General features: G+C 69.5%; 96 protein-coding genes, 6 pseudogenes and 1 riboswitch (1 of these 103 cut by a window edge). Of the genes and pseudogenes, 34 read left to right on the top strand and 68 right to left on the bottom strand.

Annotated elements, in window-relative coordinates; all coding sequences use genetic code 11:
- The 7 genes and pseudogenes from ACFWDI_RS14095 to ACFWDI_RS14065 form a co-directional block, all read left to right on the top strand.
- On the top strand, nucleotides 1-16,830 hold a 16,830-nt coding region (locus ACFWDI_RS14095; protein WP_385303778.1), incomplete at its 5' end, for an SDR family NAD(P)-dependent oxidoreductase.
- A 10-nt stretch (nucleotides 16,831-16,840) separates the two neighbouring features.
- Nucleotides 16,841-22,402 (top strand): SDR family NAD(P)-dependent oxidoreductase, encoded by a 5,562-nt coding sequence (locus ACFWDI_RS14090; protein WP_385303776.1) that lies wholly within the window; start codon nucleotides 16,841-16,843, stop codon nucleotides 22,400-22,402.
- Between the two features lie 88 nt (nucleotides 22,403-22,490).
- A complete protein-coding gene (locus ACFWDI_RS14085; protein WP_385303774.1) occupies nucleotides 22,491-28,124 on the top strand; it encodes an SDR family NAD(P)-dependent oxidoreductase in 5,634 nt (1,877 codons plus the stop codon).
- Between the two features lie 310 nt (nucleotides 28,125-28,434).
- Nucleotides 28,435-49,170, top strand: coding sequence for a type I polyketide synthase (locus ACFWDI_RS14080; protein WP_385303772.1), 20,736 nt, complete (start codon nucleotides 28,435-28,437; stop codon nucleotides 49,168-49,170).
- Nucleotides 49,171-49,224: 54 nt separating this feature from the next.
- Nucleotides 49,225-55,578: pseudogene (locus ACFWDI_RS14075) on the top strand (type I polyketide synthase); the annotation flags it as partial.
- Between the two features lie 150 nt (nucleotides 55,579-55,728).
- Nucleotides 55,729-56,280 (top strand): hypothetical protein, encoded by a 552-nt coding sequence (locus ACFWDI_RS14070; protein ID WP_385303770.1) that lies wholly within the window; start codon nucleotides 55,729-55,731, stop codon nucleotides 56,278-56,280.
- A 114-nt stretch (nucleotides 56,281-56,394) separates the two neighbouring features.
- Nucleotides 56,395-57,615 (top strand): glycosyltransferase, encoded by a 1,221-nt coding sequence (locus ACFWDI_RS14065; protein ID WP_385303768.1) that lies wholly within the window; start codon nucleotides 56,395-56,397, stop codon nucleotides 57,613-57,615.
- Nucleotides 57,616-57,742: 127 nt separating this feature from the next.
- Here the strand turns inward: ACFWDI_RS14065 and ACFWDI_RS14060 are convergent, their stop codons facing one another.
- From ACFWDI_RS14060 to ACFWDI_RS14035, 6 genes are all read right to left on the bottom strand, one after another.
- Complete coding sequence (locus ACFWDI_RS14060) at nucleotides 57,743-58,429, bottom strand: 4'-phosphopantetheinyl transferase (protein ID WP_385303766.1); 687 nt, start codon at nucleotides 58,427-58,429, stop codon at nucleotides 57,743-57,745.
- Complete coding sequence (locus ACFWDI_RS14055; protein ID WP_385303764.1) at nucleotides 58,426-59,397, bottom strand: metallophosphoesterase family protein; 972 nt, start codon at nucleotides 59,395-59,397, stop codon at nucleotides 58,426-58,428. The genes ACFWDI_RS14060 and ACFWDI_RS14055 overlap by 4 nt, the downstream gene beginning before the upstream one ends.
- Nucleotides 59,378-62,239 (bottom strand): AAA family ATPase, encoded by a 2,862-nt coding sequence (locus ACFWDI_RS14050; RefSeq protein ID WP_385303763.1) that lies wholly within the window; start codon nucleotides 62,237-62,239, stop codon nucleotides 59,378-59,380. The genes ACFWDI_RS14055 and ACFWDI_RS14050 overlap by 20 nt, the downstream gene beginning before the upstream one ends.
- Nucleotides 62,240-62,538: 299 nt before the next feature.
- Nucleotides 62,539-65,400 (bottom strand): AAA family ATPase, encoded by a 2,862-nt coding sequence (locus tag ACFWDI_RS14045; protein WP_385303762.1) that lies wholly within the window; start codon nucleotides 65,398-65,400, stop codon nucleotides 62,539-62,541.
- Between the two features lie 120 nt (nucleotides 65,401-65,520).
- Entirely contained in the window at nucleotides 65,521-66,267 is a 747-nt protein-coding gene (locus ACFWDI_RS14040; protein ID WP_385303788.1) for a thioesterase II family protein, read from the bottom strand.
- Nucleotides 66,268-66,697: 430 nt separating this feature from the next.
- Nucleotides 66,698-67,384, bottom strand: coding sequence for a response regulator (locus ACFWDI_RS14035; RefSeq protein ID WP_385303759.1), 687 nt, complete (start codon nucleotides 67,382-67,384; stop codon nucleotides 66,698-66,700).
- Between the two features lie 292 nt (nucleotides 67,385-67,676).
- On the opposite strand from ACFWDI_RS14035, the gene ACFWDI_RS14030 reads away from it, so the two are divergent.
- From ACFWDI_RS14030 to ACFWDI_RS14020, 3 genes are read left to right on the top strand one after another with little or no spacing between them, the layout of a single operon-like run.
- On the top strand, nucleotides 67,677-67,961 hold the full coding sequence (locus ACFWDI_RS14030; protein ID WP_385303758.1) for a hypothetical protein: 285 nt from the start codon (nucleotides 67,677-67,679) through the stop codon (nucleotides 67,959-67,961).
- Nucleotides 67,958-68,140 (top strand): hypothetical protein, encoded by a 183-nt coding sequence (locus ACFWDI_RS14025; RefSeq protein ID WP_385303757.1) that lies wholly within the window; start codon nucleotides 67,958-67,960, stop codon nucleotides 68,138-68,140. Before ACFWDI_RS14030 ends, ACFWDI_RS14025 begins: the two co-directional genes overlap by 4 nt.
- Before the next feature lie 48 nt (nucleotides 68,141-68,188).
- A complete protein-coding gene (locus ACFWDI_RS14020) occupies nucleotides 68,189-69,346 on the top strand; it encodes a sensor histidine kinase (protein ID WP_385303755.1) in 1,158 nt (385 codons plus the stop codon).
- 58 nt (nucleotides 69,347-69,404) lie between these two features.
- Here the strand turns inward: ACFWDI_RS14020 and ACFWDI_RS14015 are convergent, their stop codons facing one another.
- Entirely contained in the window at nucleotides 69,405-70,934 is a 1,530-nt protein-coding gene (locus ACFWDI_RS14015) for a monooxygenase (RefSeq protein WP_385303754.1), read from the bottom strand.
- 64 nt (nucleotides 70,935-70,998) lie between these two features.
- Here ACFWDI_RS14015 and ACFWDI_RS14010 point away from each other — a divergent pair, with 64 nt between their 5' ends.
- Nucleotides 70,999-71,667 (top strand): TetR/AcrR family transcriptional regulator, encoded by a 669-nt coding sequence (locus tag ACFWDI_RS14010; RefSeq protein ID WP_385303752.1) that lies wholly within the window; start codon nucleotides 70,999-71,001, stop codon nucleotides 71,665-71,667.
- 47 nt (nucleotides 71,668-71,714) lie between these two features.
- On the opposite strand, the pseudogene ACFWDI_RS14005 reads toward ACFWDI_RS14010, so the two are convergent.
- Nucleotides 71,715-71,927, bottom strand: a pseudogene (locus tag ACFWDI_RS14005) (IMP dehydrogenase); the annotation flags it as partial.
- Between the two features lie 180 nt (nucleotides 71,928-72,107).
- Between ACFWDI_RS14005 and ACFWDI_RS14000 the strand changes: the two are divergent.
- Nucleotides 72,108-72,503 carry a molybdopterin-binding protein gene (locus ACFWDI_RS14000; protein WP_385303750.1) on the top strand — a complete coding sequence of 132 codons (396 nt, stop codon included), beginning with the start codon at nucleotides 72,108-72,110 and terminating at the stop codon, nucleotides 72,501-72,503.
- A gap of 8 nt (nucleotides 72,504-72,511) precedes the next feature.
- On the opposite strand, the pseudogene ACFWDI_RS13995 reads toward ACFWDI_RS14000, so the two are convergent.
- The 3 genes and pseudogenes from ACFWDI_RS13995 to ACFWDI_RS13985 all read right to left on the bottom strand — a co-directional run.
- Nucleotides 72,512-72,763: pseudogene (locus tag ACFWDI_RS13995) on the bottom strand (PucR family transcriptional regulator); the annotation flags it as partial.
- A 144-nt stretch (nucleotides 72,764-72,907) separates the two neighbouring features.
- Nucleotides 72,908-74,236, bottom strand: coding sequence for a class I SAM-dependent RNA methyltransferase (locus tag ACFWDI_RS13990; protein ID WP_385303748.1), 1,329 nt, complete (start codon nucleotides 74,234-74,236; stop codon nucleotides 72,908-72,910).
- 153 nt (nucleotides 74,237-74,389) lie between these two features.
- Entirely contained in the window at nucleotides 74,390-76,438 is a 2,049-nt protein-coding gene (locus ACFWDI_RS13985) for an APC family permease (RefSeq protein ID WP_385303746.1), read from the bottom strand.
- Between the two features lie 185 nt (nucleotides 76,439-76,623).
- Between ACFWDI_RS13985 and ACFWDI_RS13980 the strand changes: the two genes are divergently transcribed.
- Together ACFWDI_RS13980 and ACFWDI_RS13975 are read left to right on the top strand one after the other, a co-directional pair.
- Complete coding sequence (locus tag ACFWDI_RS13980; protein ID WP_327326541.1) at nucleotides 76,624-77,292, top strand: TrkA family potassium uptake protein; 669 nt, start codon at nucleotides 76,624-76,626, stop codon at nucleotides 77,290-77,292.
- Nucleotides 77,292-77,969 (top strand): TrkA family potassium uptake protein, encoded by a 678-nt coding sequence (locus tag ACFWDI_RS13975; protein ID WP_326653121.1) that lies wholly within the window; start codon nucleotides 77,292-77,294, stop codon nucleotides 77,967-77,969. Before ACFWDI_RS13980 ends, ACFWDI_RS13975 begins: the two co-directional genes overlap by 1 nt.
- A gap of 84 nt (nucleotides 77,970-78,053) precedes the next feature.
- On the opposite strand, the gene ACFWDI_RS13970 is transcribed toward ACFWDI_RS13975, so the two are convergent.
- The 11 genes from ACFWDI_RS13970 to ACFWDI_RS13920 all read right to left on the bottom strand — a co-directional run bounded on the left by ACFWDI_RS13970 (nucleotide 78,054) and on the right by ACFWDI_RS13920 (nucleotide 89,687).
- On the bottom strand, nucleotides 78,054-78,887 hold the full coding sequence (locus ACFWDI_RS13970) for a DUF3159 domain-containing protein (RefSeq protein ID WP_385303745.1): 834 nt from the start codon (nucleotides 78,885-78,887) through the stop codon (nucleotides 78,054-78,056).
- Nucleotides 78,888-78,890: 3 nt separating this feature from the next.
- Entirely contained in the window at nucleotides 78,891-79,307 is a 417-nt protein-coding gene (locus ACFWDI_RS13965; RefSeq protein WP_385303744.1) for an OB-fold nucleic acid binding domain-containing protein, read from the bottom strand.
- Between the two features lie 35 nt (nucleotides 79,308-79,342).
- On the bottom strand, nucleotides 79,343-80,029 hold the full coding sequence (locus tag ACFWDI_RS13960; protein ID WP_327326538.1) for a response regulator: 687 nt from the start codon (nucleotides 80,027-80,029) through the stop codon (nucleotides 79,343-79,345).
- Between the two features lie 103 nt (nucleotides 80,030-80,132).
- Nucleotides 80,133-82,676 (bottom strand): DUF4118 domain-containing protein, encoded by a 2,544-nt coding sequence (locus tag ACFWDI_RS13955; protein WP_385303742.1) that lies wholly within the window; start codon nucleotides 82,674-82,676, stop codon nucleotides 80,133-80,135.
- 201 nt (nucleotides 82,677-82,877) lie between these two features.
- The gene (locus ACFWDI_RS13950; protein ID WP_385303740.1) at nucleotides 82,878-83,555 is read right to left on the bottom strand and encodes a potassium-transporting ATPase subunit C; all 678 of its coding nucleotides are present in this window, start codon (nucleotides 83,553-83,555) and stop codon (nucleotides 82,878-82,880) included.
- Between the two features lie 5 nt (nucleotides 83,556-83,560).
- Nucleotides 83,561-85,672: a potassium-transporting ATPase subunit KdpB gene (kdpB, locus tag ACFWDI_RS13945; protein ID WP_385303787.1), complete on the bottom strand. Its 2,112-nt coding sequence runs from the start codon at nucleotides 85,670-85,672 to the stop codon at nucleotides 83,561-83,563.
- 35 nt (nucleotides 85,673-85,707) lie between these two features.
- Nucleotides 85,708-87,372, bottom strand: a complete 1,665-nt coding sequence (gene kdpA, locus ACFWDI_RS13940) for a potassium-transporting ATPase subunit KdpA (protein ID WP_385303738.1) — start codon at nucleotides 87,370-87,372, stop codon at nucleotides 85,708-85,710.
- Nucleotides 87,373-87,380: 8 nt separating this feature from the next.
- Nucleotides 87,381-87,470, bottom strand: coding sequence for a K(+)-transporting ATPase subunit F (gene kdpF / locus ACFWDI_RS13935; RefSeq protein WP_063801986.1), 90 nt, complete (start codon nucleotides 87,468-87,470; stop codon nucleotides 87,381-87,383).
- A gap of 306 nt (nucleotides 87,471-87,776) precedes the next feature.
- Nucleotides 87,777-88,553, bottom strand: coding sequence for a DUF3710 domain-containing protein (locus tag ACFWDI_RS13930; RefSeq protein ID WP_327326532.1), 777 nt, complete (start codon nucleotides 88,551-88,553; stop codon nucleotides 87,777-87,779).
- 1 nt (nucleotide 88,554) lies between these two features.
- The gene (dut, locus tag ACFWDI_RS13925; protein ID WP_385303736.1) at nucleotides 88,555-89,067 is read right to left on the bottom strand and encodes a dUTP diphosphatase; all 513 of its coding nucleotides are present in this window, start codon (nucleotides 89,065-89,067) and stop codon (nucleotides 88,555-88,557) included.
- Nucleotides 89,067-89,687, bottom strand: a complete 621-nt coding sequence (locus ACFWDI_RS13920; RefSeq protein ID WP_385303733.1) for a PaaI family thioesterase — start codon at nucleotides 89,685-89,687, stop codon at nucleotides 89,067-89,069. Before ACFWDI_RS13920 ends, dut begins: the two co-directional genes overlap by 1 nt.
- Nucleotides 89,688-89,745: 58 nt before the next feature.
- Between ACFWDI_RS13920 and ACFWDI_RS13915 the strand changes: the two genes are divergently transcribed.
- Nucleotides 89,746-90,204, top strand: coding sequence for a DUF3093 domain-containing protein (locus tag ACFWDI_RS13915; protein ID WP_327326530.1), 459 nt, complete (start codon nucleotides 89,746-89,748; stop codon nucleotides 90,202-90,204).
- Nucleotides 90,205-90,218: 14 nt separating this feature from the next.
- Here ACFWDI_RS13915 and ACFWDI_RS13910 read toward each other — a convergent pair whose 3' ends face one another.
- The 4 genes from ACFWDI_RS13910 to ACFWDI_RS13895 all read right to left on the bottom strand — a co-directional run bounded on the left by ACFWDI_RS13910 (nucleotide 90,219) and on the right by ACFWDI_RS13895 (nucleotide 93,753).
- Entirely contained in the window at nucleotides 90,219-91,145 is a 927-nt protein-coding gene (locus ACFWDI_RS13910) for a hypothetical protein (RefSeq protein WP_385303731.1), read from the bottom strand.
- 13 nt (nucleotides 91,146-91,158) lie between these two features.
- The gene (locus ACFWDI_RS13905) at nucleotides 91,159-91,455 is read right to left on the bottom strand and encodes a DUF4193 domain-containing protein (RefSeq protein WP_108153055.1); all 297 of its coding nucleotides are present in this window, start codon (nucleotides 91,453-91,455) and stop codon (nucleotides 91,159-91,161) included.
- Nucleotides 91,456-91,859: 404 nt separating this feature from the next.
- The gene (locus ACFWDI_RS13900) at nucleotides 91,860-93,095 is read right to left on the bottom strand and encodes an ATP-binding protein (RefSeq protein WP_362688778.1); all 1,236 of its coding nucleotides are present in this window, start codon (nucleotides 93,093-93,095) and stop codon (nucleotides 91,860-91,862) included.
- Between the two features lie 4 nt (nucleotides 93,096-93,099).
- Complete coding sequence (locus ACFWDI_RS13895) at nucleotides 93,100-93,753, bottom strand: response regulator transcription factor (protein WP_142213241.1); 654 nt, start codon at nucleotides 93,751-93,753, stop codon at nucleotides 93,100-93,102.
- 304 nt (nucleotides 93,754-94,057) lie between these two features.
- Here ACFWDI_RS13895 and ACFWDI_RS13890 point away from each other — a divergent pair, with 304 nt between their 5' ends.
- Complete coding sequence (locus ACFWDI_RS13890) at nucleotides 94,058-94,225, top strand: hypothetical protein (protein ID WP_327326527.1); 168 nt, start codon at nucleotides 94,058-94,060, stop codon at nucleotides 94,223-94,225.
- A gap of 106 nt (nucleotides 94,226-94,331) precedes the next feature.
- Here the strand turns inward: ACFWDI_RS13890 and ACFWDI_RS13885 are convergent, their stop codons facing one another.
- Both ACFWDI_RS13885 and ACFWDI_RS13880 read right to left on the bottom strand, forming a co-directional pair.
- Nucleotides 94,332-95,132: an inositol monophosphatase family protein gene (locus ACFWDI_RS13885; protein WP_327326526.1), complete on the bottom strand. Its 801-nt coding sequence runs from the start codon at nucleotides 95,130-95,132 to the stop codon at nucleotides 94,332-94,334.
- Nucleotides 95,133-95,141: 9 nt separating this feature from the next.
- The gene (locus ACFWDI_RS13880; RefSeq protein WP_385303728.1) at nucleotides 95,142-96,269 is read right to left on the bottom strand and encodes a ferrochelatase; all 1,128 of its coding nucleotides are present in this window, start codon (nucleotides 96,267-96,269) and stop codon (nucleotides 95,142-95,144) included.
- A 107-nt stretch (nucleotides 96,270-96,376) separates the two neighbouring features.
- Between ACFWDI_RS13880 and ACFWDI_RS13875 the strand changes: the two genes are divergently transcribed.
- Both ACFWDI_RS13875 and ACFWDI_RS13870 read left to right on the top strand, forming a co-directional pair.
- Nucleotides 96,377-97,618, top strand: a complete 1,242-nt coding sequence (locus ACFWDI_RS13875) for an MFS transporter (protein WP_385303726.1) — start codon at nucleotides 96,377-96,379, stop codon at nucleotides 97,616-97,618.
- Nucleotides 97,578-98,897 carry a D-arabinono-1,4-lactone oxidase gene (locus ACFWDI_RS13870; protein WP_385303723.1) on the top strand — a complete coding sequence of 440 codons (1,320 nt, stop codon included), beginning with the start codon at nucleotides 97,578-97,580 and terminating at the stop codon, nucleotides 98,895-98,897. The genes ACFWDI_RS13875 and ACFWDI_RS13870 overlap by 41 nt, the downstream gene beginning before the upstream one ends.
- Before the next feature lie 58 nt (nucleotides 98,898-98,955).
- Here ACFWDI_RS13870 and ACFWDI_RS13865 read toward each other — a convergent pair whose 3' ends face one another.
- Nucleotides 98,956-99,894 (bottom strand): hypothetical protein, encoded by a 939-nt coding sequence (locus tag ACFWDI_RS13865; protein WP_385303721.1) that lies wholly within the window; start codon nucleotides 99,892-99,894, stop codon nucleotides 98,956-98,958.
- A 488-nt stretch (nucleotides 99,895-100,382) separates the two neighbouring features.
- Here ACFWDI_RS13865 and sepH point away from each other — a divergent pair, with 488 nt between their 5' ends.
- On the top strand, nucleotides 100,383-101,438 hold the full coding sequence (sepH, locus tag ACFWDI_RS13860) for a septation protein SepH (protein ID WP_385303719.1): 1,056 nt from the start codon (nucleotides 100,383-100,385) through the stop codon (nucleotides 101,436-101,438).
- Nucleotides 101,439-101,595: 157 nt separating this feature from the next.
- Here the strand turns inward: sepH and ACFWDI_RS13855 are convergent, their stop codons facing one another.
- Nucleotides 101,596-102,426 carry a sulfurtransferase gene (locus ACFWDI_RS13855; protein ID WP_385303717.1) on the bottom strand — a complete coding sequence of 277 codons (831 nt, stop codon included), beginning with the start codon at nucleotides 102,424-102,426 and terminating at the stop codon, nucleotides 101,596-101,598.
- Between the two features lie 220 nt (nucleotides 102,427-102,646).
- On the opposite strand from ACFWDI_RS13855, the gene ACFWDI_RS13850 reads away from it, so the two are divergent.
- Nucleotides 102,647-103,417, top strand: a complete 771-nt coding sequence (locus ACFWDI_RS13850) for a VOC family protein (protein ID WP_385303716.1) — start codon at nucleotides 102,647-102,649, stop codon at nucleotides 103,415-103,417.
- Here the strand turns inward: ACFWDI_RS13850 and ACFWDI_RS13845 are convergent.
- Genes ACFWDI_RS13845 through ACFWDI_RS13830 form a run of 4 tightly spaced genes read right to left on the bottom strand, consistent with a single transcriptional unit; the run spans nucleotide 103,389 to nucleotide 108,801 of the window.
- Entirely contained in the window at nucleotides 103,389-104,060 is a 672-nt protein-coding gene (locus tag ACFWDI_RS13845) for a thymidine kinase (protein WP_327326519.1), read from the bottom strand. The genes ACFWDI_RS13850 and ACFWDI_RS13845 overlap by 29 nt on opposite strands.
- A gap of 40 nt (nucleotides 104,061-104,100) precedes the next feature.
- Nucleotides 104,101-105,294 (bottom strand): alkaline phosphatase family protein, encoded by a 1,194-nt coding sequence (locus ACFWDI_RS13840; RefSeq protein WP_385303714.1) that lies wholly within the window; start codon nucleotides 105,292-105,294, stop codon nucleotides 104,101-104,103.
- On the bottom strand, nucleotides 105,294-105,878 hold the full coding sequence (locus tag ACFWDI_RS13835; protein ID WP_327326517.1) for a DUF5998 family protein: 585 nt from the start codon (nucleotides 105,876-105,878) through the stop codon (nucleotides 105,294-105,296). The genes ACFWDI_RS13840 and ACFWDI_RS13835 overlap by 1 nt, the downstream gene beginning before the upstream one ends.
- A 37-nt stretch (nucleotides 105,879-105,915) precedes the next feature.
- Nucleotides 105,916-108,801, bottom strand: a complete 2,886-nt coding sequence (locus tag ACFWDI_RS13830) for a GNAT family N-acetyltransferase (RefSeq protein ID WP_385303712.1) — start codon at nucleotides 108,799-108,801, stop codon at nucleotides 105,916-105,918.
- Nucleotides 108,802-108,962: 161 nt separating this feature from the next.
- Here ACFWDI_RS13830 and ACFWDI_RS13825 point away from each other — a divergent pair, with 161 nt between their 5' ends.
- Nucleotides 108,963-109,244 (top strand): HPr family phosphocarrier protein, encoded by a 282-nt coding sequence (locus tag ACFWDI_RS13825; protein WP_385303711.1) that lies wholly within the window; start codon nucleotides 108,963-108,965, stop codon nucleotides 109,242-109,244.
- Nucleotides 109,245-109,449: 205 nt separating this feature from the next.
- Here ACFWDI_RS13825 and ACFWDI_RS13820 read toward each other — a convergent pair whose 3' ends face one another.
- The 4 genes from ACFWDI_RS13820 to ACFWDI_RS13805 form a co-directional block, all read right to left on the bottom strand.
- On the bottom strand, nucleotides 109,450-110,127 hold the full coding sequence (locus ACFWDI_RS13820) for a GntR family transcriptional regulator (protein ID WP_385303710.1): 678 nt from the start codon (nucleotides 110,125-110,127) through the stop codon (nucleotides 109,450-109,452).
- Between the two features lie 212 nt (nucleotides 110,128-110,339).
- Entirely contained in the window at nucleotides 110,340-111,098 is a 759-nt protein-coding gene (locus tag ACFWDI_RS13815; protein ID WP_385303708.1) for a M23 family metallopeptidase, read from the bottom strand.
- 12 nt (nucleotides 111,099-111,110) lie between these two features.
- A riboswitch (cyclic di-AMP (ydaO/yuaA leader) is annotated at nucleotides 111,111-111,273 on the bottom strand.
- 214 nt (nucleotides 111,274-111,487) lie between these two features.
- Complete coding sequence (locus ACFWDI_RS13810; protein ID WP_385303706.1) at nucleotides 111,488-112,876, bottom strand: M16 family metallopeptidase; 1,389 nt, start codon at nucleotides 112,874-112,876, stop codon at nucleotides 111,488-111,490.
- Nucleotides 112,873-114,234, bottom strand: coding sequence for a M16 family metallopeptidase (locus tag ACFWDI_RS13805; RefSeq protein ID WP_385303785.1), 1,362 nt, complete (start codon nucleotides 114,232-114,234; stop codon nucleotides 112,873-112,875). Before ACFWDI_RS13805 ends, ACFWDI_RS13810 begins: the two co-directional genes overlap by 4 nt.
- A 192-nt stretch (nucleotides 114,235-114,426) precedes the next feature.
- Here ACFWDI_RS13805 and ACFWDI_RS13800 point away from each other — a divergent pair, with 192 nt between their 5' ends.
- Nucleotides 114,427-116,877 (top strand): DNA topoisomerase (ATP-hydrolyzing) subunit A, encoded by a 2,451-nt coding sequence (locus ACFWDI_RS13800; protein WP_385303705.1) that lies wholly within the window; start codon nucleotides 114,427-114,429, stop codon nucleotides 116,875-116,877.
- Here ACFWDI_RS13800 and ACFWDI_RS13795 read toward each other — a convergent pair.
- A pseudogene (locus ACFWDI_RS13795) lies at nucleotides 116,874-117,969 on the bottom strand (CobW family GTP-binding protein). The gene ACFWDI_RS13800 and the pseudogene ACFWDI_RS13795 overlap by 4 nt on opposite strands.
- A gap of 250 nt (nucleotides 117,970-118,219) precedes the next feature.
- On the opposite strand from ACFWDI_RS13795, the gene ACFWDI_RS13790 reads away from it, so the two are divergent.
- Nucleotides 118,220-118,885, top strand: coding sequence for a DUF6082 family protein (locus ACFWDI_RS13790; protein WP_385303704.1), 666 nt, complete (start codon nucleotides 118,220-118,222; stop codon nucleotides 118,883-118,885).
- A 70-nt stretch (nucleotides 118,886-118,955) separates the two neighbouring features.
- Nucleotides 118,956-119,192 carry a hypothetical protein gene (locus ACFWDI_RS13785; protein ID WP_385303703.1) on the top strand — a complete coding sequence of 79 codons (237 nt, stop codon included), beginning with the start codon at nucleotides 118,956-118,958 and terminating at the stop codon, nucleotides 119,190-119,192.
- A gap of 69 nt (nucleotides 119,193-119,261) precedes the next feature.
- On the opposite strand, the pseudogene ACFWDI_RS13780 reads toward ACFWDI_RS13785, so the two are convergent.
- A pseudogene (locus tag ACFWDI_RS13780) lies at nucleotides 119,262-119,560 on the bottom strand (discoidin domain-containing protein); the annotation flags it as partial.
- 320 nt (nucleotides 119,561-119,880) lie between these two features.
- Here ACFWDI_RS13780 and ACFWDI_RS13775 point away from each other — a divergent pair.
- Nucleotides 119,881-121,524, top strand: a complete 1,644-nt coding sequence (locus tag ACFWDI_RS13775) for an ATP-binding protein (protein WP_385303702.1) — start codon at nucleotides 119,881-119,883, stop codon at nucleotides 121,522-121,524.
- 32 nt (nucleotides 121,525-121,556) lie between these two features.
- Nucleotides 121,557-122,237 carry a response regulator gene (locus ACFWDI_RS13770; protein WP_385303782.1) on the top strand — a complete coding sequence of 227 codons (681 nt, stop codon included), beginning with the start codon at nucleotides 121,557-121,559 and terminating at the stop codon, nucleotides 122,235-122,237.
- A gap of 139 nt (nucleotides 122,238-122,376) precedes the next feature.
- Here the strand turns inward: ACFWDI_RS13770 and ACFWDI_RS13765 are convergent, their stop codons facing one another.
- The 3 genes from ACFWDI_RS13765 to ACFWDI_RS13755 all read right to left on the bottom strand — a co-directional run bounded on the left by ACFWDI_RS13765 (nucleotide 122,377) and on the right by ACFWDI_RS13755 (nucleotide 126,792).
- Nucleotides 122,377-123,969, bottom strand: coding sequence for a cation acetate symporter (locus ACFWDI_RS13765; protein ID WP_385303701.1), 1,593 nt, complete (start codon nucleotides 123,967-123,969; stop codon nucleotides 122,377-122,379).
- Entirely contained in the window at nucleotides 123,966-124,463 is a 498-nt protein-coding gene (locus ACFWDI_RS13760) for a DUF485 domain-containing protein (RefSeq protein WP_385303699.1), read from the bottom strand. The genes ACFWDI_RS13765 and ACFWDI_RS13760 overlap by 4 nt, the downstream gene beginning before the upstream one ends.
- A gap of 211 nt (nucleotides 124,464-124,674) precedes the next feature.
- On the bottom strand, nucleotides 124,675-126,792 hold the full coding sequence (locus tag ACFWDI_RS13755) for a type IIA DNA topoisomerase subunit B (protein WP_385303697.1): 2,118 nt from the start codon (nucleotides 126,790-126,792) through the stop codon (nucleotides 124,675-124,677).
- A 434-nt stretch (nucleotides 126,793-127,226) separates the two neighbouring features.
- Between ACFWDI_RS13755 and ACFWDI_RS13750 the strand changes: the two genes are divergently transcribed.
- The gene (locus tag ACFWDI_RS13750; protein WP_326653069.1) at nucleotides 127,227-127,457 is read left to right on the top strand and encodes a hypothetical protein; all 231 of its coding nucleotides are present in this window, start codon (nucleotides 127,227-127,229) and stop codon (nucleotides 127,455-127,457) included.
- Nucleotides 127,458-127,588: 131 nt separating this feature from the next.
- On the opposite strand, the gene ACFWDI_RS13745 is transcribed toward ACFWDI_RS13750, so the two are convergent.
- The 7 genes from ACFWDI_RS13745 to ACFWDI_RS13715 all read right to left on the bottom strand — a co-directional run bounded on the left by ACFWDI_RS13745 (nucleotide 127,589) and on the right by ACFWDI_RS13715 (nucleotide 135,196).
- Nucleotides 127,589-128,404 (bottom strand): serine protease, encoded by an 816-nt coding sequence (locus ACFWDI_RS13745; protein WP_385303695.1) that lies wholly within the window; start codon nucleotides 128,402-128,404, stop codon nucleotides 127,589-127,591.
- A gap of 141 nt (nucleotides 128,405-128,545) precedes the next feature.
- Nucleotides 128,546-130,102, bottom strand: a complete 1,557-nt coding sequence (locus tag ACFWDI_RS13740) for an RNA polymerase sigma factor (RefSeq protein ID WP_385303693.1) — start codon at nucleotides 130,100-130,102, stop codon at nucleotides 128,546-128,548.
- Between the two features lie 340 nt (nucleotides 130,103-130,442).
- Complete coding sequence (locus ACFWDI_RS13735) at nucleotides 130,443-131,330, bottom strand: FadR/GntR family transcriptional regulator (protein WP_385303691.1); 888 nt, start codon at nucleotides 131,328-131,330, stop codon at nucleotides 130,443-130,445.
- A gap of 159 nt (nucleotides 131,331-131,489) precedes the next feature.
- Nucleotides 131,490-133,262, bottom strand: a complete 1,773-nt coding sequence (locus ACFWDI_RS13730; protein ID WP_385303689.1) for an ATP-binding cassette domain-containing protein — start codon at nucleotides 133,260-133,262, stop codon at nucleotides 131,490-131,492.
- Nucleotides 133,263-133,376: 114 nt separating this feature from the next.
- On the bottom strand, nucleotides 133,377-134,141 hold the full coding sequence (locus tag ACFWDI_RS13725) for an NUDIX domain-containing protein (protein WP_327326499.1): 765 nt from the start codon (nucleotides 134,139-134,141) through the stop codon (nucleotides 133,377-133,379).
- Nucleotides 134,142-134,328: 187 nt separating this feature from the next.
- Complete coding sequence (locus tag ACFWDI_RS13720; RefSeq protein WP_385303687.1) at nucleotides 134,329-134,694, bottom strand: DUF4192 family protein; 366 nt, start codon at nucleotides 134,692-134,694, stop codon at nucleotides 134,329-134,331.
- Between the two features lie 22 nt (nucleotides 134,695-134,716).
- On the bottom strand, nucleotides 134,717-135,196 hold the full coding sequence (locus tag ACFWDI_RS13715; protein ID WP_385303686.1) for a type II toxin-antitoxin system VapC family toxin: 480 nt from the start codon (nucleotides 135,194-135,196) through the stop codon (nucleotides 134,717-134,719).
- A 71-nt stretch (nucleotides 135,197-135,267) separates the two neighbouring features.
- On the opposite strand from ACFWDI_RS13715, the gene ACFWDI_RS13710 reads away from it, so the two are divergent.
- Nucleotides 135,268-135,744, top strand: coding sequence for a DUF3307 domain-containing protein (locus tag ACFWDI_RS13710; protein ID WP_385303684.1), 477 nt, complete (start codon nucleotides 135,268-135,270; stop codon nucleotides 135,742-135,744).
- Here the strand turns inward: ACFWDI_RS13710 and ACFWDI_RS13705 are convergent.
- From ACFWDI_RS13705 to ACFWDI_RS13695, 3 genes and pseudogenes are all read right to left on the bottom strand, one after another.
- Nucleotides 135,731-138,169: a tyrosine-type recombinase/integrase gene (locus ACFWDI_RS13705; protein WP_385303683.1), complete on the bottom strand. Its 2,439-nt coding sequence runs from the start codon at nucleotides 138,167-138,169 to the stop codon at nucleotides 135,731-135,733. The two genes, ACFWDI_RS13710 and ACFWDI_RS13705, sit on opposite strands and share 14 nt — an antisense overlap.
- On the bottom strand, nucleotides 138,156-139,370 hold the full coding sequence (locus tag ACFWDI_RS13700) for a tyrosine-type recombinase/integrase (protein ID WP_385303680.1): 1,215 nt from the start codon (nucleotides 139,368-139,370) through the stop codon (nucleotides 138,156-138,158). The genes ACFWDI_RS13705 and ACFWDI_RS13700 overlap by 14 nt, the downstream gene beginning before the upstream one ends.
- 62 nt (nucleotides 139,371-139,432) lie before the next feature.
- A pseudogene (locus ACFWDI_RS13695) lies at nucleotides 139,433-140,407 on the bottom strand (DUF4192 domain-containing protein); the annotation flags it as partial.
- A 110-nt stretch (nucleotides 140,408-140,517) separates the two neighbouring features.
- On the opposite strand from ACFWDI_RS13695, the gene ACFWDI_RS13690 reads away from it, so the two are divergent.
- On the top strand, nucleotides 140,518-142,689 hold the full coding sequence (locus ACFWDI_RS13690) for a RecQ family ATP-dependent DNA helicase (protein WP_385303678.1): 2,172 nt from the start codon (nucleotides 140,518-140,520) through the stop codon (nucleotides 142,687-142,689).
- Nucleotides 142,690-142,906: 217 nt separating this feature from the next.
- A complete protein-coding gene (locus tag ACFWDI_RS13685; RefSeq protein ID WP_385303676.1) occupies nucleotides 142,907-143,536 on the top strand; it encodes a hypothetical protein in 630 nt (209 codons plus the stop codon).
- A 78-nt stretch (nucleotides 143,537-143,614) separates the two neighbouring features.
- Here ACFWDI_RS13685 and ACFWDI_RS13680 read toward each other — a convergent pair whose 3' ends face one another.
- The 3 genes from ACFWDI_RS13680 to ACFWDI_RS13670 all read right to left on the bottom strand — a co-directional run bounded on the left by ACFWDI_RS13680 (nucleotide 143,615) and on the right by ACFWDI_RS13670 (nucleotide 145,718).
- Nucleotides 143,615-144,235 carry a hypothetical protein gene (locus ACFWDI_RS13680; protein ID WP_385303675.1) on the bottom strand — a complete coding sequence of 207 codons (621 nt, stop codon included), beginning with the start codon at nucleotides 144,233-144,235 and terminating at the stop codon, nucleotides 143,615-143,617.
- 81 nt (nucleotides 144,236-144,316) lie between these two features.
- Entirely contained in the window at nucleotides 144,317-145,018 is a 702-nt protein-coding gene (locus ACFWDI_RS13675; protein ID WP_385303674.1) for a ribonuclease HII, read from the bottom strand.
- 73 nt (nucleotides 145,019-145,091) lie between these two features.
- Entirely contained in the window at nucleotides 145,092-145,718 is a 627-nt protein-coding gene (locus tag ACFWDI_RS13670) for a TetR/AcrR family transcriptional regulator (RefSeq protein ID WP_385303672.1), read from the bottom strand.
- Between the two features lie 120 nt (nucleotides 145,719-145,838).
- Between ACFWDI_RS13670 and ACFWDI_RS13665 the strand changes: the two genes are divergently transcribed.
- Nucleotides 145,839-147,392, top strand: a complete 1,554-nt coding sequence (locus ACFWDI_RS13665) for an MFS transporter (protein WP_385303671.1) — start codon at nucleotides 145,839-145,841, stop codon at nucleotides 147,390-147,392.
- 76 nt (nucleotides 147,393-147,468) lie between these two features.
- Here ACFWDI_RS13665 and ACFWDI_RS13660 read toward each other — a convergent pair whose 3' ends face one another.
- The 6 genes from ACFWDI_RS13660 to ACFWDI_RS13635 form a co-directional block, all read right to left on the bottom strand.
- Entirely contained in the window at nucleotides 147,469-149,196 is a 1,728-nt protein-coding gene (locus ACFWDI_RS13660; RefSeq protein WP_385303670.1) for a DUF4153 domain-containing protein, read from the bottom strand.
- Between the two features lie 180 nt (nucleotides 149,197-149,376).
- Nucleotides 149,377-150,285, bottom strand: coding sequence for an ADP-ribosylglycohydrolase family protein (locus tag ACFWDI_RS13655; protein WP_385303669.1), 909 nt, complete (start codon nucleotides 150,283-150,285; stop codon nucleotides 149,377-149,379).
- Between the two features lie 12 nt (nucleotides 150,286-150,297).
- Nucleotides 150,298-150,957, bottom strand: coding sequence for a histidine phosphatase family protein (locus ACFWDI_RS13650; protein ID WP_327326489.1), 660 nt, complete (start codon nucleotides 150,955-150,957; stop codon nucleotides 150,298-150,300).
- 96 nt (nucleotides 150,958-151,053) lie between these two features.
- Complete coding sequence (locus ACFWDI_RS13645; RefSeq protein ID WP_327326488.1) at nucleotides 151,054-151,659, bottom strand: YdbC family protein; 606 nt, start codon at nucleotides 151,657-151,659, stop codon at nucleotides 151,054-151,056.
- 33 nt (nucleotides 151,660-151,692) lie between these two features.
- Nucleotides 151,693-152,535: an arylamine N-acetyltransferase gene (locus ACFWDI_RS13640; protein ID WP_385303667.1), complete on the bottom strand. Its 843-nt coding sequence runs from the start codon at nucleotides 152,533-152,535 to the stop codon at nucleotides 151,693-151,695.
- On the bottom strand, nucleotides 152,532-153,365 hold the full coding sequence (locus ACFWDI_RS13635) for an arylamine N-acetyltransferase (protein WP_385303666.1): 834 nt from the start codon (nucleotides 153,363-153,365) through the stop codon (nucleotides 152,532-152,534). Before ACFWDI_RS13635 ends, ACFWDI_RS13640 begins: the two co-directional genes overlap by 4 nt.
- A 60-nt stretch (nucleotides 153,366-153,425) precedes the next feature.
- On the opposite strand from ACFWDI_RS13635, the gene ACFWDI_RS13630 reads away from it, so the two are divergent.
- Nucleotides 153,426-154,394, top strand: coding sequence for a DUF1152 domain-containing protein (locus ACFWDI_RS13630; protein ID WP_385303665.1), 969 nt, complete (start codon nucleotides 153,426-153,428; stop codon nucleotides 154,392-154,394).
- Between the two features lie 100 nt (nucleotides 154,395-154,494).
- A complete protein-coding gene (locus ACFWDI_RS13625; RefSeq protein WP_385303663.1) occupies nucleotides 154,495-155,025 on the top strand; it encodes a TerD family protein in 531 nt (176 codons plus the stop codon).
- A gap of 253 nt (nucleotides 155,026-155,278) precedes the next feature.
- Here the strand turns inward: ACFWDI_RS13625 and ACFWDI_RS13620 are convergent, their stop codons facing one another.
- Both ACFWDI_RS13620 and nrdR read right to left on the bottom strand, forming a co-directional pair.
- Nucleotides 155,279-158,164 carry a vitamin B12-dependent ribonucleotide reductase gene (locus ACFWDI_RS13620; RefSeq protein WP_385303662.1) on the bottom strand — a complete coding sequence of 962 codons (2,886 nt, stop codon included), beginning with the start codon at nucleotides 158,162-158,164 and terminating at the stop codon, nucleotides 155,279-155,281.
- 169 nt (nucleotides 158,165-158,333) lie between these two features.
- Complete coding sequence (gene nrdR, locus ACFWDI_RS13615) at nucleotides 158,334-158,846, bottom strand: transcriptional regulator NrdR (protein ID WP_362688903.1); 513 nt, start codon at nucleotides 158,844-158,846, stop codon at nucleotides 158,334-158,336.
- Nucleotides 158,847-159,409: 563 nt separating this feature from the next.
- Here nrdR and lexA point away from each other — a divergent pair.
- On the top strand, nucleotides 159,410-160,195 hold the full coding sequence (lexA, locus tag ACFWDI_RS13610; protein ID WP_326653047.1) for a transcriptional repressor LexA: 786 nt from the start codon (nucleotides 159,410-159,412) through the stop codon (nucleotides 160,193-160,195).
- A 147-nt stretch (nucleotides 160,196-160,342) separates the two neighbouring features.
- Here lexA and ACFWDI_RS13605 read toward each other — a convergent pair whose 3' ends face one another.
- The 4 genes in view from ACFWDI_RS13605 to ACFWDI_RS13590 are tightly spaced (at most 59 nt apart) and all read right to left on the bottom strand, a layout consistent with a single transcriptional unit that may run on beyond the window.
- Nucleotides 160,343-162,313: an ATP-dependent DNA helicase gene (locus ACFWDI_RS13605; RefSeq protein WP_385303659.1), complete on the bottom strand. Its 1,971-nt coding sequence runs from the start codon at nucleotides 162,311-162,313 to the stop codon at nucleotides 160,343-160,345.
- A 49-nt stretch (nucleotides 162,314-162,362) separates the two neighbouring features.
- Nucleotides 162,363-164,174, bottom strand: coding sequence for an IucA/IucC family protein (locus tag ACFWDI_RS13600; protein ID WP_385303656.1), 1,812 nt, complete (start codon nucleotides 164,172-164,174; stop codon nucleotides 162,363-162,365).
- 59 nt (nucleotides 164,175-164,233) lie between these two features.
- Complete coding sequence (locus tag ACFWDI_RS13595; RefSeq protein ID WP_385303654.1) at nucleotides 164,234-164,968, bottom strand: GNAT family N-acetyltransferase; 735 nt, start codon at nucleotides 164,966-164,968, stop codon at nucleotides 164,234-164,236.
- A 41-nt stretch (nucleotides 164,969-165,009) separates the two neighbouring features.
- Nucleotides 165,010-166,254, bottom strand: partial view of an IucA/IucC family protein gene (locus tag ACFWDI_RS13590; protein ID WP_385303652.1) — the 3' portion only. It continues 657 nt past the right edge of the window; only the last 1,245 of its 1,902 coding nucleotides appear in the window; its start codon lies beyond the right edge, outside the window; it ends in the stop codon at nucleotides 165,010-165,012.

Genomic DNA, 166,254 nt, shown 5'->3' with positions numbered 1-166,254 from the left:
CGACTCGACGCCGTCCTGCGCCCCAAGGCCGACGCCGCCCTCAACCTCCACGAACTCACGTGGGATCTGGGGCTCTCCGCCTTCGTCCTCTTCTCCTCCTCAGCCGGCCTCTTCGGCGACCCGGGACAGGGCAACTACGCCGCCGCCAACACCTTCCTCGACGCACTCGCCCACCACCGCCGCTCGCTCGGCCTCCCCGCAACCTCCCTCCAATGGGGCCTGTGGGAGCAGCGCAGCGGAATCACCGGACACCTCACCACCGCAGACATCGAGCGCATCCACCGCTCCGGCATGACCCCCCTCCCCACCCAACTCGCCCTCCAACTCCTCGACACAGCACGCGAATCGGGCGCCCCTGTCTCGTCGCCCATGAGTCTTGACCTCGCCATGTTCCGCGCGCCCTCCGCCACGGTCCCCGCCCTGCTGCGCGGACTCGTCGGCACGCCCGTGCGCCGTGTGGTGACGAGCGAAGCGGCAGCGGCCGGCGGCACGTCCGTCCTGGCCCGCCGTCTCGCCGGGCTCTCGCCCGCCGAGCGTACGAGCACCTTGCTCGAGCTCGTACGCGGTCATGTCGCGTCCGTACTCGGCCATGGCAACGCGCAAGCGATCGAGCCGAAGCGGGCCTTCAAGGAGGTGGGGTTCGACTCGCTGACCGCGGTCGAGCTGCGCAACCGCCTGAACACTCTCACCGGCCTCCGTCTCCCGGCGACACTCACTTTCGACTACCCGACCCCATCGGCACTGGTGGAGCACCTGCTCTCCGAGACGTTCGCTGATCAGTCCGCCACCACCGGTTTCGTGGCTCCGGTCGCCGGGCCGCGGAACGACGACGAGCCGATCGCCATCGTCGGTATGGCCTGCCGCTTCCCGGGTGATGTCGCCTCGCCGGACGACCTCTGGCGCATGGTCGTCGAGAAGGCTGAAGGTCTCTCCACGTTCCCCACCGACCGCGGCTGGGACATCAAGGGCGTGTACGACCCGGATCCGACGCACGTCGGCACGACGTACGTCCGCGAGGGCGGATTCGTCTCCGCCGCGGACTTCGACGCCGAGTTCTTCGGGATCTCGCCGCGTGAGGCGCTGGCGATGGACCCGCAGCAGCGGCTGCTGCTCGAAGCTTCCTGGGAGTCGCTGGAGGCCGCGGGGATCGACCCGGCGTCCGTACGCGGCAGCCAGACAGGTGTCTTCGCCGGTGTCATGAACACCGACTACTTCCCGAGCCTCCAGTCGGTGCCCGAGGACCTGGAGGGCTACCTCAGCACCGGCACGTCCGGCAGCGTCGCCTCCGGACGTATCTCGTACGCACTCGGCCTCGAAGGCCCGGCCGTTTCGGTGGACACGGCGTGCTCGTCCTCGCTGGTGGCCCTGCATCTGGCAGTTCAGTCGCTGCGCCGCGGTGAGTGCTCGCTGGCGCTGGCCGGCGGCGTCACCGTCATGTCGACACCTGACACCTTTGTCGACTTCTCGCGCCAGCGCGGCCTCGCCCCCGACGGCCGCTGCAAGGCCTTCGCGGGCGCGGCCGACGGCACGATCTGGGCCGAGGGTGTGGGCATGCTGCTCGTCGAGCGGCTGTCGGACGCCGAGCGCAACGGCCACAAGGTCCTTGCGGTCGTCCGCGGTACGGCAGTGAACCAGGACGGCGCATCCAACGGTCTGACCGCTCCGAACGGCCCGTCGCAGCAGCGCGTCATCCGCCAGGCGCTTGCGGGCGCGGGCCTGTCCACGGCCGATGTGGACGTGGTGGAAGCACACGGCACGGGAACGCGCCTCGGTGACCCGATCGAAGCTCAGGCGCTGCTGGCCACGTACGGCCAGGGGCGCGAGGGCGGGGAGCCGTTGTGGCTGGGCTCGGTGAAGTCCAACATCGGCCACACCCAGGCTGCAGCCGGCGCTGCGGGCATCATCAAGATGGTCGTCGCGATGCAGGAGGGTGTCCTCCCGCAGACCCTGCACGTGGACGAGCCGTCGCCCGAGATCGACTGGTCGGCGGGGGCGGTGTCGCTACTGACCGAGGCGCGGGAGTGGCCGGAGACCGGGCGCCCGCGCCGGGCGGGTGTCTCGTCCTTCGGCATCAGTGGCACCAATGCGCATGTGATTCTGGAGCAGGCGCCGGTCGTGGAAGCTGTTGAGGCTTCCGAGGCCCCTGTGGTTGGTGGGGTCGTTCCGTGGGTGCTCTCCGGCAAGTCCGAGGGCGCGCTGCGGGCGCAGTCCGAGCGCCTGGCCTCGTTCCTCGCCGGGCGGCTGGGCCTCGGCCCGGCGGATGTGGGTTACTCGCTGGCGGTGTCGCGGGCGCGGTTCGAGCACCGGGCGGTCGTCTCGGGTGCGAGCCGTGAGGAGCTGCTGTCCGGGCTGGAGGCTCTCGCCGCCGGACGGACGGCCCCCGGACTGGTCGACGGCTCGACCGGTACGGGCGGCAAGCTGGCGTTCCTGTTCACGGGGCAGGGCAGTCAGCGGGCCGGGATGGGCCGGGAGCTGTACGAGACGTATCCGGTGTTCGCTGAGGCCTTCGACGAGGTCTGTGCGCACTTTGACGGGCACCTCGAGCGCCCGCTGAAGGACCTCGTCTTCGACGCGGACAACGCGGACTCCGGTCTGCTGGACCAGACAGTGTTCACGCAGGCCGCACTGTTCGCGGTCGAGGTCGCACTCTTCCGCCTCGTCGAGGCCTGGGGACTGACCCCCGACTTCCTCGTCGGCCACTCGGTCGGTGAACTGGCTGCCGCACACGCGGCAGGCGTCTTCACGCTGGCGGACGCCACGAAGCTCGTCGCTGCGCGCGGCCGTCTCATGCAGGCCCTCCCTGCCGGTGGAGCCATGGCCGCGATCCAGGCCACCGAAGCCGAAATCCAGCCCCTGCTGGAAGGCCGCGAGCACGAGATCGCCATCGCCGCGATCAACGGACCTTCCTCCGTGGTGATTTCCGGTGACGAGAACGCCGTGGTGGAGGTGCTGGAGCAGTGGCGCGGCCAGGGCCGCAAGGTCCGCCAGCTCCGCGTCAGCCACGCCTTCCACTCCCCCCGCATGGAACCCATGCTCGACGAGTTCCGCACCATCGCCGCAGGAATCTCCTACGGAACCCCGAGCATCCCGGTCGTCTCCAACCTCACCGGCCAACTCGCCACACCCGAAGACCTCGGCACCGCCGACTACTGGGTACGACACGTCCGCCAAGCAGTCCGCTTCGCCGACGGCATCACCTACCTGGCTGAGCAGGGCGTGACGTCCTTCGTCGAGCTGGGCCCCGACGGAACCCTCTCCGCCATGGCCCAGGAAACCCTCCCCGACACCGACAACACCCTCTTCACCCCCGTCCTGCGCAAAAACCGCCCCGAAGCCGAAACCCTCACCCAAGCCATCGCCCACGCACACGTACACGGCGCAGAACTCGACTGGAACGGCGTATTCGCCGACCGTGGCGCTCACCGCGTCGACCTGCCGACCTACGCGTTCCAGCACCAGCACTACTGGCTGGAGCAGACTGCCCCCACCGGCAGCCTTGTCCCTGCCGGTCTGGCTTCGGTCACGCACCCACTGCTCGGCGCGGCGGTCGCGCTTCCTGTAACAGGAACAATTCTGTTGGCCGGCCGTCTCTCGCTGCAGTCGCACAACTGGCTTGCGGATCACTTCGTGATGGGCGTTCCGGTGGTGCCCACATCCGTCCTTGTGGAGCTGGCGACTCAAGCCGGCGACGAAGCCAACTGTGGTGCGTTGGCGGAGTTGACCCTTCAGGCTCCGCTTGTACTGCCCGCGCAGGGTGGCGTCGCCCTCCGCGTGACCGTGGACAACGCCGACGAACACGGGCACCGGGCGATCGCGATCTACTCGCGTGCCGAAGAGGCCTCCATCGACGAGCCGTGGAAGTGCCACGCCACGGGCCGCGTCACCGGAGTGGCTCCGGATGCCGACATTGATTTGTCGGTGTGGCCGCCGCAGGGTGCCGCGTCCGTCGACGTAGATGCGATCTACGAGCGCCTCGCACAAGCGGAACTGGCATACGGACCGGTCTTCCAGGGCCTGCGTGCGGCTTGGCGGCTCGGCGGGGACGTGTTCGCCGAGGTCGCACTTCCCGAGGGAACTGCGACCGACGGCTTCGGACTGCACCCCGCACTCCTGGACGCCGCCCTGCACGCACTGCCTCTGGATTCGCACGAGCGGGCACGTATCGCCTCCTCGTGGAACGGTGTGTCGCTGTACGCGTCGGGCGCCTCAGCTCTGCGTGTGAAGCTGTCCCCCGCCGACGGCTCGATCGTGGCCGCCGACGAATCGGGCGCACCCGTATTCGCCGCACAGTCCGTCACCTGGCGCGAGACGTCGGCCGAGGAACTGGCGGCCGACCGTGGAGGGTTCCACAACTCCCTGTTCCGCGTGGATTGGCCGGAGCTGTCGCTGCCGTCGGTCGAGCCGGGTACGTGGGCGGTGCTCGGCGAGCCGGGCTCCTTTGCCGACGGCCCGCTGTTCTCGAGCCTGGCCGAGCTCACTACCTCCGACACGATCCCCGAGGTCGTCTTCGCTCCCCTCTCGGCATACGAAGGCACGGACACGGCCACCGCCGCACACCAGGCCACACACCGCGCGCTCGCCCTCGTCCAGGACTGGCTGGCAGAGGACCGCTTCGCCGACTCCCGACTCGTCTTCATCACCCACGGCGCAATCGCCGCAGGCCCGACCGACACCGTCACCGACCTGGCCAACGCACCCGTCTGGGGCCTCGTACGAACGGCCCAGTCCGAAAACCCCGACCGCTTCGTACTCCTCGACACCGACGACAAGTCGCCCGAACTCAACTCGCTGTGGCCGCTCCTCGGCTCCGACGAACCAGAAGCAGCACTCCGCAACGGCTCCGCACATGCACCCCGCCTGGCACGCCCGACAATCGCCGAGACCACCACACCGCTGGACCCCTCCGGCACCATCCTGATCACCGGCGGCACCGGCGCCCTCGGCTCCCTCGTCGCCCGCCACCTCGTCACCCAACACGGCGCACGCCACCTCATCCTCACCAGCCGCCGCGGACTCGACGCCAACGGCGCACCCGAGCTGGCCACCGAACTCACCGAACTCGGCGCAGACAAGGTAGAGATCGCCGCCTGCGACGCTGCGGACCGCGAGGCCCTCGCAACCCTCCTCGCCGGCATCCCCGCCGAGCGCCCCCTCACCGCCGTCATCCACACCGCCGGAGTCCTCGACGACGGCGTCATCAACTCCCTCACCCCCGAACGCCTCGACGCCGTCATGCGCCCCAAGGTCGACGCCGCCCTCAACCTCCACGAACTGACCAAGGACCTGGGCCTCTCCGCCTTCGTCCTCTTCTCCTCCGCCGCCGGCGTCTTCGGCGACGCAGGTCAAGCGAACTACTCGGCCGCCAACACCTTCCTCGACGCACTCGCCCACCACCGCCGCTCGCTCGGCCTCCCCGCAACCTCCCTCGCCTGGGGCTTCTGGGAGCAGCGCAGCGGGATCACCGGACACCTCTCCGCCGCCGACATCGAGCGCATCAAGCGCTCCGGCATGCTGCCGATCTCCTCGGAGCTCGGCATGTCGCTCTTCGATGCTGTCGTCTCGTCGGACGAGGCGCTGCTCGTACCCATGCCGCTGGATCTCGCCACGCTGCGCGGCCAGGGCGCGGCCCTCCCGGCGCTGCTGCGCGGTCTGACCGGATCTCCGGCCCGCCGCGTGGCCGGCGGGAAAGCAGCGAGTACCGAGTCGTCATCGCTGGCTCGCCGCCTCGCCGGGCGTCCGGAGGGCGAGCAGAGCAGCGTGCTTCTCGACCTGGTACGTACACACGTCGCAGCCGCTCTGGGCCACGGCAGCGCAGACGCTGTTGCGCCGAAGCGCGCATTCAAGGAGTTGGGCTTCGACTCACTCACCGCCGTCGAACTGCGCAACCGCCTCAACGGCGAGACTGGACTCCGACTCCCCGCAACACTGGTCTTCGACTACCCGACGCCCGCCGTGCTCGTCGACTTCCTGCGCACCGAACTCCTCGGTGCCGCGGAGACCGCCGTGGCCACTCCGCCGATCCCGGCCGGCACGACGGCCACGGACGACGACCCGATCGCGATTGTGGGCATGAGTTGCCGCTTCCCGGGCGGGGTGTCCTCCCCCGAGGAGCTGTGGCAGCTGCTGATCAACGGTCGTGAAGGGCTCTCGCCGTTCCCGACAGACCGCGGCTGGGACGTCGAGGGCCTGTACGACCCCGACCCGGCGAAGACCGGCACGACCTACGTCCAGGTCGGCGGCTTCCTGGAGAAGGCCGGCGACTTCGACCCCGCCTTCTTCGGTATCTCGCCGCGCGAGGCGCTGGCCACCGACCCGCAGCAGCGCCTGATGCTCGAGGCGGCCTGGGAGGCATTCGAACGCGCGGGCATAGACCCCGATTCGATGCGCGGCAGCCAGACCGGCGTCTTCGCCGGTGTGATGGCCACCGACTACTTCCCCGGTCTTCAGTCGGTTCCCGAGGACCTGGAGGGCTACCTCAGCACCGGTACGTCCGGCAGCGTCGCCTCCGGACGTATCTCGTACGCACTCGGCCTCGAAGGCCCCGCAGTGTCCGTCGACACGGCGTGCTCGTCCTCGCTCGTCGCGCTGCACCTGGCCGTGCAGTCGCTGCGTCAGGGCGACTGCTCGCTGGCCCTGGTCAGTGGTGTCACGGTGATGGCCGGTCCGGATACGTTCATCGACTTCTCCCGTCAGCGCGGCCTCGCACCCGACGGCCGCTGCAAGGCCTTCGCCGGCGCCGCGGACGGCACCGCGTGGGCCGAGGGCGTGGGCATGCTGCTGGTCGAGAAGCTGTCGGATGCACAGCGCAAGGGCCACAAGGTGCTTGCGGTGGTCCGCGGTTCCGCCATCAACCAGGACGGCGCATCGAACGGCCTGACCGCTCCGAACGGTCCCTCGCAGCAGCGCGTCATCCGCCAGGCACTGGCAGGCGCGGGCCTGTCGACGGGCGACGTGGACGTGGTCGAGGCGCATGGAACGGGTACGCGGCTCGGCGACCCGATCGAGGCCCAGGCGCTGCTGGCCACGTACGGCCAGGGGCGCGAGGCCGACCAGCCACTGTGGCTGGGTTCGGTGAAGTCCAACATCGGCCACACTCAGGCTGCCGCCGGCGTCGCCGGTGTCATCAAGATGGTCATGGCGATACGGGAGGGTGTCCTCCCGCAGACCCTGCATGTGGATCAGCCGTCGCCCGAGGTCGACTGGTCGGCGGGGGCGGTGTCGCTGCTGACCGAGGCGCGGGAATGGCCGGAGACCGGGCGCCCGCGGCGGGCCGGTATCTCGTCGTTCGGCCTGAGCGGGACAAACGCACACACGATCATCGAGCAGGCGCCGGTCGAGAACTCCGATGCGGTGGCTGTGGCTCCGGTGGTTGGTGGGGTCGTTCCGTGGGTGCTGTCGGGCAAGACCGAGGACGCACTGCGGGCGCAGGCCGAACGGCTGTACTCCTTCGTGGAGGAGAACTCTGAGCTGGGTCTCGCGGATGTGGGGTACTCGCTTGCCGTGTCACGTGCCCGGTTCGAGCACCGGGCCGTCGTCACCGGCACCGACCGGGACGAACTCCTCGCCGGAGTGAAGGCGTTGGCCGCCGGCGATCCGTCGGGTGCGGTGACCGCCGGGAACATAGGCCGTGGCCGGTTGGCGTTCCTGTTCACGGGGCAGGGCAGCCAGCGGGCCGGGATGGGCCGGGAGCTGTACGAGACGTATCCGGTGTTCGCGGCGGCCTTCGACGAGGTCTGTGCGCACTTTGACGGGCACCTCGAGCGCCCGCTGAAGGACCTCGTCTTCGACACGGACAACGCGGACTCCGGTCTGCTCGACCAGACGGTATTCACCCAGGCCGCACTGTTCGCGGTCGAGGTCGCACTCTTCCGCCTCGTCGAGGCCTGGGGACTGGCCCCGGACTTCCTGGTCGGCCACTCGGTCGGTGAACTCGCTGCCGCACATGCGGCGGGCGTCTTCACCCTCGAGGACGCTACGAAGGTGGTGGCTGCGCGCGGCCGGCTGATGCAGGCCCTCCCTGCCGGTGGAGCCATGGCCGCGATCCAGGCCACCGAAGCCGAAATCCAGCCCCTGCTGGAAGGCCGCGAGACGGAGATCGCCATCGCCGCGATCAACGGACCCTCCTCGGTAGTTGTCTCCGGTGACGAGAACGCCGTGGTGGAGGTGCTGGAGTACTGGCGGGAGCAGGGCCGCAAGGTCCGCCAGCTCCGCGTCAGCCACGCCTTCCACTCCCCCCGCATGGAACCCATGCTGGACGAGTTCCGCACCATCGCCGCAAGCCTGACCTACGCGACACCGCGCATCCCGGTCGTCTCCAACCTCACCGGCCAACTCGCCACACCCGAAGACCTCGGCACCGCCGACTACTGGGTACGCCACGTCCGCCAAGCAGTCCGCTTCGCCGACGGCATCACCCACCTGGCCGGGCAAGGCGTCACCACCTACCTGGAACTCGGCCCCGACGGAACCCTCTCCGCCATGGCCCAGGAAACCCTCCCCGACGCCCATGACGACGTGGTCTTCACCCCCATCCTGCGCAAAAACCGCCCCGAAGCCGACACCCTCACCCAAGCCATCGCCCACGCACACGTACACGGCGCAGCACTCGACTGGAACGGCGTGTACGCGGGCCACAACCCCCGCCGCGTCGACCTCCCCACCTACGCCTTCCAACACCAGCACTACTGGCTCCAGGCAACAGCCTCGTCCAGTGACGCCACCAGCCTCGGACTCGGCACGACCGAGCACCCGCTGCTCGGCGCCACCATCGCACTCCCCGAGACGAACACCACCGTCCTCACCGGCCGGCTGTCTCTCCAGTCCCACCCGTGGCTGGCCGACCACATCGTCATGGGTACGGCAGTGGTGCCGGGCTCAGCGCTGATCGAGCTCGCGATCCACGCCGGCGACCAGGTCGGGCACGGCACGATCGACGAGCTGACGCTCCAAGCCCCGCTGGTCCTCCCCGAGCGCGGTGGCATCGCCCTGCGCGTGACCGTGCAGGAGGTCGACGAGAACGGCCGCTGCTCGGTGCGGATCTTCTCCCGGCCCGAGGAGACGGAAGCGGACGAGCCGTGGGTCCTCAACGCGGACGGCGCGCTGTCCGCCACGGCCGAAGGAGAGTCTTTCGACCTGTCGGTGTGGCCGCCGCAGGGTGCCGCTTCGATCGACGTGAATGAGATCTACGAGCGCCTCGCACAAGCCGAGTTGGCATACGGCCCGGTCTTCCAGGGTCTGCGCGCCGCCTGGCGACTCGACAACGACATCTACGCCGAGGTCACACTCCCCGAAGGCACCACCACCGACGGCTTCAGCCTCCACCCCGCACTCCTCGACGCAGCCCTGCACGCACTCCCCCTGAACCCGACCGACCAGCCACGCATCACCTCCTCCTGGAACGGTGTATCCCTCCACGCCTCCGGCGCCTCAACTCTGCGTGTGAAGCTCTCCCCCGCCGACGGCTCGATCACGGCAGCCGACGAAACAGGAACACCCGTCCTCACCGCACAATCCATCACCTGGCGCCGGCCCACCACCGACGAACTCACCACCGGACACAGCCCGTTCCACAACTCCCTCTTCCGCGTGGAATGGCCGGAGACGGCGATTCCGACGCCGGGCGCGAGCATCACGTCGGCCATTGTCGGCGCCAACTCCATCGGTCTGGCCGATGCGACCGTGTGTGCCGACCTGGCGGAGCTGGCACAGGCGGAAGCCGTGCCTGCCGTGGTGTTCGTTCCGCTCACCGTCACGGCCACGGCCACCGACACTCAATCCGAAGCAGACGTCGCGACTGCCGTTCGCTCGACCGCACATCACGTACTGGACCTCGTCCAAGGCTGGCTCGCCGAGGACCGTTTCGCCGACTCCCTCCTGGTATTCGTGACGCGCGGCGCAGTTGCGACTCATACGGACGAAGGCGTCAAGGACCTGGTGAACGCCCCCACTTGGGGTCTCGTTCGGTCAGCGCAGGCGGAGAACCCGGAGAGGTTCGTCCTCCTCGACATGGACACTCCCGACCCCGACCTCATCCCCGCCGGCACCGATGGCGCGGCGACGAATGCCGAGGCCGAGCGCCTCATGGCCGTCGTCGCCACGGGCGAGGAGCAGGTGGCTCTGCGCCAGGGGAAGGCTTTCGTTCCGCGCCTGGCCCGCTTCTCCGCCCAGGGCGGGGAGCCGGGAACCGGCATCGACAGCCAGGGCACGGTCCTGATCACGGGTGGCACCGGCTCGCTCGGCGCGCTGTTCGCCCGTCACCTCGTCACCGAACACGGCGTACGCCACCTCATCCTCACCAGCCGCCGCGGTCGTCACGCTGAAGGCGCCGACGAGCTGGCCACCGAACTCAGCGGCCTCGGCGCGACCACCATCACCATCGCCGCCTGCGACGCCGCGGACCGCGAAGCGCTCGCAGCCCTTCTCGCCGCCGTCCCCGCCGACCGTCCCCTCACCGCCGTCATCCACACGGCCGGTGTCCTGGACGACGGCGTCATCAACTCCCTCACCCCCGACCGGCTCGACGCGGTCATGCGCCCCAAGGCCGACGCCGCCGTGCATCTGCACGAGCTGACGAGGGATCTGGATCTGTCCGCCTTCGTCCTCTTCTCCTCCGCCGCCGGCGTGTTCGGCGAGGCGGGGCAGGGCAACTACTCGGCCGCCAACACCTTCCTGGACGCGCTGGCATCCCACCGCCGCGCCCTGGGACTGCCCGCCACCTCCCTCGCCTGGGGCTTCTGGGAGCAGCGGAGCGGCATCACCGGACACCTCTCCGCCACCGACATCGAGCGCATGAGGCGTGCGGGGACCGTCCCGCTTCCCTCCGAAGTAGGGCTCGCGATGTTCGATGCCGCCGTCCAGGGCACGGAGGCGACGCTCGTCCCGATCCCGCTGGACCTTGCCGCACTGCGGACGCAGGGCAGCACCGTTCCGGCGCTCCTCCACCGGCTCGTCGGCACGCCCGCGCGGCGCACGGTCCGGACCGAGGTCGTGGCCGACGGGTCGGGTCTGGCGCAGCGCCTGGCCGGTCTCTCGCGCAATGAGCAGGACAACGCGCTGCTGAACCTTGTACGTACGCACGTGGCTGCCGTCCTTGGTCACGGCGGCGCGGACGCGGTCGAACCGGGCCGGGCCTTCAAGGAGTTGGGCTTCGACTCGCTGACCGCCGTCGAACTGCGCAACCGCCTCAACGGCGAGACCGGACTCCGACTCCCCGCAACGCTGATTTTCGACTACCCGACGCCCGCCGCACTCGTCGAGTACATAGGGGGCGAGGTTCTCGGACAGGGTGCCGGGACGGCACTCGCCGTCGCCGCCCAGGTCGAGACCGTCGTGGCGACGGACGACGACCCGATCGCGATCGTGGGCGTTGCCTGCCGCTACCCGGGTGGCGCCACCTCGTCCGAGGCACTGTGGCGACTGCTGCTCGCGGGCGAGGAGGGCCTGACGGACTTCCCGACCGACCGTGGCTGGGACCTCGATACCCTCTTCGACTCCGATCCCGACCGCGTCGGCACCACCTACGCCAGGGTCGGCGGCTTCCTCGAGAGCGCCGGCGACTTCGACCCCGCGTTCTTCGGGATCTCGCCGCGCGAGGCGCTGGCGATGGACCCGCAGCAGCGGCTGCTGCTCGAAGCATCGTGGGAGGCACTCGAGCGGGCCGGGATCGACCCGGCGTCCATACGCGGCAGCCAGACCGGTGTCTTCGCCGGTGTCATGAGCTCGGACTACTACCCGGGCCGCGACTCCGCCCCGGAGGGCGTCGAGGGCTACCTCGGCACCGGTAACTCGGGCAGTGTCGCCTCGGGTCGTGTCTCGTACGTGCTCGGTCTTGAAGGCCCCGCGGTGTCCGTCGACACGGCGTGCTCGTCCTCGCTCGTCGCACTGCACCTGGCCGTGCAGTCGCTGCGCCAGCGGGAGTGCTCGCTGGCGCTGGTCGGTGGCGTCACGGTCATGGCCAGCCCGGACACGTTCGTCGACTTCTCGCGTCAGCGCGGTCTCGCACCCGACGGCCGCTGCAAGGCGTTCGCAGCAGCCGCGGACGGCACCGGCTGGGCGGAGGGCGTGGGCATGCTGCTGGTCGAGCGGCTGTCAGAGGCGCGCCGCAACGGCCACACCGTTCTTGCGGTGGTTCGCGGTACTGCGGTGAACCAGGACGGTGCGTCGAACGGTCTGACCGCTCCGAACGGCCCCTCCCAGCAGCGTGTCATCCGCCAGGCCCTCGCCAACGCGAAGCTCGCGCCCGGGGATGTGGACGCGGTGGAGGCACACGGCACCGGTACTCGGCTCGGTGACCCGATCGAGGCGCAGGCGCTGCTGGCCACGTACGGCCAGGGGCGCGAGGGCGGGGAGCCGTTGTGGCTCGGTTCGATCAAGTCCAACATCGGCCACAGCCAGGCAGCCTCGGGCGTGGCAGGCATCATCAAGATGGTCATGGCGATGCGGGAGGGCCTGCTGCCGAAGACCCTGCACGTCGACGAGCCGTCAGCGGAGGTGGACTGGTCGGCGGGGGATGTCCAGTTGCTGACCGAGGCACGGGAGTGGCCCGAGGTCGGGCGTCCGCGCCGGGCAGGCGTCTCGTCGTTCGGCATCGGCGGCACGAATGCACACGTGATCCTGGAGCAGGCGCCGGCCGTGGAGGCCGAGCCGACTTCTGAGGTTCCTGTTGTCGGTGGGGTCGTTCCGTGGGTGCTGTCGGGCAAGACTGAGGACGCACTGCGGGCGCAGGCCGAGCGGCTGTACTCCTTCGTGGAGGAGAGCTCTGAGCTGGGGCTGGCGGATGTGGGGTACTCGCTTGCCGTGTCACGGGCGCGGTTCGAGCACCGGGCCGTCGTCACCGGCACTGACCGAGACGAACTCATCGCGGGCGTACGAGCGTTGGCCACGGGAGAACCGTCCGGCGTACTGACCACTGGCAGCGTGAACCGCGGCCGGATCGCGTTCCTGTTCACGGGTCAGGGCAGCCAGCGGGCCGGGATGGGCCGGGAGCTGTACGAGACGTACCCGGTGTTCGCGGCTGCCTTCGACGAAGTCTGTGCGCACTTTGACGGGCACCTCGAGCGCCCGCTGAAGGACCTCGTCTTCGACACGGACAACGCGGACTCCGGTCTGCTGGACCAGACGGTGTTCACGCAGGCCGCACTGTTCGCGATCGAGGTCGCACTCTTCCGCCTCGTCGAGGCCTGGGGACTCACCCCCGACTTCCTCGTCGGCCACTCCGTCGGCGAACTCGCTGCCGCACACGCGGCAGGCGTCTTCACGCTGGCGGACGCCACGAAGCTGGTCGCTGCGCGCGGCCGGCTGATGCAGGCCCTCCCGGCCGGTGGAGCCATGGCCGCGATCCAGGCCACCGAAGCCGAAATCCTGACGACGGTCGAAGGCCGCGAGCACGAGATCGCCATCGCCGCGATCAACGGACCCTCCTCGGTAGTTGTCTCCGGTGACGAGGCGGCTGTGGTGGAGGTGCTGGAGCACTGGCGGGAGCAGGGCCGCAAGGTCCGCCAGCTCCGCGTCAGCCACGCCTTCCACTCCCCCCGCATGGAACCCATGCTGGACGACTTCCGCACCATCGCCGCAAGCCTTACCTACGGAACCCCGCGCATCCCGGTCGTCTCCAACCTCACCGGCCAACTCGCCACACCCAAAGACCTCGGCACCGCCGACTACTGGGTACGCCACGTCCGCCAAGCAGTCCGCTTCGCCGACGGCATCACCCACCTCGCCACCCAAGGCGTCACCACCTACCTGGAACTCGGCCCCGACGGAACCCTCTCCGCCATGGCCCAGGAAACCCTCCCCGACACCGACAACACCCTCTTCACCCCCGTACTCCGCAAAAACCGCCCCGAAGCCGACACCCTCACCCAAGCCATCGCCCACACACACGTACACGGCGCAGAAATCAACTGGAACGGCGTGTACGCGGGCCGTGGTGGGCAACGTGTGGAGCTGCCGACCTACGCCTTCCAACACGACCGCTACTGGCTCGAGTCGCTCTCTCCCACCGGCGACGCCGCCGGACTTGGCCAGTCCGCCAACAGCCACCCGCTGCTCGGCGCCACCATCGCTCTCCCCGAGTCGGACACCACCGTCCTCACCGGCCGGCTGTCCCTCCAGTCGCACCCGTGGCTGGCCGATCATGTGGTGCTCGGATCGGCACTGCTGCCCGGGTCCGTCCTCGTCGAGCTCGCGATCCACGCCGGCGACCAGGCCGGCTGCAGCACCCTCGAGGAACTGACGATCCAGACCCCGCTCGTGCTCCCCCAGCGCGGCGGAAGCGCCATCCGAGTGACGGTGGAGGCCGCCGACGAGAGCGGTCACCGACGTGTGGCGATCTACTCGCGGCTCGACGACGCCGACGCGGAAACGCCGTGGACACGGCATGCCGAGGGCCTGCTCACGGAGGCCATGTCCGGCGGCGACTTCGATCTGTCGGTGTGGCCGCCCAAGGGCGCAACAGAGATCGAACTCGATGGCGTCTACGACGATCTAAAGAGCATCGGTGCCGGCTACGGCCCGGTCTTCCAAGGCCTGCGCAATGCCTGGCGACTCGACAACGACACGTACGCCGAGATCGCGCTTCCCGAGGGAACTGCGACCGACGGCTACGGTCTCCACCCCGCACTCCTCGACGCCGCCCTGCACACCCTGCATCTCGACGCACTCGACGCGTTCGGCGACGAGAGCGGCCGGATCTCCCTGCCGACCGCGTGGAGTGGCGTCACGCTCCACGCAACGGGCGCTTCCCTGCTGCGCGTACGCATCACTGAGAGCCTGGCCGTACAGATCGCGGATCGCACCGGATCGCCCGTGGCGACGGTCGCCGCGCTCGAGCTGCAGCCGATGACGGGCGACGAGCTCTCCTCGGCCCGCGCCGGATTCCATGAGGCGCTGTTCCATTCCGAGTGGACGCCGTTGGCGCTCGGCACATCCAGCACCGTCGCGCCGGACGTCGCGACCGGGTGGGCCGTACTCGGGGGCGACACCCTGGGGCTGCCCTTCGACGGCGCGGCGTGGTACGCGGATTTGGGCGAGCTGTCCCGGGAGGGATCCGTACCGCAGCTGGTGTTCGCGCCCCTGAGCTCCACGCCCGTATCGAGCAGGTACGCAGCGCAGGGCGACGCACAGGATCTCGCGCAGGCAGCGCACGCCGCGCTGTACCGGACGCTCGACCTGGCGCAGGAGTGGCTGGCCGACGAGCGGTTCGCCGACTCGCGTCTGGTACTCGTGACCCAGGGTGCGGCCGCCACTGGGCCCGACGAAGATGTGCTGGACCTGGAGAACGCCGCCGTTTGGGGGCTGATCCGCTCGGCGCAGACCGAGAACCCGGACCGACTCGTGCTCCTGGACGTACGGAGTGACGAGCTCACCGCCGAGCTGCTCGCGACGGCCGTCGCTTCCGGCGAGCCCGAGCTGGCCGTACGGGGCGCCCAGGTGTCCGCGCGTCGTCTGGCCCGCGTCCCCGTCGCCGGGGTAACCACAACAGCCTCTGTCGAGCTGGACCGTGCCGGCACCGCGCTGATCACCGGCGGCACCGGCACGCTCGGAGCACTGGTGGCACGCCACCTGGTGACCGAGCACGGCGTACGCAACCTCATCCTCACCAGCCGCCGTGGCCTCGATGCCGAGGGCGCACCGGAGTTGGCCGCCGAGCTCAAGGGTCTTGGCGCACAGGTGGAGATCGTCTCGCGCGATGTCACGGACTTCTCGGCGCTGAAGACGCTCGTGAAGTCCGTCCCGGCGGAGCATCCGCTCACCGCAGTCGTGCACACCGCCGGCGTGATCGACGATGCCACGGTCGGCTCGCTCACGCGGGAGCGGCTCGGCCGGGTACTGCGTCCGAAGATCGACGCCGTACTCAACCTCCACGAGCTGACGAAGGACCTGGGCCTGTCCGCCTTCGTCCTCTTCTCCTCCGCCGCCAGTCTCTTCGGCGAGGCAGGCCAGGCCAACTACGTCGCGGGCAATACCTTCCTCGACGCCTTGGCGCAGCACCGGCGGGCCGTCGGACTCGCCGGCACCTCGCTCCAGTGGGGTTTCTGGGGGCAACGCAGTGGCATCACCGGCCACCTCACGGCAGCCGACGTACAGCGCATGGAGCGCGGCGGCATGCTGCCGATCTCCTCGGAGCTGGGCATGTCGCTGTTCGATGTGGCCCGCGAGTCCGGCCGTCCCGTGGTCTCCCCGATGCGCCTGGATCTCGGGACGCTGCTCGCCCACGAAGGCGGCTCGGACGACGCACTGCTGCGTGGGTTGCGGCGTGGGCCCGGCCGGCGCGCGGCCGCGGCCGGCGGTTCCGCTGCGGGCAAGGCTGCACTCGCCGACCGACTCGCCGGGCTCACCGGCGAGGAGCAGAACGCGCTGCTGCTGGAGGCCGTGCGTACCCATGTCGCCGCGGTCCTCGGCCACAGCGGCGGGGGCGGGCTCGAACCGGGCCGGGCCTTCAAGGAGTTGGGCTTCGACTCGCTGACCGCCGTCGAACTGCGCAACCGCCTCAACGGCGAGACCGGGCTCCGGCTTCCGGCCACTCTCGTCTTCGACTACCCGACGCCGCTCGCGCTCACCGGTTATCTGCGTGCCCACCTGGTGCCGGACAGCGACGGGCCCGACGCCGGCGCCGATCCCGAGGAAGTCCGGATCCGCTCCGCGCTCGCAGCTGTTCCGCTGGCTCGCTTCCGCGAGGCCGGCGTGCTGGATCTCCTGATGGACCTGGCCGGTATGGGCGGTGCGAACCCCGCGCCCGAGGAAACCGACCGAACCGACGCGATCGACGATATCGACGCGATGGACACCGAACACCTGATCCGTATGGCGCTCGGAAACGCCGACTCGTGATGTCTGATGTGTGGAGCTCTTGATGACAACGTCCCAGGCACAACTCGTCGAGGCGCTGCGTGCGTCGATCAAGGAAGCCGAGAGCCTCAAGCAGCAGAACCGGCAGCTCGTCGGTGCAGCGACGGAGCCGATCGCGATCGTCGGTATGGCCTGCCGCTACCCGGGCGGGGTCGCCTCGCCCGAGGATCTCTGGCAGTTGGTGTCGGACGGAGTCGACGCGATCTCCGGGTTCCCGACGGACCGCGGCTGGGACACCGAGGGCCTGTACGACCCGGACCCGGACAAGCCCGGCAAGATCGTCTCGCGTGAGGGCGGATTCCTTTACGAGGCGGGCGACTTCGATCCCGCGTTCTTCGGGATCTCGCCGCGTGAGGCGCTGGCGATGGACCCGCAGCAGCGGCTGCTGCTCGAAGCGTCCTGGGAGGCGCTCGAGCGCGCCGGTATCGACCCCGACGCGATGCGCGGCAGCCAGACGGGCATGTTCGCCGGAGTGATGAGCTCGGACTACTACTCCGAGTTCACCAAGTCCGTCGAAGGCCTGGAGGGCTATCTCAGCACCGGCAACTCTGGCAGTGTCGCCTCCGGGCGTGTCTCGTACGTGCTGGGTCTCGAGGGTCCCGCCGTTTCGGTGGACACGGCGTGCTCGTCCTCGCTGGTGGCCCTGCATCTGGCAGTTCAGTCGCTGCGCCGGGGAGAGTGCTCGCTGGCGCTGGCCGGCGGCGTCACGGTCATGTCGACGCCGGACACCTTCGTCGAGTTCTCGCGGCAGCGCGGCCTCGCACCCAACGGCCGATGCAAGCCCTTCGCGGGCGCGGCCGACGGCACCGGCTGGGCGGAGGGTGTGGGCATGCTCCTCGTCGAACGCCTCTCGGACGCCCGCCGCAACGGCCACCAGGTGCTGGCCGTGATCAGAGGTACGGCCCTGAACCAGGACGGCGCGTCGAACGGTCTGACGGCACCCAACGGCCCTGCCCAGCAGCGCGTCATCCGACGGGCGCTGAGCAACGCCGGTCTGTCGACAAATGACGTGGATGCGGTCGAGGCGCACGGTACCGGTACCCGGCTCGGTGACCCGATCGAGGCGCAGGCGCTGATCGCCACATACGGCCAGGGGCGTGAGGGCGGGGAGCCGTTGTGGCTCGGTTCGATCAAGTCCAACATCGGCCACAGCCAGGCCGCTTCGGGCATCGCGGGCATCATCAAGATGGTCATCGCTATGCGAGAGGGCCTGCTGCCGAAGACCCTGCACGTGGACGAGCCGGCACCGGAGGTGGACTGGTCGGCGGGCGACGTCCAGCTGCTGACCGAGGCACGGAAGTGGCCGCAGGTCGACAGGCCGAGGCGGGCAGCGGTGTCGTCGTTCGGTATGAGCGGCACGAATGCGCATGTAGTGCTGGAGCAGGCGCCGGTGGTGGACGTCGGGGCTACTGAGATGCCTGTGGTTGGTGGGGTCGTTCCGTGGGTGCTTTCGGGTAAGACCGAGGGGGCATTGCGGGCTCAGGCGGAGCGGCTGCTCTCGTTCGTGGCGGAGAAGCCTGAGCTGGGTCTGGCGGATGTGGGTTACTCGCTCGCGGTGTCGCGGGGGAGGTTCGATCACCGGGCGGTCGTCTCGGGTGCGAGCCGTGAGGAACTGCTGGCTGAGCTGCGGGCTGTTGCTGCCGGTGAGGTGACCGCGGGGAGCGTGAGTCGTGGGCGGGTTGCGTTCCTGTTCACGGGGCAGGGCAGCCAGCGGGCCGGGATGGGCCGGGAGCTGTACGAGACGTATCCGGTGTTCGCGGCGGCCTTCGACGAGGTCTGTGCGCACTTTGACGGGCACCTCGACCGTCCGCTGAAGGACCTCGTCTTCGGCACGGACAACGCGGACTCCGGTCTGCTGGACCAGACGGTGTTCACGCAGGCCGCACTGTTCGCGGTCGAGGTCGCACTGTTCCGGCTCGTCGAGGCCTGGGGCCTCACTGCCGACTTCCTCGTCGGCCACTCGGTCGGTGAGCTGGCTGCCGCACACGTGGCAGGAGTCTTCACGCTGGAGGACGCCACGAAGCTGGTGGCTGCGCGCGGCCGGCTGATGCAGGCCCTCCCTGCCGGTGGAGCGATGGCCGCGATCCAGGCCACCGAGGCGGAGATTCTTCCGCTGCTGGAAGGCCGGGAGCACGAGATCGCCATCGCCGCGATCAACGGACCCTCGTCCGTGGTGATTTCCGGTGACGAGAACGCTGTCGTGGAGGTGCTGGAGTACTGGCGCGGCCAGGGCCGCAAGGTCCGAAAGCTCCGCGTCAGCCACGCCTTCCACTCCCCCCGCATGGAACCCATGCTCGAGGAGTTCCGCACCATCGCCGCAGGAATCTCCTACGGAACCCCGAGCATCCCGGTCGTCTCCAACCTCACCGGCCAACTCGCCACACCCGAGGACCTCGGCACCGCCGACTACTGGGTACGCCACGTCCGCCAAGCAGTCCGCTTCGCCGACGGCATCACCTACCTGGCTGAGCAGGGCGTCACCACCTTCATCGAGCTGGGCCCCGACGGAACCCTCTCCGCCATGGCCCAGGAAACCCTCCCCGACGCCCATGACGACGTGGTCTTCACCCCCATCCTGCGCAAAAACCGCCCCGAAGCCGACACCCTCACCCAAGCCATCGCCCACGCACACGTACACGGCGCAGAACTCGACTGGAACGGCGTGTACGCGGGCCGTGGTGGGCAACGTGTTGAGCTGCCGACCTACGCCTTCCAGCACCAGCACTACTGGCTGCGGGCGACGGCCCCGGCCGGTGATGCCACCAGCCTCGGGCTGGACGAGTCAGGGCACCCGCTGCTCGGCGCGGCCGCAATCCTCCCCGACACGGGCGGAGTGCTGCTGACGGGCCGGCTTTCCCTCCAGTCGCACCCGTGGCTGGCCGACCACACCGTTATGGGTTCGGCAGTCGTGCCGAGCCCGGCGCTGGTCGAGCTCGCGATCCACGCCGGTGACCGGATCGGTTGCGGCCACGTCCAGGAGCTGACGCTCCATGCCCCGCTGGTCCTGCCCGAGCAGGGCGGAGTGGTGCTGCGACTGGCCGTCGACGCCGCCGATGATCAGGGCCACCGACCGGTGGCAATCCACTCGCGCCTCGACAGCGCCGAAGCCGACACGCCATGGTCGAAGAACGCCGAGGGCCTGCTCACGAATGACACGTCCGGCGTGGACTTCGACTTGTCCGTGTGGCCGCCGCAGGGTGCCGCTTCGATCGACGTGAATGAGATCTACGAGCGCCTCGCACAAGCCGATTTGGCATACGGCCCGGTCTTCCAGGGCCTGCGCGCCGCCTGGCGACTCAACACCGACATCTACGCCGAGGTCACACTCCCCGAAGGCACCACCACCGACGGCTTCAGCCTCCACCCCGCACTCCTCGACGCAGCCCTGCACGCACTGCCCCTGAACCCGACCGACCAGCCACGCATCACCTCCTCCTGGAACGGTGTATCCCTCCACGCCTCCGGCGCCACAACTCTGCGTGTGAAGCTCTCCCCCGCCGACAGCTCGATCGCGGCCGCCGACGAAACAGGAACACCCGTCCTCACCGCACAATCCATCACCTGGCGCCGGCCCACCACCGACGAACTCACCACCGGACACAGCCCGTTCCACAACTCCCTCTTCCGCGTGGAATGGCCGGAGCTGTCCCTCCCATCGGCGAGCCCGAGTACATGGGCCGTACTGGGCGAGCCGGATACCTTCACCGACGGCGGCCCGGTGTTCGCGAACCTGGCCGAACTCGGCGCCGCCGACACGATCCCCGAGATCGTCTTCGCTCCCCTCGCGGGATACGACGACGGGGACACGGCCGCCGCCGCACACCAGGCCACACACCATGCGCTCGCCCTCGTCCAGGGCTGGCTGGCAGAAGACCGCTTCGCCGAGTCCCACCTCGTCCTCGTCACGCGCGGTGCGGTCGCCGCCCGGCCGGGTGAAGACGTCACAGATCTGGCCAACGCACCCATCTGGGGCCTCGTACGCTCCGCACAAGCCGAGAACCCCGACCGCTTCGTCCTCCTCGACACCGACGAATCCGCAGAGCTCGCGGCCCTGTGGCCGGTACTTCGCGCCGGCGAGCCGCAGGCCGCCCTGCGGGAAGGGTCCGTACACGTACCGCGGCTGACCCGAGTCGCCAAGAACACCGACGACAGCGACACCGCCGCGCCCAACCCGGACGGCACCGCGCTGATCACCGGTGCAGGAACTCTGGGCGGCCTCGTTGCCCGCCATCTCGTCACCGAGCACGGCGTACGCAACCTCATCCTCACCAGCCGTCGCGGGCAGAATGCGGACGGCACGCACGACCTCGCCGTCGAACTGGTCGAACTCGGCGCGGACAACGTCGAGTTCGCCGCCTGCGACGCAGCCGACCGCGAAGCCCTCGCGGCCCTCCTCGCCACCATCCCCCTCGAGCGCCCCCTCACCGCCGCCATCCATACCGCCGGCGTCCTCGACGACGGCCTCGTCGCGTCCCTCACCCCCGAGCGCACCGACGCCGTCCTGCGACCCAAAATCGACGCGGCCCTCAACCTGCATGAGCTGACGAAGGACCTGGACCTCTCAACCTTCGTCCTCTTCTCCTCCTCAGCCGGCCTCTTCGGCGACCCGGGACAGGGCAACTACGCCGCCGCCAACACCTTCCTCGACGCACTCGCCCACCACCGCCGCTCGCTCGGTCTCCCCGCAACCTCCCTCCAATGGGGCCTGTGGGAGCAGCGCAGCGGAATCACCGGACACCTCACCACCGCAGACATCGAGCGCATCCACCGCTCCGGCATGACCCCCCTCCCCACCCAACTCGCCCTCCAACTCCTCGACACAGCACGCGAATCGGGGTACGCGGTGGTTTCTCCGATGGGTCTGCAGCCTGCCCGGGTGCAGGCGGACGACAGTCCGGAGTTCGCGATCCTGCGGAAGCTCGTACGCATCCCGGCGCGCCGGGTGGCGCACGCGAACGCGGGTGCCGACGTCGAAGCGAAGGCTTCGTCTTTGGCTGATCGCCTCGCCGGGCTTTCGCCCGCCGAGCAGATGAGGAGCGTCCTGGAACTGGTGGTGTCGAATGTGGCCGCGGTACTCGGGCATTCGGGCGCGGGCTCGATCGAGGCCGAACGGAGCTTCAAGGAACTGGGCTTCGACTCACTGACCGCAGTCGAGCTGCGCAACCGCCTGAATTCCCGCATCAGCGCGAGCAGCGAGATCCGTCTTCCGGCCACTTTGGTTTTCGACTACCCCACCCCGCTGGATCTGGCGCAGTACCTGTGCGCCGAGGTGGTCGGCAGCACCACAGCCCCGGCCAATGCCGCGCCCGTCGGCTCGGTGCTGTCCGAGCTGGACCGTTTGGAGTCCGCGATGTCCCGCGTCGCACTTGACAGTGACGAAGGCAAGGAGGACGACCGGGCAGCGAGGATCACGGACCGGCTGCAGGGCCTGCTTTCCAAGTGGAACGAAATCCAGAGCGCCACGACCGGGGCGGACGACGGCAGCGACGATCTTGAATCGGCGACGGCCGACGAGATGTTGGCCATTATCCAGCGGGAATTCGGCAAGGCCTGAGAATTCACTCCGTGCCGGGATGCACTGAATTCTCAGTCCCGGCCTCTCCAGCTTTCGCACAGTATTTGACTTCGATAGGTGATATGTGATGGCGCAGGACGAGAAACTTCTGGAAAATCTCAAGTTCGTGACGGCCGAGCTGCGCCGAACTCGTCATCGCCTGGTCGAGGTCGAGGAAGCGGAGCACGAGCCGATCGCGATCGTGGGTATGGCCTGCCGCTTCCCCGGCGGAGTGACCTCACCCGAGGACCTGTGGCAGCTGGTGGCGGACGGGGTCGACGCGATCTCCGATTTCCCCAAGGGCCGTGGCTGGGAACTGGATTCGCTGTACGACCCGGACCCCGACCGCCCCGGCACGACGTACGTGCACCAAGGCGGTTTCATCGAGGACGCCGACGCATTCGACCCCGCGTTCTTCGGAATCTCGCCGCGCGAGGCCGTCGCGATGGACCCCCAGCAGCGGCTCGTCCTTGAAACGTCGTGGGAGGTCTTCGAGCGTGCGGGGATCGACCCCAACTCGCTCAAGGGCAGTTCGACCGGCGTGTATCTGGGGATGATCCACAACGAGTACGGCTGCATTCTCCCGACCGTACCGGCCGATATCGAGCCGTTCCTTTCCAATGGAAATGTCAACAGCGTCGCCTCGGGCCGAATCGCCTACAGCCTCGGCCTCCAGGGGCCCGCGATCACGCTGGACACAGCATGCTCGTCGTCCCTGGTTTCGCTGCATCTCGCCGCACAGGCGCTGCGGCGCGGCGACTGCACGCTCGCGCTCGCCGGCGGGGCCCAGGTCCAGGCGACCCCCATCTCCTTCACCGACTTCGCCCGGCAGCGCGGACTCGCGACGGACGGCCGTATCAAGGCGTTCGCCGATGCCGCGGACGGCACGATCTGGGGCGAGGGCGTGGGGATGCTGCTCCTGGAGCGGCTTTCGGACGCGCAGCGCAACGGCCACAACATCCTTGCCGTGATGCGCGGTTCTGCCGTCAACCAGGACGGTGCGTCCAACGGCCTCACCGCCCCCAACGGCCCTTCCCAGCAGCGCATGATCCGCCAGGCTCTTGCGGACGCCCGGCTGACGACCGCGGAAGTCGACGTGGTCGAGGCGCACGGCACCGGGACCACGCTCGGCGATCCCATCGAGGCGCAGGCCCTCATCGCCACTTATGGGCAGGGGCGCGAGGGGGCGGAGCCGCTGTGGCTCGGCTCGATCAAGTCCAACCTTGGCCATACGCAGGCCGCTGCGGGCGTCGTCAGCGTCATCAAGATGGTCATGGCACTGCGCAACGGCATCATGCCCAAGACCCTTCATGTCGACGAGCCTTCGCGAAAGATCGACTGGTCGGCGGGCGATGTCCAGCTGCTGACCGAGGCACGGGAGTGGCCCGAGGTCGGACGTCCGCGCCGGGCAGGCGTCTCGTCGTTCGGCCTCAGCGGTACGAATGCACACGTAATCCTGGAGCAGGCGCCGACCGTCGAGGCCGAGCCGACTTCCGAAGTTCCTGTTGTCGGTGGGGTCGTTCCGTGGGTGCTCTCCGGCAAGTCCGAGGACGCGCTGCGGGCGCAGGCGGCACGGCTTGCAGCGTTCGTCGACGAGCGGTCTGAGCTGGGTCTGGCGGATGTGGGGTACTCGCTGGCGGTGTCCCGGGCGCGGTTCGAGCACCGGGCCGTCGTCACCGGCACTGACCGGACTGAACTCCTCGCGGGCGTACGGGCGTTGGCCACCGGCGATCTGTCGGGTGCGGTGACCGCCGGGAACATAGGCCGTGGCCGGTTGGCGTTCCTGTTCACGGGGCAGGGCAGCCAGCGGGTCGGGATGGGCAGGGAGCTGTACGAGGCGTATCCGGTGTTCGCTGACGCCTTCGACGAGGTCTGTGCGCACTTTGACGGGCACCTCGAGCGCCCGCTGAAGGACCTCGTCTTCGACACGGACAACGCGGACTCCGGTCTGCTGGACCAGACAGTGTTCACCCAGGCCGCACTGTTCGCGATCGAGATCGCACTCTTCCGCCTCGTCGAGGCCTGGGGACTCACCCCCGACTTCCTCGTCGGCCACTCCGTCGGCGAACTCGCTGCCGCCCACGCAGCAGGCGTCTTCACCCTGGCGGACGCCACGAAGCTCGTCGCTGCACGCGGCCGGCTGATGCAGGCCCTCCCGGCCGGCGGAGCCATGGCCGCGATCCAGGCCACCGAAGCCGAAATCCTGACGACGGTCGAAAGCCGGGAGACGGAGATCGCGATCGCTGCGATCAACGGACCCTCGTCCGTGGTGATTTCCGGTGACGAGAACGCTGTGGTGGAGGTGCTGGAGTACTGGCGGGAGCAGGGCCGCAAGGTCCGCCAGCTCCGCGTCAGCCACGCCTTCCACTCCCCCCGCATGGAACCCATGCTGGAGGAGTTCCGCACCATCGCCGCAGGAATCTCCTACGGAACCCCGAGCATCCCGGTCGTCTCCAACCTCACCGGCCAACTCGCCACACCCGAGGACCTCGGCACCGCCGACTACTGGGTACGACACGTCCGCCAAGCAGTCCGCTTCGCCGACGGCATCACCTACCTGGCTGAGCAAGGTGTGACGTCCTTCGTCGAGCTGGGCCCCGACGGAACTCTCTCCGCCATGGCCCAGGAAACCCTCCCCGACACCGACAACACCCTCTTCACCCCCGTCCTGCGCAAAAACCGCCCCGAAGCCCAAACCCTCACCCAAGCCATCGCCCACACACACGTACACGGCGCGGACCTGAACTGGAACGGCGTGTACGCGGGCCACAACCCCCGCCACGTCGACCTCCCCACCTACGCCTTCCAACACGACCACTACTGGCTCGAAGGCCCCGCCTCCGCCCATGACGCCGCCGGCCTGGGCCTCGTACAGAGCGAGCACGCACTGCTCGGAGCCGCCGTCACCCCTGCCGACTCCGACAGCTTGCTGCTCACCGGCCGGGTCTCCCTCCGTACGCACCCGTGGCTGGCCGACCACGCCGTCATGGGCACCGTTCTCCTGCCCGGCACCGGGCTGGTCGAGCTCGCGATCCACGCCGGCGACCAGGTCGGTTACGGCCAGGTCGAAGAGCTCACGATTCAGGCTCCGCTCATGCTGCCGGAGGCGGGGGCGCTGCAGTTGCAGGTTGTCGTGGGCGCCCCCGACTCGTCGCAACGCCGCACGGTCGGTATCTACTCACGCCCGGACAACGCCGTCGACGAGCCGTGGACGCCACATGCTGTGGGCACGCTCGCCGCGACCGTGGCGACCGTGGATGCCGACCTGATGTCCTGGCCGCCGGCCGGGGGCGAGGAGGTCGTGCTCGACGGCCTGTACGAGGGGCTGATCGAGCAGGGCTACGAGTACGGGCCCACCTTCCAGTGCCTGCGCTCGGTCTGGGTGCGCGGCGAGGAGATCTTCGCCGAGGTGGAGCTGGCCTCGGGCACCGGCACCGACGGGTTCGCCGTGCATCCCGCGCTCCTCGACGCCGCGTTGCACGCCGTTATTGTCGGCGCCAACCACGCCGCGCAGAACGGCGGCGGGGGTGACGAAGCCGAGGTGCGGCTCCCGTTCTCGTGGGCCGGCGTCAGCTTCCACGCCGAGGGCGCCTCCCATCTGCGCGTACGGCTCAGTGTCGACAGCGACCGGCGGATCACGCTGGCGGCCGCCGACACCACCGGCGCCCCCGTCGTCTCCGTGGCGGGCCTGGCGACGCGTCCCGTATCAGCACGGCAGTTGTCTTCGGCGGGTGGCGCGTGGCACGAGTCGTTGTTCCACGTCGACTGGGTGAAGGCCCCGAGTGTTCCGGCGGCACCGACCGCGTCCGCCGGCGGGCAGTGGGCAGCCTTGGGAGGCGACGAGTTCGGCCTGCACGGCGTACTGAAGGGCGCCGACGTCGGCGCGGCGGAGTTGGCGATCCATCCGGACCTCGCCGATCTCGCGGCTGCCGTCGATGCGGGCGCGCCCGTGCCCGAGATCGTCTTCCTGCCCTTCGCGCCGATCGCTGCAGAGGACCTCACAGGTCTGGCGGAGGGCGCTCGCGCCGCTTCCGTACGGGCGTTGGAGACCGTACGGGCGTGGCTGGCCGACGAGCGGTTCGGCAGGTCGCGGCTCGTCCTGATCACCCGGAGCGCTACGGCTGGGCGTGCTGACGCAGCGCCCACCGACCTTGTGCACGCACCCCTATGGGGTCTGGTCCGCTCGGCCGAGGCCGAGAACCCGGGGCAGTTCGTTCTCCTCGACCTCGACCCGGCCGGCGCGGACACCGTGACGCGTGACGTGCTGTCGGCGGCGGCCGTCTCGAAGGAGCCCGAGCTCGCCGTGCGCGGCGACGCTCTGTATGTGCCGAAACTCGCCAGGACCGAGGCACCTGCCGAGCCTGCCCGCCCGAAGCTCAATCCCGAGGGCACGGTCCTGATCACCGGCGGTACCGGCACGCTCGGTGCGCTGATGGCACGTCATCTGGTGACCGAGTACGGCGCCCGCCATCTACTGCTGGCAAGTCGCCGCGGGACCGAGGCCGCGGGTGTCACCGAGCTGGTGGCGGAGCTCGCCGGGCTCGGGGCCGAGGCGACTGTCGCCGCGTGCGACGCCGCGGACCGGGAGGCTCTGGCGGCCCTGCTGGCCGCCGTACCCGCGGACCGTCCGCTGACCGCCGTCGTGCATACGGCGGGCACGCTCGACGACGGTGTAGTCGGCTCGCTCACCCCCGAACGTCTCGAAGCGGTCATGCGGCCGAAGGTCGACGCGGCGGTGAACCTGCATCTGCTGACGCAGGGCCTCGAGCTGGCCGCGTTCGTGCTCTTCTCCTCGGCCGCGGGCGTCTTCGGCGGCCCCGGTCAGGCGAACTATGCCGCGGCGAACGTGTTCCTCGACGCTCTCGCGCGGCACCGCAGGGCCGCGGGCCTCACCGCCCACTCACTGGCCTGGGGTCTGTGGGAGCAGCGCAGTGACCTGACCGCGAACCTCGCCGCCGGCGACGTACAGCGAATCACCGGCTCGGGCCTGGCCACGATCTCCTCCACCGAGGGGCTGGCGCTGTTCGACGCCGCGCTGGCCACCGGGGAGGCCGTCTCCGTACCCGTACGGCTCGACTTCCCCCGCTTGCGTGCCCAGGCCTCGTCCGGTGAACTCACCGCTCTGCTCGACCGGCTGGTCAAGGTCCCGGTGCGGCGTGCGGCGTCGGCCGCGGCGGACGCGGAACCGCAGGGCAGTTCGCTCGCGCAGCGGCTCTCGGGGCTCGCCGATGAGAAGCAGGCCGAAGTGCTGCTGGAACTGGTGCAGTTGAACGTCGCCAAGGTGCTGGGCTTCACCGGAAACAGGCAGGTCGAGCCGGGCCGCGGCTTCCTGGACCTCGGCGTCGACTCGCTGACCGCCCTGGAGCTGCGCAACCGGCTCAATGGCGCAACCGGTCTGCGGCTGCCCGCGACCCTGATCTTCGACTACCCGTCGGCGGGCGCGGTGGCGAAGTATCTCGGCACCCAGTTCTCCGCCGATGCCGCGGGTCCGGGAGCCACCCCCGTCCACGCCGATCTCGGCCGTCTCGAGGCCACAGTCTCCGCCGCCGATCTGTCCGACGAGGACCGCGACAAGGTCGTCAACCGGCTCCAGGCTCTGCTGGCCACGCTCGGCCGCTCGGTCGTCTTGGGCGGCAGCGCGGCGACCGTGGCCACGGACCTCACATCGGCGAGCGACGACGAGATGTTCGCCATGATCGACCAGGAGCTCGGTCTGTCCTGACCAAAGCAATTCCCTCCGCCCCCAGGGCCGGTCACCTCCCCAAAGGAGTGTGGCCGGCCCTGGGGGGCGTAGGGGGGCGCTTAGGGAAGGTTAGGGGTGCCGCGTCGGGTGGCTATCTCCTAGCGTCGTATGTGAAGTCATGTCGATGTGTCGCCGTGCTCATCCCTAGCCGGTTCGAGGCATCGCCGAATGGGTCTCCCAGCCGGGGAGTCCCGTCGCAAAAAGGCTTCCGCCGGGGTTTCGCGTGCGGCGCGATCTCATGTATTGCCCAGGTGCCAATGTGCTGTCCGTCCTCAAGAGGTTGCTTTAGATGCAGAATGAGCAGAAGCTTCGCGACTACCTCAAGCGGGTAATGGCCGATCTGCAGCAGACGAGGCAGCTGTTGAGCGAGGCTGACTCGCGGGCGCACGAGCCCATTGCGATCGTGGGCATGAGCTGCCGTTATCCGGGTGGCGCCAACTCCCCGGAGGAGTTGTGGCAGATGGTCGCCGACGGCCGGGACGCCGTGTCCGACCTTCCCACCGACCGCGGCTGGGACATCGAGCGGCTCTACAGCCCCGACCGCGAAAAGCCGGGCACTTTCTACAACCGCGAGAGCGGATTCCTTTACGACGCCGCACAGTTCGACCCCTCGTTCTTTGGAATTTCCCCGCGCGAGGCGCTGGCCATGGACCCGCAGCAGCGACTGCTGCTGGAAGTCGCCTGGGAAGCCTTCGAGCACGCCGGAATTGACCCGCACGCGATGCGCGGCAGCAAGACCGGTGTATTCGCGGGCGTGATGTACCAGGACTACGCCACCCGGCTCGACCGAATCCCCGATGGCGTCGAGGGATATCTCAGCACCGGCAACGCATACAGCGTCACCTCGGGACGCATCTCTTACACCCTCGGTCTCGAAGGCCCGGCCGTGTCCGTCGACACTGCCTGCTCCTCCTCGCTGGTGACACTGCACCTGGCCGTCCAGGCGCTGCGCAACGGCGAGTGCACCATGGCCCTCGCCGGCGGCACCACGGTCATGTCGACCCCCGAGGCCTTCATCGACCTCGCCCGCCAGGGCGGCCTCTCGCCCGACGGCCGCTGCAAGGCCTTCTCCGACCTGGCGGACGGCGCCGGCTTCGCCGAGGGCGTGGGCATGCTCCTCGTCGAGCGGCTGTCGGACGCCGAGCGCAACGGCCACAAGGTGCTCGCGGTCGTACGCGGCTCCGCCGTCAACCAGGACGGCGCGAGCAGCGGCCTCACCGCGCCCAACGGCCCCTCCCAGCAGCGCGTCATCCGCCAGGCGCTCGACAATGCCCAGCTTTCCTCCGACCAGATCGACGTCGTCGAGGCACACGGCACGGGCACCACGCTCGGTGACCCCATCGAGGCCCAGGCACTCATCAACACCTACGGCCAGGAACGCCCGGCCGACCAGCCGCTGTGGATCGGCTCCTTCAAGTCCAACGTCGGTCACACGCAGGCCGCCGCGGGCGCCGGCGGCATCATCAAAATGGTGATGGCGTTGCGCAACGGCGTCATGCCGAAGACTCTGCACATCGACAACCCCTCCACCAAGGTCGACTGGACGGCGGGCGCCGTCTCTCTGCTGACCGAGGCGCGGGAGTGGCCGGAGACCGGGCGTCCGCGGCGGGCCGCGGTGTCCTCGTTCGGCATCAGCGGTACGAACGCGCACATCATCCTGGAGCAGGCGGCGGCCGAGCTTCCCGCGGAGGAGCCCCCCGCCGGGACGCACGAGGCGAACGCCCCCGTGTCATGGGTGGTCTCGGGCAGGACCGAGGCCGCGCTGCGGGCGCAGTCCGAGCGCCTGGCCTCGTTCCTCGCCGGGCGGCTGGGCCTCGGACCGGCGGATGTGGGTTACTCGCTTGCGGTGTCGCGGGCGCGGTTCGAGCACCGGGCGGTCGTCTCGGGCGCGAGCCGTGAGGAGCTGCTGGCCGGGCTGGAAGCTGTCGCTGCCGGGCGGGTCGCTCCGGGGGTTGTGGAGGGTTCGGCTGCCGCGAGCGCGGGCGGCAAGCTGGCGTTCCTGTTCACGGGGCAGGGCAGTCAGCGGGCCGGGATGGGCCGGGAGCTGTACGAGACGTATCCGGTGTTCGCTGAGGCCTTCGACGAGGTCTGTGCGCACTTTGACGGGCACCTCGAGCGCCCGCTGAAGGACCTCGTCTTCGACGCGGACAACGCGGACTCTGGTCTGCTGGACCAGACGGTGTTCACGCAGGCCGCACTGTTCGCGGTCGAGGTCGCACTCTTCCGACTGGTGGAGGCGTGGGGACTGACCCCGGACTTCCTCGTCGGCCACTCGGTCGGTGAGCTGGCTGCCGCACACGCGGCAGGCGTCTTCACCCTGGCGGACGCCACGAAGCTGGTCGCTGCACGCGGCCGGCTGATGCAGGCCCTCCCGGCCGGTGGAGCCATGGCCGCGATCCAGGCCACCGAGGCGGAGATTCTTCCGCTGCTGGAAGGCCGGGAGCACGAGATCGCCATCGCCGCGATCAACGGACCCTCGTCCGTGGTGATTTCCGGTGACGAGAACACTGTCGTGGAGGTGCTGGAGTACTGGCGGGAGCAGGGCCGCAAGGTCCGAAAGCTCCGCGTCAGCCACGCCTTCCACTCCCCCCGCATGGAACCCATGCTGGAGGAGTTCCGCACCATCGCCGCAGGAATCTCCTACGGAACCCCGAGCATCCCGGTCGTCTCCAACCTCACCGGCCAACTCGCCACACCCGAAGACCTCGGCACCGCCGACTACTGGGTACGCCACGTCCGCCAAGCAGTCCGCTTCGCCGACGGCATCACCTACCTGGCTGAGCAAGGTGTGACGTCCTTCGTCGAGCTGGGCCCCGACGGAACTCTCTCCGCCATGGCCCAGGAAACCCTCCCCGACACCGACAACACCCTCTTCACCCCCGTCCTGCGCAAAAACCGCCCTGAAGCCGACACGTTCACCCAAGCCATCGCCCAGACACACGTCCACGGCGCAGCACTCGACTGGAACGGCGTGTACGCGGGCCACAACCCCCGCCGCGTCGACCTCCCCACCTACGCCTTCCAGCACCAGCGCTACTGGCTCGAAGCCGCAGAGCCCATGGAGTCGGCGGCCGCCCACGCCGCTGCCCCCGAGGAGACGCGCTTCTGGGAGGCCGTCGAGCGCGAGGACACGGCCGCGCTGGCCGCCGCGCTCGACTTCGACGGCGAGGTCGAGCCCGAGTGGCTCGAAGCGGCACTGCCGGTTCTGTCGACCTGGCGTCGCCAGAACCGGCAGAAGAACACCGTCGACGCCTGGCGATACCGCGTCACCTGGAAGCCTCTGTCCATCGCGCCGGCGAAGCGCCTTTCCGGCACCTGGCTCCTGGTGGTTCCGGCCGGGGACAACACCCACGCGTGGGTGCCCGCGGCCGAGCAGGCTCTGACCGGCCGCGGTGTCACGACCGTACGGGTGGAGTGGAGCGCGGCCGACACGGACCGCGCGTCGCTCGCCGAGCGGATCCGTGAAGCCGTGGGCGACCGTGCCCTCAGTGGTGTGCTCTCGCTGCTCGCGCTCGATACCGATCCGCACCCCAGCCACCCCTATGTGGCTTCGGGGCTCGCCGGGACGCTCGAGCTCGTTCAGGCCCTCGGTGACTCCGGGGTCGAGGCACCGCTGTGGCTCGCCGGCCGCGGCGGCGTGTCGGTCGGCCGGTCGGACCGGGCGGCCGACCCTGCGCAGGCCCAGGTCTGGGGCCTGGGCAGGGTGGCCGGGCTCGAGCACCCGAACCGTTGGGGTGGTCTGGTCGATCTGCCCGAGACGATCGATGCTCCCGCGCTCGCCCGCTTCACCGACGTTCTGGCCGGTCTCGACGCGGAGGACGAGCTCGCGATTCGTTCGACCGGGATCTTCGGCCGTCGTCTCGTACGGGCGTCGCTCGCCGACTCGGCCGGCGGCTCGTGGACGCCGCGCGGCACGATTCTCATCACCGGCGGTACGGGCGCGCTCGGCGGCCATGTCGCCCGCTGGGCAGCAGCCAACGGCGCCGAGCATCTCGTCCTCACCAGCCGCCGCGGCGACCAGGCCCCCGGCGCCCGGGAGTTGAGCGCGGAACTCACCGAACTCGGCGCTTCCCGGGTCACCATTGCCGCGTGCGACGCGGGCGACCGCGAGTCGCTGGCCGCCGTCCTGGCCCGTATCGAGGCCGACGAGACCCAGCCGCTGACGGCGGTTGTGCATGCCGCCGGCGTCGGCGACACCGGCGCGCTCATGGACAGCGGTCTCGACGACGTGGCCGCCATCGTCGCGGCCAAGGCCGCGGGCGCCACGCACCTCGACGAGCTGCTCGGCGACACGCCCCTGGACGCCTTCGTCCTCTTCTCCTCGGCCGCCGCGGTGTGGGGCGGCGCCGACCAGGGCGCGTACGCCGCGGGCAACTCCTTCCTCGACGCGTTCGCCGAGCAGCGCCGCGCCAAGGGCCGTACCGCCACATCCATCGCCTGGGGCCTGTGGGGCGGCGGCGGCATGGGCACCGATGGCGACGAAGAGGCCATGCTGCGCGTCGGCCTCAAGCGCATGAGCCCCGAACTCGCCGTGTCCGCCCTGGTCCAGGCCGTCGAGCACGACGAGACAACGGTCTCCGTCTCCGACCTCGACTGGGAGCGGTTCGCCCCCGCCTACTCCGCCATCCGCCGGCGTCCCTTCATCGGCGACCTGCCCGAGGTCCGGCGTGTCCTGGAGGCGGCGTCGGAGACTCCCGCCGAGCTTGCGGGCGGCAATGCGCTCGCGCAGCGGCTGAGCGGGCTGTCGGCGAGCGAGCAGCGCGAGCTGGTCCTCGACCTCGTACGTACGCAGGCCGCCGCCGCACTCGGCCACGCCGACGCCACGACGATCGAGCCCGGTTCGGCCTTCCGCGAGCTCGGCTTCGACTCGCTCACCGCGGTCGACATCCGCAACCGCCTGAACGGCGCGACCGGGCTCAAGATGCCCACAACGCTCGTCTTCGACTACCCGAACGCCGACGCAGTCGCCGGGCTCGTCCTCACCGAGCTGCTCGGCGCCGACCACGCCGGTACGGCCGACTCGGCGCGTGCGGCCGCTGTCGCGGGCCCGTCGGCCGACGACGAGCCCATCGCCATCGTGGCGATGAGTTGCCGCTACCCGGGCGGCGTCAGCACGCCCGAGGACCTCTGGCAGCTCGTCCTCGAAGGCCGCGACGCCATCTCTCCCTTCCCCACCGACCGCGGCTGGCCCATCGACGACCTGTACGACCCGGACCCGGAGCGAAGCGGGACGACGTACGCGTACGAGGGCGGCTTCATCGACGGTGCCGGCGGCTTCGACGCCGGGTTCTTCGGTATCTCGCCGCGCGAGGCGCTGGCGATGGACCCGCAGCAGCGACTGCTTCTCGAAGCGTCGTGGGAGGCGCTGGAGCGCGCGGGCATCGACCCCCTGTCGCTGCGCGGCACCCAGGGCGGCGTCTTCATCGGCGCCGGATCCCAGGGTTACGGCATCGACGCCCACGACGCTCCCGAGGGGACGGAGGGCTACTTCCTCACCGGCACCCAGTCCTCCGTCATCTCCGGCCGCGTGTCCTACACCCTGGGTCTCGAGGGCCCGGCCGTGACCGTGGACACCGCCTGCTCGTCCTCACTCGTCGCTCTTCATCTGGCCGCGCAGTCGCTTCGGCAGGGCGAGTGCGATCTGGCACTGGCCGGCGGTATCACCGTCATGGCGACCCCGGGCGCCTTCGTCGAGTTCAGCCGCCAGCGCGGTCTCTCCGGCGACGGCCGTTGCAAGGCCTTCGCGGGCGCGGCCGACGGCACCGGCTGGTCCGAGGGCGCGGGACTGCTCCTGCTGGAGCGCCTCTCCGACGCACAGCGCAGGGGCCACAAGGTGCTTGCGGTGGTTCGCGGTACGGCCGTGAACCAGGACGGCGCGTCGAACGGTCTGACCGCTCCCAACGGTCCCTCGCAGCAGCGCGTGATCCGCCAGGCTCTGGCGGGCGCGGGTCTGTCGACGGCCGATGTGGACGTGGTGGAAGCACACGGCACGGGAACGCGCCTCGGTGACCCGATCGAGGCGGGAGCGCTGCTGGCCACATACGGCCAGGGGCGTGACGCGGACCAGCCGCTGTGGCTCGGCTCGATCAAGTCCAACATCGGTCACACACAGACGGCCGCCGGTGTCGCCGGTGTCATCAAGATGGTCATGGCAATGCAGGAGGGCCTGCTGCCGAAGACCCTTCACGTGGACGAGCCGACGCCGCAGGTGGACTGGTCGGCGGGCGCTGTTTCCCTGCTGACCGAGGCGCGGGAGTGGCCGGAGACCGGGCGCCCGCGGCGGGCCGGTATCTCGTCGTTCGGCGTAAGTGGCACGAACGTGCACACGATCCTGGAGCAGGCGCCGATCGCAGAGGTGGAGGCAGCGGCTTCTGAGGCCGTTACGGCTCCGGTGGTTGGTGGGGTCGTTCCGTGGGTGCTGTCGGGCAAGTCTGAGGGTGCGCTGCGGGCGCAGGCGGAGCGGCTGTACTCCTTCGTGGAGGAGAGCGCTGAGCTGGGTCTGGCGGATGTGGGGTACTCGCTTGCGGTGTCGCGGGCGCGGTTCGAGCACCGGGCCGTCGTCACCGGCACTGACCGGACTGAACTCCTCGCGGGCGTACGGGCATTGGCCGAAGGTGAACCGTCCGGCGTACTGACCACTGGCAGCGTGAACCGTGGCCGGTTGGCGTTCCTGTTCACGGGGCAGGGCAGCCAGCGGACCGGGATGGGCCGGGAGCTGTACGAGACGTATCCGGTGTTCGCGGCGGCCTTCGACGAGGTCTGTGCGCACTTTGACGGGCACCTCGAGCGCCCGCTGAAGGACCTCGTCTTCGACACGGACAACGCGGACTCCGGTCTGCTCGACCAGACGGTATTCACCCAGGCCGCACTGTTCGCGGTCGAGGTCGCACTCTTCCGCCTCGTCGAGGCCTGGGGACTGACCCCGGACTTCCTCGTCGGCCACTCGGTCGGTGAGCTGGCTGCCGCACACGCGGCAGGCGTCTTCACGCTGGAGGACGCCACGAAGCTGGTCGCTGCGCGCGGCCGGCTGATGCAGGCCCTCCCGGCCGGTGGAGCCATGGCCGCGATCCAGGCCACCGAGCCGGAGATTCTGCCCCTGCTGGAAGGCCGCGAGCACGAGATCGCCATCGCCGCGATCAACGGACCCTCGTCCGTGGTGATTTCCGGTGACGAGGACGCTGTCGTGGAGGTGCTGGAGTACTGGCGGGAGCAGGGCCGAAAGGTCCGAAAGCTCCGCGTCAGCCACGCCTTCCACTCCCCCCGCATGGAACCCATGCTGGAGGAGTTCCGCACCATCGCCGCAGGAATCTCCTACGGAACCCCGAGCATCCCGGTCGTCTCCAACCTCACCGGCCAACTCGCCACACCCGAAGACCTCGGCACCGCCGACTACTGGGTACGCCACGTCCGCCAAGCAGTCCGCTTCGCCGACGGCATCACCCACCTGGCTGAGCAAGGTGTGACGTCCTTCGTCGAGCTGGGCCCCGACGGAACCCTCTCCGCCATGGCCCAGGAAACCCTCCCCGACGTCGACGACGTGGTCTTCACCCCCGTCCTGCGCAAAAACCGCCCCGAAGCCGACACCCTCACCCAAGCCGTCGCCCACGCACACGTACACGGCGCAGCACTCGACTGGAACGGCGTGTACGCGGGCCACAACCCCCGCCGCGTCGACCTCCCCACCTACGCCTTCCAACACGACCACTACTGGCTGGAGATGGGCGTCCCTGCGGGCGACGTTTCCGTGCTCGGCCAGTCCGCGACCGAGCACCCGCTGCTCGGTGCCGCTGTTGCGATGCCCGAGTCGGACACGCTCGTCCTCACCGGACGTCTGTCGCTCCAGAGCCACCCGTGGATCGCGGACCACCTCGTGATGGGTTCGGCCCTGCTGCCCGGGACCGGCCTGGTCGAGCTGGCGATCCACGCCGGCGACCAGGTGGGCTTCAGCCAGGTCGAGGAGCTGATGCTCCAGGCCCCGCTGATCCTCCCCGAGCGCGGTGCTGTCGTTCTGCGAGTGACCGTGGAGGCCGCGGATGCGCTCGGGCGGCGTCCGGTCGCCATCTTCTCCCGGCCCGAGGACGCGGAAGCGGAGCCGTGGACCCGTCATGCGGCCGGCTTCCTGACGGAGAGCGCGCCGGAGGCGTCGTTCGACCTCTCGGTGTGGCCGCCGAAGGGCGCCGAGTCCATCGAGGTCGAGGATCTCTACGAGAGCCTTTCCAGTACAGGACTGTCCTACGGCCCGGTGTTCCAAGGCCTGCGCGCTGCCTGGCGGCTGAATGACGCCATCTACGCCGAGGTCGCCCTGCCCGAGGGCACCCCGACCAGCGGCTTCGGGCTCCATCCTGCGCTCTTCGACGCCGCTCTGCACGCGGCTTCGCTGAGCACGTCCTCGGAGGAGGACACGGGGACAGGTCTGCCGTTCGCATGGAGCGGTGTGTCCCTGCACGCCACCGGTGCATCGGCTCTGCGCGTACGGCTGACACCGACCGGACCCGACGGTGTGGCCCTCGTCATGGCCGACGGAGCCGGCGCACCGGTCGCCTCGACCGACGCTCTCGTCTTCCGCCAGGTCACGGCCGAGCAGCTCTCGGCGGGCCGTGGTGGCTTCATCGACTCGCTCTTCAGCGTCGACTGGACGGAGCTGTCGCTGTCGTCGGTCGAGCCGGGTACGTGGGCGGTGCTCGGCGAGCCGGGCTCCTTTGCCGACGGCCCGCTGTTCTCGAGCCTGGCCGAGCTCACTACCTCCGACACGATCCCCGAGGTCGTCTTCGCTCCCCTCTCGGCATACGAAGGCACGGACACGGCCACCGCCGCGCACCAGGCCACACACCGCGCGCTCGCCCTCGTCCAGGACTGGCTGGCAGAGGACCGCTTCGCCGACTCCCGACTCGTCTTCATCACCCACGGCGCAATCGCCGCAGGCCCGACCGACACCGTCAGCAACCTGGCCAACGCACCCGTCTGGGGCCTCGTACGAACGGCCCAGTCCGAAAACCCCGACCGCTTCGTACTCCTCGACACCGACGACAAGTCGCCCGAACTCAACTCGCTGTGGCCGCTCCTCGGCTCCGACGAGCCAGAAGCCGTACTCCGCAACGGCTCCATACAGGTGCCGCGTCTGGCCCGCGTGCCTGTCACCGACAGCGACCCGGCCATTGAACTGGATCCGTCCGGGACCGTTCTCATCACCGGCGGCACCGGTGCGCTGGGGTCGCTTGTCGCCAGGCATCTCGTCACCGAGCACGGCGTACGCAACCTGCTGCTCACCAGCCGCCACGGACTCGACGCCAACGGCGCACCCGAACTGGCCACCGAACTGGCCGAACTCGGCGCGGACAAGGTAGAGATCGCCGCCTGCGACGCATCCGACCGCAGCTCGCTCGAGACGCTACTCAAGTCGATCGACAGCGGACGTCCGCTGACCGCCGTCATCCACACCGCCGGCGTCCTCGACGACGGCGTCATCAACTCCCTCACCCCCGACCGACTCGACGCCGTCCTGCGCCCCAAGGCCGACGCCGCCCTCAACCTCCACGAACTCACGTGGGATCTGGGGCTCTCCGCCTTCGTCCTCTTCTCGTCCGCCGCCGGCGTCATGGGCGGTGCCGGTCAGGGCAACTACGCCGCCGCCAACGCCTTCCTCGACGCCCTGGCTCACCACCGCCGCTCGCTCGGCCTGGCCGCAACGTCCCTCGCCTGGGGCCCGTGGGAGCAGGCAGGCGGCATGGCCGGAGACCTCGGAGACACCAACGCCAACCGCATGAGTCGCGGTGGCATGACCGGCCTCTCCCACGCCGAGGGCCTGGAACTGCTCGAGGCCGCATGGCCCACCGACAAGGCCCTGCTCGTACCGATGCACCTGGACCTGGCCGCCGTACGCGCCCAGGCATCATCGGCCGGCGTACCGCCCCTGATGCGCGGACTCGTACGCACCCCCGTCCGCCGCACCGCCCACACCGCAACCGTCGAGACCGGAGCCCTGGCACAACGCCTCACCGCCCTCTCACACGAAGAACGCCACACACTCCTCCTCGACCTGGTCCGCACACACGTCGCCAATGTCCTCGGCCACGAGAGCGGGACCAGCGTCGAACCCGCCCGTGCCTTCAAGGAGTTGGGCTTCGACTCACTCACCGCAGTCGAACTGCGCAACCAACTCGGCACAGCCACCGGACTCCGACTCCCCGCCACCCTCGTCTTCGACTACCCGAATCCCCTGTCCCTGGTCGACTTCCTGCTCACCGAATTCGGCGGTACGGACACCCTGCAGACGGCGGTCGCCCCTGCCGTGGTGCTCACCGACGACGAGCCGATCGCGATCGTCGGCATGGCCTGCCGCTACCCGGGCGGAATCACCTCACCCGAGGGAATGTGGCAGTTCCTCATGGGGGGCGGCGACGGCACATCGCTGTTCCCGGCCGATCGTGGCTGGGACATCGAGGACCAGTTCATCGAGGATCCGGATCGCCCCGGCACGAAGTACGCGCTGGCCGGCGGGTTTCTGCATGACGCACCGGAGTTCGACCCCGCCTTCTTCGGGATCTCGCCGCGTGAAGCGCTGGCGATGGACCCGCAGCAGCGGCTGCTGCTCGAAGCATCGTGGGAGGCCTTCGAGCGGGCCGGGATCGACCCGGCGTCCGTACGCGGCAGCTCAACCGGTGTCTTCGCCGGCGTGATGTACCACAACTACGCCGCTCGCGTGACGGACATCCCCGACGGCGTCGGCGGCTTCCTCGGCACCGGCAACTCCAGCAGCGTCGTGTCCGGCCGTGTCTCGTACACGTTCGGCCTTGAGGGTCCGGCTGTCACCGTGGACACCGCATGCTCGTCCTCGCTGGTCACGCTGCACCTGGCTGTTCAGGCGCTGCGTCGCGGCGAGTGCTCGCTGGCGCTGGCCGGCGGTGTCACCGTCATGCCGAACCCGGACACCTTCATCGACTTCGCCCTCCAGGGCGGCCTGGCCGGAGACGGCCGCTGCAAGGCCTTCGCCGGCGCCGCGGACGGAACCGCGTGGTCCGAGGGTGTGGGCATGCTGCTCGTCGAGCGGCTGTCGGACGCCGAGCGCAATGGCCACAAGGTCCTTGCGGTCGTCCGCGGCTCCGCCGTCAACCAGGACGGCGCGTCGAACGGTCTGACCGCGCCCAACGGCCCCTCCCAGCAGCGCGTCATCCGCCAGGCTCTGGCGGGCGCGGGTCTGTCGACGGCCGATGTGGATGTGGTCGAGGCGCACGGTACGGGTACGCGGCTCGGTGACCCGATCGAGGCGCAGGCGCTGCTGGCCACGTACGGCCAGGGGCGTGAGGGCGGGGAGCCGTTGTGGCTCGGTTCGATCAAGTCCAACCTCGGCCACACCCAGGCAGCGGCCGGCGTCGCCGGCATCATCAAGATGGTCCTGGCGCTGCGTAACGGCGTCATGCCCAAGACCCTTCACATCGACGAACCCTCCCCGCACGTCGACTGGTCGGCGGGTGACGTCTCCCTGCTGACCGAGGCGCGGGAGTGGTCCGAGCTCGACCGTCCACGGCGAGCGGCAGTGTCGTCCTTCGGCATCAGCGGCACGAACGCGCACATCATCCTGGAGCAGGCGCCGGTCGTGGAAGCTGCTGAAGCTTCCGAGGCTCCGGTGGTTGGTGGGGTCGTTCCGTGGGTGCTCTCGGGCAAGTCCGAGGGTGCGCTGCGGGCGCAGGCGGAGCGGCTGTACTCCTTCGTGGAGGAGAGCGCTGAGCTGGGTCTGGCGGATGTGGGGTACTCGCTTGCGGTGTCGCGGGCGCGGTTCGAGCACCGGGCCGTCGTCACCGGCACTGACCGCAACGTACTCCTCGCCGGACTGAAGGCGTTGGCCGCAGGTGAACCGTCCGGCATACTGACCACTGGCAGCGTGAACCGTGGCCGGGTCGCGTTCCTGTTCACGGGCCAGGGCAGTCAGCGGGCCGGGATGGGCAGGGAGCTGTACGAGACCTACCCCGTCTTCGCGGAGGCCTTCGACGAGGTCTGTGCGCACTTTGACGGGCACCTCGAGCGCCCGCTGAAGGACCTCGTCTTCGACACGGACAACGCGGACTCCGGTCTGCTGGACCAGACGGCATTCACGCAGGCCGCACTGTTCGCGATCGAGATCGCACTCTTCCGCCTCGTCGAGGCCTGGGGACTCACCCCCGACTTCCTCGTCGGCCACTCCGTCGGCGAACTCGCTGCCGCACACGCGGCGGGCGTCTTCACGCTGGAGGACGCCACGAAGCTGGTCGCTGCGCGCGGCCGGCTGATGCAGGCCCTGCCCGCCGGTGGAGCCATGGCCGCGATCCAGGCCACCGAAGCCGAAATCCAGCCCCTGCTGGAAGGCCGCGAGCACGAGATCGCTATCGCCGCGATCAACGGACCCTCGTCCGTGGTGATTTCCGGTGACGAGAACGCTGTGGTGGAGGTGCTGGAGTACTGGCGGGAGCAGGGCCGCAAGGTCCGCCAGCTCCGCGTCAGCCACGCCTTCCACTCCCCCCGCATGGAACCCATGCTGGACGAGTTCCGCACCATTGCCGCAAGCCTGACGTACTCGACACCGCGCATCCCGGTCGTCTCCAACCTCACCGGCCAACTCGCCACACCCGAAGACCTCGGCACCGCCGACTACTGGGTACACCACGTCCGCCAAGCAGTCCGCTTCGCCGACGGCATCACCCACCTCTCCACCCAAGGCGTCACCACCTTCATCGAGCTGGGCCCCGACGGAACCCTCTCCGCCATGGCCCAGGAAACCCACCCCGACACCGACAACACCCTCTTCACCCCCGTCCTGCGCAAAAACCGCCCCGAAGCCGAAACCCTCACCCAAGCCATCGCTCGTACCCACGTACACGGCGCAGACCTCGACTGGAACGGCGTCTTCACAGGCCACAACCCCCGCCGCGTCGACCTCCCCACCTACGCCTTCCAGCACCAGCACTACTGGCTGCGGGCCACAGCCGCAGCCGGTGATGCCATCAGCCTCGGACTGGGCAAGACCGGCCACCCGCTCCTCGGCGCGGCGATGTCGCTGCCCGAGACGGACAGCATCGTCCTTACGGGCCGCCTCTCGCTGCAGTCGCACGCTTGGCTGGCCGACCACACCGTCATGGACACCGTCCTCGTCCCCGGCACCGGACTGGTCGAGCTCGCGATCCACGCCGGCGACCAGGTCGGATGCAGTTCCTTGGAGGAGCTGACGCTCCAGGCCCCGCTGGTTCTTCCCGAGCGCGGCGGTATCGCTGTCCGGGTGGCGGTCGACGCTGCCGACGACAACGGGCGGCGGCAGGTCGCGATCTTCTCGCGGCTGGACGAGGCGGATGTTGCGGAGCCGTGGACCCGTCACGCGGTCGGCTTCCTGACAGAAAGCACGCCAGACGCGTCATTTGATCTGTCGGTGTGGCCGCCGAAGGGCGCCGAGTCCGTGGGAGTTGAGGATCTCTACGAGAACCTCGCCAGTACGGGCCTGTCCTACGGCCCGGTGTTCCAGGGTCTTCGGGCTGCGTGGCGACTGGGCGGTGACGTGTTCGCCGAGGTCGTACTTCCCGAAGGCACCAGCACCGACGGCTTCGGACTGCACCCCGCACTCCTCGACGCCGCCCTGCACGCCGTGGCCCTCGGGGACTTCGTCGAAGCATCGGACCAGGCACGACTGCCCTTCGCCTGGAGCGGCGTGTCTCTCCACGCCACCGGAGCATCCGTGCTCCGCGTCAAGCTCTCGCCAGCCGGCACCGACGCCGTATCGATCAGCGCAGCCGACGAAACCGGAACCCCCGTCGCAACCGCAGAGGCCCTGGTACTCCGCACCGTCACAACCGAACAGCTCACAGCAGGCTCTGAGGGCTTCAACGACTCGATGTTCAGCATCGAGTGGCCTGAGCTGTCGCTGTCGTCGGTCGAGCCGGGTACGTGGGCGGTGCTCGGCGAGCCGGGCTCCTTTGCCGACGGCCCGCTGTTCTCGAGCCTGGCCGAGCTCACTACCTCCGACACGATCCCCGAGGTCGTCTTCGCTCCCCTCGCGGCATACGAAGGCACGGACACGGCCACCGCCGCACACCAGGCCACACACCGCGCGCTCGCCCTCGTCCAGGACTGGCTGGCAGAGGACCGCTTCGCCGACTCCCGACTCGTGTTCGTCACCCACGGCGCAATCGCCGCAGGCCCGACCGACACCGTCACCGACCTGGCCAACGCACCCGTCTGGGGCCTCGTACGAACGGCCCAGTCCGAAAACCCCGACCGCTTCGTACTCCTCGACACCGACGACAAGTCGCCCGAACTCAACTCGCTGTGGCCGCTCCTCGGCTCCGACGAACCCGAAGCCGTACTCCGCAACGGCGCCATACGGGCACCCCGCCTGGCACGCCCGACGATCGCCGAGACCACCACACCGCTGGACCCGTCCGGCACCATCCTCATCACCGGCGGCACCGGCGCCCTCGGCTCCCTCGTCGCACGCCACCTCGTCACCCAACACGGCGTACGCAACCTCATCCTCACCAGCCGCCGCGGACTCGACGCCAACGGCGCACCCGAGCTGGCCGCCGAACTCACCGAACTCGGCGCAACCACCGTCGACATCACCGCCTGCGACGCATCCGACCGCGAGGCCCTCGCAACCCTCCTCGCCGGCATCCCCGCCGAGCGCCCCCTCACCGCCGTCATCCACACCGCCGGAGTCCTCGACGACGGCGTCATCAACTCCCTCACCCCCGAACGCCTCGACGCCGTCCTGCGCCCCAAGGCCGACGCCGCCCTCAACCTCCACGAACTGACAGCCAACACAAACCTGACGGCATTCGTCCTCTTCTCCTCCGTGGCCGGCGTCATGGGCAGCCCAGGTCAGGGCAACTACGCCGCCGCCAACACCTTCCTCGACGCCCTGGCTCACCACCGCCGCTCGCTCGGCCTGGCCGCAACCTCCCTCGCCTGGGGCGCCTGGGAGCAGGCAGGCGGCATGGCCGGAGACCTCGGAGACACCAACGCCAACCGCATGAGTCGCGGTGGCATGACCGGTCTCTCCCACGCCGAGGGCCTGGAACTCCTCGACGCCGCATGGCCCACCGACAAGGCCCTGCTCGTACCGATGCACATGGACCTGGCCGCCGTACGCGCCCAGGCATCATCGGCCGGTGTACCGCCCCTGATGCGCGGACTCGTACGCACCCCCGTCCGCCGCACCGCCCACACCGCAACCGTCGAGACCGGAGCCCTGGCACAACGCCTCACCGCCCTCTCACACGAAGAACGCCACACACTCCTCCTCGACCTGGTCCGCACACACGTCGCCAATGTCCTCGGCCACGAGAGCGGGACCAGCGTCGAACCCGCCCGTGCCTTCAAGGAGTTGGGCTTCGACTCACTCACCGCAGTCGAACTGCGCAACCAACTCGGCACAGCCACCGGACTCCGGCTCCCCGCCACCCTCGTCTTCGACTACCCGAACGCGACTGCCGTCGCCGATTACCTCATCGCCGAAGTCATGGGCACCCAGCCCGAGGTGACCGCCGCCGTAGCGGTCCGCGACAACGCCGCCGACGAGCCGATCGCGATCGTCGGCATGGCCTGCCGCTACCCGGGCGGAATCACCACCCCCGAGGAGATGTGGCAGTTCCTGCTCACGGACGGCGACGGGATCACGCCCTTCCCGACCGACCGCGGCTGGGACCTGGACGGACTCTTCGACGGCGACACGGATCGGCCGGCGTCGGAGTACGCGCTGGAAGGTGGCTTCCTGCACCAGGCCACCGACTTCGACCCGACCTTCTTCGGTATCTCACCTCGTGAGGCAGTGGCGATGGACCCGCAGCAGCGGCTGCTGCTCGAGGCTTCATGGGAAGCGCTGGAGCGCGCGGGCATCGACCCGGCATCCGTACGCGGCAGTTCAACAGGTGTCTTCGCCGGCGTGATGTACCACAACTACGCCTCCCGGCTCACCGAAGTGCCGGACGAGGTGGCGGGCTTCCTCGGCAACGGCAGTGCGAGCAGCATTGCGTCCGGCCGTGTCTCGTACACGTTCGGTTTCGAGGGTCCGGCTGTCACTGTGGACACCGCGTGCTCGTCCTCGCTGGTCGCCCTGCAGATGGCGACGCAGTCGCTGCAACGTGGCGACTGCTCCATGGCGCTCGTCGGTGGTGTCACCGTCATGCCGACACCGGACACGTTCGCCAGCTTCGCCCTGCAGCGCGGCCTCGCACTGAACGGCCGCTGCAAGCCCTTCGCCGGCGCAGCCGACGGAACCGGCTGGTCCGAAGGCGTGGGCATGCTGCTCGTCGAACGCCTCTCGGACGCACAGCGCAACGGCCACAAGGTCCTTGCGGTCGTACGCGGTACGGCCGTCAACCAGGACGGCGCATCCAACGGCCTGACCGCTCCCAACGGCCCGTCCCAGCAGCGCGTCATCCGCCAAGCCCTCGCCAACGCCGGTCTGTCGACAACCGATGTGGATGTCGTCGAAGCGCACGGCACGGGCACACGCCTCGGTGACCCGATCGAGGCGCAGGCGCTGCTGGCCACATACGGCCAGGGACGCGACGCCGACCAGCCGTTGTGGCTCGGCTCGATCAAGTCCAACCTCGGCCACACCCAGGCAGCGGCCGGCGTCGCCGGCATCATCAAAATGGTCCTGGCACTGCGCGCAGGTGTCATGCCCAAAACTCTCCACGTGGACGAGCCTTCACCGCACGTCGACTGGTCGACGGGTGACGTCTCCCTGCTCACCGAGGCACGGGAGTGGCCCGAACTGGACCGCCCGCGCCGCGCCGCCGTCTCGTCCTTCGGCATCAGCGGCACCAACGCGCACATCATCCTGGAGCAGGCGCCGGTGGTGGACGTCGGGGCTTCCGAGGCCCCTGTGGTTGGTGGGGTCGTTCCGTGGGTGCTCTCGGGTAAGACCGAGGGCGCCTTGCGGGCGCAGGCGGAGCGGCTGTACTCCTTCGTGGAGGAGGGCTCTGAGCTGGTTCTGGCGGATGTGGGTTACTCGCTGGCGGTGTCGCGGGCGCGGTTCGAGCACCGGGCCGTCGTCTCGGGTGCGAGCCGTGAGGAGCTGCTGTCCGGGCTGGAGGCTCTCGCCGCCGGACGGACGGCCCCAGGACTGGTCGACGGCTCGACCGGTACGGGCGGCAAGCTGGCGTTCCTGTTCACGGGGCAGGGCAGCCAGCGGACCGGGATGGGCCGCGAGCTGTACGAGACCTACCCCGTCTTCGCGGAGGCCTTCGACGAGGTCTGTGCGCACTTTGACGGGCACCTCGAGCGCCCGCTGAAGGACCTCGTCTTCGACACGGACAACGCGGACTCCGGTCTGCTCGACCAGACGGTATTCACCCAGGCCGCACTGTTCGCGATCGAGGTCGCACTCTTCCGCCTCGTCGAGGCCTGGGGACTCACCCCCGACTTCCTCGTCGGCCACTCCGTCGGCGAACTCGCTGCCGCACACGCGGCAGGCGTCTTCACGCTGGCGGACGCCACGAAGCTGGTCGCTGCGCGCGGCCGGCTGATGCAGGCCCTCCCGGTCGGCGGAGCCATGGCCGCGATCCAGGCCACCGAAGCCGAAATCCTGGCGACGGTCGAAGGCCGCGAGCACGAGATCGCCATCGCCGCGATCAACGGACCCTCGTCCGTGGTGATTTCCGGTGACGAGAACGCCGTGGTGGAGGTGCTGGAGTACTGGCGGGAGCAGGGCCGCAAGGTCCGCCAGCTCCGCGTCAGCCACGCCTTCCACTCCCCCCGCATGGAACCCATGCTCGAGGAGTTCCGCACCATCGCCGCAGGAATCTCCTACGGAACCCCGAGCATCCCGGTCGTCTCCAACCTCACCGGCCAACTCGCCACACCCGAAGACCTCGGCACCGCCGACTACTGGGTACGCCACGTCCGCCAAGCAGTCCGCTTCGCCGACGGCATCACCCACCTGGCCGGGCAAGGCGTCACCACCTTCATCGAGCTGGGCCCCGACGGAACCCTCTCCGCCATGGCCCAGGAAACCCTCCCCGACGCCCATGACGACGTGGTCTTCACCCCCGTCCTGCGCAAAAACCGCCCCGAAGCCGACACGTTCACCCAAGCCATCGCCCACGCACACGTCCACGGCGCAGCACTCGACTGGAACGGCGTATTCGCCGACCGCGGTGCTCACCACGTCGACCTGCCGACGTACGCCTTCCAACACGACCGCTACTGGCTCGAGTCGCTCTCTCCCACCGGCGACGCCGCGGGACTTGGCCAGTCCGCCACCAGCCACCCCCTGCTCGGCGCCGCCATCGCTCTCCCGGACTCCGACGGCGTACTGCTCACCGGCCGCCTGTCCCTCCAGTCCCACCCCTGGCTCGCCGACCACGCCGTCATGGACACCGTCCTCGTCCCCGGCACCGGACTCGTCGAGCTCGCCATCCACGCCGGCGACCAGGTCGGTTGCGGCCAGGTCGAGGAGCTGATGCTCCAGGCCCCCCTTGTCCTCCCTGAGCGCGGCGGTATCGCCCTCCGGGTGACAGTGGATGCCGCCGAGGACAACGGGCTGCGTCAGGTCGCGATCTACTCCCGGCTGGACGAAGCAGATTCTGCGGAGCCGTGGACCCGTCATGCCTCCGGTTTCCTGACAGAGAACGCGCCGGACACGTCGTTCGACCTGTCGGTGTGGCCGCCCAAGGGCGCCGATTCGATTGACACGGACGGCCTCTACGCAGACCTGGCGGGGGCCGGCCTCTCATACGGCCCGGTCTTCCAGGGCCTGCACGCCGCCTGGCGACTCGACAACGACATCTACGCCGAAGTGGCACTGCCCGAAGGCACCGCAACCAACGGCTACGGGCTCCACCCCGCACTCCTCGACGCCGCCCTGCACGCCGTGTCCCTGGGCGACTTCACCGGAGCCTCGGACGAGGCTCAGCCGGAGAGCGGCCCCTGGCTGCCGTTCGCGTGGAACGGCGTGTCCCTCCACGCCACCGGCGCCTCCGCGCTGCGCGTGAAGCTGTCCCCGTCCGGTGCCCATGGCTCCAACGGCTCCAATGGCGCCAATGCGGTGTCGCTGACCGTTGCCGACGAGACCGGCGCCCAAGTGGCATCGGTGGAATCGATGATGCTGCGCGCGCTCGCGGCCGAGCAGCTGACTGTGGGCCGCGAGGCGACGCACGACGCTCTCTTCCGTGTCGACTGGTCCGATCTCACCACCCTTCCCACCGTCACGGCGCCCTCCTGCGCGATCGTCGGATCCGACGGCCATCTCCAGCGCCTCCTCAAGGGCTCCGGTATCGACGCGGCGACCCACATGGATCTGGCGGAACTGGCTACCGCCGACGCCATCCCCGAGGTCGTCTTCGCCCCCATTGCGGCGTACGAAGGTACGGACACGGCCGTTGCCGCACACCAGGCGGCACACCATGCCCTGGGCCTCGTCCAGGACTGGCTGGCAGAGGACCGCTTCGCCGACTCCCGACTCGTCTTCATCACCCACGGCGCCGTCGCCGCAGGCCCGAACGAAGCCGTCACCGACCTGGCCAACGCACCCGTCTGGGGCCTCGTACGCTCCGCACAAGCCGAAAACCCCGACCGCTTCGTCCTCCTCGACCTCGACGAGACCTCGGAACTCACCCGACTGTGGCCGCTCCTCGGCTCCGACGAACCAGAAGCAGCCCTCCGTAACGGCGCCATACGTGCACCCCGCCTGGCCCGCACGCCCGCCTCCGAAACCCCCGCACCCATCGAGCTGGACCCCTCCGGCACCATCCTGATCACCGGCGGCACCGGCGCCCTCGGCTCCCTCGTCGCACGCCACCTCGTCACCCAACACGGCGCACGCAACCTCATCCTCACCAGCCGCCGCGGACTCGACGCCAACGGCGCACCCGAACTGGCCACCGAACTCACCGAACTCGGCGCGGACAAGGTAGACATCGCCGCCTGCGACGCTGCGGACCGCAGCTCGCTCGAGACGCTGCTCAAGACGATCGACAGCGAGCGTCCCCTCACCGCCGTGATCCACACCGCCGGTGTCCTGGACGACGGCCTGATCAACTCCCTCACCCCCGAACGCCTCGACGCCGTCATGCGCCCCAAGGTCGACGCCGCCCTCAACCTCCACGAACTGACAGCCGACACAAACCTGTCCGCATTCGTCCTCTTCTCCTCCGCCGCCGGCGTCATCGGCAACCCAGGCCAAGGCAACTACGCCGCAGCCAACACCTTCCTCGACGCACTCGCCCACCACCGCCAAGCACTCAACCTCCCCGCAACCTCCCTCGCCTGGGGCGCCTGGGAACAAGCCGGCGGCATGGCCGGAGACCTCAGCGACACAGACCGCCACCGCCTCAACGGCCTCACCGACACCCAAGGCCTCGAACTCCTCGACGCCGCATGGCCCACCAACACACCCCTGCTCGTACCCATCCGACTCGACCTCACCACCATCCGCGCCCAAGCATCATCGACCGGCACACCGCCCCTCATGCGCGGACTCATACGCACCCCCACCCGCCGCACCGCCCACACCACCACCGCAGCCGAGACGGACGCTCTGACGCAGCGCCTCGCCGGGCTTTCGCGTGAGGACCGCCGGGCCGCGCTGCTTGAGCTCGTACGGGCGCAGGCCGCGTCCGTGCTCGGTTTCGCGAGTGTGTCGGAGGTCCCTGCGGACCGTGCCTTCCGGGAGCTGGGGTTCGACTCGCTGACGGGCGTCGAACTACGGAACCAGCTCGGCAAGGCGACCGGACTGCGGCCGCCCGCCACGCTGATCTTCGACTACCCGAACCCGGTCGAGCTTGCCGAGTACCTGCTGGGCGCGCTGCCCGGCGGCGACGGGGCCGGGCGCAGTGTGCACGACGAGTTGGACGCCCTCGAGTCGCTGCTCTCCTCGCTCGAACCCGACGGTGGTGAGCGTGTCCGTATCAGCGCCCGCCTCCAGACGCTGCTGGCCCGCCTGGGTGAGGACCGGGGCGAAGAGGGTGCCGGAGAGGCGGAGTCGGTGACGGACACGATCGACAGCGCCACCGACGACGAGATGTTCCAGTTCATCGGCCGAGAATTCGGCATTTCCTGACCCGCTAGGAGAAGAGACGTCACCATGTCCAACGAGGAAAAGCTCCGTCACTTCCTTAAGCAGGTCACGGCCGATCTGCACCAGACCCGCCAGCGCCTCGGCGAGCTGGAGGCCGGCGCGCACGAGCCCATCGCGATCGTCGGTATGAGCTGCCGTTTCCCGGGCGGGGTCGAAGGCCCCGACGGGCTCTGGGAGTTGGTGCGCGACGGCCGCGACGGCGTCACGGAATTCCCCACCGACCGCGGCTGGGACATTGCGGCGCTGCAGGGCTCCGGCAAGGGGGACGAGGGGTACACCTCCGACACCGTGTACGGCGGATTCGTACACGGCGCCGCCGAGTTCGACCCCGCGTTCTTCGGTATTTCGCCGCGTGAGGCGCTCGCGACGGAGCCGCAGCAGCGACTGCTGCTCGAAGCCTCCTGGGAGGCGTTCGAGAGCGCGGGTATCAATCCGGCCGAGCTGCGTGGCAGCAGGACCGGTGTGTTCGCGGGTCTGATGAACAACACGGACTATCTGGCGCAGGCTCCCGTTCTGCCGGAGGGTGTCGGCGGCTTTCTCAGTACGGGCACGTCCGGGAGCGTCGCCTCCGGCCGAGTCTCGTACACCTTCGGTCTTGTCGGCCCGGCCGTGACCGTGGACACCGCGTGCTCGTCCTCACTGGTGACGCTGCATCTGGCTGTTCAGGCGCTGCGCAACGGCGAGTGCTCCATGGCGCTGTCGGGCGGCGCGACCGTCATGTGCGCGCCGGGCACCTTCATTGAGGTCAGTAAGCAGCAGGGGCTGGCAGCGGACGGCCGGTGCAAGGCGTTCTCGGAGGACGCGGACGGCGCGGGCTTCTCCGAGGGTGCGGGCATGCTTCTGCTGGAGCGGCTCTCCGACGCGCGCCGTAATGGCCGCCGGATCCTTGGCGTCATTCGCGGTACGGCGGTAAATCAGGACGGCGCGTCCAACGGCCTGACCTCCCCGAACGGCCCCTCCCAGCAGCGCGTCATCCAGGAGGCGCTGGCCAACGCCCGTCTTGCGCCCGAGCAGGTGGACGCGGTGGAGGCGCACGGCACCGGGACCACGCTCGGCGATCCGATCGAGGCGCAGGCGCTGATCGCCACGTACGGGCAGGGGCGCGACGCCGAACGGCCCTTGTGGCTCGGCTCGTTCAAGTCCAACGTCGGTCATACGCAGGCTGCGGCGGGTGTCGGCGGCGTCATCAAGATGGTGATGGCCATGCGGCACGGCGTGCTGCCGAAGACGCTGCATGTCGGCGAGGTGACGCGGAAGGTCGACTGGTCCGGCGGTTCGGTCGCGGTGCTCACCGAGGCGCGACCGTGGCCGGAATCGGATGAGCCCCGTCGCGCGGGTGTCTCCTCGTTCGGGGTCAGCGGCACCAACGCGCATGTGATCCTGGAGCAGGCCCCGGAGCCGGCGAGCGCGGCGGCCGCACCAGTGCCCCAGGCCGACACAGCCACCGTCGTGGAGAACTCCCCGCCGGCCGCCGCCCGCCCGCTCCCGCAGGCCCCGGCGCCCTGGCTCCTGTCCGCCAAGTCCGAGCAGGCACTGCGCGGCCAGGCCGGGCGTCTTCGCGCCCATGTCGCCGCCCGGCCCGAGCTGGACCCGGCGGATGTGGCGCACTCCCTGGTGGCCACGCGCGCTTCGTTCGACTACCGGGCCGCCGTGGTCGCCGACGACCGTGAAGGGCTGCTGCGCGGTCTCGCGGCGCTCGCCGACGGCACTCGGGAAGCCGGCGAGCAGCCTGAGGGTGCGCAGCTCGTCCAGGGCATGGCCCGCCCGGACCGGAAGATTGCCTTCGTCTTCCCGGGTCAGGGCTCGCAGTGGCTCGGTATGGCCGCCGGCCTGCTCGAAGCGTCGCCGGTGTTCGCGGCCTCCGTCGCCGAATGTGACGCGGCCTTCGCCGAGTTCCTGGACTGGTCGGTCGCCGACGCGCTGCGCGGGTCGCAGGGCGCACCGGACGCCGAACGCCTCGATGTGCTCCAGCCGATGCTGTTCACCACGATGGTGTCGCTCGCCGCGCTGTGGCGTTCCTGCGGCGTCGAGCCCGCTGCCGTCGTGGGCCACTCGCAGGGCGAAGTCGCCGCCGCGTACGTCGCCGGCGCGCTCTCGCTCCAGGATGCCTCCCGCATTGTCGCGCTGCGCAGCAAGGCGCTCCTCGCGCTGATCGGCAAGGGCGCGATGGCGTCCGTGCTGGCCCCGGTGGAGTCCGTACGGGAGCAGATCGCGCCTTATGGCGACCGGCTGTCGGTCGCGGTGGTCAACGGGCCCGGCGCGTGCGTGGTGGCCGGTGTGCCGGACGCCGTCGACGAGTTCGTTGCCGCGATGGAGGCCGCGGAGATACGGGTCCGGCGGGTGCCGGGTGCGCTCGGTGCCGGACACTCCGCGCAGGTCGAGCCGCTGCGCGAGCAGATCCTTGCCGATCTTGGCCCGGTCGTGCCGCGCGCGGCTCGGGTGCCGCTGTACTCGACCGTCACCGGTGAGCTGCTCGACACCGGCACCATGGACGCCGAGTACTGGTACGAGAACATGCGGCGGACGGTTGAATTCGACCGCACCGTACGTGGGTTGCTGGCGACCGGTCACCAGATGTTCATTGAGGTCAGCCCGCATCCGGTGCTGACGGTGCCGCTCCAGGGCATCCTCGAGAGCGCCGGCAGCGAGGCCGCCGTCTTCGGCACGCTGCGACGCGACGAGGGCGGCTCGCAGCGCTTCCTCACCGCCCTGGCCACCGCACATACCGCAGGCGCCGAGCCCACCTGGGACGCCGTGATCACCCCCGGCCGTGAGGGGCGTGTGGAGCTGCCGACGTACGCGTTCCAGCGCAGCCGGTACTGGCTGGAGCCGGGGCTGTACGACGGTGATGTGACCTCCGCCGGCCTCGTTCCGGCCGGTCATCCGCTGCTGGCCGCTGCCATCGAACGAGCCGACGAGGACGGTCTGTTGCTCTCGGGGCGGCTCTCCCTGCGGACGCATCCCTGGCTCGCGGACCATGCCGCGCTGGACACGGTGCTGCTGCCCGGAACGGCCTTCGTGGAGCTGGCCCTGCATGCCGGCGACCGGGTCGGCTGCGGTGTGCTGGAGGAGCTGACGTTCGAGGCCCCGCTGATCCTGCCCGAGCAGGGCGGCGTCGCGGTGCAGCTCGTGGTCGGTGTCCCGGACGGTACGGGGCGGCGCAGTGTCAGCATCCACGCCCGTCCCGACGATGTCCCCGGCGAGCAGCCGTGGACCCGGCACGCTACGGGCACCCTCGCCGGATCCGCTGCGCCGGCGTCGTTCGACTTCACGGTCTGGCCGCCCGAGGGCGGCGAGGAAGTGCCCGTCGACGGGCTGTACGACGAGTTCCACGCCGCCGGAATCGGCTACGGACCGGCGTTCCAGGGGCTGCGCGGTGTGTGGCGGCGCGGTTCGGAGATCTTCGCGGAGATCGACCTGCCGGAGGAACTGCACTCTGCGGCAGAGGAGTTCGGTGTGCACCCCGCTTTGCTGGACGCGGCGATGCACGCCGTGGCGGCCGGGACGGTCGACGGATCGGACGGGGCGGAGACGGGCGGGCTGTGGCTGCCCTTCTCGTGGCGTGGCGTCAGCCTGTACGCGACGGGCGCGAAGGCCCTGCGAGTCCGTTTCGCTCCGGTCGAGGGCGAGGATGCGCTCTCCCTCCAGGTCGGTGACGCCACCGGGCGTCCGGTCGTGGCCGCCGACGCGCTGGTGGTGCGGCAGATCTCGGCCGAGAAGCTGAGTGCGGCGAGCACGCGCCACCACGAGTCGCTGTTCCAGGTCGACTGGGTGCCTCTGCCGCTGTCGGCGGTCGGCGCGAAGGCGTCGTACGCAGTGATCGGTGAGGGGCTGGCCGGTGCGGTGGGCGCGACTCACGCCGATCTCGGCGCCCTGACTGCCGTGTTGGCGGCGGGCGGCCCGGTTCCGGAGCTGGTTTTCGCGCCGTTCGGCCTGGAGGCCGGCGCGGAATCCGGCAGTACGGGCGGTACCGCCGCGGCCGCGCACCTCGCGGCCCGTGAAGCGCTCGAGCTGGTCCAGGGGTGGCTGGCGGACCAGCGTCTCGCAGATGCGCGCCTTGTCGTCGTGACCCGGAACGCGGTTGCCACCGGACCCGACGAGGACGTACCGGGCCTGGCCCACTCCCCTGTGTGGGGCCTGCTGCGCTCCGCCCGCGCGGAGAATCCGGACCGGTTCATCACTGTCGACCTCGACGGTGAGCAGTCCTCGGCTCATGCGCTGTGGGCCGCGGCGGCGTCCGGGGAGCCGGAGATCGCGCTGCGTGCGGGCAGCGCGCTGGCACCGCGGCTGGCGCGGGTTCCGGTGGCCGGCGAGACCGGCCCAAAGACGGACCCGGCAGCCCAGGGGACGGGGACGGACGGCACGGTCCTCGACCCGGACGGGACCGTGCTGATCACCGGCGGCACCGGCACTCTCGGCGCCCTGGTGGCTCGCCATCTGGTGACCGAGCACGGCGCGCGCCGTCTGCTGCTGACCAGCAGGCGCGGCGCCGATGCCGCGGGGGCCGCCGAGCTGACGGCCGAACTCACCGGGCTGGGCGCCGATGTCCAGCTGGTGGCCTGCGACACCTCGGACCGGGCCGCGCTGGAAGCACTGTTCGCCGGTGTGCCTGCCGAGCGTCCGCTGACGGCGGTCGTACACAGCGCCGGAGTGCTGGACGACGGTGTCATCGACGGGCTCACTCCTGAGCGGCTGGCGAAGGTCATGCGCCCCAAGGTGGACGCCGCGCTCCATCTGCACGAGCTGACCGAGGGCCTGGACCTCTCCGCCTTCGTACTGTTCTCGTCCGCGGCCGGCGTGATGGGCAACCCTGGCCAGGCCAACTACGCGGCCGCCAACGCCTTCGTCGACGCCCTCGCCCAGCACCGGCGCATCAGGGGGCTGCCGGCCACCTCGATGGCCTGGGGCCTGTGGCTGGACAGCCTCGGCGTGATCGGCGAGGCCAACGGCGAGGACGCCGCCGCGCGCACCGGCAACCGGATACCCGGCCTCAGTTCGCAAGAGGGACTGGAGCTGTTCGACGCGGCGTGGCACCACGAGCGCACCCTGTTCGTGCCGATGCGGCTGGATCTGGCCGAACTGCGCGCTCAGGCAGATCCGGAAGGTGTGCCGCCGCTGTTGCGCGGTCTCGTCAGGACCGTCGCGCGGCGCTCCGGCGGCGGGGCGCAGACCTCTGGCCCGTCGCTGGCGGAGCGGCTGGCCGGGCTGCCCGAGCACGAGCGTGGCGCGGCCATGCTGGAGTACGTCCGTACGCAGGCTGCTTCCGTCCTCGGCTACGCCGACGCGGATGCGGTGGCTCCCACCCGCCGGTTCCTGGAGATGGGTTTCGACTCGCTGAGCGCCGTCGAACTGCGCAACCGGCTCGGCGCGGCGACCGGAGTACGGCTGCCTGCGACCGTCGCCTTCGAGAACCCGACCTCGGAAGCGCTGGCCGCCTATCTCACCCGGGCGATGGGGTCCGCGGCCGAGCCGCGTCCCGCGGAAGGGGGCGCGCCCGCTGTGGGCGCCGGGCAGGAGAGTGTGTTCGGGGCGATGGCGCGGCGTGCGGGCGAGGTGGGACGGCTGCAGGAGTTCGTCACGCTCCTCACCAGCGCCTCGGAGTTCAGGCCGTCGTTCGAGTCGTCCGCGGAGCTCTCGGGCGAGCTGGACATGGTCCGGCTGGCCAAGGGCGAGTCCGGCGCCGAACTGATCTGCGTCCCGTCGGTCCTGCCGATGTCGGGGCCGCACGAGTACGCCCGGTTCGCCGCCGCGCTCCGTGATGTCCGCAATGTATCGGTGCTGCCGGCGCCCGGTTTCGTACCCGGGGAGCCGCTGCCGGCGGATGTGGACGCGCTGGCCGTGGCACACGCCGAATCGTTGCTCGCCCATACGGACGGGAAGCCGTTCGTGCTGGCTGCGCACTCCTCGGGAGGCATGCTGGCGCATTCGCTGGTGAGCCGGCTGGAGTCCTTGGGCGTACGGCCGCAGGCGCTGGTGCTGATGGACATCTATCCGCTCGACGCGCGGGCGTTCACGGGGGTTCAGGCGCGGATCGGGGGCGCCGGGACGCCCGACGGCGAAGACAGGCCGGACTCGGGACCGGACTCCGGCTCGGGTGCGGCGGCTGGCGGTCTGGGGGCGCTCGGCGATGTGCGGCTCACCGCGATGGCGGGCTACTTCCGCATCTTCGGCGACTGGGAGCCGCAGGCCATCGCCACACCGACGCTGCTGGTGAGGGCTTCCGAGCCACTGCCGAACTGGCGGCACACAGAGGACTGGCAGTCCTCCTGGCGACTGGAGCACAGCGCGCTCGACACCGCGGGCGATCACTTCTCAATGATGGAGGAGCACGCCGGCAGGACCGCGCGGACCGTACACGAGTGGCTGTCGCAACTCGACCCGTCGGCGTAGCGGTCTGCCCGGGTCCTCCCTGCGGAGGGCATGAGGGGGTGGAAACCGAAGTCTCGGTCTCCACCCCCTTTCTCCACCCGTGAACTCAGGACCAAAGGCCGCGCGGATCCTAGTCTTTCAATACACCCAAGAACGAATCGGAGGTACGCAGTGACTGACGCCATGTTGGATGCTCTGTTCCTGAGCGGGATCCTGATCACCATCGTCCTTACCACCCAGGTGGGGCGGCATCGCTTCGGAGTCCTCAAGCTGCTCATGCCACTAGGACTTGTGGCTTATTTCGCCTATGACATGCTCCACAACCTCAAGGCGACGCAGCCCAATCTCACGTCGGCCGGCGTCGGCATCGCCATTGGTGCGGCAATCGGTGTCGGACTGCTCTACACAATGCGGGTCGAGAACGATGCGGCCACCGGAAAGACCTACACCCGGGCCGGTTGGAGTTACCTCGCCATCTGGATGGCGGTACTCGTCGGTCGCCTCAGCTTCATCTGGTCGCTGGAGAACATCGATTCATTCCGGGCCGATTTCGGCAAGTGGACCGTTGAGCAGCACATCGACCCCGACGGGGTGGCTGCCTTCTTCGTCCTGATGGCCATGGCGATGGTTCTGGTCCGCACGGTTGGCGTCGCCATTCGCTGGATGCGTCGCCCGCGGCACGTGGCTCCCGCGCAGCGGACCAGGCAGCCCAGCGCAGTCTGACCCGGGTAACGGGAGGGGCGGATAGGGGTTGTCGCCTCCTCCCGCCGGCCGGAATTATTCACTCCAGGAAATTCGGCCGGTGCGGAACACACTGAACGTCAGGGAGATTTGGAAATGCGAGTTTTCTGTACGGTGACCGGAACACAGGGGCACGCCAATGAGGTGCTGCCGCTGGCCCGGGCGCTGGCCGAGGCGGGCCACGAGGTTCTGGCCACGGTGCCTGAGCATTTGGTTCCCGTATTCGAAGGCGCGCCCGTCACCGTGAAGCCGGTGATGCCGAGCATTCCGGAGATCATGCACTCCATCTTCTCTCTGCGGGACCGCTTCAAGGACAGCAATCCGGGCGAAGAGATCGTCGTTGACAACAGGCTGCAGATGATCCTCTGGGGCGGCGGCCCGCATATCACCACCACCTTCGAGCGGATTATTCCGATCGCCAGGGAATGGAACCCCGATCTGGTACTGCGGGACGGCGGCGAACTGACCGGTGTACTGGTCGCCGAGGCGCTCGGTATTCCGCATGTCTCATGCCCTTCGGGACCGACGAATGTCATCGATCCCGAAGGTCTGCTGCCCTTCCTGAACGAGCGGCGGGTGGAAGTCGGGCTCGCCCCCCAGTCGGAGCCGTGGTCGGTCTACCCCCTCGACCGCATCGACTGTGTCCCCGAGACGTTCTCCTTCACCCGGTACCCGGCGCCGGAGGCGTTCGCCTATCAGCAGCCCGCGGCGCTGCACGGAACGCAGAGTCTTCCCGCCGAGCTGGCCGAACTGCCGGGCGACCGCCCGCTGGTGGTGGCCTCGGTGGGCAGCGCGCTGCCCACGGTGATGGGTATGAAGGAGCAGGGCATCGAACCGCCCGAGGGCATGCTCCACCCCTCCGACACGCTGCGAGCCATCATCGAAGGGCTCTCCGCACTCGACTGCTACGCCGTCGTGGGCACCGCCGGCTTCCCCGTCGACGGCGTCACCGTCGGGGACAACGTGATCGTGATGGACTGGCTGCCTCAGCAGCAACTCCTGGAGTGTGCACAGCTGTTCGTGACGCACGGTGGTTACAACAGCGTCCGCGAGGCCATCCGGCAGGGTGTGCCCATGGTGTCGCTGCCGCAGTTCGGCGACCATCTCCACAACTCCGAGCGGCTGGCGGAGCTGGGTCTCGGCGCCCACGTCACCGATGTGACTCCCGAGGGCGTTGCCATGGCCTGCAAGCAGGTGCTCGGCGACGACCGGATCCAAGCGGGCATCCGCAGCGCGCACCGGCAGATGCTCGGTCTTGCCGGTATCGACGAGGTCGTCACCCATCTCGAGTCGCTCGTCGCCGCACACACCTCATGACCAGAGCCTGATATCACGTCAGGTTCGCACAAGCCCGCTGCCGGCCCCCCGTCCGGCAGCGTCCCGGCGGGCGCCGGTCCGATTGACCATCGGAACCGGCGCCCGCCTTCTGCGTACCCGCGGACTGCTAGCTGCGCGCGGGCACCTGGGCCTCCAGTGCGATCGCGGTGACGAGCAGCCCGTCCCTGGCGAGCCAGCGGCCGGTGAAGCCCGTCAGCGGTCCCCCGTCGGGCAGGCGCCCCGGGCGCAGGATCCGCGCCGAGAACAGTCCGGACGATGCGGTGTCATAGCTGAAGGTGATCTCCGCGTCGTCGAAGTCGATCTCCCGCCAGGTGAGCGGGAACCAGGTCTTGTAGACGCACTCCTTGGCGCTGAACAGCAACCGGTCCCGGTGCGCGGGGCCGATCGTCGCCGGGGACAGCGCCCATGCGGCCTCACGCGGCAGCGCGATCGCCTCCAGCACCCCGTCGGGCAGCGGCCCGTCGGGTTCCGCGTCGATTCCGATCGCCAGGATGTCGTCCGCCATGGCCAGCGTCGCCGCGCGATAGCCCGCGCAGTGCGTCATGCTCCCCACCACGCCCGTCGGCCACAGGGGCACATTGCGCACCCCTGGCATCACGGGCGAGGGCAGCAGCCCCAGACCGGCGAGCGCGCGCCGCGCACACGCCCGTACGGTCGCGAACTCCGCACGCCGCTCGGCCACCGTGGACGCGACCAGGGCCGCCTCCTGCGGATACAGACCGGCCTCGGGCTCGTCCCCGTCCTCGAACGCCTCGGCGCAGACGACCGTCTTCGGCAGCAACTCGTCGATCATGCCCGGCCCTTCAGCCGGCCCGTGACGCCCGCCCGGGCCGGAGGCTCTTCCGTGAACGGAGCGATCCGGCGCAGCAGCCCCCGCGGGTGGCCGCGTTTGCGCCACTCGCGGGGATAGCCGATCGAGACCTCCTCGAAGCGGACCCCGTCGTACCAGGTGGTGCGCGGGATGTGCAGATGCCCGTAGACGACTGCGGCGGTGTTGAAGCGTATGTGCCAGTCGGCGGTCAGCTCGGTGCCGCACCACTGGGCGAACTCCGGGTGCCACAGTATGTCCGTGGGCTGCCGCACCAGCGGGAAGTGGTTCACGAGTACGAGGGGGACGTCCGGGTCGTGGGCTGCCAGTCGGCGTTCGGTCTCCGCCACGCGCGCCCGGCACCAGGCGGCTCGGCCGGGGTAGGGGTCGGGATGGAGCAGGAACTCGTCCGTGCACACCACGCCCGCCTCGTAGGCGCGCGCCAGCGACTCCTCCTCGGTGGAGGCTCCGGGTGTCCGGAAGGTGTAGTCGTAGAGCACGAAGAGCGGGGCGACGGCGACAGGCCCGCCCGGGCCGTTCCACACGGGGTACGGATCCTCCGGCGTCACCACGCCCAGGCTTCTGCAGAGCTCCACCAGATGCCGGTAGCGGGCCTCGCCGCGCAGTTGGACCGGGTCCTCGCGAGGTGTCCACAGTTCGTGGTTGCCCGGCGCCCAGATCACCTTGGCGAACCGGTCGGCCAGCATGCGCAGTGCCCGCTCGATGTCCTGCGTCAGTTCGGCGACGTCTCCGGCCACGATCAGCCAGTCGTCGTCGCCGCCAGGGCGCAGCGACTCGGTGATCGGCCAGTTGTCGGCCATCCCGACATGGAGGTCACTCACGGCAAGGAGCTGCCGTCCGGCGCCCTCGGACGGAGCGGGCGCCCGCCCGGACGCGGAGGCCTTGGGCACGGCAGGTTCAGGAGTGAAGAGTTCAGGCGCAATCGGCGACATCGAAGTCCAAACTGGTCGGCAGGTCCTGGCGGCGCCTGATGTTGATCTTCCGGTAGACCCGGGTGAGGTGCTGTTCCACCGTGCTGACGGTGATGAAGAGCTTGCTGGAAATCTCGCGGTTGGTGTGGCCCAGCGCGGCCAGCCTGGCGACCCGGCGCTCGGCCTCCGTCAGGGCCTCCTCCGCACGGTTCTCCGCACGGCTCTCCGCACGGTTCTCCGTCCCTATGGTGTGCTCCGGCCCGGCGGGGACGGTGCCCGGCCCGGACGGGGCGACGCGGGCCGTGGTGGGCTGGGGCGCCCGGAACAGTTCGTACGCACCGCAGATGTCCGCCACCTGTCCCGCCTGCCGTACCAGCCCACGCCCCTTGACCGGTTCCCCGAGCCGCTTGTAGGCCTGGCCGAGGTCGGTCATGGCCAGGGCCATGGTGTACGAGTCGCCGACGTCGCGAAGCAGTCGGACGGCCTCCTCCAGCAGTGCGGGCCGGTGCGGGAGGGGACGCGTGGCCGCCAGCACCCGCAGTGCGGCGCCCCGGGTCCGCAGATGCTTGGGATGCGTACGGGACAGTTCGTCGTCGAGCAGAGCGACGGCCCGCTCGGGGTTCTTCAGTTTCAGCCAGGTCTCCGCCGCCCTGGTCCGCCACGGCACCAGGGTGGGTGAGTCCATGCCCCAGGCCTTCATGAGTTCGCCGCACTCCATGAAGTCGGCGAGCGCGGCATGGTGGCGCCCTGTCCGCAGTTGCAGTACGCCACGCGCGTGGAGGTAGGAAAGTCCGTAGCGGGTCCGGAACATCGAGTCGGGTACGGGCCGGTCAAGCAGCTCGGCCGCCGCCTCGTGGTGCCCCATGTGTGTGCGGGCCTCCACCAGCACCGACAGGGGCAGTCCGATGGCTACGCCCCATCCCTGCGCGGGCAGCCGCTCCAGTGATGACTCGGCCTGCTCCACCGCGCCGGTGAGATTGCCCTGCCGCAGGCAGATGAGCGCCCGGAAGGCCGTGAGCAGGGCCGGGGCACGCCCGCTGCGGGCCTGCACGAGCAGCCGGTCGCACCAGCGGGCCGAAGAGCTGAGCAGATCACTGAGGACCAGGGTGCTCAGCGCGGCCAGCAGCGTCTCGACGGTGGCCTCCGTCAGCACGGTGGACCGCAGGGTCTGTTCGGCGTCCGACACCGCGGACGCCTCGGCCCGGAGACCGAGTACGGAATTCAGCGCGCCGAACGCCTTCACCGGCGCACTGACCACAGCATCAGTGGTGGAGGTGGACGTGGTGCTGGTGAACTTCGGTTCGGACCGCTGTTCGTCGTGCGGCACCTGGTCGCTTGCGGTGAGCGCACCCGGGTAGGTGCCGGCCATCTGCAGCCGGGTGGCGTTGATTTCGTCGTCGAGGCGCGGTGCGTGGGTGGCGGCCACGGTGGCGCTCGCCACCCGGAAGGCAGCCGTCGCCTCGTCCACATACCCGTACCACATCAGCTGTGGCACCAGCCGCAGCGTGTAACGCAGCGGCAGCTGACCACCGCGGGCCGGCAGAGCCAGCGCCTGTACCTGTTGTGCGGCGGTCGCCGGCTGATGACGCCAGTTGAGCTCGGCCAGTTGGGCCCTGATGGACAGCCGGGTCGGCTCGTCGCGGCAGCAGCGCTCGGCCATCTGCAGGCATCGCATCGCGAAGTCCGGCTCGGCGGCGGCCAGCGCCTGGTGCGAGGCGTCCTGGAGGACTCGGCACACCCATGTCTCCTCCGCCTGCCCCCGCAGATCCTGGGCCAGTAGCTGGGTGGCGACCCGCACGGAGCTCGCGCCGCGCTGGTGCAGCAGCTTGGCCGCCCAGTAACGCAGCTGCGCGGCCTCCTCGGCCGGAAGGTCCTCCAGTACGGCCTTCTCCATGGCTTCGTGGCGGAACTGCTGGTCCTGGAGGATGCCCGCCTCCTCGAGGGCGGCCGCGGCCGGCCGGACCGTGTGGTCCTCGACGCTGAGAAGCAGACCCACGTTCGGCGAGGTCGACGGCTCCTGGAGCAGTGCGAGACCGCGCGCGACGGCCAGGGCGTTGTGACCGCTGCGCTGGACACATCGCAGCGCGGCCTGCCGGAAGAGGTCACCGGCCTGTGGAGTCCCGCCTTCCCGGCGGGCGGCCGACGGCACGAACTGGTCCGCGGCCAGCGCCCTGACCAGCAGCGGGTTGCCACCCGTTGCGTGATGGAAGTCCGGTGCCAGCCGGGCGGCCTCGGCGGAGGGGAAGCGGTCGGAGAGTACCCGGCCGACGTCCTCGACGCCGAGCGGGCCGAGCCGGACGCGCAGCAGTTGGTCACGCTCCAGCAACTCGTCTGCGGGGAAGGCCGCCCCGGTCGGCGCGGGCCCTTCTGTCACCACCACGGACAGGGCGGTCAGGCCGGAGTGCCGCAGCAGATACCGCAGGACCTGGAGGGACTGGACGTCCGCGAACTGGATGTCGTCGACGGCGATCAGCACATGCCCGGCAGCAGCCGGTCCGCCGAACCTGCGCGTCAGTTCACGCAGTACCCGCAGGGGAACCTGGGAGGCCGGCGCGGAGGGCTCCGTGGTTCCCTCGCAGTCCCGGGCTGTCCGGTACCCCTGCTCCGCCTCCGGCGGCATGCCCTGCTGGAGCTGTTCCAGGACCGCGTACGGCAGGCTCTGCTCCGTGGGTGCGGCCACGGCGCTCACGACGGTGACCTGGTTCGCCGCGGCGAAGTCCGTCAGCGCGTGCAGGAGTTCGGTCTTGCCGAGACCGGCCGCGCCGCTGATGACCGCGAGACGGGGGCAGGGTCTTGTCGCCCGGAGATTCGCCTCGAGAAACTCGCGGAGTTGTGCCGATTCCTTGTCCCGATGCATCCCCATGGCCACGTGTCCTTCCCCTTCGTCGCACGCGAGTGGCGATGAGGTACGGACACGCCAGCGGTCGGCTGGTCGATCATGTACTTCGTGCTTCCCCGTTGCGATGTGCGCTGTGCCGGCCGAGGCCGCTGTCCCGGCCGAGGCCGGGATCCGACTGCCACTGCGCTTCCCCGTTGCAACCCCGCCGTGCGGGGGTACTGCCCCCGGTTGCTCCGCGGCGGCCCCGCGGAGTGGTTGGGGTGACCGGACCATCATCTCCGGTCAGGACATCAGAAAGATGTCAAGGTCATGTAGAGATCAAGCTAGTTGTGCCGGCCAGTTCCGCAGGACGTCACCTCCATCGGAACAAGGTCACCGACTGTTTGCCTGCCGTTCAGCGCGAGCTGTGAATGGTCGCTGTTGCCAGCCAGCCTTGTCGGCAGCTCGCGTCGCCGGTTGACCTTCAACTTACGGTAGATGCGCGTCAGATGCTGCTCCACCGTGCTCACGGTGACGTACAGCCTGGCGGCGATCTCCCGGTTGGTGTTGCCATGGGCGGCCAGCACGGCCACACGGCTCTCCGCCTCGGTCAGCGAAGCCGTGTTCTGCGGCAGTACCGGCTCGTGGCGCGGTGCTTCGAAGTCGGGGTCCGTGCCGCCGGGTATCAGCTGACGGCACAGCGGTTCGGCACCACAGGACTTGGCGACATGCCATGCCTTCCGAACCAGCATCCGGGCGCGGTTGACATCGTCCATCAGCCGGCAGAGGCGCCCCAACTCGCCGAGGGCCAAGGCCAGTTGCAGCCGGTCCCCGCCGTTCTCCAGGATCTCCACCGCCTCCTGGAGCTGCTGGAGGCCGCGCCGGCCCTCACCGGTGGCGCCAATCAGCCGCAGAGCCGTACCGCGCGCCCGGTCAGGGCTGCGCAGCAGTTGCTGCTCGGCCAGGCTCCGGGCCTTTTCGGGGTGGCCGAGGGCGAGCCACGTCTCCGCCGCGTCGAGCCGCCACGGCACCAGCTCAGGGGCGTCGACACCCCACTCCTCGAGCGCCTCGCCGCAGGCCAGAAAGTCCCCGAGAGCGGCGTGGTAGCGGCCGGTGGCCAGGTTCCAGCGGCCCCTGGCGCGTGCGTAGTGCAGACCCGGCAGGGTGTGCAGGAAGGCGTCGGGCACGGTCTGGCCGAGCAGGCTCTCCGCCTCGTCGAACTGCCCCATGCCCGTGTGTGCCTGGATCAGCGTGGCGAGTGGGAAGGAACGGGCGAGAGACCAGCTCCTCGGCCCCATCTGCCGCAGTGCCGACTCGGCGTGCACCTTCGCCCCGGGCAAGTCGCCCTGCCGTAGCGCTATCTCGGACCGTACGGAGGTGAACATGGCCTGCCAGGCCGGGGCATGGTGGTCCGCGGATTCGTTGAGCAGCCGCTCGCACCAGGGCACGGCGAGATCCAGCCGGTCGGCGTACACCAGCGCCCAGAGGGCGACGACCAGGGGCTGCACATAGCCGTCGTTGAGCCGGTAGCGCTGCAGCACACGAGTGGCTTCGGAGACCGCGTCCTCGCGCCTGCTCTCCGACAGAGCGGCTGCCACCGCGGACGAGGCGTGAAGATGGGCGATTTCCGCGTCTCCGGCAAGGGTGTCGGCAGGCCCGGGGCGCATCGGCTCCTCGCCGCCCGGCTCCATGCCCAGTGAGGGACTGAGCACGGTCAGCCAGCGGCGGGCGGCCGTCAGAGCCGTCCGTTCCTCACGGCCGGACCAGCCGTCGGCCCCTTCGAGGGCCTCCAGCACCTCCCTCGCCTCGACCAGCCGGCCCGACCAGGCGAGATACGACAAGGACACCACCAGATCGCTGGGCGAGAGCCGGGCCGCCGTCGCATCCAGCAGGAGCGTCGACGCCTTGACCTCCACGGCCGCAGGATCGGTGCGCCAGACGACACCGGCCAGCTTGACGGTGAGTGAGGCGCGCAGCCGGTCGTCCTCGCAGGAGTCCTGGGCGAGGGCGAGACAGCGGCGGGCGAATTCCATGTCGCCGTCCGCCAGCGCGTACTCGGCCGCTTCCTGGAGCACCGGCACCGCCCAGAGGTCCGCCGTGTCCCGGGCCACGACGAGGTGGTGGGCGATGTCGTACGCGGCCGAGCCGTTCTGGTGAAGCAGCTCGGCGGCGCGGGTGTGCAGCTGCGACAGCCGGTCCGCCGCCATGGCGTCCCGCACGACCGAGGCGGCCTGCTCGTCACGGAAGCGGCCGTCACTCAGGAGTCCGCACTGTCCCAGGTCCGCGACGGCCTGCTCGACGCTCCTGAGGTGAATGCCGAGAAGGCGGCCGAGCAGCCCGGGGTCGGCATGGGATCCCAGGACGGCGATGCCCTGGGCGATCTCCAGCGGTTCGGGGCCGCACCGGTGCAGGCAGTCGATCACGGCCTGTGCGTAGTTCTCGCCTCGTACGAGCGGCTGGAACGGGTCTCCCGCCTCGGTGGCGGCGAGGCGGTCCTCGACCAGTGCCCGGAGCAGGAGCGGACTGCCGCCGGTGATGTCATGCAGTTCCGGGGCGAGGCGCGCGGCCGTCGAGGGCGTGAAGTGTTCGCTCAGGAGCCCCACAGTCCCGATCGGCGACAGCAACTTCAGACGCAGCCAGGTGCAGTGCGGCAGGTGCGCGAGTTCCGCGTGGAAACTGCGCTTGCTCGATTCGAGCCTGGCGGGTTCGGTCAGTACGACCAGCATCCGGACGTGGCGAATGCGGCGGGTCAGATAGAGCAGAAACCGAAGAGAGGCCTGATCGCCGTCATGGACATCATCAACCGCGATCACCACCAGGTTTTCCTTGGCCAAGTCGAGGAGGGCGGCGCTCAGTTGAGGCATGGCCAACATCTGGTCATGCACCGATGACTCGGCTCCGGACACTCCGTCGATCAGCCGTGCCACTTCGGCGTGCGCCGCGGAGGTCAGCGGTGCACTCGCGAAGATCCTCCCGAGGAGACCGAAAGGCCGTGAGCGCTCGGCGCGGACTCCCGCCGTGTCCAACAGGAGCGCGCCCTCCGCCAGTGCTTGATCGGCGCAATTCATCAAAAGCGCCGTTTTCCCGCTGGCGACCGCCCCGCTGAGCAGTGCGACCTGCCCTCGCCCTTCTCTTGCGCTTTCCAGGAGCTCTCTCAGCAGCGTCCGCTGATTTTCTCGCTCGACATAGTGAGCCTCCAACAACATATCTCTCCCCCGAGCCGCCGGGACTTTCGCAATCAAATGGAAAGTCCAGCGGTGAATATTATGTCAATGAATGCGAACCACAAACGCACTGTTGCGTGCCGGTTGAGCGGACGGTGAGTGCTAGAGCAGACAGCCGGAAACGATTCTGCCGACCCGCTCCTGGTGGTCAGTCAGGAAGAAGTGGCCGCCTGTGAAAGTGTGCAGTTCGAAGTCGCCGTTGGTGTGTTGCCGCCACGCCTCGGCCTCCTCCGCGCTCGTCCGTACGTCGGTGTCGCCGGTGAGCACGGTGATCGGCGCGCGCACGGTGGCGCCCGGTTCGACCCGGTACGTTTCCACCGCCGTGTAGTCGCCCCGGATGGCCGGCATCGCCATCCGGAGGAACTCCTCGTCGGCCAGGATACGTGCATCAGTGCCGCTGAGCAGGCGCATCTCGGCGATGATGCCGTCGTCGTCACGCTGGTGCACCGTCTCGTCACGGTGCGCGGAGGGTGCACGCCGACCCGAGGCGACGATCCTCCGCGGGGTGAACTCCGGGTCCCGCTCCAGCCGTCGCGCCACCTCGAAGGCAAGCGTCGCCCCCATGCTGTGGCCGAAAAGCACCGTGGGCAGATCGAGCCACGGCTGAAGAGCTGTCGCAATCTCGTCGGCGAGAGCTCCCAAATCCGTGATACAGGGCTCGGACCGGCGATCCTGACGTCCCGGGTATTGCACCGCAAGGACGTCCGTATCGGGGGCTATCGCCCTGGTCATAGGAAAGTAAAAGGAGGCTGAACCACCCGCGTGAGGCAGGCAGATGAGGCGAGTTCCGGCCTGTGGGGATGGCCGGAACCGTATCAGCCAGGGCGTGTTGGTCAAGGGTTCAATCATTGGCTGCCGTTCCGCCTTCAATTCAGTGCTCGATGCGACGTACCCGCCGGTGGCAGCAATAGTAGACAGCTTGATCAAAGTAGGGGGTACCCCTATTTAGGGGCTGCGCGGCCGCGACGAGGGGTTGAGCCGCCCGGCAATGGGGTTGACATACGGGCCCTGGGGCGCAAAGGCCGAGTTCCACGAGGGGTACGCCGTCTCGGGCGACGCCGAGTGATTGCCAACGTGATTTACGCCATGCCCATCCCCCGGGCCCGCAAACCTCAAATGAACCTCAGACAGTAGGGGTTCGGGGTGCCAACGGCCTTCCCATGGCAGCCAGAACGATGCCCGGGACAGCAACCCGCGGGCGGCCCCAGCAGTGACCGGTGTGCCCAACGCGGGACAGCATCGGCGTGTTACCCGACGTGTGCACCCCCGGCCGTGCGGCTCAGGGTTGAGCCAGTCCCTGCTGATAGGCGTAGCGCACGGCATCGGCCCGATTGCGCGCGTTGATCTTGGCGAACGCGTTGTTGATGTGCGTCTTGACCGTCGTCTCCTCGATGAAGAGTGACGAGGCGATCTCCCCATTGCTCAGGCCCTGGGCGATCAGCTTGAGCACATCGACTTCCCGGCCGGTCAGGCCGTCGGGGTTGACCCGGCGCCGGGCCGGGGCCACGGCGGGCGGCGGCTGTTGGGCCTGGTCCGTGGCGGCTGCGGGGGCTGCGGGGGCTGCGGGCACACTGAGCGCCGCAGCCAGCCGGCGGGTCACCGCCGGGTCGAAGGTGGACTGGCCATGGGCGGAGCTACGAATGGCCACCGCGATCTGCTCCTGATTGGCGTCCTTCGTCAGATAGCCGCACGCCCCGGCGTTCAGCGCGGCGACCAGGGACTCGTCGTCAGCGAAGGTCGACAGCACCAGCACGGCCACGTCCGGGTGTTCGGAGAGAATCTTCCTGGTGGCCTCCGCACCGCCCATTCCCGGCATGCGCAGATCCATGAGCACCACCTGGGGTGAAGTCACGCCGACCAGGCGAACCGCCGCCGCGCCGTCGGCTGCGTCTCCCACCACCTCGATGTCGTCCATCAGATCGAGCAACGACACCAGACCTTCACGAACGATCTGCTGATCATCCACGACCAGTACGCGAATCCGCGCCGATCCGGGCTCAGCATCCACGCCGGCAACCCCCCACACACCTCTGCGATCCGAGCGCGATCGCCCAACCAGGCGTTCCCCGCTCTCCTTTGGCGACCCAACCTACCCGCAACCCGCAGAGGGGCTCGGCACCGTGTGTGACCGCGGGGAGCGTCACCGACCGGGCCGCAACGCACACAGCCGAGGATCTCCGCCCGGATCTCCACCACAGGGTGGGCCCGCCGAAGGGTTCTCGTTCCTACCCTCTGGGCATTCCCCGGAAGGAACGCACATGAGCCTGGCCCTGGACCTCGATACGGTCATGACCATTCTGTTGATTCGCTTCGCCCTGATCGTCGCCGCCGTCTCCGTACTTGTGATCATCGCCTTCACGATTCTGATCGTCCTCAAGCGCGGCGGCCAACTCACCGCCGTCAGAAGGCGCGTGGAGACCGTCGTGCGGAATCAGCTACGCGCCCAGCGGGCCGCGGGCCCGCCCACCGACCGTCCGGCCCCCGGGCGCCGAGGCGTTCTCTCGGCCCTGGACCGCATCACCAAGGGCGGTGGCCGCACATGAGTCGGACGATCCAGACAGCACAGACGGTCATGGCCGGTCAAACAGGGGGTGAGAAGGCGGGAGACATCCTCTTCGATGTGCTGCTGGACCGTCTGTGGAAAATGGGCATCGTGGTGGCAGCAGCTATTCTCGTGCTGACGGCCATGATCATCATCTATCGGAGAACGGGCACCAAATAGGCTTGCCCGCATCACTCACGGCCACCGCACGACAATCGTTGGAGCAAGGTGAACAAGGCACACGCACGCGGTAGTTGGCGCATCGTGGACCGGCTCGCACCTGCCTGGCTGGTGGTGCAGTTCCTCGGCACGGCCGTGCTCGTCGTGGCCATGGTGACGGCCAGGGAGGACACGCTCTGGATCTGGGGTGTGTACGCCGCGAGCCTTCTGTGCTGGACCCTGTTCATGGTCCTGCATCCCGTCCGGCCCGAGGCCGCCAGTTCCATGCTGGCGTTGAGCGCGCTGCTGCCCGCCCTGGTCGTGGGGTTCTCCGACGACTCGACCGCTGTGATCATGCTGGGCGTACTGCTCGGCAGATTCACCTCGATGATCACCTCCTCCGCGCGCATGCTGACGGTCGTGACATGCGCGTGCCTGGTGGCCATCTGGATCAGTTGCGCACTGGCCGGGCAGCCGCTCACCGACGTACTCGGCTACACGATGCTCGCTCTTGTGCTGACGCTGTTCGGCCTCAACCGGCGCCAGTACGAGGGTCGAGCCAAGCAGGCCGAGCAACTGCTGGCACAGAACCAGCTCATCCAGCAGGAGCAGGCGCGGGCCGCGGCGTTGGGTGAACGCAGCAGGATCGCAAGGGAGATGCACGATGTGCTCGCGCACTCGCTGGGCGCGCTGAGCGTCCAGCTCAAGGTCGCCACCGCGCTGATCGAGAAGGGCGACGCAGCCGGTGCCCTGACCCGGGTGCGCCGGTCCAACCGGCTCGCGGACGAGGGCCTGATAGAAGCCCGCAACGCGGTGGCCGCCCTGCGTGGAGATGTGCCTTCGCTCCCCGAAGCGCTGAAGAGCCTCACTGTGCAGCACCGCTCCAACCATCCCAGCGAGGTCCACATGGACATCCTGGGCGAGCTTCGGCCGATCTCGCCCGCGGCCACGGTCTCGCTGGTGCAGACGGCGCGCGAGGCATTGACCAACGCCGCCAAGCACGCCCCCGGGGAGACCGTCGGAGTGACGGTGGAGTACCGCGCGGACGCGCTGCGGCTCACCGTGGAGAACGCCACCCCGACCTCGAGTCTCCCCGACCCGGACCATGCGCCCGGGTACGGCCTCACAGGCATGCGGGAGCGCCTGGCGCTCGTCGGCGGCTCCCTCGTCGCGAACCGCCTGGACGGCGACACGCGTTGGGCCGTGACCGCCGAAGTACCCGAGTGACGCGGTGACCGGGACTCGTCGCATCTCGTCGCCGCACGTTCCAAGCCGCGGGTCACGGTCATGAGGCCTCGCCTCCCGCGGGTGCGCCTGCCCATGCGGCCAGTGCGGCGGTCCGCTCTGAACTGCGGATGTCGGCATCGGTGGCGCGGGTGGACCAGGCGATGTGCCCGTCGGGGCGGACGAGCACTTCGGTCACGCCGTGCAGGTCCGCGTGTTCGTCGTGCTTCGTGACGGCATGAGCAGTGACCCTTGAGCGCCATCCGGGCGCGAGGGCCTGCGGCAGATTCGCGTCCCCGGCGAGGTCGAGGAGGACGAAGCGGCCCTGGGGCAGCAGTTCATAGACGCGTATCGCCTCCGAACCGACGGCGGTCAGACCTATGTCGGGCACCCGCCGTCCCACCAGCGGGTCAGGGTCGGCGGTCACGGGCGGGTAGGACATGCTCAGCGCGGAGACCCGTCCCGCGAGCAGCCGGTTGACGTCCTCGAAGGACAGGAGTTCATTGAGGAGCCTGCACAGGGCGACGGCGGGCACCTGGTATTGCGGTACGAGGGTCAACTCGGCGAGCAGGGTCTGGACTTCGGTGTTCTCGGTGACCGCCTGCCCGACGGGGCGGCGTTCGGCGTCGTATGTGTCAAGGAGCCCGGGCGGAGCCCAGCCGTTGACGGTGGCGGCCAGCTTCCAGCCCAGATTCATGGCGTCCTGGAGGCCTGTGTTCAGCCCCTGACCGGCCGCGGGGAAGTGAATGTGGGCGGCGTCCCCGGCGAGCAGGATGCGGCCGGACCGATAGGCGGCGGCAAGGCGGGTGGCATTGCCGAAGCGCGAAAGCCAACGCGGCCGCGCGACCCCGCAGTCGGAGCCGCAGATCCGCGTCAGCGAGGTACGGAACTCCTCCAAGGACACCGGCTGCCCGGCCGGGATCCGCATCCGTTCCGGATCGATGCAGACGAACCGGGTGAGCCCGCCCTCCAGCGGGACGACCAGCACGCCACGGGCCCGTGCGGCAGCAAGGACGGCAGGATCTGCGTCGACGTCCGCGAAGTCCCCGAGCATGCCGGTCAGTGTCTCGTCGGTGCCCGGGAAGCCGATGCCGGCGGCCTGCCGCACCAGGCTGCGCCCGCCGTCGCAGCCGACCGCGTACTGCGCCCGTACGGTGTCGACGGCCCCGCCGGGCCCGCGCACCTCCGCCTCGACGCCAGTGGCGTCCTGGCGCAGACCGGTGACCTCGTATCCGCGGCTGATGCGGACGTCCAGCTCGCCCGCCCGCTCCTCCAGCAGCGCCTCGGTGCGGGCCTGGGCCAGGAAGAGGGTATAGCCGTGGCGGGAGTCGAGCGCGGCGAAGTCCAGCCGGGTGTCCAGGCCGGCGAAGTGCCAGCCCGGCACCGGCTTTCCGCAAGCGAGGAAGCGGGGCGCGAGACCCCTCATATCCATCAGTTCCACACTGCGCGGGTGCAGGGTCAGCGCCCGTGAATCACGCTGCGGCTCGGTGCGCCGCTCCACGATCCGGGTCCGTACGCCCGCCAGCGCCAGCTCGCAGGCGAGCATCAGCCCGGTCGGGCCCGCACCCACGACAAGCACGTCGGTGTCCATCAGAATGACCTCCACCATTTAGTGAACAGCGTTCACGTGAACGGTGTTCACTATAATGGCGCCCATGAGCAACCCGTCAACCCCCGCACGTGGGCGCCCCGCACGGCTGGACCAGGCGCGCACCGTCGAGACAGCCCTGGACCTGCTGGACAAGGCCGGGCTCGACGCGCTGACCATGCGGCGTCTGGCTGATGCGATGGGCGTCCAAGCCGGCGCGCTGTACCGCTACTTCGCCACCAAGCAGGACCTGCTGACCGCGATGGCGGAGCGGATGCTCTCCGACGTGAGCGCGCCCAGGGGTCCCGTTGGCGGAGACTGGAGCGAGCGGCTGGCCGGCCTGGCCGCAGCGATGCGTACAGCGCTGCTCGCCCACCGCGACGGTGCCCGCGTCTTCGCCGGCACGCACTCGACCGGGGCGCACACCCTGCACTTCGCCGACACCGCGATCGGCGTCCTGCGTGAGGCCGGCTTCGACGATGCGGACGCGGCGCGCGCCCTGATGGCGGTGGCCAATTTCACCGTCGGCCACACCCTGGAAGAGCAAGCCGCTCTGGAGCCGGACGCAGAGGCCCCCGCAGACCCGGGTCGCCTGCGCGACGCCGTGGCGGCCGGGTCGTACGCGCACCTCACGGCGACCCTGCCCGTGCTCACCAGCACGGACTTCACCGCCCACTTCGAGTTCGGTCTGCGCCTGCTCATTGAGGGGCTGCACGCCCTGCGACACCAGCGCTGACCTCCGCGAAGGCCGGCTCGCGGCCCCACAGGTCGGAGATCCGGCCGCACGTCGGTCGCGCCGAACTCGCAGCCCAGGCCGGTGCGGTCCTCGTGGCGGCCCATGAGGATGATCCGCTCGGCGCCGAGCTGCTTGGCGGACAGCAATGCCATCAGCCCGACCGCGCCGTCACCGATCACTGTCACCGTCATGCGCGGGTTCACCTGCGCCATTTTCGCGGCGTGGTACCCCGTGCCGAACACGTCGGACAGGGGCAGCAATGGAAGCCGCCAAGTACCCCGAGGGCCCCCGGCTGGCCCCCCTCGTCGGCGAACTGTCGGTGCAGGAGCCGCACTTCCGCCAGTGGTGGGCCCCCACCACGATCTTGGTTTGCGTAGAGAGAAGCCCGCTCCCGCCGGCCGTCTCAGCGGCCGCTGCCGGCACTGGCCTAGAGTGCGGGTGTGCCGTCGTACAGCATTGGGCAGGCAGCAGGGCTGCTGGGTGTGAGTTCGGAGACCGTTCGCCGGTGGGCGGACGGCGGCCGGCTGCGCATGGACCGGGACGGCTCGGGGAACCGCGTGATCGACGGGGTGGGTCTGGCGGCGTTCGCGAAGGAGCGGGCCGCGGGTATGCATCCGGTATCGGACGCTGTATCCACCTCCGCGCGCAACTCGTTCGCTGGGATCGTGACTGCCGTACGCCTCGACGATGTGGCCGCCCAGGTGGAGATCCAGTCCGGTCCGCACCGGCTGGTCTCACTCGTCACCCGGGAGTCCGTCGAGGAACTCGGCATCGACGTCGGAGTCACCGTCACGGCGAGGGTGAAGTCGACGAACGTCCACATCGACCTCGCGTGACCAGCGAGACGTGTCAGCAGCGCGGCACGCAGGTCGAGCTTGTGGTCGAGGCGGGACAGGTCCCGTCCGGTGAGGGCTTCGATGCGCTGGATGCGGTAGTGGACGGTGTTCACGTGCAGATGCAGGGCCTCGGCGGTCCGGGCCCAGGAGCAGTTGTGCGCGAGGAAGACCTCGAGCGTCTCCAGCAGCATGCTGTGCGACGCCCGTCCGCCGTCCAGCAGCGGGCCCAGGGTTCTGCTGCTGTACGCCGCTCTCACGTCGTACCGCCCCGCCTGCCACCGCTGCCTGCTGCGGAAAACCGCAGGTCAACCGATTTCGAGGGCCAACGCGGCCATCACCCAACCTTCACCCGTCGAATGTGCGGAAACAGGTTAAGGGAACCCACGAGACCGAAAAACCGCAGGTCAGGAGCCTTCCTTTACCGGCTCAAGGATCGCGACGCACTCCACGTGATGCGTCATCGGGAACAGGTCGAACGCCCGCAGCGTCCGCGGCTTGTAGCCGTTGTCGCGGAAGTACGCCAGGTCCCGCGCCAGCGCCGCCGGGTCGCATGCCACATACGCGATGCGCCGCGCGCCCAGGCCCGCCAGCTGCTTCACCGTCTGCTTGCCCGCTCCCGCGCGCGGCGGGTCGAGCACGATCAGGTCCACCTCGGTGATCTGCGTGCGCGGCAGCACCTGTTCGACCTTGCCGTGTTCGATGCGTACGCGCTCGAAGCCCTGCAGGTTGTGGCGCGCGTCCTCGACGGCGCGCTTGCCCGACTCGATGCCGAGCACCGCGCCCTTCTCGCCCACCCGGTCGGCGATGGCGCCCGCGAACAGGCCGACCCCGCAGTACAGATCGAGTGCCATGTCGCCCTTGCGCGGCAGCAGGCCCTGCATCACGGCCTTCACCAGGGTGTCGGCGGCCTGGGGATGCACCTGCCAGAAGCCGCCGTTGCCGACGCGGTACGTACGGTCGTCGGCGCGCTCCCGGACGAAGGCGCGGCCGTGCACCCGGTGCACGCCGCCGTCGCGCTCGTCGACGCGCAGCACCGAGACCGGCTTGTCCAGTTCGACCAGTGGCAGTCGGCCGCCGGGTCGCGGGGTGAGGATGACCTGCCGGTCGCTGGATCCCGTCGCGGCGATCGCCTCGACCGTGGCCATCTGGGCCCAGTCCTGCTTCTCGATGCCGAGCTCGGTGACCCCCGGGGCGGCGATCATGCAGTGGTCGATCGGCTGGACATCGTGTGAGCGGTGCTTGCGCAGCCCCGCGCGGCCCTCCGTGTCGATCGCGTACTGCACGCGCGTGCGCCAGGCCGGCACCTCGCCCTTCGGCAGCTTGTCGCCCTCCGCGGGCATGACCGTGCCGTCCCAGCCGGCCTCCTCGGGCGTGAGGCCCGCAAGTCGCTGCAGCTGCTCGGCGATCACCTCGCCCTTGAGCCGGCGCTGGGCGCCGGGCTTGGCGTGCTGCCAGTCGCAGCCGCCGCAGTTGCCGGGGCCGGAGTACGGGCACGGGGCCTCGATGCGGTCCTTCGACGCCTCGATGATCCGCACGGCGTCGGCGCGCAGGAAGCGGGAGTCCTCCTCGCCCTCGGTGATACGGGCGACGACCTTCTCACCGGGCAGCGTGTGCCGTACGAACAGCACCCGCCCCTCCTCGGTGCGGGCGATGCAGTGGCCGCCGTGTGCGACGGGCCCGACCTCGACCTCGTACTCCTCCCCGACCAGCGAAGACTCAGGTGCGTTCTGCATGGCGGGGTGACTCCAGAGGATCAAAGGAAAACGGCCGGACAACAACCCACCACTCTACGTGGGTGTCGACCGGCCGCCTGCCATGAACGTTCGAGCGGAAGCCTCAGCTCCTGCGCGTGGGCTCGAAGACTCGAAGACCCGCAGACTCGAGCCTCAGCTCTTGCCGGTGGGCTCCTTGGGCCGCTGGTCCACGGGCCCGCGCCGCACCGAACCGGGCGCGTTCCACTCCTGGCGCTTCCTCGCCCGCTGCTTCGCGGCCTCCGAGGACTCCAGCTGGTACGGCACCGAGGTCACCATCACTCCGGGCGTGAACAGCAGCCGGCCCTTGAGGCGCAGCGCGCTCTGGTTGTGCAGCAGATGCTCGTACCAGTGCCCCACCACGTACTCGGGAATGATGACGCTGACCACGTCCCGCGGGCTCTCGCGCCGCAGCCCCTTGACGTACTCGATGACAGGCCGGGTGATCTCTCGGTACGGAGAGTCGAGGATCTTCAGCGGCACATTGATGCCGCGCCGCTCCCACTCGTCCTTGAGCGCCTTGGTCTCGGCCGGGTCGACGCTGATGCTGAGCGCTTCGAGCTTGTCGGAGCGCATCAGCTTGGCGTACGCGAGGGCGCGCAGGGTCGGCTTGTGGATCTTGGAGACCAGGACGATGGAGTGCACGCGCGACGGGCGCACATAGTCGTCGGGACGCTCCTCCGCCGCGGCGATCTCCTCCGACACCCGGTCGTAGTGCTTACGGATCGCGGTCATCGTCCCGTAGAAGATCACCATGCCCAGCAGCGCCACCCAGGCGCCGTGCGTGAACTTGGTGGCGAGCACGACGACCAGCACCAGGCCCGTGAAGAAGGCGCCGAAGGTGTTGATCGCGCGGGAGCGGATCATATGGCGGCGCTTGGCCGGTTCCTTCTCGGTCTTCAGATGGCGGTTCCAGTGCCGCACCATGCCGGTCTGGCTGAGCGTGAAGGAGACGAAGACGCCGACGATGTAGAGCTGGATGAGCTTGGTCGAGTCGGCGCCGTACAGCCAGATCAGGAGTACTGCAGCGCCCGACAGCAGCACGATGCCGTTGGAGAAAGCGAGCCGGTCGCCGCGGGTGTGCAGCTGGCGCGGCAGATAGCGGTCCTGGGCGAGGATCGAGCCGAGCAGCGGGAAGCCGTTGTACGCGGTGTTGGCGGCCAGGAACAGGACCAGCGCGGTCGCTGCGGCGAGCACCACGAAGAAGAACGTTCCGTCACCGAAGACGGCGGCGGCGACCTGCGAGATCACCGGGTTCTGGACATAGCTTTCGCCGACCGGGCTGCCGTTGTTCAGCAGGTCCTGCGCGGGCTGCTCGGCCATCTTCACATCGGTGGCCATGGCCAGGCCGATGATGCCGCAGAACATGGTGACGGCGAGACCGCCCATCAGGGCCAGCGTGGTCGCGGCGTTCTTGCTCTTCGGCTTACGGAAGGCGGGCACGCCGTTGCTGATCGCCTCGACGCCGGTGAGCGCGGCACAGCCGGACGAGAAGGCCCGCAGCAGCAGGAAGACGAGGGCGAAGCCGGCCAGTCCCTGGTGCTCGGCCTTGATCTCGAAACCGGCGGTGGGGGCCTTCATGGTCTCGTCGAGCACCAGGCCCTTGAAGGCGCCCCAGGCGATCATGACGAAGACGCCGGCGACGAAGACGTACGTCGGGATGGCGAAGAGCTTGCCCGACTCCTTCACGCCGCGCAGGTTCATCAGCGTCAGCAGGACGATTGTCCCGATGGCGCAGAGGACCTTGTGCTCGACGACGAAGGGGATCGCGGAGCCGAGGTTCTCCACTCCGGAGGCGATCGAGACCGCGACCGTGAGGACGTAGTCCACCAGCAGGGCGCTGGCGACGGTGAGGCCGGCCTTGGGCCCGAGGTTGGTGTTGGCGACCTCGTAGTCGCCGCCGCCGCTCGGGTAGGCACGCACGTTCTGACGGTAGGAGGCGACGACGGTGAACATCAGCACCACGACGGCGAGCGCGATCCAGGGGCTGAAGCGGTAGGCCGACACGCCCGCGATGGAGAGCACCAGGAGGACTTCGCCTGGTGCATACGCCACCGAGGACAGCGGGTCGGAGGCGAAGACGGGAAGCGCGATGCGCTTGGGGAGGAGCGTTTCTCCCAGTCGGTCGCTTCGCAGCGCCCGCCCGATCAGGATCCGTTTGGGCACGTCGGTCAGTTTGGGCACGCAGAGGATCGTAAGCGTTCCGTATGAACACCGCCCACCCACCACCCCCCTACCGCTGCGGAATCTCCCGCTCCCCCGCGCAGGGGGTCCCTGGGCGGACCGCGCGTGTGTAGCTTGGGCCACGGTCTGAGACCCTGACCCTGTTAAACCTGAGCAAAAAACCATTGACAGCCGGAAGGACGGTCGTGCACATCGTCATCATGGGATGCGGGCGAGTGGGAGCCGCTCTCGCGCAGACCCTGGAGCAGCAGGGGCACACGGTCGCCGTCGTCGACCAGGACCCCACGGCCTTCCGCCGCTTGGGCTCCGGGTTCGGCGGCCGCCGCGTCACCGGAGTCGGTTTCGACCAGGACACCCTGCGCGAAGCGGGGATCGAGGACGCCGGCGCCTTCGCCGCTGTCAGCAGCGGCGACAACTCCAACATCATCGCCGCGAGGGTGGCGCGCGAGATGTTCGGCATCGAGAACGTCGCGGCCCGTATCTACGACCCGCGGCGCGCCGAGGTCTACCAGCGTCTGGGCATTCCGACCGTCGCCACGGTCCGCTGGACCGCCGACCAGATGCTGCGGCGGCTGCTGCCGTCCGGCGCGGAGCCGCTGTGGCGCGACCCCAGCGGCGGTGTGCAGCTCGCCGAGGTGCACACCTCGGCCTCCTGGATAGGCCACAAGGTCAGCACCCTGCAGGAGGAGACCGGCGTGCGCGTCGCCTTCCTCACCCGGCTGGGCGAGGCGATTCTGCCGACGTCACAGACCGTGCTGCAGGAAGGCGATCTCGTCCACGTGATGATGCGTACGGACGAGGTCGAGAAGGTCGAGGCGGCCTTCGCCGAGGGCCCTGAGGAGGGCGGTCACTGATGCGGGTCGCTATTGCGGGCGCCGGCGCGGTGGGCCGTTCCATCGCGGGCGAGCTGCTGGAGAACGGTCACGAGGTCCTTCTGATCGACAAGGCGCCGACCGCCATCTCGGTGGAGCGGGTGCCGCAGGCGGAGTGGCTGCTGGCCGACGCCTGCGAGATCACCTCGCTCGACGAGGCGGCGTTGCAGCGCTGCAACGTCGTGATCGCGGCGACCGGTGACGACAAGGTCAATCTGGTCGTCTCGCTGCTGGCGAAGACCGAGTACGGGGTGCCGCGGGTGGTCGCCCGGGTCAACAACCCCAAGAACGAGTGGCTGTTCAACGAGTCCTGGGGCGTCGATGTCGCGGTCTCCACGCCGCGTCTGATGTCGGCTCTGGTCGAGGAGGCGGTGAGCGTCGGCGACCTCGTACGGCTGCTGCGCTTCAGCCACGGCGACGCCAACCTGGTCGAGCTCACGCTGCCCCCGGAGTCGGCCCTGGCCGGCACCCAGGTCAGCGATGTGGCCTGGCCCGAGGACACCTCGCTGGTCACGATCATCCGCGGCTCGCGGGTGCTGACGCCGGGCTCCGAGGAGACTCTGGAGGCCGGCGACGAGCTGCTGTTCGTGGCCGCGCAGGCGCGCGAGGAGCAGCTGGAGGACCTGCTCTCGGTACGCCGGGAGGACGCTTCGAGCTGAGTCTCGCAGGCAGTACGCGGATGGGGCGCCCGGAATGATTCCGGGCGCCCCATCCGCGTATGAGCGAGAAAGCCGCGAGAAGAGCTAGCGCTTGCGGTGCCTGGCGGGACCGTCGGTGATGCGCGGGGAATCGGCGCCGTCCGCGAGGCGCTGCGCCGCATCGTCGACCAGGGGCTTCATCGGCTCGCCGAACTGCTCCGCGGTGTCCCGGCGCTCTTTCCCGGCGCGCTCCTCCGCCTCCATCTCCGCGAAAACGTCGATCGGCGGCGGCGCCTTGGCCAGGAAGACCCAGGTCAGGTACACCGCGAGCAGGAATGGCGGGATCTTCAGCGCCACCAGAACCCAGCCGAGCTGAGCGGTGTCGGCCCACCAGTAGAGCGGGAAGAGGATCGCGCACTTGGCGAGCAGGATCAGGCCCCAGGCCCAGCTGGCCTTGGCGTACGCCTTCTTGCGGCCGGGGTTACGGGTCCGCCAGGAGAGGTTCTCCTTGAAGACCGGGCCGAGGATCAGGCCGATCAGCGGGACGCCCGCGATCGTCGTCGCGATGTACGCCACCGCCAGGCCGAGCGTGTAGATCATGCCCGGCAGATAGAAGTCCTTCGCATTGCCGGTCATCATCGCGAAGACGACACCGAAGGCCACTCCGAAGACCCCGCTGAAGGCGTGCTTGAGGGTGTCCCTGCGGATCAGCCGGACCGCGACGAGCAGCAGGGAGACCGCCAGGGCCGCGATGGCCGAGATGTGGAGATCCTTGTTGACCGTGAAGATCGTGACGAAGAGCAGCCCGGGGAGGACCGTCTCCACCATGCCGCGTACTCCGCCGAAGGCCTCGAAGAGTGCGGCCTCCGTGACGGCTTTCGCGTCGCTGTCCTGCTGGTCGTTCGTCGTGGTGGTGGTCGGCTTGTCGAAAGACGTCACCGGCTACTCCTGTCCGAGCGGTCGGAGTTCGTATTTGGGGTTGAACAGCACCCGGCGGCCGTGGTTCATGGAGATCCGGCCCGAGGCGATGAGCTTCCGGCCCGGCTCTATGCCCGCTATGGAACGGCGGCCGAGCCAGACGACGTCCAGCGGGGCCGTGCCGTCGAAGAGCTCCGCCTCCAGCGCGGGCACTCCGGCCCGCGGACGCAGGGTGACCGTGCGCAAGGTACCAGTCACCCGGACTATCTGGCGGTCGTTGCATTCGGCGATGCGGGTACACCCCGATGCCTGCGCGTCCTCCTGCAGCTCCTCCGACTCGAGGTCCTCCTGGGAGGTGGACAGCCGGTCGAGCATGCGGCGGAACCGGCCGGCGGGCTTCGCCGGCCTCTCGGCCTTCTCGGAACGGGGTACAGCACTCATACAGAAAGCCTACCGGCCACGGCCTGTGTGCCGGATCAAGGCTCGAAGCGGTATCCCATGCCCGGCTCGGTGACGAAGTGCTTGGGGTGCGAGGGATCGGCTTCGAGCTTGCGGCGCAGCTGGGCCATGTAGACCCGCAGATAGTTGGTCTCCGTGCCGTATGAGGGGCCCCAGACCTCCTGGAGCAACTGCTTCTGGCTGACCAGTCGGCCCGTGTTGCGTACAAGGACTTCCAGCAGATGCCACTCGGTCGGGGTCAGCCGGACATCGCGACCGTCCCGGTGCACCTTCTTCGCCGCGAGGTCGACGGTGAAGCCCTCCGTCTCGACGATCACGAGATCGTCGTCCCCGCCCCCGACCGGCTCGGCCCGGCGGACCGCGGCGCGCAGCCGGGCCAGCAGCTCGTCCATGCCGAAGGGCTTGGTGACGTAGTCGTCGGCGCCGGCGTCCAGTGCCTCGACCTTCTCGTCGGAGGTGTGGCGGGCGGAGAGCACCAGGATCGGGACGCGGGTCCAGCCGCGCAGGCCCTTGATCACCTCGACGCCGTCCATGTCGGGAAGACCGAGGTCGAGGACCACGACGTCGGGGTGACGGGCCGCGGCGAGCTGGAGCGCGGTCGCACCGTCGGGGGCCGCGTCCACCTCGTACTTGCGCGCCTTCAGATTGATCACGAGGGCACGTACGATCTGCGGCTCGTCGTCGACCACGAGCACCCGGGTCATTTTTGCCGGCCTGCCTTTCTGCGGTGTTGTGGCTGCGCTGCCGTGTGTCGCTGCGCTGCCGTCTCTTTCTGCGCTGTCGTCTGTCGCTGCGCTCCCGTCGCGGTCATGAGGTGACCTGGGCGGGAAGGTCGGAGCTGACCGGAGGGATCCCGGGCGCCGCCCTGAGGGTGAGGACCATGGTCATGCCACCGCCGGGGGTGTCCTCGGCGATGAGCGTGCCGCCCATGGCATCGACGAAGCCGCGCGCGACCGCGAGGCCGAGGCCCACTCCGGCGCCGCGTGGAGCGTCACCGTAACGCTGGAACGGCTCGAAAATCCGGTCCTTCGCGTCATCGGGAACGCCGGGGCCTCGGTCCGCGACCCGCACCTCGACACGGTCGCCGAGCGCGCTCGCGGAAACGGTGACAGGTGTGGCGTCAGGGCTGTACTTGACGGCGTTCTCGACGATGTTGGCGACGGACCGCTCCAGCAGTCCCCGGTCGACGGCCACCATCGGCAGCGTCTCCGGAATGTCCAGCTCGACGCTCTCCACGGGCACTCCGACGAGCGCCATCGGGACGACCTCGTCGAGGTCGGTCACCCGGATCAGCGGGGCGACGGTGCCGGTCTGCAGCCGGGACATGTCGAGGAGGTTGCCGACCAGATGGTCGAGCCGGTCGGCGCCGTCCTCGATGGCTTCGAGCAGTTCCGCCTCGTCCTCGTCGGACCAGGCGACGTCGTCGGACCTGAGCGAGGAGACGGCGGCCTTGATGGCAGCCAGCGGGGTCCGCAGATCGTGGCTGACGGCGGCGAGCAGCGCCGTGCGGATGCGGTTGCCCTCGGCCAGCCGACGGGCCTCCTCCGCCTGGCCCACCAGCCGCTGCCGGTCCAGTACGACCGCGGCCTGAGCCGCGAAGGCCGCCAGCACCCGGCGGTCCTCGGCGGGCAGTACACGGCCGGAGAGGGCCAGTGCCATATGGTCGCCGACCGGCATGTCCACGTCCGCGTCCTCGGGACGTACGACGGAACTGGGGCCGACGCTGCCCGCGCAGGTCCAGGGGGCGACGTCGCTCTCCCGCTCCAGCAGTGCCACGGACTCCATGGCGAAGGTCTCGCGGACCCGCTCCAGCAGGGCGTCCAGCGTGGTCTCCCCGCGCAGCACGCTGCCTGCCAGGAAGGAGAGGATCTCCGACTCGGCTCGCAGCCTGGCGGCCTGGTGGGTGCGGCGGGCGGCCAGATCCACGACGGACGCGACCGCGACGGCCACCGCGAAGAAGATCACGATGGCGACGATGTTCCTCGGGTCGCTGATCGTCAGGGTGTGGGTGGGCGGGGTGAAGTAGTAGTTCAGCAGCAGTGAGCCGACGGCGGCCGAGGTCAGCGCCGGCAGCAGTCCGCCGAGCAGCGCCGACACCACGGTCAGGAAGAGGAAGACCAGGACGTCGTTGGCGAGTCCCAGACTGTCGTTGAGGCCGGCCAGTACCAGCGAGAGCAGGACAGGGCCGACGACGCCGACCAGCCAGCCGGCGATGATCCGGGAGCGGCCGAGGCGTGCGCCGCGGGCCACGGGCAGTCCACGACCCTTGCCGGCCTCGCCGTGAGTGACGATGTGTACGTCGAGGTCGGGGCCGGAGTCGCGGGCGACGGTCGCGCCGACGCCGGGGCCGAAGATGTACTGCCAGGTCTTGCGGCGACTGGAGCCGAGCACGATCTGGGTGGCGTTGACTCCGCGCGCGAACTCCAGCAGCGAGGACGGGACGTCGTCGCCGATGACGTGGTGGAAGGTGCCGCCGAGATCCTCGACGAGGGTCCGCTGGACGGCCAGCTCCTTGGGCGAGGCGGAGGTCAGTCCGTCGCTGCGGGCGATGTAGACGGCGAGGATCTCGCTGCCGGAGCCCTTGGCGGCCATCCGGGACGCGCGGCGGATGAGGGTGCGGCCCTCGGGGCCGCCGGTGAGGCCGACGACGATGCGCTCGCGGGCCTGCCAGGTGGAGCGTATGTCGTGCTCACCGCGGTACTGCTGGAGGTATTCGTCGACCCGGTCGGCGACCCAGAGCAGGGCGAGTTCACGTAGTGCGGTGAGGTTTCCGGGGCGGAAGTAGTTGGAGAGGGCCGCGTCGACCTTGTCCGACGTGTAGATGTTGCCGTGAGCCATCCGGCGGCGCAGCGCCTGTGGCGACATGTCGACCAGCTCGATCTGGTCGGCCCTGCGGACCACCTCGTCGGGGACGGTCTCCCGCTGGCGTACACCGGTGATCGACTCGACGACGTCGCCGAGGGACTCGAGATGCTGGATGTTGACGGTGGAGATGACGTCGATGCCGGCCGCGAGCAGTTCCTCGACGTCCTGCCAGCGCTTGGCATTGCGGGAGCCGGGCACATTGGTGTGGGCCAGTTCGTCCACGAGGGCGACGGTGGGATGCCGTTCGAGGACCGCGTCGACGTCCATCTCGGTGAAGACGCTGCCGCGGTACTCGATCTCGCGGCGCCGGGTCTGCTCCAGGCCGTGCAGCATCACTTCGGTGCGGGAGCGTCCGTGGTGCTCCACGAAGGCGACGACACAGTCGGTGCCACGCTCCACACGGCGGTGCGCCTCGGACAGCATCGCGTACGTCTTGCCGACGCCCGGCGCCGCGCCGAGATATATCCGTAGCTTGCCGCGTCCCATGGCCTCATTGTCTTTCAGGAACAGCTGTGTACGCTGCGTCGACCTTACGGCCGGAGATTCGGAAAAATCGGGCCGGGGACGGGCCTCAGCTGCGTATTGACGCGATTCTGATGCCTGTCCCCGGCTCTGATGGCGGTCCCCGGCGCTTCGCCGGCAGGGGTCCGCCGGATGGTTGCGGGCCGCAGCCGTGTTGACCGCGGATCAGCCCTTCTCGGTGAGTGCCTTGAGTGCGATGTTGAGTTTGAGGACGTTCACGGTCGGCTCGCCGATGAAGCCGAGGGTGCGGCCGTCGGTGTTGTCCTTGACGAGCTTGTCGACCTGGGCGACGTCGAGGTGGTTCTTCTCGGCGACGCGGTGGATCTGGAGCTTGGCGTACTCGGGGGAGATGGCCGGGTCCAGGCCGGAGCCGGAGGAGGTGACGGCGTCGGCCGGCACGTCCGAGGGCTTGACCTTGTAGGTGGCGGTGGAGTTGTCCTTGACGACGGCGGCCTTGGCGTCGGTGACCCACTTGATCAGCTCTGGGTTGTCGCCGGAGCGGTTGGTCGCGCCGGAGAGGATGAGCTTGTACTGGGTGTTGACGCTGTTGGTGCCCAGACCGTTGGAGGGGCGCGGCTGGAACCACTTCAGGTCCGGTGCCGCCGCCTCCTCCGGGTCATTGGGGTCCTTCTTCGGCAGGTTGTAGGTCTGGCCGATGAGGTCGGAGCCGACGGCCTTGCCGTCCGCCGTGATCTCGGAGCCGTTGGCCTTGTCGTTGAAGAGGGCCTGGGCCACCCCGGTGATGGCGAGCGGGTAGACGACGCCGCAGACCAGGGTCAGGACGAGGAGGGCGCGGAGCGCCGCCCAGGCCAGCCGTGCGGTGTTTCCTGCAGAGTTGTTCATGGTCGTCACCCGATGCCAGGGATGAGGGAGATGAGCAGGTCGATGAGCTTGATGCCGATGAACGGGGCGATCAGGCCGCCGAGGCCGTAGATCCCCAGGTTGCGGCGGAGCATCCTGTCCGCGCTGGTCGGCCTGTACTGCACGCCCTTCAGGGCGAGCGGCACCAGCGCGATGATGATCAGCGCGTTGAAGATGACGGCGGACAGGATCGCCGACTCCGGGGAGGACAGGTTCATGATGTTGAGCTTGTCCAGGCCCGGGTAGACCACCGCGAACATCGCCGGGATGATCGCGAAGTACTTCGCGACGTCGTTGGCGATCGAGAAGGTCGTCAGCGCGCCCCGGGTGATGAGCAGCTGCTTGCCGATCTCGACGATCTCGATCAGCTTGGTCGGGTTGGAGTCCAGGTCCACCATGTTCCCGGCCTCCTTGGCGGCCGAGGTACCGGTGTTCATGGCCACACCCACATCGGCCTGCGCGAGAGCCGGGGCGTCGTTGGTGCCGTCACCGGTCATCGCGACGAGCTTGCCACCGGCCTGCTCCCGCTTGATCAGCGCCATCTTGTCCTCGGGGGTGGCCTCCGCGAGGAAATCGTCCACGCCGGCCTCATCCGCGATCGCCTTCGCGGTCAGCGGGTTGTCACCCGTGATCATGACGGTCTTGATGCCCATACGGCGCAGCTCGTCGAACCGCTCCCGCATGCCCTCCTTGACGACGTCCTTCAGGTGGATGACACCCAGCACGCGGGCACCCTCGTCGTCCTCGACCGCGACCAGCAGCGGCGTACCGCCGGCCTGCGAGATCTGGTTGGCGGTCGCGTCGGCGTCCTCGGCGACCCGGCCACCGTGCTCGGTGACCCAGGTGATGACCGAACCGGCCGCGCCCTTGCGGACCTTTCGGCCCGTTCCGTTCTCGACGAGGTCGACACCCGACATACGGGTCTGGGCCGTGAAGGGCACCCACTCGGCATCGATCAGCTCGCCCTGCTGGCGCTCGCGCAGACCGTACTTCTCCTTCGCCAGGACCACGATCGAGCGGCCCTCCGGGGTCTCGTCGGCCAGCGAGGACAGCTGCGCGGCGTCCGCCAGCTCGGCCTCCGTCGTGCCCTTGACGGGTACGAACTCGGCGGCCTGCCGGTTGCCGAGCGTGATGGTGCCGGTCTTGTCGAGCAGCAGCGTGGAAACATCACCGGCGGCCTCGACCGCACGCCCCGACATCGCCAGTACGTTGCGCTGCACCAGCCGGTCCATACCGGCGATGCCGATCGCGGACAGCAGTGCACCGATGGTGGTCGGGATGAGGCAGACCAGCAGCGCGACCAGCACGATCATGGTCTGCTCGGCGCCCGCGTACTTCGCGAACGGCTGCAGCGTGACGACCGCGAGCAGGAAGACGATCGTGAGGGACGCGAGCAGGATGTTGAGCGCGATCTCGTTGGGCGTCTTCTGCCGGGCAGCACCCTCGACCAGGGCGATCATCCGGTCGATGAACGTCTCACCCGGCTTCGTCGTGATCTTGACGACGATCCGGTCGGAGAGCACCTTCGTACCACCGGTGACCGCGGACCGGTCGCCGCCCGACTCGCGGATGACCGGGGCCGATTCACCGGTGATGGCCGACTCGTCGACCGACGCCACGCCCTCGACGACGTCTCCGTCGCCGGGGATGATGTCACCGGCCTCGCAGACCACCAGGTCACCGATGCGCAGCTCGGTGCCGGGCACCCGCTCCTCGGTCTTGCCTATGAGCCTCCGCGCGACCGTGTCGGTCTTGGCCTTGCGCAGGGTGTCGGCCTGCGCCTTGCCGCGGCCCTCGGCGACCGCCTCCGCCAGATTGGCGAAGATCGTGGTCAGCCACAGCCAGGCCGCGATCGCCCAGCCGAACCAGTCGGTCGGGTCCTTGATCGCGAAGATCGTCGTCAGCACGGAACCGACCAGGACCACGAACATGACCGGTGACTTGATCATCACCCGCGGGTCGAGCTTCTTGACGGCGTCCGGGAGGGACTTGATCAGCTGCTTGGGGTCGAACAACCCCCCGCCGACGCGGGTGGCGTCGTGCTTGTGACCGGTGGGCACATCGCTGTGCGGCGCCCGGGTCGGAGTGGCAGTGGACATGGAGCCGGGCTCCTCGAGCTTCTTCGTTTCGGGGGTCATGACGCCAGCCCCTCAGCGAGCGGACCCAGCGCCAGGGCCGGGAAGTAGGTCAGACCGGTGATGATCAGGATCGTGCCGACCAGGAGGCCGGTGAACAGCGGCTTGTTGGTCCGCAGCGTGCCGGCCGTCTCCGGGACGGGCTTCTGCTCGGCGAGCGAACCGGCCAGCGCCAGCACGAACACCATCGGCAGGAACCGGCCGAGCAGCATCGCCAGACCCAGGGTGGTGTTGAACCACTGCGTGTCCGCGTTCAGGCCCGCGAAGGCCGAGCCGTTGTTGTTGCCGGCCGAGGTGTACGCATAAAGGATCTCGGAGAAGCCGTGCGCACCGGAGTTGGTCATCGAGTGCGCCGGGGTCGGCAGGGCCATCGCCGCGGCGGTGAAGCAGAGCACCAGCGCCGGCGTGATGAGGATGTAGCACGCCGCCAGCTTGATCTCACGGGTGCCGATCTTCTTGCCCAGGTACTCGGGCGTACGGCCCACCATCAGGCCCGCGATGAACACCGCGATGATCGCCATGATCAGCATGCCGTAGAGACCCGAGCCGGTACCACCGGGCGCGATCTCGCCCAGCTGCATACCCAGCATCGTGATACCGCCACCGAAACCGGTGAAGGAGGAGTGGAAGGAGTTGACCGCACCGGTCGAGGTGAGGGTGGTGGCCACCGCGAAGATCGAGGAGCCGCCGACTCCGAAGCGGGTCTCCTTGCCCTCCATCGCACCGCCCGCGATGTCGAACGCCGGGCCGCCGTGATGGAACTCGGTCCACATCATCAGCGCCGTGAACCCGAGCCAGATCGTCACCATCGTGGCGAGGATCGCGTAACCCTGCTTCAGCGAGCCGACCATCCTGCCGAAGGTGCGGGTCAGCGCGAACGGGATCAGCAGGATCAGGAAGATCTGGAAGAGGTTGGTGAAGGCGTTCGGGTTCTCGAAGGGATGGGCCGAGTTGGCGTTGAAGTAACCGCCACCGTTCGTACCCACCTCCTTGATCGCCTCCTGCGAGGCCACCGCGCCGCCGTTCCACTGCTGCGAGCCCCCCATGAACTGGCCGACCTCGTGAATGCCCGCGAAGTTCTGGATCGCGCCGCACGCGACCAGCACGATCGCGCCGATCACCGAGATGGGGATCAGGATCCGGACGGTGCCGCGCACCAGGTCCGCCCAGAAGTTGCCCAGCTCACCGGTGCGGGAGCGGGCAAAGCCCCGCACCAGAGCCACCGCGACGGCGATACCCACCGCGGCGGAGACGAAGTTCTGCACCGCCAGACCGCCGGTCTGCACGACGTGGCCCATGGCCTGCTCGCCGTAGTACGACTGCCAGTTGGTGTTCGACACGAACGACGCGGCGGTGTTGAACGCCTGGTCCGGGTCGATCGAGGAAAAGCCCAGCGAGCCGGGCAGGGAGCCCTGCAGCCGCTGCAGCAGATAGAGGAACAGGACACTGACCGCGGAGAAGGCGAGCACACCGCGCAGATAGGCGGGCCAGCGCATTTCCGCATTCGGATTGGCGCCGATGGCCTTGTAGATCCACTTCTCCATCCGCAGATGCTTCGTGGAGGAGTAGACCCGGGCCATGTAATCGCCGAGCGGACGGTACGACAGCGCGAGCGCGGCGATCAGCGCGAGCAGCTGGAGCACAGCGGCGAGGAAGGGGCTCATATCGGGGCTCAGAACCTCTCCGGGTACACAAGGGCGAGGACGAGGTAACCCAGCAGGGCGACGGCCACGATCAGGCCGACGATGTTCTCGGCAGTCACAGCTTCGCCACCCCCCTGGCGATGAGAGCCACCAGCGCGAAGACCGCGAGCGTGGTGACGACGAAGGCCACGTCGGCCATCGTGTGCTCCTAGATGAGGTACGGATTTTCGGACCTCTCGAGGAAACCTCCTCATGACGCCTTTTCGGCCACCGTTGACGGCTCCCTTACGGCTGGCGGCCCCTCCTTGACGACTCTCATACGGAATCGGCACCTGCCCGGCGCTGACCTGCAAAAAAGGCCGGTGGGCCGTACTCCCGTCGAGGGGAATACGGCCCACCGGCCGAGTCGATTTCAGGTCGCCGTGTCAGCGCACCTCGGTGATCTCAGGTCCGCGCTGCAACTGCCCCATGCCTCCGGAGAAGCGCGAGCCTTCCTGCTCCTCCTGCTGGACGCCCTCGGGCACCATCTGGGCGTCTTCCGGCAGCTTGAGGACGATCGGGTCGCGCGGCGCCATCGGGCCTTCGCCACGTACGACCACGGTGTCCCGGAAGATCTGCTCCAGCAGCCCGGCGGCCTCCGGCTGCACCGCGCCCTGCCCGGAGATCACTCCGCGCAGGAACCACCGCGGCCCGTCGACGCCGATGAAGCGCACCAGCTGCACGCCGCCGGTGCCGTCCGGCAGCTGTACGGGCACCTGGGCCCGCAGCTCCCAGCCCAGCGGGCCCTCGACCTCGTCGATGATGCCGCCCTGCTGGGTGATGCCGGAGGCGATCTCCTCGCGGACCTCGCCCCAGATGCCTTCCTTCTTGGGCGCTGCGAAGGCCTGCAGCTGTACGGCGCTGTCGCGCAGTACGACGGTGGCGGCGACAATCGCGTCACCCGCGACCTCGACGCGCAGCTCCATGCCGTCGACCCCGGGCACGAAAAGACCGCCCAGGTCGACCCGGCCCTCGCCGGGCTTGGATACCTCGGAGACGTCCCAGGGGCCGTCGGGCCGGGGCGCCGGCGGAAGGTTCACCCGGCGGGGCGCGCCTTCCTCGTCGGCGTACTCCGTGTCGCGCTCGTCGACGACCTGCTCGGCCTCGCCCGCTGCGTCCGCCGTGTCCTCGGCGGAACCACTCTTCTTGCGACGTCCGAACACGTCACTGTCCTTCCCGGTCGGATACGGCCGAAGCGTATCGATTCCCACCCGTTGAGCCGTCCACAGCGGCATGACCGCCGGTGGACCCGAAGCCCCCCTCGGCCCGCGCCGAGCCGGGAAGCTCCGCCACCTCGTGGAAGCGCACCTTCTCGACCTGCTGGACGACCAGTTGGGCAATCCGGTCGAACCGATCGAACCGCACACTCTCGCGCGGGTCGAGATTGACCACGATCACCTTGATCTCCCCACGGTACCCGGCATCCACCGTCCCCGGGGCATTCACAAGGGCTACTCCGCAGCGGGCTGCGAGACCGGAACGGGGGTGCACGAAGGCGGCGTACCCGTCGGGGAGGGCAATGGACACTCCGGTGGGCAACACCGTCCGCTCGCCCGGTGCGAGTTCGGCGGCCTCACAGGTGACCAGATCGGCTCCGGCGTCGCCGGCGTGCGCATACGTCGGCAGCGGCACTTCCGGGTCGACTCGGCGGATCAGGACATCGACAGGGTTACGCATCAGGGGTTCACCTCAAAGGCGCGGGCGCGCCTGATCCGGTCGGGGTCGGCCATGGCTGCCTGGATCTCCTCCGGGCGGCCGTTGTCGATGAAGTGGTCGACCTTGACCTCGACGAAGAGTGCGTCGGCACGGACGGCGACGGGCCCGTCGGGGCCGCCGATCCGGCCCACGGCGGTGGAGTAGATCTTGCGGCCGGCGACCGCGGTCACCTCGGCCTGCAGATGCAGCACGGTGTCCACGGGCACGGGCCGTACGAAATCGGTCTCGAGCCGGCCGGTCACCGCGATCACCCGCAGCAGCCAGTTCAGCGAGCCGAGGGTCTCGTCCAGGGCCGTGGCGAGGACGCCGCCGTGCGCCAGGCCGGGTGCGCCCTGGTGGGCGGGCTTGACGGTGAACTCGGCGGTGATACGTACACCTTCGCCGGCCCGTGCCGCGAGGTGCAGCCCGTGGGACTGGCCCTCGCCGCAGCCGAAGCAGTGCTCGTAGTGCGAGCCGAGGAGCTCACCTGGGGCCGGGGCGTCGGGGTGCCGTACCGGCGGTATGGCATCGGCCGGCGGGGTCAGAGCCGCGGCACGGGCCGAGGGTCCGGGGGCCGCCCCCCGGGATTTCGCAGTACTCACAGGCGCAGACCTTACCCGCGCGGGTACCCGCAGGTCGCGCCGTGCCAAGCTTGGTTTCATGCAGCCTTCCGCCCCGCACTACGAAGAACGTCTCACCGCGCCCCGTTCGTGGTGGCTCATCACCGCGCTCGTGGGTGTCGCGGGCGGCCTCATCCTGCTGCCGCTCGGCCCTCTGGCGCTGCTCGGAGGTCTGATCGCCGCCACCGCGGTCGCGGCGGTCGTGGTGAGTTCGTACGGCTCGGTCCGTATCCGTGTGGTGGCCGGCTCACTGGTCGCGGGAGACGCGCGGATCCCGCTGTCGGCGCTCGGCGAGGCCGAGGCGCTGGACGCGGAGGAAGCGCGCGCCTGGCGCTCGTACAAGGCCGATACCCGGGCGTTCATGCTGCTGCGCAGCTATGTGCCGACCGCCCTGCGGGTGGAGGTCACGGACCCGGACGACCCGACGCCGTACCTGTATCTGTCGACCCGGGACCCGAAGGCGCTGGCTGCCGCTCTCGCGGCCGTTCACCCGGTCTGATCGGGGACCCCCCGTCAGCGCCCGAGCTCTCTCGGGATGTACACCGTCTCAAGGGGGTTCTCGGGCTGTTCCAGCGGCGGCAGCGCGGGCAGCGCGTCCCATGGGATCTGCCGGCTTCTCAAGTCCTTGCGGATCCGGTTCGCCAGCTTTCTGGTGTCCCGGCGGTTCATCACTGCGCCGACGGCCGCGCCGACCATGAACGGCATGAGGTTCGGCAGATTGCGGACCGTGCGCTTCATGATCTGCTGCCGCAGCTCACGCCTGAGCTGACCGCCGAGTGCGGCGTTGATCGTCGCCGGATTGGTCACCTGGATCCCGCGCTCCTCCGACCAGGAGGCCAGATACGCGGTGCTGCGCTCCATGAGGGTGCCGGGCGGCCGTATCCCGTAGACCTCGTGGAGCTCTGCGATGAGTTTGAGCTCGATCGCGGCGACGCCGACGATCTCGGTTGCCAGCTCGGCCGGCATCGCGGGCGGTACGGGCAGCATCGCGGCCGCGCCGATGCCCGCACCCACCGTGGAGGTGGCGTTCGCCGCGCCCGCGACCAGCTTGTCGGCAAGCTGCTCGGGAGCGAGGCCGGGAAACTGCTTGCGCAGCGTCGCGAGATCGCGCACCGGAATGCGTGGTGCGTTCTCGATGAGCCGGTCGGCGACGTACGCGAGCGCCGCTTTGGCGCTCTCGCCGCTCTTCCGGACGCCGTTCCTGACCGTGGCCAGGCGTGGGGCCCTGGTCGGGGGCCCCGCCTGATCCGCGGCACCGGGTGATTCGAGCGAGGCCGTCACGCCCCGCCCCTCGCCGTCTCCTGCACCGTCGGGCAGCAGAGCGGCCAAGTGCTCGGCAGACGCCGTGGCGCCTTCTGCCGGGCCCGTACCGCCCTGGTGCGCCTCCGGCGGCTTCTGACGCCGGAAGCGCCGCTTCCTGGACGGTGTTTCGCCTGCCACGGCCGGCCGGACCTCAGTCGCAGTCGCGGCAGATCGGCTGACCGTTCTTCTCGCGCGCCAGCTGGCTGCGGTGGTGCACGAGGAAGCAGCTCATGCAGGTGAACTCGTCGGCCTGCCGGGGCAGCACTCGGACGGACAGTTCCTCGTTGGAGAGGTCCGCTCCGGGCAGCTCCAGGCCTTCAGCCTGCTCGAACTCGTCGACGTCGACGGCCGAGGTCGTCTTGTCGTTCCGGCGGGCCTTCAGTTCCTCAAGGCTGTCCGAGTCGACGTCGTCATCGGTCTTGCGTGGGGTGTCGTAGTCCGTTGCCATGTGTGCCTCTCCCCCTCTGGGTGTCTGCGGTGTCTCAGCGCACGTAACGCGTGAGAGGCCGGACTTGTGCCCGACCTGAGGCGGAGATTTTGCCTCACATCAAGGTCTGTTACTCAATCGACACCCAACCGGACCCCTCAAGAGTGCTGGGGTTGGGTGGCGATCGGGACCGTACACGGTCCGAATGTCGCACTTCACGGGCGCCACCCCGTGTACTTCCCGTGATCCCACCCCCCGGAAACCCGGACTTTTCCCGGCTTTCCGGTAGGAGTCTTGATCACGGAGAGTAGGTGGCCTGAAATTCGCCTCTGTGATCGACCCCACACGGACCTCTCGGGCACGGGTCCCGAAAATTCCGCGCAAAGCGAACGAAGCGAGAGAAACGATTCGCGTCGCTCAGCATCTCAGACCGGGAGGGTGACACGCATCACGAGGCCGCCGCCCTCACGAGGCTCCGCGATGATACGGCCTCCGTGGGCGCGGGCTACCGAGCGGGCGATCGAAAGCCCCAGGCCGACACCCTTGTCGCTGCCGGTCCGCTCCTGCCGCAGGCGCCGGAAGGGCTCGAAGAGATTGTCGATCTCGTACGCGGGAACCACCGGTCCCGTGTTCGAGACCACCAGGACCGCCTGGCCCTGCCGGACCTCGGTGGTGACATCCACCCACCCGCCTTCCGGGATGTTGTAGCGCACGCCGTTCTGCACCAGGTTCAGGGCGATCCGCTCCAGCAGGACGCCATTGCCCTGTACGACGGCGGGCGCACGCTCCCCGCGGATCTCCACGCCGTTCGCCTCGGCCTCGGCCCGGGTCTGGTCCACGGCACGCGTGGCGACCTCGGCCAGGTCCACCGGTTTGCGCTCGACGATCTGGTTGTCGCTGCGCGCGAGCAGCAGCAGGCCCTCAACCAGCTGCTCGCTGCGCTCATTGGTGGTCAGGAGCGTCTTGCCGAGCTGCTGGAGCTCCGCGGGCACCCCGGGGTCGGAGAGGTGGACCTCCAGCAGCGTGCGGTTGATCGCGAGGGGCGTACGGAGCTCGTGCGAGGCGTTCGCCACGAACCGCTGCTGCGCCGTGAAGGCCCGCTCCAGCCGGTCCAGCATCTCGTCGAAGGTGTCCGCGAGCTCCTTGAGCTCGTCGTCGGGGCCGTCCAGCTCGATCCGCCGCGAGAGGTCGGAGCCGGCCACCTGACGGGCGGTGCGGGTGATCTTGCCGAGCGGCGAGAGGACGCGCCCCGCCATCGCGTAACCGAAGGCGAAGGCGATGATGCTGAGGCCGAGCAGTGCGAAGAGCGAGCGGCGCAGGAGGTCGTCCAGGGCGTGCTGGCGCTGCACGGACATGCAGGTCTTGAGCGCCGTGTTGAGCTGATCGTTGTTGATCACGCCGTTGAGCTCCGGGCAGGTGGGGCTGTCGAGGGTCACGTTCACACCTGTGACCCTCAGCGCCAGCTCACTGCCCTGGTGGATGGCCTGCGCGGCGAGCAGATAGATGATCGAGAGCAGCAGGATGCCCGCGATCAGGAACATGCCGCCGTACAGCAGGGTCAGCCGTATCCGGATCGTCGGACGCAGCCAGGGGCGTACGGGATCGCGCGGGTCCCACGTCGGCTTCGGAGGCGCCTGCGGTGGCGCCGGGGCAGTGGCCATGGGGTCAGATCCGGTAGCCGGAGCCCGGCACGGTGACGATCACTGGCGGCTCGCCGAGCTTGCGGCGCAGGGTCATCACCGTCACACGGACAACATTGGTGAACGGGTCGGTGTTCTCGTCCCAGGCCTTCTCGAGGAGCTGCTCGGCCGACACGACCGCGCCCTCGCTGCGCATCAGCACCTCCAGCACCGCGAACTCCTTGGGCGCGAGCTGGATCTCCTTGCCGTCGCGGAAGACCTCACGGCGGTTGGGGTCGAGCTTGATGCCGGCGCGCTCCAGGACGGGCGGCAGCGGCACGGTCGTACGGCGGCCGAGCGCCCGCACCCGGGCGGTGAGCTCGCTGAAGGCGAAGGGCTTGGGGAGGTAGTCGTCCGCGCCGAGCTCGAGGCCCTCGACGCGGTCGCTGACGTCTCCGGAGGCGGTCAGCATCAGCACCCGGGTGGGCATGCCCAGCTCGACGATCTTGCGGCAGACATCGTCGCCGTGAACCAGCGGAAGGTCACGGTCCAGCACGACCACGTCGTAGTCGTTGACCCCGATACGCTCCAGAGCGGCAGCGCCGTCGTACACGACGTCGACGGCCATGGCCTCCCGGCGCAGTCCGGTGGCCACCGCATCGGCGAGCAGCTGCTCGTCCTCGACGACGAGTACGCGCACGTCGCTGTCCTTCCTCTGTGCCCGTCAAGCGTGATCAGGGCAGGTGTGTGAGCACTGGCTGTGCGCTTCCATCCTGCCCGTTACGCGCGTAAACCGGCTGTAAGGCGGAGTGCCCGGACCACCCGCGCCAGGAATTCACCGGATTCTGCGACCAGTTGAGGTTTCTCTGAGGGAAGGCTGGGGGAGGACGACTGCACACCCCGAGATCACGCCCTGTTTGTGGCATACCACGACCTGTTCCAGGGTTGATCCACCCACCGTCGGCACACCCCCGTGCCACCGACCCACGACGAGGGGGCGCACCATGGACGCATTCACCACAGGATTGCTGCAGCGCATAAAGGCTGCCGAGACCGACCTCACACTGGCTCGAGAGACGGGCGACGACTTCCTCGCGGATGTCGAGCAGGCAGAGCTGGATGACCTGCATCGCCTGGCGGCGGAGCACGGCGTGCAGCTCAGCGCCGCCTAGCGCGGACCGTACCCAACCGATACGAGAGGGCCCCGACGCCGCTGGCGGGCGTCGGGGCCCTCTTGTGCCGGATGCGGGGTTGATCCCGTCGTGATGCCGGGCTGATCTAGTCGTGCCAGGCGCCGAACTCCTCCAGCAGGGCCTGCAGCGGCTCGAATACGCCAGGGCTCGCCGCGACCGCCAGATCGCCGTTCGCCGTGTCGCCGGGGCGGCCACCGGTCAGCGCCCCCGCCTCGCGCGCGATCAGGTCGCCCGCCGACAGGTCCCAGGGGTTGAGGCCGCGCTCGTAGTAGCCGTCCAGGCGGCCCGCGGCGACATCGCAGAGGTCGACGGCCGCGGAGCCGCTGCGGCGGATGTCACGCAGCCGCGGGATGAGCCGCTGGGCGACCTCCGCCTGGTGGGTGCGTACGGTCGTGACGTAGTTGAAGCCGGTGGAGACCAGGGCCTGGTCCAGCGGGGGCGCCGGACGGCAGCGGAGGGGCTTGTCGTTGGCGTACGCGCCGCCGCCGAGCACCGCGCGGTAGGTCTCGCGGCGCATCGGCGCCTCGACGACCCCGACGACCGTCTCGCCGTCCCGCTCGGCACCTATGGAGACCGCCCAGGTCGGCAGCCCGTAGAGATAGTTGACCGTGCCGTCGAGCGGATCGATGACCCAGCGGACGCCGCTGGTGCCGGTGGTGGAGGCACCTTCCTCGCCGAGGAACCCGTCGTCCGGGCGGCGCTCGCTCAGGAACCCGGTGATCAGCTTCTCCGCCGCGATGTCCATCTCGGTGACGACGTCGATGGGGCTGGACTTGGTCGCGGCGACGCCCAGGTCGGCGGGGCGGCCGTCGCGCAGCAGCTCCCCGGCCCGGCGGGCGGCCTCCAGGGCGAGGTCGAGGAGTTCGGACAGGAGAGGATCGGTCACAGGTCTTCCTTACGCGTACGGGCTGTCGGCACCGGCGGCCGCGGGCTTCGGCGTCCGGGCCGGACAGCAGCCGACCGGACAGAGGTCGTGGGAGGGGCCGAGGCTTCCCAGCGCGCACCGTTCGGCGCGCACGCCCCGTTCGGTCGCCGCACGCTCCAGGACGAGGTCCCGTACGGCCGCCGCGAAGCGCGGGTCGGCGCCCACCGTCGACGATCGCCGCACGGGCAGCCCCAGCTCGGCGGCCTTGGCGGTGGCCTCCGTGTCGAGGTCGTACAGGACTTCCATATGGTCCGAGACGAAGCCGATGGGCACCATCACCACGGCAGGTGCGCCCGCGGTGTGCAGCTCCTCCAGGTGCTCGCAGATGTCCGGCTCCAGCCAGGGGATGTGCGGGGCGCCGCTGCGCGACTGGTAGACGAGCTCCCAGGGGTGCTCGACGCCCGTCTCCTCGCGCACGGCGTCCGCGATCAGCCGGGCCACGTCCACGTGCTGCCGTACGTACGCACCGCCCTCGCCGTGCTCCTCCACCGGGCCCGACGCGTCGGCGGCCGACGTCGGGATGGAGTGGGTGGTGAAGGCCAGCCGGGCGCCTGCCCGCACCTCCTCGGGGAGGTCCGCGAGGGACTCCAGGACGCCTTCCACCATGGGCCGTACAAAACCGGGGTGGTTGAAGTAGTGCCGCAGCTTGTCCACGCGCGGCAGCTCAAGACCCTCCGCCTCCAGCGTGGCCAGCGCGTCCGCGAGGTTCTCGCGGTACTGCCGGCAGCCCGAGTACGAGGCGTACGCACTGGTGGTGAGGACGGCGATGCGCCGGTGGCCGTCCGCGACCATCTCGCGCAGGGTGTCAGTCAGATACGGCGCCCAGTTCCGGTTTCCCCAGTGCACCGGCAGGTCCAGGCCGTGTTCGGCGAAGTCCTTGCGCAGCGCGTCCAGCAGGGCGCGGTTCTGGTCGTTGATGGGGCTGACCCCGCCGAACAGGAAGTAGTGCTGACCCACCTCCTTGAGCCGTTCCTTGGGGATGCCGCGGCCGCGCGTCACGTTCTCCAGGAACGGGACGACGTCGTCCGGGCCCTCGGGGCCGCCGAAGGAGAGCAGCAGCAGGGCATCGTAAGGGGCTGGATCGCGCTGATCGGACATGGTCCGATCCTGCCACCAGCCTCTGACAGCGGGGAAACCGCCGTGCGCCGGGCTGCCGTTCGGACGTAATCTGTGAACGCCACTGATACGCCTTACCGGAGCACCGCTTGCCGAGTCCGTACCGCGCCATCTTCACCGCCCCCGGCAGCAAGGGGTTCTCCGCCGCGGGCTTCTTCGGGCGGATGCCGCTGTCCATGATGGGCATCGGGATTGTGACGATGGTTTCGCAGCTCACGGGGCGTTACGGGCTTGCGGGCGCGCTCTCCGCGACCCTTGCGATGTCGGCCGCGGCGGTCGGTCCGCAGATCTCCCGGCTCGTCGACCGGCACGGTCAGGCGCGCGTGCTGCGCCCGGCCACGCTCGTCTCGGTGGCGGCGGTCACGGGTCTGCTGATCTGCGCCCAGCAGGAGGCCCCGGACTGGACGCTGTTCGTCTTCGCCGCGGCCGCCGGCTGTGTGCCGAGCGTGGGCTCGATGATCCGGGCCCGCTGGGCCGAGATCTACCGGGGATCGCCGCGCGCGCTGCACACCGCGTACTCGTGGGAGTCGATCGTCGACGAGGTCTGCTTCATCTTCGGACCGATCATCTCCATCGGGCTCTCCACCGCCTGGTTCCCGGAGGCGGGCCCGCTGCTCGCCGCCGTGTTCCTGCTCGTCGGCGTCTTCTGGCTGACCGCTCAGCGCGCCACCGAGCCTGTGCCGCATCCGCGCGAGCACCACACCGGTGGCTCCGCCCTCCGCTCCCCCGGACTGCAGGTCCTGGTGGCCACCTTCGTTGCCACCGGCGCGATCTTCGGCGCGGTCGACGTCGTCACGGTCGCCTTCGCCGACGAGCAGGGCCACAAGGCCGCGGCGAGCCTGGTCCTCGCGGTGTACGCGCTCGGCTCCTGCCTCGCCGGCGCGGTCTTCGGGCTGCTGCACCTCAAGGGCCCGGCCTCCCGAAGGTGGCTGGTGGGAGTGTGTGCGATGGCCGTGAGTATGATCCCCCTCCAACTGGCCGGGAACCTTCCCTTCCTGGCCGTGGCGCTCTTTGTCGCGGGCCTGTCCATCGCACCCACGATGGTGACCACGATGGCTCTCGTCGAAGCGCACGTACCGCGCACCAAGCTGACCGAGGGCATGACCTGGACCAGTACCGGGCTCGCGGTCGGTGTGGCGCTCGGCTCGTCGGCCGCAGGCTGGGTGGTCGACGCGTCCGGGGCGGACGCGGGGTATGTGGTGCCCGCCGTGTCGGGAGCGATCGCGGCCGTGGTGGCGTTCCTGGGGTACCGCCGGCTGGCCAAGCCGGTGCCGACGCGGGAGGGGCAGCGTGAGCGGGACTACGAAGACGGGGCGCAGCACATGGCGTAACTGGGCGGGGAATGTCACCGCCCGGCCGGTACGGGAGGTCTCGCCCGCCTCCGCCCAGGAACTCGCCGACGCCATACGCAAGGCGGCCGAGGACGGCCTGAAGGTGAAGGCCGTCGGCACGGGCCACTCCTTCACCGCTGCCGCCGCCACCGACGGAGTGCTGATACGGCCCGATCTGCTGACCGGAATCCGGGAGATCGACCGTACGGCGATGACCGTGACCGTCGAGGCGGGCACCCCGCTCAAGCGGCTGAACGCGGCCCTCGCCCGCGAGGGCCTGTCGCTCACGAACATGGGCGACATCATGGATCAGACGGTCGCGGGCGCGACCTCGACCGGCACGCACGGCACAGGCCGCGAATCGGCCTCGATCGCCGCGCAGATCAAGGCACTTGAGCTGGTCACGGCGGACGGCTCGCTGCTGACCTGCTCCGAGAAGGAGAATCCGGAGGTCTTCGCGGCGGCCCGGATCGGGCTCGGCGCACTGGGCGTCGTCGCCGCGATCACCTTCTCCGTCGAGCCGATCTTCCTGCTGACGGCTCGTGAGGAACCGATGGCCTTCGACAAGGTCACGGCCGAATTCGACGCGCTCTTCGCGGAGAACGAGCACTTCGAGTTCTACTGGTTCCCGCACACCGGCAACTGCAACACCAAGCGCAACAACCGCAGCGCGGGTCCCGCCGCTCCGCCCGGACAGATCAGCGGCTGGATCGAGGACGAGCTGCTCTCCAACGGCCTGTTCCAGCTGGTCAGTTCGCTCGGCAGGGCCGCGCCCGCGACGATTCCGGCGATCGCCAAGATCTCCAGCCGCGCCCTCTCCGCCCGTACCTACACGGACATCCCTTACAAGGTTTTCACCTCTCCGCGCCGGGTGCGGTTCGTGGAGATGGAGTACGCGCTGCCGCGCGAGGCCGCGGTCGGGGCGCTGCGCGAGGTCAAGGCGATGATCGAGCGCTCGCCGCTGCGTGTGAGCTTCCCGGTGGAGGTGCGTACGGCACCGGCGGACGACATCGCACTCTCCACGGCGTCGGGCCGGGAGAGCGCGTACATCGCCGTGCACCTCTACCGGGGCACGCCGTACCAGTCGTACTTCACGGCGGTGGAGCGGATCATGACCGCGCACGGCGGCCGGCCGCACTGGGGCAAGGTGCATACGCGGGACGCGGAGTACTTCGCCGAGGTGTATCCGCGGTTCGGTGAGTTCACGGCACTGCGGGACCGGCTGGATCCGGAGCGGCTGTTCGGTAACGACTATCTCCGCCGGGTACTGGGCGACTGACGGCCGTTCACTGTCCGGTCGTCGTGGTCGTCGTGGTCGTCCTGGTCGTCGTACCGGTTCAGGCTCCGGTGCCGGGCTGAGGGGTTGGGGTCGTGCAGGTGGAGCCGGACGGCGTCGGGGTCGGAGTGGGCGTCGGCGTCGGGGCGTCGCCGCCGGACTTCGAGGAGTCGGGCGTGGGGTCTGCGGATGTACCGCTGTCGCCCTGCCCGGAGCCGGGCGCCGCGGACCGGCCGCTGCCGGTACCGGTGTTGGGGGTCTGACTCCTGTCCTGGCTCTGGCTCAGCCCCTGGCCCTGGCCGGATTCCTGGTTCCGGTCCTCGCTGTGACTCGGCGTCCACGACGGGGTGCTGGGCGGTGCGGACTTCTCGCCGCCGCCATGGACGACCGACGTCAGGGTCGTACCCTCGCCGCCGCTGAGGTCGGAGCCCGAGGCGAGTTCGTACCCGGTGATACCGATCATGGCGACGCCGAAGACGGAGGCGGCGGCGATGACGGAGCGCCGCCGGCCGCGGGCGGGCTTGCCGTGGGTGGTGGCGCGGCTGAACTCCGCTTCGGCGGCGGTCCCGTTGGGTGCCACGTGCCGGGGCATTCGGGTTGCCTCGGCGTCACCACGCCGCGGTAGCTGTTCCATCAGCCGGGTCCGCACATCCTCGGACCGTGGCGGCGTGGCAGCGCCGCGCGGCACGGGGACCTGACGGCCCTTCGGCCTCGCCTGGACCGTGACCTCGCGTATCTGCTCGCCGGTACGGCGGAAGAAGTGCTGAAAGACCGGGCCGCCGCAGGTGGCCACGACGCTGACGACTCCGGCGCCGATGATCGTGCCGTACACACCGAGTCTGGAGGCGAGCACCGCCGCCGCGATCGCCGCGAGCGCGCTGCCCGCGACCTGCGGAAGACTCAGATCCAGCCGCTGTTCCTGCCCTTCGGTCTTTTTGTGCCCTTTATTCTCTTCGCTCGGTTCCTTCTGTTTTATCCCGCCGTCCTGCTTCTGATCCATCTTTCAGTCCCTGATTGCCCATCTGTCCCGCCGTGCACCCAGTAGGGACATTTGAGCGAAGCGAATAGTTCCCTTTGGGCAGATTCTGTGAAGCAGAACACCTGGTCACGCATGCCCAGGAGGCCCAACTCCCGTACTCCTGGAGAAGTTCGGCGGCGCGGCGGTCCACCCCCGTGGCCCGAATGGAGTACTGTGGCGAGCCCTGGGCCCGGCCTCCCTCGCGGGTGGTGGGACCCCAGGTAGGGGGCCGAAAGCGGCGCTCGATCCGGCGGCGCCGCGGCACCGCACGGGCACCCGATGCGAAGAGTGACGGATCAGTCACTCAGAGTCGCAAACAGGTAACCGTGCCATAACGGCGATCCAGGGCCTGTGCCCGACACGCCGGGCAACTCGGCAAGGTTGTGGCAGGCTGCACCCGGGCAGGCCACACTCGACTAGCGGAAGCAGCGACGCACGTGACGTCGGCAGGCACCACCCGGGAGGTCCCCATGCCCGAACTGCGTGTCGTGGCCGTCTCCAACGACGGCACACGACTGGTGCTCAAGGCTGCGGACAGCACGGAATACACGCTTCCGATTGATGAGCGGCTGCGCGCTGCCGTACGCAATGACCGCGCCCGCCTCGGCCAGATCGAGATCGAGGTGGAGAGCCATCTCCGGCCCCGAGACATCCAGGCCCGTATACGGGCCGGAGCCTCCGCGGAGGAGGTCGCCCAGCTCGCCGGAATTCCGGTCGACCGGGTGCGCCGCTTCGAGGGGCCCGTGCTCGCGGAGCGCGCTTTCATGGCGGAGCGGGCCCGCAAGACGCCCGTACGCCGTCCCGGCGAGAACACCGGACCGCAGCTCGGCGAGGCGGTGCAGGAGCGGCTGACGCTGCGCGGCGCCGAGAAGGACACCGTGCTGTGGGACTCCTGGCGCCGCGACGACGGCACCTGGGAGGTGCTGTTGGTCTACCGGGTGGCGGGCGAGCCGCATTCGGCGAGCTGGACGTACGACCCGCCGCGGCGGCTCGTCCAGGCCGTCGACGACGAGGCGCGTGCGCTGATCGGCGAGACCGACGACACGATCGCGGCGACGCAGGAGCCGAGCTTTCCGTTCGTACCGCGGATCGCACGGCTGCCGCGGGACCGGCCGCTGGACCGGGCCCTCGACCGTCAGCTGGAGCGTCCGAACGCGTCCGCGGCTCCGGCCGAGCCGGAGGAGAGCGGCGGGGAGCGGGACTCCCTGACGAGTCTGCTGGAGGCGGTGCCGAGTTTCCGCGGCGACATGGTCGTTCCCGAGCGCCCGGCACCACCGGAGCCGCCGGCCACCGAGCCGGTCCAGGAGCCGGAGGCGGAGGAGCCGGTGGCCCCTGCGGCCTCGGCCGGTGCGGGGTCGGCGTACGCGGATGTGCTGATGCCGCGTTCGGTGGCCGGTCACCGCGACCGCCTGACGGGCACGACGGACCGCCAGGCGGAGGCGGACGGCGTCCGCCCGGGCCGTCGCGCGGCGGTACCGAGCTGGGACGAGATCGTCTTCGGCACCCGCCGCAAAAAGCAGGACTAGCGGGCACGACCCATTGCCCAGAGGGTCCGGCACGGTCTTCGTGCCGGACCCTTTTTGACGCGTGCTCAGGGGTCTCGCCGACCCGCCCGCCCTCGAAGCAGGGGTACGGGAGTGTCCCTGGGGCGCCCGGGTCGGCCTCACGCCCCCGCCGAAACTGTCAGCCCGGCTGCGGGCCCGTTGCCACCGGGCGGGTCGGGTCGGTGGACCACTCGGACCAGGAGCCCGCGTACAGGGCCGGCTCGAAGCCCGCGATCTCCAGGGCCAGGGCCTCGTGTGCGCCGGAGACGCCCGAGCCGCAGTAGACGCCGACGGGCTTGGCCTCGTCGGACGCCCCCAGCTCGAAGAAGCGGGCAGCCAGGGCCTCCGCCGGCAGGAAGCGGCCGTGCCTGTCCACGTTCTCCGTGGTCGGGGCCGAGACCGCGCCCGGGATATGGCCTCCGATGCGGTCGATCGGCTCCACATCGCCGCGATAGCGCTCCGCCGCGCGCGCGTCGAGCAGCAGGCCGGTGCGGGCCTGCGCCGCGGCGGCGTCCGCGTCCAGCAGTGGGAGCGCGCCCGGCTTCGGGGCGAACGTGCCCTCCTCGGGAGAGGGGACACCGGTCTCCAGCGGCCCGGTCCACAGGGCGAGGCCACCGTCCAGGACCCGCACATCCTCGTGGCCCGTCCAGCGCAGCAGCCACCAGGCGCGGGCCGACGCCCAGCCCTGGCCGCCGTCGTACGCCACCACCGGCGAGCCGGGTGATACGCCGGCGCGACGCATCACCGCGCCGAAGGCCTCCGGTTCGGGCAGCGGGTGGCGGCCTCCCGCACCGGGCGGACCGGCCAGTTCCGTATCCAGGTCGACGAAGACCGCTCCGGGGATGTGTCCAGCCTCGTACGCGGGCCGCCCGTGCGGGCCGCCGAGCTGCCAGCGGACGTCCAGAAGAACCGGACGGCGGGATCCGGTCAGCTCCTTCGCCAGTTCCGTGGCGGAGATGATGGGGTTCATGTGAGCCATCCTCGCGCAGTGACTGGCCGACCGGTAACGCCGCCGAAACGGATGAGACGCGCCAAAAAGGGCATCCTCCAGCGGGAACCCGCCAAATGCGGCGCGGCCGGGACGCGCCGGACGCTCTGTGGTGCAAGCATCTGCACGGGGCACAGTTCCGCACAACGGCATACCCGGTCCCCCCGCACGGCCACCACGATGGTCCGAGGAGAGAGTGACGATGACCGAGGCGACTCGGCACGCGCCCGGCACACCCTGCTGGGTGAGCTTGATGGTGCACGGCCTTGAGGCGACGCAGGATTTCTACGGAGCGCTGTTCGGCTGGGAGTTCTCCCCCGGCCCCGAGCAGTTGGGCCCGTACGTCCGCGCGCTGATCGACGGCAGAGAGGTCGCGGGCATCGGCCGGATCCCGACCAGTCGGCAGCTGCCGATCGCCTGGACGCCGTATCTGGCGACCGACGACGCGGACGTGACCGCCGAGACGATCAGAAGCTGCGGCGGCACGGTCGGTGTCGGCCCGCTGGACGCGGGCCCCGCGGGCCGGATGGCCATCGCGACCGACCCCTCGGGCGCGGTCTTCGGCATCTGGCAGACGGCAGCCCACGGTGGCACCGCGGTGTACGGCACTCATGGCACGCCCGTCTGGAACGAACTGGTGACCACGGAGACCTCGTTCGTCGGCAAGTTCTACGAGGCGGTCTTCGGCTATGAGGTGGAGGCAGTCGTCTCGGCCGACGTCGACTGCCTGACGCTGCACCTGGCGGGACGCCCGGTCGCCGCTGTCCACGGTGTGGGCCAGGCCCTTCCGCGCAGGGGCTCACACTGGATGACCCACTTCGAGGTCGAGGACACCGAAGAGGCCGCACGCCAGGTGGTGGAGCTCGGCGGGCACGTGGTGCAGCCGCCGAGAGACAGCTACAGCGGCCGGCTGGCGACCATCGCGGACCCGGAGGGCGCGGTCTTCACGATCGTACGGACGGCCTCTCGCTGACCTCGACGGGCAGGACGTCCGGGGAGAGGGCGGCCGCGCGGGCGGTGGCGGCCGTCATCCGCCGCCGGTGGTGGCGTCGGCAGAGCACCTCGTAGCCGATCTCGTCCGGCGACTGGTCGACGTCACCCACGACGACCTGCGCGCCCTCGAGGACCATGATCCCCCCGACGGTACGGGCGTTGTGCGTGGCACGCGCGCCGCACCAGCACAGTGCCTCGACCTGCAGTACCTCGACCCGGTCGGCGAGCTCGACGAGCCGCTGCGAGCCGGGGAAGAGCTTGGAGCGGAAGTCGGTGGTGATGCCGAAGGCGAAGACGTCCAGGTCGAGGTCGTCGACGACACGGGCGAGCTGGTCGATCTGCTCGGGCGCGAGGAACTGCGCCTCGTCGGCGATCACGTAGTCGCAGCGGCCGCCCTTGGAGAGATGGGCGACGAGGTACGCGTAGAAGTCGAAGCCCTCCGCCGCCTCGACCGCGTCGGTGACCAGGCCGAGCCGGGAGGACAGCTTGCCCTCGCCGGCGCGGTCGTCACGGGTGAAGATCATGCCCTGGAGGCCGCGCGCGGACCGGTTGTGCTCGATCTGAAGAGCGAGGGTGCTCTTTCCGCAGTCCATGGTTCCGGAGAAGAACACCAGCTCGGGCATGGGGAGTTGAGGACCTTTCGGGTCTGGGTGAGGGAGGCGGTTACGAGCGTACTTCGAAGAGCGGGACGAGCTGCTCGGCGGGGGTCATGGAGCCGTGCATCCCGACCATCGCCGACTCGTGCGGCTCATTGACGGAGGCGGTGATCACCACATCGTCGCAGGCCGCGGCGACGACATCACCGATCCGTGCGTACACCCGCTCGTCCACCCGGTCGCCGAACCATCCCGCGGCGATCGCCTCGTCCCGGCTCGCCACCCAGAACTGCTCGCCGAGCACCTCGCGCCAGACCGTGAGCACATCGGACTCGGCACCCGGCACGGCGTAGACATGGCGGGCGCGGCCCTCGCCGCCCAGCAGGGCAACCCCGGCGCGCAGTTCCCAGTCCTCGTCGAAGTCGATGCGCGACTGTTCGTCGAAGGGGATGTCGATCATGCCGTGGTCGGCGGTGACGTACAGGGCGGCGCGGGGCGGGAGTTGCTCGGCAAGGCGCTGCACCAGGCGGTCGACATACATCAGTTGGCCGCGCCAGGCGTCGGAGTCCACGCCGAAGCGGTGGCCCTTGCCGTCCACATCGCTGTAGTACGTGTAGACCAGCGACCGGTCCCCCAGGGCCAGTTGATCGGCCGCCAGGTCCATCCGTTCCTCGCCGGAGAGCCGGCCGAGGAAGCTGCCGCCGCTGAGTGCGATCTTGGTGAGCGGGGTGTGCTGGAAGGTCGGCGATGTCACCTGTGCGGTGTGCACACCCGCGGCGTCGGCGAGCTGGAAGACCGTGGGGTACGGCTGCCAGACGTGCGGGGCCGTCCAGGGCTTCCAGCGCAGCTGGTTCATCAGCTCGCCGGTCTCCGGATTGCGCGCGGTGTAGCCGGGCAGGCCGTGTGCGCCGGGCGGCAGGCCGGTCCCGACGGAGGCCAGCGAGGTGGCTGTGGTGGCGGGGAAACCAGCGGTTATGGGCAGTCCCGTGCCGCCGCGCGAGGTGGCGAGCAGCGAGGTGAGATACGGGGCCTCGTCAGGGTGGTTCTTGATCTGCTCCCAGCCGAGGCCGTCGATCAGGAAGACGCAGTTCCGGTCGGCGGGGGTCAGCTCGGGGATGCTCTGCGCCAGGCCCGGTACGCCCTGGCCCGCGGCGAGCGTCGGGAGCAGATCGGCGAGCGATCCAGTGCCGTACTCGGGGACGGGCGCGGTGTCGAGGGCGAGCGGAACGGGGTCGTCCGGCCAGACTGCGGGCTGCGCCATCAGCGCGTGGCTGCCGTGGCCTCGGAGAGCGCCTGCGCGAAGGCAAGCGTCTGCCGGACCGCGTCCGGGCCGTCACCGGCCTCGCTGACGCGCAGGCTCAGGTCGTCCGCGGTGGAGTTGCCGGTGTAGCCGTGGTCCGCCTCGCAGTTGGGGTCGCCGCAGGCGGCGGGCTCCAGGTCGATACGGGAGACGGCGCCCCAGCCGATGGTGAGGACGACCTCGCGGGGCAGGGTGCCGGGGGTGTACGACTCCGGGTTCGCGACGACGCGGCTCACCACGACCGACGAGATCCGGCCGAGCTTGACCGATTCGGTCGAGGTGGTGGCGTAGGGGGTCGGGGAGCTGGAGTCGGCGGCCTGCTCGTCGGTGTGGCTGACGATGAAGCGGTTGGCCGTCAGGACGAGGACGGTGACATGGCGGCGCACCTCGTTGGCGTCGAAGGTGGTTTCTTGGTGCACCAGGTACGACGCGATCTGCTCGCCACCGACAGCGGCCTCCACCGCCTCGGCCACGAGGGCCGGGTAGTAGCCGCTGCGCTCGATCGCCGCGCGCAGCCCCTGGGTCGTCGTACCGGTCTTCGCCATGCGGTCCATCCTACGGGGCTCGGGGGGTGGTGAGCGCTCAGTAGCTGGGGAGTCGGCGGGGGCCCAGGTCGGTGCGGGCGGGCGACGGCGCGAGCCGTACGGACGCGCCGAGCACAGAGAAGCCATGCTGAGCGACGACGACCGGTTCGAGGCTGATTCCGACCACTTCCGGGTGATCGTCGACCAGTCGTGACACCCGGAGCAGCAGCTCTTCGAGGGCCGGGGTGTCGACGGGCGCGGAGCCCCGCCAGCCGAAGAGGAGCGGGGCCGTCCGGATGGTCCTGATCAACTCCGCGGCGTCCCGGTCGGTGGCGGGCACGAGCCGGTGGGCGGTGTCACCGAGCAGCTCGGAGGCGGCTCCGGCCAGCCCGAAGGAGAGCACGGCGCCGACGGCTGGGTCGATGGCGGCGCGTACAACCGTGTCAACGCCGCGCGGGGCCATCGCCTGAACGACGGGCTGGAGCTCCTCGGGCTTGCCGAGGGTGTCGGTCAATTCGCGGTACGCCTGCCGCAGTTGCGCCTCGTTGGCCAGATCCAGCCGTACGCCGCCGAGGTCGGCGCGGTGGCGGAGGTGCGGTGCGGTGGTCTTGAGGGCGACGGGGTAGCCGAGGCGGCCGGCGGCGGCCACGGCGGCGTCGGGACCGGGCGCGGGGAGGGTCGGCCGTACGGGGATGCCGTACCGGCCGAGGAGCTCGTGGGCGGCAGCGGGCCCGAGGGTGCTGCCGCGAGGGTCGGTGAGCCCGCCGAGCAGTGCGTCGATCTGCGCGGCCGCGCCGGCCTCGTCGATGTCCTCGTACTGTGGCACCCTGCCGGGCTCGGCGGCCTGCCGGCGCCACTGGGCGTACTTGACCGCCTCGGAAAGGGCTCGGACGGCCCGCTCGGCGGCGGGGTAGGCGGGGATACGGGAGGCGTGCGGGGCGGTCGCGGGGGCAGGGGCGGCGTAACGGACGGCCGCGGAGACGGCGGACGAGCTCGGGGCGGGTGGTCGGGTGCGGACGGCCTGCGGCGCTTCGTGACCGGGGCCCGGGTTCCCGTCGTCGGTCGCGGGGGCCGGGACCGTACGCGTACTCGTCGCCGCCGCCAGCGCCTCCGCCAGACCCCCGATCTCCACATGGACCACCGCGACCGGTTTGGCCGGGGCCGTGGTGACCGCGTCGCGCAGCGCTGCTGCCAGGACCTCGCCGTCACCCGACTCCGTGACGCCGTTCTCCCCCACCCACGGGATCGCCGTCACCACCACCGCGTCGCAGGCGTCGTCCACCAGGGCCTCGGCGAGGGCGGCACGGAAGTCCGCGGGCGTGGCGGCCGTCGTGAGGTCGCGCGGCCGGAGGGGACGGAGGCCGTCGGCGAGGCAGGCGTCGTACGTGAGGAGGCCGAGGGACTCGGAGTTGCCGAGGATCGCCACGCGCGGTCCCGCGGGCAGCGGCTGGCCGGCCAGCAGCAGGCCCACGTCGACGAGTTCGGTGACGGTGTCGACGCGGATCACGCCGGCCTGGCGGAACAGCGCCCCGACCGTGGTGTCGGGGATCCGGGTGACCGGCACCGCGTGTCCGGGCGGCGCGCTGCCGCTGTGCCGGGCGCCCTTCACCACGACGACCGGTTTCACCGCCGCCGTTCGCCGGGCCAGGCGCGTGAACTTGCGCGGGTTGCCGATCGATTCGAGGTACAGCAGGACCACATCGGTGTCCGGGTCCTCGTACCAGTACTGCAGAAAGTCGTTGCCGGACACATCCGCGCGGTTGCCCGACGAGATGAAGGAGGACAGCCCGGCGCCGCGCCGGTGCAGGCCGGCGAGCAGCGCTATGCCGATGGCGCCGGACTGGGTGAACAAGCCGATGCGGCCGGGCGCCGGGGACTCCGGGGCCAGCGAGGCATTGAGGCGGACGGTGTCGGCGGTGCTGATGATGCCGAAGGAGTTCGGGCCGATGATGCGCATCCCGTACGAGCGGGCCTGCCGCACCAGTTCGCGCTGGCGCTCCCGTCCTGCGGCCCCGCTCTCGGCGTATCCGGCGGTCAGCACGACCAGCCCCTGGACGCCGTGCTCGCCGCAGTCGGCGACCACTTCGGGCACCCGCTCCGCCGGGACGGCCACGACCGCCAGGTCGACGGTCTCCCCGATCTCGCCCACGGAGCGGTGGGCCGGGACGCCGTCGACCTCGGCCTGGCCCTCGGGAAAGGCGCGGTTCACGGCGTAGGTACGTCCCGTGTATCCCCCACTGAGGAGGTTGCGCAGGGCGGTACGGCCCACGCCGCCGGGCACGCGGCCGGTGCCGATGACGGCGACCGAACCGGGCGCGAGGAGGCGCTGCACGGAGCGGGCCTCGGCGCGCTGCTCGCGGCCGCGCTGGACGGCGAGGGACTCCTCGGTCGGTTCGAGGTCGAGGGTGAGATGGACGGAGCCGTCCTCGAAGCTGCGCTTCTGGGTGTAGCCGGCATCCCGGAACACCTTGATCATTTTGTTGTTGGCGGGCAGCACCTCGGCTGCGAACCGCCGGATGCCGCGTTCGCGGGCCACCGCGGCGATGTGCTCGAGGAGGGCGGAGGCCACGCCGCGACCCTGGTGGGCGTCCTGGACGAGGAAGGCGACCTCGGCCTCGTCGGCGGGGGCGCTCGCGGGCCGGCCCTCTGCGTTGATCCGGTCGTAGCGGACGGTGGCGATGAACTCGCCGCCCACCGTGACCGCGAGACCCACCCGGTCCACATAGTCGTGATGGGTGAAGCGGTGGACGTCCTTGTCGGAGAGCCGGGGGTAGGGCGCGAAGAAGCGGTAGTACTTCGACTCGTCGGAGACCTGCTCGTAGAAGCTGACCAGACGGTCGGCGTCCTCGGTGGTGATGGGCCTGATGCGCGCGGTGCCGCCGTCGCGCAGCACCACGTCTGCTTCCCAGTGGTCGGGGTAGGCGTGGTCCGACGAGGTCTGCATGGGGAAAGCGTACGGCTCACCCACGGGTCGCGGAGGAGGTTGCCGCGGGGCAGTCTGAGAAGGCCGATCGGCGGCCGATCCCGGGTCCGGGGCCGGTGCGAGCACGCAGAAACACATGAGAGACTGGTCTAGACAACCACTGAGACTTGAAGGGCAACACCATGGCTGAGCGCCGCGTCAATGTCGGCTGGGCCGAGGGCCTTCACGCCCGCCCCGCTTCCATCTTCGTCCGTGCCGCCACGGCCGCCGGCGTCCCCGTGACGATCGCCAAGGCGGACGGCACCCCGGTCAACGCCGCCTCCATGCTCGCGGTGCTCGGCCTGGGCGCGCAGGGCGGCGAGGAGATCGTGCTCGCTTCCGCGGCGGAGGACTCCGACGCCGCACTGGACCGTCTCGCCCGGCTCGTCGCCGAGGGCCTCGAAGAGCTTCCCGAGACCGTCTGAGCCGATCAGGCCCATTACCCACGGCAAAGCCGCGGTGTCCCGAATTCTCGGACATCGCGGCTTCGTCTTTTCTGGACGCAGCTTTCCCGGACGCAGCTTTTCTGGACACGGCTTTCCCGGACGCGACTTTCGGCTCCGGCGCTTTGAATGCGGGCAGCAGAAAAGAGGCCCCGCCAATGTCTACCCTTTGTATACGGTGCACCTGTTAATGGCGGGCGCTTGCGATGTTTACGGCATGTTGCGAAGTCCTCACCCGCTCGAGGCGGCGCAGCCGGTGCGCGGCGGCAGCCCGTTCGGTATGCACGGCCGTCAGCGCCCGCGCCCGTTCCGCGTCGCCGCGCGCCACCGCGTCCACGATCGCGCCGTGCTCGATCCAGGACTCGACAGGCTTGGCGGGCTGCTCGACGGCGTACATCCAGGCGATCTTGTGCCGCAGCTGGGTGAGCAGAGCGATCAGCCCCGGACTGCCTGAGGCCTGGGCGAGCGTCTCGTGGAACCACCCACCCAGTGAACGCAGATCCTCGCCCTGACCACGGCGGGCCCGCTCCTGCCCCAGTCTGACCAGGCCACGCAGCACCTTGAGATGTGCCTCGGTGCGGCGCTGGGCGGCGCGCGCCGCACCCATGGGCTCCAGCAGCATCCGGATCTCCAGAAGGTCGGCGGCCTCCTGCTCGGTGGGCTCGGCGACACAGGCGCCGGCGTGACGGCGGGTGGTGACGAAGCCCTCGGACTCCAGCGTGCGCAGGGCCTCGCGCACCGGGACCCGGGAGACGCCGTAGCGGCGTGCCAGCTGCTCCTCGGTGAGCCGGCTGCCGCGCTCGAATACACCGGAGACGATGTCGTCGCGGATCGCCGTGCATACCGAGTGCGCGGGAATGCGCATGACCGAACCTCCGCTTTAATCCGCGCGAAACGCAGCCGATTGACGTCTGTTCGGTGACTCTATTGCAGTGGGCGGGATTTTCCGATGGGAGACCGGAATCCATGGATATCTTTTGGCCAGAACTCCGGTGGGGCGGCAAACGCCGAAGGCCCCGGCGGGGAGCCGGGGCCTTCGGGAAGCACGCGGGACCGGGCATCGGCCCCGTCGTCGGATCAGACGTTGACGCCGTGCGCGCGCAGGTACGCGACCGGGTCCATGTCGGAGCCGTACTCGGGGCTGGTGCGGGCCTCGAAGTGGAGGTGCGGACCAGTGGTGTTGCCGGTCGAGCCGGAGTGGCCGATCCGCTGGCCCGGGGTCACCGACTGGCCTACCGAGACGCTGATGGACGAGAGGTGGCCGTACTGCGTGTACGAGCCGTCGTTCATCTTGATCACGATGTTGTTGCCGTACGCGCCGCCCCAGCCGGCCTCGACGACGGTGCCGGAGCCGACCGCGTGCACGGTGGAGCCGGACGCGGCGTGGAAGTCGATGCCGGTGTGACTGCCGGAGGACCAGATGGAGCCGCCGGTCTTGTAGCCCGTGGACACGTACGAGTGGGATATCGGCGCCACGAAGGAGTTGAGGCGCTTGCGCTCGGCCTCCCGGGCGGCGCGCTCCTTGGCCTGGCGGGCCTCCTTGGCGCGCGCCTCGGCCTTGCGCTTCGCCTCGGCCTTCGCCTTGGCCTCGGCGGCCTCCTGCTTCTGCGCGGCGGCCTGGTCGGCGATCTGCTCGGCGAGGGAGTCGGCGGCCACGATCTGGGTCAGGCCGGTGTCCTCGACGGTGGTCGCGCCGGTCTCGGCGGCAAGTGCCGGGGAAGCGAGGGTTCCGATGACGCCGGTGGTGGCGAGAGCCGCGACGCCGGCGATGTTCGCCCTCTTGCGCGTCATTCGGCTCGGGGCACGGTGCTTCCCGGTGGCACGGGTGAACGCCATGAAGTGGCTGATCCTTTCCTTCCTTCTCGCCTACCGGGTTAGCTGACGGGTTCGGAGCAGGAAGGTCTCCTACAGGCCCCTCCGCAGGTGCGAAGGCGCCCGATTCACCCCAGGGACTGAGTGGGTCCCCGGCTCCCCAGGCTCGCGCCAGACGGGGACTCGGCGATGACTGTCCGATGCCGCGGATGCGGCGGGCTACTGGCGGACAGCCGGACCGACGCTAGGCGGGCCGTCTTTCAATCGCCAAACAGACAGGCCCTTTTGTAGCGCACGCCACAGGGCAGACAGGCAACCTCTCCAACAAAACGGGCATAAGGCGGAACCCCGGCATCACAAGGGATGCCGGGGTTCCGCTTGTCCGTTTTGAGTTGTCTGCCGGATATCCTCAATCAGCCTGTGACAACCGTCACTTCGCCGATGCCGAGCGCCTTGACCGGCTCCTCGATCTGCGAGGCGTCGCCGACGAGCACCGCGACAAGACGGTCCACCGGGAAGGCGCTGACAGCCGCGGCCGTCGCCTCGACGGTGCCGGTCTCGGCCAGCCGTACGTACAACTGCGCCTGGTAGTCGTCCGGGAGGAACTGCTCGACCTGGTCGGCGAGCGTGCCCGCGACAGAGGCGGCCGTCTCGAACTTCAGCGGGGCGACACCCACCAGGTTCTGCACGGCGACATCGCGCTCGGCGTCGGTCAGACCTTCGGCCGCGAGCGTACGCAGCACCTTCCAGAGGTCGTCCAGCGCCGGTCCGGTGTTCGGGGTGTCCACGGAGCCGCTGATGGCGAGCATCGCGGCGCCCGACCCGTCGGGAGCGGAGCGCAGCACCTGGCCGAAGGCCCGTACGCCGTAGGTGTAGCCCTTCTCCTCGCGCAGCACGCGGTCAAGGCGCGAGGTGAGAGTGCCGCCCAGGCAGTACGACCCGAGCACCTGGGCCGGCCAGACGCGGTCGTGGCGGTCCGGGCCGATGCGGCCGATCAGCAGCTGCGTCTGGACGGCGCCGGGACGGTCCACGATGACCACACGGCCGGTGTCGTCGGCGGTGATCGGCGGCTTGGGACGGGGCGCGGCGCTGTCGCCCTTCCAGGTGCCGAGTGAGTCGGCGAGCACGGCGTCCAGATCGACGTCCGTGAGGTCGCCGACGATCACCGCGGTGGCGGTGGCGGGCCGGACATGCGCCTCGTAGAAGGCCCGTACGGCCGCGGAGTCGATACGGGCGACCGTCTCCTCCGTGCCCTGGCGGGGGCGCGACATACGCAGGGAGGCCGGAAAGAGCTCCTTGGAGAGCTCCTTGGCCGCACGGCGGGCCGGGTTGGCCGTCTCGTGCGGGATCTCGTCCAGCCGGTTGCGTACCAGCCGCTCCACCTCGTTGTCGGCGAAGGCCGGCGCGCGCAGCGCCTCGGCGAGCAGACCGAGCGCCTTCGGCAGCCGGGAGACCGGAACCTCCAGGGAGACGCGGACACCCGGGTGGTCGGCGTGCGCGTCGAGGGTGGCGCCGCAGCGCTCCAGCTCGGCGGCGAACTCCTCGGCGGTGTGCTTGTCGGTGCCTTCCGACAAGGCGCGCGCCATGATCGTGGCAACGCCGTCGAGGCCCTCCGGCTCGGCGTCCAGCGGGGCGTCGAGGCAGATCTCGACGGCCACCACCTGCTGGCCGGGGCGATGGCAGCGCAGCACGGTGAGGCCGTTGTCCAGCGTGCCGCGCTCGGGGGCCGGGAACGCCCAGGGGCGGGCCGCGCCGGCCTTCGGCTGCGGGTGGAACTCCATGGTCACGGCAGCGTCGCTCACTGGTCCGCCCCTTCGCGCTCGTCGTTCTCGTCGCTGTCGCTGTCGCCGTTGTCCGCGGAGAGGGGCTCGTAGACCAGCACCGCCCTGTTGTCCGGGCGCAGCCGGGCCTTGGCGACCGCCTGCACCTCTGCGGCGGTGACGTCCAGCACCCGCGTCACGGCGGTCAGCGCCAGCTGCGGGTCGCCGAACAGCACGGCGTACCGGCACAGTTCGTCGGCGCGGCCGGCGACCGTGCCGAGCCGGTCCAGCCACTCGCGCTCCAACTGGGCCTGCGCCCGCTCCATCTCCTCGGGCGTGGGACCCTCCGCGGCGAACCGCGCCAGCTCCTCGTCGACCGCGGCCTCGATCTGCGGCACCTCGACACCACCGGAGGTCTTGACGTCCAGCCAGCCCAGCGAAGGGGCGCCGGCCAGCCGCAGCAGACCGAAGCCGGCCGCGACGGCCGTCTGGTCACGGCGCACCAGGCGGTTGTGCAGTCGCGAGGACTCTCCGCCGCCGAGGACGGTGAGCGCCAGGTCAGCGGCGTCGCTCTCGCGCGTGCCGTCGTGCGGCAGGCGGTAGGCGGCCATCAGCGCCCGGGCCGGGACCTCCTCGACGATCTCCTCGCGCAGCTGCTCGCCGATGATCTCCGGGAGGGAGCCGTCGCGCGGCGGCTGCTTGCCCTCGTGGGACGGGATGGAGCCGAAGTACGTCTCGATCCAGGCGAGCGTCTGCTCCGGGTCGATGTCGCCGACGACCGACAGCACGGCGTTGTTCGGCGCGTAGTACGTACGGAAGAACGTGCGCGCGTCCTCGAGGGTCGCGGCGTCCAGATCGGCCATCGAGCCGATCGGCGTGTGGTGGTACGGGTGGCCCTCCGGGTAGGCCAGAGCCGTCAGTCGCTCGAAGGCCGTGCCGTACGGGACATTGTCGTACCGCTGGCGGCGCTCGTTCTTGACGACGTCACGCTGATTCTCCATCGACTCGTCGTCGAGAGCCGCGAGCAGCGAGCCCATGCGGTCGGCTTCCAGCCAGAGGGCGAGCTCCAGCTGGTGCGTGGGCATCGTCTCGAAGTAGTTGGTGCGCTCGAAGCTGGTGGTGCCGTTCAGCGAGCCGCCGGCTCCCTGAACCAGCTCGAAGTGGCCGTTCCCCTTGACCTGGCCCGAGCCCTGGAACATCAGATGCTCGAAAAGGTGAGCAAGGCCGGTACGGCCCTTGACCTCGTGGCGCGAACCTACGTCGTACCAGAGGCAGACCGCGGCGACCGGGGTCAGGTGGTCCTCGGAGAGCACCACGCGCAGGCCGTTGGCCAGGCGGTGCTCGGTCGCTGTCAGGCCGCCGGAACCGGCCTGCGCTGTGGCCGTGTGACCCATGGGCATGTACGTCCCTTCGATCGCGATATGGAGAAGTCCTGCCACTGTATGCAAGCGATCTGACACCTGGCGAAGTTCCCGGCCGAGAACGGCCCAACGACGGGTCGAGGTCGGCGTTGTCAGAGGCTCGGTCCACAATGGTCCGCGTCAGAACCTGAGTACTGCCCCGCACAAGAGCGAGAAGGAGCCGCAGCCGCGATGGCCCGCCGCAGCACGAAGACCCCGCCGCCGGACGACTTCGAGGAGAAGATCCTCGACATCGACGTCGTCGACGAAATGCAGGGCTCCTTCCTCGAGTACGCGTACTCGGTGATCTACTCCCGGGCCCTTCCGGACGCCCGCGACGGTATGAAGCCGGTGCACCGCCGCATCGTCTACCAGATGAACGAGATGGGCCTGCGCCCCGACCGCGGCTATGTGAAGTGCGCCCGTGTGGTCGGCGAGGTCATGGGTAAGCTGCACCCGCACGGCGACGCGTCGATCTACGACGCCCTGGTGCGGATGGCGCAGCCGTTCTCGATGCGCCTGCCGCTGGTCGACGGCCACGGCAACTTCGGCTCCCTCGGCAACGACGACCCGCCGGCCGCCATGCGGTACACCGAGTGCCGGATGGCGGATGCCACCAGCCTGATGACGGAGTCGATCGACGAGGACACCGTCGACTTCCAGTCGAACTACGACGGCCAGGAGCGGGAGCCGGTCGCGCTCCCCGCCGCCTATCCGAACCTGCTGGTCAACGGCTCGTCCGGGATCGCCGTCGGCATGGCGACGAATATGCCGCCGCACAATCTGGGTGAGGTCATCGCCGCCGCCCGGCATCTGATCAAGCACCCGGGCGCGGACCTCGAGACGCTGATGCGCTTCGTCCCCGGGCCCGACCTGCCGACCGGCGGCCGGATCGTGGGCCTGAACGGCATCAAGGACGCGTACGAGACCGGCCGCGGCACCTTCAAGATCCGCGCGACGGCCTCTGTGGACGACGTCACGGCGCGCCGCAAGGGCCTGGTGATCACCGAACTGCCCTTCACGGTCGGCCCGGAGAAGGTGATCGCGAAGATCAAGGACCTGGTCTCGGCGAAGAAGCTCCAGGGCATCGCGGACGTCAAGGACCTCACCGACCGGCAGCACGGTCTGCGGCTGGTCATCGAGGTCAAGAACGGGTTCATCCCCGAGGCCGTGCTGGAGCAGCTCTACAAGCTGACGCCGATGGAGGAGTCCTTCGGCATCAACAATGTGGCGCTGGTGGACGGGCAGCCGCTCACCCTGGGGCTCAAGGAGCTGCTCGAGGTCTATCTCGATCACCGCTTCGAGGTCGTGCGGCGGCGCAGCGAGTTCCGGCGGGCCAAGCGGCGCGACCGGTTGCACCTGGTCGAGGGCCTGCTTGTCGCGCTTCTCGACATCGACGAGGTCATCCGGCTCATCCGGTCGAGTGACAATTCCGCGCAGGCGAAGGAGCGGCTGATCGAGCGCTTCTCGCTCAGCGAAATCCAGACTCAGTACATTCTGGACACTCCGCTCCGCCGGCTGACCAGGTTCGACCGGATCGAGCTGGAGAGCGAACGAGACCGGCTCAACGGCGAGATCGACGAGCTGACCGGGATCCTCGACTCGGACACCGAGCTGCGCAAGCTGGTCTCGACCGAACTGGCCGCGGTGGCCAAGAAGTTCGGCACCGAGCGGCGCACGGTGCTGCTCGAGTCGGCGGGTACACCGCTCGCTGCGGTGGCGCTGGAGGTCGCGGACGACCCGTGCCGGGTCCTGCTGTCCTCGACCGGTCTGCTGGCCCGCACCGCCAATGGCGAGCCCCTGGGGCACGAGGGCGGAAAGCGCGCCAAGCACGATGTGATCGTTTCGGCGGTGCCGGCGACACAGCGCGGCGATGTGGGCGCTGTGACCTCAGCCGGACGGCTGCTGCGGCTCGCGGTGATCGACCTTCCGCAGCTTCCGGACACGGTGTCCTCGCCCAATCTGTCGGGCGGTGCGCCGGTCTCGGAGTTCCTGTCGCTGGAGGAGGACGAGACGGTCATCTGCCTCACCACGCTCGACGAGTCCTCGCCGGGCCTCGCGCTCGGCACGCTGCAGGGTGTCGTCAAGCGCGTCGTCCCCGACTACCCGTCGAACAAGGACGAGTTGGAGGTCATCACCCTCAAGGAAGGTGACCGGATCGTCGGCGGGACCGAGCTGCGTACGGGCGAGGAGGACCTGGTCTTCATCACCTCCGACGCCCAGCTGCTGCGCTACCAGGCCTCGCAGGTACGGCCGCAGGGCCGGGCGGCCGGCGGCATGGCCGGCATCAAGCTGGCGGACGGCGCCGAGGTGCTCTCGTTCACGGCGGTCGACCCGGCCGGCGACGCGGTGGTCTTCACCATCGCGGGCTCGCACGGCACGCTGGACGACTCGGTGACGACGTGGAAGCTCACCCCCTTCGACCAGTACCCGCGCAAGGGGCGGGCCACGGGCGGCGTGCGCTGCCAGCGCTTCCTCAAGGGCGAGGATGTGCTGGTGCTGGCCTGGGCGGGCGCGGCACCGGCCCGTGCGGCGCAGAAGAACGGCGCACCGGCCGAGCTCCCGGAGCTGGACCCGCGGCGTGACGGCTCGGGTACGCCGGTGACGTCGGCGGTCGCGGTGTTGGCGGGCCCGTTGAGCTAGTCGAGCTGCTGGAGCGCGGTCTCCGCCGGCTCCGCTGTCTCATCCGGTTCGGCCGGTACGTACCGTAGGACGCCCCATATGCTCCGCTCGTCGGGGGCGTCCTGCGGACCGGTCTGCGCGCAGGACTCCAGCTGCTTGCGCAGCGCCCCGGCGTCGACGCCCGAGCCGATCAGCACGAGCTGCGTCAGCCGCTCCTCGCCGGGCACCCAGCGTGACGGGTAGAACCGCAGAAACCGGCCGACGGCATGGACGGCGTACCGGTTGTCCGGGTCGGCGGTTCCGAAGTCGACGAATCCCTTGATCCGGTAGAGCCCTTCGGGCCTGGAGTCGAGGAACTCCATGAGCCGGCGCGGGTGCATGGGCGCGTCCGCCGTGAAGGCGAGGCTCTCGTACGCGGTGTGCAGATGGTTCGTATGGCCGTGGTCGTGGTCGTACTCGTCCGCGTACAGGTCCTCGAAGGAACAGCTGGCGTACCTTCTCCTGCCGCTCCGGCCGCACCGCGGGGTCGAAGAGCATCTGCGGGTCGACCCGCCCGTGTTCCACGGTGATCGCGGGCGTGCCCGCACCGAGCTCGCCGAGCGTCCCGAGCACTCGTCCCAGTGCGTCCGGCTCCACCCGGTCCGCCTTGTTCAGAACGACGAGATCCGCGATCGCGAGATGCCGGTCGATCTCGGGGTGCCGCGCCCGGGTCGCGTCGAACTCGGCCGCGTCGACGACCTCGACCAGCCCCCCGTACACGATGCGCGGATTGTCGCTGGCCAGCAGCATCCGTACGAGCTCCTGCGGCTCGGCAAGCCCACTGGCCTCGATGACGATGACGTCGATACGCGCGGCGGGCCGGGTGAGCTTCTCCAGATAGTCGTCCAGCTCACTCGCGTCGACGGCACAGCACAGACAGCCGTTTCCGAGGGACACGGTGGAGCCGACCTGCCCTGCGACGGTCATGGCGTCGATCTCGATGGAGCCGAAGTCATTGACGACGACACCGATGCGGGTGCCGCCGTTGCGACGGAGCAGGTGGTTGAGGAGGGTGGTCTTGCCGGATCCCAGAAAGCCCGCGAGGGCGACGACGGGGATCTGCGGCTTGCTCAAGGGGGCACCTCGGGGATTCACGACTGTGGCGGGGGCTCCCCAGGATATGGGCGCGGCGCGAAGTGAACGGTTGTTAGCGGCGCGCAGCGGGCACACATGGGACACGGCCCACGGATATACGCCACCGCGTTCCCTCTGTGCGCCGTTTTCTCCGCCTCCCGGCCGATCAGAGCCGCTCGGCACTCTGGGAGTCGGTACACGCAGTCACCGGCCTCCACATCGGCCGGTCGCCTGTGAATCGGGGGTTGACATGAGCACACAGGGGAACGGCAACCGGGGTGTCATCGCCGGTGTCGCGGTTGTCTTCCTGAGCGCATTGGCGGTCATCGGACTGGTCGCTGCGCTCAGCCTCGCCATCAGCGCCACGATGAAGGAACTCGCGCCCGACACGGACGTCTCTGCCGCCAATGCGGTTTTCTCCGGTCTGGCCTTCGGCGCGGTGATCGTCGCCCTGGTGATTCAGCACCAGCAAATGCACCGCCAGAACAGCAACCTGAGCACCCAGCTGGAGCACATGGAGCAGGCCAACGGTTTCCAGCGCCGCGCCGACATCACCAACCAGCAGCGACTCCATTTCGAGCTGCTGAGCAAGGCGATGGACGATCCGGACCTGGCCGCTGTCCTGGACACCTACGACGCCGCGTTATCGCCGGTGAAGCAGCGTCAGTTCCTCTACGCCAATGCCCTGTACCAGCACGTTCTGCACGCCTACCGGATCGGGGCGGCAAGCGAGGACGACGTCCGGGGACACCTTCGAGTGATTTGCCGGAACCCCATCTTCCGCGAGTTCTGGGCTGCTACAAGGGACCATCGCGCCAGCGTGAGTTACGAATCGCAGGAGGCCTACCTGGGGCGGCTGGTCGATCGCCTCATCAACCGTCAGGGGGATGACGGCCGTGGCTGGTGGGCCGACTGACGCTGCGTGTGTGATCTTGACTTAGAACGGCGATTCATCGCACCCCTACCACCCTCCGAGGATCCCCCAATTGAAGATCGTGCGCCGGATCGGAGCATCTCCCCGTCAGCGCGGAAGCATGTCAGGACAGACATGCCCGGACATCTTCGAGCTGAGTGACGGCAGCTTCGCCGTCATCGGCACAGACGCCACGGAGGTGCTCGACCATGAGCTCCCCTCCGACGCAGGACGCGCCGACTACGAGCGGATCGTGATCATCAGTCGCGACACGCTCATCAGAGCGAAGGCAGACATCCCGGACGCTTGATCGGCGCAGGGACCCACACGTGCTCGGCGCCCACAGGTGCCGAGCACGTTGTCGTTCACGGTCTGCCTGTCAGGAGCGACAGGCCTCCACTTCACTGAACTGCGCTGTCGGCCAGCCGGTGTTGGCCGTGACCGTGAGCCGCAGATGGCGCGTCGTGGTGCCGGCCGGCAGCGGGACGGTGACCGTGTTGCCTGCCGGACGGCGGGCGGCGGCAGTTTCAGCACCAGGCGGGTCACCCCCGTAGCCTCGCCGAGGTCGATCGTCAGCGACTGCGGGAAGGCGTAGTTGGTGCTCTCCCAGTACGAGTTGGCGTCACCGTCGACCGCCTTGCCCGGGGTGCAGACGTCGACCGAGCCGGTCGCACCGGCCTTTCCGTAGCTCCCAGCGGCCCGCTTGCGGTCGGTGGGATGCCTCCCGGTCAGTACGGTGTACCAGGGATCAGCACCGCGCAGCGTGACCCGGTCGACGACGACATGGTCGGTGAGCCTGAATGTGCCCTGCGGGATGGACACCTCCTTGGCCTGCGCCTTGCCCGCGTCGACGGCCCGCTGGAGGCGGCGGTCGAGTCCGCGGCGCCGCCCCCGTCGGCACCGTAGTCCGTCACGGACAGTGATCCCGCGGGCCGGCCGACGGGCGCGGCGACCTGGAGATTTCAGAAAGAACGTTCGGCCCTCTACCGTTCCTAGGCATGAGTCCCGTACCGACCGCTCCCGCCCGGCGCCGGCGGTTCGGCTGGCCGCAGCGGGTCTTCTCCCAGGTCCTGCTGATGCAGCTGGCCATCGCCACCGGTGTCACCGTGCTGGCCACCGGCCTCTTCCTCGCCCCGCTCAGCGCGCAGCTCGACGATCAGGCGATGCGCCGGGCGCTCGCCATCGCCCAGACCACCGCTTCCCCGGAAGTCGCCGACGAGCTGCTCGGCTCACGGCCGACGGCCGGTGGTCCGGTTCAGGCCAAGGCCGAGCGGATACGACAGGCGACCGGCGCCGAGTACGTCGTGATCATGGACAGGCGTGGCGTGCGCTGGTCCCACACCGCCCCCGAGCAGATCGGCCGGGTCGTCTCCACCGATCCCAGCGACGCCCTCGCGGGCAACGAGGTGCTGGAGATCGACAGCGGAACGCTCGGCCGATCCGCCCGCGGGAAGGTGCCGCTGCGGGACAGTAGCGGCACGATCGTCGGCGCGGTGTCGGTCGGTATCGAGTACGACAGCGTGCGCGCCAGGCTGCTGGCGGCGATCCCGGGACTGCTCGCATATGCCGGCGGGGCCCTGGCCGTCGGAGCCCTTGCCGCCTATCTGATCTCCCGCAGGCTCCAGCGGCAGACCCACGACCTGGCCTTCTCCGATATCTCCGCTCTGCTGGCGGAGCGCGAGGCAATGCTGCACGGCATCCGGGAAGGAGTCGTGGCCCTCGACGCCACGGGCAGGATCCGGCTGATGAACGACGAGGCACAGCGGCTGCTCGGCCTGGGCGACGAGGCGATGGGGCTGCCGCTCGACGAGGTCCTCGGCGACGGCCGCACCACCGATGTACTGGCGGGCCGGGTCACCGGCGAGGACCTGCTGACCGTGCGGGGCAGCCGGGTGCTGATCGCCAACCGGATGCCGACCGACGACGGCGGCGCCGTCGCCACCCTGCGCGACCGCACCGAGCTGGAGCAGCTGGGCCGCGAGCTGGACTCCACCCGCGGCCTGATCGACGCCCTGCGGGCGCAGGACCATGAGCACGCCAACCGGATGCACACCCTGCTCGGGCTCCTCGAGCTGGAGATGCACGAGGACGCGGTGGAGTTCGTCACCGAGGTGGTCGGGGTGCACCGAGCCACCGCGGAGCAGATCACCGAAAAGATCCACGACCCGCTGCTCGCCGCGCTGCTGGTGGGCAAGGCGACGGTGGCGGCGGAGCGGGGCGTATCGCTGCGTATCGCGCCCGGCACGCTGCTGCCGGACCGGCTGGTGGACCCGCGCGGTCTGGTGACGGTCGTCGGCAATCTGGTGGACAACGCTCTGGACGCGGCCGGCGGCTCGGACGACCCGCGGATCGAGATCGAGCTTCGTACGGAGGGCCGCACGGCCGTGCTGCGGATCGCGGACAGCGGTCCCGGAGTCCCGCCCGAGCAGCAAGAGTTGATCTTCACTGAGGGCTGGTCCACCAAGGAACTTCCGGTCCACGGCAAGCGCGGTCTCGGGCTGGCGATGGTGCGCAGGCTGGCGGAGCGGCAGGGCGGAAGCGCGCGAGTACGCGACGCGGCGGGCGGGGGCGCCGAATTCACCGTCGTACTCCCGGAGGCGCTGACCGAGCCGGGACTGGCCACCGCCGAGGGGGCGCGATGACCGAGGGACGCGCCGAACAGGCGGCCAAGGACCTGATCGACGTACTGGTGGTGGACGACGACGTCCGGGTCGCGGAGATCAACGCGGCCTATGTGTCCAAAGTGCCGGGCTTCCGGGTCTCCGCGACGGCGCACTCGGCCGCCGAGGCGCTCGCCCGGATCGCCGACAGGCCGGTGGATCTGATCCTGCTCGACCACTATCTGCCGGACGGGAACGGTCTTGCGGTCGTACGGGAGCTGCGTCGGCTCGGCCACCAGACCGACGTGATCATGGTGACAGCGGCGCGTGATGTCGCCACCGTCCAGGCGGCGATGCGCCATGGCGCGCTGCAGTATCTGGTGAAACCGTTCAACTTCGCGGGTCTGCGCACCAAGTTGGAGGCGTACTCCATGCTGCGCCGCACTCTGGAGGGCGGTGGCGAGGCGGAACAGGCGGAGGTGGACCGTATGTTCGGGGCCCTGTCGGCCGGTTCCGTCGCGCCCGACCTGCCCAAGGGCCACTCGCCGACTACCGCCGAGCTGGTACGCCAGGTGCTGCTGACCGCCGAGGGGCCGCTCCCCACCCAGGAGATCGCAGAACGGGCGGGCGTGAGCCGGCAGACCGCGCAGCGCTATCTGAAGCTGCTGGAGCGGACAAGCAGGGTGCGGCTCAGTCTCAAGTACGGCGAGACCGGCCGTCCGGAGCACCGCTACGTGTGGTCCTCGCGCGCCTGATTCTTGAGCCACCGCGGCCGCAACATCAAGCCCCGTCCGGGCCGGCTTTCAAGCCCACCCGGCCGCCTTCAAGCCCGTCCGGGCCGCCTTCAGCCCGTCCGGCGATTGAGGACCAAAACGGCCCCGGGCGTACCCGGGCTCACACCGCTCCCGCACCTGTCAGCGCCCGCACCTCCGTCTCCGCGTGCTTCGCCCCGTCCGGCTGCTCCGCCGAGGTGGCGGTGCCGATCCAGCCCGCCAGGAAACCCAGCGGGATGGAGACCAGGCCGGGGTTCTGCAGCGGGAAGACATGAAAGTCCACGCCTGGGAACAGCGCCTCTGGGCTGCCCGAGACGACCGGCGAAAGCACCACCAGGAGCAGGGCCGGGACCAGCCCTCCGTACACCGACCAGACCGCCCCACGCGTGGTGAAGCTCCGCCAGAACAGCGAGTAGAGCAGTACGGGCAGATTGGCGGAGGCGGCGACCGCGAAGGCCAGGCCCACCAGGAACGCGACGTTCAGGTCCCGGGCGAGCAGGCCGAGCGCGATGGCGGCCACGCCGATACCGGCCGCGGCGAGACGGGCGACCGCTACCTCACTGTGCTGTCTGGCATGGCGTCGGCGGAGCGAGGCGTACAGATCGTGGGCGACGGAGGCGGAGGAGGCGAGGGTGATTCCGGCAACGACGGCAAGGATCGTCGCGAAGGCCACGGCCGCGACCACCGCGAAGAGAACGGTGCCACCAGTGGATCCCGCTCCTCCGCCGAGGTCCAGCGCGAGCAGCGGAACCGCGGTGTTCCCTGCGGCGTTCGACTTCCGCACCTCGTCGGTGCCGACCACCGCAGCCGCACCGAAGCCGAGCACGATCGTCATCAGATAGAAGCTGCCGATGAGACCGATCGACCAGACGACCGAGCGGCGGGCGGCCCGCGCGGTCGGCACGGTGTAGAAGCGGGACAGAATGTGCGGCAGGCCGGCCGTGCCCAGAACCAGCGCCAGTCCGAGGCTGATGAAGTCGAGGCGCGCGGTCCAGTCCCCGCCGTACTTGAGGCCGGGCGAGAGGAAGTCCTTGCCGTGGCCGCTGCGTTCGGCTGCGGTGTTGAGCAGTTGGTTGAAGTCGCCGTGGAAACGCGTCAGTACGAGCACGGTCATCACGATCGCGCCCGCCATCAGCAGCACGGCCTTCACGATCTGGATCCAGGTGGTGGCTCGCATCCCTCCCAACGACACATAGATCACCATCAGGGCACCCACGCCGATCACGGTCCACGAGCGCGCGGCCTCGCTCGTACCGCCGAGCAGCAGCGCGACCAGGCTCCCGGCTCCCACCATCTGCGCCACCAGATAGAGAACGGACACGGTGACCGAAGAAGTTCCCGCGGCGATACGGACGGGCCGCTCTCTCATCCTCGAGGCAACGACATCGGCGAGGGTGAACCGGCCGCAGTTGCGCACGAGTTCGGCAACGAGGAACAGAACCACCAGCCAGGCGACCAGGAAGCCCACGGAATAGAGCATCCCGTCGTAGCCGAACAGGGCGATGAGGCCGGAGATCCCGAGGAAGGATGCGGCGGACATGTAGTCGCCGGCGATGGCGAACCCGTTCTCCATGGGGGAGAAGAGCCGCCCGCCGACGTAGAACTCCTCTGCCGAGCCACGCCTGTTGTGGCCCACCCAGCTGGTGATGCCGAGAGTGACCGCGATGAACGCGCTGAACAGCAGCAGCGCCAGGCTCTGGTGGTCGTCGCTCAACGCTCGGTCCCTCGTGCCGTCTCCTGTGCCCTCGTCTGGTCATACACGGTCCAGCGCAGATCCAGGGCCGCGCGGTCCCTTCGCAGCCGGGCATGGCGTGCGTACGCCCAGGTCAGCAGGAAGGTGGTGAGGAACTGTCCGAGGCCCGCGACCATCGCCACATTCACCGCTCCCGCCACCGGCCGGGCCATCAGGCCGGGAGCGGTGGTCGCCGCGACGACATACGCCAAGTACCAGACGAGGAAGGCGAGAACGGCGGGGCCGACGAACCTCCGGTAGCGGCTGCGCACCTCCTGGAAGGCGGCGCTGCGCTGCACTTCCAGATAGATGTCGGCCGCGCCCGGTCCGGCACTCTCCCGGTTCGCGCGCGGGTCCGGCACGACGGGCGTGGGGGCGCCCGTGCCGTCCAGCTCGCCCCAGCCGGAGGCCAGCGCGTCGTACCACGGGTCGTCGAGCCGCACCGCAGCGGCATCCCGCCCTTCCTGCTTCTCCACCGATCAGCTCTCCTTGTCAGCGAACCGTTTCAGCTCGCATGCCCAAGGATGGACAGAGCGGGAAGATCCCGGACTCTTCTCCTGCCCGTCTTCACCCCATCAGGTGACGCTTGTCCCGGTTGGCTGCGCGAGTCCCACGCGGTAGGAGCCGACCCCGAGATCGGACCAGGGGTGGAGCCTGCGGCTCCACCCCTGGGTGGCGGGGGCGCCGTCAGGCGTCGATCCGCGAGCGGTCCAGCGTCGCCGCCGAGCTGGTGATGAACTCCTTGCGGGGCGCGACCTCATTGCCCATCAGCAGGTCGAAGACCTGCTCGGAGGAGTCCAGGTCGCCGATGTTGATCCGGCGCAGCGTGCGGTGGCGCGGGTCCATCGTGGTCTCCGCCAGCTGGTCGGCGTCCATCTCGCCGAGGCCCTTGTAGCGCTGGATGGAGTCCTTGAAACGGACTCCCTTGCGCTGGAACTCCAGCAGCGTCTGCCGCAGCTCGCTGTCGGAGTACGTGTACACATACTTGTCCTGGCCCTTCTTGGGCTGGACCAGCTCGATCCGGTGCAGCGGCGGCACGGCGGCGAACACCCGGCCCGCCTCCACCATCGGCCGCATATAGCGCTGGAAGAGCGTGAGCAGCAAGATGCGAATGTGGGCGCCGTCGACGTCGGCGTCGACCAGCAGAACGATCTTGCCGTAGCGGGCGGCGTCGATGTCAAAGGTCCGCCCGGACCCCGCTCCTATGACCTGGATGATCGCGCCGCACTCGGCGTTCTTGAGCATGTCCGTGACGGACGCCTTCTGGACGTTCAGGATCTTGCCGCGGATCGGCAGAAGCGCCTGGAACTCGCTGTTCCGCGCGAGCTTGGCGGTGCCGAGTGCGGAATCCCCCTCGACGATGAAGAGCTCGCTGCGCTCCACGTCGTCGCTGCGGCAGTCGGCGAGCTTGGCCGGCAGCGAGGAGGTCTCCAGCGCGGTCTTACGACGCTGCGCGTCCTTGTGCTGACGGGCCGCGATGCGCGTACGGGCGGCGGCAACGGCCTTCTCCATCACCGCACGGGCCTGCGCCTTGTCGTCGCGCTTGGTGGAGGTCAGAAACGCCTTGAGCTCCTTGGCGACGACGTTGGCGACGATCCTGTTGGCCGCCGAGGTGCCCAGCACCTCCTTGGTCTGGCCCTCGAACTGCGGCTCCGCCAGCCGGACCGTGACGACCGCGGTGAGACCCTCCAGGGCGTCATCCTTGACGATGTCGTCCTCGGCGACGCGCAGCAGCTTGGCCGAGCGCAGCACCTCGTTCATCGTCTTGGTGATGGAGCGCTCGAAGCCGGTCACATGGGTGCCGCCCTTGGGGGTGGCGATGATGTTGACGAAGGACTTGACCGCGGTGTCGTATCCCGTGCCCCAGCGGAGGGCAATGTCGACGCCGAGCTCGCGGGTGACCTCGGTGGGCGTCATATGACCGCGGTCGTCGAGGACCGGGACGGTCTCCTTGAAGGTGCCCTGCCCGGTCAGGCGCTGCACGTCGCAGACCGCCTTGTCCTGGGCCAGGTATTCGCAGAACTCACTGATGCCGCCGTCGAAGCGGAAGATCTCCTCGTTCTTGCCCGCGCCCTCCAGGTCCCGCTCGTCCCGGACCACGATCGTCAGACCGGGCACCAGGAAGGCGGTCTGGCGGGCGCGCTGGTGGAGGTTGTCCAGTGAGAGCTTGGCGTCCTTGAGGAAGATCTGCCGGTCGGCCCAGTACCGTACGCGCGTCCCGGTGCGGGTCTTGGGCACCCGCTTGCCCTTGAGCAGCCCGTTCCCCGGGTCGAAGGGCGCGTCGGGTCCCGACTCGGTGAAGATGCCGGGGACACCGCGGCGGAAGCTGATCAGGTGGGTCGCGCTCCCCCGGTCGACCTCGACGTCGAGGCGCGCGGAGAGGGCGTTGACGACGGAGGCGCCCACGCCGTGCAGTCCGCCCGACGCGGCGTACGAGCCGCCGCCGAACTTTCCGCCGGCGTGCAGCTTGGTCATCACGACCTCGACACCGGAGAGCCCGGTCTTGGGCTCGATATCGACAGGGATGCCTCGGCCGTTGTCCTTGACCTCGACGGATCCGTCCTCGTGAAGGATCACCTCGATGTGGTCGCAGTGGCCGCCGAGGGCTTCGTCCACGGAATTGTCGATGATCTCCCAGAGGCAGTGCATCAGGCCGCGGCTGTCGGTGGACCCGATGTACATGCCCGGGCGTTTGCGGACCGCCTCGAGCCCCTCGAGTACGAGCAGGTGCCGCGCTGTGTAGTTGGAACCGTCACGGTCTGCTGTCAGCAGCGCTGTGGACGGCGCGGACGTTTCGGCGGTCACGCGGTTCGCTCCTCGCTGAATTTGAGATGTGGCCCAGTGGGGTAAGGGGCCGGCGTCGGTCGACGCTCAGAGGGTACCGAGGCCTGGTAGAGCCGATGTAACGCCACCCTATTGATTTCTCATGCTAGTCCAGCCTCGCATGCATGTTCGATCCCTCGATGGAGTGACGTGCACATCACGTTCCCTTCCAGGCATGAACCATTTAGGCTCCGGGCACGTCCTCATGAACAACCGGCAACCCAGCCGGGAGGGCCAATAGAGACAAGCAACGCGAAATCCGTAGAGCGAAGCAATACGGCTCATTCGCCGCCAACCGGCAGCAGACAGCCACCTTGGGAAAGAAGTTTCCAGGAGAAGCCACGAGCGGGAACGTTTTCGGCCTGGTTGGATGTTGACCCTGGTACGACAGCTCGTCGAGCTAGAGAAGAGGCGACGTGACTACTGTTCTGACCCCCGCGAGCCCACTGACGGCCGCTGACCGCTGCGACCGCTGCGGCGCCCAGGCTTATCTGCGCGTCGTCCTGAGCAGCGGCGGTGAACTGCTCTTCTGTGCCCACCACGGGCGCAAGTTCGAGCCGGAACTCAAGAAGATCGCCGCGGAAATACAGGATGAGACCGACCGACTGACGGCCGTGCCGGCCAGCGTTGGTGAAGAGGAACACTGACACCTCGCATCCACGACGAGCCAAGGCCGGTCCAGGATCGGCTGACGGGCGGCCACCCCTGAATACCAGGGGCGGCCGCCCGCTCTCATAGCGTGACTGCCGCGGCGTAGGCGAACCCGGCGGAAGGCGACCTACGAAGGGGCCACCGCCGAGATCCGCGTGTACACCCCGGGGCTGTCGGCCCGGCCGCAGCCGCCGCCCCAGGAGACCAGTCCGATGAGCCGCCCGCGAGCCACCAGCGGGCCTCCACTGTCCCCCTGACAGGCGTCGCGCCCGCCCTGCGGGTCTCCGGCGCAGAGCATCGTGGACTTCAGATACTTCCCGCCCAGGCCCCCTGGATAGGCCTGCCCGCAGACAGCGTCCGACAGCACCGTCACGCGTGCGGCGCGCAAGGAGAACGCGTAGCTGGCGTTCCCCGTCGTATCGCCCCAGCCGTACACAGTGGCGCTCGTACCCGGCTCGTACGCCGGGTCGCCGGCGCCGGCCAGGGGGATCACCTGGGAGGCGGGCAGCGCCTCGGCCAGAGTCAGCACCGCCACGTCCGGGCTGTTCGTCTGCGAGTTGTACGTCGGCGCGACCCGGGCGTTGCTCACCCGGATCTCCCTGCCTCCCGCGCCGAGCAGCTGCGTGCGCCCCGCGAGGACCGCCAGGTCACGCACCTCGCGCACATCGACGCCGAGTACGGTCCGGCTCAGGCAGTGGGCGGCCGTCATGACCTTCTTCGGCGACACCACCACACCGCCGCAGAACTGACCTGCTCGCGTTCCGCCGAACCGGTCACGGCTGGACAGCGCCACCACCCACGGGCTGTCGGCAGCCTTTGCCGGATAGCCGCCGATGACCACGCTGTCGGCGGCCGCGAGAGGGGGCGAAGCGAACGGCGCCACGGCCGCCGCTGCGATCAGGGCCGACGCCATGATCAGGGCTCGAACGATGGGTCGCCGCATACGGCCTCCTGACTCTGGGTGAATTCCGTCCACTCAGAGTCAGTCAGGGCGCCGCCGCCCGCACCCGCGCACACGCCGAGGGCCCGGTTCCCCAACAGGATCCGGGCCCTCGACCGACATACCGCGTACTGCTGTGACGACCTAGTCGAGGTAGTCGCGCAGAACCTGCGAACGCGACGGGTGACGCAGCTTCGACATGGTCTTGGACTCGATCTGACGGATGCGCTCACGCGTCACGCCGTAGACCTTGCCGATCTCGTCCAGGGTCTTCGGCTGGCCGTCCGTGAGACCGAAGCGCATGGAGACAACGCCCGCCTCACGCTCGGACAGGGTGTCGAGCACCGAGTGCAGCTGCTCCTGCAGAAGCGTGAAGCTGACCGCGTCGGCCGGCACGACCGCCTCGGAGTCCTCGATCAGGTCACCGAACTCGCTGTCGCCGTCCTCACCGAGCGGGGTGTGCAGCGAGATCGGCTCGCGGCCGTACTTCTGGACCTCGATGACCTTCTCGGGGGTCATGTCGAGTTCCTTGGCCAGCTCCTCCGGGGTGGGCTCGCGGCCCAGGTCCTGGAGCATCTGGCGCTGCACGCGCGCGAGCTTGTTGATGACCTCGACCATGTGCACCGGGATACGGATGGTGCGGGCCTGGTCGGCCATGGCTCGGGTGATCGCCTGACGGATCCACCAGGTGGCGTACGTGGAGAACTTGTAGCCCTTGGTGTAGTCGAACTTCTCGACCGCGCGGATCAGACCGAGGTTGCCCTCCTGGATCAGGTCCAGGAAGAGCATGCCGCGACCGGTGTAACGCTTGGCGAGCGAGACGACCAGTCGGAGGTTGGCCTCGAGCAGGTGGTTCTTGGCTCGGCGGCCGTCCTCGGCGATGATCTCCAGCTCGCGCTTGAGCTTCGGCGCGAGCTTGTCGGAGTTCGCCAGCTTGTCCTCGGCGAACAGACCCGCCTCGATGCGCTTGGCGAGCTCTACCTCCTGCTCGGCGTTGAGGAGCGGGACCTTGCCGATCTGCTTGAGGTAGTCCTTGACCGGGTCAGCGGTGGCGCCGGCGACGGCGACCTGCTGGGCAGGCGCGTCGTCCTCGTCGTCGTCGGAGAGGACGAAGCCCTTGTTCTCGCCCTCGGCCTCTTCCTCCTCGCCCTTTCCACCGGGCTGGGCCTCATCGAGCAGCTCTTCGCCCTCGGCGGCCTCGTCGGCGTCCTTCTTGCCCGCGGTCTTCTTGGCCACGGTCTTCTTGGCGGCGGTCTTCTTCGCCACCGCCTTCTTGGCCGCCGTCTTCTTGGCGGCCGTCTTCTTGGCAGGCGCTGTCGCCGAAGCCTCGTCGGCCGGGGCGTCGGCGGTCTCGGCCGTCGACGCCGCGGTGGCCGCGACGCTCTTCGCCGTGGCGGTCTTGGCCGCGACGGTCTTGGTGGCGGTGCGCTTTGCCGGGCTCTTCGCTGCGACGCTCTTGCGGGCGCGCTTCGGCGACTCCGCGGCACTGACCATCAGCGTCACACCCTCTTCCTCGAGGATCTGGTTGAGGCTGCGCAGAACATTCTTCCACTGGGTTGGCGGAATCTGGTCAGCCTCGAAGGCCCGACGCACGTCATCGCCGGCGATCTGCCCATCAGCCTTTCCCCGCTCGATGAGCGCCATCACAGACTCGGACTCGGCGATCTCCGGCGGGAGCGTACGGGATGTGCTGGCCGACACGAACAACCTCTCGGAACGATGGAAAACGGCTTCCGGCCCCACCCATGATCGGGCCGGAGCCGACGACCACCGGGCTGCGGATGTGCCGGTGGCGCGGGATGAAACCTCGGAGCTGCACAGCGCCGTGTATGGCTGCTGTATTCCCTCCTCGGCTGTCACCTCTTAGGTCATCGCGTTGTTTCGAGGAGTGTTACGCCCAATCCACGTGGCCCGAGTCACACCTCATTTACGACAAAACGGCCAGAGAGGGCGTTCGCCACATAATCGTGTCGCCGGACCCCCTTGGAATCCGGCGACACGCGATGCGTACGCCTCCGCACTCCCTGGCCGCGCCCTGCGGTCAGTGCTCGCGCGGCGCAGGCACGACTCGCTCCACCTCTGAGTGAGCGGTGAGCAGTTGGCGCATGGCCGACTCGGCGGCGTGCGGGTCGCCGGTGGCGAGTGCGTCGGCGATCCGCGCATGGTGGGCCAGAGAGACCTCGGTAGGGCGGTCACAGCCGGTGACCGGGCCGCCGGAGACCTGGAGGGCGGCGGAGACGATGCCGGAGAGGTGCTCGAGCATGCGGTTACTGGCGAGCTGGATGAGGAGGGAGTGGAACTCCGCGTCGGCCCGCGAGAACGTGATCCCGTCCCCCTGAGCGAGGGAGTGACCCATGATCTCGACCATGTCGCCGAGCCGCTGCTGAACGTCCTCACGCCCGTGACCTGCGGCGAGGCGCGCGGCGAGGGGCTCGATGGTCCACCGCAGCTCGCCCAGCTCCCGACGCTGATCGTCCCGCTGCGGGCCGAAGGCACGCCACTCGATGATGTCGGGGTCCAGCAGATTCCAGTCGCTGACCGGACGGACCCGGGTGCCGACATTGGGGCGGGCGCTGACCAGGCCCTTGGCCTCGAGAACGCGTAGGGATTCACGGACGACGGTGCGGGAGACCTCGAAGCGCTGGCCGATCTCCTCGGGGACGAGCGGGCGGTCCGCGCCGAGGTCCCCCGAGACGATCATCTGGCCAAGTTGCTGGACGAGTTGGCCGTGCAGTCCGCGGCCGCGGCTGCCTGCCGCGCGGCGGCCGACCCGGCCCAACTCGGCGTCGGCGCCGTCCCAGGAGGGAGGGCCGACGCGGTCGGCGCCGGGCGACTCCGCGTAGGGGTATCGATCGAGTTCGCCCGGGCCGGCGAGGCCGGACTCGGCGGGGCGGGCGGCGGTCATCATGGTGTGCGCAAGGGTACTCACGCATCCTTTGTCGGCGCGGCTCCCGTGGCCCTTGAGGTCTTTGGTGAAAAGCACACGAAAGGGTGATCGGCGCTCGCCTCACAATTGACGCCTTATCGGAAAGAAACGGGCGCCTTCAAGGGAGTTGCGAACACTTCGTCGAGACCCGGTCGATCATGATCACCAACGTGGCCTGCGACGAAGGCCCGTGAACAGATACGCGCAGATCAAGGCCGAGAGTGACAACGCCAGTGCCGCGCCGAAGGGTTGGGCGACGAGGCGTACGGCGGCCATCAGCCAACGGTCGGCCTGCTGCGGCAGCTGCACCCAGGCCAGCTCGCGCAGCCTGCCGGGAAGTCCGGCGATCGAACGTGCTGGCGGAACGACGAGCGCCGTCTGCACGAGGGGGGCGACGAGGACCGGTACGGCGAGTACGGCGGCCACTCCGGCGGCCGTGACCCGGAAGACTCCGGCGGCGAGCAGTCCGGCCCAGGCGCAGCCGACCGCGAGCCCGCCCCAACTGGCCACCAGAGCAGGCAAGTTCCGCGGGGCGGGAGTCATGTCGGTGCCATACACAAGGCGGAGGGCCTGGGCGTCGGCCACCGCAACGAGGAGCGCGAGCAGCAGGGCGAACACGGAGGTCACCGTGAGTTTGGCGAGGAGGAGGCCGAGGCGGCGGGGAACGGTGCCGCGGGCGGCGGCGAGCGCCGGATAGCGGAACTCCTCACCGTAGGAGAGCGCCCCGACCAGGCCGGCACCGAAGGCGGCGGGCGGCAGCGGGAGGTATTCGGGCCAGGCGGCGAGCAGGGTCGGCAGCGGGGCGTCGCCGATGCGGGCGAGCAGGACGCAGAGGGCGAGCGAGGCGACGAGCGCGGCCGCCGCGATCAGCGCCGCGGTCCGGACTCCGAGGAGACGGCGGATTTCATAGCGCAGCGGCCTCAGGGGGCTGCGTACGGGGCGCGGCGGGGGCGGGAGAGACATAGGACCGGGGCGCTCCGCCGCGGCCGGGACGGGCCGTTTCTGGGCCTCGCGGGCAGGCTCGGCGCCAGGTGCGGAGTCAGGTGCGGGCGCCGCTGCCGGGCCCGTGTCGCCGATCTCGTCGCTGAGCCGGTGGACGAGTACACCGTGCCGGAAGGCGGTTTCGCCGATCTCGGCGCAACTGCTGCCGTAGACGGAGAGGAGGCTGCCCTCCTCGGTGACCACTTCGACGGAGCGCTGGGCGGCGCGTGCCTCGCGGGCGACGGCGGCGGCGAGTCGGGCGGCGTGCGGAGTGCGGACGGCGATGCGCGGGCGGAGCCTGGTACGGGAGAAGGTTTCCGCGTCCTGGTCGGCAACGAGGCGGCCCTTGTCGAGGGTGATGACACGATCAGCGAGGCGGGCGGCCCCCTTGGGATCACTGGTGGTGTAGAGAACGGTGCCGCCGCACGAGGCGCGGGAGCGCAACAGCCCGTACAGCCAACTGTTCTCACCGGCCGAGAGGCCTCGGCCGGGCTCGTCCAGGATCAGCGTCTGCGGGTCGCCCAAGAGGGCGGAGGCAAGCCCGAGTCTGCGGTCCATACCGAGGGAGAGGGCGTCGAGGCGCTGGCCGGCGAGACCGGCGAGACCGACGACCTCGAGCATCTCGTCGGCACGGGACGCGGGCACTCCAGCGGCTGCGCAGAGCATACGGAGCTGACCCCTGGCCGTCCTAGCGGGATGGCCCGGTACGTCGCCGAGGAGCACACCGACCTCGCGGGCGGGGTGGGCGATGAGATGGAGGGGGCTGCCGCGGAAGTAGGTGACGCCCCGGCCGGACTCGAGATCGAGCATCAGGCGCAGTGCCGCTGTCTTGCCCGAGCCAGGCGCACCGAGAAGGGCCGTGACAGAGCCGGACCGGGCTTCGAAGGTGAGATCGTCGACGGCTGGCGGGAGGTCTCGGCGGCGGGTGCTGGTGAGTCCGATGGCCTGGAGCATCGCTTCTCTCGCGGTAGGTGAGACCGCTCGGCGGCAGGGCGCGTACCGCAGCAAGATAGCGCGACATTTCCGACTTTTGGTGCAGCCGACAGGACCCCGGGTGTCAGACCTCGCTCAGACTTCGGGGCGCAGCATCGGCGGGTTGAGCACGGTGGCGCCGCCTGCCCGGAAGAGCTGGGCAGGGCGGCCGCCCTGCCGGGTGGTGGTCCCGCCCGCCGGGACCAGGAAGCCCGGAGTTCCGGTCACCTTGCGATGGAAGTTCCGGGGATCGAGAGCAACGCCCCAGACCGCTTCGTACACCCGCCGCAGCTCGCCGACGGTGAACTCCGACGGGCAGAAGGCGGTCGCCAGCGAGGAGTACTCGATCTTGGATCGCGCCCTCTCCACCCCGTCGGCCAGGATCCGCGCATGGTCGAAGGCGAGCGCTGCGGGCTGCTCCTCCTCACGGCCGAAGCCGTTCTCCTGGCCCAACAGATCCTCGACAGGGGCCCACCGGGCGCTATTCGCGTCGCCGCCCGCGCGGGGTGCGGGCAGGTCCGGGGCCAGCACCAGATGGGCGACGCTGACGACCCGCATACGAGGGTCCCGCTTGGGGTCGCCATAGGTGGCCAGCTGCTCGAGATGCGCGCCGTTGCCAGGTGCCGGGGAAGCGGGGTCGTGCGCGCACAGCCCGGTCTCCTCGGCGAGCTCGCGTGCTGCGGCCGCCGCCAGATCCTCGTCGCCCCTGACGAAGCCGCCGGGCAGCGCCCACCGGCCCTGAAACGGCGGCTCTCCGCGGCGTACGACCAGCGCGCAGAGCGCATGGCGGCGCACAGTGAGCACGACCAGGTCGACGGTGACAGCAAAGGGCGGAAAGGCCGACGGGTCGTAGGGCGACATGCCGCGATCATAGTCGTCTGCCTGACGATAAACACTCCCTTCTTCACCTGCGTCGACTCTTTCTTCACCTGTTCCGCCAGCCCCGCGCGCCCACCGGCTCAGACCCCCAACTGAAGGCCGTCGGCGGCCTGCTCGACCGTCCCGAGACCGAGCCTGCTGATCCGTGCAGGCGGCGGGGTCACGGGCATCAACGCCCGCTTCTGGTGCCGCGCTGCCCGCTGCGCCTGCGCGCGCGGCTGCGGTTCCCGGCCGCCGTGCCGCCGGGGCGTGTCCCGGCGGACGGGTGCTCCTTCTTGCCGGTGGCCGGCTTGCGAGTCGCCGGCCGGACCTGCTGCGGGCGCGAACGGTGCGGGCGCGCGCCGCCCCGGCGGGTCCCCGAGGAGGCCCGTGTGCCGCGGTCCGTGCGCAGACAGCTGCGCAGCGCCTCCGGATCCAGTCCCTCATTGCACGCCTGGTGCAGAAGCCGGGCGAAGACGTACTCGGGGTCGACGCGAAGGGCGAGTCCAAGGGCGACCCGCGCGCCGGGTTCGTCGCCGGTGGACCTTCTCTGCACTAGCGGGTGGCCGCAGGACGCGTCACGAGTCGTCAGGACCTGCGTTCGCGACTCCGCTAAAGCCGAGCGCGGTGAGAAATTCCAGTGGCGTGAGGACTTCGAGGCCGAGTTCACGGGCTCGCTTCGTCAGACGGTCATCTTTGGTGACCAGCGTGGCCTGCTCGGAGTCAGCTGTGATGCCGATCAGGGCGTCATTGGTGTTGCCGATGTTGCCGGATCGCAGGGCTTCGACGCTGGGCTCGTTGTCGCCCCAAGCGGCGAGGTCGAACTTGGAGACATCGAAGACGAATGCGCCAGTCGGGACAGGACGTCCCAGGCCGAGCACCTGTTGCAGCTTGGCTCGGCGCTCAGGATCCGGCGTCGCGGCTACTTCCTCTTCGAGGATGTGCGTGATGAGGAGCTCGACTCTTCCTTCATCGACGGCCGCGCTGACCACGGAGTAGGCGCCAGGCAGATCGATGATCGGATCCACCGCGTTCGAGTCCAAAACGGCGCGCTGCATGGGACTGATCGTAGGCATCCCGCTCGGGAAAGGCACTCCTCGCGCGTTGGCGCGTTCGCTGGCGGTGCCTGGTGACTTCCATCGATCAGATCGCGACTCTCGCGACGTTCGGGTCCGTGTGGGCGGTCCTCGCGGTCGGGCACAACTTGGCCGATCACGTGATCGGTCAGACCGACTGGCAGGCCGCGGGCAAGGCAGCGCCGTCGGCGACGGATGTCGCCGACGGCGTGAACCCTCGCAAGGGCTGGGGTGCGTGCTTTGCTCACGTGGCCCAGTACCACCTGGTCATGGTCGTGCTGGTGGCCCTGGTGTGGGCCGCTCTGCCGCTGGAGCTTTCATGGCCCGGCCTGGTGGCCGGGTTCGCCGTCTCGGCGGTCACGCACGCGTTCTTCGATCGCCGGTGGCCGGTCAGGTGGCTCCTGGAGCACTGCGGCTCGAAGGGGTTCGCGGAGCTGAAGGCGGGCGGGATGAACGGCATGTATTTGACCGATCAGGCCCTGCATCAGACCGCTCTGCTGGTGTCCGCGTTGCTGATCACTGCGGTGTGAGAGGGGGTCGGGGATGAGGAAGACCCAGGTCAACGCTCCCGACTCGCTGGAAGCGGCTGGTCTGCTCGCGTTTGCTGCGGAGGAAGTTGAGCGTCAATTCGATTCCTTCGATTTCACCCTGCCAGTCCTCGGCGAGGGCCCGCTTGCGGCGGGCCAGGAGGTCCTCCTCGATCTCGTCGAGGCGGGGCAGCATCTTGGGGTTGACGCTGAGCATCGGGCAGCGGATGCAGGCGTGCTCGTGTGCGCAGGGGGTTCCGTAGGGCCGACCGCAGGAGCCGAGCTCGATGCGGCGCTTGTCGAAGTGTTCCTGGAAGTCGGTCCACTCCTCCGGGGTGGGGTCGCGGTATTCCTCCTTCGGCCGTTCGGCCCGGCGCCGGGCGAGGAACTGGTGGTAGTTGCTGATCACGTCCTCGTCGAAGACCGCGACGTAGCCGCGGGTGGTTCGGATATCGAGGTGGCCGAGCAGAGCGGCGCCGATGTGGATCGGCAGGCCGTTGTTGACGAGTTCGGTGGCGAAGAGCCTGCGGAAGTCGTGGGGTGCGAACCTGATGTCCTTGAACTGCGGGTGTGTCAGTGCGAGTTCGTCGCAGGCCCTGCCGATCAGCCGCCAGACGGTGGTGCTGGACATGCCGCGCTGGGTGCCGCCGTGGAAGTTCTGGAACAGGTAGGGCAGCGGTTCGCTCCAGGTCCTCTCGTGGCAGTCGTAGCGGACGCAGACCGGGACGGTGCCGTGCTCGTTGCGGTGACGCCGGATGACCTGGGCGACGACGTGGAAGAGCTCGGCGGACATGGGGATGATCCGTTCGCGGTCGCTCTTGGACGGGGTGACGACGAGCAGAGCCACGACTTCGCCGTTGGGCCGCTGGTATTGCCGGACGCTGAGATGCGTCAGCTCGGTCAGTTCCTCGGCTCGCAGGCCCGCCAGTCGCAGGGTCTCGACGATGGCCCACTGCCAGAAGGCATAGCCCTCGTCCCGGGAGAGGTGTACCAGTTCACCGGTGGCGCGGTTGACCGCTCGGACTGGCGGGCGGTTGTGCCGCTGGTCCTTGGAGGAGACGCGGAGCCAGGTGACGCCCTCGGCGGTGAACTCCTCGCCGTTCTCGACCTTGAGGGCTGCGTCCAGCAGGGTCCGCAGGCGGTGCCATCTGTCGTTGACGTACTGGGTGAGGATCGGCAGGAGGGGCTGGCGGTCGCGGGTGCGGTTGGCCATGCGTTCTTGCAGTCGTCGCCGTCGGACCTGGAACCATCGCAGGTCGGCGTCGCGGATCGGGCAGGGGGCGACCCACTTCGCCCAGCGTTCCGGCTCGGCGGCGGCCCAGCTCTGCAGGTCGAGGTAGAGCGCGCGGATGGCCATCATCGGCCCGTCGACGTCGAGCCGCGGCTTGCCGTCGGGCAGGACCATGAGCCATTCCTTCCACTGCGTGAACGTCTCCTCCGTCAGCTTCAGGTCCTTCTGACCGGGGTTGATCTTCTCGATCTGCTTCCAGAAGGTCCTGACCAGGAGGTTCGTCAGTCCCCGCAGGGTGGAGTAGTCCAGGTTCGCCGAGCGGCGGCGAATGTACTCGACCAGCAGGTCTCTCATCTCGCGGTTGTGGAGCTGGTGGCGGTCGACGGCATCCTCGACGGAGACCTGTCCGCGGGTGACGGCGCCGCGCAGGCTGCGGGGTGCCGACGCGGGGAAGTGGCCCATCTCGTGGAGGATCGGCCAGGCCAGGGTGCCGGCGAAGCTGGTCTTCTCCCCGGCCAGCTCGTGTTTGCGGGACTCGACGGCGTAGTGCAGCAGGGCCTCGGGGGTCAGGTCCTTCAGGTCGATGCCGAAGACGGTCAACGCGCAGCAGACGTCGAACTTGGTCCGGGTCCGGCGGGCCTGGCTCATGGGCAGCTGGTCGGCCCGTCGGCAGAACTCCTCCAGCAAGGGGTCCTGGGCGACGCCGCGGAACCAGGGCGAGTAGTGGAAGAAGCGGTTGCAGCGGAAGCCCAGCAGGGTGGGACGCACCACTCGCAGGGCGAACGCTTGGCCGGCCGCGCAGTTCAGCTTCATGCGAAGGAGCCTGTTGTCCCTGGCGGCGTCCCCGACGGGCCGTCCCTCGTCGTGGCCGGAGGCTTCCCACCGCTCCTGCCACGTGTCTCCGGGGAAGGTGGCGAGGTGGCCGAGGAAGGCACGCATGGAACCGCGTTGCTTCCACTTCAGGGCCTCGGACTGGGAGAAGTGATCGGCCGTGACGTTGACGATGTCCTCCGCCGGCGCCGTGCTGAAGTCGCCCAGCGAGCGCGGCGGCCGGGACGGCGACGGAGGCGGAGCCGGGAGGATCGCGGTCGGCGTGTAGATGCCGTCCAGGACAGGCGCCTCGGCGTCGTGGCGGCGGACCCGGTTCGTCGTCGGGCCCTTGAGCCGCATGCTGTTTCCGGCCTTACTGCCCGGCACCGAACACCGCCTCGATGTCGTCCGCGGCGTACTGGGTCGGCCACGACACCGGCTGAACCGGCCGGGCGTAGTAGGCCCCGAGCTTGTCCAGCAGGTCGTCCAGGCCGACGGCCGTGTAGAGCTCGGTGGTGCTGATATGCGCGTGACGCAAGATCGTCTGCACTTCGTGCAGCTTCAGCTCCGGATCGCGGGCCATTCGCTTCGCGGCGGTATGCCGCAGATCGTGCAGGGTCCAGTTCGCTTTGAGGACCTCGCAGGCCCGCTGGAAGATGCGGCGGGCCGCCCAGTAGGTCAGCGGGCGGTGCTCGCCCCGGCGGGTCCGCCAGACCGGCATCCCCTCCGGCGGCAGGCCGTCCTCCTCCAGGTAGGCGGCGAGGTAGGCCAACCCCTCCGGGGAGGTCGGGACGGGCTGCCGGGCCCGGGTGCCCTTGGAGATCACCCAGAGCTGGCCCTTGGTCCAGTCGATGTCTCCGAGTCCGACTCCCAGCAGCTCGGATGCCCGGGAGGCGGAGGCGAGGTAGTTCGACAGCAGGGCCTTGTCCCGGACGCACTTCATCTGCGCGAACAGCTCGTCCCACTGGTCATCGGGGATGGACCGCGGGTGCCGGACGGGAACCTTCGGCCGCAGCCGTGCTCGTCGGTGCTGCTGGCGGACCTCCAGCGGCGACCGGTGGGCCAGTGCTGCGCGGCGGGCCGCGCTTTCCGGGACCGGGTTGACCACCGGCCCGCGGCCGAAGGGCTGGTGGAAGGCGTAGAAGCCGTGGACCACGGTCAGGTTGTGGGCGATCGTCGACGGCGCGTATCCGGCCCGCAGGGTGGGCTTGCCCGTCTTCGGGTTCACGGACCCGGCCGGGTGGCTGCCGGGGCGTCGCCGTTGACGCTGGGGGTTGCGGGCATGCCGCAGCCATCCGACCAGGGCGGCAGTCTCGGCCTCGGTGACCTGTTCCCATCCCACGTCTAGGGCCCAAAGCACCCGGTGCCAGCGCAGCAGGTCGTAGCCGTAGCTCCGGCAGGTCGCCGTACTGGCGTCGCCGAGCATCCGGTCCCGCAGGTAGACGCTGACCGGCTCGATCTCACGGCCGGCGGCGTCCACCACCAGCCACGGCAGCGACGGCGTCGTACCCGCGACCACGGCCCCGACCCGGGGCAGCCGTACCCGCCCGTCAATCAGATCTCGATGAAGCGAAGGAGTCTCATGCACGATCACATGATCAGAACTCAAGGCCCCCGGACCCAACGAATCCCCGAGTTGGTGCAGTTAACAGACCAGGCGACCCAGCCGGCGAGGGTGAGCGGCGCGGCCGCGTGCTCGGAGTACGGGCCGACGCATCGGCGGGCCAGCGCCCGCCAGAGGCGTAGCGCCGGTTCCGCGTCGGCTCCCTCCATCCATTCCGCGGCCCGGTCGCGGGTGTCCCGGTCCTGCAGACCCAGGATCACAGCGGCCGCCTCGTCATGTGCGATGAGCCGGTCGTCCGCGACATCCGACTCGGCCCGGCCGCCATCCCGCGGTGTCTCCGCGATGCGTTTCATCAGCCGGCGGGCCAGCGCGAGGGTCTCCGCGGCGACCTGCTCACGCCCCGTTCCGTCCAGGATCCTGGGCAGCAGCGCGGAACCCGCGGTGTCCAGCGCCTTCTCCTGATCGGACGCGGCCGGGGTCGTCCAGGGCGCGAGCCGCCCCTCCATCTCCCGCAGGGAGCCGCGCACTTGGACCCCCACGTAGGCGGCGGCCGCGGCCATCACCGAAGTGCCGGGCAGGGCAAGCGCACTGCCTTCGGGCGGGCAGCAGCGCACGTCGGGGCAGCAGTAGGACCAGTAACGGCCGTCGGAGATACAGAGAGCCTCGTAGACGGGCACCTCGAGGGTGCCGCAGGCGGTGCGCAGCCGTTGCGCGAGCGGGCGCAGCCGATCCATCACAGAGCGGCTCGTCTCGCCGTCCGCCGGATCCTGGCAGAGGAAGACGACAATGCCGTCGGGGCGCGAACCGCGACGTTCGCTGCCTTCGATCAGACACTCCGCGAGCTGTTCGGCCACGGGCGACCATTCGCGCGGCGAGCGTGGAATGCCGAGCCTCAGCCGCCCGCCGAAGCGGCCGCGGCTGCCGTGCAGCGCGACAAGCACGATCGAATCGTTCGGATGGAAGCCCATCATGTACGGCAGGGCGTCGGCCAGTTCGGCAGGGCCGCGCAGGGTGATCTGCTGCTCGTCGGTCGGACCGGTGTGTTCGTGGTGCGTGTTCATGGCACGACGGTCTCGTGGCGGCTCCGCCACCGCGACCCCTGTGGATAACTTTATCCACAGGCTCGCGGCTTCGTTCGCGCTTTGTCAGCGCCATCGGGTTGCATGGGGGCATGACCAACGCAGACCGCGCAGATCTCAGGGCCTCGGCCGACTCCGTACTCGCCCGCCTCGTCTCGGACACGACGGGCGCGGCCCGGCTGCGCGGGGACCAGTGGCGGGCGATCGAGGCGCTCGTGGCGGACAAGCGCAGGGCTCTGGTCGTGCAGCGGACCGGGTGGGGCAAGTCTGCGGTGTATTTCGTCGCGACCTCGCTGCTGCGCGAGCGCGGCAGCGGACCGACCGTGATCGTCTCTCCCCTGCTCGCGCTCATGCGCAACCAGGTGGAGGCCGCGGCGCGGGCCGGTATCAGCGCCCGGACCATCAATTCCTCCAACACGGAGGAGTGGGACACGGTCCAGGCCGAGGTGGCCGCGGGCGAGGTGGATGTGCTGCTGGTCAGTCCCGAGCGGCTGAACAATCCCGATTTCCGTGACCAGGTGCTGCCCAAGCTGGCCGCCGCCACCGGTCTGCTGGTGGTGGACGAGGCGCACTGCATCTCCGACTGGGGCCATGACTTCCGGCCCGACTACCGACGGCTGCGCACCATGCTCGCGGAGCTGCCGGCCGGGGTCCCGGTGCTCGCCACGACCGCCACGGCCAATGCCCGTGTGACCGCGGACGTCGCCGAGCAGCTGGGTACGGGGGCGGGCACGGACGCCCTCGTACTGCGTGGCGCTCTGGACCGGGAGAGCCTCAGCCTGAGTGTGCTGCAGCTGCCCGATGCCGCGAACCGGCTGGCCTGGCTCGCCGATCATCTCGGCGAGCTGCCCGGCTCCGGGATCATCTACACGCTCACCGTCGCGGCTGCCGAGGAGGTCACGGCGTATCTGCGCCAGTGCGGGCACACAGTGGCCTCGTACACCGGCCGTACGGAGAACGCCGACCGGCAGCAGGCCGAGGAGGATCTGCTCGCCAACCGCGTCAAGGCTCTCGTCGCCACGTCCGCACTCGGGATGGGCTTCGACAAGCCCGATCTCGGCTTCGTCGTGCACATGGGTTCGCCCTCCTCCCCCATCGCCTACTACCAGCAGGTGGGCCGGGCGGGCCGTGGTGTGGAGCACGCGGAAGTTCTGCTGCTGCCGGGCAAGGAGGACGAGGCGATCTGGCAGTACTTCGCCTCGGTCGCCTTCCCGCCGGAGGAGCTGGTGCGACGCACCCTCGATGTGCTGGCGCAGGCGGGCAGGCCGCTCTCACTGCCCGCGCTGGAGCCGCTGGTCGAACTGCGGCGCACCCGGCTGGAGACCATGCTCAAGGTCCTCGACGTCGACGGTGCGGTGCGCCGGGTGAAGGGCGGCTGGACGACCACGGGCCAGCCCTGGTCGTACGACGCCGAGCGGTATGCGTGGGTCGCCCGGCAGCGGGAGTCCGAGCAGCAGGCGATGCGCGACTACGCGACGTCGACCGGCTGCCGGATGGAGTTCCTGCGACGGCAGTTGGACGACGAGGAAGCGGCACCTTGCGGTCGCTGTGACAACTGCTCGGGGGCCCGGTTCAGTGACAAGGTGTCCGCGGCGGCTCTGGATACCGCACGCGGGGAGCTGGGCAGGCCGGGTGTGGATGTGGAGCCGCGCAAGATGTGGCCGACCGGGCTGGCGGCGGTGGGCGTCAGCCTCAAGGGCCGTATCCCCGAAGGGGAGCAGTCCTTCCCGGGACGTGCGCTGGGGCGGCTTTCCGACATCGGCTGGGGCAATCGGCTGCGGCCGATGCTCGCGGCGCAGGCTCCGGACGGTCCCGTGCCGGACGAGGTGGTGAAGGCCGTGGTGACCGTGCTCGCCGACTGGGCCAAGGGCCCTGGCGGCTGGGCGTCCGGCGCGGCGGACGCACCGCCTCGGCCGGTCGGTGTGGTCACCATCGCCTCCCGCAGCAGGCCTCAGCTGGTCGGATCCCTGGGCGGCCGGATCGCCGAGGTCGGCAGGATGCCGCTGCTGGGCTCTGTCGAGTACGTGCCCGAGGCGTTGGAGGCACGGATCTCGCGCACCAACAGCGCCCAGCGGGTGCGGGCGCTGCACGAGGCGTTCACGGTGCCTCCCCAGCTGGCTGAGACATTGGCCGAAGCCGACGGGCCCGTTCTGCTGGTGGACGACCTATCGGACAGTGGCTGGACCCTCGCGGTGGCGGCGCGACTGCTGCGCAGGGCAGGTGCGCGGGGGGTGTTTCCGCTGGTCCTTGCCGTTCAGACGTGACTGGAGGGTCACCGGCTACGCAAATGGGCAGGGATATGAGCGTCATACCCGCCGATTCCTGTCGGTGGCGCCAAATTGCTCGTTGCCGCATGCTCACGAGGCAGCAAGAATTGGAACGCTCCCCCGCACGGTCCGTTCGCGGTCCGGAAGGGCCGTGCCGCGGTGCGCCCTCACCCGACCCTGCCCGCACCGTGGGCGCGAATGTGAAGGGAGGACCGTGACCTTCGGATTCCCTCCGTCCGCAGCCACTTCGATCACCACGTCGGCCGGCTCCGCCAGCCGACTCGCCAGGATGCTCGAGCCCGCTGAGTGGGCAGCAGCCGGGATACCGCTGCTGCGCAACCCCCGCGAGGTGGTCAGTGGACTGCACACCCGGCACGTGCCGGCGCCGGCGACAGGCGTCGTCGCTGTGCTCGACCACGAGGACCGGCTCGCTGCCAGTGCTTCGTTCTCCCAGCGTTCCGCGCCCGTGGACGGCTGGGAGTTCCGCAACGTGCTGCTGGCGCATCTGCGCCGGGTCATCCCGCACGATCTGCGTCTCCGCGCGCCCGTGCGTACCGCCGTGCTGCTCTACTGCCGTGAGGGCGACGAGCGTTGGACGGAGGAGGACGGAGCGTGGATGTGGGGGCTGCGGGACGCGTGCACTCTGCATGGGCTGCGCTGTGGTGCGTACATCACGCTGACGCGCGGCGGCTGGCAGGTGCTGGGCGAGGGCCGGGGCGGCCGCCGGCCCAACTCCACGTCGTCGCCCGGCCAGTTCTTCGACGGTGCGGCCGAGGCTGAGCCGCTGGCGCTGCGCACCGCGAGCGGCGCGGCTGAAGCGCTCCGGCGCACGGCGGCACGCTGAAGGTGCCACTCTCCGGCTGCCCACGTGGTGGGCAGCCGGGTCACGACCGGACCAGGCGGTCCGTACAGGCCGTGCGGCTCAGACGCCCGTGCCGAGCACGGTGTTGATCCGCTTGGGGTCTCCGCACACGATCAACAGTGCGGTCGCCTTCGCCAGCGCTGCCGGCAGCGCGCGGGCGGCTGCGTCGTCGGCGCCTCCGTTGATCGCGACGACCACCACGGGGCGGGCCGAAGCACGTCCCACCGCGGCGGCGTCGGCGTAGAAGACGTCGTCGCGGGCGTCGTGCTGGGCCCAGTAGGCGGCCTCGCCGAAGGACAGCTCGTGCGCGGCCCACGGGTGCTGCTCACCGGTGGTGAGCAGCAGGACGTCGCCCGGCGCGCGGCCGGAGTCGAGCAGCAGGTCGACCGCCTCGTCGGCGGCGTCGAGCGCGCCGTCGGCGGGGGCGGGGATCAGCTGGATCTGCGGCACAGCGCGATTCTCCGACCGGGGCGCCTGCGGCTGCCCGGCAGAGGTGTGCGTGCGCTGCACCGGCGGTGCGGGCCGGGCGGTACCGGGGCCCGGGTGTCCGGGACGCGGCGAGGCCGCGGAACGCGGACCGGGTACGGGACGGGGGGTCGGCGCGGTGCGGCCTGCAGCCGGAGTTGCGCGGGGACCCTGGGCACTCTCGTGAATCTGAGGCTCCTCGGGGATGAGAGGCATGAGTGGATGTCTATCAAACGCCGGTGCGGATGGCATCGGCGGGTGGGCACATAAGTGCGACCCTGCTACGGGAGGGCGAGTTCAGAATTCGAAGCCGAGCTGGCCCCCGCTTTCCAGTGCGGCCGCCTCGGCGGAGACGCGGACCTTCTTGAGGTGCCGCCACTGGGGCAGCGCGTCGAGATACGACCACGAGAGCCGGTGGTAGGGGGTGGGACCCCACTCCTCGAGCGCCGCCTTGTGCACGGGCGAGGGGTAGCCGGCGTTGGCGGCGAAGCCGAAGTCGACGAACTCCCCCTGCAGTTCGGCCATCATCGCATCCCTGCGCACCTTGGCGATCACCGAAGCGGCCGCGACGGCGACGCAGGACTGGTCGCCCTTGATAACCGTACGAACCTGCCAGGGCAAACCCAGGTAGTTGTGCTTGCCGTCGAGGATGATGGCGTCCGGACGGACCGGAAGCGCATCCAGCGCACGGACGGCAGCCAGCCGCAGCGCCGCGGTCATCCCCAGTTCGTCGATCTCCTCCGGGGACGCGTGCCCCAGGGCATGCGACGTGACCCACTGTTCCAGCCGCACGGCCAGTTCCGTACGGCGCTTCGGGCTGATCAGTTTGGAATCGGTCAGCCCGGGGGGCGGTCTGCGCAGTCCGGTGACCGCCGCGCACACCGTGACCGGACCGGCCCACGCCCCGCGTCCAACCTCGTCGACACCTGCGACGATCTTGGCCCCGGTGGTGGCTCGGATTGAGCGCTCGACTGTGTGGGTGGGTGGTTCGTACGGCATGGCGCCAGCAAGCGTACGCCGCCGGACGTCGCCGGCGACAACCGGATTACCCTCAGAGGCTGCGGGCCTGCGATCAGCCGGTGCCCGGGCGCAGCAGCGGCACCATGATCTGATCGATCATCTCGGCGATGTCCTCGTCCGGCCATTCGCTGCCGCACACCTTGGACCGGTACATCATCAGACCCGGAATCACATCGAAAACCAGCTCACCGATGGCGTCGGGGCGGACGTCGCCGCGTGTGACGCCACGCCGCACAACCTCCCGGTAGAGCTGGTTCGACGGCTCGACCACACGGCGCACGATCACCCCGTGGAAGCGCTCGGCGGTGGAGCTGTCGCACTCGTAAAGCACAGAGCGGAACGCAAAGCCGGACCTGGAGTACATCGCGTCGCGCACCTGCCGGCAGAGCTGAAAGAGGTCCTCGCGGATGCTGCCGTGATCGGCGGCCTCGTCGAGTACCGGCAGCCCGGCCTGCAGGGCGTCCGCGACGAGATCCTCCTTCGACGGCCAGCGCCGGTAGACGGCGGCCTTGCCGGTCTGAGCCCCGGCGGCGACGCCCTCCATGGTGAGTCCGCTCCAGCCGACCGTACTCAACTGCTCCAGAGCGGCCTCGAGGATCGCGCGTTCCAGCACGGGTCCTCGACGGCGCAGCGAGACCGGGGGCGTCTCAGCGGCTGCAGTCCAGCGCGAATTGGCCATGTTCTTCTCTCCGTTGGGGACAGGAGCTGCAGTGAACGCTTGCGTTCACTGAGGGGGACTCTCTACGGTTGACAGGACAGTGAACGGCTGCGTTCACTAACTCACTTGTGGGGGACCATAGTGACAACCTCTCAATTAACTGCTCCAAGCAAACCGGGAGCGGCCCGCAGACAGGGACGCCCCGGGATAGCTCTGGCCGTCATTGCCGCGCTGCAGCTCATGGTGGTCCTCGACACCACGATTGTGAATATCGCGCTCCCGCACATCCAAGAGGCTCTCGAGTTCACCACGACCCAGCTCTCCTGGGTGGTCAACGCGTACACCCTCACCTTCGGCGGGCTACTGCTGCTCGGCGGCCGGGCGGGCGACATCCTCGGCCGCCGGCGGGTGTTTGTGTTCGGTGTGCTGCTCTTCACCTTCGCCTCACTGCTGTGCGGTGTCGCGCAGGAGCCCTGGCAGATGCTCGCAGCCCGCGCGCTCCAGGGCGTCGGCGGCGCCATCGCCTCGCCCACGGCGCTCGCTCTCATCACCACGACCTTCCGCGAAGGCCCCGAGCGCAACCGCGCGTTCGGCATCTTCGCTGCGGTCTCGGCCAGCGGCGCGGCCATCGGCCTGCTCGCCGGCGGCATGCTGACCGAGTGGTTGAACTGGCGCTGGGTGTTCTACGTCAATCTGCCGATCGGAATCCTGATCGCGGTGCTCGCTCCGGTTTTCATCAATGAGTCCGAGCCGCACTCCGGCCGGTTCGACATCGCGGGCGCGCTCACCTCGACTGCGGGCATGGCGTCCCTGGTCTACGGCTTCATCCGGGCCGCCGAGGACGGCTGGAGCGACGGACTCACCCTCTCCTCGTTCGCCGCGGCGATCGTGCTTCTCACCGCCTTCGTACTGACCGAGCGGCGGGCGCGGGAACCGATCACTCCGCTACGGATGTTCGCCGACCGCAACCGCTCCGGCACGTATCTGATCATGATGAGCCTCGCCGCGGCGATGTTCGGCATGTTCTTCTTCATCGTCCTGTTCGTACAGAACGTGCTGGGCTACAGCCCTATCAACGCCGGTCTCGCGTTCCTGCCGGTCACGGTGATGATCGTGACGGCGGCCGGAATCTCCTCGAAGCTGCTGCCGGTGCTCGGTCCCAAACCGTTCCTGGCGGCGGGCGCGGTACTCACCGGCAGCGGCATGGCGTGGCTGACCGCGCTCGATCCCGGCAGCTCATATGCCGGCGGGGTGCTCGGTCCGATGCTGCTCTTCGGCTTCGGCATGGGGCTGGTGTTCGTGACGGCGACGCTCACGGCGGTCTCGGGCGTGGCGCAGCACGAATCGGGTGCGGCTTCCAGTCTGCTCAACGCCACACAGATGGTGGGTGGTTCCCTGGGGCTGTCGATTCTTATGACCGTCTTCAGTACCGCCAGCCGCGACGAGGCCGAACGGCAACTGCCGTCGTTCCTCGCGGATTCGACCCCTGCGCAGAAGGAAGTCTTCGCCAGGACGCACGAACTGCCCCCGCCGTGGGGGCACCAGGTACTCGCCGAAGGCATCGCGACGGCGTTCTGGGCCGGCGTTGGTCTGGTCGGACTCGCCGTGCTGACCGCGGTGTTCATCATCCGCGTACGCAAGAGCGACCTGGAGGCGCTCAGCGGGGCGGCGGGCGCGGGCGGCCCAGCCGCGTAGATCCGCCACATTGATCGGGGTACGGGCCGTGCGCGGGGGGCACGACCCGTACCTCAGCCTCCTTCAGCAAGGAGTCTCACGGCACGTCGGACGGGCTGATCTCGCCCTCCTCGCCGAACTGGGCGTCCCCGTCGTACTGATCGCGCCCCGCACCGGGAATCCCCTGATCCCCGCAGGCATACCTGAAGGTGTCGACCTTCCGATCCGCCAGGATCCTCCGCGCCCGCCACTCGCCCCAACTGGACGCGTACCAGGGCTTGTGCGTGTCCTCGAGGTTCGCCGCGATGCCCTTCAGTGCGCAGGAGCGCAGCGGCTCCGGCAGCCTGTCGAGGGCCGGTACGGCATCGGCCGACAGCTCCTGAAAGTACTCGACGTCGATCTTTCCGGTGCTCTCGTAACGCTGTACGTTCCGGTTGGCGACCATTCCGTCCGGGGAGAGCAGGCCGAAAACGAGCACGGCGACCGCGCCGCTCGCCGCGACGGCGCGTGGCAGCCACTTCACGCCGAATATCCCCGCCGCCATGATCAGGACGATCACCAGGCCGAGCCACAGTTCCATCGCCGCCACCGACACCCGTAGCCGCGTCAGCCCGTACGCGGCGACGTACAGATCCATCCGGCGCAGCGCCGAGGCGACCACGACCAGGGTGAGCGCACAGAGTGCGCCAAGGACGACATGGACCAGCGTGCGGTCGCGGGCACCGGCGCGGGGGGCCCAGCGCAGCGCGAGCGCGATCACGAGCAGCGTGAGCAGGGTGGCCCAGAGCAGCTGCCAGAAGCCCTGCCGCGCGTACTCCGCGTACGTCAGTCCGGTCTCGCGCAACACCTTGTCGTAGCCGCCGAAGAGAACGGCGAGCTGGACGGCGATGAAGGCGGCGAAGAGCAGATTGAGCACGATGAGTGGCAGCGCCCACTCCCAGCGGGCGCGGGCCCGGCCGGGACGCACATCGAAGCGGTCCCAGCGCACCGGAGCGGCGGCGGTGTGTGCGGCGGCGAGCGCTCCGACCAGGCCGAGCAGAAAGAGGAGGAAACGCCAGGGGCCGTCGGCCACCGAGACGTCCGGGATCAGCCCGCCGAGCAGATCGGCGAAGGCCGCGTCGGCGCCCGCGAAGAGCGCGCCGAAAACGATCAGCAGCACCGCCGCGACCGCTGTCGTACGCACCACGGGGCCCCAGCGGCCGCGCGAGCTGCCCGCCCGCTCGCGCAGTCCCCGCGCTCCCCAAGCCATGCCGGAACCGATCGCGCCCAACAGTCCCAGCGAGCCGAGCAGTACGCCTGGCCAGGTGCGGCCGCCGTGCAGAGCCAGGGACCCGGCCGCCAGCGCGGAGACGACGGCAAGGAACGTCGGCCAGCCCGCGTCCCTCAGTACGGGAACCGCCAGCAGCACCACCCCGCCGACCGCCCACACACAGGTCCAGGGACGGAGTCGGCGACCGGCCGTGCGGGCTGCGAAGTACGCGCCGAGGGCAGCGGGCACCGCCACGATCAGCAGGTTCAGGCCTGCCCCGTCGCCCAGCAGAAACGCGCTGAGAACGGCCGTGGCCAGGGCCGACCAGAGCGTGGCGACCCGTACGCCGGCCGGCGGGCCGGGGCGTACCCGCACGAGCCAGGCAGCCGGCTCGTTGGACTGCCACTGCTGCCACTGGGGTGGCGGCTTGTACGGATCGGCCTTCACCTGCTTCGCCGCCTGCTTCGGCTCCGCGACCGGAACCCCCGGCTCCGCGCCCGGACCGGGCTCGGAAGCCGACGGCGGTGTGTCGCGTACGTCTGACACGGGACCCCCTCCCAACCGGGCGCAGCGCACGTCGGCAGGACGGTGCGTACGACCCGGTGTCTCGTCTGCGCACGCCCGTGATGATCAACGCGGCGGCGTGTCGGACAGGCTAGCTCCGGCACGCCCGATCGACGCCCCGTATGCGCGCCCGAGGCCGTACCGTGACCGTCGGGCCGCGCCGTCGGCGGTCAACGGCCCGGCGGCAGCAGCTCAGCGTGCCCGGCCGGGCACCCACTCAGGAAGCGCTTCGGTCTGCTCCAGCCAGTCGGCCGGCGGCTGCCCCGCCTTGCCCGCAGCCACCACTCCACAGGCGATGGCGCATGTGGTGTCGACATCCCCGCCCACTTGTGCGGTCGTCCAGAAGACCCGCTCGAAGTCGCCGAGTGAGCGGGCCGCGGACCACAGGGCGAACGGCACTGTGTCGTGCGCACTGGTGCGCCGACCGCTGCCGAGGACGGCGGCGACCGTCCCGGCATCCTCGTAGTCGAGCATGTCCCGCGCCCGGCGCAGACCGGCTCCCACCGCGCTGCGCGGCACGAGCGCGACGACTGCGTCGAGCAGGTCCGCGGGCCCGGGCGGGCCTGCGGGATCCGCGACGAGCGCGGCGGCCGCCGCGACGGCCATGGCGCCGACGACGGCCTCACGATGCTGGTGCGTGGTGTACGAGGAGATTTCGGCCTGGTGGGTGGCCTGTTCCGGGTCGCCGGCGTACCAGGCGCCGAGCGGTGCGATACGCATCGCCGAGCCGTTGCCCCACGAGCCCTGGCCCTTGAAGAGCTCGGCGGCCAGCTCCCGCCAGTCGCCGCCTTCCCTGATCAGCCGGAGCATCCGGTTGACCGCTGGGCCGTAGCCGCGGTCGAAGTCATGGTGCTCGGCGAAGGACCGGGCGAGCGCGTCCTGGTCCACCCGGTGGTGGTCCGCGAGCACGGCCAGTACCGAGCAGGCCATCTCGGTGTCGTCGGTCCACTGCCAGGGACCTGGCGGCAGCTCGCGCCGCTTCAGCAGGGGATAGTTCGCGGGTACGAAGAACTGGGAGCCCAAGGCGTCTCCCACGGACAGTCCGCGCAGGCTGTCCAGGGCGCGTTCGAAGCGCCGGTCGCGAGAGGAGTCGTCGGTCATCTTCCTGCCACTCTATCCGGTGACGCCGTACGGCTCGGGGGTCCGCCAGCGTTCGAACGGCCGGTCCAGTGTGTAGCGCCCGTCGTCGCCGAGTTGCAGAATCCGGGGCTCGGCGTTGTCCGGGTTGGACAGTGACTCGAACTCCGCCACCGACCAGTGGAACCACCGCATACAGAACAGCCTCATGGTCAGTCCGTGCGTGACCAGGAGCACGTTCGGCGGGTGGTCCGGCGCCTCGAAGCTCCGGTGCAGGCTCTCCAGGAACGCCCCCACCCTGTCGTACACATCCGCCCCCGACTCGCCCTGGGCGAAGCGGTAGAAGAAGTGGCCGTAGGCGTCCCGGTAGGCCTTCTGCAGCCGTACGTCCTCCCTGTCCTGCCAGTTCCCCCAGTCCTGCTCGCGCAGCCGTGACTCCTCCCTGACCCGCACCAGCTCCGGGTCCAGGGCGAACGCCCGGAGGGTCTCATGGGTGCGGCGGTAGGGCGAGACATAGACGCTGACGGTCTCGCGTCCGAACAGCTCACGCAGGCGCGCGCCCGTCGCCTCGGCCTGGGCCCGGCCGGTCGCGGTCAGCCGCAGCGCATGGTCGGGCACGCGTTCGTACACGGTGTCATCGGCGTTCCCCTCCGACTCGCCGTGCCGGACGAGAACGATGCGTTGCGGTCGTGCCATGTCTAGACAGTAGTTCGGTCCGGACCCGGCCGAGTATTCGGGACGGGTTCCGGACGGCGTATCCGGCACGTTCCGCGGGCAGGCCGACAGCCGGACTCAGACCGTCCAGGACGGTTCGAGCTGCACCACATCTCCGGCCAGCGCCGCGACATCCGCCTCGGTCTGCGCGCGCAGCAGCAGCCGCTCCACCCGCTCCCTCCGGTACTTCCCGTGCTCCGCCTCCGACCGCCACATCGACATCACCAGGAACTCGCTCCCCGGCGCCTCACCGAACACCCCGCGCAGCATCCCCGGCGACCCGGCCATCGCCGGGTTCCACACCTTCTCCTGCATCAGGGCGTAGTGCTCGACCCGGTCCTCGTGCACCCGGCAGTGCGCGACCCGCACCACGTCGGCGTCCGTGAACCGCGGCTCGAACCCCGTTTTCACATCGAAGCGGTAGTCGAAGAGCTTGACCTGTATGTCCTTGTACGTCCCCGACTGGCCGGCCGCGAGCCGGTCGTGCGAGCGCGCCATGAACGAGTCGTAGAACGCCCGGCTCTCCCAGAACGCGAATACATGGGCGACATGCGGCCGCCCCCTGCTCCACCCACCGCCCTGTCCCCGGAATCCCGGCTCACCCAGCAGCCCCGCCCACTTCCGCTGCCCCCGCTCGAACCCTCGACGGTCCATCACGGTGCAGCGAATCCACTTGACCAGCACCGCGCCATCGTACGGCGCGGAGCGTGGCCCCGGTCACTCTCGGGCGGAGTGCACCCGTATCAGCTCGGCCGACTCCTCTGCGTCCAGTTCGATCCCAAACACATCGGCGAGTATCTCGGGCAACTCCCCTGCCGGAACCTGTCGTTCCGTCTCGGGGGCATCGGGGCGCGCGGTCGACAGCCGCGTGCCCGTCAAGCTGTGGCGTACGCCCTCTCCCGTCTGCTGCACCACGGCCCGCGCGATGAAGGGCGAGCGCGGATGCGTCGACATGTAGTGGTTCATCACGGCGTAGTCGACGGGGAAACGCTCTTCCAGCGTGAAGCCGTACAGATCGAACCAGCCGTCCGGATGCAGCGAGCGCAGTGCCCTGACCCCGTTGTCCTCGCGCGCGATGGCGAACGTCCTCCCTCCCTGGCGCACTTCGACGCCGTCACGCAGCGGTATCGGCTCCCACAGCCCTTCCCCGCCGAACCCGACGTCACAGAGCCACGGCTCACCGTCGGCCTCGACCCTCAGCGTCATGTGCGTGACGGGCCGCAGTTTCGTCTCGCCCATCCTGACCCGGGCGCCAAGTCCCGTCACGGCGAAACCGATCCGCTCCAGCACGGCCGCGAACAGCAGGTTCTGCTCGTAGCAGTAGCCGCCGCGCCGCCGGCCGACCAGCTTCGCCTGCAGAGACGCGATATCCAGGGGGATCAGTCGGCCGAGCACAATGTCCAGATTCTCGAAGGCAATCGCGGCCGCATGCGCCCGGTGGACGGCACGCAGCGTCGCGAGGTCGGGCTTGGCGCCCTCCCGGTACTCCGTACAGCCGGTGCGCCGCAGATACGCCGCGAGGTCCAGCTCGCCGCTGCTCCACGCAGCCTCCGTCGTCACTGGCGCTCCCCACTGCGCTCGCTCAGTGCGCGCAGCCGCGCCGCATCCTCGGCATCCAGTTGGATACCGAATATCTCTTCCAGTACGGCCGTCAGCTCACCCGCCGGCACTACGCGCCGCTCGTGCGTACCGTCCGGACGCGACACGCTCAGTTCGTCACGCACAAGGGCGTGACGCACCTCGGGGCCGGGCTGCTGCGCGACCACCTGACCGACGAATCGCGACTGCGGATGGCTCGAGCTGTAGTGGTTCATGACCGTGAAATCTGCGGGATAGAGCGATTGCGGAGCGAACGCGTACAGATCGGCCCACCCTTCGGGACGAAGAGTCCGCAGTACGTGAATCCCCTCGTCCTCCAGGGTGATTCCGAAGGTCCATCCGGCCTGCACCACCTCGGTCCCGTCCCGCAGAGGCACCGGCCCCAGAAGGCCGGACGCGCCGAACCCCGTGTCGGCGAGCCAGGGTTCGCCGTCCACCGTCACCACCAGGACCGCATGGGTCACCGGCCGCAGTCCGGGTCCACTCGCCCGAACGCGGGCGCCGCGCCCCGCCACCTGGAAGCCGATCCGCTCCAGCACGGCGGCGAACAGGGAGTTCTGCTCGTAGCAGTAGCCGCCGCGCCGCCGGCCGACCAGCTTCGCCTGCAGGCTCTTCAGATCCAGCGGCACATTCCGGCCGAGCGCCACTTCAAGATTCTCGAAGGGGATCGATGCGACATGTGCCCGCATGAGCGCCCTCAGCGTCTCCAGATCCGGCGCGAGCGCCGCCCCGTTGTTCCCGGTCCGCGCCAAGTACGCGTCCAGATCGAGTTCTTCACTACTCCACGTCATACTTCCCACCCCCGTCTGATCGCCGACGACCCGAGCGGCCCGGCCTGCACAATGATCGTCATGACGGCGCTGCACACAAACCCTTTGTTCACTCGCCTCGAGTCCGCGGAACGCATTCTGGTCGCGGGCGCGGGCGGCGGATTCGATGTGTACGCCGGGCTTCCGGTGGCACTCTCCCTCTTGCACCAGGGCAAGGACGTATATCTGGCCAATCTGTCGTTCAGCGCGATCGAGGGCCTGCCACTGGACGCCTGGCTCGCCCCGGACGTCGCGGAGATCACTCCCGAATCGGCGCCCCATCAGACGTACTTCCCCGAGCGCACACTCGCCCAATGGCTGGCCCTGCGCGGCTACCCCAGTACGGTCCACGCCTTCGCCCGCGTCGGAGTCCAGCCACTGCGCGCCGCCTACCGGGCGCTGATCGAACGGTACGAGATCGATGCCGTCGTCCTCGTGGACGGCGGTACGGACATCCTCATGCGCGGCGACGAGTCAGGGCTGGGCACCCCCGAGGAGGACTTGACCAGCGTCGCGGCCCTCCATGGTCTCGATGGGATCGACCTGCCCGAGCGGCTGGTGGTTTCCCTCGGCTTCGGTGTCGACGCGTACCACGGGGTGAGCCATGGCCTCGTTCTGGAGAACATCGCCGCGCTCGAAGCGGACGGGGCGTATCTCGGAGCCTTCTCCGTGCCTCGCACCACCCGGGAGGGCGCCCTCTTCATCGACGCTGTGGCCCACGCCCAGGCGCACACCCCCGACCATCCCAGCATCGTGAACGGTTCCATAGCCGCAGCGGTCCAGGGCGCCTTCGGGAACGTCCAGTTCACCTCCCGCACCCGCGGCAGCGAGCTGTTCATCAATCCCTTGATGTCGATCTGCTTCGCCTTCGAGCTCGACGGCCTGGCCCGCCGCTGCTTGTATCTGGACCGGATCGAGAACACCCATCTGATCCGTCAGGTCAGCAGCGCCATCGAGTCCTTCCGCGAGGAAGTCGTGCGACAGCGACCGCCGCGGCTGATCCCGCACTGAGCGTAAGCAGGACTCCGTGGTGCGGGAGCGTGAGCATGGCAGCATGGTCAACCGACGTAAATCTCCCGGCGGTTACGGGGTTACGGGGAAGGGGAATCTGGTGAGCAGTCTCAACAAGGGGGTCCGGAAGGCCGAGGTGACGCTCAGGTGGGATCCGAGCCCCCTGGGCGAGCCGGCGCACGATCTCGACATCGTCGCCGCGACGTACCGGGCGGATGCCACGCATGGTGAACCGGCGTACGTCGTGCACTTCGACAGCCGATCGCCGGACGGCACCATCATCCTGACCAGGGACAGCAAGACCGGTCAGGGCTTCGGCTCCGACGAGGTCATGACGCTGGAGTTCGACCGGCTGGCGGCCACCTACGGGCGCGTCGTCGTGGGTGTGGCCATCCAGCAGCGGGAGGGACGGAGGGTGTTCGCCGACATAGCGAACACTCTCGTCCGCGTACTCGAGGGGCACACCGAGCTGGGGAAGGACGACTTCGCCGCCGTCTCCGACTCCACCGCCGCGGTCGTCGGGGAGTTCATCCGGAGCGAGGCGGGCGACTGGGAATTCCACCTGGCCGTCCGCGGGTTCGACGCCGACCCGCAGTCCTTCGTCGAGGTCATGGGCAGCAGTACTTACTGAGCTCGCGTTGCATCCCGTACGCACGCGCGGAGGGGCCGGGGAGCAGAGCATGGAGCCGACATTGCGTCGGCTCCCTGCTCGATCAAGTGACGCAGCAGTTGCGCAGCCTCGGTCCCGCGGCTGTTTCATCCTGGCCGCACTCGACGCGCTGGACTGAACCCCGCCTCCAGCAGACGGTCGAACGAGACAAAGCGGTGACCGAATTCTCGGCCACCGCTTTGTCCGTCATTCACTTACGGCCAACGCCGGAGTATCAACTGCAGCCGCTGGTCGAGCCGCAACCCTCGCAGATGTAGCAGGAGCCGGCCCGCTGCATCTTCGTCCCGCACGAGAAGCACAGCGGCGCGTCCGCGCTGATGCCCAGCTGCATCTCGACGAGCTCCGCCGAGGTGTGCGCCTGCTTCGGAGCCGGAACCTCAGCCTTCGGGACGGCGACGGCCTTCAGCGTCTCCTGCTGACGCGGTGCGGACTGGGCCAGGCCCTCGACGTCCATCTCGTCGTCGGAGGGCTCGTACGAACCGGTCTCCAGGTGACGCTGACGCTCCTCGGCCGAGTGGATGCCGAGCGCCGAGCGGGTCTCGAAGGGCAGGAAGTCCAGCGCCAGGCGACGGAAGATGTAGTCGACGATCGACTGCGCCATCCGCACATCCGGGTCGTCCGTCATACCGGCCGGCTCGAAGCGCATGTTGGTGAACTTCGAGACGTACGTCTCGAGCGGTACGCCGTACTGCAGACCGACCGAGACGGCGATGGAGAAGGCGTCCATCATGCCGGCGAGGGTGGAACCCTGCTTCGACATCTTCAGGAAGACCTCGCCGAGACCGTCGTCCGGGTAGGAGTTGGCGGTCATGTAGCCCTCGGCGCCGCCCACCGTGAAGGAGGTGGTGATGCCGGGACGGCCCTTCGGAAGGCGCTTGCGGACCGGGCGGTACTCGACGACCTTCTCGACCGCGGCCCGGATCGTCTCCTCGGCCTTCTCGGTGACCTCGACCTTCTCCTTCTCCTTGGTCTTGGCAGAGAGGGGCTGGCCGACCTTGCAGTTGTCGCGGTAGATCGCGAGCGCCTTGACGCCCATCTTCCACGCCTCGAAGTAGACCTCTTCGACGTCCTCGACAGTGGCGGTCTCCGGCAGGTTGACCGTCTTGGAGAGCGCGCCGGAGATCCACGGCTGGATGGCCGCCATCATGCGGACATGGCCCATCGCGGAGATGGAGCGCTCACCCATGGCGCAGTCGAAGACCTCGTAGTGCTCGGTCTTCAGTCCGGGAGCGTCGATCACATTGCCGTGGTCGGCGATGTGGGCGACGATCGCCTCGATCTGCTCCTCCTGGTAGCCCAGGCGGCGCAGCGCCTGCGGGACCGTGCCGTTGACGATCTGCATCGAGCCGCCGCCGACCAGCTTCTTGAACTTGACCAGGGCGAGGTCGGGCTCGAGGCCAGTGGTGTCGCAGGACATCGCGAGACCGATGGTGCCGGTGGGCGCGATGACCGAGGCCTGCGCGTTGCGGAAGCCGTTCTTCGCTCCGAGGCGGATCACGTCCTGCCAGGCCTCCGTGGCGGCGGCCCAGATCGGCGAGTCCAGGTCGTCCATGTGAACGGCCGTGGTGTTGGCGTCGGCGTGCTGCTTCATGACCCGCTGATGCGGCTCCGCGTTGCGGGCGTAGCCGTCGTACGGGCCGACGACCGCGGCAAGTTCGGCGGAGCGCTTGTACGAGGTACTCGTCATCAGCGAAGTGATGGCGCCGGCCAGCGCACGGCCGCCGTCGGAGTCGTACGCGTGACCCGTGGCCATCAGCAGGGCGCCGAGGTTGGCGTAGCCGATGCCCAGCTGACGGAAGGCGCGGGTGTTCTCGCCGATCTTCTGCGTCGGGAAGTCAGCGAAGCAGATGGAGATGTCCATCGCGGTGATGACCAGCTCGACGACCTTGGCGAAGCGCTCGACATCGAAGGACTGCTTGCCCTTGCCGTCGTCCTTGAGGAACTTCATCAGGTTCAGCGAGGCAAGGTTGCACGAGGTGTTATCCAGGTGCATGTACTCGCTGCAGGGGTTCGAGCCGTTGATCCGGCCGGACTCCGGGCAGGTGTGCCAGTTGTTGATCGTGTCGTCGTACTGGATACCGGGGTCGGCGCAGGCCCAGGCGGCCTCGGCCATCTTGCGGAAGAGCGACTTGGCGTCGACCTCTTCGATGACATCGCCGGTCATCCGGGCGCGCAGCCCGAACTTGCCGCCGGCCTCGACGGCCTTCATGAACTCGTCGTTCACACGGACCGAGTTGTTGGCGTTCTGGTACTGGACGGACGTGATGTCGTCACCGCCCAGGTCCATGTCGAAGCCCGCGTCACGCAGGGCGCGGATCTTCTCCTCTTCCTTCACCTTGGTCTCGATGAAGTTCTCGATGTCGGGGTGGTCGACGTCGAGGATGACCATCTTCGCCGCACGGCGGGTGGCGCCGCCCGACTTGATCGTTCCTGCGGACGCGTCCGCGCCACGCATGAAGGAGACCGGGCCGGAGGCGTTGCCGCCGGAGGAGAGCAGCTCCTTGGAGGAGCGGATGCGGGAGAGGTTCAGGCCGGCGCCGGAGCCGCCCTTGAAGATCATGCCCTCTTCCTTGTACCAGTCGAGGATCGACTCCATGGAGTCGTCGACGGCCAGGATGAAGCAGGCGGAGACCTGCTGCGGCTGGGGCGTGCCGACGTTGAACCACACCGGCGAGTTGAAGCTGAAGATCTGGTGCAGGAGGGCGTACGCCAGCTCGTGCTCGAAGATCTCAGCGTCGGCGGGCGAGGCGAAGTAGCTGTAGTCCTCGCCGGCCTTCCGATACGTCTTCACGATCCGGTCGATGAGCTGCTTGAGACCGGTCTCGCGCTGCGGGGTGCCGACGGCCCCGCGGAAGTACTTGCTGGTGACGATGTTGACCGCGTTCACCGACCAGAAGTCGGGGAACTCGACGCCACGCTGCTCGAAGTTGACCGAGCCGTCGCGCCAGTTGGTCATGACGACGTCACGGCGCTCCCAGACAACCTCGTCGTACGGATGCACGCCCGGGGTGGTGTGGATTCGCTCGATACGCAGACCCTTGCTCGCCTTCGATCCCTTGGCTCGGGACCCTCGTGCCGGGCCGCTCGTCGTCTCTGTCATGCCGCCTCCCATACATGGGCAAAAACGCCCTGAAGTGCCCAGATCTTCCCGTGGCACATTGTGTGTCTGATGCCTCGGGCGCCGCGCACAGCGCCCGTGACAGGTCTTTTGCCGCTCCGCTGCCGGCCGACGGGATTTTCGCGGGCCCGAGCCGGTCAGCCGGTACTGCTCAGTCGGCGGCGGTGGCGGGCACGGGGACCTCGAGGGTCTCGCCGATCCCGCATTCCTCTGCGGGAGGCCGCTGCTCGCGGAGTTCCGCGATGGCAGCCTCGAAGTCTTCGAGTGAGCCGAAAGCCCGGTACACGGACGCGAAGCGCAGGTACGCGACGAGGTCGAGTTCCTGCAGGGGGCCGAGGATGGCCAGACCCACGTCATGGGTGGTCAGCTCGGCGCTGCCGGTGGCACGCACCGCTTCCTCGACCCGCTGGCCGAGCTGGGCGAGGGCGTCCTCGGTGACCGGCCGTCCCTGGCACGCCTTGCGCACGCCGGAGATGACCTTGGTACGGCTGAAGGGTTCGGTCACCCCGCTGCGCTTGATCACCATCAGCGAGGCGGTTTCCACCGTCGTGAAGCGGCGGGAGCAGTCGGGGCACTGCCGACGACGCCGGATCGACGTTCCGTCGTCGGTGGTGCGACTGTCGACGACACGGCTGTCGGGGTGCCTGCAGAAGGGGCAGTGCATGGCTCCCAACCCTCCTTCACAGCACGACTGAATGACCTCGACAGGCAGATCGAAGCCCTCCGAAGCAGCCCCAAGCATAGGCGATGACCACGGTCTTGAAGGACCGGGGACCACAACTTCTGGGCGACAGACACAATCCAACCACTAGATCTGGGGTTTGGTCGCGCTTTGGCTCTCAGCGCGCGTGTCACGCGGCGGGGGCGCGGCGGGTGCACGGCCGCAACGCGGCGGGGGGCCGCGGGAAGGCTGCACCAGCGGCGTACGAGCACCTCGCCGCGGCATCCGGGCGGCGCGGGACCGGCCACGAGAGTACGGGAGACGCGCGGCTCCGCGGATTCCTGACCCCCGGGTGCCAGACTGGAATCACCCCGCCTCACCGCGCCGCGGCGGTGAAGGTTAGCGTAGTGGCCCGAAATGCCTCGCGGACAGATCGTTCGCACATACACCCAGCCAGACGCCCACGTCAGGCAATCTGCGATTTTTCACTCGAACGTGTGTTTGGCGCAACCTTTCGAAACCAACTACCGTTGTCCAGCTAGGGAGACCATTCGAGAGGGGCCGACGTGACCACCACCGCAGACAGTGCCACCATCACTGCCCAGGACCGCTCCCAGAACCGATTCGAGCCGGTGCATGCCATGAATGACGCAGCCACGACCCCGGAGGGTCCCAAGCCCACGCGTTCGCTGCCCGGCCGACCTCCAGGGATCCGGGCAGACAGCTCCGGCCTCACGGATCGGCAGCGGCGCGTCATCGAGGTGATCCGGGACTCCGTGCAGCGGCGCGGATACCCACCGTCGATGCGCGAGATCGGTCAGGCGGTAGGCCTGTCCAGCACCTCATCCGTCGCACATCAACTGATGGCGCTGGAGCGCAAGGGCTTCCTGCGCAGGGACCCGCACCGGCCCAGGGCGTACGAGGTACGCGGCTCCGACCAGCCCAGCACCCAGCCGACGGACACGACGGGCAAGCCCGCCGCGTCGTACGTGCCACTCGTCGGCCGGATCGCGGCAGGCGGCCCGATCCTCGCGGAGGAATCCGTCGAGGACGTCTTCCCGCTCCCCCGCCAGCTGGTCGGGGACGGCGAGCTGTTCGTACTGAAGGTCGTCGGCGACTCGATGATCGAGGCCGCGATCTGCGACGGGGACTGGGTGACGGTGCGACGCCAGCCCGTCGCGGAGAACGGGGACATCGTGGCCGCGATGCTGGACGGCGAGGCCACCGTCAAGCGGTTCAAGCGGGAGAGCGGCCATGTGTGGCTGCTCCCGCACAACGCTGCGTACCAGCCCATCCCCGGTGACGAGGCGACGATCCTCGGCAAGGTGGTGGCGGTGCTGCGGCGGGTGTGACAGACCCGCCGGCTCTGACCGGGCCCCGGGACCCACTGCGCCGGTCCCGGGGCCCTGCTGTGTCCGAGTGCGGCTGAGTGCGGTTCACCAGGTGCGGTCCAGGCGGTTCACCAGGTGCGGTTCAGTGCGTGCGGTTCAGCAGGGGAACTACTTGCCGTCCGCCTTGGCGGCGGCATCGATCGTGGCCAGCGAGCGACGTACCTGGTTACGGTCAGTGGTGTACCAGAAGTCGGGCAGTGAGGCGCGCAGATAGCTGCCGTAGCGGGCGTTGGCGAGCCGCGGGTCGAGTACGGCGACGACGCCCCGATCACCTGTGGCACGGACGAGACGGCCCGCTCCCTGGGCCATCAGCAAGGCGGCATGCGTCGCTGCGACGGCCATGAATCCATTGCCGCCGCCCTCCTCCACCGCCTTCTGGCGGGCGCTCATCAGCGGATCGTCGGGGCGTGGGAACGGGATCCGGTCCATCACCACCAGCTGGCAGCTGGCCCCGGGCACATCGACGCCCTGCCAGAGGGAGAGCGTGCCGAACAGACAGGTCTCCGGGTCAGCGGCGAAGGTCTTGATCAGTTCGCCGAGGGTCTCTTCGCCCTGGAGCAGGATCGGCTTGTCGAGTCTGCCGCGCAGCTCCTCGGCCGCCGCCTGGGCGGCCCGCATGGAGGAGAAAAGGCCGAGCGTACGGCCGCCGGCCGCCTCCACCAGATCGGCGAGCTCGTCCATCATGTCGCCCCGGGAGCCTTCGCGGCCCGGCGTCGCCAGATGGCGGGCGACGTAGAGGATGCCCTGCTTGGGATAGTCGAAGGGCGAGCCGACGTCGAGACCCTTCCACTGCGGGACGTCCTCGCCTTCGGTGCCTTCCGGGGCGAGGCCGAGCGAGGCACCGACGCCGTTGAAGTCACCGCCGAGCTTGAGCGTGGCAGAGGTCAGCACCACCGATCGTTCGGCGAAGAGCTTCTCGCGCAGCAGCCCGGAGACGGAGAGCGGAGCCACCCGCAAAGACGCGCCGAATCGGTCGTGGCGCTCGTACCAGACGACGTCGTACTCGGAGCCCTGGGTAATGCGCTCGGCGACGTCATGGATGTTCTCGACGGACGCGAGGGCCTGCTTGCGTACGGCGTCCTCGTCCTGGACGGACTTGTCGCGGGTGGAGCCGAGGGCGGAGATGACCGTACGGGCCGCGTCGCGCAGCGCCATCAGTGCGTACCCGAGATCCTCGGGGAGCTCCTCGAGACGACCCGGGAGCGCGAGCTCCATCAGCCGCTCGAAGGTCTCGGCAGCAGTCTGGAGAGAGTCCGCGGCCTTCTCGTTGACCAGCTTCGCCGCGCGGCGCACGGCCCGGTTCACCTGGCCGGGGGTGAGCTCGCCGGTGGCGACGCCGGTGACCCGGGATACCAGCTCATGGGCCTCGTCCACGATCAGCATCTCGTGCTGAGGGAGCACCGGGGCGCCCTCGATCGCGTCGATCGCCAGCAGTGCGTGGTTGGTGACGACGACATCGGCGAGCTTGGCGCGCTCACGGGCCGCCTCCGCGAAGCACTCGGCGCCGTAGGCGCACTTCGTCGCGCCGAGGCACTCCCGGGAGGAGACGGAGACCTGCGCCCAGGCCCGGTCGGAGACTCCGGGAGTGAGGTCGTCGCGGTCTCCTGTCTCGGTCTCGTCGGCCCAGTCACGCATCCGCAGCAGGTCCTGGCCGAGCTTGCTGGTGGGCGCGGCGGCTTCGAACTGATCGAAGAGGCCGTCCTCCTCTTCCTGCGGAACGCCTTCGTGCAGGCGGTGCAGACAGAGGTAGTTGGAACGCCCCTTGAGCATCGCGAACTCGGGCCGCCGACGCAGCAGCGGGTGCAGCGCGTCGACCGTACGCGGAAGATCACGCTCCACGAGCTGGCGCTGCAGGGCCAGAGTGGCCGTGGCCACCACGACGCGCTCGCCGTGCGCCAGGGCGGGCACCAGATAGCCGAGGGACTTTCCGGTGCCTGTGCCGGCCTGGACGAGGAGGTGCGCATTGTCGTCGACGGCTTCGGCGACGGCCTCGGCCATGGTGACCTGGCCTGGCCGTTCCACGCCGCCGACGGCGGTGACAGCGGCGTGCAGGAGCTCGGGGAGGGATGGCTTCGTCATAGCCCGACCACCCTACGGGGCACCACTGACAACGCGGTCACGCGTCCGTTCATCGAGAGGGGCCCAGAGGGTTGGGTACGGTGCCGTGGACGGCGGCGTGGGGCCGGTCGGGACGGTCACGGTAGCCATCGAGGTGGAGCCGGTTCCGGTTGAGGCACAGGCGCTCGATACGGGGCGTGAGCAGGTCGAACATCTCGTAACGATCCTTGAGCCCCGGAAAACGGGCCTGGTGCCGCAGGATTTCCGCCCGTACGAGCGCGAAGAACTCCTCTTCCGGTACGCCCAGCTGCTCCTCGCAGAGCGGGGCGAGGAAGCGGAAGACACCCACGAAGAGCCCGGAGTGGATGAACTGAGTGAGAAAGGACGGGTCCTCGGTGAGCAGGATCTCGCGTACGTCGTCGGGCATCGAGTCCTGTTCGGGCAGCGGCCGGGCGCTGACATTCACATCGTCGACGAAGTCCTTGATCGCGAGACGCACCGGAACGTCCTTCGAGTCGTAGACGACGATGGCGTTCTCTCCGTGCGGGGAGAAGACGGTGCCGTAGCGGTAGAGGAAGTGCAGCAGCGGCGGCAGCAGTGCGGAGAAGAGACGCTGAAGCCAGACGGTGGGGTCGAGCCCGGAACGTCCGACCAGCTCGGCGGTGAAAGCGCGGCCCTGCGGGTCGGTGTGAAGGAGCGATGCGAGGGTGCGGGCCCGCTCGCCAGGGGCGAGGCGGGGCTGGAGCGGCTCGCGCCAGATCGCGCCGAGGAGTTCCTTGTACTGGTACGGCACCTCCGTGAGGTGGTCGTAGAGGGGGTGCTCGACGGTGACCGAGGCGACTTCGCCGAGGAGGATCACACCGCACTCGTCGCGCAGGAAGGGGTCGGCGTCGCGCAGTCCGTGCACCCAAGAGGTGACGGCGGGGGCTGCGAGGGTGCGTTCGGTCGGGAGTCCGCGCCAGACGAGGGTGTTGAGGATCGACAGCGGCAGCTTGACGGTGTGCCGGTCGGCGCGGTCCAGGTTCGCGAACGTACGGATGGACTGCTGCGGCAGCCGCAGATCGCCGTCGGTGGGCAGCGGAACGATCTCGCCCCGGGCGATGGCCGGCGCGAAGAGGGGCAGGAGCACCTCGTCCCACTGCCAGGGGTGTACGGGGAGGAAGAGGTACGTGTCGGGGTCGAGGCCCCTGGCGCGCAGGGTGGCCGTGAAGGACTCGCGTACGGGAGGGTCGAGTTCACGGACGTACAGATCCTCGGGGGCGCCGAGTCCGGGGACACCGCGGTAGGCGGCGAGGTTGGAGCTGACCGCGATCCACGGGAGCCGGGCAGGTCTGCGGGCCTCGGGCGACCAGAGGGCGGTGTCGGTGGCGGAGAAACCGATGCGGCCCTTGTTGAGGACGAGCCACGGGTGACCGGTCTGGTGGCCCTCGAGTTCGGCATAGCCGAGATCGGCCAGCTCGGCCGAGGTCAGCGCTGTGTGGTCGAGCCTGGTGTCGGAGGCGAGGGTGGTGGACAGCTCGCGGAGGAGATGGCCGAGGGTGGCTCCGTCGAGGACGAGGAGCCGTCGGGCCCGGGCGAGGAAGGCAAGCGGGTCGGTGAAGCGCCGGCCCTGGTGCTCGATGGAGTGCGGATCGACGCGCCAGCTTCCGTATGCCCCGCGCCGGGCGCGGAAGGACAGGCTGCATGCGTCGTCCAGCGCGAGTGTGTAGTGGTCACCCGCGCCGGGGACCGGCTCGATGATCTCTTCGTAGGCGAACTCACCGAGCATCTTGGCGAGGAGACGGCCGGCCGCCCGGTCCCAGCCCTGCGGGTTCAGCCCGGGCGGGGTGAACGGGACCGCGGTCGGCTCCGCGGAGTCATGGGTGGCAGGGGACTTCAGCACGGGGACTCCTCGAGTGGAACCGATGCGGGTCGAGCGGTGTAAGTAAGGCAGCGGGTCGTTCACAGCAGGTTGCGAAGGGCGCGGTCGCGGACCATGAGGGCAGCTCGCTTGTCAGGGAGGTCGACCTCGGCTGAGAAGCGGAAGCCGGCGCTCAGGAAGGCGGATACGGAGGGGGTGTTGCGCAGGTCTGGTTCCGCGATGACTCGTGCACAGCGGGGTCGATTGTCGAGAGCGAGCTCGGCGACGGCTCTGAGGAGAGTGGAGCCGACACCGCGGCCGCGGTCGGCGACACCGCCGATGAGGAGGTGGATTCCGGTGTCATGAGGACGGGCCGGGTAGTGCCGCGCCAGTGGGTCCAGGTCGGCACGGTAGATCTCGAAGTAGCTCATGGGGGTGCCACTGAGCACGCCGAGGCAGGGGACGCTGCGCCCGTCGCCGTCGAGCTGGGCACGCAGATGGGCGGCGGTGACCGACTCGGGTCCCGCCAGCTCCCAGAACGCGGCGACGGCAGGGTCGTTCATCCAGCGACTGATCAGCGCCAGATCCCGTTCGATCCGGACGGGGACGAGCTGGAAGGGCCCGAGCGGGGTGGTGGCCGGCCCCCAGCAGGCGGGGGTGTCCAGCAGATGGCCGGCGCCGTCGTCCGTGCGCTGAGGCGCGAAGGCCAGCTCGTCCTCCCGGAACAGCGCGAAGAGCTCCTCGGGAAGCTGTAGGTCCAAGGTGTCCTCCGCCCCTCCGCCGAGCTGAGGTGCCGGCCCGGCTCCGGTGTCGGTGCTCGCATCGGTGGGAGGCACGGTGGCGCTCTCCTCTCGCAGTTCGGTCGGGTTGTGTTCCCTCAAGGACGAAGGGGGTTGGTGATGGTGACGTAGACGGACTGGGTGTCAACAGGACCGACGAGTTCGTCGAGGCCGCGCAGCCGCGTGAGCAGATTGGCCTTGGACCGCAGGATGGGCGCATCGAGAAGCTGAGCGGGCAACGGCGACCCCATGCCTGCATTCGCGGTGAGGAACAGCCGGAAAGCGGCGATGAGTACGCGCTCGTCGGCGAGGCGTTGAGCTCCGAAGGCCCCGATCAGTCCGAGGACGTTGTTGATGCCGAGGTAGTAGGCGAAGCGCTCGTCGGTGACGTCGTCGGAGACGAAGGTGTCGCTGACGGTACCGATGCCGGGAAGGCGGCGCTCGAGTGCGGCACGGTGGGACTCGCGGAAGTAGTAGCCCTGGTTGTCTCGGTAGCGGCCGCCGACGGGCCAGCCCTCAGGGTCGAGGATCACGAGCGTGTTCTGCTGGTGGGCCTCGAGAGCGATGCCGGCGGTGGCGTCCAGCCAGAGCACCGGGCGTACGACGTGATCGAGGTAGCGCAGGAACCACTCGGCGGCGACCGCGCCGGTAGGCCGGCCGGTGCGCGTGGCGAGCCGTTCCACCGTGTCGGAGAGGCGCGAGTGCATTCCGGGGCGGGACGGCCAGGGGCGAGGTGCGGTCAGTCCCGCGATGCAGACGGCGTCGTCGCCGAGGCCAAAGGGATTGTGGCGCAGCATGACGTCGAGGCCGGGTACGGCTTCGCCGTCGGCGGTGTCGACCGCGAGCCACGCGGGGTCCCGCACGATGTCGAAGCCGGGGTGGGCGGCCTGCCACTGCTCGGCGAGGCCGGTGCGGAGCAGCCGGTGCACCTCGACGCCGCGGTGGAGTTCCTTGCGGAGATTCTCACGACGGGAGTTGGTGATGCGTACGCCGAGCGAGAGCTTGAGCATGGCCGGGGCGCCGGGACGGTGCACCGTGCGGACCGAGGAGGTGGGGTGCCAGGGGTCTCCATAGGGACCGAGGTCGTGCAGGAGACCAGCGTCGAGGAGGGCTGCGACGGCGGGGCGGTGCTTCAGTTCGCGGGCCTGCCAGGGGTGCAGCGGCAAGGGAACGGTGTGGTCGGGGAGTTGGAGGTCACCGCAGAGGCGGGCGGTGAGCTGCTCGGCCGACAGGGTGCGGCCGTGTTCGGTCCATGCCGATTCGGTGGCCAGGACAGAGCGGTCGACGGCCATCCAGTGCAACGGAAAGGAGCCGTACAACTCCGGTGAGTAGAGCCGGATTTC

The sequence above is a fragment of the Streptomyces sp. NPDC060064 genome (genome assembly GCF_042736455.1).
GTDB lineage: Bacteria > Actinomycetota > Actinomycetes > Streptomycetales > Streptomycetaceae > Streptomyces.
Note: the sequence above shows the minus strand (reverse complement) of the source record. Positions and strands in the feature narration are given on the sequence as shown.

Excerpts from the sequence above, each read along its gene's own strand:
- ACFWDI_RS13950 (WP_385303740.1), bottom strand. The coding sequence starts at position 83,555 with ATGAACAACTCTGCAGGAAACACCGCACGGCTGGCCTGGGCGGCGCTC.
- ACFWDI_RS13630 (WP_385303665.1), top strand. The coding sequence starts at position 153,426 with ATGACGGCGCTGCACACAAACCCTTTGTTCACTCGCCTCGAGTCCGCG.
- ACFWDI_RS13800 (WP_385303705.1), top strand. The coding sequence starts at position 114,427 with ATGGCCCGCCGCAGCACGAAGACCCCGCCGCCGGACGACTTCGAGGAG.
- ACFWDI_RS13915 (WP_327326530.1), top strand. The coding sequence starts at position 89,746 with ATGCAGCCTTCCGCCCCGCACTACGAAGAACGTCTCACCGCGCCCCGT.
- ACFWDI_RS13840 (WP_385303714.1), bottom strand. The coding sequence starts at position 105,294 with ATGGCGCAGCCCGCAGTCTGGCCGGACGACCCCGTTCCGCTCGCCCTC.
- ACFWDI_RS14015 (WP_385303754.1), bottom strand. The coding sequence starts at position 70,934 with ATGGACACCGACGTGCTTGTCGTGGGTGCGGGCCCGACCGGGCTGATG.
- kdpA (WP_385303738.1), bottom strand. The coding sequence starts at position 87,372 with ATGAGCCCCTTCCTCGCCGCTGTGCTCCAGCTGCTCGCGCTGATCGCC.
- ACFWDI_RS13855 (WP_385303717.1), bottom strand. The coding sequence starts at position 102,426 with ATGAACCCCATCATCTCCGCCACGGAACTGGCGAAGGAGCTGACCGGA.
- ACFWDI_RS13850 (WP_385303716.1), top strand. The coding sequence starts at position 102,647 with ATGACCGAGGCGACTCGGCACGCGCCCGGCACACCCTGCTGGGTGAGC.
- ACFWDI_RS13690 (WP_385303678.1), top strand. The coding sequence starts at position 140,518 with ATGACCAACGCAGACCGCGCAGATCTCAGGGCCTCGGCCGACTCCGTA.
- ACFWDI_RS13905 (WP_108153055.1), bottom strand. The coding sequence starts at position 91,455 with ATGGCAACGGACTACGACACCCCACGCAAGACCGATGACGACGTCGAC.
- ACFWDI_RS13605 (WP_385303659.1), bottom strand. The coding sequence starts at position 162,313 with ATGACGAAGCCATCCCTCCCCGAGCTCCTGCACGCCGCTGTCACCGCC.
- ACFWDI_RS14010 (WP_385303752.1), top strand. The coding sequence starts at position 70,999 with ATGAGCAACCCGTCAACCCCCGCACGTGGGCGCCCCGCACGGCTGGAC.
- ACFWDI_RS13655 (WP_385303669.1), bottom strand. The coding sequence starts at position 150,285 with ATGACCGACGACTCCTCTCGCGACCGGCGCTTCGAACGCGCCCTGGAC.
- ACFWDI_RS13830 (WP_385303712.1), bottom strand. The coding sequence starts at position 108,801 with ATGCAGACCTCGTCGGACCACGCCTACCCCGACCACTGGGAAGCAGAC.
- ACFWDI_RS13745 (WP_385303695.1), bottom strand. The coding sequence starts at position 128,404 with ATGCGGCGACCCATCGTTCGAGCCCTGATCATGGCGTCGGCCCTGATC.
- ACFWDI_RS13715 (WP_385303686.1), bottom strand. The coding sequence starts at position 135,196 with ATGCAGCGCGCCGTTTTGGACTCGAACGCGGTGGATCCGATCATCGAT.
- ACFWDI_RS13960 (WP_327326538.1), bottom strand. The coding sequence starts at position 80,029 with ATGACCCGGGTGCTCGTGGTCGACGACGAGCCGCAGATCGTACGTGCC.
- ACFWDI_RS14085 (WP_385303774.1), top strand. The coding sequence starts at position 22,491 with ATGGCGCAGGACGAGAAACTTCTGGAAAATCTCAAGTTCGTGACGGCC.
- ACFWDI_RS13775 (WP_385303702.1), top strand. The coding sequence starts at position 119,881 with ATGAGTCCCGTACCGACCGCTCCCGCCCGGCGCCGGCGGTTCGGCTGG.
- ACFWDI_RS13620 (WP_385303662.1), bottom strand. The coding sequence starts at position 158,164 with ATGACAGAGACGACGAGCGGCCCGGCACGAGGGTCCCGAGCCAAGGGA.
- ACFWDI_RS13730 (WP_385303689.1), bottom strand. The coding sequence starts at position 133,262 with ATGCTCCAGGCCATCGGACTCACCAGCACCCGCCGCCGAGACCTCCCG.
- dut (WP_385303736.1), bottom strand. The coding sequence starts at position 89,067 with ATGCGTAACCCTGTCGATGTCCTGATCCGCCGAGTCGACCCGGAAGTG.
- sepH (WP_385303719.1), top strand. The coding sequence starts at position 100,383 with ATGCCCGAACTGCGTGTCGTGGCCGTCTCCAACGACGGCACACGACTG.
- ACFWDI_RS13955 (WP_385303742.1), bottom strand. The coding sequence starts at position 82,676 with ATGGGACGCGGCAAGCTACGGATATATCTCGGCGCGGCGCCGGGCGTC.
- ACFWDI_RS13820 (WP_385303710.1), bottom strand. The coding sequence starts at position 110,127 with ATGCGCATTCCCGCGCACTCGGTATGCACGGCGATCCGCGACGACATC.
- ACFWDI_RS13725 (WP_327326499.1), bottom strand. The coding sequence starts at position 134,141 with ATGTCGCCCTACGACCCGTCGGCCTTTCCGCCCTTTGCTGTCACCGTC.
- ACFWDI_RS13890 (WP_327326527.1), top strand. The coding sequence starts at position 94,058 with ATGGACGCATTCACCACAGGATTGCTGCAGCGCATAAAGGCTGCCGAG.
- ACFWDI_RS13680 (WP_385303675.1), bottom strand. The coding sequence starts at position 144,235 with ATGCCTCTCATCCCCGAGGAGCCTCAGATTCACGAGAGTGCCCAGGGT.
- ACFWDI_RS14060 (WP_385303766.1), bottom strand. The coding sequence starts at position 58,429 with ATGATCGACGAGTTGCTGCCGAAGACGGTCGTCTGCGCCGAGGCGTTC.
- ACFWDI_RS13670 (WP_385303672.1), bottom strand. The coding sequence starts at position 145,718 with ATGGCCAATTCGCGCTGGACTGCAGCCGCTGAGACGCCCCCGGTCTCG.
- ACFWDI_RS14030 (WP_385303758.1), top strand. The coding sequence starts at position 67,677 with ATGAGCCTGGCCCTGGACCTCGATACGGTCATGACCATTCTGTTGATT.
- ACFWDI_RS13835 (WP_327326517.1), bottom strand. The coding sequence starts at position 105,878 with ATGGCGAAGACCGGTACGACGACCCAGGGGCTGCGCGCGGCGATCGAG.
- ACFWDI_RS13675 (WP_385303674.1), bottom strand. The coding sequence starts at position 145,018 with ATGCCGTACGAACCACCCACCCACACAGTCGAGCGCTCAATCCGAGCC.
- ACFWDI_RS13880 (WP_385303728.1), bottom strand. The coding sequence starts at position 96,269 with ATGTCCGATCAGCGCGATCCAGCCCCTTACGATGCCCTGCTGCTGCTC.
- ACFWDI_RS13635 (WP_385303666.1), bottom strand. The coding sequence starts at position 153,365 with ATGACGTGGAGTAGTGAAGAACTCGATCTGGACGCGTACTTGGCGCGG.
- ACFWDI_RS13965 (WP_385303744.1), bottom strand. The coding sequence starts at position 79,307 with ATGAGTGCTGTACCCCGTTCCGAGAAGGCCGAGAGGCCGGCGAAGCCC.
- ACFWDI_RS13865 (WP_385303721.1), bottom strand. The coding sequence starts at position 99,894 with ATGGATCAGAAGCAGGACGGCGGGATAAAACAGAAGGAACCGAGCGAA.
- ACFWDI_RS13650 (WP_327326489.1), bottom strand. The coding sequence starts at position 150,957 with ATGGCACGACCGCAACGCATCGTTCTCGTCCGGCACGGCGAGTCGGAG.
- ACFWDI_RS13900 (WP_362688778.1), bottom strand. The coding sequence starts at position 93,095 with ATGGCCACTGCCCCGGCGCCACCGCAGGCGCCTCCGAAGCCGACGTGG.
- kdpB (WP_385303787.1), bottom strand. The coding sequence starts at position 85,672 with ATGTCCACTGCCACTCCGACCCGGGCGCCGCACAGCGATGTGCCCACC.
- ACFWDI_RS14045 (WP_385303762.1), bottom strand. The coding sequence starts at position 65,400 with ATGTTGTTGGAGGCTCACTATGTCGAGCGAGAAAATCAGCGGACGCTG.
- nrdR (WP_362688903.1), bottom strand. The coding sequence starts at position 158,846 with ATGCACTGCCCCTTCTGCAGGCACCCCGACAGCCGTGTCGTCGACAGT.
- ACFWDI_RS13975 (WP_326653121.1), top strand. The coding sequence starts at position 77,292 with ATGCGGGTCGCTATTGCGGGCGCCGGCGCGGTGGGCCGTTCCATCGCG.
- ACFWDI_RS13845 (WP_327326519.1), bottom strand. The coding sequence starts at position 104,060 with ATGCCCGAGCTGGTGTTCTTCTCCGGAACCATGGACTGCGGAAAGAGC.
- ACFWDI_RS14055 (WP_385303764.1), bottom strand. The coding sequence starts at position 59,397 with ATGTCGCCGATTGCGCCTGAACTCTTCACTCCTGAACCTGCCGTGCCC.
- ACFWDI_RS14050 (WP_385303763.1), bottom strand. The coding sequence starts at position 62,239 with ATGGGGATGCATCGGGACAAGGAATCGGCACAACTCCGCGAGTTTCTC.
- ACFWDI_RS14040 (WP_385303788.1), bottom strand. The coding sequence starts at position 66,267 with ATGATTGAACCCTTGACCAACACGCCCTGGCTGATACGGTTCCGGCCA.
- ACFWDI_RS13990 (WP_385303748.1), bottom strand. The coding sequence starts at position 74,236 with ATGCAGAACGCACCTGAGTCTTCGCTGGTCGGGGAGGAGTACGAGGTC.
- ACFWDI_RS13825 (WP_385303711.1), top strand. The coding sequence starts at position 108,963 with ATGGCTGAGCGCCGCGTCAATGTCGGCTGGGCCGAGGGCCTTCACGCC.
- ACFWDI_RS14080 (WP_385303772.1), top strand. The coding sequence starts at position 28,435 with ATGCAGAATGAGCAGAAGCTTCGCGACTACCTCAAGCGGGTAATGGCC.
- ACFWDI_RS14065 (WP_385303768.1), top strand. The coding sequence starts at position 56,395 with ATGCGAGTTTTCTGTACGGTGACCGGAACACAGGGGCACGCCAATGAG.
- ACFWDI_RS13790 (WP_385303704.1), top strand. The coding sequence starts at position 118,220 with ATGAGCACACAGGGGAACGGCAACCGGGGTGTCATCGCCGGTGTCGCG.
- ACFWDI_RS13805 (WP_385303785.1), bottom strand. The coding sequence starts at position 114,234 with ATGCCCATGGGTCACACGGCCACAGCGCAGGCCGGTTCCGGCGGCCTG.
- ACFWDI_RS14025 (WP_385303757.1), top strand. The coding sequence starts at position 67,958 with ATGAGTCGGACGATCCAGACAGCACAGACGGTCATGGCCGGTCAAACA.
- ACFWDI_RS13815 (WP_385303708.1), bottom strand. The coding sequence starts at position 111,098 with ATGGCGTTCACCCGTGCCACCGGGAAGCACCGTGCCCCGAGCCGAATG.